This is a genomic window from Metabacillus idriensis, from assembly GCF_050483325.1.
Lineage (GTDB): Bacteria > Bacillota > Bacilli > Bacillales > Bacillaceae > Bacillus_P > Bacillus_P idriensis_A.
Window position 1 is genome coordinate 1 of the sequence record NZ_JBCMYF010000012.1, and the last position, 230,686, is coordinate 230,686.

The 230,686-nt window shown below is 40.4% G+C and carries 209 protein-coding genes and 2 pseudogenes (1 of these 211 cut by a window edge); 158 read left to right on the forward strand and 53 right to left on the reverse strand.

The window, feature by feature from the left end:
• The first annotated feature begins 286 nt into the window (after window positions 1-286).
• The 24 genes from ABEQ24_RS08415 (at window position 287) to ABEQ24_RS08530 (ending at window position 16,531) form a co-directional block, all read left to right on the forward strand.
• Window positions 287-2,719 (forward strand): carbohydrate binding domain-containing protein, encoded by a 2,433-nt coding sequence (locus ABEQ24_RS08415; RefSeq protein WP_430006366.1) that lies wholly within the window; start codon window positions 287-289, stop codon window positions 2,717-2,719.
• 357 nt (window positions 2,720-3,076) lie between these two features.
• On the forward strand, window positions 3,077-3,397 hold the full coding sequence (locus ABEQ24_RS08420) for a WXG100 family type VII secretion target (RefSeq protein ID WP_430006367.1): 321 nt from the start codon (window positions 3,077-3,079) through the stop codon (window positions 3,395-3,397).
• Window positions 3,398-3,413: 16 nt separating this feature from the next.
• A complete protein-coding gene (locus ABEQ24_RS08425) occupies window positions 3,414-3,581 on the forward strand; it encodes a hypothetical protein (RefSeq protein ID WP_430006368.1) in 168 nt (55 codons plus the stop codon).
• A gap of 223 nt (window positions 3,582-3,804) precedes the next feature.
• Entirely contained in the window at window positions 3,805-3,954 is a 150-nt protein-coding gene (locus tag ABEQ24_RS08430; RefSeq protein WP_430006369.1) for a hypothetical protein, read from the forward strand.
• A gap of 37 nt (window positions 3,955-3,991) precedes the next feature.
• Window positions 3,992-5,236, forward strand: coding sequence for a hypothetical protein (locus ABEQ24_RS08435; protein WP_430006370.1), 1,245 nt, complete (start codon window positions 3,992-3,994; stop codon window positions 5,234-5,236).
• A gap of 27 nt (window positions 5,237-5,263) precedes the next feature.
• Window positions 5,264-6,052 carry a hypothetical protein gene (locus ABEQ24_RS08440; RefSeq protein ID WP_430006371.1) on the forward strand — a complete coding sequence of 263 codons (789 nt, stop codon included), beginning with the start codon at window positions 5,264-5,266 and terminating at the stop codon, window positions 6,050-6,052.
• A 14-nt stretch (window positions 6,053-6,066) separates the two neighbouring features.
• Window positions 6,067-6,624, forward strand: coding sequence for a DUF5381 family protein (locus tag ABEQ24_RS08445; RefSeq protein WP_430006372.1), 558 nt, complete (start codon window positions 6,067-6,069; stop codon window positions 6,622-6,624).
• Window positions 6,625-6,736: 112 nt separating this feature from the next.
• Window positions 6,737-6,943, forward strand: a complete 207-nt coding sequence (locus tag ABEQ24_RS08450) for a DUF5381 family protein (RefSeq protein WP_430006373.1) — start codon at window positions 6,737-6,739, stop codon at window positions 6,941-6,943.
• 657 nt (window positions 6,944-7,600) lie between these two features.
• On the forward strand, window positions 7,601-7,870 hold the full coding sequence (gvpA, locus tag ABEQ24_RS08455) for a gas vesicle structural protein GvpA (protein ID WP_430006374.1): 270 nt from the start codon (window positions 7,601-7,603) through the stop codon (window positions 7,868-7,870).
• A gap of 41 nt (window positions 7,871-7,911) precedes the next feature.
• The gene (gvpT, locus tag ABEQ24_RS08460) at window positions 7,912-8,397 is read left to right on the forward strand and encodes a GvpT/GvpP family gas vesicle accessory protein (protein ID WP_430006375.1); all 486 of its coding nucleotides are present in this window, start codon (window positions 7,912-7,914) and stop codon (window positions 8,395-8,397) included.
• Between the two features lie 27 nt (window positions 8,398-8,424).
• A complete protein-coding gene (gvpQ, locus tag ABEQ24_RS08465) occupies window positions 8,425-8,895 on the forward strand; it encodes a gas vesicle protein GvpQ (protein ID WP_430006376.1) in 471 nt (156 codons plus the stop codon).
• Window positions 8,896-8,914: 19 nt separating this feature from the next.
• Window positions 8,915-9,175, forward strand: a complete 261-nt coding sequence (gvpJ, locus tag ABEQ24_RS08470) for a gas vesicle protein GvpJ (RefSeq protein ID WP_070879559.1) — start codon at window positions 8,915-8,917, stop codon at window positions 9,173-9,175.
• An 85-nt stretch (window positions 9,176-9,260) separates the two neighbouring features.
• Window positions 9,261-9,524, forward strand: a complete 264-nt coding sequence (gene gvpO / locus ABEQ24_RS08475) for a gas vesicle protein GvpO (protein WP_070879560.1) — start codon at window positions 9,261-9,263, stop codon at window positions 9,522-9,524.
• Between the two features lie 28 nt (window positions 9,525-9,552).
• Window positions 9,553-10,476 (forward strand): gas vesicle protein GvpN, encoded by a 924-nt coding sequence (gene gvpN / locus ABEQ24_RS08480; RefSeq protein ID WP_430006377.1) that lies wholly within the window; start codon window positions 9,553-9,555, stop codon window positions 10,474-10,476.
• Window positions 10,477-10,490: 14 nt separating this feature from the next.
• Window positions 10,491-11,255, forward strand: coding sequence for a GvpL/GvpF family gas vesicle protein (locus ABEQ24_RS08485; protein ID WP_430006378.1), 765 nt, complete (start codon window positions 10,491-10,493; stop codon window positions 11,253-11,255).
• Window position 11,256: 1 nt separating this feature from the next.
• Window positions 11,257-11,520, forward strand: a complete 264-nt coding sequence (locus ABEQ24_RS08490; protein WP_430006379.1) for a gas vesicle protein GvpG — start codon at window positions 11,257-11,259, stop codon at window positions 11,518-11,520.
• Between the two features lie 4 nt (window positions 11,521-11,524).
• On the forward strand, window positions 11,525-12,334 hold the full coding sequence (locus ABEQ24_RS08495) for a GvpL/GvpF family gas vesicle protein (RefSeq protein WP_430006380.1): 810 nt from the start codon (window positions 11,525-11,527) through the stop codon (window positions 12,332-12,334).
• Between the two features lie 18 nt (window positions 12,335-12,352).
• Window positions 12,353-12,622: a gas vesicle protein gene (locus ABEQ24_RS08500; RefSeq protein ID WP_430006381.1), complete on the forward strand. Its 270-nt coding sequence runs from the start codon at window positions 12,353-12,355 to the stop codon at window positions 12,620-12,622.
• Entirely contained in the window at window positions 12,594-12,878 is a 285-nt protein-coding gene (locus ABEQ24_RS08505) for a gas vesicle protein K (RefSeq protein ID WP_070879566.1), read from the forward strand. The genes ABEQ24_RS08500 and ABEQ24_RS08505 overlap by 29 nt, the downstream gene beginning before the upstream one ends.
• A 29-nt stretch (window positions 12,879-12,907) precedes the next feature.
• On the forward strand, window positions 12,908-13,240 hold the full coding sequence (locus ABEQ24_RS08510; protein ID WP_070879567.1) for a gas vesicle protein: 333 nt from the start codon (window positions 12,908-12,910) through the stop codon (window positions 13,238-13,240).
• A 14-nt stretch (window positions 13,241-13,254) separates the two neighbouring features.
• Window positions 13,255-14,088 (forward strand): GvpT/GvpP family gas vesicle accessory protein, encoded by an 834-nt coding sequence (gvpT, locus tag ABEQ24_RS08515; protein ID WP_430006382.1) that lies wholly within the window; start codon window positions 13,255-13,257, stop codon window positions 14,086-14,088.
• A 27-nt stretch (window positions 14,089-14,115) separates the two neighbouring features.
• Entirely contained in the window at window positions 14,116-14,529 is a 414-nt protein-coding gene (gene gvpU, locus ABEQ24_RS08520; protein ID WP_430006383.1) for a gas vesicle accessory protein GvpU, read from the forward strand.
• Between the two features lie 296 nt (window positions 14,530-14,825).
• Entirely contained in the window at window positions 14,826-15,485 is a 660-nt protein-coding gene (locus tag ABEQ24_RS08525) for a 5-bromo-4-chloroindolyl phosphate hydrolysis family protein (RefSeq protein WP_430006384.1), read from the forward strand.
• The gene (locus ABEQ24_RS08530) at window positions 15,482-16,531 is read left to right on the forward strand and encodes a toxic anion resistance protein (RefSeq protein ID WP_430006385.1); all 1,050 of its coding nucleotides are present in this window, start codon (window positions 15,482-15,484) and stop codon (window positions 16,529-16,531) included. The genes ABEQ24_RS08525 and ABEQ24_RS08530 overlap by 4 nt, the downstream gene beginning before the upstream one ends.
• 33 nt (window positions 16,532-16,564) lie before the next feature.
• Here the strand turns inward: ABEQ24_RS08530 and ABEQ24_RS08535 are convergent, their stop codons facing one another.
• From ABEQ24_RS08535 to ABEQ24_RS08570, 8 genes are all read right to left on the reverse strand, one after another.
• Entirely contained in the window at window positions 16,565-16,732 is a 168-nt protein-coding gene (locus ABEQ24_RS08535) for a hypothetical protein (RefSeq protein WP_430006386.1), read from the reverse strand.
• A complete protein-coding gene (locus ABEQ24_RS08540; RefSeq protein WP_430006387.1) occupies window positions 16,714-18,165 on the reverse strand; it encodes a carbon starvation CstA family protein in 1,452 nt (483 codons plus the stop codon). The genes ABEQ24_RS08535 and ABEQ24_RS08540 overlap by 19 nt, the downstream gene beginning before the upstream one ends.
• Before the next feature lie 357 nt (window positions 18,166-18,522).
• Window positions 18,523-19,038, reverse strand: coding sequence for a hypothetical protein (locus tag ABEQ24_RS08545; protein ID WP_430006388.1), 516 nt, complete (start codon window positions 19,036-19,038; stop codon window positions 18,523-18,525).
• Window positions 19,039-19,110: 72 nt separating this feature from the next.
• On the reverse strand, window positions 19,111-19,839 hold the full coding sequence (locus ABEQ24_RS08550) for a LytR/AlgR family response regulator transcription factor (RefSeq protein WP_430006389.1): 729 nt from the start codon (window positions 19,837-19,839) through the stop codon (window positions 19,111-19,113).
• A complete protein-coding gene (locus tag ABEQ24_RS08555) occupies window positions 19,826-21,577 on the reverse strand; it encodes a LytS/YhcK type 5TM receptor domain-containing protein (protein WP_430006390.1) in 1,752 nt (583 codons plus the stop codon). The genes ABEQ24_RS08550 and ABEQ24_RS08555 overlap by 14 nt, the downstream gene beginning before the upstream one ends.
• A gap of 116 nt (window positions 21,578-21,693) precedes the next feature.
• Complete coding sequence (locus ABEQ24_RS08560; protein ID WP_430006391.1) at window positions 21,694-22,071, reverse strand: hypothetical protein; 378 nt, start codon at window positions 22,069-22,071, stop codon at window positions 21,694-21,696.
• 120 nt (window positions 22,072-22,191) lie between these two features.
• Window positions 22,192-23,706, reverse strand: coding sequence for a UDP-N-acetylmuramoyl-L-alanyl-D-glutamate--2,6-diaminopimelate ligase (locus tag ABEQ24_RS08565; protein WP_430006392.1), 1,515 nt, complete (start codon window positions 23,704-23,706; stop codon window positions 22,192-22,194).
• 88 nt (window positions 23,707-23,794) lie between these two features.
• Window positions 23,795-24,757 carry a D-2-hydroxyacid dehydrogenase gene (locus tag ABEQ24_RS08570; protein ID WP_430006393.1) on the reverse strand — a complete coding sequence of 321 codons (963 nt, stop codon included), beginning with the start codon at window positions 24,755-24,757 and terminating at the stop codon, window positions 23,795-23,797.
• A 215-nt stretch (window positions 24,758-24,972) separates the two neighbouring features.
• Between ABEQ24_RS08570 and ABEQ24_RS08575 the strand changes: the two genes are divergently transcribed.
• The 14 genes and pseudogenes from ABEQ24_RS08575 to nadE all read left to right on the forward strand — a co-directional run bounded on the left by ABEQ24_RS08575 (window position 24,973) and on the right by nadE (window position 35,250).
• Window positions 24,973-25,263, forward strand: a complete 291-nt coding sequence (locus tag ABEQ24_RS08575; RefSeq protein ID WP_430006394.1) for a hypothetical protein — start codon at window positions 24,973-24,975, stop codon at window positions 25,261-25,263.
• A gap of 74 nt (window positions 25,264-25,337) precedes the next feature.
• Window positions 25,338-25,568: an excisionase family DNA-binding protein gene (locus ABEQ24_RS08580; RefSeq protein ID WP_430006395.1), complete on the forward strand. Its 231-nt coding sequence runs from the start codon at window positions 25,338-25,340 to the stop codon at window positions 25,566-25,568.
• Between the two features lie 140 nt (window positions 25,569-25,708).
• A complete protein-coding gene (locus ABEQ24_RS08585) occupies window positions 25,709-26,137 on the forward strand; it encodes a YwqH-like family protein (protein WP_430006396.1) in 429 nt (142 codons plus the stop codon).
• On the forward strand, window positions 26,138-26,398 hold the full coding sequence (locus ABEQ24_RS08590) for a YwqI/YxiC family protein (RefSeq protein WP_430006397.1): 261 nt from the start codon (window positions 26,138-26,140) through the stop codon (window positions 26,396-26,398).
• Window positions 26,399-26,410: 12 nt separating this feature from the next.
• On the forward strand, window positions 26,411-28,384 hold the full coding sequence (locus ABEQ24_RS08595) for a T7SS effector LXG polymorphic toxin (protein WP_430006398.1): 1,974 nt from the start codon (window positions 26,411-26,413) through the stop codon (window positions 28,382-28,384).
• Window positions 28,385-28,404: 20 nt separating this feature from the next.
• Window positions 28,405-28,950: a SecY-interacting protein Syd gene (locus ABEQ24_RS08600; protein WP_430006399.1), complete on the forward strand. Its 546-nt coding sequence runs from the start codon at window positions 28,405-28,407 to the stop codon at window positions 28,948-28,950.
• A gap of 276 nt (window positions 28,951-29,226) precedes the next feature.
• Complete coding sequence (locus ABEQ24_RS08605) at window positions 29,227-29,565, forward strand: hypothetical protein (RefSeq protein ID WP_430006400.1); 339 nt, start codon at window positions 29,227-29,229, stop codon at window positions 29,563-29,565.
• A 460-nt stretch (window positions 29,566-30,025) separates the two neighbouring features.
• Window positions 30,026-30,186: pseudogene (locus tag ABEQ24_RS08610) on the forward strand (pre-toxin TG domain-containing protein); the annotation flags it as partial.
• A gap of 31 nt (window positions 30,187-30,217) precedes the next feature.
• The gene (locus ABEQ24_RS08615) at window positions 30,218-30,688 is read left to right on the forward strand and encodes an immunity protein YezG family protein (RefSeq protein WP_430006401.1); all 471 of its coding nucleotides are present in this window, start codon (window positions 30,218-30,220) and stop codon (window positions 30,686-30,688) included.
• Between the two features lie 217 nt (window positions 30,689-30,905).
• Window positions 30,906-31,679 carry an NUDIX hydrolase gene (locus ABEQ24_RS08620; RefSeq protein WP_430006402.1) on the forward strand — a complete coding sequence of 258 codons (774 nt, stop codon included), beginning with the start codon at window positions 30,906-30,908 and terminating at the stop codon, window positions 31,677-31,679.
• A 54-nt stretch (window positions 31,680-31,733) separates the two neighbouring features.
• The gene (locus ABEQ24_RS08625) at window positions 31,734-32,282 is read left to right on the forward strand and encodes a cysteine hydrolase family protein (protein WP_430006403.1); all 549 of its coding nucleotides are present in this window, start codon (window positions 31,734-31,736) and stop codon (window positions 32,280-32,282) included.
• 19 nt (window positions 32,283-32,301) lie between these two features.
• Window positions 32,302-33,774, forward strand: a complete 1,473-nt coding sequence (locus ABEQ24_RS08630) for a nicotinate phosphoribosyltransferase (protein ID WP_430006404.1) — start codon at window positions 32,302-32,304, stop codon at window positions 33,772-33,774.
• Window positions 33,775-33,801: 27 nt separating this feature from the next.
• Window positions 33,802-34,416, forward strand: coding sequence for a nicotinate (nicotinamide) nucleotide adenylyltransferase (gene nadD / locus ABEQ24_RS08635; protein WP_430006405.1), 615 nt, complete (start codon window positions 33,802-33,804; stop codon window positions 34,414-34,416).
• 12 nt (window positions 34,417-34,428) lie between these two features.
• Window positions 34,429-35,250, forward strand: a complete 822-nt coding sequence (nadE, locus tag ABEQ24_RS08640) for an ammonia-dependent NAD(+) synthetase (protein ID WP_430006406.1) — start codon at window positions 34,429-34,431, stop codon at window positions 35,248-35,250.
• Between the two features lie 520 nt (window positions 35,251-35,770).
• Here nadE and ABEQ24_RS08645 read toward each other — a convergent pair.
• Window positions 35,771-37,441 carry a glutamine--tRNA ligase/YqeY domain fusion protein gene (locus ABEQ24_RS08645; protein WP_430006407.1) on the reverse strand — a complete coding sequence of 557 codons (1,671 nt, stop codon included), beginning with the start codon at window positions 37,439-37,441 and terminating at the stop codon, window positions 35,771-35,773.
• Window positions 37,442-37,671: 230 nt separating this feature from the next.
• Here ABEQ24_RS08645 and ABEQ24_RS08650 point away from each other — a divergent pair, with 230 nt between their 5' ends.
• From ABEQ24_RS08650 to ABEQ24_RS08765, 24 genes are all read left to right on the forward strand, one after another.
• Window positions 37,672-38,688: a Bug family tripartite tricarboxylate transporter substrate binding protein gene (locus tag ABEQ24_RS08650; protein ID WP_430006408.1), complete on the forward strand. Its 1,017-nt coding sequence runs from the start codon at window positions 37,672-37,674 to the stop codon at window positions 38,686-38,688.
• Between the two features lie 284 nt (window positions 38,689-38,972).
• Window positions 38,973-39,425: a tripartite tricarboxylate transporter TctB family protein gene (locus ABEQ24_RS08655; RefSeq protein WP_430006409.1), complete on the forward strand. Its 453-nt coding sequence runs from the start codon at window positions 38,973-38,975 to the stop codon at window positions 39,423-39,425.
• 24 nt (window positions 39,426-39,449) lie between these two features.
• On the forward strand, window positions 39,450-40,976 hold the full coding sequence (locus ABEQ24_RS08660; protein ID WP_430006410.1) for a tripartite tricarboxylate transporter permease: 1,527 nt from the start codon (window positions 39,450-39,452) through the stop codon (window positions 40,974-40,976).
• Between the two features lie 54 nt (window positions 40,977-41,030).
• Window positions 41,031-42,638 carry an ATP-binding protein gene (locus ABEQ24_RS08665; protein WP_430006411.1) on the forward strand — a complete coding sequence of 536 codons (1,608 nt, stop codon included), beginning with the start codon at window positions 41,031-41,033 and terminating at the stop codon, window positions 42,636-42,638.
• Window positions 42,622-43,311: a response regulator gene (locus ABEQ24_RS08670; RefSeq protein ID WP_430006412.1), complete on the forward strand. Its 690-nt coding sequence runs from the start codon at window positions 42,622-42,624 to the stop codon at window positions 43,309-43,311. The genes ABEQ24_RS08665 and ABEQ24_RS08670 overlap by 17 nt, the downstream gene beginning before the upstream one ends.
• Window positions 43,312-43,501: 190 nt before the next feature.
• Window positions 43,502-43,825, forward strand: coding sequence for a hypothetical protein (locus ABEQ24_RS08675; protein WP_430006413.1), 324 nt, complete (start codon window positions 43,502-43,504; stop codon window positions 43,823-43,825).
• 48 nt (window positions 43,826-43,873) lie between these two features.
• Window positions 43,874-45,208 (forward strand): hypothetical protein, encoded by a 1,335-nt coding sequence (locus tag ABEQ24_RS08680; protein ID WP_430006414.1) that lies wholly within the window; start codon window positions 43,874-43,876, stop codon window positions 45,206-45,208.
• Window positions 45,201-45,608 carry a hypothetical protein gene (locus ABEQ24_RS08685; RefSeq protein WP_430006415.1) on the forward strand — a complete coding sequence of 136 codons (408 nt, stop codon included), beginning with the start codon at window positions 45,201-45,203 and terminating at the stop codon, window positions 45,606-45,608. Before ABEQ24_RS08680 ends, ABEQ24_RS08685 begins: the two co-directional genes overlap by 8 nt.
• Window positions 45,605-45,991, forward strand: a complete 387-nt coding sequence (locus ABEQ24_RS08690; RefSeq protein WP_430006416.1) for an SseB family protein — start codon at window positions 45,605-45,607, stop codon at window positions 45,989-45,991. Before ABEQ24_RS08685 ends, ABEQ24_RS08690 begins: the two co-directional genes overlap by 4 nt.
• Window positions 45,992-46,062: 71 nt before the next feature.
• Window positions 46,063-46,272, forward strand: coding sequence for a hypothetical protein (locus ABEQ24_RS08695; protein ID WP_430006417.1), 210 nt, complete (start codon window positions 46,063-46,065; stop codon window positions 46,270-46,272).
• The gene (locus tag ABEQ24_RS08700) at window positions 46,262-46,459 is read left to right on the forward strand and encodes a hypothetical protein (RefSeq protein ID WP_430006418.1); all 198 of its coding nucleotides are present in this window, start codon (window positions 46,262-46,264) and stop codon (window positions 46,457-46,459) included. The genes ABEQ24_RS08695 and ABEQ24_RS08700 overlap by 11 nt, the downstream gene beginning before the upstream one ends.
• 275 nt (window positions 46,460-46,734) lie before the next feature.
• Window positions 46,735-49,443, forward strand: coding sequence for a GTPase domain-containing protein (locus tag ABEQ24_RS08705; protein WP_430006419.1), 2,709 nt, complete (start codon window positions 46,735-46,737; stop codon window positions 49,441-49,443).
• A 138-nt stretch (window positions 49,444-49,581) separates the two neighbouring features.
• Window positions 49,582-50,343, forward strand: coding sequence for a threonine/serine exporter family protein (locus ABEQ24_RS08710; RefSeq protein WP_430006420.1), 762 nt, complete (start codon window positions 49,582-49,584; stop codon window positions 50,341-50,343).
• Window positions 50,344-50,361: 18 nt separating this feature from the next.
• Window positions 50,362-50,808 carry a threonine/serine exporter family protein gene (locus tag ABEQ24_RS08715; protein WP_430006421.1) on the forward strand — a complete coding sequence of 149 codons (447 nt, stop codon included), beginning with the start codon at window positions 50,362-50,364 and terminating at the stop codon, window positions 50,806-50,808.
• Window positions 50,809-51,196: 388 nt separating this feature from the next.
• The gene (locus ABEQ24_RS08720; protein WP_430006422.1) at window positions 51,197-51,835 is read left to right on the forward strand and encodes a glycerol-3-phosphate responsive antiterminator; all 639 of its coding nucleotides are present in this window, start codon (window positions 51,197-51,199) and stop codon (window positions 51,833-51,835) included.
• Window positions 51,804-52,922, forward strand: a complete 1,119-nt coding sequence (locus ABEQ24_RS08725; RefSeq protein ID WP_430006423.1) for an ABC transporter ATP-binding protein — start codon at window positions 51,804-51,806, stop codon at window positions 52,920-52,922. Before ABEQ24_RS08720 ends, ABEQ24_RS08725 begins: the two co-directional genes overlap by 32 nt.
• On the forward strand, window positions 52,919-53,854 hold the full coding sequence (locus ABEQ24_RS08730; RefSeq protein ID WP_430006424.1) for a carbohydrate ABC transporter permease: 936 nt from the start codon (window positions 52,919-52,921) through the stop codon (window positions 53,852-53,854). The genes ABEQ24_RS08725 and ABEQ24_RS08730 overlap by 4 nt, the downstream gene beginning before the upstream one ends.
• Before the next feature lie 53 nt (window positions 53,855-53,907).
• Window positions 53,908-54,663 carry a carbohydrate ABC transporter permease gene (locus ABEQ24_RS08735; protein WP_430006558.1) on the forward strand — a complete coding sequence of 252 codons (756 nt, stop codon included), beginning with the start codon at window positions 53,908-53,910 and terminating at the stop codon, window positions 54,661-54,663.
• Between the two features lie 14 nt (window positions 54,664-54,677).
• Entirely contained in the window at window positions 54,678-56,030 is a 1,353-nt protein-coding gene (locus tag ABEQ24_RS08740; protein ID WP_430006425.1) for an ABC transporter substrate-binding protein, read from the forward strand.
• Window positions 56,031-56,122: 92 nt separating this feature from the next.
• The gene (locus ABEQ24_RS08745) at window positions 56,123-56,866 is read left to right on the forward strand and encodes a glycerophosphodiester phosphodiesterase (protein WP_430006426.1); all 744 of its coding nucleotides are present in this window, start codon (window positions 56,123-56,125) and stop codon (window positions 56,864-56,866) included.
• A 581-nt stretch (window positions 56,867-57,447) separates the two neighbouring features.
• Entirely contained in the window at window positions 57,448-58,947 is a 1,500-nt protein-coding gene (locus ABEQ24_RS08750; protein ID WP_430006427.1) for an alanine/glycine:cation symporter family protein, read from the forward strand.
• Window positions 58,948-59,206: 259 nt separating this feature from the next.
• The gene (locus ABEQ24_RS08755; RefSeq protein WP_430006428.1) at window positions 59,207-60,949 is read left to right on the forward strand and encodes an ABC transporter ATP-binding protein; all 1,743 of its coding nucleotides are present in this window, start codon (window positions 59,207-59,209) and stop codon (window positions 60,947-60,949) included.
• Entirely contained in the window at window positions 60,930-62,750 is a 1,821-nt protein-coding gene (locus ABEQ24_RS08760; RefSeq protein WP_430006429.1) for an ABC transporter ATP-binding protein, read from the forward strand. The genes ABEQ24_RS08755 and ABEQ24_RS08760 overlap by 20 nt, the downstream gene beginning before the upstream one ends.
• Window positions 62,751-62,809: 59 nt before the next feature.
• Entirely contained in the window at window positions 62,810-63,337 is a 528-nt protein-coding gene (locus ABEQ24_RS08765; RefSeq protein WP_430006430.1) for a type 1 glutamine amidotransferase domain-containing protein, read from the forward strand.
• A gap of 92 nt (window positions 63,338-63,429) precedes the next feature.
• Here the strand turns inward: ABEQ24_RS08765 and ABEQ24_RS08770 are convergent, their stop codons facing one another.
• Window positions 63,430-64,635, reverse strand: a complete 1,206-nt coding sequence (locus ABEQ24_RS08770; RefSeq protein WP_430006431.1) for an MFS transporter — start codon at window positions 64,633-64,635, stop codon at window positions 63,430-63,432.
• Window positions 64,636-64,860: 225 nt separating this feature from the next.
• On the opposite strand from ABEQ24_RS08770, the gene ABEQ24_RS08775 reads away from it, so the two are divergent.
• Together ABEQ24_RS08775 and ABEQ24_RS08780 are read left to right on the forward strand one after the other, a co-directional pair.
• Window positions 64,861-65,193, forward strand: a complete 333-nt coding sequence (locus ABEQ24_RS08775) for a DUF485 domain-containing protein (RefSeq protein ID WP_430006432.1) — start codon at window positions 64,861-64,863, stop codon at window positions 65,191-65,193.
• A gap of 16 nt (window positions 65,194-65,209) precedes the next feature.
• The gene (locus ABEQ24_RS08780; protein ID WP_430006433.1) at window positions 65,210-66,739 is read left to right on the forward strand and encodes a solute symporter family protein; all 1,530 of its coding nucleotides are present in this window, start codon (window positions 65,210-65,212) and stop codon (window positions 66,737-66,739) included.
• Between the two features lie 91 nt (window positions 66,740-66,830).
• Here the strand turns inward: ABEQ24_RS08780 and ABEQ24_RS08785 are convergent, their stop codons facing one another.
• Window positions 66,831-67,016, reverse strand: a complete 186-nt coding sequence (locus tag ABEQ24_RS08785) for a hypothetical protein (protein ID WP_430006434.1) — start codon at window positions 67,014-67,016, stop codon at window positions 66,831-66,833.
• A 162-nt stretch (window positions 67,017-67,178) separates the two neighbouring features.
• On the opposite strand from ABEQ24_RS08785, the gene ABEQ24_RS08790 reads away from it, so the two are divergent.
• The 10 genes from ABEQ24_RS08790 to ABEQ24_RS08835 all read left to right on the forward strand — a co-directional run bounded on the left by ABEQ24_RS08790 (window position 67,179) and on the right by ABEQ24_RS08835 (window position 79,522).
• Entirely contained in the window at window positions 67,179-68,450 is a 1,272-nt protein-coding gene (locus tag ABEQ24_RS08790) for an ATP-binding protein (RefSeq protein WP_430006435.1), read from the forward strand.
• A gap of 130 nt (window positions 68,451-68,580) precedes the next feature.
• Window positions 68,581-70,656 (forward strand): carbon starvation CstA family protein, encoded by a 2,076-nt coding sequence (locus ABEQ24_RS08795; protein WP_430006436.1) that lies wholly within the window; start codon window positions 68,581-68,583, stop codon window positions 70,654-70,656.
• Window positions 70,649-70,852, forward strand: a complete 204-nt coding sequence (locus ABEQ24_RS08800) for a YbdD/YjiX family protein (RefSeq protein ID WP_430006437.1) — start codon at window positions 70,649-70,651, stop codon at window positions 70,850-70,852. The genes ABEQ24_RS08795 and ABEQ24_RS08800 overlap by 8 nt, the downstream gene beginning before the upstream one ends.
• Before the next feature lie 84 nt (window positions 70,853-70,936).
• Window positions 70,937-73,207 (forward strand): ATP-dependent DNA helicase, encoded by a 2,271-nt coding sequence (locus ABEQ24_RS08805; protein WP_430006438.1) that lies wholly within the window; start codon window positions 70,937-70,939, stop codon window positions 73,205-73,207.
• A gap of 85 nt (window positions 73,208-73,292) precedes the next feature.
• A complete protein-coding gene (locus ABEQ24_RS08810) occupies window positions 73,293-73,445 on the forward strand; it encodes a hypothetical protein (protein ID WP_083328397.1) in 153 nt (50 codons plus the stop codon).
• A 242-nt stretch (window positions 73,446-73,687) separates the two neighbouring features.
• Window positions 73,688-74,827, forward strand: coding sequence for an endonuclease (locus ABEQ24_RS08815; protein ID WP_430006559.1), 1,140 nt, complete (start codon window positions 73,688-73,690; stop codon window positions 74,825-74,827).
• 107 nt (window positions 74,828-74,934) lie between these two features.
• Window positions 74,935-75,549 carry a flavodoxin family protein gene (locus ABEQ24_RS08820; RefSeq protein WP_430006439.1) on the forward strand — a complete coding sequence of 205 codons (615 nt, stop codon included), beginning with the start codon at window positions 74,935-74,937 and terminating at the stop codon, window positions 75,547-75,549.
• A 19-nt stretch (window positions 75,550-75,568) separates the two neighbouring features.
• Window positions 75,569-75,955 (forward strand): VOC family protein, encoded by a 387-nt coding sequence (locus ABEQ24_RS08825; RefSeq protein WP_430006440.1) that lies wholly within the window; start codon window positions 75,569-75,571, stop codon window positions 75,953-75,955.
• A gap of 151 nt (window positions 75,956-76,106) precedes the next feature.
• Window positions 76,107-77,537 carry an SLC13 family permease gene (locus ABEQ24_RS08830; RefSeq protein ID WP_430006560.1) on the forward strand — a complete coding sequence of 477 codons (1,431 nt, stop codon included), beginning with the start codon at window positions 76,107-76,109 and terminating at the stop codon, window positions 77,535-77,537.
• An 80-nt stretch (window positions 77,538-77,617) separates the two neighbouring features.
• Window positions 77,618-79,522 (forward strand): ABC-F family ATP-binding cassette domain-containing protein, encoded by a 1,905-nt coding sequence (locus tag ABEQ24_RS08835; protein WP_430006441.1) that lies wholly within the window; start codon window positions 77,618-77,620, stop codon window positions 79,520-79,522.
• Between the two features lie 94 nt (window positions 79,523-79,616).
• On the opposite strand, the gene ABEQ24_RS08840 is transcribed toward ABEQ24_RS08835, so the two are convergent.
• From ABEQ24_RS08840 to ABEQ24_RS08855, 4 genes are all read right to left on the reverse strand, one after another.
• A complete protein-coding gene (locus ABEQ24_RS08840) occupies window positions 79,617-79,742 on the reverse strand; it encodes a hypothetical protein (protein WP_286166290.1) in 126 nt (41 codons plus the stop codon).
• Between the two features lie 98 nt (window positions 79,743-79,840).
• Window positions 79,841-80,620, reverse strand: a complete 780-nt coding sequence (locus ABEQ24_RS08845; RefSeq protein WP_430006442.1) for an SDR family oxidoreductase — start codon at window positions 80,618-80,620, stop codon at window positions 79,841-79,843.
• A gap of 135 nt (window positions 80,621-80,755) precedes the next feature.
• Window positions 80,756-82,243: a sodium:solute symporter family protein gene (locus tag ABEQ24_RS08850; protein ID WP_430006443.1), complete on the reverse strand. Its 1,488-nt coding sequence runs from the start codon at window positions 82,241-82,243 to the stop codon at window positions 80,756-80,758.
• Window positions 82,243-82,443, reverse strand: a complete 201-nt coding sequence (locus tag ABEQ24_RS08855; RefSeq protein ID WP_430006444.1) for a DUF3311 domain-containing protein — start codon at window positions 82,441-82,443, stop codon at window positions 82,243-82,245. Before ABEQ24_RS08855 ends, ABEQ24_RS08850 begins: the two co-directional genes overlap by 1 nt.
• Window positions 82,444-82,681: 238 nt before the next feature.
• On the opposite strand from ABEQ24_RS08855, the gene ABEQ24_RS08860 reads away from it, so the two are divergent.
• The 13 genes from ABEQ24_RS08860 to ABEQ24_RS08920 all read left to right on the forward strand — a co-directional run bounded on the left by ABEQ24_RS08860 (window position 82,682) and on the right by ABEQ24_RS08920 (window position 96,490).
• Window positions 82,682-83,032, forward strand: a complete 351-nt coding sequence (locus ABEQ24_RS08860; RefSeq protein ID WP_430006445.1) for a flagellar basal body rod protein — start codon at window positions 82,682-82,684, stop codon at window positions 83,030-83,032.
• Window positions 83,033-83,050: 18 nt separating this feature from the next.
• The gene (locus tag ABEQ24_RS08865) at window positions 83,051-83,695 is read left to right on the forward strand and encodes a PspA/IM30 family protein (RefSeq protein ID WP_430006446.1); all 645 of its coding nucleotides are present in this window, start codon (window positions 83,051-83,053) and stop codon (window positions 83,693-83,695) included.
• A gap of 232 nt (window positions 83,696-83,927) precedes the next feature.
• Window positions 83,928-84,656 carry a cell wall-active antibiotics response protein LiaF gene (gene liaF / locus ABEQ24_RS08870; RefSeq protein WP_430006447.1) on the forward strand — a complete coding sequence of 243 codons (729 nt, stop codon included), beginning with the start codon at window positions 83,928-83,930 and terminating at the stop codon, window positions 84,654-84,656.
• Window positions 84,653-85,693 (forward strand): sensor histidine kinase, encoded by a 1,041-nt coding sequence (locus ABEQ24_RS08875; RefSeq protein WP_430006448.1) that lies wholly within the window; start codon window positions 84,653-84,655, stop codon window positions 85,691-85,693. Before liaF ends, ABEQ24_RS08875 begins: the two co-directional genes overlap by 4 nt.
• A complete protein-coding gene (locus ABEQ24_RS08880; protein WP_430006449.1) occupies window positions 85,686-86,318 on the forward strand; it encodes a response regulator in 633 nt (210 codons plus the stop codon). The genes ABEQ24_RS08875 and ABEQ24_RS08880 overlap by 8 nt, the downstream gene beginning before the upstream one ends.
• Before the next feature lie 170 nt (window positions 86,319-86,488).
• Window positions 86,489-87,796: a protoglobin domain-containing protein gene (locus ABEQ24_RS08885; RefSeq protein ID WP_430006450.1), complete on the forward strand. Its 1,308-nt coding sequence runs from the start codon at window positions 86,489-86,491 to the stop codon at window positions 87,794-87,796.
• 931 nt (window positions 87,797-88,727) lie between these two features.
• Complete coding sequence (locus tag ABEQ24_RS08890; protein ID WP_430006451.1) at window positions 88,728-89,792, forward strand: putative 2-aminoethylphosphonate ABC transporter substrate-binding protein; 1,065 nt, start codon at window positions 88,728-88,730, stop codon at window positions 89,790-89,792.
• Between the two features lie 64 nt (window positions 89,793-89,856).
• A complete protein-coding gene (locus ABEQ24_RS08895) occupies window positions 89,857-90,864 on the forward strand; it encodes an ATP-binding cassette domain-containing protein (protein WP_430006452.1) in 1,008 nt (335 codons plus the stop codon).
• Window positions 90,865-90,870: 6 nt separating this feature from the next.
• The gene (locus ABEQ24_RS08900; protein ID WP_430006561.1) at window positions 90,871-92,628 is read left to right on the forward strand and encodes a putative 2-aminoethylphosphonate ABC transporter permease subunit; all 1,758 of its coding nucleotides are present in this window, start codon (window positions 90,871-90,873) and stop codon (window positions 92,626-92,628) included.
• Window positions 92,629-93,426, forward strand: coding sequence for a phosphonoacetaldehyde hydrolase (gene phnX / locus ABEQ24_RS08905; RefSeq protein WP_430006453.1), 798 nt, complete (start codon window positions 92,629-92,631; stop codon window positions 93,424-93,426).
• Window positions 93,419-94,531 carry a 2-aminoethylphosphonate--pyruvate transaminase gene (gene phnW, locus ABEQ24_RS08910; RefSeq protein ID WP_430006454.1) on the forward strand — a complete coding sequence of 371 codons (1,113 nt, stop codon included), beginning with the start codon at window positions 93,419-93,421 and terminating at the stop codon, window positions 94,529-94,531. The genes phnX and phnW overlap by 8 nt, the downstream gene beginning before the upstream one ends.
• Window positions 94,528-95,706 (forward strand): saccharopine dehydrogenase family protein, encoded by a 1,179-nt coding sequence (locus tag ABEQ24_RS08915; RefSeq protein ID WP_430006455.1) that lies wholly within the window; start codon window positions 94,528-94,530, stop codon window positions 95,704-95,706. The genes phnW and ABEQ24_RS08915 overlap by 4 nt, the downstream gene beginning before the upstream one ends.
• 16 nt (window positions 95,707-95,722) lie before the next feature.
• On the forward strand, window positions 95,723-96,490 hold the full coding sequence (locus ABEQ24_RS08920; RefSeq protein WP_430006456.1) for a DeoR/GlpR family DNA-binding transcription regulator: 768 nt from the start codon (window positions 95,723-95,725) through the stop codon (window positions 96,488-96,490).
• Window positions 96,491-96,532: 42 nt separating this feature from the next.
• Here the strand turns inward: ABEQ24_RS08920 and ABEQ24_RS08925 are convergent, their stop codons facing one another.
• Window positions 96,533-97,552: an NADP-dependent oxidoreductase gene (locus tag ABEQ24_RS08925; protein WP_430006457.1), complete on the reverse strand. Its 1,020-nt coding sequence runs from the start codon at window positions 97,550-97,552 to the stop codon at window positions 96,533-96,535.
• Window positions 97,553-97,658: 106 nt separating this feature from the next.
• Here ABEQ24_RS08925 and ABEQ24_RS08930 point away from each other — a divergent pair, with 106 nt between their 5' ends.
• The 3 genes from ABEQ24_RS08930 (at window position 97,659) to ABEQ24_RS08940 (ending at window position 100,422) form a co-directional block, all read left to right on the forward strand.
• A complete protein-coding gene (locus tag ABEQ24_RS08930) occupies window positions 97,659-98,006 on the forward strand; it encodes a GNAT family N-acetyltransferase (protein ID WP_430006458.1) in 348 nt (115 codons plus the stop codon).
• Window positions 98,007-98,268: 262 nt separating this feature from the next.
• A complete protein-coding gene (locus ABEQ24_RS08935) occupies window positions 98,269-98,985 on the forward strand; it encodes a 5-formyltetrahydrofolate cyclo-ligase (RefSeq protein ID WP_430006459.1) in 717 nt (238 codons plus the stop codon).
• 87 nt (window positions 98,986-99,072) lie between these two features.
• Window positions 99,073-100,422: an amino acid permease gene (locus ABEQ24_RS08940; protein ID WP_430006460.1), complete on the forward strand. Its 1,350-nt coding sequence runs from the start codon at window positions 99,073-99,075 to the stop codon at window positions 100,420-100,422.
• 25 nt (window positions 100,423-100,447) lie between these two features.
• Here ABEQ24_RS08940 and ABEQ24_RS08945 read toward each other — a convergent pair whose 3' ends face one another.
• The 4 genes from ABEQ24_RS08945 to ABEQ24_RS08960 form a co-directional block, all read right to left on the reverse strand.
• Window positions 100,448-101,059, reverse strand: coding sequence for a DedA family protein (locus tag ABEQ24_RS08945; RefSeq protein ID WP_430006461.1), 612 nt, complete (start codon window positions 101,057-101,059; stop codon window positions 100,448-100,450).
• A gap of 85 nt (window positions 101,060-101,144) precedes the next feature.
• A complete protein-coding gene (locus tag ABEQ24_RS08950) occupies window positions 101,145-101,957 on the reverse strand; it encodes a YihY/virulence factor BrkB family protein (RefSeq protein ID WP_430006462.1) in 813 nt (270 codons plus the stop codon).
• 120 nt (window positions 101,958-102,077) lie between these two features.
• Complete coding sequence (locus ABEQ24_RS08955; RefSeq protein WP_430006463.1) at window positions 102,078-102,869, reverse strand: endonuclease/exonuclease/phosphatase family protein; 792 nt, start codon at window positions 102,867-102,869, stop codon at window positions 102,078-102,080.
• 2 nt (window positions 102,870-102,871) lie between these two features.
• Entirely contained in the window at window positions 102,872-104,512 is a 1,641-nt protein-coding gene (locus ABEQ24_RS08960; RefSeq protein WP_430006464.1) for a PTS transporter subunit IIBC, read from the reverse strand.
• Between the two features lie 435 nt (window positions 104,513-104,947).
• Here ABEQ24_RS08960 and ABEQ24_RS08965 point away from each other — a divergent pair, with 435 nt between their 5' ends.
• A complete protein-coding gene (locus ABEQ24_RS08965) occupies window positions 104,948-106,015 on the forward strand; it encodes a nitric oxide synthase oxygenase (RefSeq protein WP_430006562.1) in 1,068 nt (355 codons plus the stop codon).
• Between the two features lie 247 nt (window positions 106,016-106,262).
• On the opposite strand, the gene ABEQ24_RS08970 is transcribed toward ABEQ24_RS08965, so the two are convergent.
• Entirely contained in the window at window positions 106,263-106,538 is a 276-nt protein-coding gene (locus tag ABEQ24_RS08970) for an acylphosphatase (protein WP_430006465.1), read from the reverse strand.
• Between the two features lie 78 nt (window positions 106,539-106,616).
• On the opposite strand from ABEQ24_RS08970, the gene ABEQ24_RS08975 reads away from it, so the two are divergent.
• Window positions 106,617-107,024, forward strand: coding sequence for a GNAT family N-acetyltransferase (locus tag ABEQ24_RS08975; protein ID WP_430006466.1), 408 nt, complete (start codon window positions 106,617-106,619; stop codon window positions 107,022-107,024).
• 96 nt (window positions 107,025-107,120) lie between these two features.
• Here ABEQ24_RS08975 and ABEQ24_RS08980 read toward each other — a convergent pair whose 3' ends face one another.
• The gene (locus ABEQ24_RS08980; RefSeq protein WP_430006467.1) at window positions 107,121-107,792 is read right to left on the reverse strand and encodes a response regulator transcription factor; all 672 of its coding nucleotides are present in this window, start codon (window positions 107,790-107,792) and stop codon (window positions 107,121-107,123) included.
• A gap of 125 nt (window positions 107,793-107,917) precedes the next feature.
• Here ABEQ24_RS08980 and ABEQ24_RS08985 point away from each other — a divergent pair, with 125 nt between their 5' ends.
• From ABEQ24_RS08985 to ABEQ24_RS08995, 3 genes are read left to right on the forward strand one after another with little or no spacing between them, the layout of a single operon-like run.
• Window positions 107,918-108,808 carry a R2-like ligand-binding oxidase gene (locus ABEQ24_RS08985; RefSeq protein WP_430006468.1) on the forward strand — a complete coding sequence of 297 codons (891 nt, stop codon included), beginning with the start codon at window positions 107,918-107,920 and terminating at the stop codon, window positions 108,806-108,808.
• Window positions 108,809-108,832: 24 nt separating this feature from the next.
• Window positions 108,833-110,386: an aldehyde dehydrogenase family protein gene (locus tag ABEQ24_RS08990; protein ID WP_430006469.1), complete on the forward strand. Its 1,554-nt coding sequence runs from the start codon at window positions 108,833-108,835 to the stop codon at window positions 110,384-110,386.
• Window positions 110,380-111,591, forward strand: coding sequence for an iron-containing alcohol dehydrogenase (locus ABEQ24_RS08995; RefSeq protein ID WP_430006470.1), 1,212 nt, complete (start codon window positions 110,380-110,382; stop codon window positions 111,589-111,591). The genes ABEQ24_RS08990 and ABEQ24_RS08995 overlap by 7 nt, the downstream gene beginning before the upstream one ends.
• Before the next feature lie 112 nt (window positions 111,592-111,703).
• Here ABEQ24_RS08995 and ABEQ24_RS09000 read toward each other — a convergent pair whose 3' ends face one another.
• Window positions 111,704-113,158 (reverse strand): aldehyde dehydrogenase family protein, encoded by a 1,455-nt coding sequence (locus ABEQ24_RS09000; RefSeq protein ID WP_430006471.1) that lies wholly within the window; start codon window positions 113,156-113,158, stop codon window positions 111,704-111,706.
• A 179-nt stretch (window positions 113,159-113,337) separates the two neighbouring features.
• Between ABEQ24_RS09000 and ABEQ24_RS09005 the strand changes: the two genes are divergently transcribed.
• Together ABEQ24_RS09005 and ABEQ24_RS09010 are read left to right on the forward strand one after the other, a co-directional pair.
• The gene (locus ABEQ24_RS09005; RefSeq protein WP_430006563.1) at window positions 113,338-113,931 is read left to right on the forward strand and encodes an MOSC domain-containing protein; all 594 of its coding nucleotides are present in this window, start codon (window positions 113,338-113,340) and stop codon (window positions 113,929-113,931) included.
• A 212-nt stretch (window positions 113,932-114,143) separates the two neighbouring features.
• Entirely contained in the window at window positions 114,144-114,938 is a 795-nt protein-coding gene (locus ABEQ24_RS09010) for a VOC family protein (protein WP_430006472.1), read from the forward strand.
• Between the two features lie 68 nt (window positions 114,939-115,006).
• On the opposite strand, the gene ABEQ24_RS09015 is transcribed toward ABEQ24_RS09010, so the two are convergent.
• Both ABEQ24_RS09015 and ABEQ24_RS09020 read right to left on the reverse strand, forming a co-directional pair.
• Window positions 115,007-116,842 carry a solute:sodium symporter family transporter gene (locus tag ABEQ24_RS09015; RefSeq protein ID WP_430006473.1) on the reverse strand — a complete coding sequence of 612 codons (1,836 nt, stop codon included), beginning with the start codon at window positions 116,840-116,842 and terminating at the stop codon, window positions 115,007-115,009.
• Between the two features lie 162 nt (window positions 116,843-117,004).
• Window positions 117,005-117,403: a hypothetical protein gene (locus tag ABEQ24_RS09020; RefSeq protein WP_430006474.1), complete on the reverse strand. Its 399-nt coding sequence runs from the start codon at window positions 117,401-117,403 to the stop codon at window positions 117,005-117,007.
• A gap of 373 nt (window positions 117,404-117,776) precedes the next feature.
• Here ABEQ24_RS09020 and ABEQ24_RS09025 point away from each other — a divergent pair, with 373 nt between their 5' ends.
• The 6 genes from ABEQ24_RS09025 (at window position 117,777) to treR (ending at window position 124,719) form a co-directional block, all read left to right on the forward strand.
• On the forward strand, window positions 117,777-118,148 hold the full coding sequence (locus ABEQ24_RS09025; RefSeq protein ID WP_430006475.1) for a DUF1992 domain-containing protein: 372 nt from the start codon (window positions 117,777-117,779) through the stop codon (window positions 118,146-118,148).
• 25 nt (window positions 118,149-118,173) lie between these two features.
• A complete protein-coding gene (locus ABEQ24_RS09030) occupies window positions 118,174-119,523 on the forward strand; it encodes an FAD-binding domain-containing protein (protein ID WP_430006476.1) in 1,350 nt (449 codons plus the stop codon).
• Window positions 119,524-119,536: 13 nt separating this feature from the next.
• The gene (locus ABEQ24_RS09035; RefSeq protein WP_430006477.1) at window positions 119,537-120,187 is read left to right on the forward strand and encodes a DUF429 domain-containing protein; all 651 of its coding nucleotides are present in this window, start codon (window positions 119,537-119,539) and stop codon (window positions 120,185-120,187) included.
• Between the two features lie 619 nt (window positions 120,188-120,806).
• The gene (gene treP, locus ABEQ24_RS09040; RefSeq protein ID WP_430006478.1) at window positions 120,807-122,222 is read left to right on the forward strand and encodes a PTS system trehalose-specific EIIBC component; all 1,416 of its coding nucleotides are present in this window, start codon (window positions 120,807-120,809) and stop codon (window positions 122,220-122,222) included.
• A 65-nt stretch (window positions 122,223-122,287) separates the two neighbouring features.
• Window positions 122,288-123,973 (forward strand): alpha,alpha-phosphotrehalase, encoded by a 1,686-nt coding sequence (treC, locus tag ABEQ24_RS09045; RefSeq protein WP_430006479.1) that lies wholly within the window; start codon window positions 122,288-122,290, stop codon window positions 123,971-123,973.
• 26 nt (window positions 123,974-123,999) lie between these two features.
• Window positions 124,000-124,719 carry a trehalose operon repressor gene (treR, locus tag ABEQ24_RS09050; RefSeq protein ID WP_430006480.1) on the forward strand — a complete coding sequence of 240 codons (720 nt, stop codon included), beginning with the start codon at window positions 124,000-124,002 and terminating at the stop codon, window positions 124,717-124,719.
• A 219-nt stretch (window positions 124,720-124,938) separates the two neighbouring features.
• On the opposite strand, the gene ABEQ24_RS09055 is transcribed toward treR, so the two are convergent.
• Window positions 124,939-125,496, reverse strand: a complete 558-nt coding sequence (locus ABEQ24_RS09055) for a cysteine hydrolase family protein (RefSeq protein WP_430006481.1) — start codon at window positions 125,494-125,496, stop codon at window positions 124,939-124,941.
• Window positions 125,497-125,741: 245 nt separating this feature from the next.
• A complete protein-coding gene (locus ABEQ24_RS09060; RefSeq protein ID WP_430006482.1) occupies window positions 125,742-127,241 on the reverse strand; it encodes a phytoene desaturase family protein in 1,500 nt (499 codons plus the stop codon).
• 182 nt (window positions 127,242-127,423) lie between these two features.
• On the opposite strand from ABEQ24_RS09060, the gene ABEQ24_RS09065 reads away from it, so the two are divergent.
• The 3 genes from ABEQ24_RS09065 (at window position 127,424) to ABEQ24_RS09075 (ending at window position 130,524) form a co-directional block, all read left to right on the forward strand.
• Entirely contained in the window at window positions 127,424-128,350 is a 927-nt protein-coding gene (locus ABEQ24_RS09065; protein ID WP_430006483.1) for an alpha/beta hydrolase, read from the forward strand.
• 317 nt (window positions 128,351-128,667) lie between these two features.
• Complete coding sequence (locus ABEQ24_RS09070) at window positions 128,668-129,933, forward strand: lysine N(6)-hydroxylase/L-ornithine N(5)-oxygenase family protein (protein ID WP_430006484.1); 1,266 nt, start codon at window positions 128,668-128,670, stop codon at window positions 129,931-129,933.
• A gap of 75 nt (window positions 129,934-130,008) precedes the next feature.
• Window positions 130,009-130,524, forward strand: a complete 516-nt coding sequence (locus ABEQ24_RS09075; protein ID WP_430006485.1) for a type 1 glutamine amidotransferase domain-containing protein — start codon at window positions 130,009-130,011, stop codon at window positions 130,522-130,524.
• Window positions 130,525-130,553: 29 nt separating this feature from the next.
• Here the strand turns inward: ABEQ24_RS09075 and ABEQ24_RS09080 are convergent, their stop codons facing one another.
• Together ABEQ24_RS09080 and ABEQ24_RS09085 are read right to left on the reverse strand one after the other, a co-directional pair.
• Entirely contained in the window at window positions 130,554-130,718 is a 165-nt protein-coding gene (locus ABEQ24_RS09080; RefSeq protein WP_430006486.1) for a hypothetical protein, read from the reverse strand.
• Window positions 130,719-130,799: 81 nt separating this feature from the next.
• Window positions 130,800-131,027 carry a DUF1128 domain-containing protein gene (locus tag ABEQ24_RS09085; protein ID WP_083328402.1) on the reverse strand — a complete coding sequence of 76 codons (228 nt, stop codon included), beginning with the start codon at window positions 131,025-131,027 and terminating at the stop codon, window positions 130,800-130,802.
• Between the two features lie 194 nt (window positions 131,028-131,221).
• On the opposite strand from ABEQ24_RS09085, the gene ABEQ24_RS09090 reads away from it, so the two are divergent.
• From ABEQ24_RS09090 to ABEQ24_RS09100, 3 genes are read left to right on the forward strand one after another with little or no spacing between them, the layout of a single operon-like run.
• The gene (locus tag ABEQ24_RS09090; RefSeq protein ID WP_430006487.1) at window positions 131,222-131,692 is read left to right on the forward strand and encodes a low molecular weight protein-tyrosine-phosphatase; all 471 of its coding nucleotides are present in this window, start codon (window positions 131,222-131,224) and stop codon (window positions 131,690-131,692) included.
• An 18-nt stretch (window positions 131,693-131,710) separates the two neighbouring features.
• Window positions 131,711-132,049: a YtxH domain-containing protein gene (locus ABEQ24_RS09095; RefSeq protein ID WP_430006488.1), complete on the forward strand. Its 339-nt coding sequence runs from the start codon at window positions 131,711-131,713 to the stop codon at window positions 132,047-132,049.
• A gap of 4 nt (window positions 132,050-132,053) precedes the next feature.
• The gene (locus tag ABEQ24_RS09100) at window positions 132,054-132,896 is read left to right on the forward strand and encodes a YihY/virulence factor BrkB family protein (protein WP_430006489.1); all 843 of its coding nucleotides are present in this window, start codon (window positions 132,054-132,056) and stop codon (window positions 132,894-132,896) included.
• Window positions 132,897-133,334: 438 nt separating this feature from the next.
• Here ABEQ24_RS09100 and ABEQ24_RS09105 read toward each other — a convergent pair whose 3' ends face one another.
• Window positions 133,335-133,481, reverse strand: a complete 147-nt coding sequence (locus ABEQ24_RS09105; RefSeq protein ID WP_430006490.1) for a BH0509 family protein — start codon at window positions 133,479-133,481, stop codon at window positions 133,335-133,337.
• Between the two features lie 321 nt (window positions 133,482-133,802).
• Entirely contained in the window at window positions 133,803-134,963 is a 1,161-nt protein-coding gene (locus tag ABEQ24_RS09110; protein WP_430006491.1) for an MFS transporter, read from the reverse strand.
• Between the two features lie 131 nt (window positions 134,964-135,094).
• On the opposite strand from ABEQ24_RS09110, the gene ABEQ24_RS09115 reads away from it, so the two are divergent.
• Window positions 135,095-135,478 carry an OsmC family protein gene (locus tag ABEQ24_RS09115; RefSeq protein WP_430006492.1) on the forward strand — a complete coding sequence of 128 codons (384 nt, stop codon included), beginning with the start codon at window positions 135,095-135,097 and terminating at the stop codon, window positions 135,476-135,478.
• 31 nt (window positions 135,479-135,509) lie between these two features.
• On the opposite strand, the gene ABEQ24_RS09120 is transcribed toward ABEQ24_RS09115, so the two are convergent.
• Window positions 135,510-135,926: a pyridoxamine 5'-phosphate oxidase family protein gene (locus ABEQ24_RS09120; RefSeq protein WP_430006493.1), complete on the reverse strand. Its 417-nt coding sequence runs from the start codon at window positions 135,924-135,926 to the stop codon at window positions 135,510-135,512.
• A gap of 128 nt (window positions 135,927-136,054) precedes the next feature.
• On the opposite strand from ABEQ24_RS09120, the gene cax reads away from it, so the two are divergent.
• The 3 genes from cax (at window position 136,055) to ABEQ24_RS09135 (ending at window position 138,767) form a co-directional block, all read left to right on the forward strand.
• Window positions 136,055-137,107, forward strand: a complete 1,053-nt coding sequence (gene cax / locus ABEQ24_RS09125; RefSeq protein WP_430006494.1) for a calcium/proton exchanger — start codon at window positions 136,055-136,057, stop codon at window positions 137,105-137,107.
• Between the two features lie 195 nt (window positions 137,108-137,302).
• Entirely contained in the window at window positions 137,303-137,911 is a 609-nt protein-coding gene (locus ABEQ24_RS09130) for a YczE/YyaS/YitT family protein (RefSeq protein ID WP_430006495.1), read from the forward strand.
• A gap of 70 nt (window positions 137,912-137,981) precedes the next feature.
• Window positions 137,982-138,767 carry a YfkD family protein gene (locus tag ABEQ24_RS09135; RefSeq protein ID WP_430006496.1) on the forward strand — a complete coding sequence of 262 codons (786 nt, stop codon included), beginning with the start codon at window positions 137,982-137,984 and terminating at the stop codon, window positions 138,765-138,767.
• A 31-nt stretch (window positions 138,768-138,798) separates the two neighbouring features.
• Here ABEQ24_RS09135 and yfkAB read toward each other — a convergent pair whose 3' ends face one another.
• The gene (gene yfkAB, locus ABEQ24_RS09140) at window positions 138,799-139,926 is read right to left on the reverse strand and encodes a radical SAM/CxCxxxxC motif protein YfkAB (RefSeq protein WP_430006497.1); all 1,128 of its coding nucleotides are present in this window, start codon (window positions 139,924-139,926) and stop codon (window positions 138,799-138,801) included.
• A gap of 141 nt (window positions 139,927-140,067) precedes the next feature.
• Between yfkAB and ABEQ24_RS09145 the strand changes: the two genes are divergently transcribed.
• The 19 genes from ABEQ24_RS09145 (at window position 140,068) to ABEQ24_RS09235 (ending at window position 176,148) form a co-directional block, all read left to right on the forward strand.
• On the forward strand, window positions 140,068-140,259 hold the full coding sequence (locus tag ABEQ24_RS09145) for an SE1561 family protein (RefSeq protein WP_070879697.1): 192 nt from the start codon (window positions 140,068-140,070) through the stop codon (window positions 140,257-140,259).
• Window positions 140,260-140,419: 160 nt separating this feature from the next.
• On the forward strand, window positions 140,420-141,952 hold the full coding sequence (locus ABEQ24_RS09150; RefSeq protein WP_430006498.1) for a fumarate hydratase: 1,533 nt from the start codon (window positions 140,420-140,422) through the stop codon (window positions 141,950-141,952).
• Window positions 141,953-142,108: 156 nt separating this feature from the next.
• The gene (pdaA, locus tag ABEQ24_RS09155; protein WP_430006564.1) at window positions 142,109-142,879 is read left to right on the forward strand and encodes a delta-lactam-biosynthetic de-N-acetylase; all 771 of its coding nucleotides are present in this window, start codon (window positions 142,109-142,111) and stop codon (window positions 142,877-142,879) included.
• An 83-nt stretch (window positions 142,880-142,962) separates the two neighbouring features.
• The gene (locus ABEQ24_RS09160) at window positions 142,963-143,826 is read left to right on the forward strand and encodes a DNA-3-methyladenine glycosylase family protein (RefSeq protein WP_430006499.1); all 864 of its coding nucleotides are present in this window, start codon (window positions 142,963-142,965) and stop codon (window positions 143,824-143,826) included.
• A 16-nt stretch (window positions 143,827-143,842) separates the two neighbouring features.
• Window positions 143,843-145,249 carry a 23S rRNA (uracil(1939)-C(5))-methyltransferase RlmD gene (gene rlmD, locus ABEQ24_RS09165; protein ID WP_430006500.1) on the forward strand — a complete coding sequence of 469 codons (1,407 nt, stop codon included), beginning with the start codon at window positions 143,843-143,845 and terminating at the stop codon, window positions 145,247-145,249.
• Between the two features lie 432 nt (window positions 145,250-145,681).
• Window positions 145,682-146,071, forward strand: a complete 390-nt coding sequence (locus ABEQ24_RS09170) for a hypothetical protein (RefSeq protein WP_430006501.1) — start codon at window positions 145,682-145,684, stop codon at window positions 146,069-146,071.
• A 13-nt stretch (window positions 146,072-146,084) separates the two neighbouring features.
• Entirely contained in the window at window positions 146,085-148,997 is a 2,913-nt protein-coding gene (locus ABEQ24_RS09175) for a helicase-related protein (protein ID WP_430006502.1), read from the forward strand.
• 12 nt (window positions 148,998-149,009) lie between these two features.
• Window positions 149,010-153,521, forward strand: coding sequence for an Eco57I restriction-modification methylase domain-containing protein (locus ABEQ24_RS09180; RefSeq protein WP_430006503.1), 4,512 nt, complete (start codon window positions 149,010-149,012; stop codon window positions 153,519-153,521).
• Window positions 153,518-159,850, forward strand: a complete 6,333-nt coding sequence (locus tag ABEQ24_RS09185) for a DEAD/DEAH box helicase (RefSeq protein ID WP_430006504.1) — start codon at window positions 153,518-153,520, stop codon at window positions 159,848-159,850. Before ABEQ24_RS09180 ends, ABEQ24_RS09185 begins: the two co-directional genes overlap by 4 nt.
• 18 nt (window positions 159,851-159,868) lie before the next feature.
• Window positions 159,869-162,004, forward strand: a complete 2,136-nt coding sequence (locus ABEQ24_RS09190; protein ID WP_430006505.1) for a UvrD-helicase domain-containing protein — start codon at window positions 159,869-159,871, stop codon at window positions 162,002-162,004.
• A gap of 449 nt (window positions 162,005-162,453) precedes the next feature.
• A complete protein-coding gene (locus ABEQ24_RS09195; RefSeq protein WP_430006506.1) occupies window positions 162,454-163,422 on the forward strand; it encodes a hypothetical protein in 969 nt (322 codons plus the stop codon).
• On the forward strand, window positions 163,413-165,377 hold the full coding sequence (locus tag ABEQ24_RS09200; RefSeq protein WP_430006507.1) for a RecQ family ATP-dependent DNA helicase: 1,965 nt from the start codon (window positions 163,413-163,415) through the stop codon (window positions 165,375-165,377). The genes ABEQ24_RS09195 and ABEQ24_RS09200 overlap by 10 nt, the downstream gene beginning before the upstream one ends.
• A 28-nt stretch (window positions 165,378-165,405) precedes the next feature.
• Complete coding sequence (locus tag ABEQ24_RS09205) at window positions 165,406-166,077, forward strand: hypothetical protein (protein ID WP_430006508.1); 672 nt, start codon at window positions 165,406-165,408, stop codon at window positions 166,075-166,077.
• A 662-nt stretch (window positions 166,078-166,739) separates the two neighbouring features.
• A complete protein-coding gene (locus ABEQ24_RS09210; protein ID WP_430006509.1) occupies window positions 166,740-169,592 on the forward strand; it encodes a nuclease-related domain-containing protein in 2,853 nt (950 codons plus the stop codon).
• A 14-nt stretch (window positions 169,593-169,606) separates the two neighbouring features.
• Window positions 169,607-171,448 carry a DUF7017 domain-containing protein gene (locus tag ABEQ24_RS09215; protein WP_430006510.1) on the forward strand — a complete coding sequence of 614 codons (1,842 nt, stop codon included), beginning with the start codon at window positions 169,607-169,609 and terminating at the stop codon, window positions 171,446-171,448.
• Between the two features lie 518 nt (window positions 171,449-171,966).
• Window positions 171,967-172,494 carry an AAA family ATPase gene (locus tag ABEQ24_RS09220; protein ID WP_430006511.1) on the forward strand — a complete coding sequence of 176 codons (528 nt, stop codon included), beginning with the start codon at window positions 171,967-171,969 and terminating at the stop codon, window positions 172,492-172,494.
• A gap of 69 nt (window positions 172,495-172,563) precedes the next feature.
• On the forward strand, window positions 172,564-173,304 hold the full coding sequence (map, locus tag ABEQ24_RS09225; RefSeq protein WP_430006512.1) for a type I methionyl aminopeptidase: 741 nt from the start codon (window positions 172,564-172,566) through the stop codon (window positions 173,302-173,304).
• A gap of 343 nt (window positions 173,305-173,647) precedes the next feature.
• Window positions 173,648-174,697, forward strand: coding sequence for a tetratricopeptide repeat protein (locus ABEQ24_RS09230; protein WP_430006513.1), 1,050 nt, complete (start codon window positions 173,648-173,650; stop codon window positions 174,695-174,697).
• A 71-nt stretch (window positions 174,698-174,768) separates the two neighbouring features.
• On the forward strand, window positions 174,769-176,148 hold the full coding sequence (locus tag ABEQ24_RS09235; RefSeq protein ID WP_430006514.1) for a M20/M25/M40 family metallo-hydrolase: 1,380 nt from the start codon (window positions 174,769-174,771) through the stop codon (window positions 176,146-176,148).
• A 138-nt stretch (window positions 176,149-176,286) separates the two neighbouring features.
• Here the strand turns inward: ABEQ24_RS09235 and ABEQ24_RS09240 are convergent, their stop codons facing one another.
• Complete coding sequence (locus ABEQ24_RS09240) at window positions 176,287-176,541, reverse strand: DinB family protein (RefSeq protein WP_430006565.1); 255 nt, start codon at window positions 176,539-176,541, stop codon at window positions 176,287-176,289.
• Window positions 176,542-176,720: 179 nt separating this feature from the next.
• Window positions 176,721-177,821, reverse strand: coding sequence for a sigma-70 family RNA polymerase sigma factor (locus tag ABEQ24_RS09245; protein WP_430006515.1), 1,101 nt, complete (start codon window positions 177,819-177,821; stop codon window positions 176,721-176,723).
• Window positions 177,822-177,911: 90 nt separating this feature from the next.
• Between ABEQ24_RS09245 and ABEQ24_RS09250 the strand changes: the two genes are divergently transcribed.
• Both ABEQ24_RS09250 and ABEQ24_RS09255 read left to right on the forward strand, forming a co-directional pair.
• Entirely contained in the window at window positions 177,912-181,199 is a 3,288-nt protein-coding gene (locus ABEQ24_RS09250; protein ID WP_430006516.1) for a DEAD/DEAH box helicase, read from the forward strand.
• 477 nt (window positions 181,200-181,676) lie between these two features.
• Window positions 181,677-181,919: pseudogene (locus tag ABEQ24_RS09255) on the forward strand (contact-dependent growth inhibition system immunity protein); the annotation flags it as partial.
• Window positions 181,920-182,174: 255 nt separating this feature from the next.
• On the opposite strand, the gene ABEQ24_RS09260 reads toward ABEQ24_RS09255, so the two are convergent.
• Entirely contained in the window at window positions 182,175-182,672 is a 498-nt protein-coding gene (locus ABEQ24_RS09260; RefSeq protein ID WP_430006517.1) for a DinB family protein, read from the reverse strand.
• 399 nt (window positions 182,673-183,071) lie between these two features.
• Here ABEQ24_RS09260 and ABEQ24_RS09265 point away from each other — a divergent pair, with 399 nt between their 5' ends.
• Window positions 183,072-183,674 carry an alpha/beta fold hydrolase gene (locus tag ABEQ24_RS09265; RefSeq protein WP_430006518.1) on the forward strand — a complete coding sequence of 201 codons (603 nt, stop codon included), beginning with the start codon at window positions 183,072-183,074 and terminating at the stop codon, window positions 183,672-183,674.
• 353 nt (window positions 183,675-184,027) lie between these two features.
• Here the strand turns inward: ABEQ24_RS09265 and ABEQ24_RS09270 are convergent, their stop codons facing one another.
• Entirely contained in the window at window positions 184,028-184,678 is a 651-nt protein-coding gene (locus ABEQ24_RS09270) for a DUF3885 domain-containing protein (protein WP_430006519.1), read from the reverse strand.
• 62 nt (window positions 184,679-184,740) lie between these two features.
• On the opposite strand from ABEQ24_RS09270, the gene ABEQ24_RS09275 reads away from it, so the two are divergent.
• Window positions 184,741-185,436, forward strand: a complete 696-nt coding sequence (locus ABEQ24_RS09275) for a hypothetical protein (RefSeq protein ID WP_430006520.1) — start codon at window positions 184,741-184,743, stop codon at window positions 185,434-185,436.
• Between the two features lie 387 nt (window positions 185,437-185,823).
• On the opposite strand, the gene ABEQ24_RS09280 is transcribed toward ABEQ24_RS09275, so the two are convergent.
• Window positions 185,824-186,378 carry a hypothetical protein gene (locus tag ABEQ24_RS09280; RefSeq protein WP_430006521.1) on the reverse strand — a complete coding sequence of 185 codons (555 nt, stop codon included), beginning with the start codon at window positions 186,376-186,378 and terminating at the stop codon, window positions 185,824-185,826.
• 242 nt (window positions 186,379-186,620) lie between these two features.
• Here ABEQ24_RS09280 and ABEQ24_RS09285 point away from each other — a divergent pair, with 242 nt between their 5' ends.
• The 7 genes from ABEQ24_RS09285 to ABEQ24_RS09315 all read left to right on the forward strand — a co-directional run bounded on the left by ABEQ24_RS09285 (window position 186,621) and on the right by ABEQ24_RS09315 (window position 199,770).
• Complete coding sequence (locus ABEQ24_RS09285; protein ID WP_430006522.1) at window positions 186,621-187,757, forward strand: DEAD/DEAH box helicase; 1,137 nt, start codon at window positions 186,621-186,623, stop codon at window positions 187,755-187,757.
• 335 nt (window positions 187,758-188,092) lie between these two features.
• Entirely contained in the window at window positions 188,093-190,462 is a 2,370-nt protein-coding gene (gene nirB / locus ABEQ24_RS09290; protein WP_430006523.1) for a nitrite reductase large subunit NirB, read from the forward strand.
• 46 nt (window positions 190,463-190,508) lie between these two features.
• On the forward strand, window positions 190,509-192,656 hold the full coding sequence (gene nasC / locus ABEQ24_RS09295) for an assimilatory nitrate reductase catalytic subunit NasC (protein ID WP_430006524.1): 2,148 nt from the start codon (window positions 190,509-190,511) through the stop codon (window positions 192,654-192,656).
• Between the two features lie 172 nt (window positions 192,657-192,828).
• Window positions 192,829-195,240 carry a nitrite reductase large subunit NirB gene (nirB, locus tag ABEQ24_RS09300; RefSeq protein ID WP_430006525.1) on the forward strand — a complete coding sequence of 804 codons (2,412 nt, stop codon included), beginning with the start codon at window positions 192,829-192,831 and terminating at the stop codon, window positions 195,238-195,240.
• Between the two features lie 36 nt (window positions 195,241-195,276).
• Window positions 195,277-195,597, forward strand: a complete 321-nt coding sequence (nirD, locus tag ABEQ24_RS09305; protein WP_430006526.1) for a nitrite reductase small subunit NirD — start codon at window positions 195,277-195,279, stop codon at window positions 195,595-195,597.
• A 52-nt stretch (window positions 195,598-195,649) separates the two neighbouring features.
• Window positions 195,650-196,420 carry a uroporphyrinogen-III C-methyltransferase gene (gene cobA, locus ABEQ24_RS09310; RefSeq protein WP_430006527.1) on the forward strand — a complete coding sequence of 257 codons (771 nt, stop codon included), beginning with the start codon at window positions 195,650-195,652 and terminating at the stop codon, window positions 196,418-196,420.
• A gap of 182 nt (window positions 196,421-196,602) precedes the next feature.
• A complete protein-coding gene (locus ABEQ24_RS09315) occupies window positions 196,603-199,770 on the forward strand; it encodes an ATP-binding cassette domain-containing protein (RefSeq protein ID WP_430006528.1) in 3,168 nt (1,055 codons plus the stop codon).
• A gap of 134 nt (window positions 199,771-199,904) precedes the next feature.
• Here ABEQ24_RS09315 and ABEQ24_RS09320 read toward each other — a convergent pair whose 3' ends face one another.
• The 6 genes from ABEQ24_RS09320 to ABEQ24_RS09345 form a co-directional block, all read right to left on the reverse strand.
• Complete coding sequence (locus ABEQ24_RS09320) at window positions 199,905-201,110, reverse strand: MFS transporter (RefSeq protein ID WP_430006529.1); 1,206 nt, start codon at window positions 201,108-201,110, stop codon at window positions 199,905-199,907.
• 483 nt (window positions 201,111-201,593) lie between these two features.
• Window positions 201,594-201,776 (reverse strand): YfhD family protein, encoded by a 183-nt coding sequence (locus ABEQ24_RS09325; RefSeq protein WP_430006530.1) that lies wholly within the window; start codon window positions 201,774-201,776, stop codon window positions 201,594-201,596.
• Between the two features lie 84 nt (window positions 201,777-201,860).
• Entirely contained in the window at window positions 201,861-201,989 is a 129-nt protein-coding gene (locus tag ABEQ24_RS09330; RefSeq protein ID WP_083328406.1) for a YfhE family protein, read from the reverse strand.
• Window positions 201,990-202,318: 329 nt separating this feature from the next.
• Entirely contained in the window at window positions 202,319-202,876 is a 558-nt protein-coding gene (locus tag ABEQ24_RS09335) for a GNAT family N-acetyltransferase (protein ID WP_430006531.1), read from the reverse strand.
• Window positions 202,877-203,335: 459 nt separating this feature from the next.
• Entirely contained in the window at window positions 203,336-204,463 is a 1,128-nt protein-coding gene (locus ABEQ24_RS09340) for an amidohydrolase (protein ID WP_430006532.1), read from the reverse strand.
• Between the two features lie 24 nt (window positions 204,464-204,487).
• On the reverse strand, window positions 204,488-205,390 hold the full coding sequence (locus ABEQ24_RS09345; protein WP_430006533.1) for a TIGR01777 family oxidoreductase: 903 nt from the start codon (window positions 205,388-205,390) through the stop codon (window positions 204,488-204,490).
• Window positions 205,391-205,501: 111 nt separating this feature from the next.
• On the opposite strand from ABEQ24_RS09345, the gene recX reads away from it, so the two are divergent.
• Window positions 205,502-206,311 carry a recombination regulator RecX gene (recX, locus tag ABEQ24_RS09350; RefSeq protein ID WP_430006534.1) on the forward strand — a complete coding sequence of 270 codons (810 nt, stop codon included), beginning with the start codon at window positions 205,502-205,504 and terminating at the stop codon, window positions 206,309-206,311.
• Between the two features lie 5 nt (window positions 206,312-206,316).
• Here recX and ABEQ24_RS09355 read toward each other — a convergent pair whose 3' ends face one another.
• Window positions 206,317-206,988 (reverse strand): SDR family NAD(P)-dependent oxidoreductase, encoded by a 672-nt coding sequence (locus tag ABEQ24_RS09355; protein ID WP_430006535.1) that lies wholly within the window; start codon window positions 206,986-206,988, stop codon window positions 206,317-206,319.
• A gap of 70 nt (window positions 206,989-207,058) precedes the next feature.
• Between ABEQ24_RS09355 and ABEQ24_RS09360 the strand changes: the two genes are divergently transcribed.
• Complete coding sequence (locus ABEQ24_RS09360) at window positions 207,059-207,397, forward strand: YfhH family protein (protein ID WP_430006536.1); 339 nt, start codon at window positions 207,059-207,061, stop codon at window positions 207,395-207,397.
• Window positions 207,398-207,436: 39 nt separating this feature from the next.
• Here ABEQ24_RS09360 and ABEQ24_RS09365 read toward each other — a convergent pair whose 3' ends face one another.
• On the reverse strand, window positions 207,437-207,595 hold the full coding sequence (locus tag ABEQ24_RS09365) for a YpzG family protein (protein WP_083328407.1): 159 nt from the start codon (window positions 207,593-207,595) through the stop codon (window positions 207,437-207,439).
• A gap of 30 nt (window positions 207,596-207,625) precedes the next feature.
• Window positions 207,626-207,790, reverse strand: a complete 165-nt coding sequence (locus ABEQ24_RS09370; RefSeq protein WP_070879723.1) for a small, acid-soluble spore protein K — start codon at window positions 207,788-207,790, stop codon at window positions 207,626-207,628.
• A gap of 114 nt (window positions 207,791-207,904) precedes the next feature.
• On the opposite strand from ABEQ24_RS09370, the gene ABEQ24_RS09375 reads away from it, so the two are divergent.
• The gene (locus ABEQ24_RS09375; protein WP_070879724.1) at window positions 207,905-208,174 is read left to right on the forward strand and encodes a YfhJ family protein; all 270 of its coding nucleotides are present in this window, start codon (window positions 207,905-207,907) and stop codon (window positions 208,172-208,174) included.
• 29 nt (window positions 208,175-208,203) lie between these two features.
• On the opposite strand, the gene ABEQ24_RS09380 is transcribed toward ABEQ24_RS09375, so the two are convergent.
• On the reverse strand, window positions 208,204-209,184 hold the full coding sequence (locus ABEQ24_RS09380) for a metal-dependent hydrolase (RefSeq protein ID WP_430006537.1): 981 nt from the start codon (window positions 209,182-209,184) through the stop codon (window positions 208,204-208,206).
• 297 nt (window positions 209,185-209,481) lie between these two features.
• Between ABEQ24_RS09380 and mutY the strand changes: the two genes are divergently transcribed.
• The gene (mutY, locus tag ABEQ24_RS09385; RefSeq protein WP_430006538.1) at window positions 209,482-210,570 is read left to right on the forward strand and encodes an A/G-specific adenine glycosylase; all 1,089 of its coding nucleotides are present in this window, start codon (window positions 209,482-209,484) and stop codon (window positions 210,568-210,570) included.
• Between the two features lie 287 nt (window positions 210,571-210,857).
• Here the strand turns inward: mutY and ABEQ24_RS09390 are convergent, their stop codons facing one another.
• A complete protein-coding gene (locus tag ABEQ24_RS09390; protein ID WP_070879726.1) occupies window positions 210,858-211,082 on the reverse strand; it encodes a hypothetical protein in 225 nt (74 codons plus the stop codon).
• Window positions 211,083-211,170: 88 nt separating this feature from the next.
• On the opposite strand from ABEQ24_RS09390, the gene fabL reads away from it, so the two are divergent.
• On the forward strand, window positions 211,171-211,923 hold the full coding sequence (gene fabL, locus ABEQ24_RS09395; RefSeq protein WP_430006539.1) for an enoyl-[acyl-carrier-protein] reductase FabL: 753 nt from the start codon (window positions 211,171-211,173) through the stop codon (window positions 211,921-211,923).
• A gap of 96 nt (window positions 211,924-212,019) precedes the next feature.
• Entirely contained in the window at window positions 212,020-212,208 is a 189-nt protein-coding gene (locus ABEQ24_RS09400) for a gamma-type small acid-soluble spore protein (protein WP_430006540.1), read from the forward strand.
• Between the two features lie 982 nt (window positions 212,209-213,190).
• Here ABEQ24_RS09400 and ABEQ24_RS09405 read toward each other — a convergent pair.
• Complete coding sequence (locus ABEQ24_RS09405; RefSeq protein ID WP_430006541.1) at window positions 213,191-214,699, reverse strand: phytoene desaturase family protein; 1,509 nt, start codon at window positions 214,697-214,699, stop codon at window positions 213,191-213,193.
• Window positions 214,700-214,720: 21 nt separating this feature from the next.
• Window positions 214,721-215,272, reverse strand: coding sequence for a methyltransferase family protein (locus ABEQ24_RS09410; RefSeq protein ID WP_430006542.1), 552 nt, complete (start codon window positions 215,270-215,272; stop codon window positions 214,721-214,723).
• A 227-nt stretch (window positions 215,273-215,499) separates the two neighbouring features.
• Here ABEQ24_RS09410 and ABEQ24_RS09415 point away from each other — a divergent pair, with 227 nt between their 5' ends.
• The 9 genes from ABEQ24_RS09415 to ABEQ24_RS09455 all read left to right on the forward strand — a co-directional run bounded on the left by ABEQ24_RS09415 (window position 215,500) and on the right by ABEQ24_RS09455 (window position 225,257).
• On the forward strand, window positions 215,500-215,754 hold the full coding sequence (locus tag ABEQ24_RS09415; protein WP_430006543.1) for a YgaB family protein: 255 nt from the start codon (window positions 215,500-215,502) through the stop codon (window positions 215,752-215,754).
• 143 nt (window positions 215,755-215,897) lie between these two features.
• On the forward strand, window positions 215,898-216,428 hold the full coding sequence (gene ntdP / locus ABEQ24_RS09420; RefSeq protein WP_133313127.1) for a nucleoside tri-diphosphate phosphatase: 531 nt from the start codon (window positions 215,898-215,900) through the stop codon (window positions 216,426-216,428).
• Between the two features lie 200 nt (window positions 216,429-216,628).
• Complete coding sequence (locus ABEQ24_RS09425; RefSeq protein ID WP_430006544.1) at window positions 216,629-218,371, forward strand: ABC transporter ATP-binding protein; 1,743 nt, start codon at window positions 216,629-216,631, stop codon at window positions 218,369-218,371.
• Window positions 218,372-218,713: 342 nt separating this feature from the next.
• Complete coding sequence (locus tag ABEQ24_RS09430) at window positions 218,714-219,715, forward strand: ABC transporter ATP-binding protein (RefSeq protein WP_430006566.1); 1,002 nt, start codon at window positions 218,714-218,716, stop codon at window positions 219,713-219,715.
• The gene (locus ABEQ24_RS09435) at window positions 219,696-220,664 is read left to right on the forward strand and encodes an ABC transporter ATP-binding protein (protein WP_430006545.1); all 969 of its coding nucleotides are present in this window, start codon (window positions 219,696-219,698) and stop codon (window positions 220,662-220,664) included. Before ABEQ24_RS09430 ends, ABEQ24_RS09435 begins: the two co-directional genes overlap by 20 nt.
• Window positions 220,665-220,716: 52 nt before the next feature.
• Window positions 220,717-222,327, forward strand: coding sequence for an ABC transporter substrate-binding protein (locus ABEQ24_RS09440; protein ID WP_430006546.1), 1,611 nt, complete (start codon window positions 220,717-220,719; stop codon window positions 222,325-222,327).
• A 218-nt stretch (window positions 222,328-222,545) separates the two neighbouring features.
• Window positions 222,546-223,547 carry an ABC transporter permease gene (locus tag ABEQ24_RS09445; protein ID WP_070879736.1) on the forward strand — a complete coding sequence of 334 codons (1,002 nt, stop codon included), beginning with the start codon at window positions 222,546-222,548 and terminating at the stop codon, window positions 223,545-223,547.
• A gap of 17 nt (window positions 223,548-223,564) precedes the next feature.
• Window positions 223,565-224,461: an ABC transporter permease gene (locus tag ABEQ24_RS09450; RefSeq protein WP_430006547.1), complete on the forward strand. Its 897-nt coding sequence runs from the start codon at window positions 223,565-223,567 to the stop codon at window positions 224,459-224,461.
• A 232-nt stretch (window positions 224,462-224,693) separates the two neighbouring features.
• On the forward strand, window positions 224,694-225,257 hold the full coding sequence (locus ABEQ24_RS09455; protein WP_430006548.1) for a YdhK family protein: 564 nt from the start codon (window positions 224,694-224,696) through the stop codon (window positions 225,255-225,257).
• Between the two features lie 792 nt (window positions 225,258-226,049).
• Here the strand turns inward: ABEQ24_RS09455 and ABEQ24_RS09460 are convergent.
• Both ABEQ24_RS09460 and ABEQ24_RS09465 read right to left on the reverse strand, forming a co-directional pair.
• Window positions 226,050-227,132: an aromatic acid exporter family protein gene (locus ABEQ24_RS09460; protein ID WP_430006549.1), complete on the reverse strand. Its 1,083-nt coding sequence runs from the start codon at window positions 227,130-227,132 to the stop codon at window positions 226,050-226,052.
• A gap of 205 nt (window positions 227,133-227,337) precedes the next feature.
• On the reverse strand, window positions 227,338-230,686 hold the 3' portion of the coding sequence (locus ABEQ24_RS09465) for a glutamate synthase-related protein (RefSeq protein WP_430006550.1). Its footprint extends 1,124 nt past the window's final position; only the last 3,349 of its 4,473 coding nucleotides appear in the window; its start codon lies off the right edge, out of view; it ends in the stop codon at window positions 227,338-227,340.

A 230,686-nucleotide genomic window follows, 5' to 3' on the forward strand; every position in this document is an offset into this window, starting at 1 on the left:
TGCTTCCACTTTTCACCTGCATCGCATCAATTTGTGGAATCAAAGCATCCCTATGCTTCCACTTTTCACCTGCATCGCATCAATTTGTGGAATCAAAGCACCTCTATGATTCCACTCTTAATTGGTTCAGCTTCATCTCTATTTTAAAATTAATTATGTTAGGAGCTGTTCTTTTTTCATTTCTAAAATATTGTTCCCTTATACAAAATTTCATGTCTGAAGAATGATGAAAAGTAACGCTAAACTAATAGCAGGTTCATCATTTTTTAGGGGAGGGGAAACGAATTTGAAAAAAGGAATGGCGATCATAATGTGTGGTCTGCTTATGCTTTCAGGCAGCATTAATGCCCAGGCAGGAGGAGCCGCGAAAGAGAAAAAAGGAGAAGAGATGAAGAAAAAGAAGTGGTCACTCGTTTGGTCAGATGAATTCAGCGGAACGGAGATTGACAGAAGCAAATGGAACTTTGACTTGGGAAACTGGATTGTAGATGCTGACGGGAATGGAATTACACCCGGCTGGGGCAATAACGAAAAGGAATTTTATACGGACTCAAAAGAAAACGCTTACACAAAAGATGGAAAGTTAATTATTAAGGCCAAGAAGGAACAAACGTCCGATCAATTTGGCACTTATGACTATACGTCGGCTAAGGTGAAAACAAAGGGACAGTTCAGCCATAAATACGGACGCTATGAAATCAAGGCGAAACTTCCTGCTGGAAAAGGACTGTGGCCTGCGATCTGGATGCTGCCCGAAGAAGATAAGTATGGTTCATGGGCAGCTTCTGGAGAAATTGACATTATGGAGTCCTGGGGAAGCAAACCTGACCTTGTAGCCGGAACCATTCATTATGGCGAAGGCTGGCCGAACAACAAATACACAGGCAAGGAATATCATTTTAAAGATAACAGTACAGTCAGCGACTGGCATACGTACGCGCTTGAATGGGAGCCTGGCGAGCTTCGCTGGTATGTGGACGGTGAGCTTTATCAAACTCAAAACAAGTGGTACTCAAAAGGAAAAGACAACGCGGCGAATTACGCCTATCCAGCGCCATTTGACCAGAATTTCTATTTAATCATGAATCTTGCAGTCGGAGGCTGGTTTGACGGAGATCCGGATGCGTTAACGACTTTTCCGCAGCAGATGGAAATCGATTATGTCCGCGTGTTTGACTTGAAAAATGGCAACTACGCTGATCCTGTTGAGCCAAAGCTTGAACCTGTCGAGCTCCCGGCAGATGCCAAGCAGCCATTAGCAGACGGAAACTTCATTTACGACTCAGCTTATGAACAGCCGATTAAAGATATTGCTGCAGGAGAAGTTCCTTTGAACAAGGAATATTGGAACTTCGTTCATCTCCCGGACTTTGGTGGAGCAGGGGCGGTTTCGGTTGAACAGGTATCGGGGATGAATTTTGCCAAAACCTCGATTTCTAATCCTGGAAGACAGCTGTACTCGCTTCAGTTGATTCAAAACCTTTCTCTTGGACAAGGAGGGAAATATAAGGTCAGTTTTGATGCAAAATCAACTGCTCCCCGCAGCCTGATGGTGAAAGCCGGAGCGGGTCCTGACAGAGGCTGGGTCAAATACTCGAATGAAGAGTCCTTCAACCTGTCTGATCAGCTGCAGTCGTATGAATTTACGTTTGACATGCTGAATGAAACAGACATTGAGGCACGCCTTGAATTTAACTTAGGCGGAAGCGGGACAAACCCTGTGTGGATCGGAAATGTCAGAGTGGAGGATGTAACCGGGGAGGCACAGGATGAGGACGCTTCAAAGGAGCCGCTTCCAGACGGGAACTATATCTACAACGGAACATTTGATCAGGGACGCATGGACCGGATGATTTTCTGGAATGTAAAAACGGATGATGCAAAAGCTGAAACAAGCGTTAACGAGAGCTCAAGAGAACTGAAAGTGGATATGAAAAAATCGGGCAAGAGCTCTAATTCTGTTCAGGTTTTTCAAAAAGGGGTCCAATTAATCAAGGGAAATGAATATAAGGCAATTTTTAAAGCAAGGGCAGCTAAACCAAGAGAAATTCAGCTGGATGTCCGGAGTAAAGACGGCACTGTCAGTTATTCTGGACCTAAAAACGTACAGCTTTCCTCAAAAATGAAAGAAAAAACGGTTGAGTTTACGATGACGGATGAGCTCAGCGATCTCGAAAGCCAGCTGATTTTCAACTTGGGAGGAGCTAAAGGAGACGTCTTCCTTGATGACATAATTCTTTTGAAAACAACAGATAAAATCGACTATGGAAATATCGATTTGTTTCCATTGAAAAATGGAGATTTCAGTAACGGCTTAACCTCATGGGGCTCCTATATCCACTACGATGCAGCCGCTATGATTGCTGCTGACAGCGGAAAAGCAGAGATTTCCATTACAAATGAAGGCAATGAACCGTGGAGCGTCATCTTGCAGCAGGAAAATATGAAGCTTGCTAAAGGGGCAGTTTACGAAGTATCCTTTGACGCACGTTCGACTAAGCCGCGCGAGGCAGAGCTTACGGTTGAAAATGTGCAATATACAAGGTTTCTGAGTGAAAAGCTTTCCTTAACCGCTGAAATGCAGACGTATTCTTTCGAATTCACGATGCCTTCGGATGACATTGCTGCTATGAAATTTTTGTTAGGTAAGACGCAGGGTTCTCCACTTGGAGCTCATGCAATAGAATTCGATAATGTGATATTAAAAGTTAAGCAATAAAAAATTTGAAGCAGAATCTCGGGTGGTGAGATTCTGCTTTTTTAATGAATATGGAAATTTTTATAAAAAGAGGTTTATCTCTATATGAGCGGGTGGTAATAGATAATTGGGATATTTTTCTTCTTATTCATCATTACTAAGTCCTGATGATTTCCCGGTAAGGACTATTATCTGTCTAATACCAGTACTTTTCTCGCATGAATACCTGAACAATCAGCCTTAGAAAATGTTACTGGAGACTTATGGAAATTGGAAATTGAATCTAGTAACATTTTCTTATATGTGCAAAAAAGGAATCATTATGTAGAAATATGAAGGATATACATAGAATTACACAAGAAATGAAGAGGTGAAACTATGAATTCCGAACACGTCAGAGCCCTTGCAAGGGTGTTTCAGGAAGCTTCAGATTCCGTGAAAGACCAGGAAGCAAAATTGCTTCAGGACATTAACAGCAATGCAGCGACATGGAGCGGTAAAAGCCGAAACAAATTTGATTCCGCAATGGACGAAGCCCAGATCCTGTTCCAACGGCACTCCGACAACCTCTACGACATCAGCCGCGAGCTCGAAGCCGCCGCCGACTCTGTTGACCGGGTGAGGGAAGAGATTGAAAGACAAGAGGAATTAGAAAGGCTTGAGAGAATTCTCCGTTTGAAGAAATTAGATGTGCAGTAGAGAGTAGGGGTGCGTCATGAACAATCGTTATGACCATGACCCGAACTTTAATCGGAAAAAGAAAAAGAAAAAGGTAGACGAACGCCAAGGAATGAATGACGGCTGTGTTCCTGGATGCGTGGACTTTTTTATTATTCCCGTACAGATTGGCATTGTTGCCTATCAGTTGATACAAATTGTTTAAAAAAATTACCTTATTAAGGTGCTTTATGAGTCACCGTTATGATCATGATCCAAATTATAATCGAAAAAAGAAGAAAAGAGATGTGCCGGGTGATGATGGTTGTTTTCCAAGCTGTCTTGATATATTCTTACTGCCTTTACAGATAGGAATATTAGGATATCATTTCTATCAATTTATTTAATAATGTTTAATTTAAAATGAAGAAAAAATACTGAGGTGCAGAATGAGCAATTATGAAAAAAACAAGAAAAGAAGTAAAGAAGAAGCTGACGATGCTGCCAGGGGCGGCTGTATGTTGCCAGGATGTATAGATTTTTTTATTATTCCTTTGCAGGTCGGTATTTTGGGGTACCAATTTATCAATTTGATTTAAACTAAAATTTTTACCCAAGAAATGAGGTCGAAAACTAATGAGTGGTAAAATATCCGTTGATCCCAATAATCTAGATGAACTCGCCAACCAATTCGTTTTTAAACTAAACGACATCGAAGAAGAATCTAAGCGTCTGCATCTTGAACTTGCAAATTTGATTATGAGTGCTCCCCCGGAATACAGTCATTGCTTTTATTCTGTCGGAGATTCATGGGGAACAGGTCAAGCTCTAGCAAATAGACTCAGTGAGTTGGAACAGGATGTCAGAATGACTGCCAACAAGTTTGCTGAAAGAGATGACCTGCTTGGGCGACTTTTTAATATACATGAAAAATACGGCACAATGGCTGCAATGGGCGGTTTGGTGTCCAGACAGCTTGCTTATTATGGTTTGGGTTTCACTCAATTTGCTAAAAATGCAGATGAGATCTACTCATTCCGTCATATGAGTGCTCTCAGTAAATTTTCAGAAGTTGTAGATGGCTCAAAGTATAAAAGAGCTGCTAAAGGATTAGTCAGCTTGACTTTTCTTTCAGGAAAATACAAAGATACTCCTTTTGCTGACCTTATACATAAAAAGTATTCAAAATATTTACCCGGTGATGTTGTGGACTTTACCTCAAGCACAAGGGGAGTATGGGGTGGCATGATTAAAAATAATGTAACATCTACTATGTGGAAAAATCTTGGGAAGAATGCATTGAAATTTGGAAAAACCAATGCTGTTAGCGCATTAGTTGTAACAGGTGCTATGGAAACCGTTGGAATGGGGCTTAAGATATCTGAGAATTATACTAAGTATGGAGACATGCCTGATGTTCTTAAACGGGAAAATGCTAAAGCTGTAGGTAAAGCTGTTAATAATACAGTTGCAATTTCTGCGGGATCAATAGGCGGTGCTGTAATTGGAGGAGCGATTGGAAGTGCTTTAGGTCCAGTGGGAACAGTGGCAGGAGCTGCAGCAGGCTCCTTTGTTGGCGGATTAGTTGGAGAACAATTCGGGAAATTTACGGCAGGTTTTGCTGAGAAAGCAGCGATTGCTCTTGAAACACCAATTCAAGGTACTATAGATTTAGCCAGGGGCGGTTTTGAACAAGCTGGAAAAGCAGTTGAAGGATTAAATAAAGTTAAAGATGCAGCTAATGAACAAATAAAAGAAGCAATAGATGATCCTATTGGAAAAGTTAAAGATATTGGTGAAGGACTATCTAAGGCAAAAGATACGGCAGATTCGCTGATTGACGGAGCTAAAAGCTTAATTGGTAAAAAATTCTCTTGGTAAAAAATCTTATTCTCATAAGGAGGAATTATGGAAACGGTCAAATTAAGTATTGAAGAATTAATTTTCTCATTTTATAGTGAGGGGCTTTTTGAACAAGGAATGTCAATCAAAGAAATGTATTTTCCAGAAATGAAAGATGAAGAACTTAAAATTCTGATGGAATTTGCATCTCGTTCACTCTTGGCAAAAGATTTGGTGACAGAAGTAAATAATCGGTATAAAGTTAAGGAAGATTATATTGGCTTTATAGAAATAATGAATCATGCTGAAAGAACTATCAAAGCCTCTAAGTTCAGTACAGACTTAAAAAGCGAAGAAACTATTTCCGTTCATATGAATGGGGATGAAGTTTATCTTCATAAACTTTTATATGATAATCAGATTCATCAAATTAGTAAGATTTCCAGCAAACAAGACACCATGGAATTAGTTAAAGAGTTTTTCAGTTTTAAAGATTTAACAATAGCTCACAATGAAGTGCTTTTCTCGATGAAGAGAACACAGTTTGAGGAACTTTTAGAAACAGTTAGCCAAGGATTACCTTCTCAGTCTATAATGGAAGGTTTCACTGAAAATGAAATTATTAAAGAATTAATAAATGATTTAATCTATAGAAAAGCAAGGATGGATAGCTTGCTTTACATGGAGTACGACGATGAAAATACCCCTGATCTATTAGACGTATGTTTTGTGATTCCAGGTAAAGTTCAATCTTGGTTAGTAACAAGAAATCAAAGTGATGATTACAACTTTGAAAAATGTAATGAAAACACATTAAGTCAATTTATTTTTAAGAATAATGTTATAACCATTTAAAGGAGCTGAAAAACTTGTCCAATACACCTGGAGATAACAGCATAATAAAAGTAAGAGGTCCACTATTAATGTATATATGGATGGGACTTTTCGTTTTCGGCGGTTTAGCAGCTTGTTATATTCTAATCACCTATGGATTGAAGTTTGAATCTGATTATTCCTTAATATATTTAGGAGGTGGCCTAATTTTATCTCCTTTTTTTATTTACGAAGCACTTTGGGCACTTCCGGGATTTGTTCCAGGGAAGGTTTTATTTAAAATACATCAAGGAGAGAATGGCAGTATTGTCTCTAATAAAAAAGCTGTTCAGTTCAAAAATATCAGAAATATTGATTTGAAGAGAAACCCTTTAAACTTATTTAATGAAGTTTACGTAAAAACATACGATAATAGGACAGTTAAGTTCAAAACATATAATTTACTGCATGAGGTAAACTTTTACGATGTTGTGGATGAACATATCTTTCCGCATATGACAGAGGAAGCAAAAATAGTTTGGAATAGAAAAATCACAGATGATCAATTCCTTAAAAGTATGAATTATGAGAGAAAAAATCATAATTCTTCATAATAGAACAAAGAGGAGAGGTTCTTAGCTGGAACTTCCTTCATTACATAGAAATATCACTTTACTTAGCCTGCAAAAAGAAAACAACAGCGTCAAAATAAAAGGCTCCAAGTTTATGTATGTATGGATGCTTCTTGCTACCTTGGGTGGGCTTGCAGCTTGTTTCTTTCTCATCATAAATGGTTTTAAATTCGATTCAAAGTACTCGTTTTTTTACCTTGGAGGAGGCTTTTTGCTCTTTCCAATCTTTCTATATCTTACATTATGGTCACTTCCGGGGTTTGTACCGGCAAAAACGCTGCTTGTTCTGACAGAAGACTAAAGCGGCTTCATTATCACAAAAAAAACAAAATTCCCTTTTCAAATATTCGGAGCATCCGTTTTGTAAGAAATCCTCTTAACCTGATACAATTTGTTTACCCGAATATGAGGGAAGATGCAAGGGAAGTCTGGGACCGTCACGTGAACTTAAGTGAATTGTTTGAAGATGCAAGTTATGAGCGAAAGACAGACATTTAGTCTTTAGTTCACAGAATGAGGGGCTGCCCGATAAGGTCCCTAAAATGAAGCAGGCAGGAAAAACATTCGTTTTTCCTGCCTGCTTTTTTGATTTAAATCACGCAGATGCCTGCTACTTTCAGGATCATCTTTGTTAAATCTGGCCGCGTATAATTTATCCCCCTGAATTCCACCCCCATAACGAATAAAAACCACCTCTAGATCACTTTGTAATCACCTTGTAACAAAATTGACTTTTTTGTCTTAAATCTCTTTATAATCTTCTGAAAATCCCGCCATTTCAGCATTTTTTGAAGAGGTTTTCGAAATATGATGCGGAGATAATGGAGAATGGTGGAAAGTAATTTCTTCTAATATCCAGTCGGTGTTTTAACCCGTGTTTTAAAAGGTATATCCCAAGTAACAAAGCGATTAGGGCTTGCCCAAATTTACATCGTCAATGAAAGGAGCTAATAAAGAAATGAGTATTCAAAAAAGTAATGACAGTTCGAGTTTAGCGGAAGTTATTGACCGGATTCTTGATAAAGGAATTGTAATTGATGCATTTGCCAGAGTGTCGCTTGTAGGAATTGAAATTATAACGATTGAAGCACGGGTTGTGATTGCAAGTGTCGATACATGGCTGCGATATGCAGAGGCTGTCGGATTGCTGCGTGATGAGGTGCAGGAGGAAGGTCTTGCAAATCGTCAAAAGAATGAACGGAGCACACAATCAGCTTTTAACTTTTAAATAAATGAATCACTACTATCATATAGAAATGGGGATAAATGATGGCGGGCAAAGATAAGAAAGAAAAAGTGGAAAATCAAGATGAATCGAATCAGCAGGAAGAACAGAACCAAGATGAGAAGCAGCACAACTCCTTAAATTATGCCATTTTAGGCGGAGTCGTCGGAGCAGGCATCGGATTGCTTTCAAGTCCTGAGACAAGCAAAAAAGTGTTTAACAGTCTTGGACAATCAGAAGTAGTAAGAGTTGCCGGCAAGGAGCTGAGAAGAACGGCACAGGAGATCATTACTGAGCAGGCAATGGTTGCACTCAGACAGACAGCAACGGGTTATCTTGATAAAGGGAACTTAAGCAGCCTGCTTGCTCCGAAAAAGAAGAAAGAATCTGCTCCGGAACAGGAGAAAAGTGAAGAAAAGGAATTAGACTCTTCACAGTATGATGAGCTGAAAGAAGAAAACAAAAACATGAATGATCAGCTTCAGCGAATCGAAGAAATGCTGAATCAGCTGATTGAAGCAAAGAAATAAGTGATCTGCCCTGAAAGGGGTGATTAGATGGATAAGATGAAAAAAACCGCTTTTAAAGCTGGTAAAGAAATTATCAAACATACGCCTGAACCTATTAAAGAAAAGATTGAGGATAAGGTGAAAGAAAAGGCGAAGGAAAAATTCGTCGAGAAAACAGAAGAAAAGCTGCAGGAGAAAGCAAATGCAGCTGCTGAAAAGCTCGGCCATGCTAAAGACGAGAATGCAGATAAAGTCCATGGCAAAGCGGAAGAAGCAAAAGAAAAAGTGCAGGATGTCCTGCTGTCTGTAAGGGACAAGCTTGGCAATGTGAAAGAAGCAGGAGAAGATTTTCAAGAGAAGATTTCTTCTAAAGACGATAAAAAGAAAAAAGTTAAAGGCTATAAAGGCATTAAAGGTGTCAATCAGATTAAAAGTTCCACAAATATAAAAAGCTCTACGAAGATCAAAAGTTCCAATGACATTAAATCTTCAACAGATATTAAAACTATTGGATCTTAACTGAGAGGAGAAAAAAGAAATGTCGATTCAAAAGAGCAACAACAGTTCGAGTTTAGCAGAAGTTATTGACCGGATTTTAGATAAAGGGATTGTAATTGACGCATTTGCAAGAGTCTCAGTTGTAGGAATTGAGATTTTAACGATTGAAGCGCGTGTCGTTATTGCCAGTGTTGATACATGGTTGCGTTATGCGGAAGCGGTAGGTCTTCTTCGTGATGAAGTAGAAGAAAAAGGCCTCCCTGCACAATCGAATGAAAGAAGTTCACAGTTTAGCATTTAAGATGATCAGGGCTTGGAGCCATACACAAAATGGCTCCTGCTTCTTATCTTGAAACGGCTGAAGGAACAATCGGAGGCGACACAATATGGCTATAAAAGATATTTTAAAAAACGTAAACGACTTTTTCAGCGAGCATGTGGCACCACCTCACAAAATCACTTCTGTTGAAGCGATGGAAGAGGGCTGGAGAGTTACAGTTGAAGTGATCGAAGAAAAAGAATATATGAAGAAATACGCAAAAGATGAAATGCTCGGAACCTATGATTGTCAGTTAAATAAAGACGAAGAAGTAATTTCGTTTAAGAGGCTGGACATTCGGTACCGAAGCGCAATCGGTATGGAACAGTAAGGGATGAGCGGGCAGGAGGCAAGAAAAGATGACGGTCTTAAAAGAAAAGGTGAAAAAAGATGCAAGAGCATTGATTCAGGACGATGAGACGAAGGATCTTCTCAAGCGCTCCTTACAATACTTGAAAGCCGGTTATTCAGTTCATTTTACAGGCCCCTCAGGTGCAGGAAAAACCTCCCTTGCGCTTGCTCTTGCCAAAAAAAGAAAACGGCCGGTCATGCTCATGCACGGAAATCACGAATTAAACAATAAAGATTTAATTGGAGATTTTACGGGGTATAAGAGTAAAAAGGTCGTCGATCAGTATGTAAGATCTGTTTATAAAAAAGACGAAAGTGTCAGTGAAATGTGGAAAGACGGCCGGCTGCTTGAAGCAGTTAAAAACGGTTATACGCTAATTTATGATGAGTTCACCAGATCACGCCCTACTACTAATAATATTTTCTTATCCATTTTAGAAGAAGGTGTTCTCCCGTTATACGGTTCTAAATTAACTGACCCATTTGTCCGGGTTCATCCGGATTTCGCTGTTATTTTCACAAGCAATCCTGCTGAATATGCAGGTGTTTACGATACGCAGGATGCTCTGCTTGATCGTTTGATTACAATGTTCATCGATTATAAGGATGTTGAACGCGAAACGATGATCGTAGCTGAAAAAACAGATGCAGAAGAAAATGAAGCAAGGGCGATCACAACTCTCGTTACGAATTTGCGGGAAGCCTGCTCAAACGATAAGAATAATGGTCCTAGTCTAAGAGCTTCGATTATGATAGCGAAGCTTGCAGCAGAACAGGATATCCCAATAAATGGCGAAGACCCGGATTTTCAAAGCTTATGCATCGATATTTTGTGTCATCCAATCAGCAGATGCCTTGATTCGGATAACGCTAAAGCAGATGCAGAAAAATTAATTATAGATGAATGCAGCAAAATGGACGTCTTGGATTAGAGGAGTGTTTGATAATGAGTGAACAAGAAATGGGAATTTATATTTTCAGCGGAATTCAAACGACAGAAGATGGGGATTTTGGAACAGTCGAAATCGAAGGCGAAGAGAGGGAAACCTTTACGATTCGCTATAAAGATGCAGCGATGGTTGCGGCCGAGGTTCCAATGAAAATTTATAATCCGAATCGTCAAAATTTAATGATGCATCAGCATGCAGTTGCTGAAATTATGAGCAAAAATGATACAGTCATTCCAATCAGTTTCGGGAATGTTTTTAAATCCAAAGAAGATGTCAAAGTTCTATTGGAAAATTTGTATCCTCAGTTTGAAAAGCTTTTCCCGGCGATTAAAGGCAAGATTGAAGTCGGATTGAAAGTGATCGGCAAAAAAGAATGGCTTGAGAAAAAAGTAAATGAGCATCCAGAGGTAGGGAAAATGTCCGCTTCTGTGAAAGGCAAGTCTGAAGCGGCCGGTTATTATGAACGGATTCAGCTTGGCGGAATTGCTCAGAAATTATTTGCTGATCTTCAGAATGAAGTAAAAGCAGAGGTATTCACACCGCTTGAAGAAGCAGCTGAAGCCGCTAAAGCAAATGAACCAACTGGCGAAACCATGCTTTTAAACGCAGCATTCTTAATTGACCGTGATTCTGAAGAGTTATTTGATCAGAAGGTTAACGAAGCACATGAAAACTGGAAAGATAAAGTCGATTTTAACTACAGCGGTCCATGGCCTGCATACAACTTTGTGAACATCAGGTTAAAAGTAGAGGAAAGCTGACATGATTCATAAGTTGGTTACCGCACCAATGAATCTTGTAGTTAAAATCGGGCAAAAGGTCCAGGAAGAAGCAGAGAAAGAGTTATATGATCTTCCAACTATTCAGCAAAAATTGATCCAGCTCCAAATGATGTTTGAGCTCGGCGAGATTCCAGAGAAAGCTTTTCAGGAAAAAGAGGATGAGCTTTTGACGAGATATGAAATCGCCAAGCGCAGGGAAATGGAAGAGTGGGATAAGCTGACGAAACCAAGAGACGAGGGATAAGCAGATGGGCGATTTGATTTATTTATATGGATTGATACCAACTGAAGAAGCGGCAGTACATCAATCGTTTCCATCATTCACTGGTTTTGATGGTGAACACAAGCTGTACACCATTCCGATCGACAATGTCACCGCAGTTGTTTGCAAACTGGATTCTGATCATTATTCAGAAGAAGCCATTAAAGACAAGATCGACAGTGATATGGACTGGCTGCAGGAAAAAGCGTTCCATCATCATGAAACGGTTGCTGCCCTTTATAAGAGCTTTACGATCATTCCGCTGAAGTTTTGCACCATTTATAAAAATGAAGATAGCCTGCAGCAAACGATTCAAACCAATCAATCAAGGGTTGAAGAAACTCTTTTTAAACTTCATGGAAATGAAGAATGGAATGTGAAAATCTATTCAGATGATCATGAGCTGAAAAAGCATGTAAGTGAAAACAATCCGGCGATTGAAGCAAAGATGCAGGAAATAAGTGAACTTCCGCGCGGAAGACAATTTTTCGAAAAAAAGAAGATTGATAAATTGATTCAGAATGAGCTTGAAAATGAAAAGAATCGAGTTTGTGAACACGTGCATGAAAAGCTGAAGGTGCATTCGCTTCACGCAGCTATTAAGAAAAATTGGAGCAAAGATGTTACAGGCTTAAAAGAAAACATGGCTTGGAACAGCGTGTTTCTTCTTCCGATTGCGAATGTGGAGAGTTTTCTGGAAGAAATGAAGCAGTTTGAACAGGAGCTTGGCGGCACCGGCTGGAGATTCGAAGCTACAGGCCCATGGCCGGCGTACCATTTCTCCAGTTTTTCATAGAAATGAGGGATCTGACAGATGTCTCTTAGAGAATCAGTTGAAAACAAGGATATAGCACTTATTGATATTTTAGATGTCATTCTCGACAAAGGTGTAGCCATTAAAGGTGATTTAATCATTTCGATCGCAGGTGTAGATCTAGTGTATTTGGATCTGAGGGTGCTGATTGCTTCTGTTGAAACGCTTGTTCAATCAAAAGCAGGCAACCGAAAACCTGTCACATCTGATCAGTTTGATAAGCAGAAGGAGGAGTTAGTTGATGCAACAGGTAAGCGGAACAAATGGTAGAATCCAGCTTGATCCTGATAATGCTGAACACGGACTTGCGCAGCTGGTCCTGACAGTCGTTGAGCTTCTCAGGCAAATTGTCGAACGTCATGCGATGCGGCGGGTGGAGGGTGGAACTCTGACGGACGAGCAAATTGAAAATCTGGGTGTCGCCCTGATGAACCTTGAAGAAAAAATGGAAGAATTGAAAGAAGTCTTTGGTCTTGACGCTGAAGATTTGAATATAGATCTCGGTCCTTTAGGCAGCTTGTTATAACCTAACGCGGCCAATTGGAGGGACATGTAATGGCAGTCCAAACTACTGGACAATCGAGCTCGATTGTTGATGTACTGGAAAAGATTCTGGATAAAGGTGTTGTTATCGCAGGTGATATTACGGTAGGAATCGCCGATGTCGAACTGCTGACAATTAAAATCCGCCTCATTGTCGCTTCTGTTGATAAAGCAAAAGAAATCGGCATGGACTGGTGGGAGAATGATCCTTATCTAAGCTCCAAAGCGGAGAATAACAATACAAAGGCTCTGGAAGAAGAAAACAAGAAATTGAATGAGCGATTAGAACTGCTTGAAAATCAGCTTGGTTCAAATCGTTTAAATACAGCTAACCAACTAAAATAATGGAGGGATTTACAATGGCAGAACAAACAAAATTAGACAACTCACAGGTGGAAAATCAAAAGGAAAATACAAAAGCTGAGAATTCAAACAAAGAAAACTCAACTAATGAGCAATCAACTCAAGAAAAATCTTCAAGAAGAAGTGCACCAATCAAACGCACAGTTGCAGGAAGTATCCTTGGAGCAACAGTTGGATACCTGGCTACACCAGAAAACGGGAAGAAGCTGCTTGCCCGTATTGATACAGATGAATTAAAAAGCAAAGCTGCAGACTTTGGAAAATCAGCAAAAGAAAAATCATTCCAAGGTGCTTCAAGCTTAAAATCATCAGCTGCTAATCTATTCAAAAAAGACAAAACGAAGTCAGAAGATGCTGATCAAGAAGATGAAGTGAATAATTCATCAGAAGAAACTACATCTTCAAATTCAAATGAAGATTTCGAAGCATTAAAGCAAGAAAACGAGACTCTTCAGGAACGTCTTCAGCAGCTTGAGGAAAAAATGAACCAATTAAGCGGCCAAAGCAGCACAGAAGAAGATGATGAAGAGGACGACGAAGAGGAAGAAAAAGCACCAAGCAAGAAAAAATCAAGCAAATCTAAGGCTGAATCTGATGAAGCAGATGAAGATGAAGATGATGATAGTGAAGATGAAATTGAAGAAGACGAAGAAGAAGAAGAAATGATGTACGACGGCAAAGACGAAGTGAAAAAGCCGCAGAAAAAATCAGCACGCGGAAGAAAACCAAAGGCTTCAAAATCTGCAAAAGCAAAAGATGAAAAAAATGAAAAAGAGGAAGAAGAATCAGAAGATACATCTCTAAGCAGCGACGATGACACATCATCTTAACTGAGAGAAAAAGGAGGAGACGAGAAGATGAGTACAGCAACAGCCTCATCAAAAGACAGTGTACTTGAATTCTTTGTACAGGCTTCAAATAAACAGGGCTTTGCGCTGGACATCACGTTAAACGTGAATGGTGCCGTTATTTCAGGTACAATGGTTTCCGCTAAGGAATACTTTGATGTACTGAGTGAAACATTTGAAGACGGCAGTGAAGTCGCACAGAAGTTAAGCGAGCAATTATCTCTTGCCAGTGAATCGGTTGAATCAAATGGAGATGCTGAAGCCCATTTCATTCATTTGAAAAATACGAAAGTGTATGTCGGCGACAGCAAATCCACCCCTTCCAAAGGACAAATCCTCTGGAGAGGAAAATTAAGTGAAATCAATGGATTTTTCCTCGGGAAAATTTCAGATGCGAGACCAGCAAGCAAAAAGTCAGAATAGATCTAAACAGCCGGAGGTCATTTGCCCGGCTGTTTTTTTATGGAGAATATCAGCTATGGTTAAATGTGTTCACCTCGTGATTAGGAGATGATTATAAGAGCGGGCATAATAACATCCAAACGCCTCTCTACGCCTCAAGTCCTATATCTCCTACTATTGCCGGCCAATAGAAAAATTGGAGGTAATGCTGTATATTATTGATAAAGGACTATTTTCCATTTTTATCCCACAAGGACTGAAACCCTGCACTATATACATACGTATTAAAATAGAGACTTTATGTTAGGAGTCGATTGATGATGAATCCATTTGTGGCGTTCAGTGTCCGGATGCTTGCGGCAATTCCTGCTGCGGGTACAGTCGGGACTGTGAGCTTAATCGGTTTTGATCAGCCTTTAATAGCGGCAGCTGCCTATTCGGTTGCAGGAGGCGCCTCTGCTTATTCCATTGCTGCAGTGAGTATGAATTCCAGGTTTTTAAAGAAAAATTCTCTTACCCGCAAAGATTATAAATACATCAAAAAACAGCTCGAGGAAGCGAAGCCTAAAATGGCCCGTCTCCAGAAGACGCTATTAACCATTCGCCATCTTCCTTCGTTAAAAGAGCGAATCGAGCTTGTTCGTATTGCAAGAAGAATTTACAGCTTAACAATAAGAGAGCCGAAACGCTTTTATAAAGCAGAGAAATTTTTCTTTTCTCATCTGGATTCTGCTGTACTGCTCGCAGAGAAATACGTTTTCCTATCCTCTCAGCCTAAAAGGAATTGGGAGCTCGAAAAATCATTAAATGAAACGAGAAAAACATTAAACGAATTGACGCGTCTGATTGAACAGGATTTGTACTTAATGGTCCAAGATGATGTTGATGAACTGAATCTTGAGATCGATGTAGCCAAACATTCCATTAAAACAAATCAAGATACAAAACATCTTGATGAAAGCCGGAAATTCAAATGAATGAAATTGATTTCTTTCAGCAAATAAACACAGCCCGTCTACTTGACGTGCTTTCTGAAGAGAAAAAAATCAGGGCACACGAGCTCGCCGAACAGATTAACCCAAAAAACCATGCTCTGTTGGTATCATTCGGACTGCCAGCGCAATCAAAACTGTTAGCTTTCTCAAATGTCATGCTGGATCAGGTGCAGCGAAAGGATATCGGGCAGGTTGGCGAAATCCTCGACGAATTCATGAAAAGCTTGAATGAGGTCAGTCCTGACGATTTACAGCAGGAAAAAACCTCATTTTTAGCGCGTCTATTTGGAAAACGAAAGAAATCCATTCAGGAGGTCCTCTCCAGATTTAATAAAACAGGGGCACAGATTGACAGAATCAGCGTAAAGCTTGAGCGCAGTAAAAATATGCTTTTATCAGATATAGTGATGCTTGACAGGCTCTATGATAATAACAAAGATTATTTTCACTCATTGAATATCTATATTGCAGCAGGAGAAATGAAGCTAGAAGAACTGCACAATCGAATAATTCCTGAACTGAAAAATGCACATTCAGGTTCCAATGATCCAATGAAACAGCAGGAGTTGGAGGATATCCTCCAATTTGCAGATCAACTGGATCAAAGGCTGTATGACTTGAAAATCAGCAGGGAAATAACGATTCAAAGTGCACCTCAAATACGCATGATTCAAAAAACAAATCAAAAGCTGGCTGAAAACATTCAATCCTCCCTCGTAACATCCATTCCGCTTTGGAAAAACCAGGTGTCCATTGCACTGACTCTGATCAGACAAAAGAGCGCAGCAGATGCTGGAAGGAAGATTTCTGAGCCTGCAAACGAACTCTATCAAAATCAGGCCGCGGTTATTAACGGGGAAAAGCGCAGCATGTTTGATTTAGAGACGCTAAAAGAAATACAAGAAAACATTCAGGCTGCTATACAGGAAACGATGAGAATCCATGTGGACGGAAAAAACAAACGCGAGGAAACAGAGGCTGAGATCAAGATCAGGGAAAGAGAACTAAAGCAAAAGCTTCAGGCATAAAAAAGCAGGAACCGTCAAACGGTTCCTGCTTTTTTACGTCAGAATCACAGCAAGTATTCCGCCTGCGATTACAACACTTCCTGCAATTTTTAAGAGCAAAGGAGCATTGTCTGTTCCCTTGCGATTCAACTTTTCTTCTTCCTCATTAACCGTTTGCCGGTAATTCGGACTGCAGCAGCCCATTATGATACCTGCTTCCATCCTGAAACGTCATCTTCAAGCGGAAGGTTATTGGCTCTTGCTTTCTTGGCTGCGATATAGAAAGTAACGATAACCGCAATCGTAGCAATAGCAGCTCCAATGTAGGAAGTTGTCATTGATAAACCGAATCCGATTGGAGCATTCAAGATGTAAGTCACCGTCACCATCGTCATGAAAATACCAGGGATCATCGCGATCCAGTAGTTTTTCTTGGCGATGAACAAGTACATGGCTCCAACCCATAGCGCAATAACGGCTGTTGATTGGTTTGCCCATGAGAAGTATCTCCATAAAATCGTGAAATCGATTTTTGTCAGAGCAAAAGAGATAATGAACAATGGAAGTGCAATCCATAAACGGCTTGACATTTTCTTTTGAGAAATATTGAAGTAATCAGCAATAATCATACGTGCACTTCTGAAAGCTGTGTCCCCTGAAGTAATCGGCAGGATAATAACGCCTAGAACGGCAAGTGTTCCTCCGATTGCTCCAAGCATAAGAGTAGAAGCTTCACTTACGACTGCGCCAGGTCCGCCTTCTGCAAGCAGCGCGTTTAAGCCTGTGCCGCCGTCAAATAAGCTCATTGCTGCAGCAGCCCAGATCATTGCAATGACGCCTTCAGCGATCATCATGCCGTAGAAAATTTTGCGTCCCTGTTTTTCATTTTGAGTTGTTCTTGAGATAATCGGCGTTTGCGTAGCATGGAAACCAGACAGCGCCCCGCAGGAAATCGTCAAGAACAGCAATGGAAAGATTGGAACATTATCAGGGTGAAGATTAGCAAGCGTAAGCTCCGGTATTGGAGCGCCTGTAAGGACCAAACCTCCGCCAACACCAATTGCACTGATTAAAAGCAATGCGCCAAAGATCGGATAGAATCTTCCGATGATTTTATCGATAGGCAGCAATGTCGCCAAGATATAGTAAATAAAGATAGCTGCAAGGATAAGTCCCATTGTGGCCCTGCCATTCATCAAGCTGTAAAGCAAACCGGCGGGCGCTGTAACGAATACGGTTCCTACTAGTAAAAGAAGAAGAATAGCAAAAGCGTTTACAACATGCTTCATTACTTTTCCTAAAAACTTGCCTGCAAGCTCAGGTAAATGAGCGCCGCGGTTGCGGATTGAGATCATGCCTGTTAAATAGTCATGCACGGCTCCTGCAAAAATACAGCCGAGCACGATCCAAAGAAAGGCAACCGGTCCATAAAGCGCACCCATAATTGGGCCAAAGATCGGTCCGACACCCGCAATATTCAGAAGCTGAATCAATGAATTCTTTTTTGTGTTCATCGGCAGGTAATCAACACCGTCCTGATGAGTAAAGGCAGGAGTCGTTCTGCCCTCGTTCACACCGAACACTTTTTCAACAAATTTACCGTACGTAAAATAACCAACAATTAAAAGGACAACACCGGCCAGAAATGTATACATAGGAACCCTCCTTGAATAATTAATGATGTATGCGTTTACATAAGTATAAAGGACTATAGAAAGTTATGGACGTTTTGTGTACAAGATGCAGAAATGGAGGGGTAACATGCAGAAAAGATGGATTTAGATGCAAAAGCTAATATAAATAAGGGTGTCTAAAATTAGACACCCTTCATAGAAGGAATCAGAAACATGATAAAGGTGGTCGTCGACCGCCATTGCCGTAGTGGGTTATTGGTAACAGATGAAGATGTAATCGGAAATTGGTTATGGGTTTGTCCATTGCCGCTACAGGAGTACCGAGGTACACTAAGGTTTTCCTTCTATGCCTTGAAGCAGAGTCTCACTGCTTCAAGGTTAAAAGTAGCTGCTGCTGTCAAAGCTCAGCTGAATTGAATAGTTTTTAGAATTAACAAGATTGGATAGTCGATTTGCCTGCCGCTCACATTCAATTCCTTTAACACGATATTCTTCAGGATCGAACATCGCCATCTTCATAAGAGGAGCTGTTTCTGAGTAAGAATATGAGTATTCTTCTTTAACGGCTGACCCAAGCACTTTATATTTTTTCGCTTTTGCCCGAAGCTGAATGGCAAGTTCGATAGCTTCTACGATAGAAAATTTCTCGTCATTAAAGATTATTTCGTTATCAATATTCGCACGATACATTAGTTTGTCAATCAAACGCAGATCGGTTCTGATTGACTCCATGTCACGTTCAACATCTTCTAGCTTTCGAACTTGTTTAGGAGGTTTTGTACCCTTTACAATTTCAACAAAGGCAACCCGGTCCAATTCCTCATCAAGTTCGTGAATTCTTTTAGTTAAGACACTTTTTAATTTTACAGCTTCTGCAAGAGAGATGTTTGGCATTCTCAAGTCTCCTTCGGTAAGTGAGTATAGTAAAAGAATACCATTAGAAAAATCATGCAGCTATTCTTTTCTTTATATCTCCAGCCGCTCCCGCAGCGATTTCACATAATTCCTGCTTACTGAAAGCATCTCCCCTGTTCCTTCGAGTTCAAGCTGATAAGCCCCATTGAACCACGGAGTGAGCTTTGTCACATAATCCAAATTGACAAGGTAGCTTTTGTGGATTCGAAAGAAACAGTATGGGCCTAAGCGGGACTCTAAGTCTTTTAATGGTGTTTTTGTATCGAAGCTTTTTGTCCTTGTGATGATTTTAGTAACTTTATCATCGCGGTACATATATAAAATATCCTTTGGTTCAAGGTAGATGATTTCTCCTTCAGCCTCTACGGCAAGCTTTCCGGGTGTTGTACTTCTCTCTGAACTCTTGCTCTGAATCAGCAATTTTTCCAATCTCTGCACAGTTTGTTTTAGCTGATCTTCATCATAGGGCTTCAGCAGATAATCGATTGCTTCGTATCTGAAGGCTTCTGCCGCAAATTGAGGATAGGCTGTCGCAAACACAATCAGCGGGACTTTCTTTAATTCCATCAGTGATTTTGCCGCTTCCATGCCGTTCATTTTGGGCATTTCAACGTCTAAAAAAACGACGTCAGGCTGAAGCTGAAGTGTTTTCATGACAGCAGCTTCACCTGTATCTGCTTCTCCGATGATTTGGAGCGATGAAAATTCACTTAGTAAATGTCTTAATTCGTCGCGGCTGTACCGTTCATCATCCGCAATGACAATTTTAATTGTTTCCATTCTTTTTTTCCTCCGTATGCGGAATCGTAAAAAAGATCTCAGTCCCATGGCCTGACACACTTTTCACTTGAAGGGCAGAAGTGCTGCCGAACATCATGGTTAATCTGCGGTTGACGTTATACAGGCCAAGGCCTGTTCCATTTTCAGACGGCACGGTTTCTTTTCCGGCCTGTCGTGCTCGTTCTTTACTCATCCCATGTCCGTTATCTTTTACATTTACGCAGGTTGTTCCGTCTATTCTATGAACGGAAATGGTAATTACACAGTTTTCTTCCTTGTCCTTAATGCCATGCTTGACCGCATTTTCCACAATGGGCTGAAGGCTCAAAGGCGGGATTCTTACAAGGAGGGCATCATCATCGATTTCATAATGAACGGACAGCTTGTCAACAAAACGCGTTTCCTCAATCTCAAGGTAAGCTTTTATATGTTTTAGCTCTTGTTCAAGTGTGGTCATGTCATTGGTGGTTGCGTTAAGGTTGGACCTTAGAAAATGGGACAATGAGACAAGAAGCTTTCTTGCTTTTGCAGGATCTATCCGGATTAAAGAGACAATTGTGTTTAATGAATTAAAAAGAAAGTGAGGACTGATTTGGGCTTGAAGCGCCTTGATTTCAGCTTCTTTAGCGAGCTGATAGGCTTTATCCGCTTCAGCAATTTCAAGCTGATTGCTGAGCAGGCTGCCGAGGCCGGTAATCAGCTCCATGACAATATCCGTAATTTCTTTTTTTGATTCAAAATAAAATTTCATCGTGCCAATCGTTTCCCCGCGCTGCTTCAGCGGTGCGATTACAGCGGCACCGAGCGGACATGATGCTTCTCTGCAATGAATGGTACTGTCACTCGCAATAATCAGATCACCATTACGAATCACATCTTTTGTAATTTGTGTTTGAATCGGACTGTTCACTCGGTGATGATCATTTCCGAGACCGACATGAGCAAGGATTTCGGTTTTACTTGTCATCGCAACAGCGCTTGTCTTAATTTCCTTGTGAAGAATTTGGCAAACTGCCTGAGCCGATTGTGTATTCATGCCGCGACGAAGATAGGCGAGTGTTTGATCAGCAATGCGCAGTGTTTTTTGAGCCTGAAGGGCTCCGGCTTTTTCTTCTTCATTCACTACATTTTTTATAATGAGAAGAAATAGAGCGGAACCGAGACCGTTAGCGAGAATCATTGGAATCCCGATCATTTCGACAAGGACGAGGGCTTTTTCAAACGGCCGTGATACGAGCAGAATAACCGCCATTTGAATGGTTTCAGCTAAAGCCCCGATAAGAAAAGCGGAAGAAAGCTTAACTTGGGCATTCTTTTTAAAGAAAGCCCCTGCTAAAACTCCTGCAATAATAGAAGCAAGTCCACAAGAAAGAGCGGTAAATCCTCCAAGGGTAAAGCGATGGATGCCCGCAATCAGCCCTGCTCCGATGCCGACCTTATAGCCGCCTAAAAGTCCGGCAAGCACGACACCGATGACTCTTGAATTAGCAATGGCTTCATCAGAGGCAAGTCCTGAAGCCCACCGGTTAAACTCGAGAGTTTCTGTGCTAAGTGACAAGCCTGAATAAGTGCCGATGATTCCGAAAAAGCCAAAGAAAAGAATGGCTGTATATTGCTGGCTGCGGTTTAATTGGTCCTGATAGATCATGCTTCTGAAAAAGCGGAATCTTGTCAGAATAAATGCGATCATAACAATAATACTGAGCCGTTCGAGCATTGTAATCAGCAGTTCAAACATACATCTGCTCCTTTTTGGATAAATGAATATGTTCTTATTTTAATGGAATGCAGGCTTTTTACAAAGCAGATGGTTTTTTGCATATAAAAAAAGCAGCGTAATGGCTGCTTTGGATGTTAGAACCCGTCTTCAGCTGTAAACGGAATGTTGAGTCTGTTCTCGACTGCACGAAGGCGCTGGTTTAAGCGGTTCAGACGTCTTGTATGACGCTCAACGACCTGATTAAGACGTGTCACTTCCTGATTTGTCTGGTTAAGCTCTCTTCTAAGATTTCTGATTTCCTGGTTTTGCCGGTTAATCTCACGTGATTGCTGCTCGTTTTGTCTTTCTAACGCATTGATTCTTCTTTCAAGCGACTGAAATTGAGGCGGCTGCCGATCTGGATCGAATTGGTCCTGAACTTGCTGCTGCGGCTGATAGGGGTTGTATTGATAATTCATATAATAGTCTGTTTGCTGAGGGACATAGCCTTGATAAAACTGATAGGGATTCATGTGGACTTCACTCCTTTGTGTCATGATACTTAAATAGCCTATGTAATAAGATGAGGAGTGGCAGGGCAGATGCCTATAGACAGCCTAAAAAAATATGGAAGCAGCAAAAAGCCATGAGCTTTATGCTTCAAGCTCATGGCAGTCATGATAATAAGATTGGTAATGAGACTCGATAATTTCCTCGTCTGAATGAGGAATTTCTTTGCCTTTTACAATTTGTGCTCCATTTATGCAGCCGCTTGTAAGGAGGATGATGTCATCTGGTTCACCTGCTGCCAAAGAAGCGATGACTCCTTCTTTGCGGGTAAGTGCAGCTTTAATGTTTGACGCTTTCGGCTGTGAGAATCCTTTCATCACTTGATCAATAATGATTTGAGGATCATGATGTCCGGGATGGTCGACTGTTACGATGACTTCGTCTGCATGTCCTTCAATGGCTGCAGCCATCTTTGGCATTTTATTAAAGTCGCGGATGCCGATTCCTGCAATCATGACAATCAGACGGTTGTATTCCATTTTCTTAACTTCTTCCACCAGACGGGAAAGGGCCACAGGTGTGTGGGCATAATCCAGAATGATTTTCTTGTTGTCCGGCCCGGTAATAACCTGGAAGCGGCCTTCTGGACTCTCAAGCATCGGCAGGACGCGCAGAATATCTTCCATTTTGTAGTTGAATAAAAGAGCTGTTCCAATAGCTGCAAGTGCGTTGGCAATATTATAGGTTCCGAAAATAGGAGCTGCTGCCTGATGAATCTTCCCATTATAAGAAAGATCAAAAGTAGTTCCTATATCAGAAAATTGAATGCTGTCAGCACTGATATCAGCCCCGCTTAGCGGAGATAAGCTATAAGTAATTTTTTTGCCGCTGTATGTTTGTGCAAGCTGAAGCCCCATATCCATGTCATCAAGATTGATTACCGCAGATTTTGCCTGGTCAAAAAGAGCCAGTTTGCATTTTTTATAATGGTCAATCGTTTTATGATACTCAAGGTGTTCTTCAGAAAAGTTAGTCAGAATGGCTGCATCAAATTCGATGCCGTGCACTCGTTTTTGGTCTATTGCGATGGAGGAAACTTCCATCACAGCTGCTTTATCGCCAAACTCCGCCAAATCATGAAAAATTTGATGAAGATCAGTGGACTCAGGTGTTGTCGGAGTGCTTTTTTTATACGAAAGCTTATGTGTAGACGCCCAAATTCCAGTTGTGCCGATTGAGCCCGATGGAAGTTCCAACAGTGTCAGAAGAGAGCGCACATATGCCGCAACAGTCGTCTTTCCATTGGTCCCTGTGACACCAATGGTTTTCAGTTTTTCATCTGAATGATTATGAAACTTCTTTGCAAAAAGAGCCATTGTTTCTCTTACGTCTTCTGCAAGAATGAAAGTATGATCAGGATAGCAGAGGCTCAGCTGCCTGAGCTTTTCAAAGCTCGTTCCGATAACGGCAGCGGCTCCGTTCGCCAGTGCCTCATCAATATATTGATGGCCGTCATGCTCTTCGCCTTTCATGCTGAAGAAAAGGGCGCCGGGCTTGACCTTTTTTGAATGAAAAGCAAGGCTTGTTATGTTTTGAGAGGCTTGTCCGAAAATATGCTGCAGAGTAAGGTTTTCTAGTTGATCAAATTGTATAATCATTCGTGTTCCTCATTTATGATTCTGGATTTGTATTAGTCTTTATATTTTCCAATACAAGCGCTCTTCCTATACTAAAAATTTATAACAATCAGTATCCTTTTTTATAATCGACTAAGTTGATGGAAGGGGTGTCCTCCGTTAGATACTGCTTCAGATTAGGAATCAGAATGGTTTCTGCAAGGCGCTCGTTATAGTATTCTGTTGAACCGGATGTATGCGGGGTAATAATCACATTTTCAAACTCCCACAAGAGACTCTTTTCCCCAAGCGGCTCAATTTCAAACACATCAAGTCCTGCTCCTGCAATTTCTTTTTCCTGAAGCGCTATTATGAGATCCTCCTCGGCCACAGTCTCGCCTCTGCCAATATTAATAAAGAAGGCCGAAGATTTCATTTTTTTAAACTGCTCGTATGTGAAAAGCTGATGAGTCTCTTTTGTAAGCGGCAATGTCACGACGACATAATCACACTGGGGAAGGACTTGATCCAGCTGATCACTTGTATACATTTTATCCACAAACTCTGCAGGCTTACCCGAATGGCGAACACCAAGAACGTTCATGCCAAACGCTTTAGCGATCTTAGCTGTTTCCTGACCAATCGCTCCAACGCCAATAATGCCAATTGTTTTTTCGTGAATCTCGAGCTTCATATCGGCATGATGCCACTTCCGTTCAGATTGATTTCTTACATACGTATGTATTTTTCGCGTCAGACCAAGCATGAGGGCAAAAATCGTTTCTGAAATTGGGAAAGCGTGCACTCCGTTTGCACTGGTTAAGAGAACCTCTTTCTCTTTAAGAGCTTGAAGCGGCATATTATTGACTCCGGCACTCCAGGACTGAACCCATTTAAGTGTTGAGTCCGCTGCAAGGCAATCTTCTTCCATTCCTTTTTTCCACCCCGCAATTACTTCAGCATCCTTAAGGTGATCCTGCCAGACGGATTTGTCTCTTCCTGCTACTACCTCCCAGTCAGGGATAATAGATGTTATTTCATTGATTTGTTTTTGATTAAGGTCCTGTGTGATGACAAGTTTTCTTTTAGTCATGATTGATTCCTCCTGGTAATGTTCGTATAAAGTTAATATTATCAGAAAATTCGATTTGGATATGCATGGGAAGTATTAAGGGGACTATATACATTTCTTTTTGTCTGATTTTTTTAAAAAAAGTTTTTCTGCTTGTAAATTGGGTAAAGAGTTAGGAGGGAAAATTTCCTAGTTTCGTACTGAACTACTAAATAATGAGGTGATTTTCAGGGGAAATGAAGATACTTCAAGAGCGTTTTTATCCAAGTGTCAGCTTGGTTCTGGCTTTAGCAGGAGATCATGAGAATAACCCGCAGTTTCTCATTGGCTATGACGTGGAAGGCAATCAGGTATTTCATGTAAGATGTCCAAATGGCTATTCTTTTCTCTACTTGTCATCACATTTAAGAGCAGATGTAGCGGTTGTTTGCGGGATGAAAAATCATCAATCAGAGTCCTGGCCGGATTTTTATTTTTCTGTAGACCACGAGAGCGGGGCAATGAACCGAATTTGCCGGGCTAAATGACTGCCGCTTTCCTTTAGTGCATAATCCAACTATAATAATGAATACCAATTATGCAGGGAAAGCGAGAATTGAACATGTATCTTACAGTTAAAGAAACAGCCGAGCATCTGTCCATGCCGGAAGCGTATATTGAAAATCTGATATTGCAGAAACAAATCAGAGCAGTGCATGACGGTGAGCAGTATTTGATCAACAAAGAGCAGTTTACGACACATTTTGAACAAATGGAAAAATACAAAGAACAGCTGGAAGAGTGGCTGAGCAAACCGATTCCCGAAGACATTGACATTAAAGATGAAGATTAAAGAAGTGCATACTCTGCACTTCTTTCTTGTTGATATAAGGGGACCGCTGTCAAATTAAAGCCATTGGTCCTATTCAACCGTGCTACTATCTACCTTATACTATAAAATATGGAAATTAATTCGGATCAGAGGTGATCAAAATGGGCTTTTCGGAAATGCTGAATCAGATTCATGGTGCGATATCCTATCAATCTTCTGAATTGAATGACCAGATTAATAGACTTCAGCGTGCTAAACAGCAGATTGAACGCGAGCAGACGGAATGCATGAATGAGGTGCGCAAGATTCTTGATCCCGAGCTTGATCATTTATGGAAAGGGTCAAGAGCGGATGATTTTGATGAAGACCGGAATGAAGCTTATAAAGTGATGCGCAGTATTGCAGAAGAAGATTATGATGCTTATAAGCAGAGAATTCAGTGGAAGATTAATTCTCTTGAAATTGACAGGACAGTTTTAAATGCAGTCAGCGGACTTGCACATGAAGCAGACAAGCTGCTGGCTGTTGGCGAGGATGCATTTGAGGAGCTTGGAAACAGAATAGACGATTTAAAAAGGCGGTTGTTTTAAATGACCCAAATTAAACTGAATCATGCAGAAATGATGAAACAGCTGGATGAAATCAAACGGGCATTGGACGCCTTGGTTCTAGACAGACCAGACGATGCCGGCCAAAACAAGCTTGACTTCACGGAGAAATGGCAGGAACGGGAGGAAATGATTCATCAATTTGTCTCGCAGTACGTAACGATTGTTCAGAAAAATGTAGAAGATACGCGTGCAAATGTGGACTCATTGAAAGAACAAGATGAAGCGATTGTCCACAGATAGGACAAAAGGGAGGTGGCAGCGATTAAAGTTTACGAAGCTAAAACGTTAGTATTGGCAATGGAGAAGAGAGCCAAGCAATACGAAGAGCTGAAGGAACAGCTGAATCAGCTGAAAAAACAGTTTTTAGATATCGTCAACTCTGGTGATGAATTCCAGGGGAAAGGGGCAGAAGCGATAAAAGGCTTTTATTCTGCACAAGTCGATGTTGTGGAAGCCTGGATGAGACTCATTGATAAAAACATCGCTTTTTTCAAGGGGATTCCCGGTGATGCGGAAGATGCCAAGCTCTCAGGCGATACCTTTGTCCAAATGTCCTTTATAGAAGAAAATGTGCCGCGTGCTCAAAATCGTGCGAAGGAAATGGTCCATAGCGGGCAGGATGCTCTGCAGTCCATCTTTCGCAGTATAGATGATCTTGTCCCGCTGCATGTTTTTTCAACCGACACATTCGAAGACCACATGGCAAAAGCTGAAAAAGAACGCAGCCAAACAGTGGACGCAGTCAATCAGCTCGATCAGGCGCTGACAGAAGAATACACCATCTCAGAAAACGATCAAAGCTACCTGGTCGGTCTGTTCGGGCAGCTGCTCGAATCCTCAAGACAGGGCAGCACGATCACACCCATCAACTTCAATGCAAAAGCCTATCAAAACAGTGACATCTACAAAATGAAAAAGGACATCGAAAACAGCTCCAAAGAATATCTATCCTTCAAGAACGACCAGGCAGAAGCAAGAAAACAGGCAAAAATCGCCGAGGAACTCGAAGCCCGCCCGTGGTACGAAAAACTCTGGGACACAACCAAAACCTTCACCGGCGAAGTATCCGGCTACTATGACTACAAACGAGCCACAGAAGGCGTCGACCCCGTCACCGGAGAAAAGCTCACGGATGCCCAGCGCATCGCAGCCGGAGCCATGGCAGCAGCCGGCTTCATCCCGGTCGTCGGCTGGGCAGGCCGGGCTGCCAAGGGCGGAAGCGCAATCTATAAAACGGTTAAATCCTATAATGCGGCAGACCATGCGCTTGATGCATATAAAACCTCTAAATCGTTTAGCACACTGCAGAAGACGGAGATGGGGATTTATGGGCTGGTGTCGGCTAATGGGCTTGGTGAGGCTGTGACGGGTAAAGATATGTTTGGGAATCAGTTGACAGACCAGCAAAGACAGCAGAGTCTTATGCAGGCTCTTGGAATTGTGGGAGTTGGCGGTGCAGCTTATGGATTGGATAAATTGGCTGCGAAGAATGGTGGATTGCTAAAAGGACCATTAAGTAACCGTTTTATCAATCAGCAGGTTGAGAATGCAAATGCGATATTAACTGATATCGGAAGAAAGGTCGGGGATCTTCCAATTCCAGTTGACATAAAGCTTAGATTTGCATCGACAGGTACTGGATTTAATATGAATAGTTTTGGTGTGGAGTATAAGTCTTTAAATGATTTAATTTCAATGGCTAAGAGTCTAGATTTTAAGGGTAAGGTTAATGTTAATCATCCTGTTAGAGTATATCGTGAAGTCGAAGACGAGATTTTAAACAAAGAGTATGAAATAATTACTAGAAAAGGAACTTATGTTACTAAAATAGCAGCTGATGAGAAACTAATTATAGAAATGCCTTATTTAGGTAAAGGGGAAAAAAGTACAAATTCAGAAGGATGGTTAAGAGATAATAAATTTTACTTTAACGAACTATACAAATTACACCCTGAATATTTTAGTGATGCAAACATAAAAAATCTGAATAATGGTTGGGCAATTGTGAATGATGCGGTGTTTAGAAGGAATTTCCCTCAGTACGATATTGTAGGGTTAAAAGGAAAACCTTTAGTACATCATCATATTGGTGGTGGCGGACAAGCAATCGCCATTCCACAACCTTTGCATCCAGGTAGTGGAGGAATCCATAATATCGAGAAGCAGATAGGTATATGGGGGAAAGATCAGGAAAATGCTGAACGTCTTCAAGTTTTTATTAAGTAATAATTGAGGAGGGATAGGAAGTGGAAGTTAAGAAAGCGCTAGAACAATATTTTAAGGAACTTATTAACGTATGGGATAAAAAATACGGTACATATCCCAAAGCACCGTGGGATGAAGAAATTGATACTCTACTGTATTTGAGTCATCCAGATGACGAAGAGTATGTATATTGGAAGCCTATTGAAAAATCTGACTTAGATGATTTTACAGAAATTGAAAAAAAACTGGATTTGACGATTCACCCTGAAATTAAAGAGTACTTTAATTCATACTGGTTTTTAAATTTACAAGGTTTTTACGGCTCTAGATTAGTTAATCTGGAACCAGTTGAACCAGGAAAACATATATTGGAATTTTTTGAAGCATTAAAAAAATTCGAAGAAAACAATGGTGGAGAACTTAGATTTATACAGATAGGTTTTGTTTCTCCAGAAGATATGGCAATTACTATTGACAACGAAACAGGGAAAATTTTTATAGAGGATTTTGAAACAGAAGAAAATGAACTACTTGCTAATTCACTTACTGAATTAATCGGTAATTTAAAAGTCGAAGAGGAAGTTTAAGGGATATTACTTTAAATAATAATTTATTTGGAAATAGTGAAATGAAAGGAAAATCTTTAAATGCCTTGATCGGTTACATGCCCTTCAAGGTTTTTTACTTTTATCTTTTAAAGATAATAGTTCAATCATAAATAGTGATAAGAATTTTTTGATGATAGCTGGATTACCAGAGTCTGCTGCACCTTTTTTATCTTTTGAAGGTTCTGACCAAGGTGGGGGTAAACCTCTAAATAATCCTGATTTCCCAGAAGAATTCTAAGAGAGGTGGAAAACATAATGTCAATAATTTCCCTTAAAATATTAATTGATAACAATACATTAAAATATGTTAAGGTTGTCAGAAAAATTACTGGAGATGGTATAAGCGAAATAAAAAGTCATATACTGAGTGGTGATCCAGTCTTTCAATGTGAATTATTAAAAGATGAGGATGGTACAAAAAAATTATTGAAACTTATTCAGGAGATTAATAAGATCGGTGGATCAATAATATTAGTGAAAAAAGAAAAAGATGGAAGATTGGAAAATGTATCTATAGAGTATCTCGAAAACAGAGTAGAAAGATTTAAGGATATACAGCAGGAAAATGAAAGATTAGATGACTTAAGAATTTGAAGAATAAGTACTTAATCTTTTTACTTATGAAGAGTGGGATGAATAGTAATTAATTTTAAAAACGTGGAATTTATTTTATATCCACGTTTTTTTATTTAAAGTTTTTTTAGCAGGAATAATATTGATGCAGCCTCATGGTATTTTTGGAGTTGGCAAGCTGCTTTAATCGGTTTGTTAATCGAATGAGATTTTAACCGACATTGAAAGTCATAGAATATGTGGTCAAAGTAAGAAAATAAGAAAGGAATGATAATCATGGATTTTTTAAATAATCTCAACGCAAAGACAGCATCTAATACTGAATACCGTGCATATTGTTTTTGTACCTCTATATCTTTGTTTGCGAACTCAGCTTCATCTACATAATCTTCGTTATAGGGTGAAAATCTTATTCAGAGTGGACAATTTATAAAAAAGAGAATATCGAAATTGATCCTACATTCAATAGGAACTCGAAGCACGGCCGTGGTACGAAAAACTCTGGGACATCACCAAAACCAAACCTTCACCGGCGAAGTATCCGGCTACTATGACTACAAACGAGCCACAGAAGGCGTCGACCCCGTAACAGGAGAAAAGCTTACAGATGCCCAGCGCATCGCAGCCGGAGCCATGGCATCACGATTAAGCAACCCATGAGGAGGTAAATAAAATGGAAACTAAAGGTATGGAAGAAATATACCTGAAAGCTGCAAATATACTAAATGAAATGATTCCAGAACCTTTGAAGAAAATATATTTATATGCAGAAGTAAGTGAAGATTCAAGACAAGTTTATTATTATTACTTCCCTATCGAGGAAGATGTGCCTGTTTATAATCTAGATATCGTGAAAAAATTTGACGTAGAAGAACAGAAGTATGAGGATTTAGAAGATGAATTATATGATTGTTTCACATATTTATGGGAAGAATTCGGAGAACAAAACCAAGAAAAATGGACCAATCTGACATTTAAACTTGAGCATACGGGTGAATTCGATATTGATTACAACTATGATGATTTATCAGAAGTGGATTCTTATGAACAGCAAATAATTTGGGAATATAAAAACATAGGTTTAATAACAGAAGGAAATAGACCTAAAAAGATAATAGACAAATATATATCTGAGAACTCTTGATTCAATTCATTGAATACGGTTTCTAGATCATAATACAAAATTTTAGATTGAAAACCTTGAAATGCCATATGCCTTTCAAGGTTTTTTTCGTAAATATAATAAAGACCATTTCAAAAATTCCCCACATAATTCATTGACACCCTCCAAAAAATAAGGTATAAATAAATTAACAATTAACAACTTGTTAATTAAAAAAGAATTAAGGAGCCAGTTATTCATGTCAAACGATGAAGCTCTTAAAAAATACGATATAAAAAAATACAGGACTCCTGATGGGTACACGTCTGATATTTGTGTGTTTACGATTGTATCTGAAAGCGATGGCGAATATAAGCCGCCGCTGATGGATTTGAAGCTGATGCTGATTCAGCGTGCTGCGCTTGATGCTGAAGGGAATCCAAATATTGAGGCGAGCAAGTGGGCGGTTCCGGGAGGATTTGTTCAGGCTGATGAGTCGGCGTTTGAGGCGGCTAAGCGGGAATTGGAAGAGGAAACGAGTGTTTCCGGTGTTCATGTGAAGCACTTTGGTGTGTATGATAAGCCGGGACGCGATCCGCGCGGCTGGATTATCTCGAATGCGCATTATGCGATTGTTCCAGAGCATTCGCTGTCCCTGAGAAAAGCTCAGGATGATGCTGCAGAGGTAGAGCTTTTCTCGATCAAGGATGTATTGAAGCTGGATCTTGCGTTTGATCACAGGGACATTATTGAGGATGCTATTAAAATGATTACGAATGATCTTTTGCAGACGACTGTGGCAAAGAATTTTCTTCCTGAATTCTTTACTTATTCGGAGCTTCAGGCAGTGCTGAAGACAGTGACGGATGATCCTGCCATTGCTAGTGACCAGTCTTTTTCAAGGAAGATTAAGACACTGCCATTTATCAAGGAGGCAGAGGGAAAGACATCAAGGACTTCAAAAAAACCGACGCAGCTTTATACGTTTGTCGAGATGGATGTAGTCAAACCGATTTATACGGCACGTTATTAGATTTGATAATTAACAATTCATTAAGTGTTAAATACTATAGGGGAGTGGACATTGATGAAAAGAGCGTTAATTAACATTGACTATACGGTGGATTTTGTAGCGGATGACGGGGCCCTTACTTGCGGAAAGCCGGGGCAGGAGATAGAGGATGAGATTGTAAAGCTGACAGAGTCTTTTGTTGATTCAGGTGATTATGTAGTCTTTGCGATTGATATGCATTACGAGAACGATGAGTTCCATCCTGAAAGTGCTTTGTTTCCGCCTCATAATATTGAAGGAACAGCAGGCCGCAGACTTTTTGGCAAGCTTGAAGACGTTTATGAGCAGAATAAAGAGAAAAATCATGTACAATGGATGGATAAAACAAGATACAGTGCGTTTGCGGGTACGGATCTTGAAATGAAGCTCCGCGCACGCGGTATTACGGAAATTCATCTTGTTGGGGTTTGTACAGATATTTGCGTGCTGCATACGGCAGTTGACGGCTTTAACAAAGGCTTTAAAATAGTTGTTCATGAAAAAGCAGTGGCAAGTTTTAATCCTGAAGGCCACGCATGGGCGCTTTCTCATTTTAAAAATAGCTTGAATGCACGGGTTGAATAGACAGATGGAGGTTCCTTTGATGAAATACACAGACGACAGTTTAATGCTTCATACGGATCTTTACCAAATTAATATGGCAGAAACGTACTGGGAAGATAACATGCACAACCGGAAAGCCGTGTTTGAAGTCTTTTTCAGAAAGCTGCCGTTCAGCAATGGTTATGGGGTTTTCGCCGGTCTTGAACGCATTGTCGAGTACTTGCAGAGTTTTTCCTTTACAGAAAGTGATATTGAGTATTTAAGAGATGAATTAGGATATAGAGAAGATTATTTGGAGTATTTAAAAGAGGTTCGCTTTACTGGAAACGTGCGTTCAATGGTTGAAGGTGAACTTGTTTTTGCAAATGAACCGATCCTGCGCATCGAGGCGCCGCTTGCAGAAGCTCAGCTGATAGAGACTGCTTTGCTTAACATTGTGAACTATCAAACATTGATTGCAACAAAAGCCTCCCGCATCAAGCATGTAGTAGGCGATCAAAGTGCGATGGAGTTTGGAACTCGCAGAGCACATGAAATGGATGCGGCAATTTGGGGCACGAGAGCTGCATATATCGGAGGGTTTGATGCTACATCAAACGTCCGCGCAGGCAAAATGTTCGGCATTCCTGTTGCAGGCACACATGCTCATGCATTGGTTCAGGCTTATCGTGATGAATATACTGCGTTTCATAAGTACGCGCGACGTCATAAAGATTGTGTTTTCCTTGTCGATACGTATGATACGTTAAAATCAGGGGTTCCGATCGCGATTAAAGTGGCAAAAGAACTTGGCGACAAGATTAACTTCAAAGGAATTCGCCTTGATAGCGGGGACCTTGCTTATCTGTCCAAGAAAGCAAGGAAGATGCTGGATGAAGCAGGATTTACTGAGACTCAGATTATTGCTTCGAACGATTTGGACGAAAATACGATTATCAACTTAAAATCACAAGGTGCGCAAATTGATTCATGGGGAATCGGCACGAAGCTGATTACTGCATATGATCAGGCTGCTCTTGGTGCTGTCTATAAATTAGTATCTATTGAAAATGAAAACGGGGAAATGAAGGATACGATTAAAATCAGCGGAAATCCTGAAAAAGTGACGACGCCGGGGATTAAAAAGGTATACCGCATCATTAATTCCGTCAATAAAAAATCAGAGGGCGATTATATTGCGCTTGAGGATGAAAAACCGCAGGCAGAGGAGCGCTTAAAAATGTTCCATCCCGTTCATACGTTCGTCAGCAAATTTGTAACGAATTTTGAAGCGAGGGAACTGCACCGTGATATCTTTGTGGATGGAAAATTAGTTTATGACCTTCCTGAGCTAGGAGAGATCCAGGATTATGCGGCTCAAAATATGGATGTCCTGTGGGATGAATATAAACGGACGATGCACCCTGAGGAGTACCCGGTCGATTTAAGCGAGCGCTGCTGGGAGAACAAGATGCGGAATATCGAAGAAGTGAAATTAAAGGTTAAAGACATGATCGAACAGGGAAACAACTAAAAGAGGGATGATGGGAGAGAAGCTCAAGTGGGGAAGATAGGGATTTATGGTTCGTCGTTTGATCCGATAACAAATGTTCATTTATGGACGGCAAGCACCGTTGCACATCGCTGCAGGCTGGATAAAATCATCTTTCTGCCGTGTTCAAACAAACGGAAAGATAAACTGATGAAGACATCTGATCTGCATCGCTGGAATATGCTTGAGCTTGCTCTTAAGGGAAATGATAAGTTTTTGGCTGATGATCATGAAATTAAGCAGGAAGCCTGGAATGTCTATACGTATTACACGCTGGAGCATTTTAAGAAGAAATACCCGAACGATGAAATTTATTTTATCATGGGTGCTGATCTGCTTATTGATATCGCAGAGGGCAAGTGGAAATATGATCAGGAACTGATTTCAAGCAATAAGTTTATTGTGATGGCCAGAGAAGGCATCGATATGCTCCGGACGATTTCCCGGTCCCCGATTTTGCGGAATCATGATGACGGCTCAACTTTTCACTTAATTGATAAGGGTCTTGCGATGGAAATCAGCTCTACATACATCCGCGATGAGTTTTCAAAAGGCGGGGAGCCGCGCTATCTGCTGCCTGATGCTTGTTATGAATACATTAAAAAACATTCTTTATATCAATAGGAGGAATTTTTGATGAGCTTGCAAGAGAAGATTATGAGTGATTTAAATGTTAAACCTGAAATTGATCCGAAGGCTGAAATAAGAGAACGCATTGAGTTTTTAAAAGACTATGTAAAAAAAACAGGTGCTAAAGGATTTGTTCTTGGCATCAGCGGCGGACAGGATTCTACATTGGCAGGCCGTCTTGCGCAGCTTGCAGTTGAAGAATTGCGCAGTGAAGGCAGAAGCGATGCGAAGTTCATTGCGGTCCGCCTCCCTTACGGTGTTCAGCATGATGAAGATGATGCGCAGCTGGCGCTGAAATTCATCGAGCCGGATGAATCGGTCACGTTTGATATTAAAACGACGGTGGATTCCTTTGAACAGCAATATGCAGATGCCATTCAGGATGAGCTGAGTGATTTTAATAAAGGGAATGTGAAAGCAAGAACCCGCATGATTACCCAATATGCGGTTGCAGGGCAGGCTGGTCTGCTTGTCATCGGTACAGATCATGCTGCAGAAGCTGTAACAGGGTTCTTTACGAAGTATGGTGACGGAGGAGCAGATCTGCTTCCTTTAGCTGGTCTGACTAAGCGCCAGGGTAGAAGCGTGCTGAAAGAGCTTGGAGCTGAAGAAAGACTATACTTGAAGGTTCCGACTGCTGACTTGCTTGACGATAAACCGCAGCAGGCTGATGAGACGGAGCTGGGTATTACTTATGATGAGCTTGATGATTACTTAGAAGGGAAAACAGTGTCAGAAGAAGTCGCTTCTAAAGTGGAAAAGCGCTACTTAATTACTGAGCATAAACGCCAATTGCCGGCAACCAAGTTTGATGGATGGTGGAAATAAATAAGGAAAAGCAGCCGTCATTTTTTCGGCTGCTTTTTACATTTCTGATGAAGGATTGATGTTGGCTGTAAAAAATTGAGAATTGGTTGAATGTTTGTGGATATCGGCTGCGGAATTTGGCTGATAAAAGGTTCCTGCCTGCCGGCTGCACACTTTTTTATTTTTTCATTTTGTAGCTCACTGCCTGCAAAATAAATAGTTTTTCCTGTACACTCAGCATTCTCCAGCTGCCTGCCTTGATTTTCATGATTCTTCGTCCTCCTTTCTGCTTAGTATTTATTTTGTTTATCCTTAATTTTTCTTTGTTAGTACGTTTATACCGCGAAAAAATAAGATTAAAACCATCCAAATCTCTGCAATGTTCGGGTTGGACTTTGACTGGATTTGTAAAAAGAGCAGTTCAGACGACGTCATTCATCTTTATTGGACAAGCTTTTTACCATTGACAATCGAATGCTGAAGAACATTTCATCAAAAAAAGACCTAAATTTCGAAGAAATTTAGGTCTTTTCTATGTTTATTATAATTTAAACGAGCTCTTTAAAGAAACAATTCGGTTGTAAACAGCTTTTTCAGCTGTTGAATTCTTCGGATCCACGTTGAAATACCCGTGTCTGAAGAATTGGAATTTATCCTGGCCTTTTACGTCCTTCATGTTTGGTTCTACAAAACCTTGAACGACTTCTAAGGATTGCTCATTTACGTAATCAAGGAATGTTTTTTCTTCTGCTTCCTCTTCGCTTTTTTCCGCTTCAAGGTCTGCGTCAAGAATCAGCGGCTGATAGAGTCGGAATTCTGCAGGAACGGCATTTGCAGCATCAACCCAGTGAATGGTGCCTTTAACTTTACGGCCTGTAAAGCCTGATCCGCTTTTCGTTTCAGGGTCGTATGTGCAGTGCAGCTCAACAACATTTCCGTTTTCGTCTTTGATGACTTCTTCACATTTAATGAAATAAGCATGCTTCAGGCGCACTTCGTTGCCAGGGAAGAGGCGGAAATATTTTTTCGGAGGATCTTCCATGAAATCGTCCTGTTCGATGTAGATTTCTCTTCCGAACGGGATTTGGCGTGAGCCCATTTCAGGCACTTCAGGATTGATCTCTGCATCAAGCAGTTCTGATTTACCTTCAGGATAGTTCGTAATCACGAGTTTAAGCGGCTTTAGGACACCCATTGTACGAGGAGCTTTCAGCTTAAGGTCTTCTCTTGCGAAGTGCTCGAGCATGGCTTCGTCAACCGCTCCGTATCCTTTAGACACACCTGTTTCTCTTACAAAATTCCGGATGGCATCTGATGTGTATCCTTTTCTTCTAAGGCCTGATACCGTTGGCATGCGCGGGTCATCCCAGCCGTCTACAAAGCCTTCTTCAACGAGCTGCTTCAGCTTGCGCTTGCTCATCACAGTGTTCGTGATATTTAAGCGGCCGAATTCAATTTGCTGTGGCTTGCTTTCCATTTCACATTCTTCGACAACCCAGTTGTATAAAGGACGATGATCCTCAAATTCCGTTGTACAGATGGAATGAGTCACGCCTTCAATCGCATCTTCCAGCGGATGGGCGAAATCATACATCGGATAAATGCACCAAGTATCTCCAGTATTATGATGAGTCGCGTGTGATACGCGGTAAATAACAGGATCGCGAAGATTCAGGTTTGGTGAGGTTATGTCGATTTTAGCACGCAGCACCTTGCTGCCTGTTTCAAATTCGCCTTTGCGCATTTTATTAAACAGCTCAAGGTTTTCTTCAGCGGAACGATTGCGGTACGGGCTTTCTTTACCGGGCTGAGTCAATGTGCCGCGGTATTCGCGGATTTCATCAGCAGTCAGATCATCTACATAAGCTTTGCCTTTTTTAATTAAAAGGACAGCGCGGCTGTACATTTCCTCAAAGTAGTTTGATGCAAAGTGAAGCTCATCCCACTCGTATCCAAGCCATTTCACATCTTCTTTAATAGAATCAACATACTCCTGATCTTCTTTCAAAGGGTTCGTGTCATCAAATCGCAAATTGGTTCTGCCGCCAAAGTCATCGGCAAGTTCGAAGTTGATTAAGATTGATTTTGCATGGCCGATATGAAGATATCCATTCGGCTCAGGCGGGAAGCGGGTGATGACCGTTTTGTGCTTTCCGTTCTCCAAGTCCTCTTTTATGATGCTTTTGATAAAGTTTGACGAGTTATTTTCCAATATTAATCGTCCTTTCTTCTATGTAAACTTCATTATATCCATAAATCATCAGTTCATTTTACAATTATATGTTTCCCGCGCCATTTATTCAAATGAATTCAGCTGTTATTTCACCTGTGAACAAAAAGGACAAAAAGGAGCTAAAGGTTTTTATGCTCTTTACTTGTCTAAACTATATTTTTTCAGAATCCTCTGTAAAATTAAGAAAACGCTTACAAAGGAGGATTTATATGTTCGGAATAAAAAAAGCATCCATGATCATTTGTGCAGGCGCTCTTGCATTAAGCTTAGGTGCATGCAGCAGCGGTGAGAAAGCAGCTTCTGGAAGTACAGGCTATCCAACAAAGGCTTTAACGGTTGTCGCGCCATCAGGTGCCGGCGGAGGCTGGGATTTAACGGCAAGGTCATTTGTGAAGGTCTTGAGTGAAACCAAGCTTGTAGATCAGCCGCTCACAGTTGAAAACAAACCAGGCGGAGGCGGTGCGGTATTCATGGCCGAATATGCCACACAGGATGTTCAAAATAATGACCGGCTATTTGTCAATTCGCCTCCTGTGATCATCAATAACCTGAAAAAAGAAGGGAACAGTCCTTACGGGTACAAAAATACAACACCGCTTGCTCAATTGACGAAGGATTACGGGGCAATTGTTGTGAAAGAAGATTCAAAATACAAGGATCTTAAATCCTTATTGGATGATGTGAAAAAAGATCCGGGCAAGCTTACTTTTGCAGGAGGATCTGCACCAGGTTCTATGGACCACCTGATTTCGATTCTCCCAGCTTATGCAGATGGAGTGGACCCGACAAAGTTAAAATATGTTTCCTATGATGGGGGAGGCGAGGCCATTACAGCTCTTCTCGGGAACAATGCTGATGTGATCGGAACAGATGTATCAAGCGTGAAAGAATTTTTAAAGGCAGGCAAGGTAAGAGTTCTGGCAACAACAGCACCCGAACGGCTTCAGGGCGAGCTTAAAGATCTTCCAACTGCGGCGGAGCAGGGCATAGACGCGGAATTCACCATTTGGCGCGGGGTTTTTGGACCAGAAAAAATGTCTGATGAAGCCTATAAATACTGGGAGAAAACAATGAAAAAATTAGTCCAGTCAGAGGAATGGAAAAAGGAAGTCGAAACACAGGGATGGGAAATGGAATATAAGAATGGCGAGGACTTTAAAACCTTTTTAGGAGAGCAGGAAAAACAAGTGCAGACCCTGCTTGAAGCTGTCGGAATGGCGAAATGATACAAGCTTCCTCTTGCTTCAAGTTTTAAGAAAGAATAAAATTCAGCGTTTCTATGTCTGGCTGCAGCTCCTAGATCTTCAGCCAGAACAGGGCGCTTCCGCTTTTCTTAAGAGATAAGAAAGTATAAAATTTTGCGCTTCGATGGCGAGCGGAATCGCTCAGGCTCCTCGGCCAGAACGGCTCCGAAAGTATTGGCAAAAAGCGCCTTTTCTGTCGGATTCTTATCTGCCATGCCTGCGCTAAACGGGCGCTTCCGCTTTTCTAATAGGAAAGGATGATTCAAATGTCAGTCCAGTTTGACAGGGCAGCAGCCGTTTTGTTTTTAACGGTCGGAGCGCTCTTTATGTACGGCAGTATGCAAATCGCAGAATCTTCATATGGAAGTGTTGTCGGACCTAATATTTTTCCATTTTTTCTCAGTGCAATCCTTTTTCTCTTAAGTCTGCGTTTATTTTATGAAACCCTTCATTACCAAAAGAAATACGGGAAAAAGGAACCTTTGCAGATCAAAGCTTTTATCATTATTTTCGCTGCAACCTTGCTATATATTGCGCTCTTGGAAACAATCGGCTATGTCATCACGACATTTGTCTTCCTATTCATATGCTTTCAAGCAATGGAACGGGGGCAGATGGTGAAATCAATTGTGATATCTGCTTGTTTTTCTGCGGGAATCTATTATTTATTTGTTGTTGTTCTTAAAGGTACCTTGCCAAGCTTTCCGATATGGTTTTAAAAAATTGAAAGGAGGAAATGCGCGATGGGAATTCTAGATTATCTTCTGCAGGGCTTTCAGTCAGCCCTCATTTGGTATAACATCCTTTTTGCTTTTGCAGGGGTCCTGATAGGGACAGCGGTGGGGGTTCTGCCTGGGATCGGGCCGATGAGCGGGGTAGCCCTTTTAATACCGGTCACAGCTTCTATGACTGGAGGACTGCCGCCGGAACAAGCGGCAACAAGCGCCATCATTCTGCTTGCAGGAGTTTATTACGGAGCCATGTACGGAGGGTCCACAACGTCCATTCTCTTAAATACACCTGGGGAATCATCTTCTGTTGTCACCACACTTGATGGCTATCAAATGGCAAAGAACGGCCGGGCGGGAAGTGCTCTTTCCATCGCTGCAATCGGTTCTTTTTTTGCCGGAATTGTCACGCTTATCGCTCTCATCTTATTGGCAAAACCATTGTCTAGCGTAGCCATTAAGTTTGGACCCGCAGAATATTTTTCACTGATGCTGCTTGGCATAGCAGCAGTCAGCGGTCTGGCAGGAAAATCGGTGACAAAGGCTCTTATCATGACGATCACAGGTTTATTGCTCGCAACGATTGGAGTGGATAATGTATCAGGAGTTGCCAGATTTACATTCGATTTTCCGTGGCTTTATCAGGGCATTGAATTTTTAACGATAGCTGTTGGCTTATTTGCATTAGGCGAGGTTTTTAAGACGATTCTTGAAAAAGAAGAGGAAGATGCGGAAATTGCCAAAATCAATAACATTTTTCCTTCTAAAGATGAATTGAAGGAATCAGCAGGTCCGATCGCAAGAGGTTCATTTTTAGGATTTTTCATCGGGATACTGCCGGGCGCCGGTGCTACATTAGCTTCATTTTTTTCATATATCATGGAAAAGAAAATCAGCAAAAATCCATCGAAGTTCGGTAAGGGAGCGATTGCTGGAGTGGCTGCGCCCGAATCTGCGAATAACGCTGCATCTGGCGGCGCGATGATTCCCTTATTAACGCTCGGTATTCCGGGATCTGGGACAACTGCGATACTGATGGGAGCCCTGATGATGTACAACATTCAGCCGGGTCCGCTGCTTTTTGAAGATCATCCTCAAGTTGCATGGGGCTTAATTGCAAGCATGTTTATCGGAAACGTTATGCTACTTGCCTTAAATATGCCGCTTGTTAAGGTGTTTGCGAAAATCATTCAAACACCGAAAAAGTACTTAATTCCCATTATTGTCGCCATTTCCATTTTTGGTGTATATGCTGTGCAGGTCTCAGTCTATGACTTGCTCCTTCTCCTTGCATGCGGTGTTCTCGGCTACTTTTTGACAAAGAATGATTACCCAATTGCTCCTCTAGTGTTAGGCTTGGTTTTAGGTCCAATGATAGAAAACAATATGAGAAGGGCGCTTACTATTTCAAATGGAGACTACAGCATTTTCTTCGCGCGGCCTCTTTCCATCTCCTTTTTAATTCTTACGGCACTATGGCTGCTGATTCCTGTTTTGATGAAAAAACGGGGTAAGGATGTCATTATAAACGTAGAGGGCTAAAAAACTCCTTTTTAATAAGGAGTTTTTTTACTATGATTAAGCAGAGGTGAATGAATGCGATTACATACGAAGCTGATGATAGGAATTTGCCTGGTAGTTGTCCTGATGGCAGGGATATTTGAATTAACGTTTAAATCCATCATGGAGACCAATTTGAAAAAGGATAAAGGAATGCACGCACTGTCTGTTGCCGAGACGATCGCTTATATGCCTGAGATTGGGGAAGCCTTTTCAGCAGAAAATCCGTCTGAAACCATTCAGCCGATCGCAGAGAAAATCCGCAAAGAGGTGGGGGCGGAATTTATCGTCGTAGGAAACCTTGAGGAAATCAGATACTCACATCCTGATAAGAGTCGATTAGGCGAAAAAATGGTGGGCGGAGATAACGAAGAGGTATTTAAAGGAAGAACCGTCATCTCTGAATCCATTGGAACCCTTGGGCCATCCCTTAGAGGAAAAGCACCCATATTCGATCTGAACGATCAAGTAATTGGAGTCGTTTCTGTTGGGTTTCTTCAGAAAGATATTGAAAAAGAGCTGACGAATCTTGAAAACAAAATTTTATTCTTTACGGTCATCATATTAATAGGCGGAATTATTTCAGCATTATTAATCTCTTTAAATATAAAAAAAGCCATATTCGGCCTTGAACCGCGTGAGATTGCATGGATGTACCAGGAAAAGCATGCTATTTTAGAGTCCATTCATGAAGGAATCATTGCCATTGGTACTGATGGGAAAATCACGGTGGTAAATGAAAATGCCCATAAAATCCTGCAGATTCCAAATGAGATTCTGTTAAGAGGAAAGCGGATTGAAGAGATTATTAAAGATACTCATCTGCTGCAGGTGGTTGATTCCGGTCAGGCCGAGTACGATCGTGAATTTATCATTCTAGAGGATGTTTTCGTTGTAAACCGCATTCCTATATTTGATAAAAGAGGGGAAGTTATTGGGGCTGTAGCTAGTTTCCGGAATAAATCCGAACTTTCACAGGTGCTGAAGGAACTGTCCCACGTAAAAGCATATGCCGAGGGTTTAAGAGCGCAGACGCATGAATATTCAAACAAGCTTTATACCCTTCTTGGACTTATCCAATTGGGTTCATATAAAGAGGCGATTGAGTTTATTTCAAAAGAAGTAAATGTCACACAGGGGTTTATCGGCTTCATTATGAGAGAAATTCCTGATCCTATTCTCGCGGGATTTATTTTAGGGAAAATCAGTCTGGCAAGTGAATTGAAAATACAGTTTTCCATAGATGAAGGAAGCAGCTTTCAGGATGTTCCCGACTCGCTGAATCGTGATGCATTAATCACCATTTTTGGCAATCTGCTGAACAATGCGTTTGAAGCTGTCAGAGAAAAAGAAGATGGGGATAAAAAGGTATCTCTCTTTTTAACAGATCTGGGCAAAGAACTGATTATTGAAGTTGAAGACAATGGACCAGGTATAGATGAGAACCATTTCGAGCGCATATTCCAGCAGGGGTTCTCTACAAAAAGCAGGGACAAAAATGCAGGCATCGGGTTGAGTCTTGTTTTGCAGGCGCTTAAAAAAACGGGAGGAACGATCACGTTTTCATCGAAAAAAGAAGAAGGAACAGCATTTACGGTAGCCATTCCAAAAAGCAGGGGGTATGATCATGAATCAAGCCATTGAGGTGCTGATCATTGAAGATGACTTAAGGATCGCTGAGATTCAAAGAAGATTTCTTGAACAGATTAAAGGATTTCAGACCATCGGGATCGCCGCAAATTATGCAGAGGCAAAAAGCTTGATAGATATTTTAAAACCTGATTTAATTCTGCTTGATGTGTATTTTCCTGATATGAACGGATGCGATTTATTAAAAGAGATCAAGCAGCTTGATAAGCAAACAGATGTCATTATGATAACAGCTGCCCGGGAAATTGAAACGGTCCAGGAAGCCATTACTATCGGAGTGTTTGATTTTATTATCAAGCCAGTTGTTTTTGAACGGTTCAGGCAGTCCTTAAACAGATACGAAGACCACTACAGAAAGCTTGAAGCAATCAGATCGGAAAACAAAATCATGGGCCAGGAAGAAGTGGACAAGCTTTTGTATATGCAGCAGGACGTTTATGAAAAGCCGACGCTCCCAAAGGGAATCGATAAACTGACGCTGATTAAAGTCATGGAAGTGCTTGATGCGGGATATGGATTAACGGCCGAAACCGTGGCAAAGCAAATTGGCGTGAGCCGGACAACTGCAAGGAGATACCTTGAACATCTCATCTCCGAGGAGAAAATTGCAGCTGATTTATCCTACGGAACTATCGGAAGACCTGAACGGGTTTATGTCCTTAAATAAGGTCATTTTATCGGAATAAAAGACGCAAAGTTTTCATTATATTCTAATAGTAGGAAAGGATAATTTCTTTTCTGGTCCTATTCGCCTATGTGTAAAAATAGTTTAATAGATAGTTGCCGGATTCATCCCCATATTTTAACATAACTATAAGATGCTTCTAAATCAGGAAGAAGGACGTGGAAAGAACTTGTTGGATACGATCGAAGACTTCTTTGAAGACTTGGAGAGAAAGCGAAAGCAGGCCGAATACAACCGGGATGCAGATGAACTCGAAGCGTACCTTGCGGCTATTAAGAATGCAATGGGTACGTTTGACGATGGCGTTTATCATTTTCATAATCTTCATCAGCAGTATGCTGATGAATGGACGGGCCAGACAAAATCAGCCTATGAAAGTATTAGAGATGACATTCGTGTCACCTATCATCATATATACGAAATGAAGGATGATCTTTTTCAGGAACTTAGAAATGAAATCGGAAGGCTTAGGGAACTTGCTGCCGGCCTAGCCTGATACAGCGCTGCTTATGGTTTAAAGGGATAAAGGAGAGATAGACCGCAAATGGAAATTAAAATTAGACCGGATGAACTTGAAGATTTCGCACAGCGCATTGAGCAATCCCGTTCTTATACGGGAGATGCACTTGATCTGTTAAACTGGGAATCTGCCAGACTGCGCTTTACCTCTGTTGCACGTGTAGACAGGGCTCTCGATCTTCAAGATGAGATCCGTCATCTCGTTAATCGGTTTCATACGCTGACGCAAGATGCAAAAACATTAATTGAAAACACCGCAAATGGCATGAGAGAAGCAGATGAGGCCGCCAAATCGTCTGCTTCTTCGGGCTGGGGCGGTTTTTTCTCCGGTCTTTGGGATGGGGCTAAAAATGGTCTTACGGATGCGTGGGACGGTCTCGTATCCCTTACAGAATGGGAAACATATGAAGCCATGTGGGATGCCATCATTCACCCCCTTGAAACCCTTGAGTCGATGTGGAATACGCTCTCAGAAGCCTGGGAAACAAAAGTAATAAATGGTGATGTATACAGCCGAACGGAATTTTTTACATATGGAGTCGTCTCTATTGGACTTGGTATTCTAGGAGGCAAAGGAATTGATAAGCTTGGAAAAGCTGCAAAGCTGACAAAAGTTCCAGATGGGACCTCCTCTAAGCCGAAAGTTGAGACCGTGCCTCACGGGATGGAGACGAGTTTTGATTATGCAAAGCTTTCGCAGGGGAAAGGGTTTGCAGCGGAGATTGATTTGGTGCTTGATGAAGTTGGATTAACAAGAGCTGAATTTTTAGAACTCCAGCCAAAGCATCATACAGAGTTAACCCAAGTTCAGCTTGAAAAAATGCGGAAGGTACGCGAAGCAGTTGGTCCGCTTGATGAAGATACAGTGCTCCAAAAAGTTATTGATTTAGACAGAGTGGACAGCTTTCTTTCAGGAAGGGAAACTACTTTGAGCGGATGTATTGCAAGAATGGATGATGTAGCAGACGTACACATGTCAGATGATGTTTTCTATTCACTGAGACTAGATTATGGAGATGAGAATTATCCAACACCATTCTCACCGAATGAAGGATATGCTGTTATTCGTTTTACAACTGACGACTATGATAAGATGAAGATACCTTTTGCTGAGGAACTCGGTAGCCCTAATGCAGCAAAACCCAATGAATTTATTCAGTATCCTCAAACGGGGCATGGATTTACCGCAGCTGAGAATGGCAGGATCATTCCTGAATTTGAAACAAAATATAGAGATGGCGCTGCGCCCTCAGTTGGAGAAATCTATGAAGTGAAGAATGGTGTAGAAGAACTGGTGGGTATCTATGTAGAAGATGACCGTCGTTTTTATAGTTTAAAGGAGCTGCAAGGAAATGATTAAAAAAGGGAAGTACGCGATTTATAAAGGAAAAGAATATTCCATCATCAGTGCAAGGAAAGATCAAGTGAAATTACGTTCAACAGACCCTTTAGATATAGAGTATGGATTTGAGTTAAGCAAAATGAGTTTAGCCAAAGCATATGTCAAAACTGTAGAGAAAAATGAGCTTGATGATGCATACGAAATCATTCCAACTACCTTTTACAAAGGCTATCATTTCGGAATTATCGGCTTTGATGAAGCGAAACAAGAAGTAATTCTTATGACAAGCAATCCAGAAGCATGGAAAAAATTAAACCTGGAAACTCACGCAAAATATGAATTTACAGTGGATGTTCCTCTTAATGAATTGGAGATTATTGAAGAGAAAGAGCCAATTCTTGGGTTTGGCGAAAAATGAGTACAGAGTTTAACCCTTTGGAAAAAGCTTTGATTGATGCCATGAGCAGCAATCAAAAGGTAGCTGCTTTTTATGAAGTCCTGGCGAAAAGTAATGTTTGGTTAATAAAAAAGCTGGATGCGGACAAAAATTCTTCTTCACTTGAACAGGTTCAAATGATGGAGAAAAAAAACAGGAAATTGCTGCCCGTTTTCTCATCTAAGTTTCCGATAGAGAAAATGTTTAAGCAAAATGACTCGATCATGATGCCATTTGAAGAGATATTAAACCAAATCGATGGTCTGACCGGCATTATATTAAATCCCGATACTCCATTATCAAAGCTGCTTATCCCTCAAGAACTTCAGATGATGAAGAGCGGAAAAAATTATTTTAAACAATGATGTTGATGGAGAGGAGAAATCCTCTCTTTTTTAGATGGAAAAGGATAATAACTTGAACGGAGAATAATTCGATGTTGAAAAAAGGGGAATATGGATTATATAAAGGGAAAGAATATTCCCTTATTTTCGAACCAAATAAGAGGGTTACTCTTAGAACTCATGACAAGTCAGCACTTGAAGAAGGATTCCAGATTGCAGGACTAAAGAAATCTGTTTACATTAAGGAAATAGATTGGTGCGATTTAGATGATGCATATGAGTATATCCCTTATGCTGTATAAACATCAGGAACTCTTAATCATTCGCGTAAGTGCAGACGATCACACTGTTACTTTACAAACAGCGGATGATAAATTAGCGCAAGAGCTTGGTTTGTCTTCTCTTGGCAAATATGAATTTATTAAGACGGTTGACCTAAATGAAATAACAATTATGAAAAAGAAGAAAAAAATAGTCAGGCTAATATAGAAAAATAAGTCTTTTGAACGATGTTGAAATGCACCCATATCTTTGATTTCATAAGTATTTCCATATAAAAATGTAAATTTAGACAATTTTTTGAGAAAAACGCTAAAATATGGCTGTTTCATACATAATAAGTCCCTTATCTTTTTCATGGATAGATCCTTTGTAGTGTAAAAACCGGCAAATCGGGTATACACAAATAAAGCATTCTAAATGAATCTTTTGATAGAATAGACTATTATAGATAAGTTTCTAGCGTACGTTAGGTGGAGGTAAAAATGACAAACGATAAACAGTTGATTCATAAAGCATATTTTGAAAGGTTTATGGAAGACAGTGCTTCCGCTCAGCCGGTACAGGTGCTTGGCGAACTTTATTTCGAGGAGCAGGCAAAGGAAGTATATGATCTGTCCTTTATCCGCTTTGCGCAGGGGGAAGTCTATTTTCACAACAAAGATTATGAGACAGCTATTTTCAAGTGGGAAAATATCAGCAATGAATTAGAACCATGGGCTAAGAAAAATATTGCAGATTCTTATTATGCGCTTGGTCATCTTTCAGCTGCAGAGGATATTTACACATCCATTCAAAGTGATTCGAAGACTTTGAAGATGGAAGTGGCGCTTGAATTATTTTCACTTTATCTAGTAAGAGACAAGATTGAACTTGCATACAAGGTGATCAAAAAGGCACTGGATATAAATTCTGATTATCCGAATGTAACAGATCTTGCCCGATCTTTCTATGAGGATCAGCATGACTGGAAGAATGCCGTGGAGCTTGCTGTAAGTGAGGGCATGCGGACGGAATCGCTGCAATGGTTTGAGCTGCTGGATGAGTATGTTCAAGCAGGATATACGAAATCGTTTGATCCGGAATACTTTTATCAGCCGCTTATTTCGCTGTTTCGAATCAATCAAAAATTATTTCAGAAGGTTACGGCTTCCCTGTGGGAAAGCTACCGCCTTGAAGACTCTTATTTATCATGGCTGAAAACCGTTAATACCATTTTCCTTAATGTTGAGGTGCAGCCGTTTGAATCTTGGACGAAGATGTCTGATATTCATCAGAACACTTACTTAAGTGTGATTAATGGAACTTATTTGGTGAAGGATTTAGAGGATATCGTTCCTGTCCTATTATCAAACTGGCAAAAGCTTGCCAATCAGTCAAAAGCATTATTTGCGGCAACTGCTGTGCTGGCATGGAATGAAATTTTCCCTTCATCAATGGATGCCGAGAGCCTTAAGACAGCGGAAAAGCTGATTTTTGATTCTGAACATGACAGCATCAGTCTTGAATACAGCCTGGAATTATTTAAGTCGCTTGTATCCTGGGCTGAGAATAACCATATTGAAGTGGGCTATAAAAAGAAATGGCTTGTTTCCGGGCTTGCTGATTTACAGACATCCCATCTTTTAATCAGCGGCACTGCTGAAAGCGGCAAAGCTGATTTCATTAATCAGATTCTTCACGAAAATCTGGTCAGCCGCACGGGATCACCTGTATTTGTACGTTCTGAAGGCGATTTGGCGGAGATGAATGAAATTACTGATGCCGGCATCAAAAGGATATCTGATAATCCCGAGTTTCAGGAATCAGAAAATACGTGGATTGAAGTGAAGTGGCCATCTGCATTGCTAGAAGAAAACAAGACGGTTTTCTTCCATACACCTGAACTTGAGCGTCTCGGCGATATAGATCAAACAGCTGAATTTCTTCCAATATCAGACGGTATGCTGTTCGTCCTTGATAAAAATACACCTTTTAACGAGCACGAGCTTGAACTCCTGATGAAGCTTCAGGAATATGCTCTTGATACACCTTTTCACTTTATCCTGAATCACTCATCTGAACAGTGGAAATTGGCAGAAGAGCTGCAGGGAACCATCAACCAGTTCTTCCCGCAATCACAGGTTTTTGCTTTTTCACCTGACCATCTTGCTGGATTGAGAGAATTTTTAAATACGGTTTTCAGCAGATCAGATGCAAAGCTTGAAGAGAAACGCACAGCAAAACTGCTGTATTTCATACGCAAGACACTTACGGACCTTTTGAACAAACGGGTTCAAATGGAGAACCGGCTAGTAGAGTCGGTTAAATGGAACGAGGATATCTTAGTAAGGCTGAACGGTTTCATGAATCATTTAAGAGACGTTGAGCAGGAAAAGGCAAAATCAATCTCAGCTTCCTATCGTGAAGTAACTGCTGAGATGAAAAGAGACATGGCAGTTCAGCTGCCGAAAATATTGCGCAGCTGTTCAGCTCATATCAGTGAAAACAGTGATTTCAGCCAGATTCACATCACATTAAACAAGAAAATGAATGAAGAAATTGATGCGTATGTTCATCAGAACCTGATTCCAAAGTTCCAGACAGCTCTCCGTGAATGGCTTGCACAATCAAATGAAGAGCTAAATGAAAGTCAGTCATATCTTGATGAAATGAGTCTATCATTCAACGGGTTATACGGCGAAGAAAAGATGAAGCTTCTCTGCGATTTTAAAGTCATTGAAGACTGGCGCCGTGATTTAAACCGCATGACAAGCAGAGCGGATGTTGACGAGCAGAATATCCTGCTCAGATTCAAGCCGACGGAATTCCTGCTGAAAAGCGCAGGCAAACTGTTCGCTGCGATGCCTCAAAACAAATCAATGCTGTACAACCAATATAAAAAATATGTTGAAAGCAAAAACTACGAGGACACAGCAGAGGACATTTCAAAAAAATTCTTCCTTGAATTTGACTTATTTGAAAAAGCTCTAAAAGCGGACATTATCATGTTCTTCCAAAATCCGATTCTGTATGTGGAACAGACCATTAAAGAATCAGAAAATGAAATTGCAAGTTCTAAAGCAACCCTTGAAAAAATGAAATCAAGTCCCGAAATCTATTACGATCCATTGCGCCTCTTCGAAGTAAGACTCCTTCAATATGAATTTATGGTGAAGGCGAATGAGGAGAATACGTATATCAAAAATCAATAAACAAAAAGGGCCCTTTAAGAGGGCCCTTTGTTTTGTACAAAAATTGATAATCCCCCAAAACTCAGATAAACTGAAACAAACCACAAACACAAATCCTAACTTGAAGGGGAATATCAAGCTATTGGAGAGAACATACAGATGAAGATTCAGCAAAATTATTCATATGAGATCATGGAGGTTTGTCTGCTTGCCGGAAAAATCATGCTGATCAGCGGAGCTGAAACGTACCGGGTCGAAGATACAATGATGCGGATTGCTGCATCTTACGGTGTGAAAAATTCGCATAGTTACGTAACGCCGACAGGCATTATTTTTTCGATTGAGTCTGATCAGCCTACAAAAACGAAGTTAATTCGGATTATGGAACGGACAACAGATTTAGATAAGGTGACGAATGTAAATGCGATTTCAAGAAAGATAAGCAATGGCGAATTAAATGTTGATGAAGCGTATGATCTGTTAAAAGAGATTGAGGATGCAAAGTCAACGTATTCTCTTGCCTTGCAGGTGATAGCAGCAGCGATTGCCAGCGGCTGCTTTCTGATTATGTTTCAGGGGCAGTGGTCTGATTTTCTTCCAGCTGTTTTTGCAGGCGGGCTCGGCTTTATGGCTGTTATTTATTTTCATCGTCTGGTGCCGATCAAATTTTTCTCGGAATTTCTGGCGTCCTTTGTGATTGGTCTTCTTGCTTATTTGTTTGTAAGGACCGGCCTCGGGACAGAGATGGATAAAGTCATTATTGGATCTGTCATGCCTTTAGTTCCGGGTCTTCTTCTTACAAATGCAGTCAGGGATTTAATGGCAGGTCATTTGATATCGGGACTTTCAAAAGGAGCGGAAGCATTCTTGACGGCATTTGCCATCGGCTCTGGGATCGCCGTTGTATTTTTACTATTTTAAGACAGGAGAGATTGATTCATGTGGATACTTGGACAGCTGGTGACGAGCTTTATATCTACAGCTGCATTCGGTATTATCTTTCAGGCGCCCAAGCCCTCTCTTATCAAATGCGGGTTGGTGGGGATGTGCGGGTGGCTGATTTACATATCTTTGGAGGGCTATGGGCTGGACGCAGTTCCCGCGACTGTAGTTGCGGCTGTTTTTGTAGCCGTCACAAGTCAGGTTTTTGCAAAAATCTATAAAACTCCGATTATTATTTTCAGCGTAGCCGGCATTATCCCATTGGTTCCTGGAGGAATGGCATATAACGCAATGAGGAATTTCGTTGAGAATGACTATAATACCGCGATTACATTAGCTGCAAAAGCATTTATGATTTCAGGTTCCATTGCGATTGGACTTGTTTTTTCTGAAGTGATTAATCAAGTTATCAGAAAATCACAGCTTCGAACCAAGGTTAAGTAAACGGTGTATTGACAGAGTATAAATGAAAGTTCGTTGAAATAGTTCAGTAAAGTAGAAAAAGGATACCAATTGCGCCGCAATTGGTATCTTTTTTTGTGGTTCGTGGAGGATTCTGCACCTGCACAGTTTACCTAAAAGTCTACAGTTCCCCAACATAACCCCAGTTTTCACCAAGTGATTTCTCTATTTTACAAATCCCTAACATTTCCTTCATATTAATCTACATTATCTTCATACTGGGTTTACCTTGGAGAGGTATGATGAAACTCGTGAAGGACAAGTGAATATAACAAGGTTGAGATAGTGAGAAACCATAAAAAAACATAGGTGATAGATAACGCCACGTTTTTTTATGGTTTTTATTTTTATAGAAGGGGCTGAAAAAGCCATGGATACCCACCAGGAGTTCATAAAACGTCTGCATGAAGACCGGCTGATTGCTGCGATTAAGGACCCGAAAAGCTTTGACCGGTTTATGGAAACGGATATTCAGTCCGCGTTTTTGCTCATGGGCAATATAAGTGTGATCAAGAGGTATGTTGATTTGCTGAAAAAGCATGATCGCCACGTTTTTTTACACTTGGAAAAAATACCTGGCATCAGCTATGACCGTGAAGGTCTTAGGTTCATTGCGAAATTTGTAAAACCAACCGGAATCGTCACAACAAAGAGTTCCCTTATTCAATTTGCCAAAAATGAAGGGCTTCTCGCTATCCAGCGTCTCTTTCTCATCGATACGGATGCTGTTGCAAATGGCCTTAAAACGGTAAATGAAATCCAGCCGCACGCTCTGGAAGTGATGCCTGGACTTATTCCCGAAATGATTAAAAAAATAAAGAAAGAAACAGATCTTCCTATTATTACTGGAGGGTTGATTCAGCATGCAAAGCATATTGAAGAGGCTTTATCAAGCGGGGCTGTCGCAGCTTCGACAGGGAGATCCTGGCTTTGGAAGAAATACAATAACGCGGAATTAACCGGGAGGAGTGAGGATCATGAAAAAAGTAGAATTGAAGAATGTTTCTAAATCATATGACACCAAAAATAATGTCATCCAAAATATAAACGCTGTGATAGAACCAGGTGAGTTTTTCGTATTAGTCGGTCCGTCCGGATGCGGGAAAAGCACGATGCTGCGGATGATCGCAGGCCTTGAGGAGCTGTCTGGCGGAGATTTGGTCATCGGGGGCAAAAAAGCGAATTCTCTTCCTCCGAGCAAGCGGGATCTTTCAATGGTCTTTCAAAACTATGCGCTTTACCCTCATTTGTCAGTTGAGGAGAATATCACGTTCGGCCTGCATACGAAAAAAATCAAAAAGGCTGAACAAAAACAACGGTGCGAAGAAGCAGCTGAGATGCTTGGGCTATCAGATTTATTGAAGCGAAAGCCGAGGCAGCTCTCAGGAGGGCAAAGACAAAGAGTTGCGCTTGCCAGGGCAATTGTAACGCATGCTCCCATCTGTTTGATGGATGAACCCCTTTCCAATTTAGATGCAAAGCTCAGAGCAAAAATGCGCTCTGAAATCCGCCAGATTCAGCGGAAGCTTGGCATCACAATGATCTATGTGACGCACGATCAGACAGAAGCCATGACAATGGCTGATCGGATGATGATTTTAAACAATGGGGATATTCAGCAGATCGGAAAACCCCTGGAAATTTATAATCAGCCGGAGAATACGTTTGTAGCTTCTTTCATTGGGGCGCCTCCCATGAATTTGAAAAACGCAAAAATCAGCGGAGGTTCCATCCAGATTGATGGACGGAAAACGATTCCTTTTAAAGGCAATGGATTTCCTGATCAAATGGAAGCGGTCATCGGAGTCAGACCTGAAAGCATCCAGCCTGCCGCATATGGTAAAGCGACGATGACAGCGGAGGTCGCAAATGTCGAGATCCTTGGAACAGAAACACTCATTTCATTCTATATCGAAAAAAATGAGCAATGGCTGGCGAAATGGAATGGACAATGGGATGTGAAGGCTGGAGATCAAGCAGAGTTTTATATCGATGAACGTGACCTTTTTCTTTTCGACCAGCAATCAGGAGATTGTATTTATTCACTGCCTAAGCCGTCAGGACGCGTCCTGAATCAGCAGGAGGCATCCATATGAACGGTGTAAATGAGGCTCCTGCGGCGGTTGCAGAGCCAAAAGTGAAGCATGAAAGCAAAAGAGAGCTGCGTTCTTTCGGAGCCGGTATGCTCTATTTACTGCCATCTATTCTTTTATTCTCTGTTTTTCTTTTCTATCCCATGATTCGCACAATCTATCTGAGCTTTTTTTTAACAGACGGACAAGGTGTTCCTTTGAGTTTTGCGGGGCTTGAGAATTTTACATATTTGTTTCAGTCTCCTTCTTTTCAAAATAGTATGAGGGCGACCCTGCTTTTTGTGGTTTATACAGTTCCTGCAGGAGTTATTCTTGCATTATTTTTAGCGTTGATTGCCAATGAAAAACTGAGGGGAATCGGATTTTTCAGAACCGTTTTTTCATCGACGATGGGAATGAGTGTCGCCGCTTCGTCTGTCATTTGGATGTTTATGTACAACCCGGCAATCGGCGTCATAAACAAGGTTGCAGCCGGCCTCGGGCTGACTGAAATTCAGTGGCTTCTGGATCCGAAATATGCTCTCTTGGCTGTTTCTTTATCTGCGATTTGGATGAATGCCGGCTTCTCTTTTCTGATTTTGCTTGGCGGCCTTCAGAATATTGATGAACAGCTGTATGAGAGTGCAAGAATATCAGGTGCGGGCTATTTTTATCAGCTTAGAAAAATTACGATTCCCATGCTCTCCCCAACATTGTTTTTCGTCATCACCGTTTCATTTATTAATGCTTTTCAGACGTTTGGACAAATTGACATTTTGACAAAGGGCGGACCGATGGAATCGACAAATGTCATTGTATATTCCATTTATAAAGATGCATTTATTAATTACAACATCGGTTCAGCAAGTGCACAGGCCGTCATTCTCTTTTTAGGTATTTTGGTTATGACGGTTCTTCAATTCAAGATAGGCGAAAGGAAGGTGCATTACAGGTGAGCACAGCAAAGAAAATCGCGGTTTATGCATTGCTCGCAAGCTCTGCCCTCCTGATGATGTTTCCGATTCTTTATGCTTTTTCAATCAGCTTTATGAAGGGCGGGGAAGTGCTGCAGGGGAATCTCATCCCTGAAACGGTCACATTTGATAATTATAAAGCGGCCTTTGAAAAAGTCCCTCTGATCCACTTTTTATGGAACAGCTTTTTCGTCTCAATCGCCGTTATGCTTGGACAGCTCATTATATCAAGCTTAGCCGCCTTTGCTTTTGTGTTTATTTCCTTTAAAGGGAGAAATGCCATCTTTATGCTTTTTATTTCCACCATGATGATTCCCTGGGAAGCGACCATGGTGCCAAACTTCCTGACTGTCCAAAAGCTTGGCTGGATTAATGAGTATACGAGTTTGACGATTCCGTTTTTCGCACTTGCTTTTGGAACCTTTTTGCTGAGGCAGCAGTTCAAAACGATTCCTCTGGAGCTATATGAGGCTTCGCAGGTGGCTGGAATCAGCCGGTTCCGTTTCTTTTGGAAGGTAGTTCTGCCGGTGTCAAAAACAAGTTTAATTACACTTGGCATTTATAGCTTTTTAACAACGTGGAATATGTATTTGTGGCCCCTGCTTGTTACGAACAATGAGAAGGTGCGGACGGTTCAGATTGGACTGAAGCAAATGCAGTCTCAGGAAATTTCTTCACAATGGGGGGTGGTGATGGCAGCAGCTGTTGTTGTGGTACTTCCGACATTATTGATTTTATTCATAGGGCAAAAGCATTTCCAAAAAGGGTTAACTCAAGGTGCGATTAAATAAAAGGAGCGAATCAAATGAAAAAACTACTGCTTGTTTTATCATCTTTACTATTAATTATATTAGGTGCATGTTCAAATTCAGCAGGCACTGATGAGAGCGGAGAAGCTTCTGCAGAAAATTCATCCGGGAAAACGGAGGTCATCTTCTGGCATGCGATGAGCGGGGAGCTAGAAACAGTGTTAAATGATCTTGCAAAGGACTTTAACGGCTCGCAGGATGAAGTCGAAGTGAAACCTGTTTTTCAAGGCACTTATGAAGAGGCATTAACGAAATTCAATACAGTTGCAGGAACCTCAGATGCTCCTTCTATTATGCAAACATTTGAAGTAGGCACGAAATACATGATCGACAGCGGAAAAATCCAGCCTGTTCAAAAGTTTATCGATGAAGAAAATTTCGATACAGCACAATGGGAAAAAAACATTTCCAACTACTACACGGTTGACGGAAAGCAATATTCAATGCCATTTAACTCATCGACTCCTGTTCTTGTTTACAACAAGGATGCATTCAAAAAAGCAGGACTTGATCCTGAAAAAGCGCCTATGACTTACAGCGAGTTAAAAGAAGCAGCGGAAAAACTGACAGTAAAAGAAGGTTCGAACACCTCTCAATATGGTTTCTCAATCTTAAATTACGGATGGTTCTTTGAAGAATTGCTTGCAGCACAGGGCGGAGAATACGTAGATAATGAAAACGGCAGGAATGGAGATGCAGCAAAAGCAGTCTTCAATGATGAAAAAGGGTTAAATGTATTTACCCTTATCAATGATATGTACAAAGACGGCACGTTCTATAATGCAGGACAGAACTGGGATGATATGAGAGCTGCCTTCCAGTCAGGAAAAATGGCGATGTTCTTAGATTCATCTGCAGGAATTAAAGCGCTTGTAGACAATGCTCCGTTTGAAGTAGGCGCAGCTTACCTTCCAGTTCCTGATGAAGCGGAACGTGAAGGAGTCATCATCGGAGGCGCATCTCTATGGATGTCAAAAGATATCAGTGAAGAAAAGCAAAAAGGTGCATGGGAATTCATGAAGTATTTATCAACTCCCGAAGTACAGGCTAAATGGCACGTTGAAACAGGTTACTTTGCCATTAACCCTGAAGCATATGAACAGGACATTGTAAAAGAACAATGGGAGAAATACCCTCAATTGAAAGTAACGGTTGATCAGCTTCATGACACGAAAGCAAGTGCTGCGACGCAGGGTGCATTAATCTCTGTCTTCCCTGAATCAAGACAAAAAATTGTATCAGGAATGGAAAGTCTTTATCAGGGTATGGATCCTCAAAAAGCATTAGATCAGGCAGCGAAAGAAACAGATCGTGCTCTTGAAACAGCAGAAAAGAAACAAGGCAAATAATACAGGGAGCTGACGAATCAGTCACCGCGAGATTCGTCTGTTCCCCTTTTGAAAGAATTTTAGAATGACATCATAGAAAGGAGTACAAAACCTTGAGTAAGCGAGTTGAAATATATGCACACAGGGGATGCAGCGGAGAGTATCCGGAGAACACACTGGCGGCGTTTGAAGCAGCGTGTGAGATTGGAGCGGACGGCATTGAGCTGGACGTGCAGATGACAAAAGACGGAGAAATCGTTGTCATTCATGATGAACGGATTGACCGGACAACAAATGGAATCGGATTTGTTAAAGATTTCAGGTACAAACAATTAAAGCTGTTTGATGCTGGCAGCTGGTTTCATCCCAAGTATTCACGGCAAGTGATTCCGTCTTTACAGGATGTTTTAGATTTAATCAAAACGAGCGGTCCTGAAATGAAAGTAAATATTGAACTGAAAAATGATGTCCTTTTCTATGACGGAATGGAAGAAAAAGTGCTTGACTGTATTCACCGATCTGGAATGGCGGACTCTGTCATTCTCTCATCCTTCCAATTTAAAAGCATGGGGAAAATACGAGAGGCGGACAGCAGCATTCAAACGGCCCTTTTATTCGAGGGAATCCCATCTAATATCATCGAAGAAGCAAGGAAGGTTCGCGCGAATGCTCTCCATTCTGAAGCTTCTTTTGCTGTTTCAGCTGCTGGAAAGAGAACAATTGAGGCAGGGTATCCGCTCAGAGTTTTCACAGTCAATCAGACTGATAAACTGGAGACTATGACAAGTTCAGGTGTTTCCGCGATTATTACTGACTACCCAGAATTATTTTTAAAGAATAAGAGTGTGCCTTTTTAGGTGCATTCTTTTTTTTAGGCTCTTTTCGTAAATATTTTTGTTTTAGACTAGATTTTTAAAATCATTAGTGGCTTGTAGCGGAAGGAACTTGACTCCTGCGGGAAAATAGAGCGAAATGGAAGACCCTGCAGGCTCGCCGAGGAGGCTTCCACGCTCCCCGCGGAAAGCAAGATCCTGCAGCGGAAAGGAACGGACAATATTTATGTTCAAAAACTACAATCGATGCGAAAACAGCCTTTTTTAAAAGATAAGAAAGTATAAAATTTTGCGCTTCGATGTCTAGCTCCATCGCCCAACTCCTCGGCCAGAACGGATCCGCCAATAAAGGCAAAAAGCGCCTTTACTGGCGGATCCTTATCTGTCTGTCGGAGCTAAACGGGCGCTTGCGCTTTTCCGATGTCACTTTTTTTAACACGTAATGTAAGGAAAAAGAACCGCGGTATATAGGGATTGTTTGCGTTTTCATCCTTTAAAAACACGACATATGGCACATATTCTATCAAAATAGTGATTGTACAGTTATGACTTATCCCTTATAATCTAAAAAGAAAGAAAATTCAGTATTATGAGGGGGATTTTTATTGGAGGCGTTTGTTAATAGCTTAAACAGTGTTCTCTGGAGCACGCCCGTTATTTACATTTGTTTGGCTGTAGGTTTGCTTTTCTCCATCTTGACCCGATTTATGCAGGTGCGTCATATCAAGGATATGGTGCTGCTGATGTTTCAGGGGAAAAGCTCTGAAGCAGGAGTTTCTTCTTTTCAGGCATTATCCATTGCGTTATCAGGCCGTGTAGGTACAGGAAATATCGCTGGTGTTGCCACTGCGATCGGCTTCGGCGGACCGGGAGCAGTATTTTGGATGTGGGCCATTGCCTTCATTGGAGCATCAAGTGCTTATATTGAATCAACATTGGCTCAGATTTATAAAGTGAAACAGGACGGACAATACCGCGGGGGTCCGGCTTATTATATTGAAAAAGGAACTGGATGGAAATGGTACGGCATTATTTTTGCATTCGCTGCTTTACTAGCGATGAGCTTGCTGATGCCTGGTGTTCAAGCGAACTCCATTGCGCTTGGCCTTGATAATGCATTTGGTTTAAGCCCTGTTATTACTGGTTTAGGACTTATCATTGTTTTAGCACTTATTATATTTGGCGGAGTTAAGAGGATTGCAAACGTAGCACAGGTAGTAGTGCCATTTATGGCGCTTGGCTACATCCTGGTTGCTCTAGTCATTATTGCTTTTAATATTACAGAGCTGCCTGCAGTTATTGCCCTGATTTTTAAAAGTGCATTTGCGCTCGATTCTGCATTTGGCGGAATCGTTGGAATGGCGATTGCTTGGGGAGTAAAGCGCGGAATCTACTCAAATGAAGCGGGTCAGGGTACAGGACCTCACCCAGCTGCTGCAGCTGAAGTTTCGCATCCGGCAAAGCAAGGATTAGTTCAAGCATTTTCTGTTTACATTGATACTCTTTTCGTATGTTCAGCTACAGCATTTATGATTTTATTCACTGGCATGTACAACACACAAGCTCCGGATGGAACGTACATTGCCAATCAACTTGGAGCTGAAGTAGAGCCTGGACCTGTTTTTACACAGGCTGCCGTAGAATCGGTTATTCCAATTCCGGGATTCGGTTCAGGGTTTGTTGCGATTTCACTGCTTTTCTTCGCTTTTACAACAATTATGGCGTATTACTATATCGCTGAGACAAACATTGCTTACTTAACGAGGGGGAAAAGCAATAAAATCCCGATGTTCCTCGTAAAAGTCGTCCTCCTTGGAGCAACATTCTATGGATCTGTTAAAACAGCATCCTTAGCCTGGGCTTTAGGAGACGTTGGGCTTGGAATCATGGTCTGGCTGAACTTAATCGCCATCTTGATCTTGGCCAAACCGGCGCTTATCGCTCTAAAAGATTATGAAGCTCAAAAGAAGCAAGGTCTTGATCCAGTGTTTGATCCAGTAAAGCTTGGCATTAAAAATGCAGATTTCTGGGAACACGAATACAAATATGAAGACCCAGGCACAGATTCTGTGCTGGATAAAAAAGACCGGACGCTGAATTCTTAACCGGCATGACCTCTTGTCAACGACAAGAGGTCTTTTTATGTTGATTAAGAGATCTGTGAAGCTTTTTGACACATTGGTCATTGCCTGCTAATGGATACGCTCATGACGGTGTATCTTTTTTTAATGCGTGAAACAAAAAGAATGAAAATCTAAATATTCAAATTTTAACCAATAAAGAGTATGATAGAATAAATGAAATTCAAGATATTAGTCTGGTTAAATATGTACATAGAATGATGCAATGTTTGGAGGCAGCCATATGTCGAAAGTGTTTTCTTTGCTAAAGCCTTACCGTCTTGCGATGGGGGTGGCTCTGACCCTCATGCTGATTGAACTTGGAGTTGAGCTGCTGCATCCGCTGTTAATGGCGAAAATAATAGATGATGGCATCTTGAAAAATGACTTATCTGTTGTCATCTATTGGGGCAGCGTCATGGTCGGAATTTCAATAGCTGCATTTGCTGCAGGGGTGACGAATTCCTTTTTTGCGGCTCATGTCAGTCAGAGCTTCGGGTATGATGTACGCAAAGATTTATTTGTGAAGGTTCAGTCCTTTTCTTTTGCAAATTTCAGCCTGTTTCCTTCTTCATCTCTGATTACGAGGATGACAAATGACGTGACACAGCTTCAGAATACGATCTTTATGAGCCTGCGCATCATGCTTCGTGCGCCCCTTTTAATAGCAGGGGGGACGATCATGGCTCTAATCGTCAATTTTAAGCTCGCTCTCATTCTCTTAATTTCGATTCCACTTTTAATAGGCTTTCTGATATGGATGATGAAAAAAGGAAGCGGCATGTTCAAGGCCGTTCAGGACCGGCTTGATTCCGTTAACGGTGTCATGCAGGAGAATCTGACTGGAATGCGGATTATTAAGGCTTTTTTGAGAAGAAACTATGAAGTCTCAAGATTTACGCAAGCAAATGAGGAGTTGAAAAACGGGACTGTTTCAGCACTCAGACTGATGGAAGTTGCCATGCCTGTCTTATTATTAGTCATGAATATCAGTATCCTCGGCATTCTGTGGTTTGGCAGCATCAATGTCGGTACAGGGGATGCAAAGGTTGGGGAGGTCGTGGCAATTGTAAATTATGCGCTGCGGATTTCTTCGGTATTATCGATTTTTTCCTTTATCATCATGGCTTTTTCGCGTGCAAAAGCATCAGCAGGACGAATTAATGAGGTCTTAGAGACAGAGGCTGATTTGACCGATTCGGCTGATGCAGAAGAAACAAGTGTGATTGAAAAAGGTGAAATTGAATTTAAATCCGTTTCTTTTTCTTATCCGGGAACGAATACCGCTGTTTTGAATAACCTTTCCTTTACTGTGAATGCAGGTGAGACGATTGCCCTGCTCGGTGCAACAGGCTCAGGCAAATCGTCCATTTTCAATCTGATTCCAAGGCTTTATGATGTGTCTCTCGGAGAGATTTATATTGATGGTAAGAACCTTCTGGATATGAAGCTTGAAAATCTGAGGGGGCAAATTGGTTTTGTTCCGCAGGAATCTCTTTTATTCACAGGATCGATCAGAGAGAATATTGCTTGGGGAAAAGATGGGGCATCACTTGAAGAAATCAAGGAAGCGGCCATAAATGCACAGATTCATGAAACCATTGAAAGACTCCCAGACGGATATGATACAAGAGTCGGTCAAAAAGGAGTCAATCTTTCCGGAGGCCAAAAACAAAGGCTGTCAATAGCAAGAGCACTAGTCCGCAAGCCTAATTTACTTTTGCTTGATGACAGCACAAGCGCTCTTGATCTAGCAACAGAGGCAAGGCTATTAAAGGCGATAAAAACATATGAATGCACGGTTTTTATCATTACACAAAAAATCAGCACGGCTATGGAAGCGAGCCAGATCCTCCTGCTTGATGACGGGGAAATTCTCGCTCAGGGCACACATCATGAATTAATGGAAGAGTCTCCGCTGTATCAGCGCATCTATGAATCCCAGTTTGGAGAGGAGGCCCTGCAGGATGTTCAAAGAGCTAAGTAAACCATTCAAGTATCCAAAAGGAAAACAGGACGAACCTGTCCAGAAAAAAACAGTAAAACCCAAAAACTGGTTTGCGACAATTACAAGAGTCTGGTCGTATCTTTCTTTGAATAAAGGATTGCTAACCCTGGTTCTTTTGATGGTGGTGCTCAGTTCTGCTTTGGCGCTTCTTGGTCCTTATTTAATAGGAAGAGTCATTGATGATTTTATTGTGACAAAAGAAAGCAGCGGATTTGTGAAATTGCTGATTGCTCTTGTTGGTATTTATATCGTTCAGTCCATCTCTCTGCTGCTGCAGAACATCTGGATGATCGGCATCGCGCAAAATACGGTTTTTACGATGAGAACACAGCTTTTTCGTCATCTGCATAGTCTGCCGATTTCGTACTTTGATAAACGTCAGCACGGGGAACTGATGAGCAGGGTTACGAATGATATTGAAAATGTCAGTTCGACCCTGAACAGTTCTGTTATTCAAATTTTCTCAAGTATCCTGACACTTGCAGGCACAATAGGAGTCATGCTCTGGCTGAGTCCGCTGCTTACGCTAATTACACTGACCATCATCCCTATCATGTTCTTTGGGATGAGGTGGATCACAAATAGAACAGGGAAATTATTCAAAGCACAGCAGCGGAACTTGGGAAATCTAAATGGCTATATTGAAGAAACCATTTCAGGCCAGCGTATTGTCAAGACGTTTTCACAGGAGCAAAAAGTGACAACTGAGTTCCTGGAAAAGAGTCAGCTGCTTAAAGGAGCAGGGTTCTGGGCCCAGACGATATCCGGCTTTATTCCGAAGCTTATGAACGTTCTGAACAATTTAAGTTTTGCGGTGATTGCAGGAGTGGGAGGTATTCTCGTTCTGAATGGCCTTGTCACAATCGGTGTCATCGTGATTTTCACTGAATACTCCAGACAGTTCACAAGACCTTTAAATGAGCTTGCGAATCAGTTCAATACGATTCTCTCTGCTGTAGCTGGTGCGGAAAGAGTGTTTGAAATTCTGGATGAAGACGAGGAAATGAAAGATGAGAAAGATGCTTCAAACCTTCAGGGTGTGAAGGGAGAAGTAATCTTTGACAGGGTCACTTTCTCTTATGAAGAAGAACAGCAGACGGTTCAAAATTTGAGCTTTACAGCATCTCCCGGTGAAACGGTAGCCATCGTCGGACCTACCGGTGCAGGGAAAACGACGATGATCAACCTGTTATCCCGGTTTTACGATCCTGATGCCGGAAAGATTCTGATTGATGGAACGGAAAGCGTGAAAATCAGGCGGAGCAGTCTGAGAGAGCATATGGCATTTGTCCTTCAGGATCCATTCCTGTTTAAAGGAACCATTATGGAAAACATTCGGTACGGCCGCTTGGATGCCGCGGATGAAGAAGTGATCAGGGCTGCAAAAGAAGCAAATGCCCATTCTTTTATCATGAAAACAAAAAATCAATATGAAACGGTTCTTACGCAGGATGGAAGCGGAATCAGCCAGGGGCAAAAACAGCTGCTGTCCATCGCAAGAGCGATCCTTTCAAGTCCTGTTATTCTTGTACTGGATGAAGCGACAAGCAGCATTGATACGATTACAGAGCTCAAAATCCAGGAAGCCCTTCAGAGATTGATGAAAGGCAGAACAAGTTTTGTGATTGCGCACAGGCTGAATACGATTCAAAAAGCGGACCAGATTCTTGTGCTTGAGAATGGGACACTGATTGAAAGAGGAAGCCATGAGTCTCTTCTTCAAGAAAAAGGATTTTATTACGGGCTCTATCAAAGCCAGCTGAAAGACGAGGTTGTATGAAGGTCACCTGTTTTTAAATAGAGAAACGGTCATGCTATACTGAAACTGGAGGTGGAACAATGCGTTTATCAAATAAAAAAGTCATTGCGCTGGTCAGTGCGGATTTTGAAGATCTTGAATTATGGTACCCTGTGCTTCGGCTGCAGGAAGAAGGGGCTTTAGTCCACTTAGTTGGCGAAAAAGCAGGCGAAACCTATATCGGAAAGTATGGCGTTCCTGCAACATCGGATTATGCATTCGGCGATATCCGTTCTGAAGACTATGACGCCATTTTGGTTCCCGGAGGATGGGCGCCTGATAAATTAAGAAGATATCCAGAGGTTCTTCAAATGGTGAAGGACATGCACGAAAAAGAAAAGCCGATTGGACAGATCTGTCATGCAGGCTGGGTTTTGATTTCAGCTAAAATCCTTGAAGGCAGAAATGTAACAAGTACACCAGGCATTAAAGACGATATGGAGAATGCAGGTGCAGCGTGGCATGACGAAGCGGTTATAGTTGACGGACACATCATCTCAAGCAGAAGACCGCCAGATTTGCCTCCTTATGTGAAAGCATTTGCGGATGTACTTGCTGAAAAAGAATAAGAAGACAAAAACCTTCCGGATGCTCCGGAAGGTTTTATTCATAGCCTGAAAATTGATAGAGTCTTTGTGACGTCTACGTTCAGCCTGTTCTTTTAATCCAGCACTTTTGCCTTCGTTTCTTTTCCAAGAATCAGGACAGCAAGCACCCCGATTAAAATGGATACGCAGAAAATCGTGAAGATCGATGTAATGGATGATTCTGCCGCAACGAGGTATCCCACAAGCAGCGGTCCTAAAATTCCTCCGATGCGGCCGAAAGAGGCTGCCATACCGGCTCCTGTTCCTCTGACGGCTGTAGGATATTGCTCTGGCGTATAGGCGTAAAGCGCGCCCCATGCTCCTAAGTTAAAGAATGAAAGGAATATTCCTGATGTAAGCAGCAGAGTGAGAGATTCTGCCGTTCCAAAGAAATAAGCGCTGATTGCTGTACCGACTAAATAAGTCGTTAAAACAAATTTCCGTCCAAATTTTTCTATAAACCAAGCTGCTGTAAAATAGCCCGGTAATTGAGCAAGAGTCATAATAAGTACATACTGGAAACTTTTAATTAAACTGAAGCCCTTCAGAACCATGACACTTGGCAGCCATAAAAACATGCCGTAGTAAGAGAAGACGACACAGAACCAAAGTATCCACAGCATCGTCGTCTGACGGATGTAATCCTTTGACCAAACCATTTTGATGTTTTCCATGATGGAAGGCTTCTGTTCTTTCCTGATTGCTAAAAACTGGGGAGAGTCGGGAAGCTTGATCCGTAAGTACAGTGCATAAAATGCAGGCAGCGCACTTAGAAGCAGAGCCGTTTGCCATCCAAAGCTTGGAATAACGAAATATGAGATAAGTGCGGCAATGAGCCATCCTGCAGCCCAGAAACTTTCAAGCAGGACAACAATCCGTCCCCGCTTTTCAGGTGCTACACTTTCAGATACTAAGGTTGATGCAACAGGAAGTTCTCCTCCAAGGCCCATACCAACAAAAAACCTTAAAATGAGGAAGGCAGTTAATGTCGTTGTAAAAGCAGACAGTCCGCTCCCGATTGAAAAGAGAAGCAAGGTAATAATAAAAACATGTTTTCGTCCGATCCGGTCAGATAATAATCCAAAGACGAGGGCGCCAACAGCCATTCCGATTGAATTCATGCTGCCGATCCATGCCATTTGTTTCACGCTTAACCCCCATTCAGATTGAAGCGCGGCTATAATAAATGAGAGCATTCCAACATCCATGGCATCAAACAGCCAGCCAAGTCCTGCAATTCCAAGCAGCTTGCGGGTTGGAAGTGTATTCTTTTTCTCCATCATATCCTCCTTAACAGCTTTCACCGATAATAGAATGCAGTAATCTTTCTTATTTTAGTCTACCTTCTGAATTATATCTATCTTTGGATGAGACTAAAGGAGGTTATTTTTAAAAATAAGTTATCTAAATTTACATATTTTTCAGATAAATATATAATGAGAGGGTAAAAAATTGTAATAAGGAGGGCTGGTTTTTAAAACTATTATTTAAAGGGGGAACAGGCAGTGAGTAATGAAAAGCAGCAATTAAAGTCCGCGCAGTCCTCAGTCGATTACACCAAAATTGTTCAGTCACAATCCTTTCAAAAACTGCTTCAGGCAAAAAGAAGTTTTATCCTGCCAATGTCTTTATTTTTCTTAGCCTTTTATTTTACATTGCCGGTGTTAACGGCTTATTCAACAGTACTGAATGAGTATGCAGTCGGCCCGATCAGCTGGGCATGGGTCTTCGCTTTTGCCCAATTTATTATGACTTGGACTTTCTGTATGCTATATTCCAGCCGGGCAAAGAAGTTTGACCAAATCGTAGAAGAAATTAAAGCCGAGGCAAAAAGGTAAAGGAGGACACTTACAAATGAACATGCTTGCATTTTCTCTCTTTTTAGGAATCGTAATAATGACATTGTTTATTACTTATTTTGCCTCTAAACGTACAAAAACTACCAGTGATTTTTACACCGCAGACAGCAGTTTAACCGGCTTCCAAAATGGTCTTGCCATCGCTGGCGACTACATGTCAGCTGCTTCTTTTTTAGGAATCGCAGGAATGATAGCGCTTTCTGGATTTGACGGATTCTTTTACAGTATAGGATTTTTAGTTGCGTATCTTGTGGTGTTGTACATAGTGGCTGAACCTCTTAGAAATTTGGGGAAATACACAATGGCTGACATGATAGCGGCAAGGTTTAATAATAGTAAGGTGCGCGGTGTTGCGGCGCTGAATACGATTTCTATTTCGATCTTTTATATGATCGCGCAGCTAGTAGGTGCAGGAGGACTTATTCATCTGCTGCTCGGAATTGACTATGTGTATTCTGTTTTGATTGTCGGAACGCTGATGACCATCTATGTTGTATTCGGAGGAATGACTGCAACGAGCTGGGTGCAGATTGTAAAAGCTGTTCTTCTAATGATCGGTACATTTATTATTTCGGTGATTGTGTTTGCTAAATTCGATTTCAGCATCATGAAAATGTTCTCTGAGATGCAGACGGCGACACCGCTTGGTGAGAGCTTTTTAAACCCAGGGAACAAGTTTACAAATCCGCTGGATACGATTTCTCTGAATCTGGCGCTTGTGCTTGGAACAGCGGGTCTTCCCCATATCCTGATCCGTTTCTTTACCGTAAAAGATGCCATTACAGCTCGTAAATCCGTTGTTTATGCAACATGGATTATCGGGGCATTTTATGTGATGACTGTCTTTTTAGGTTTTGGAGCTGCAGCGTTTGTCGGCTATGACAATATCGTAGCTGCCAATTCAGCCGGGAACATGGCAGCGCCATTGCTTGCAGAAGCGATAGGCGGAGATTTCTTATTTGCCTTTGTTTCAGCAGTGGCATTCGCCACTATACTTGCTGTTGTAGCGGGACTTGTGCTGTCAGCCGCTTCTGCATTTGCCCATGACTTCTACAGCCATATTCTTCGCAGGGGAGAAGCAACGGAGAAGGAGCAGGTTGTGGCAGCCAGATGGGCATCAATCGGTGTGGCTGTTCTTTCAATTCTTCTTGCATTGTTTGCCCAGAACATGAACGTAGCATTTTTAGTTGCACTTGCCTTTGCTGTTGCAGCAAGCGCAAACCTTCCAATTCTCTTGCTCACGATTTTCTGGAAACGGTTTAATACAGCAGGAGCAGTTGCAGGTATGCTGACTGGCTTGTTCAGTTCTCTTATTCTCGTAGCCCTCAGTCCGAATGTATGGTCACCGGAGGCAGGAGCAGCGATTTTCACGGGAGATCCTTTATTCAGCCTGTCTAATCCGGGGATTGTTTCTATCCCGCTTGGATTCCTGGGCGCTTACATCGGAACGGTCGTTTCAAGTAAAAAAGAAGATGCGAAGAAATTTGATGAGATTCTTGTGAAGGCTAATACTGGAATGAAATGAGTTGAAAAAAATCCTCCTGCTTAATAGCGGGAGGATTTTTTTTATGTGGCAGGCAGGGAATTGAGAGATTTTTGCTATCTGGGCTTAGAGATTAATCACTTGAAGATTGATTTTTCGTTTTATGTTTCTTTTTCTCATCTTGCAGTCCGATTTTTACTTCTTCAGTGGGGATTGCATCAACGGTCATTTCATTCTCCCGTTCAATTAATGTTTTTCCGTCACGGCCTGGAATTTGCTCAGGATTATCCTGTTTATGCTTATTCTTTTTATCGGTCATGCCAAAAACACCTCCATGCTAGTACAAATACCTGTTTTACAGGGGTTTAAAACATCAATTAAACGTTTGTTTAAATAGTTTGTTAATTCAAAATACAAAGAGGAGTTATGCGGTTTTTGTCGAATAAGAACTAAAAACATACATATAATTGGGGAAATTACGATGCTTGCAGAGAAGTTAATATTACACGTTTTGATCGTTTTGGTTCCTGTCTTAATTTATTCGGTAATTCTTGAAAACAAGCGCATTACGGCATCACCTTACTTCTTTGGAATTATATACGGAATTGCGTCTTTTTTGTGCATGATCTTCTCGTTTTATGATTACGGTCTATATTGGGATTTAAGATATGTCCCGATGGTCCTTGCATTGCTGTATGGAGGCCCTGCTGCAGGCTTAATTGTTTTTCTGTTCATTCTGCTGGCAAGAACATACGTAGGCGGGGAAGCAATCTTGTTTGGATATATAAGCGCCTTCCTTGCACTGATTGGACCTTTCCTGTTTTCAAAGCGCTTCAGAAAGTACAAGCCTAAAAAAAGGATTCAGCTTTCAATCATTATTGGATTTTGGCCCGCTGTGGTTCAGCTATGTATTCTGATTTCTTTTTTAATCACATCTGATTACACATTCACCAGCAGTAAGAAACTATTAATTTATGTGTTCATCTTCGGAATTTTACAAGTCATTGCCATAGGAATAGCTGCTAAACTGCTTGAAGCAGGCATTGAGCGAAAGATGATGAAGCAGGAAATTATCCGTACAGAAAAGCTTAATACAATCGGAGAGCTTGCCGCATCCATAGCACACGAGGTGCGTAATCCTCTGACCGTTGTAAAAGGTTTTTTACAGCTGATGGAAAAAGAAAAGAAAAATGATGAGCAATATATGCGGTTAATATTGAGTGAAATTGGCCGAGCTGAGTCCATTCTGAATGATTACTTGAATTTTGCTAAGCCGAAGCTGAAAAAAATAGAAGAATTTCAGCTTTCAGAAGCAATACATAATGTTGTCTATTTATTGAATGCGCTCGCAGTGAAGCAGGGGGTGAAGTTATCCTGCCAGCTGCAGCCGGGTCTTTATATTGAAACAGACCGAAGTCAGCTAAAACAGGCGCTTGTCAATCTGATTAAAAATGCCATTGAAGCTACTCCTGAAGGGGGAATAGTCAGGGTGCAGCTTTTTTTAAAAAATGGACATGCACATACAGTCATTTCAGATACAGGCAAAGGCATGAATGCGGATCAGCTTTCTAAAATCGGCACAGTTTTTTATTCTACCAAGGATAAAGGAACCGGACTCGGAACAACCGTGTCTCTGCGCATTATTGAAACTATGAAAGGAAGAGTAGCTTATAAGAGCGAGCTTGGCTCCGGCACTGAGGTGATCATGATTCTTCCGATAAAAAACAAAAATAAGCGAGGTGCTCCACAGTAGAATCATACTGTGGTTTTTTCTTTCTTTAAACCTTATCTAAAATCCTACTATTAACCTACTAAATAATTATTTAAAAATTCAGACATCAAACGTATAATAAGTTTGTATGTTACAGAAGGGATGATGGCAGATGAAAGCTTTAAGATCGATAATTATTTGGGGGTTAGTCTCCGCGCTTGGAGCAGCAGGATTTGCAGTCATCGCTCTCAATCAGGGTGAGAGCATTAACGCCATTTGGCTGCTGACAGCAGCTGTTTGTTCGTATGCGGTTGCTTACCGTTTTTACAGCCGTTTTATAGCTAATAAAGTATTTGAGCTTGATGACAAGCGTGAGACACCTGCAGAAACACACAATGACGGCAAGGATTATGTGCCGACAAACAAATGGGTATTGTTTGGCCATCACTTTGCAGCCATCGCGGGAGCGGGACCGCTTGTAGGACCTATACTCGCTGCACAAATGGGCTATTTGCCGGGAACGATCTGGATTATTGTCGGGGTTATCCTTGCCGGAGCGGTGCAGGATTTCATTATTTTGTTTGGTTCTATGCGCCGAAAAGGTAAATCATTAGGGGAAATGATTAAAGAGGAAATTGGTCCGATAACGGGAATCATTGCCATGGTCGGTATACTTGGAATTATGATTATCTTATTAGCAGTACTCGCTCTCGTTGTTGTGAAAGCGCTTGTAGGAAGTCCGTGGGGCATGTTTACGATAGCAGCTACGATTCCGATTGCTGTATTCATGGGCATATATATGAGATATATCCGGCCTGGAAGAGTTGGAGAAGGTTCTATAATCGGGGTCGTTCTTCTGCTTTTATCGATCTTCCTGGGACAGCATGTTGCCGAAACTCCGGAACTTGCCAAGCTGTTTACATATAAAGGTGAAACGATTGCTATTTTAATGATTATATACGGTTTTATTGCTTCTGTTCTGCCGGTTTGGCTGCTGCTTGCTCCAAGGGATTATCTAAGTACATTCCTGAAGGTCGGAACGATTGTAGGTCTTGCACTTGGAATTATCGTTGTGGCTCCAGATCTGCAGATGCCGTCTGTTACACCATTTATAGATGGAACAGGCCCTGTGTTTGCAGGAAATATGTTTCCGTTTTTATTTATCACAATCGCATGCGGTGCCGTTTCAGGCTTTCATGCTCTAGTTTCTTCCGGCACGACGCCGAAAATGATTGAAAGAGAATCACATGCGCGGCCAATCGGATACGGTGCTATGCTCACTGAATCCTTTGTTGCTGTTATGGCGATGATTGCTGCATGTGTGCTTACGCCAGGTATCTATTTTGCTATTAATAGTCCGCCAGCCCTGATTGGCACGGAAGCTGTACAGGCCGCAGCAACGGTTTCGAGCTGGGGTTTTACAATAACGCCGGATGATTTGACAGCGCTTGCAGATGATGTTGGAGAAGAGACGGTTCTCTCAAGAACTGGAGGTGCTCCAACGCTTGCCATCGGAATGGCTTATATTTTTTCTGAAGTCATTGGCGGTAAAGCTCTTATGGCTTTCTGGTACCATTTCGCCATCCTGTTTGAAGCCTTATTTATTCTCACAACCATTGATGCTGGAACAAGGGTCGGGCGCTTTATGATTCAGGATTTATTGGGTCATATATATAAACCTTTGGCCAGAACAGAATATCTTCCCGCAAATATTCTTGCAACTGCACTTTGTGTTTTTGGCTGGGGATATTTCCTCTACCAGGGTGTTATCGATCCGTTAGGCGGAATCAACACACTGTGGCCGCTGTTTGGCATCGCCAATCAGATGCTGGCAGGAATTGCGTTGCTGCTTGGAATGACAATTCTTTTCAAAATGGGCAAAAAAGCGTACGTTTGGATCACTCTTGTTCCGACGACCTGGATTTTAATCGTGACCATGACAGCCGGATGGCAAAAGCTTTTTCATGAAAATCCGAAGATTGGATTCCTGTCACATGCAAATCTGTTTAAAGGGGCGCTTGATAAAGGAGAGGTGCTGGCACCTGCTGCAAATGCAGCCCAGATGAAGCAGGTATTGATAAATGACTACGTGGATGCGGCTCTTTGCGCCATCTTTATGATTGTAGTAATAGCTGTCTTGATTTCAGCCATCCGCATTTGGATTAAGGTATTGACGAACAAGGAGACTACTTTGCACGAGGCGCCTTATATTGCGAGATCCGAAGGAGACATAAGCCACCATGTATAAGAAACTGTCCTCTATTTTTAAGTTCAGAAAACAGTTTATCAGTTTGCTCGCGGGTGTTCCAAGCTATGAAAAATATGTGGAACATATGATGATCCAGCACCCGGGCCAGCCGGTCCAAAGCAGAAAGGAATTTTTCTGCGAGGCACAGGAAGCACGCTACAACGCAAAAGGCGGCAAGGTTTCGCGCTGCTGCTGATTAGTATGAAATCGCTCATCTTTTGGTGGGCGATTTCTTTTTATCTTATAAGCTAACTGATAAACTAATAACAGGTGATGCCGAATGAACGAAGTGCATATATCAGTCAGAGCACTAGTAGAATATGTTTTCAGAGCTGGAAGCATAGATTCAAGATTCAGAACTTCAGCAACGATGACAGAAGGAACAAAAGCACATCAGACGATTCAGAAAACTTACGGGGAAGCGGATCAAAAAGAAGTGTTTTTACAGACTGTCATCCTGCATAATCATCTTTCTTTTATTATTGATGGGAGATGTGATGGTCTTTTATTATCTGAGGATATGCCATATATTGATGAAATAAAATCAACTGCCGGCGATCTTTCTTTATTAAAAGAAGATTCACATCCGGTTCACTGGGCTCAGGCTAAATGCTACGCATTTGCAGTTTTAAAAGAAAGAGAACTTGATCAAATAGGGGTGCAGCTGACTTATGTCAGTGTACAGTCAGGTGAACAAGTCAGGTTCAGAAACACGTTTTCATCTGCAGATCTTGATTTTTTCATGAAGGAATTGGTAAAAGCCTATTCACCTTATGCAGAATTAAGAGCCGCACACCAAAAGAAACGGGATAAAAGTATAGAAGAGTTATCTTTTCCTTTTGAGACATACAGAGAGGGGCAAAGGAAGCTTGCTGGCACAGTCTACAAAGCGATCCAAGACAAGACGGACTTGTTCGCTCAAGCATCAACAGGGATCGGGAAAACCGTTTCGACCGTCTTTCCGGCTTTGAAAGCCATGGGAGAAGGCAAATTAGATAGACTCTTTTACTTAACAGCCAAAACGATCACAAGAAAAGCAGCAGAAGATACCTTTTCCTACATGGAAACAAAGGGACTGTGCTTTAATACGGTTACGATTACAGCAAAGGACAAAGTTTGTTTAAAGGATGAGACCCGCTGTCAAAAGGATTACTGCGAATTTGCAAATGGTTATTATGACAGGATTAATGGAGCGGTGCTTGATATCCTCTCAAATGAAACCCGTTTAACATCAAATGTCATGAAGGAATATGCACTAAAACATACAGTATGTCCCTTTGAATTTTCATTAGATCTCGCATCAGCTTCAGACGGCATGATTTGTGATTACAATTATGTGTTTGATCCGCGTGTTTCCTTAAAACGTTTTTTTGATGAACAAAAGAAACAATCGGTCCTGCTGATTGACGAAGCTCATAATCTGGTTGAGCGGGGTCGGGCGATGTTTTCTGCAGACTTAAGGAAATCGGATTTTCTTCAGCTGAAAAGAGAGTTTAAACGAGGCGGTATCTTTAAACATGCGAAGAACATAAATGATTATTTTATTGCCCTTAAGAAACAAGTTGAAAATCAGCCGATGCTGATGAAGGATTTGCCTCAGGAGCTGTTAGAACTTCTGGAACCTTTTGTTCAAGAAGCAGAGAAAGAGCTTTTAAATGGAAATCCGTCGCAGCTTCTCCTGGATTGCTACTTTCATGCCCAGACATTCATGAAAATGTCGAAGCTCTATGATGAGAGATATGTGACGACAGCAGAAACAGATAGAAAAGAGACGATGATTAAACTGCTATGTCTGGATCCTTCTTTTCTTCTTGGGCAGATAAAAAAACCGTTTCGCTCAAGTATCCATTTTTCAGCGACGCTTTCTCCCATCCAATTTTACATGGATATGCTTGGAGGAACCTCTGATGATTATCAAGTGAAAATCCCCTCACCATTTGCCAGAGAAAACCTTGGTGTCTTTATTAAGCCGATTTCCACCAGATATCATGACAGGGAGAAAAGCAGGGAGCCAATCTCTCAAGTGGTTATACAGCTGCTTGAAGAACGAAGCGGAAACTACCTTATTTTTTTCCCTTCTTACGTTTATATGAAGGAAGTATATGAGTCTTTGACAGAGGTGAATCCGTCATTTGAAATGATGATTCAGCAGCCTCAGATGACAGAAGCAGAGAGAGAAGCTTTTTTAGATGCATTCCAAGAAAACAGCAGTAAGACAATGATTGCATTTGCTGTAATGGGCGGGATTTTTTCTGAAGGTGTTGACCTTATAGGCAACCGGTTAAATGGGGTTATCGTTATTGGAGTAGGTTTGCCTCAGATAGGATTTGAGAGAAATATTATGAAAGCTTATTTTCAGCAGACGGGAAAAAACGGATTTGACTATGCCTATGTTTTCCCGGGGATGAACAAAGTTCTGCAGGCGGGCGGCAGGCTGATTCGTTCTGAAAAAGATACTGGAACCATTGTGCTTGTTGATGACCGTTTTTTATCGGACAAGTACCAAATGCTTCTGCCGTATGAGTGGAAGAACTTTGTCATTTTAAACTGAGACCTCTTTTCCATTCATTCAAACTCTCTGTACAAGGGTTTTTAATCTGCGTATAGGGGTAAAAAGGGAAAAGAGGTGATAATAAATGAGTGAATTTTTAAAGGACTTCTTCCTTTTTATAGGCGGATTCTTAAATATCGGAGTCATCCTGATGTTTGTTGTACTTGTTTTTGTCGTAATAGGGGTCAAACGAAAAAACAAACGCAAGGCCGGGCATATGAAAGATCAAAATCACTAATAGGCGGAAAAGATGCACTTCAGACAGAGGTGTATTTTTTTGTGTGCTTATTGATACAGGCCGCACTAGTCTCATTCTCTCATCTTTTGCTAAAAAGCAGGATAATGACGTAAATTTACAAAATCATCATAAATAGTTAATGTTTCCATAGTATTCTATTTCGGTAATCAATCAGAAGAATGAGGAGGAATACCGTTTTGCTTAAAAACAAACATGCTGCACGATTCGTAAAACTGGCACTTATGCTTAGTTTTTTTATCCCGATGTTTCAAGTCTCACCGTCACAAGCTTCGACTGGTGAAGGGACCTGGACAGCTCCGTATTCAGTCTCTCAGGCGAATGGTGATCAAAATGGTTCTGTTAAAACGGTTAAAGGCTACGTTGTTGGGCAGCCGACTGCAACGAGCACGGTAGTGACAGCCAATTATCCAAACGATTATGCACTTGCTCTTTCGGATTCACCATTAGAAACAAGTACTTCTAAAATGATTTATGTTCAAATTCCATCCTCTTTCAGAACACAATTTGGATTAAAAACAAACCCTTCTCTAAAAGGCACGGAAATAAAAGTAACCGGAAAACTTGCAGCCTATTTTTCTCACACAGGAATAACGGGTACGGCAGCTATGGAAAAACAAACTGGAACTACTGATCCCACCGACCCTGCAGATCCAACAGATCCAGAGCCTCCTTATGATGACACCTACTATCAGTCAGCGGTCGGAAAAACAGGTGAAGCTTTAAAGACAGAACTTCATAATATTATAGACGATCATAGAGAACTTTCTTATGACAATGTTTGGGATGCACTCCGGAACACAGATGAAGATCCAAACAATTCGAGTAATGTCATTTTGCTTTATACAGGGCGTTCACAAAGCAAGCTTACAAACGGCGGAAATGTGAATGACTGGAACAGAGAGCATGTCTGGGCAAAATCACATGGCGATTTTGGAACAAGTGCCGGTCCAGGAACAGATATTCATCATTTAAGACCGACAGATGTTTCAGTAAACAGTTCAAGAGGAAACCTTGATTTTGATAATGGAGGATCACAGCACTCTGAAGCTTTAGGAAACTACTATGACTCTGATTCCTGGGAGCCTAGAGATGCGGTTAAAGGCGATGTGGCCAGGATGTTATTTTACATGGCTGTCCGTTATCAAGGAGACAGCGGCGAGGTGGATCTCGAGCTGAATAATAATGTGAATAATGGAACAGCCCCGCTGCATGGGAAAATGTCTGTTTTGCTTGAATGGCACAGACAAGATCCGGTTGATGCACGGGAAAGAAGAAGGAATGACATCATCTACAAAGACTATCAATACAACCGGAATCCATTCATTGATCATCCTGAATGGGCAGATGCCATCTGGAACTAAGTAATACCTTAAAGCCTCCCAAGCAGCAGCGGGAGGCTTTTAATGTTTGATGAAATAAGAAAAAGGCAAATAAATGATTATAAATGAATTGAAAAGGAGACTGGATCATGCTGAAAGCTCTCTACTTAAATTGTTCTTTAAAAAAGGGAAACGAACCTTCCAACACGGAATCTTTAATGAGACAATCACAAAAACACATGGTAAATGAACATGTTCAAACAGAAGAATTGCGCATATCGGACTACAATATTGCATTTGGAATGGCTGAAGATATGGGACGAGGCGATGATTGGCCACTGATTATGAAAAAAATAGCCGATGCTGATATTGTTGTAATAGGCACTCCTCTTTGGCTTGGAGAAAAAAGCAGCATTGCTTCTCTTGTGATGGAAAGACTTTATGCATCCAGCAGTGAAACGAATGAAAAAGGACAGTCTATTTATTATAATAAGGTAGGAGGCGTGGCTGTAACAGGCAACGAAGATGGCGCGAAGGAAGCAGCCCGTTCGATTTTATACGGAATGCAGCACATCGGATTTCTTATCCCGCCTAATGCCGATGTGTATTGGGTTGGAGAAGCAGGTCCAGGTCCTTCCTACATGGAAGCAGGGAAAGAAAATGCGTTTACTATCAAGAATACGAAAACGATGAGCTTAAATTTAGTTCACTTGGCGAGGCTGCTGGCTGAGCATCCGATTCCTGCTGCGGGAAATACACTATAAACTAATTGGGGTGTTTGTTATGATTCTTAATCAATCTATTCAGCATGTGAGTCTTTCTGTAACCAATCTTGAGATGGCAAAGCATTTTTATGAAAACATATTATGTTTAAAAGAATTGGATAGACCGCCATTTGATTCTGATGGCGCCTGGTACGAAATCGGCTCACAGCAGATTCATCTTATTGTGGATGAAGATTCGCAAACGCTGAGAAAGCAGCATACCCTGAATTCAAGAGAAGGCCATCTGGCACTGAGAATCGGTAATTATAAAGAGGCTTTAGACTGGCTTATTGGGCATCATATAGAATATCGGGAAGATGTAAACGGAGTGAGCGGTTTTGATCAAATATACTTCAATGACCCTGATGGAAATTTAATTGAATTGAATGTTGAACAAAATAAGTAAGACGGAGAGAGGCTGTTTATGCTCTCTCTTTATTATTTAGGAGATTGATTAGCGTGCTATAGTCATAACACAATTCGACATTTCCTTGGAAATAAATAAAGGTATTTGCAGGTTCCTGTAGAAATGGGTGGGTGGAGGTGGAGATGAAATGATGAAAGCAAAAGTGTATACAACTCCCAAGTTAATAGGTTTGTTTCTTGGGCCAATCAGTTTTTTACTCTTATTTTTACTAATACCTGAAGCAGAGCTTACACATGCTCCGCGAGCTGTTCTGGCTGTCACAGCGTGGATTGCCATTTGGTGGATTACCGAAGCGATTCCGATTCCTGCCGCCTCATTGATGCCGCTTATCCTTTTGCCGATCATGGGCGGTCTTGATATTGATTCGGCAGCAAAAGCCTACGGGAATCCGACTGTCTTTATGTACATGGGCGGATTTATTATCGCCATAGCGATTGAAAAATGGAATTTACATAAGCGGATCGCCTTATATATTTTAAAAATCATCGGCACAGAGAGTCATAGGATCGTTCTAGGAATGATTTTGGCAACAGCCTTTCTTTCCATGTGGATTTCAAACGCAGCTACGGCTTTAATGATGCTTCCTGTTGCGCTTGCCTTGATAAAAGAGGTAAAAGCAAAGGAAATATTAAAAGGAGAATCTTTTCACCAATTCAGTAAATCGATTCTCTTATCTGTTGCGTATGCCGCTTCTATAGGAGGGCTCGCAACACTTGTTGGATCTGTGCCGAATGCAGTATTTGCTGCCATGTCACGGGAAATGCTCGACCGGGAAATTATGTTTTTTGAGTGGTTCTTATTTGGGTTTCCAATCACGGTCATTTTGCTTGTGATTCTTTATTTCTATCTGACTAAGATGCAATTTAAAGTGGAATTTGAAAACGGCAAGGAAACAGATTTTATTAAAAAGGACTTAAAGGCGCTCGGCTCCATGAGTACAGAAGAGAAGTGGGTAGGATTGGTCTTTTCAGTAACCGCTTTCTTATGGATGTTTAAGTTTATTTTGCCGTTTGCTGTCTCGGACACCGCTATTGCGATTTTTGGAGCGCTGCTTCTTTTCTTGATTCCAAGCAAAAAAGGAGAAAGGCTCCTTGAGTGGAATGACATGAAACAGCTGCCTTGGGGACTGCTCTTATTATTTGGAGGAGGGCTGTCGCTTGCAGAAGGTTTTTCTGCATCGGAGCTGACAGAATGGATCGGCAGTAAATTGAATCTTCTTGAAGCTTTTCCATATTTGCTGATTATTATCATTTTAACAGCAGCCATCTTGTTTATGACGGAAATCATGTCTAATACAGCGGTATCTAACATGATTATCCCGATCACAGTCGGTCTTGGTCTTGCAATTGGTGTTCAGCCTTATGGATTAATGGCTGTAGCAGCGCTTGCATCTTCATGTGCATTTATGCTGCCGATCTCAACACCGCCAAATGCAGCTGTATTTAGTGCAGATGTACTGAAAATCTCTGACATGGTGCGTGCCGGTTTCTGGATGAACATTGTATGCATCCTTATTATTGTGTTAGGCGTTTATTTCTGGCTTCCGGTTATCATAAATTAAGGAAAAAGAGGTTATGCTAGTTTTTCTGCATCTAACTGCTGTACAATATAATGAAATATTGTATAAGGGCGGATACGTAAATGAGCATTCTTTCTGTAGAGAATTTATATAAAACATACGGTGAAAAAACACTGTTTGACCATATTTCCTTTTCAATTGCTGAAAGGCAGAGAATTGGATTAATCGGGACAAATGGAACAGGGAAATCAACCCTGTTGAAATATCTTTCAGGGCTTGAGACAGTTGAAGAAGGAAAAATGATTCATGCGAATTCGTTTCATATTGAATACCTTCCGCAGCAGCCTGAGCTTGAAGAGGAATTGACAGTCCTTGAGCAGATCTATTACGGAGACTCGCTGATCATGCGTGCGATGCGTGATTACGAGCTTGCTCTTTCTGAGCTGGAAGCAGATCCGGCTAATGAAAAGAAACAGACCAAGCTTCTTTCCATGCAGCAAAAAATGGATGAAAATGATGCGTGGGAAGCAAGTACGGTTGCGAAAACGGTTCTGACCCGTCTCGGTATTTCTGATTTTTCAAAACCGGTCAGGCTTTTATCCGGGGGCCAAAAGAAACGGGTTGCGATTGCTAAAGCATTGATTCAGCCGGCAGATCTGCTGATTCTCGATGAGCCTACAAATCATCTGGATAATGAAACAATTGAATGGCTGGAGTCTTTTCTGGCGCAATACAAGGGTTCAATTCTTCTAGTGACACATGATCGTTATTTTCTTAACCGGGTGACAAACCAAATATTCGAATTAGAATATGGCAAGCTGTATGTGTATGAGGGAAACTATGAAGTATTTCTGGAGAAAAAAGCAGAGCGTGAATTTAATGCCGAGCAGTCTGAAAGCAAGCGCCAAAATCTGCTGCGCAGAGAACTGGCCTGGCTTAGACGAGGCGCAAAAGCCCGTACCACTAAACAAAAAGCACGCATCGGACGTGTGGAAGACCTTCAGGATCAGGAAGGGCCTGCTGCAAAACAGAGCGTGGATTTTGCCATCGGATCAATAAGACTAGGGAAAAAAGTTATTGAACTTGATCATGTTTCAAAAGCTTTTCAGGACCGCGCATTAATGACAAATGTAGATTATCTCGTTGTTCCGGGAGAGAGACTTGGTATTATCGGACCTAATGGAAGCGGGAAGTCGACGTTATTGAATATCATAGCGGGACGCATTCAGCCTGACAGCGGAAACGTTGAAATTGGCGAAACCGTTAAAATCGGCTATTACACTCAGGATCATGAGGCGATGGATGAAGATTTGCGCGTTGTCGAATATATCAAAGAAGTCGCGGAGGTTGTGCAGACAGTCGATCATCAAACGATCACAGCTGAACAAATGCTTGAACGCTTCATGTTCCCGAGATCGATGCAGTGGACGTATATCCGCAAGCTATCAGGAGGCGAACGCCGCCGATTGTATTTGCTTAAAGTACTGATGCAAGAGCCAAACGTTCTGTTCCTGGATGAGCCTACAAATGACTTAGACACACAAACACTAAGCGTCCTTGAAGATTATCTTGATCAATTTCCCGGTGTTGTCGTCACCGTATCCCATGACCGTTATTTTCTTGACCGGGTAGTGGATCATCTCCTTGTTTTCGAAGGCGCAGGCAAGGTCAGCCGATTTCAGGGAAGCTACACTGATTACATGGATACAAAAAAAAGAATGAAGGATGCTGAAAGTGCGGCACAGGCTCCTAAAGTTCAAGAAACGTCGGCAGCTCCGAAGCAGAGAAAAAAACTTTCCTATAAAGAGCAGCAAGAATGGGATGTAATTGAAGATAAGATCGCAGAACTGGAAGAAAAAAGAGAAGAGCTTGAAGGGAAGATCGCTTCAAGCGGCAGCGACTATGGCAAGATTCAGCAGCTCATGGAGCAGCAGCAGGCAATTGATGCTGAGCTAGAAGCTACAATGGAGCGCTGGGAAGAACTTTCGCTGATGGTTGAAGAAATTGAAAATGCGAAGCAGCAATAAGCGGATTTAAACAACCCGGAAAGAAATTCTTTCCGGGCTGTTTGCTTTTTTGAAAGACCAGAAAGTCGGAGTTAAGCAGTCGGTTCCGCTTTTCTTATTTTTTTAGGTCTTTTTTCGTTTCTTCACTTCGGATGTTGATCTCTTTAGAGAATTCAGCATCCTGCTTCTTGTTGTTCGGGTATTTGTTTTTGGATTCACGATTATCGTTTTTGTTAGTCAAGACAAACCCTCCTTTTGTACAGGTTAGAGGTTTATTTTGGGCTAACTGAAGCTTTTTTATCCTAAAAAAAACACCTTCTTAATAGAAGGCGCGGCAGGTTAAAGCAATGATTCTGCTCCATCAATATAGACTTCTGTTCCAGTGATATGACTTGATAAATCGGAGGCAAGGAAATAAACGAGATCGGCTACTTGCTCAGGAGAGCCGGCTTTCTTTTCTAAAGGCTGTTCACCCTCTGGAAACTCGACCGGAATCTCCACTTTTTCTATGTTTTCTTCTTCAGCAAAGGTATTGCTGTCGATGTTCGTTTCAATGGCTCCAGGACAAATCATATTGACCCTGATTTTATATCCTGCAAGCTCCAGAGCTGCCATTTTTCCGAATCCGACCTGCCCTACTTTTGACGTGCTGTAGGCTGAACGGCCAAATCCGCGGTATAAGCGGTTGCCGTTAATAGAACTTGTGATGATGATGCTTCCGCCCTTTTTTTTCATATAGGGAATTGCATATTTGACGCTTAGAAAGGTGCTTCTTAAATTCGTGTTGATTGTTTGATCCCAGTCCTCGGGAGAAAGATCCTCAATAGGGGTCCATCTGCCATTGATCCCCGCGTTGGCAAATACAATATCGATTTGTCCCCAAGTGCTGAATACTTTTTGATAGCTGCTCTCCATACGTTTTGCATCGGATACATCGCACTCAACAATGATGGCCTCGCCGTTTTTGGCTTCAATGGCCGATTTCACTTTTTTGGCATTATCTTCTTTTATGTCTAAAAGAGCGATTTTTGCTCCTTGTTCAGCAAGTTTTATCGCGGCAGCTTCTCCAATGCCGGAGCTTGCGCCAGTAACAATCGCTACTTTGCCTGATAGATTCATAATGGGGACAGCCTCCTTATTATTGCACTTTTCTTGGTATTATCCCCTTTTTGGCAATTAAGGAAACCAATTCTTTAAAAGCTAATGAAGATAAAAAAACAGGTACATCTCCATTAAGAAATGTACCTGTTTCTGTTAAGCGCCTTTTCTTATAGTTTCATGCTCATTTTTTTTATGAAAAAGGTAGGTGAAAACATGGTTTGTTTTTGCAGTAAATATTGGATTTAAGATAAAAAGCGTCAGGAAGTTTGCTGATAATCCCCAAAACCCTTCATAAACTCCAAACGAAAGGCCTGTACCATATACTGTGAACGTTACTGCTAATCCAACGATCAGACCGATAATGGTTGCTTCTTTCGTCTGCTTTTGCCAGAACAGACTTAGCACGATAGCAGGGAAGATCTGAACCATCCCGGAAACACCAAGCAGCTGCAGAGATACAAGAGCTGTCGGAAACAACAACCCGAAGATTAAGGCTAAACCGATGACGAGAAATACCATACTTCTTGTAATTAGAGTAAGCTTTGCAGGCTTTACTTTAGGATTGATTAAATCTCTATAGATATTATTTGCGAATAAATTCGATGCTCCAATAGCCATAATGGAGCACGGAATGAGAGAAGCAAGGGCAATGGTTGAATAAGCAAGGCCCTGTGCAACTCCGCCATAGGATGTCTGAATCAGCGTCAGCAGTGCAAAACGCGGATCCGTATCTCCTGGAAGTACAAGGAATGCAATGAAACCCAAGAAGATGACAAGGATTAAAACAACATTATATAAAGGCAAAAAGATCGAATTCTTGCGAATGGCATCTGCACTTTTAGCAGTAAATACACCTGTAGCAGCATGAGCCCACATAAACAAAGCGAGAGATGAAACAATGGCCGCACTTGAGAACCACATTAATCCTTTTGGTCCTGATTCAGGAATCGTTAAAAGCTGAGGCGCCTCTGCCGCCACTTTATCAATCATCGGTGTCCATCCCCCGAAGTGAATGATAGGAAGAGATGCTACCATGAAAAGCATGATCGCCCATACAAGAACATCTTTAATAATGGCCGTGTAAGTGGGACCTTTGATTCCGCTGAAAAATGTGTACAGTGCAACCAGGAAAAAAGAGGTAATTACAACCACGGTTACATTGATATAGCCAGTTCCTGCAACACGCAGAGTATCCATAATTCCGCTTAACTGTAAATCAATATAAGGAATCAGCATAAGCACGCCGACGATGGCGATTAAGGATGATAGAAGCTTGCTGTCAAAGCGCTCGCGTGCATAATCGGCAAGTGTTGTCAGCTGAAATTCTTTTGCCACCTTCCAAAGCTTTGGAAGGAAAAAGTAAGCGATAAAGTAGGCCAGAACAGAATATGGGATGGCGAAAAAGGCAATGCTTCCTGCCTGAAATGCTGTACTGGTTAAACCTAGAAAGGTATAAGCAGTGTATAGATCGGCACCTACTAAAAACCAGACAAGCAGTCCTCCAAATTTTCTGCCGCCAACCGACCACTCTTCAACAGAGCTTCTTGAAGCTTTATCTCGCCCGGCTAAAAAACCGATTAAAACAACCGTTAAAATGATGAAAATTGTAATACTGAGTGCTGTAACATTTCCTTGCTGCATTATTCATGACCTCCCTGATTCTTTTGCATTCTAAGGATCCCCCACGTGCATAACGGAGTCAGGGCAATCCACAGGAAAAGCCAGAAGTGCAGGAGCGGCAGCCCGAGTATGATCGGATCAATCCTGTTTACAAAAGGAAGCAAGATAATCTGTAAAAATGGGATAAAAATGAGAATTCCAATCAAATATTGTTTTTTCACAAAAATGCCTCCTGAAATTTCATAGTTGAATGTTCATTATGATAACAAGGAAAGAAGTATTGGACAAGAGGGAATTTTTAAAATTATATAAAAATTTAATATATTAGATGAGATATTAAAGAAATAGCCGGTCTCATTGCAGGCTACGCCTCAGGTCTTAGTACAAAATAAAGCTCAGGCTCGTTATGGGAAAACCGCATGGAAGGTAGGATAGAGATATAGAAAGGAGGAACAGAAAATGAAAAAATTCGGTTTATTGATCGCAGGGGGGATTGCAGCCATAGTCCTGCTTGCAAACCTTGCCCCAATGCTTGCACTGGCCATCAGTCTTGTTATCCTCTATTACTCGTATAAAGGATTCATGAAGACAGATTCAACTGGAATGAAAGTTTTCTGGGCAATCGTCTTAATTATTGCCTTATGTGCATCGGCATCGAATCTTCCAGCCGTACTTGGCGCGGCTGCAGCTTACATCCTATACGTTGTTTATAAAAAGTGGAACAACAAAGAAAAGTCATCTTTTAAAGAATCAAGCGACCCATTCACTAATTTTGAAAGACAATGGGCAGAAATGAACAAAAACAAATAATAGAAAGAGGAGAAAAAAATGAGTAATTTGTTTACAAGAATAAAGGAAACAATCACTGCAGACTTAAATCAAATGCTGGATCAAAAAGAACAGAAGAATCCAATTGCTATGCTGAATCAGTACTTAAGAGAATGTGAACAGGAAACAGATAAGGTCCGCAAGCTCGTGGAAAGACAGTATTTATTAAAAGAAGAATTCACCCGCGAATTTAAAGAGGCAGAGCACCTTACTGAAAAACGCAAGCGCCAGGCAGAAATTGCAGCACAGGCCGGCGAAACAGAACTGCACGAATTTGCAGTGAGAGAACATGAACAATACAAGGAGCGGACAGCAAGACTGAACGAGTCCCTCAAAGAAGTAACCGCTCAATTAGAAAATCTTGAACGCAAGTATGAAGAAATGAAGCATAAACTAAAGGACATGTATATCAAGCGCATGGAACTGATGGGCCGTGAAAATACAGCCCGTGCCTCTCACCGCATGAACAAAGTATTAGACAGCAGCAGCGAGTCAGCCGGTTCTCTTGGACGCTTTGACGAAATGGAAACCTATCTTGAACGCTTAGAGCACCAGGTCAATACAGGCTATCACCGCAATACAATTGATGGAAGAATTGCACAGCTTGAAAAAGAACTTAAAAAAGAAGATTCTATTGCACAATAAAAACATGGTATTCTAAAGAAGGCGTAGATTTCTGCGCCTTTTTAAAGAAATAAGAAAGTATAAAATTTTGCGCTTCGATGTCTAGTTCCATCGCTCAGGCTCCTCGGTCAGAACGGCTCCGAAAGTATTGGCAAAAAGCGCCTTTTCTGTCGGATCCTTATCTGTCTGTCGGAGCTAAACAGGCGCTTGCACTTTTCTTCACCAAATTCAGCAAGTAAGGAGGTAAGCCCATATGCTCAAAAAAGCGAACGCCGATATGATGACCTATATATTGCTCATTGGAATCGTTCTGTTAATGCTTGAAGTCCTGTTTGATCATGGTGGGCTTATCTTTTTTCTGATTTTCTCATCGATCTGCATCTATCTTGGGAAAAAACGCCTTGCCAGAAAAACAGGGAAACTTCTCTTTTGGTTTGGCTTAATCAGTTTGATTATCACAGTCATCAATTTATGGGCGGTCAAATTTCTGATTTTCGCTATCGCCATTTATTTATTGTTTCAATACCATCAATCTAAAAAAACACCTTCGGTTATTACACCTGAAATAAAAGAGTCGATTTTACTGAAAAAAGAAGATGTCCTTTATAAGAAGCCATTGTTCGGCAACAATGTTTTTGGCCAGCAGACTTCTGCTGAAATCTATGAATGGAATGATATTAATATCCAAAGCGGGATCGGGGATACCATTATTGATCTCAGCAATACGGTTTTGCCTAAGGAAGAATGCATCATTGTGATCCGGAATGTTATCGGAAATGTGAAAATTCTTCTCCCATATGAACTTGATGCCTCGTTTCAGCATTCATCATGGGCCGGAGCTGTTTCTATCTTTGAACATCGAGAGCCAAAGGTCTTTAATCAAGTTGTTTCGTATCAGACAAAAGGCTACGAGGATGCCGTGCAAAAGGTAAAAGTGGTGACATCTTCCATTGTCGGTGATTTAGAGGTGAAAAGAATATGAGCAGTATTTTTCGCCAAATGGCTTTAGGTGCAGCCATTTCTTTTTCTGTTCTCATCTTCTTGTCTGTCAGTTTTTTTGACTTGTTTCCGCTGAATGACTGGAGTGTCTTATGGCAAAGCGAAATGTTTGATCTTCCTTTTATTTATTTCGTTCCTGCCGTCAGTCTGCTGATAGGCATGTTTCTTGGCCTGCTCTCAGGTATCTTTCTGCGCAGCGATATTGTCCAGCTGTCAGATGGACTCTCACAGCTGGAACAGGGAAAGTTCACAGATGCCGCTTTTAACCGAAAGTCAGGTGAATTTGAAAAGATCTGGCTGCATCTCCGCAATCTTCAAAAGCATATGACAGAGCAAACTAAGCTTTCTCAAAAGCTCGCAAACGAAAAAGCAGAAGAACAGGAGAAACGCATTCAGAAAATCGTATCCGAAGAGCGCAACCGGCTTGCAAGGGAGCTTCATGATTCAGTCAGTCAGCAGCTTTTTGCCGCATCTATGATGATGTCAGCCGTTAATGAATCAGCAGATCATCGCAGCGAGGCAGAAAATAAACAATTAAGTATGGTTGAGCAAATGATTCATCAATCACAGCTTGAGATGAGAGCTCTGCTCCTGCATCTCAGACCGGCAGCCCTCAAAGGAAAAACGCTCTATGAAGGAATGCAGGAACTCTTAGAAGAACTGCAGCAGAAGGTTCCGATGGAGATTTCATGGAAAATGGAAGAGATGAAGCTTGATAAAGGAATTGAAGATCACCTTTTCCGGATTCTGCAGGAATGTGTTTCAAATACTCTTCGCCACTCAAAAGCGGAAACACTTGAAGTGCTTTTTATTGAACGGGATGATTTGATTTTGCTTCGAGTGATGGATGATGGCGCAGGATTTAAAGTAGATGCTGCCAAAACAGGAAGCTATGGCCTTCAGAATATGCACGAGAGAGCAGCCTTGCTTGGAGGCACGATGAAAATTGTGAGCTTCCCCGGAAAAGGAACGAAGCTTGAAGTGAAAATACCAATTGTAAGGGGTGAGAATAATGATTAAAGTTTTATTTGTAGATGATCATGAAATGGTGCGGATCGGTGTTTCCTCCTATTTAGCCGCTCAAAGCGACATTGAAGTAGTTGGTGAAGCAGATAACGGCTTTACAGCAATTGAACTTGCTCTCGGACTCCGTCCTGATATTATCTTAATGGATCTTGTCATGGAAGGAATGGACGGGATTGAAGCAACGAGACAAATCATCGAGAAATGGCCTGAAGCGAAAATCATTATTGTCACAAGCTTTCTGGATGATGAAAAAGTGTATCCTGCCCTTGAAGCAGGTGCAACAAGCTATATGCTGAAAACATCCAAAGCAAGCGAGATTGCAAATGCAGTCCGGAATACATTCCACGGGCAATCTGTTCTTGAACCGGAGGTCACCGGGAAAATGATGATGAAAATGCGTCAAAAACCTGTTCACCACCCTCATGACGAACTGACGGCACGTGAAATGGAAATTCTGCTGCTCGTTGCAGAAGGAAAAACAAATCAGGAAATTGCCGATGAATTATTTATTGCATTAAAAACAGTGAAAACACATGTCAGCAATATCTTAAGCAAGCTTGACGTGCAGGATCGCACACAAGCGGTTATATATGCATTTAAGAATTCCCTTGTTCAATAAAGCTTGCAGGGGTCCATAGAGTGATGAGAAAGGGCAGATCGCAAATGATTTGCGCTTTTTTTATTGTTTTTGGGACTTTAGTTTTATCTTTTTCTGCCGATAGTAGGAATAGAATGTCATTTTTACAAATGGAACGTTATTTCACTAATTGAAAATAAGGGGTACTTAGCATGCTGACACTTTTCTCAAAAAAACAACCGGCAGTAACATTCAATCCTGTCATGGGATTTCCTGAAGATAAACATATGGTAGTTGTTGAAGATAAAGAATTGTCTTCAAGGCTTGCATATATGGGTTATACCAATGAACAGCTCGAAACATTAAAGGAACTGAAACCTGTTGTCATGCCTCTTCTTGATGAGCTCCTTGAAACAGTGCTGAATCACTTATATAAGCAGCCTGCCCTAAGCAGGATTGCGGGAGATCATTCCACTAGAGCGCGGCTTAAAGCTGTGTTTGTTGATTATTTTAAAAGTCTTCTGAGCGGTGAAATGGATGAACACTTTTTTGAGATGAGAAACCGCATCGGAGGTACGCATAATAGAGCGCACTTGCCTGTTACATGGTTTTTGTCAACCTATTCGGCAATCAGTTCTCTGCTGATTCCAAAGGTCGTTCAGGTGCTTCAAACGGAGCCGGAAAAACTCTCTGTGGCACTGCTCGCTATCACTCATGCTATTAATCTCGATTCACAGCTTGTAGTGGATCACTATATGCAAAAAAGAATGAATGAGCTGAATGAGATGAACGAAGAAAATGTAAACCTTCAAAGGGAGCTGTCTTCCATCAGCCAGGAGATGGCCGCATCAGTTCAGATTACGGATTCTACGATGAACGATACAAGCTCAAAGGCCGAACAAATCCGCGAAGAAATTCAATCCACTCAAAAGAGCAGCAAAAACCTGCTGAATTTGACGAACAAAAACGAAGAGCAAATGGACGAAATGGTGTCAGCGTTTGGAGAGGTTATTGCAAAGGTGGAAAGCTCACTTGAGGGAATTGGAGACCTCAAAGGCATTTCAGACAAAATTACGAGGATGACAAAAGAAATCGAAGGCATAGCCGATCAGACAAACCTTCTCGCATTAAATGCCTCTATTGAAGCGGCACGCGCAGGCGATCACGGAAAAGGATTCGCAGTTGTTGCAAGCGAAGTCAGAAAGCTTGCAGAGGATTCAAAAAGAACAAGCAATGAAATCAACGCCCTAATCTCAAACAGCAACAAACATATGGACACCATCGTCACCATCATGAGTTCTATGAATGAGTCCACTCAAACCTCTCAATCTCAAATCCAGCAAGTACGGAGCGGGCTTGTCACAGTAAAGATGGAGATGGAGAATTATATGGAGATGTTCAGCAGAAACACAGTCGATTTGGATGCTATTGTCGTTTCCATTCAGGAAATCAATAAAACAACAGAGAGTTTGTCAGACTTGGCAAATGTCCTTCTTCAAAAAGCGGAGAGCAAGATGTAATTTAGGGAACCTGCATTTTTATATGCGGGTTCTTTTTATTTGGCTGTTTTCGCATAGATTGTTGTTTTTGTTTATATTGTGCAGAAAAATAGAATCAAATGAATGCTATGATTCCACCATTTTGGATTTTGCGCTGAAAAGTGGAATCAACCGCATGTTATGATTCCACTATTTTGGTTTTTGCGCGGAAAAGTGGAATCAACCGCATGCTATGATTCCACCATTTTGGTTTTTGCACGGAATAGTGGAATCAACCGCATGTTATGATTCCACTATTTTGGTTTTTGCACCGAAGAGTGGGATCAACCGCATGCTTTGATTCCACCATTTAAGTTTTTACACGGAAAAGTGGAATCAACCAATTCCCTCTATTCTCCAGAAGAAGTCAAGTTCCTTCCCCTGCACCACTTATGAGTATAACTTCTAGCCTAAAAGCAACAATCCTTAAGAAAAGAGCCTTTTATTTATATAAACGTTAAGGGCTGCCCGATAAGTCTCTAAAGTCTAGCAGGCAGGAAAAACTTCTGTTTTTCCTGCCTGCTTTTCTATGAATATAAGTAGTGGCGTCATTCGCCGAAGTGCCGCCAGTTTTAACGTTGAAAAGCAAAAAGAGTGGCGTCATTCACCGAAGTGCAGCCAGTTTTAACGTTGAAAAGCAAAAAGAGTGGCGTCATTCACCGAAGTGCCGCCAGTTTTAACGGTGCAAAGCAAAAAGAATGGCGTCATTCAGCGAAGTGCCGCCATTTTTGAATGAGCGAGGTACTAAAAGAAGGGACAGTCCAATAAGTCAGCATACACTTTTTTAGTTAAAAACAAATAAAAACAACAACAAATCACACAAAACAAATTCTTAACTTCACGTTAATATTCGCTTAATATTGTGGTTTTATATTGTACTTGTAAGGAAAAATACGAATCGGGGAGATAAACAATGAAAAACCACATTCTTAAGCTTTTCGTTTTACTTATGTCTTTCGCGTTGTTGGCTGCTTGCGGATCTGCTGCTTCGAATGGAGAAGCAAACAAAGACGCAGAAGGTAAACTTACGGTATACACAGCTATTGAAGAGGAACTTATTCCAGAATACTTAAAATCATTTGAGGAGAAATACCCGAATATTGAGTTGAATATTGTTCGGGATTCAACCGGAATTATTACAGCTAAGCTTTTAGCTGAAGGAAAAGATACTGAAGCAGATGTTGTTTGGGGACTTGCTGCCTCAAGTCTGCTTGCGCTGGATGGAAAGGAAATGCTTGAAGGCTATACTCCAAAGGACTCAGATAAAATTCTTCCGGAATATAAAGATGACAGTCAGCCTGAAAAATGGGTTGGAAACACAGCGTTTATGACCGGAATCGTTGTAAACGAAGTGGAGCTTGAAAAGAAAAACCTGCCCATCCCAAAAACGTATGAAGATTTAACAAAGCCTGAGTACAAAGGGTTAATCGTTATGCCACACCCTGCATCATCAGGAACAGGATATTTAACAGTCAATGCATGGCTGCAGATGATGGGCGAGGAAAAAGGCTATGAATATATGGAAAAGCTGCATGAAAACATAGGTACTTACACACATTCAGGGTCAAAGCCTGCTAAGTTATCTGCATCCGGCGAGTATCCAATTGGAATTTCATTAGTTTACAGCGGTGTTACTCAAAAACAGGACGGTGCACCTATAGATGTGATTCTCCCTAAAGAAGGTTTGGGCTGGGATGTTGAAGCGAATGGTCTTATTGCTAAAAATGAGAAGAAAAATGAAGAAGCTGCAAAAGCTTTCTTAGATTGGGCCATTACAGAAGATGTCATGAAGAAATATTACGATGCAAATGGATTTTCAACAATGGAGAACAAGTTTGAAAAGACTGAAGGATTCCCTGATGGTGTACAAGATAAAATGTACAAGGACAATGACCTGAATTGGGCTGCGGAAAACCGCGATAGGATCCTTAAAAAGTGGGAAGCGGAATTTGGTGAAAAAGCAGAACCAAAAGAGTAAGAAAATGAGGATAGGGCGGGAACTTAGTTTCTCGCAAAATCCATTTAGAAAGGCTGGGGCAAAGATGCCGAATTCCTATCTGAAGGTTGAAGGAATAAGTAAAAAATTCAATCAGTTTACAGCTCTTGACAATGTGTCTTTTGACATAAGGAAAAACGAATTTGTTTGTCTGCTCGGTCCTAGCGGATGCGGAAAAACAACCCTGCTGCGCATCATTGCAGGACTTGAAGAACCAAATGCAGGCCGTGTTTATGTGAATGGAAAAGATATGACAGAATTGCCGCCAGCTAAGCGAAACTTCGGAATCGTGTTCCAATCCTATGCGTTATTTCCAAATCTGACTGCTCTTCAAAATATTGAATTTGGACTGAAAACGCGCAAATATCCGAAAAAAGCGGTGAAAGAGAAAGCACTGGAGGCTTTGAATCTAGTAGATCTTCTGCATGTTAAAGACAAATTTCCTGCACAGCTCTCAGGCGGTATGCAGCAGCGGGTTTCGCTTGCCAGAGCGATTGCGCTTGAGCCGGACTTTCTGTTGCTGGATGAACCTTTATCGGCACTTGATGCAAAAGTGCGTGAAAAACTGCGCTATGAAATTCGCGCCATTCAAGAAAAGATTGGGATCACAACGATAATGGTTACGCATGATCAGGAAGAAGCATTAACAATGGCAGATCGGATTGTCGTCATGAATCATGCTCAAATCATGCAGGCGGGCACTCCGCAAGAAGTGTACCATCAGCCGAATCAGCCGTTTGTAGCTAATTTTATCGGCTCTATGAATTTCTTGAATTCTGGCACAAACCAAATGATGGCGATTCGCCCAGAGCATGTCCTGGTTACAAATGATGACGGAGCAAATGCAGTAATTGAGGCAGTTGAATTTAAAGGTGCAGTCTATCGGGTGAAAGTGAAAATTACTGAAAAAGAATCGAAGCTGTTCAATCAGAAGCTGCTTGTTGATTTATCTGCTCATATGGCGCACCGCATGGATCTTTCGAAGGGGAAATCTTTGAAGATTTCGCTGCCGGATCATCGATTGTTAGCCTACAAAGAACAGGTGGTTGTCTAAATGGAGATGCGAATCCCCACTGCACACTCAAAGCTTTCATCTAATAGACAAAGACGGCAAAAAGCAGGACTAAATGAATGGCTGCAGCGTTTGCTCTTGATTTTCTCACTATTAGCTGCTGCCGGAGTATTGGTACTCCCATTATTGACGCTGTTTGTCCAAGCATTTATTGACAGTGATGGCATCTTTATCGGACTGAATAATTTTATCAGCTACTTTCAATCGGAAATTTTAGTTCAATCTCTGCAAAACACAGTCTTTGTTTCAAGCATCACGACAATCCTTGCAGTAGGTCTGGCATTTGTCTATGCATTTGCAATCACCAGGACAAACGTATATGGAAAAGCAATCTTTCGGTATTCTGCTTTGCTTCCGTTATTTGCACCTACGATGATGCACGGAATTGCCCTGATGTATCTATTTGGCAATCAAGGATTGATTACAAATGGTTTTTTCGAAACGATTCCTGGGTTTAAGATCGATTTATATGGTCCAGTCGGGATCATTATGGCCGAAACCATTTATACCTTTCCACAAGCCTTTCTGATTTTAATGGTTGCATTATCAGGTGCCGATCAGCGTTTATATGATGCGGCTGACTCTATGGGCGCAAGCGGGATAAAAAAGTTTTTCACTATTACACTTCCATCAGCGAAGTACGGCTTAATCAGTTCTATTTTTGTAGTGTTTACGCTTAGTTTTACAGATTACGGGGCTCCCAAAATAGTAGGAGGCCAATATAACGTTCTTGCTACAGATGTCTATAAGCAGGTCATTGGCCAGCAAAATATGGGAATGGGTGCCACTGTCGGCATGGTTCTCATGCTTCCGGCGTTACTCGCTTTTGCGGTTGACCAGATGTCACAGCGGAAACAGCAAGGAGCTGCGAGTTCAAAAGCAGTTCCTTATCAAATAAAACGAAATCTTCTAAGAGACCGTTTAGCATTTCTCTATTGCTCTGGCATTTCCTTAGCGGTTTGCGTTTTGTTTTTAGCTGTTTTCATTGCTGCCAGCGTGAAAATCTGGCCATATAACATGACATTTACGTTAGAACATTTTGCCTTTGACAGCTTTACGGGCGATGGCTTAACAGCTTATAAAAATAGTTTGCTTGCTGCGGTCCTGACAGCGATCTTCGGAACGATTTTCACGTTCATTTTTGCTTATATGATTGAAAAATTCAGAGGAATGATTGGACTCCGGAAATTGAGCACCTTTTTATCTCTGATTCCGCTTGCCGTTCCCGGTCTAGTCATTGGGCTCGGGTACATCTTTTTTTTCAGCAGGCAAAATCTATCAATCTTTGGATATACGATAGCAAATCCGTTTCATTTCCTGTATGGAACCATTGCCATTATTGTCATTGCAAATATTGTTCACTTTTATTCTGTTTCGTTTATTACCGCAACAACCGCACTGAAAAAACTGGACAAAGAATTTGAGCTCGTATCAGAGTCTATGGGCGTTCCGTTTTATAAAACCTTCATGAAGGTGACGGTTCCAATGTGTCTGCCTGCCATTCTTGAAGTAGCAATGTATTATTTTGTGAACGCGATGGTGACAGTTTCAGCAGTCATATTCCTATATACAGCAGATTTTAAACTTGCTGCAGTATCAATCGTCAATATGGATGATGCCGGAAATCTAGCTTCAGCCGCTGCCATGAGTATATTAATTGTTGCAACGAACATTCTTGTCAGGGTTGCCTATGAACTGATTGTAAAATGGATGAAAAATCGTAAATCACTGAAGGAGGAACTATAAATGGGGAAAATTGAAGGTGTCATTTTGGATTGGGCAGGAACAACGGTAGATTATGGCTGCTTTGCACCGCTTCAAGTGTTTATAGAAGTTTTTCTGAATCGGGAAGTGAGCATTACAGCAGAGGAAGCACGCAAACCAATGGGGTTATTAAAAATTGATCATATACGGGCACTTTGCGAAATGCCGCGCATTAAAGAAGAATGGGTAACTGTTCATGGTCAGGAACCGGCTGAACAGGATATTGAAAAAATGTACGAAGAGTTTGAAACGATTATATTTGATATTCTTCCGCAATTTACAACGCCTCTGCCAGGTGTGATTCAAACGGTACAAAAGCTTCGGGAGCAAGGCTTGAAAATTGGCTCTACTACAGGATACACAAAAGAAATGATGAAAATTGTAGCGCCTCACGCAAAGGAAAAAGGTTATTTTCCCGATTATCTTTTTACTCCTGATGATGTAAAAGCGGGTCGCCCATATCCATGGATGACCTACATGAATGCAATCGAAATGGGCATTTATCCAATGAACAAGCTAGTAAAAGTCGGTGATACCGTTTCAGACATGAAAGAAGGCATCAATGCTGGCATGCGGACAGTAGGAGTGATTCTTGGAAGCAATGAGCTTGGACTGACAGAAGACGAAGTGAGCAGGCTAGACCCGGACGAGTTAAAGGAAAAGATGGATGAAGTCAGGGAGCGATTCTATGAAGCTGGTGCGCATTATGTGGTGAATGAATTTGCAGAACTTGTTCCTTTACTGGAAAAAATAGAAAAGGGGCTGACAGAACATGAATAATCCATACTTGCTGTTAACACCTGGACCTTTATCCACTTCAAAAACTGTCCGTGAGTCGATGCTGAAGGATTGGTGCACGTGGGATAAAGATTATAACACAATCGTTCAGGATATTAGAAAGAGATTAACAGCTCTTGCAGCGCCGGGTTCAGAAGAATACACGGCTGTTCTTATGCAGGGAAGCGGAACGTTTTCCGTAGAATCTGTCATTACAAGTGTGATCCCGAAAGAAAATGGGAAGCTCCTTGTTGCATGCAACGGTGCATATGGCGAACGAATCGCTGACATGGCGGTTATCCTTGGGATCCCAGTGATCATTTATAGATCAGATGAGCAAACCGTTCTCGATATCGAATCCATACAAGATTTGCTTGAAACACATAAAGATCTTACACATCTTGCTGTCGTGCATTGTGAAACGACAACAGGAATGCTGAATCCAATTGAAGATATATGCCGTCTCGCAAAGGAGTATGGACTAATCACGATAGTTGATGCAATGAGCAGCTTTGGCGGAATTCCGATTGATGTCTCCGCCTTGAAAATCGATTATTTGATAAGCAGCGCTAATAAATGCATTCAAGGTGTTCCTGGTTTTGGATTTATCATTGCGAAAAAAGAAGAGCTTGCTGCATGTAAAGGAAATGCGAGATCTCTGTCCCTTGATTTATATGATCAATTTGAAACAATGGAAAAGCATAATGGAAAATGGCGATTTACATCACCGACACATGTTGTCAGAGCTTTTTTTCAGGCACTAATTGAGCTTGAAGAAGAGGGAGGTGTGTTGGCAAGATATGAGCGCTATAAAGAAAATCAGCGCCGACTTGTCGATGGTATGCAGGAAATGGATTTTGATGCACTGCTGAATCAAGAAAACCAGTCCCCGATCATTACGGCATTTTTGTATCCTAAAGACGCTTCATTTACATTTGCAGGATTCTATGAAGCATTAAAGCAGAAGGGATTTGTCATTTATCCCGGGAAAATTTCTAAACTGGACACCTTCAGAATCGGAAACATCGGCGAGGTTTCTCCCGAAGATATCAATCGATTATTATCGGCAATTAAAGAGACAGCAAAAGAAGAGGCTGTGAAACTATGAAAGTATTTTGTTTAGGCGGTGCAGGGAAAATATGCAGAGAAGCGATTTTAGATTTAGTGGAGCATTCCGAATTTGAAAAAATAACAGTAGCAGATTTCAATGAAGAAGAAGGCAGGAAGGTTGTTGAGTGGCTGAATGATCCGCGAGTCGATTTTGTCAAAGTGAACGTGTTTGATCATGAGGATACAGTCTCCAAAATTCGGGGTTATGATATTGTAATGGATGGCACTGCCATAACGCTGAACGGAAAATCAACAGCTTGCATCGCAGAGGCTTGCTGCCATGGCATTAATTTAAACGGTTTTGGCGAAGAGGATTCTCAGCACGAATTATTTCAGAGCAATGAAAAAACGTGTCTCCCCGGTTTTGGCATGACGCCTGGCCTGACTCAAATGATGGCTATGCATGCTGCAAATCAGCTCGATACAATAGAGTCTGTAAGAGTCAGCCACGGTTCTTTCCGCCCGATTGCGTTTTCTCGTTCGATAGCAGAAACAACATCCTATGAATATGATCCTAATCTTCCATCACGGGTCGTTTTTGAGGATGGTGAGTTCATCCAAGTGCCTCCGTTTGCGAGACCAATGGAGATTGAGCTTCCGCAGCCATATGGAAAAGGTGTGCAGTATATTATTCCACACTCAGAAACGAGAACACTTGCTCAAGCCTTAAAGCATAAAGACGTTCAGTTAATCGAAGTTCGGGGAACGTGGCCGCAGCAAAATATGCAGCTAGTGCGGGCATTATATGATTATGGTATTTTGCGGAATGATAAATTCATCATGAACGGTACAGAAACAGGAATTATGGATTGTATTTCTGAGTATTTATATCAATCAAAAGAAGGATCAGAAACTGAACTCTATGGCTATGCTCTTCATATCCAGGTCATTGGCACGAAAGATGGCGAAAGAGTGGAACACATCCTGATTCATACGCACCCTTCTTCAGATGGCACTGTTCAAGGCTGGGAAGGATTAAGAGCCTATACCCGCAACGTAGCCATTCCATTTGCCATTGCAGCAGAATTGATAGCAAAAGGCGAGGTTAAGAAAAAAGGAATTGTGATTCCGGAGGATGCATTTGCTGATCCAGTGAAAATATTTAATCAATTAGAAAAGCGTGGTATATTTATCCATGAAGAGATCAATAAATTGGATGAAAATAATCGTTAATATAGGAGTCTGAGGAATGTCTTTATTAGCAGAAGAAAGAAAACGGGTCATTGCGGAGCTAATAGAAAAACAAGGAAAAGTGAAGGTCAATGATCTTGCAAAGGATTTTGACGTATCAACTGAAACCATCAGGCGTTACTTAGAAGAGCTTGAAACTGAAAAAAAACTGAAAAAAGTGTATGGAGGCGCCGTGAAAATTTCTGAAACAAAGGAAGAACCGGCACTTTTTGAACGGGAAATCATAAGAATTGAAGAAAAGCAGTGCATTGCAAACAAAGCAGTGTCTTCTATTAAGAAAAATGACGTAATTTTTATCGACGAGGGAAGTACAACCTTGCAGATGGTGAAGCCATTATGCGATTGTCCGAAAGTGACGGTCATAACCAACTCCTTTCCGGTCGCATCGCTTTTGATTTCTTACTCGAACAAAAATCAATTTGATGGAGAAGTTATTTTTATCGGCGGAAGCGTAAGAAGCAAGCATTACCGTTCCTCCGGGGCGCTGGCAGAGCAGATGGCAAAGGAATTTTTCGTAGATAAAGCTTTCATTGCAATAGATGGAATCTCGGCTGATGACGGCATAACTTGCTATGATCTTGAAAAGGCCGTTCTTTCAAAGATAATCATTCAAAATGCAAAAGAGGTTTATGTTTTAGCTGATCACTCTAAAATTGGTTCACGGGCCAACTATAAAATGGTGTCAATTGAAAACGTGGATAAAATCATTTCCAATGCTGACCTTCCGGCAGATTGGGATGTTCCGTGTGAGTGGATTCAATGTTAAAAAAGTCGACCATTATCGGTCGACTTTTCGTAATAAGGGGGATTATTTTACAGCTGGTTCAGCTATTTTAACAAGCTGCTTACCAAGATTCGTTCCTTCAAACAAGCCAAGGAATGCCTGTGGGATATTTTCAAAGCCTTCTACGATGGTCTCTTCGTATTTCAGTTTGCCTTCCTGCAGCCAGCCTGCAAGTTCTCTTGCGCCTTCACTGAAGCGGGAAGAGAAATCGCCGACTACGAATCCCTGCATGAGGACGCTTGATTTAATCAATGTTGTTTCAATGCGGGGACCTAGGTCAGTGCCGTCTGAATTATAAGTTGAAATTGCACCGCAGACTGGAATTCGCGCAAATTTATTCAGTTGTTTATGAACAGCTTCAGAAATTTCTCCGCCTACATTGTCATAATAGACATCCACACCATTTGGGCATGCTTCTTCAAGTGCTTTTCCTACATCTTCTGTTTTATAATTAATGGCGGCATCAAATCCAAGTTCATCAATCAAATACTTGATTTTTTCATCTGAACCCGCAATGCCGACAACTCGTGCACCTTTAATTTTAGCGATTTGGCCAACTGCAGAACCAACTGCTCCTGCAGCACCTGAAACAACGACTGTTTCGCCTTCTTTCGGTTTGCCGATATCAAGCAGACCAAAATACGCTGTTAACCCAGGCATGCCAAGGATGCCAAGGTAGGCTGAAATGGGTGCGATGGAAGGGTCAATTTGGCGGACCTCTTTTTCCGCTGCCACAGCGTATTCCTGCCAAGGAAGATTGCCGATGACGATATCCCCCTGCTTTAATTTGCTGCCTTTAGAATCGACAACCTCACCGACCACTCCGCCTGAAATCGGTTCATTCAGCTGAAAAGGCGCCACATAGGATTTGCCCTCATTCATTCGGCCTCTCATATATGGATCAACTGATAAATACAGAGTGCGGATGAGAACTTGTCCTTCTTCTGGTGTAGGCACAGGCACTTCTGCATATTGAAACGTCCCGGCTGCTGGTTTTCCTGTTGGACGATCTGCAAGCAGTATTTGTTTTTGTGAATACGTCATTTTTTCATCCTCCTGATATCGTTTTTATTAACGTATCACCTTGCAGCGGACAAGGCAAAGAAAGAGCCTTTTAAAATGTTCTTATGAAGAAGAAAGAGGGAATAACATGATTACAGTAAAACGGTTGGATTCTTTAATGACTGAAGAGCTGTCAAAACTTTTAGAGGAAAGTAAACGGGATGGATTTCGTTTTCTCGAAAGACTCGCTGCTGATTATCAATCAGGGGATAATATGTTTAAAAAGCCAGGTGAGCTGCTTCTGGGTGCATATCATAATGAAACACTGATAGGCATAGGAGGCATAAATCAGGATCCATATTCACAAAATGAAAAGGCTGGACGTATAAGAAGATTTTATGTTTCAAAAGAACATAGAAGACAAGGTGTGGGCGAACTTATATTAAGAGCTCTTTTAAAGGAAGCTGAAGGTTTTTTAAGAAATAAGAAGGTATAAAATTTTGCGCTTCGTTGTCTAGCTCCATCGCCCAACTCCTCGGCCAGAACGGCTCCGCCAGTAAAGGAAAAAACGCCTTTACTGGCGGATCCTTATCTGTCTGTCGGAGCTAAACGGGCGCTTGCACTTTTCTAAATGTCGCGGTTCTCAGAACAGATACTCAGGAAGCGTCCCTGTTTTACAAGCAGGCGGGATTTATAGAAGATGATCGATATGAAAATTCAACACATCATTTAAATTTGATGCGAAAGGGGGACATTTCATGAAAACGAAGGACGAAATTCGCCATGATAAATGGGAAAGGCTTGAGAAAGAGAAACTTGGAGGATTTCCGTTTCCTTTGAAAAATAGAATTCCGAATTTTAAAGGAGCAGCAGCAGCTGCAGAATATGCCGCGCAGCTTGAAGTATATAAGAAAGCGGAAGTCATAAAAATAAATCCTGATGCGCCGCAGCTTCCTCTTCGCGCCCGTGTCATAAAAGACGGAAAAATACTTCTCGTTCCGACGCCGAGGTTAAAAGCAGGTTTTATTATGCTGAAAAGAGAATGGGTACCTGATGGGGAAGAGCGCAGAGCCGTCAGCATAAAGAATATGAAAGAATACGGGAAAGAAATTCCGTTATCAGAGCTGCCGGGGGTTGACTTAATTGTGGCCGGATCTGTCGCTGTTCATAAAGATGGAAGAAGAATCGGCAAAGGTGAAGGGTATTCGGATCGCGAGTATGCCATCATGAGGGAGCTTGGAAATCCTCATGTTCCGGTTATATCAACTATTCACAGTATTCAAGTGACAGAGGAAGAGTTTGAAGTGGATACATATGATTTGCCTGTTGATTATATCGTTACAGAGCTCGGTGTGATGGAAACGAACACACCATACAGCAAGCCGGACGGGATTCACTGGGATAAGGTGACGGAAGAGGAAAAAATAGAGATGCCTGTTTTAAACGAGATTTGGGAGCTGACGAAAAACACCTAAATTTCAGGCAGTTTTCACGTTTCTGCTTTTTTGTTAAGATAACATGTACTGCAAAAGAGCATAGAACATGAGTAAGGAGAGACGAGCATGAGTTTAAATAATGAAGAGCCGGCTAAGGGCAATGAATTAGCCAGAGGGCTTAAAGCAAGGCATGTGACGATGATCGCCCTTGGCGGTGCGATTGGGGCAGGTATTTTTCAGGGAAGCAGTTCATCCATTGAGCTTGCTGGACCCGGAGTCATTTTATCGTATTTATTAGCGGGTATTATTTTATATTTTGTTATGCAGGCAATGGCTGAGATGGCTGTTCAGCAGCCTAAAGCGAAAACATTAAGGGATTTGATTCAGACAATTCTCGGTCCATATGCAGGATTTTTTGCAGGATGGATTTATTTCATCAGCTGGATGCTTGTTATGGCGGCAGAAATGGCAGCTGCAGCCGGTTTTTTGAAATATTGGTTTACTGATACGCCGCTATGGCTGCTGTCGTTGATTGTTTCTATCTTGATTACTGTTATTAATTTGTTTGCGGTTAACATCTTTGGAGAGACAGAGTACTGGCTTTCTGCTTTAAAGGTATCTGTGTTAACCCTGTTTATTTTACTTGGAGGAGTTCTGCTTTTTGCGGGCTTTAATGGAGAAAGTGCTGCAGGATTTGGAAACCTTACAGAACACGGCGGATTTCTGCCATTTGGGATATCCGGTATTGCTGCTTCCATGCTAGTTGTGATGTTTTCATTCGGCGGCACCGAAATGATCGGGATGACGCTTGGTGAAACGGAAAACCCGGAAAAGGTGATTCCAAAAGCTGCACGCAGTGTAATCATCCGTATCTTGGTCTTTTACGTCCTTCCGATTCTTGTTATTGTCAGTCTGATGCCCTGGGATGAGGTTGGTAAGCAAAGCCCGTTTGTCACGGTTTTTGACACGCTGGGCATTCCATATATTGGAGGATTTATGAATTTTGTCCTGCTGACTGCTGTGATATCCGCGGCAAACACCGGGATGTATGCTGCATCACGTCTCCTGTACACACAGGCTTTGGACGGAAACGCACCGGCGTTTTTCTCGAAGTTATCTTCTAAACGTGTGCCTGTCAGAGCGCTGCTTGCGAGTACTTCATTCTTATATATAGGAGTCATTGTGGCTGTATTTGCTGAAGGGGAAACATTTGGATATCTAATGGTCGTACCCGGATACGCGATTTTAACTATTTGGATTTTGCTTACAATTGCCCATTTGAAAAGCAGAAAACAAGGTGCAGAGCTAAAAGGATTTTACGTAAAAAGCTATCCATATACATCATGGTTTTCATTAATCGCTTTACTTGCCATTCTAGTTGGAATCCTAATCACTTCACCGCCAATCGGGACGATAATCACTTTGTCGATATGTATCATTTTGACGCTGATTTACTTGTTTGGCGCAAAAAAATAATCCAAGGGGAATCCCCTTGGATTTTTTATATTTCTTGACTAGAAGAACTGGCTGGATCTGGGCAATCCTTCTTCTTGTAGACAAAACGGTACAGTAGGAAGAGGACAATTGCTAATCCGGCAGCAATCATAATGTAAGTCTGCATATCTGACATGAAAGCAGAGATTGATTTTAGATTGCCGATCTGTCCTAGCCATAACATCGTGATATTCAGAGGAAATACCCCTAAAAATGTAAGTCCGGCAAATGGCAAAGCCTTTACTTTTGAAAGGCCCGAAACGTAGGAAATATAGTTGCCGATTCCTAAAGGACGCGCAATGGCAATGCTCCATAGACCGCATTTTTTGAACCAGCGCTGTGTTTTCTCGAATGTTTTTTTCTTTTTGGTCAGCTTCTTTTTCATTTTATGCTCTAATTTATATCCAATCCAATAAGGAATAAAACTGAATACCGTGTAAACCGCACTGCCTAAAAAGGCAATCCAGATTAATTGGAGAATCGATAAATCCAGTAAATAGCCATATGCAAGGGTTATAAGTGAACCTGGAAAAGGCAGGGATGAAGCTTCAATCGCAAGGCCCGCCATAAGACCCCATATTCCAAACTCCCGCAGCAGATTTATGATGAAATCTAACATGAGATCTCTTTTCTCCTCTCTTTCGTTTTCTTACTGTGAAAATACCCGCTTCCATAAATATCAAACTGGTACATTAAGGAGAAAATCAATCCGGACAGAACTTCTTCTTTCTTCGGCAGACGCGCATGGCATTTATTTCTCCGCCAAGCAGAATGGAGAAAGCGGTGAAATAGAGCCATATGAGCAAAATAATAATGCCTCCCAAACTTCCATATGCAGCGTTGAAGGCTTTGAAATTATCAACGTAAAAAGAAAATCCGTAAGAGCTGATGCTCCAGAGGGATGTTGCTAAGAGGGACCCGAAATAGATATCAAAAAAGCCAAGCTTTTCATTTGGCGCAAAATAATACAGAGCGAGCAAAACTAAATTAATCATGAAAAATGAAATAAACCATCTTGCCTGATTCAGCAGCGGATTCATATTTTCAAGAAAAGGTGCATAGCGTGTCAAGGTGTCAATGATGACTTTTCCGAATACTGGAAGAAGCAGGGCGATTGTAATCGTAATAATAAGTCCTGCTGCCAAAAGCAGAGCATCTATGCGGACTTTGATGTAAGCACGGGTTTCTTTAATCTCAAGCGCCCGGTTGAAAGCCCTGATTAAAATATGAGTTGCGTTGCTTGCAGACCAGAGCGCTGCGATCAGGCCAAATGCAAGGATGTAGCTGTTTGTTTCCCCAAACAGACTTCTGATCTGTTCTGTAAGCAGCTCAGCCGTTTCAGAAGGCACGTAGTGATTAATCCACGTTAAAAGCGGTGTGACATCGAGTGAGAAGTAAGGGAACATGGCGATTAAAAAAATCAGCAGCGGAAAAAGGGACAATAATAAATAATAGGCAATAACTGCTGATAAGTCGTTTAATTCGTGCTGGTGAATTCTTCGTAGCAAATCTTTCATAGTTGACCTCCCTATAACCTTCTTAATTTCCCCGTGAGCCATATAGGATAAACGTAAAAGAAAGAAGAAAAGATGACAAAATGCAAAAAAAGCTGCCTCTTTATAAGAAGCAGCCTTCATTTACATGCTAAGCTCTGTCTCCACACCATAATGATCTGAAACGACAGGTTTATGTTCACCGTTGAAAATAACCTTTGATGACTGCACTTTAACCTCATCACTTGACAGAATCAAATCAATGCGCAAATCCAGTTTATTTTCATCCCAGCCGGCAATTTTGCCTTTGACAGTTATGCCTGAATCTTTCTCTTCAGCCAGTGTATACGTATCATATAAACCGCTTGAAAGAAGGTAATCATATCCTTCATCCCTTATTTCAGCGCTGTTATTGAAGTCACCCATTAAGAAGAACGGATGAGACCGGTCGAGCTTTTGAAGAAGAGAATCAAGCTGGAATTTGCACGGCTCCTCTTCGTCATGCCACCAGCCGAGATGACATGAGTAGAAGGAGACCAATTTCTCATTGTATTTGATGGTCGCACGCACGATCGAGCGTGTTTTCCAGTAAGAGGCATCTTGTCCTTTTGTCACGCAGAAGACCTCTGAATCCACTATAGGATGTTTGGTCAGAATCGCAAGACCCTCTTCATACCCGGGATATCCGATATGGGCAAAACCCCAGACAAACTCGTAATCGGTTACCCCAAGCTGTTTTAATTCATCGAGAAGAACTAACGCATAATTGTTCTTTTTAACTTGATCATAGACGATAACTTCATCTTCAAGCTGGCTGACTTCCTGAAGGGCAATCACATCAAATGATCTTTCCTGGATCGTTTTAGCCAGCGTTTTGATTTTCTCCATCTGGTTTTCTTCTTGCCAAGAGTGACAATTAAGCGTTAATAAATTCATGGTTAAGCTCCTAACGTATCTTGAATATCAGATTTTAAAACATCTGCTTTCGGTCCGTAGATTGCTTGTACACCTTTGTCTTTAATGATTAAGCCGAGAGCGCCATTTTCTTTCCATTTCGCCTCGCCTGCAACTTTGCCTGAATCTTTTACTGTCACACGAAGGCGTGTCATACATGCATCTACATCTTCAATATTACCAGATCCGCCAAGCAAAGTAATGATAGCAGAAGCTTGTGAATCGCTGTTTACTGCAGAAGTCCCTTTAGCGGCAGGCTCTTCAGAATCGATGTAGTTTCCGTTGCGTCCCGGAGTTGGGAAGTTGAATCGTTTGATCATGAAGTTAGCGATTCCAAAGTTAAGGCCGAAGAATACTAAACATGCTAGAACAAAGTTCACAATATCCATCCATAAACCAGCTTTGATGATCATTGGAGTACGGGTTAATAGCTCTATGAAACCAAATGAGTGAACACGGATGTCGATAATATCAACAATTGCAAAAGCAAGACCTGTTGTAATAGCGTACACAATATACAGGAGTGGAGCAGCAAACATGAACATGAATTCGATAGGCTCAGTTACACCTGTTAAAAATACTGCAAGACCTGCAGATAAGAACATTGATTTGTATTTCGTGCGTTTTTCTTTGTCAACATTTCGGTACATAGCATAAGCAATACCGATAAGTGATGCTGTAGAAAGAATCATTTGTCCAACTTTAAAACGTGCTGGAGTAACGTCGTTTAACAATTGGTTATAGCTTGCAGTATCTCCTGCAGCAAGGAAGTTATTTAAGTCAGCAATCCATGCAAGCCATAAAGGATCCTGACCTGAAACTGTTGAACCGGCGCTTCCGCCAGTTAAGATTTCGTAAGTTCCGCCAAGAGAGGTATAGTTCATCGGCACTGTCAGCATATGATGCAGACCGAACGGAAGAAGCAGACGCTCAAGGGCACCGAAGATAAATGGCGCAACAACTGGAGCTGTGTTGCGTGAAGTAGCAATCCATTGACCGAAGTCGTTTAACAGACCTTGAATAAATGGCCAGATGAGTGATAAAACAACAGCTGTTACAACAGATCCGCCGATTACTGCGAAAGGCACAAAGCGCTTGCCGTTAAAGAACGAAAGTGATTCTGGCAGTTTGTTGTAGTTGTAATATTTGTTGAACAGGTTTGCACCAAGGAAACCTGCAATAATCCCTACAAATACTCCCATGTTTAATGCAGGAGCACCTAAAACAGATGTAAAGTAATCTTTAACAATTAATTCTTGTCCGAATAAAGAGTTTACAGTAGCTTCAGGATCAGCAAGCATAGCAGAGTTAACGCCGAAAATGGCTCCTGTAATACGGTTAATCAGAACGAATGCGATTAATGCAGCGAATGCACCGCCAGCGCGTTCCTTAGCCCAGGAACCCCCGATGGCAACTGCAAACAGGATGTGAAGATTGGTAATAATGCCCCATCCGATGTCTTCCATTACTCGTGCAATCGTTTGCACGAGCGTGATGTCTCCACCTGACATGGCGATTAATTTGCCGAGTGAGATCATAATACCGGCTGCTGGCATAACTGCTACAACAACCATTAAGGCTTTTCCGAATTTTTGCCAGAAATCAAACGATAATAAATTCTTCATCTTTTGCCCTTCTTTCCCTAAATAAATATAATTTTTGTAAACGAATTCATTACTAGGCAGAATTGCTTACTTATTTTTTATAATAGATTCGTGCAAATAGGAGTGCAACAATGTGCAATCGCTTGCATAAACCTTATTTTAAATAAAGGGCTTTCATATTGCAACAAAAAAATGATAAGTTTTTCATATTTTTATAGAATATCTTTTTTGCAGGGTTAGAATTTCTTGATGCATATGAATTAGTCACGATTCTTTTCATATATATTTTTCCCATATAGAAAAGTTCATGAAAGTTTTGATTGTAGTAAAAGTATGCTTCAATAGAGATGCTATACTGTAGGGATATCGGATAGGCTTTTTTTATAAAACGGGCGCTTGCGCTTTTCTTATACGTTTGTTATTTAGGAGGTTGTCGTGGCTACTCAACTTGAATATATGATTGAAGCAGAGCAATTCATCAGGCAATGCTATCATGAGCTCGGCAAAACGGAAGAAGAAACCGTTTCCCGTCTCTTGCAAATCAAGTCTCTGCTGAGTCATGAGGGTCAGTATCAATTAACGTTTGAAGAACTTGAGCATGGGGCTAAGATGGCTTGGAGAAACAGCAATAAGTGCATTGGCCGTTTATTTTGGAACACGCTTAGAGTGGTCGATGCAAGAGAGCTTGCTGCGGAAGAAGAAATCAGGGACGCACTGTTTTCCCATATAGAATATGCTACAAACAAGGGACGAATCCGTCCGCTGATTACGATTTTTAAGCCGGAGAAAGATGGAACTGCGCCAGTGCGGATCTGGAATCATCAGCTGCTTAGATATGCAGGCTATGAAACAGATTCTGGAATTGTCGGTGATCCAGGATCCATCGCTTTTACAAAGCAGTGCGAAGAACTTGGATGGAAGGGCGAAGGGACGGACTATGATTTGCTTCCTCTTGTCATTCAGGCAGTAAATCGGGAGCCGGTATGGTTTGAAATCCCTTCTGATATTGTGCTGGAGGTTCCAATCTCGCATCCTCAATACCCGGAGTTCAGTGATCTCCATGCGAAATGGTATGCCGTTCCAATTATCTCTGACATGAGCCTTGAAATAGGCGGGATGACATTTCCTGCAGCTCCGTTCAATGGCTGGTATATGGGAACAGAAATCGGCGCAAGGAATCTGGCGGATGAGGCCAGGTATAACATGCTTCCAAAAGTCGCTTCGCTATTGGGCCTTGACACCTCATCCAATGCGACACTTTGGAAAGATAAAGCACTTGTAGAACTCAACATTGCTGTTTTGCATTCTTATAAAGAAGCTGGTGCAAGCATTGTTGATCATCACACCGCTGCTCAGCAATTTAAGAGATTTGAACATAATGAAGTGTCAGAGGGGCGCTGCGTGACCGGAGACTGGACTTGGCTGATTCCGCCAGTGTCCCCGGCGACAACTCATATTTTTCATAAGCAGTATGAAAATAAAATCATCAAGCCGAACTATTTTTATCAGGATCGTGCTTATTAGGACAAGCTCTTGAGGGGGCTTGTTTTTTTATGGTAATTAGGAGGAGATTGGAAAAAAGAAAGTGTTTAAGTCATTTTGGAAAGTATTTAATTGATTTCCGCATGTAAAAAGGGCTTTTTGGTAAGTATTAGCGCGGTTTTGGAAAGTAAACTGAAAACAGGTTGAAGATTTTGCCAGGTGCGAATAAAAAAAGACCATTTTCATGGTCCATTTAGTGAGCGTCTGCTTATTTTATTCAGTTGTAAATTCAATGCACAATCTTAAACTCAGAAAACGTCTCTGGCTGAAGCTCCCCTTTTACTGAAATGCCGTCTACCTCAGCAAAACGATTGCCTTCCTTCAAATCCTTCAGGAAATCTTCCAATTGCTTGTCCTCTCCCTGAACCATCATTTCAACCGTTCCGTCATCTCTATTCTTCACCCAGCCTGTCAGTTCATGGGAAGCGGCAAGTTTCTGGGTGTGAAAACGGAAACCGACTCCCTGTACCCGGCCAGCTGCGACGATATTTAACGTTTTTATCATGAAATCGCCTCCTAATGTCTCTTTTCCCGTTGGTTACCTATTATAATCAAAGTAAAAGATAAAGAGGAGCTGCTGCAGATGGAATGGCAGAAAAACGAATACCTCGTGTCAGACGATCAAACCTTGCTGCAAATTGAAAAGATTGATTCTTGGATCAGTGAGTCATACTGGGCAAAAGGCCGCTCTAGAAAAGCGATAGAAGAGAGCATTCAGCACTCTTTGTGCTTCGGAGTGTACGATCAGAATGGCAGACAAATCGGATTTGCCAGAGTCATAACAGATCAGGCAGTCTTTTCATGGATCATGGATGTCATCATCGACCAGGAATTCAGAGGACGCGGGCTTGGGAAGTTCTTAGTGGAATGCATCATCAGCCATCCCGTGATCAAAAAGACGAAAATGGGCCTTGCCACCAAGGATGCTCATGATCTTTACAGACAGTTTGGCTTTGAAACAGAAGAATGCATGAGAAGACCGCTAATCTAAGAAAAGCGGAAGCAGCCCCTTTGAGTTAAGCGATTTCACTTGCCATCAAAGGACAGATGAATTTAGAGCCCGCGCAAAGAAAAGGCAGCGGGCTTTTTAATGGATAATGCCTTTCCTGAGTCCTACTGCAACAGCCTCAGCGCGGTGCTTCACCCCTAATTTCCGAATCACCGAACTTAGATAATCACGCACAGTAAATTCGCTGATTTTCATGTGTTCAGCCATTTCTTTCATGCAATAGCCATTTGCAAGATGCTGTAGGACTTCGGTTTCCCGTTTGCTTAGAACACGATTAGAATTTTGCGAGATAAATTCCTGGAAGTAATAAGACAGCTGCTCTACATGACTTCTTATAGATTGCCTCTTGCCTGTATATTGGTCGGCAAGAACGCAGCCTATCACATTATTGGAACGGCTGATTGGAATGATGGCAAGGGTGGACAGTTTAAATTGGACGATGTATTTTTCTGGAAAGGGAATGTCGCTTTCTGTGAGGTCGATGAGCTGTAGCTGATTATTCTTAAGGGCATTGTATACTGGCGGGATGTAGCGGACATCTTCTTTTATCCAGTGCATGGATGTGATTTTTTCTTTGTCTGCCTGAATTAAGCCTTCTCCTACATAACTGAAGGATGAGTATGTAAAAATTGCCGCTCGTTTGAAAGGGAAAAACTGTACACAGCCGAGGACCATTCTCTCGGTCCTTTTCGCGAAATCGTGTATTTGTGCTGCTTCATGAATATATTCTTTTACTCTAGCATCTAGCATTCGACAATTTCCTCCCCTACCTTTTCAGTACTATTTCACCTTCATCTCTCATTGTAAAATAAAAATGTAAGCACTTACAAATATAAGAGCATCACATTTTAAAAAAATTCAATCAGGAGGTAACGATGAACAAGCGCGAAATCATTACAACAAGCAGCAGAGGTATTAATGAAGAGTTACTGCCGTACAGGCTTTTTCAGAAGGCGAAGCGATTTGGGATTTGGAATCCGTCAGATATTGATTTTACACAAGATACAAAAGATTGGAAGAGTCTAGGCGACGCGCAGAGAAACGAAGTTCTTCGCCTCATCTCGCAATTTCAGGCAGGAGAGGAAGCAGTAACGCTTGATTTGCTGCCGCTTATGATGGCCATTGCAAAAGAAGGGCGTCTTGAAGAAGAAATGTATTTGACAACGTTTCTGTTTGAAGAAGCAAAGCATACCGAGTTTTTTCGGTTGACTCTTAATGCCATCGGCGAAACAGGCGATCTCTCAATCTACCACACCGACACTTATAAAACGATCTTTTATGAGCTGCTGCCTGAGACGATGGCCCGTCTCATCCATGATCAATCCCCTGAAGCGATAGCTGAAGCATCCACTGTCTACAACATGTTTGTGGAAGGAGTTCTCGCTGAAACAGGTTATTTCTCTTTTTACAGATCTCTTGAGGAAGCAGGCATAATGCCGGGGCTGTTAAAAGGAGTAGGGCTTTTGAAAAAGGATGAATCAAGGCATATCGGCTACGGCACCTTCCTTCTGCAGCGCCTGATCTGCGAGCATGATCATATTTATGATCTCGTTTCAGAAAAGATGAAACAGCTGACTCCATATGCAATCAAACTGAATCAAGAAGGCATAGAAGGTGAACAAAATGCATTCGGCCATACCATTGATGAAACAATGTCCTTCACAATGAGACAGCTCTCTGTACGCATGGATATTCTTGCAAGGGCGCGGGGAAAGAGAATGGAAGAGATTTACCGAATGACAGAATACGAGGCTGGCGTTGTTTAATCGAATGATAGAGGAGGAAGAAACATGAGTGTAAATGTAGATGTCCTGACCTTGCCGCTGTTTATTAACGGGAAGTGGGAAGAGCCGGTTTCTGGAGAAACATTCGATATATTCAATCCTGCAACAGGAGAACTCGCAGCCAAGGCTGCTAAGGGAACGAAAGAAGATGTGGACAAAGCGGTACTTGCTGCAAGGCACGCATTTGATCATACAGAATGGAAAAGCATGAAGCCGAAAGAGCGCTCAAAGGTGATGAATGCAATTGCGCATCAGATCATTCAGCATGCGGAAGAGCTCGCGTTTTTAGAGTGCATCAGTTCTGGAGGAACAATCAGACGCATTACGTCGAACGATATTCTGCAAATGGCCGACCTATTTCAGACGTTCGGCAAATTCGTGCTGGATTATCCATACTCTGAAACGCTGCCAAATCCGCCGTTTCCAGGCCCAGCCCATAATTTCATCTGGAGAGAACCAATCGGAGTTTGTGCGGCAATTACACCGTGGAATATGCCGATGCTGATTGCCGCATGGAAAATAGCTCCTGCACTTGCAATGGGAAATACTTTGGTCATTAAGCCAGCAAGCTATACACCGTTATCTACATTAAAACTTGCAGAGATTATTTCGAAAGTTGTTCCGCCTGGAGTTATCAATGCCGTATCTGGACCTGGAGCAGAGACCGGCGAAGCACTTGTCCGTCATCCCAAAGTCGATAAAGTGGCGTTTACCGGATCAACTGAAGTTGGCCGCAGTATTATGAAGCTTGCCGCTGAAACGGTTAAAAACACAACACTTGAGCTTGGAGGGAAATCACCGAACATTATTTTTGAAGATGCCGATCTTTCTCTTGCTTTACCAGGAAGTTTATTCGGAGTTTTTCTGCACTCAGGGCAGCTGTGCGAATCAGGAACCCGCTTGTTTGTGCCAGAGAGCATGCATGATGAAATTGTAGAAGGGCTGCTTGCTCTGACAAAGAAATTGAAGCTTGGAAACCCGCTTGAAACATCTACAGATGTGGGTCCTATTATTTCTAAAAAGCAAAAAGATTCGATTCTTGCCTACATTCAGTCTGGTTTAAAAGAAGGAGCCACACTCGTATGCGGAGGAAAAGAAGTGTCTGTCCCTGGATGTGAGGGGGGATCATTCATTGAACCGACAATTTTCACAAACGTGACAAACGAAATGAAAATTGCTCAAGAAGAAATCTTTGGACCTGTTTTATCTATTATCAAATATTCGGATGAAGAAGAAGCAATCAGACTCGCAAATGACACAATCTATGGATTGGCAGCAGGTGTCTGGACAAGGGATGTCAACAAAGCATACGCTGCTGCAAGAAAGCTACAGGCAGGAGTTGTCTGGATCAATGACTGGCACATGCTCCGAAATGATGCCCCATTTGGAGGCTATAAGCAAAGCGGAATCGGACGAGAAATGGGGAAGCATTCCCTTGATGCTTATACACAAGTAAAACATGTTCACACATCGATGGTATCGGATCTTCATAAACGAAACTGGTACGGTATTTTGTTTTCTGAACAAAACCAAACGGATAGAGGTGAAGACGGATGCTGACAACAACATTTTCACAGTTCATGCTGCGCTCCGGCATCTACAGCGGATCGAATACAAGAGCAATGGTGCCTGATCTGTTCAGAGGTCTTGGTGCAAAAAGAGTGGTTCTTTTCAGTGATCGCGGTCTTGAAAAAGCCGGTGTTGTCGAAAAGACGGCACAGATCTTTGAATTAACCGCACATGGTACTGGGCCTGAACTTGCAGGTATTTATCTTGATATAAAACAGGATGCAGAAAGCAGCTGTGTAAACGATGCTGTCCGCTATGCAAGGGAAGTTGGTGCAGATGCACTGCTTGCAGTTGGCGGCGGAAGTGTCCTGGATACCGTTAAAGGCGTAAAGTACTGTCTCCACAAAGGGCTGACGAATATCAATGACGCCATTCCCGGCGGATTTTTAATGGAATCTTTTCCGGAAGCAGCCCACATTCCGATTCCGCATATTGCGATACCGACAACAGCAGGCACGGGATCTGAAGTTTCTCCGATTGCGGTCATCTACAATGAAGAATTAAAACTGAAGACAAACATCATCCATCCATTTATCAGTGCAGATATCGCAGTCCTTGATCCTGACCTGACAGTAGGATTGCCATCAAATATTACGGCCTTTACAGGTTTTGACGCTCTCACACATGCGATTGAGGCTTTCGCATCGCCAAATGCAACTGCGCTGACAGATGCTTATGCGCTGCACGCTATTCGTCTAATTGAAAAGAATCTGCTGAGTGTTGTTGCAGACGGGGGGAACCTTCAAGGAAGAATGGACATGCTTCATGCAAGTTTAATGGGAATCACAGCGTTCAGCTTTGCTCTGAATGCAATACCCGTTCATAATTTCGCCCATGCCTATGGCGCGATGTTCCGCATTCCGCATGGACTCGCAAATGCCGTCTTTTTGCCTGCTGTTATGGAGGGAATACCCTCATTGTATTTGCCAAAAATACATCAGCTGGCTGAAGCACTGAATGTAGAAGCTAAGAACGAAGAGGCACAAACTGTTTTAAATAAAGTCATCGATAAAATCAAGCTGCTTCAGCATAAAGCGGGACTTCCTGCTGACTTTTCAGACTACAGCATTTCAGAGGGGGATTTAGAGAAAGTCATTCCGGCTGTGGCCCTGGACCCGGCAGCTGTATCTTTTCCAATGCCGCCTGAATTGATCTACGCTATCAGTCAGAAGGTTGTGCCTGCGGGGGTGAAATAAAGTATGAAAAAGAGCATCCAATTTGGATGCTCTTTTTCATGATTTATAGGTACAGCTGCTGTGAGATGCTTCGCTGAATAAATTTTGAATGTACCATAAATAGGAGTGTCTGTTAATCAAAGAAAGGGTAGCTTCTGTCTTTTTCCTGTACACCGATCCATTTGACCGTTGTAAATTTATCAAGCGCCCATTCCCCGCCAAAACGTCCGAGGCCTGAGTCTTTTTCTCCTCCGAAGGCAACGTGTGCTTCATCGTTGACTGATTGATCATTGACGTGAATCATGCCTGTTTCAATTTGCTTGGCAACAGCCGCGCCGCGGTGAAGATCCTTTGTGAAAACAGAGCCGCTCAGACCATAAGGAGATCCGTTCGCAAGTTTGATGGCTTCTGCTACATCTTTCGCTTTAAGAATAGGAGCGACAGGACCGAAGATTTCATTTTTTGCAATCGGCATGTCGTTTGTGACGTTTGTCAGGATGATTGGATGCATCACATTGCCGTCAATTTCTCCTCCATAAATCTTTTCAGCACCAGATTTAAGACTCTCTTCAAGGTCTTTTTGGATCCTCTCTATTTGATCGTGATTAATCAGCGGTCCGACAGCTGTTTTTGCATCGGATGGATTGCCTGACTGCAGCATGCTGACTTTTTCTTTGAAAAGTTCGACGAATTCATCATGAACGCTTTCTTCCACGATAATGCGGTTAAGCGCCATACAAATCTGACCCTGATGCAGGAATTTTCCAAAAGCTGCGGATTCGGCCGCCTTTTCAAGATCGGCATCTGCAAGAACGACCATGACATTGTTTCCGCCGAGCTCTAAAGCTGTATCCTTCAAATGCTTTCCTGCAAGCTCGCCGATGTGTCGGCCAACCTCTGTTGAACCGGTAAATGAGATTAATTTAGGTACCCTATGCTCGATGAAAGCATCACCAATCTCAGAGCCTCTGCCTGCCACTACATTTACCGTACCTTTAGGGGCACCGGCCTTTTCAAAAAGTTCGCCGATTAAAAATCCGGATGTAATCGGTGTTTCTGATGCGGGCTTAATCACAACTGTATTCCCGGCAGCAAGAGCGGGTGCAACGGAGCGCATTGCCAGGTGCAGAGGGAAGTTCCATGGTCCGATGACTCCAATGACACCTTTTGCCGTACGGTAGACTCTATTTTCTTTTCCCGGAATACTAGAAGGCAGTATTTTTCCTTCCATACGGTAAGGAAAAGTGCTTGCTTCTTTAACAATGCGAAGGGAAGCAGCCCATTCGATTTCAGCCTTCACTTTAGTGCTTCCAGATTCATGAACGAGCATATCAATGATTTCTTCTTTCCGCTCTGTTAACGCCAAAGCTACCTTGTCCAGAACTGTCTGTTTTTCCTGCGGCAGCGCGGCAGCCCACTCTTTTTGAGCCTGCTCCGCTGCCAGATAAGCGCGGTCAAGGTCTCCTTCATCTGCAGAGTTAAATTCATTTATCAAATCGCCATTATACGGATTTGTATTTTTAATTGTTTTATCGCTGGATCCATTTATCCATTCGCCGTTAATAAATTGTTTTATATAGGTATTCATTTTTATTCCTCCTATCTGAGTACTCAAGTAATATTCCCGAAAGGTGCAGCGGGTAAAACTTTTAAATGTGCCTGAACCGGTTTTGTGGGAGAATAATAATATGAAGATAAAGACAGGGTGGGGAAAAGGTGAAAAACATAAAATTTGCACTGGAAGCACTGAATGTTGGTCTGCCAAGGATGGTTTTGTATAACGGACGGGAGATTGAAACGGGAATCTATAAGGAGTCTGTGGATCATCAGCTTTTTCTGTCAAAAACGAATGTAGAAGGAGACGGACAGGCAGATCTCGTTCATCATGGAGGAGAAGATAAAGCCGTTTGCGTGTATTCATTTGATCACTATTCTTATTGGGAAGATGCCCTTGGTGTGCAATTAGAGCCGGGAGCTTTCGGAGAAAATCTCACAATCAGGGGACTGACTGAAGAAAATGTCTGCATTGGAGATGTCTTTCAATTTGGTGAAGCGATAGTAGAAGTAAGCCAGCCGCGACAGCCGTGCTTTAAGCTTGCGATGAGACATGAGGTTAAGGATCTGCCCGTGCAAATTCAGAATACGAAGTTCACCGGCTTTTATTTGCGTGTATTAAAAGAAGGCAGAGTCAGCAAGGAAGATTGTTTAAAGCTGCTTGAACCACATGCAAACGGTGTTTCGATTGCCGCTGCCAATCAAATAAAATACCACGATAAACAAAATAAAGAGGCAATAATGAGAATTCTTGAAGTAAAAGCATTATCAGACAGCTGGAGATCGTCTTTTGAAAAAAGACTTTAGAATACGGGGAAAAGCACACGGACTCAAATACAACAGCAGAAAGCACCATCATTTTTTTCTAATCACACCTTCTCTATGATGCCCCTCAGCTGAATAGAAGAGCAGCGTATTCATGCTTGTGAATACATGGAAGAGATGATAGTTTTTAATGAAAGACCGCTTTGCACATCTTATAGAATAATAGAGATATCGTGAAGAAAAGGAGTGAATCTATGGAATTTAAACTTGATCACATCGTGCATTTTGTAGACAGGCATCCTCTGGAATCCGCAAATCTTTTCATCAAACAGGATTTACAGGCTGTTATGGGAGGCCGACATGAAAACTGGGGATCTCACAACAGTTTATGTTATTTCAGTGATCTTGCTTATTTGGAGTTTCTTGCTGTCGAAGACCGTAAAAAAGCTAACGGAACTAACAATCCGCTGATTCACCGCCTGTTAAAGCAGCCTGCTGAGGGGTTGGGCCAGATAGCGATTCGGACAGAACAAATTGAGGCGGTAAAAGAAGAACTTAATGAAAAAGGGCTTGAAACAGGTGAAGTCATTGAAGCCAGCAGAAAAAGAGAAGACGGCAGCTTGCTGGAATGGAAAATGCTTTTTATTCAGCAAAGCGATGAAGACTGTCCGCTGCCTTTTTTTATTCAATGGAAACAGACAGATGATGAACGAAAGCAAGACTTACATAAGAACGGGGTTTTGGCGGATAGGAACCTTAACGTATCCATTTCAAACGTGCACTATATCGTAAAAGATTTAAACTCCGCCGTTACCAAATGGAGAAAATATTTTGATCTTCCAAGGGGAGAGGAAAGGGTAAATGATGAGTGGAGAGCGAGAAGCTACACTATCAAGCTTAAATCCTTTCAGCTCACCTTTACAGAAGCATCCGGAGCAGGCATTGTAGAGCAAATGCTTGCGAAAAAAGGCGAAGGTCCATACCTGGTAGAGTTTGATCCGCCGGTATTTAAATCCTACTATCAGATTTTCGGCGCCATGTATAAATAAAAGGATCCGCCTCCACATTAGGAGGCGGATCCTTTTATTTTTTGATGCAATTGTTGAACTTTCTTCAGCTATGGAGAAAAAGTCTTAAGTTTGTATTTTATATAGACAGGATTCAGCTTATTTGATAGACGATTTGGACGTCTTAATTTAAATGTTTTTCTAGTATGTTCTTTAGTCAGGTAATCTTCATATTTTCTGTTCCAGTGTTTGAGTGAAGCCGCCACCAGAATAGCTGTCACTACGAAGAGTGCAAGTAAAGCGGGCCAGAATACAGGTGATACAATTCCCTTCGCATAAGCGAGGCCTATAGGCGAAAAGACGATGTAAGTTGCGCAAACCAGAGATAATAGAATAATAGATGTTGGAATTGTATATTTCCATGGCATCATATTAACTGAAGCTTCGGTTTTATAAATATAAGCTTCCTCTCTGGGTTTAATCATTCCGATAATAAGCATCATAAACACTTCGATAAAGAAAAGAATCGCATAGATGTGAATGAAGTGAATATCGACCGTAAATCCAAAGAGGTGGTTTGTGCCCCATACAAGCATGTAGTAAGTAATGACGTGAAAAATAATCACGATTTTAGCTGCAGCAGCAGGAACAAATTTGGATAAAAGACCGACAAGGACAATTGTAATAATCGGGATATTGAAAAAGCCGGTGAACTTTCGGATTAAATCCCATGATCCATCCGGTGCGTACATGAGCAGAGGAGAAACAAATAACGCAACAACTGCAAGCAGCGTACCGAACAATTTGCTGACACTGATAAGTTTTTTATCGTCAGCCTCAGGGTTGAATTGCACTTTATAAATATCAAGGGCAAACATCGTGGCAGCACTGTTCAACAGCGAATTAAATGAACTGAAAACCGCACCGAGCAATACGGCGAGGAAAAAACCTGATAAGTATGCGGGCAAAACATCTGCAATCAATGTAGGATAGGCAAGATCAACGGATTTCAGGCTGTCTCCGTACTGATGAAAGACAATAATTCCTGGAATCATCATAAAAACAGGAATTAAAAGTTTATAAAATCCTGATAAGATAACGCCTTTTTGTCCTTCAGCAAGATTTTTGGCGCCAAGTGTGCGCTGGATGACATATTGATTGGAAGCCCAGTAAAATAAGTTTGCGAAAATCATGCCTGTGAAGATCGTTCCGAAGGGGACAGAATCTTCTTTTGAGCCGATGGCGTTAAGCTTTTCTGGATTGGATGTCGTGATTTCTTTCATGCCATCAAGCATATTTCCGTTTCCAAGAGCGATAAATCCTAAAACAGGAACTAAAATACCGATGATAAGCAGCCCAATACCATTAAGCGTGTCAGATACAGCAACCGCTTTTAAGCCGCCGAAAATCGCATATACAGCCCCGATTATGCCGATGATCCAAATGACCAGCCAGATCGACTGAATATAGGAGATGCCAAACAAATCAGGGACATCAAACATTTGCAGAACCGCTAACGCCCCTGAGTAGAGCATAGATGGAATCGTTACCAGTATGTAGCCAAGCATAAATAAAATGACCGTATATCTTCTTACGCCTTCATCAAACCGCTTGCTTAAAAATTCAGGAAGCGTTGTAAAGCTTCCTCCAAGATACTTTGGAAGCAGATAGAGAGCCATGACAACAATGGCAAAAGCAGATGTAACTTCCCATGCCATATTCGACAGATTCGTCCGGTAGGCTTGTCCATTTAAACCGACAAGCTGTTCAGCAGATAAATTTGTCAGCAGCAGCGACCCGGCAATAAAGCCTCCAGTTAATCCTCTCCCTGCAAGAAAATAGCCTTTTGAATCTTCGTTTCCGCCTTTTGTTTTCAAATAGGAAATCCAGGCAACAAGACCCATGAAAAATGCACAGGATAAGAGCGTAAACCAAATTCCTCCCATATATGTTTTCCTCCTTATATATAAAATAATAGTTTTCTAGAATAAATGACTCACCATTAAATAACCTTATCTTTTTAAACCTAAACCAAACATAAAAAAAAATGGGAAAAACGGACGAAAAAAAGTCTGATTATTATATAAATCAGACTTTTTCCTTAGTGTTTATTTAATATGCTTAACCACAATTGCCTGAGAACTTTTTCGGATCAGACAGTCTTCTAATTCTTCTTTAGAAAGCATGCCAAGTGTGAGGGCAGCATCAAGTTTTTGCTTATCAGGTTGTTTTACTGAAATAATACAGTCCGTTAAGTTTAAATCTTCTAATACCTTGACTGTTTTCTCGGGGTGATATTGCTCTGAGTGCCGGATTTGCCTTTGAATCTTGTATTCACCGATTCTTTCTTCACCTTTGCAGAGTTTTCCGTGCGTATGATCGAAAAAGGAATTGAAGATTTTTTTCATCTCTGCAAGTTCCTCTTCAATTTTCTTCGCCTTCTCATTTAATGAAGCATATCGTGCAACCATTTCTTCAGGAATCTGAAATGTTTTTGAATCGCTCATTTGGATGCCTCCATTTTACTTGTGATTCTAAATTGTATGCTGCACAGCCTGGATGTAGAACATTTGTTTGATTTTTTGTCATGAAACAACTATATTTTAGGCATGAATTATTAATGTTGTCCGTTCCTTGCAGCGAGAGGGACTTGCTTTCCGCTGGGAGGGTGGGATCCTCCTCGGCTTTGCCTCCGGGGTCTCCCATTTCCCTCTATTTTCCCGCAGGAGTTAAGTTTATCCGCTGCAATCCACTAATGGTTTCAAACATATATAGTCTAATAGCAACAAAGTTTACGAAAAGAGCCATATTTTAAGAAGGAATAATGAAGCGGATTGTATAACCTAATTAAAAGAAGGATTTTTAGGGGGAGGGATAAAAATGGATCTTTTTACGATTCTGTCGGAAGATAAAATAAAACAAGCGATAAAAGATGGCGAGTTTAAACAGCTACCCGGTATGGGAAAGCCGCTGCAGCTTGAAGATTTGTCTCATATCCCGCCTGAGCTCCGAATGTCCTATAAGATGATGAAAAACGCGAACATGATAGACGAAGACATTGAGCTGAAAAAAGTGATCCATACACTAGAGCAGCTTATTGCCCAATGTCCGGATGAAATGGAGAAAGAGAAGCTGCAGGTTCAGCTGAACGAAAAATCCTTTCAACTTGAAAAAATTTTAAAGAAAAGAAATACCTTCCATTCAAAAGCATCAGCTTTTTATAAAGATAAGATTTATTCAAAATGGTCCTAATAGACATCGATGATGGAGTGATTTCATGAATGTCGTCTGGTTTAAACGCGATTTAAGGATAGCTGATCATAAGCCCCTTGCGGAAGCTGCTATATATGGGGAAGTTCTCCCGATGTATGCAGCCGAACCGTCAATATGGTCAGGAGAAGACTATTCTGCAAGGCACTTTCAGTTCGTGCGCGAAAGCTTGAGCGGCCTGCAAAATGCGCTGGAAGATCGAGGAGGCAGGTTATTTACCTATATGGGGGAAATGGAAGAGGCACTTTCTGAACTCTTTAGTACATACGGCAAATTCACTTTGTACGCTCATGAAGAAATGGCAGGAAGTGCTGCACTTGAGAGGAATGTAAGAGTAAGAGATTGGATGCATGAGAGAGGTCTCAGGTTTTTGGAGTATCCCGTGATTGAAAAAAACAGCGGGAGAAAATCAGAGGAAAGATGGAATGAACTTTGCCTGAGTGAACCTGGAGGAATTCCTGAACAAATACGGTCACCAGAAGATTTTCCGGCAAGCTTTTATATAGGTGCTGAAAAGCTCGGATCATTTGATGTTTCAGGCGAGCCAATCAGATTCGGACAGCAGGGCGGCGAACAGCAGGCAGTTGAAACGCTGGAAACCTTTTTGCAGGAGCGGTTTCAATCCTATGAAAAGAATGGATCCAACCTTCTTCAATCAACTGTATCTTCAAGCAGACTTTCGCCATATTTGGCATGGGGAAACATTTCGTTTCGCACAGTCGTCCAAAAAACGTCGATAAAGATAGAAAATTGTGATAATTTGTTTCTTGTGAAACAATTAACATCTTTTCAGGAGCGTCTTAAGGAACGGTGGAAGCTGATGGAGCAGGGAAATGTGCTGGAAAATGAGGATTTTTCATTTGAAAAAGATGATTTGTTTTTAAAATGGTTTCAGGGAGAAACCGGGATTCCCATGATAGATGCAGCAATGAATTGTCTTCATAAAACCGGCTGGATCCCATCGAAATATCGAGGCATGCTTGTTTCTTTTTCCGTTAATACGCTTTCACTGAACGTGCAAATGTGCTCGGATGCACTAGCTTCCCTTTTTCTGGACTATGAGCCGGTCATTCATGTTCATCACATTCATAAGATGTCGCATAAAGTGCAGGATCCCGTGAAAATAGGAAAAAAAGAAGATCCAGACGGGGTTTTTATTAAGCGATATTTGCCAAGTCTTTCAAATGTACCTGCTAAACATATTCATGAGCCTTGGAAATATCCGGGTTTTTTTCACTTAGATTATCAGGCACCGGCCGTCAATGTGAAGAAAGCGAATCAGGCAGCAAGAAAATCCAAATCGGCCCCACGTTCTGTAAAGATATCGGACCATGAACAATTGAAATTTGATTTGTGAAAGGAGATTTTTCTTGCACGTAGTAGGAATAGATTTGGCCGGACCCGCAAATCATCAGGACACAGCCATGGCGATTTTTAAGAGGCAAGGGAATGGCCTTAGCCTTCAGAATCTTGACTATAATAATAGTGACAGAAAGATCATTGAAACAATTGCAGCTCTTTCTTCATGCGGTGAAGAGGTGATTGTAGGAATGGATGCTCCATTATCCTATCAGGACGGCGGCGGAGATCGTCCATCAGATAAAGAGATAAGAAATGCAATCAAAGCGGCTGGACTGTACCATGGCTCCATTATGCCGCCCACCTTTCATCGAATGGTGTATCTGACTCTGAGAGGGATCGGCTTAAGCAGATCTCTGCAGAACATGAGTGCATCCATTGTGGAAGTCCATCCCGGAGCTGCTTTGGGGCTCAGGCTGAAGGAAGAAGACCGGGGGCTCACTCTTACTTATAAAAAAGACACAGAATCCCGGCTTCGCCTCATTCCCTATTTCGAGAAATGGGGAGTGGCGGGAATTACTGCAGATGCAGCTGAAACAAATCACGGGCTGGACGCATGTGCAGCTGCACTTGCCGCATGGCACTGGGGAGATCCTGATCATACTCCCATGTGGAATGTGCCTGCATCCCCTCCGTTTCACCCGTTTGATTTTTGCTGCTGATTTTTTGGCCACGCTTAGTAGAGCGTGGTCTATTTTTTTTAGGCTCTTTTCGTATGGATTGTTGCTTTTAGGCTAGAAGTTATAACCATAAGTCGTGTAGCGGGAGTAACTCGACTTGGAAAATAGAGGGAATTGGTTGATTCCGCTTTTCGGAGCAAAAAACAAAACCGTGGAATCACAGGATGCAGTTGATTCTACTTTGCTGCACAATAACCTAAATTATTTAGGGAAATCAAAAACAACAATCTATGCAAAAACAGTCTTTTTTTATTCGAGGTTTAGTGGAGGTATTTGGCTGAATACTTTTAGTAGAAGTTTAATCTTCTGCAGACTCAGGATAAAAAAGTAAAAAGAGTGCTATTTTTCAGAAGATAGAGGGTATGGATAAATGATTCGGATAATGATTAAAAGGCGGGTGAAGGAAAGGATATTGCATTGTACATGAGATTCTGCTGCTATCTATGTAAACGATTACTCTTTTTTGTTGACAACTTGTATATACAGGAATACAATAAGTTTGTAACTTGTATATACAGGAAAGTGAAATGAGATAAATGGAAGCCCCTTTTTAAGGGAATACTAGGCTATTAATGAAAACGATTACGGGAGGTTGAAATAGATGAGTGTGAACAAACAGGAAGTCCGAGATATCGTTGATGCTGTCGGCGGCAAGGACAACATTGCGGCAGCTACGCACTGTGTCACTCGTTTGCGCTTCGCTTTAAAAGACGAAAGCAAAGTGGATAAAGAAAAACTCGATCAGATTGATATGGTGAAAGGTTCATTTTCGACAAATGGGCAGTTCCAGGTTGTCATTGGACAAGGCCTTGTTGATAAAGTTTACAAGGAAATGGCAGAACAAACAGGAATGGGCGAATCTTCAAAAGAAGACGTGAAAGATGCAGCTTCAAGCAAATTGAATCCTATCCAAAAAGCGGTAAAAATGCTGGCTGATATTTTCATTCCAATATTGCCTGCGATCGTAACAGCTGGTTTACTGATGGGAATTAACAACATCCTGAGCGGTGCAGGAATTTTCTTTGATGATAAATCTCTTATTGACGTTTACCCGCAGTGGGCTGATTTATCCGGCATTATTAACTTGATTGCGAATACGGCGTTTACCTTCCTCCCTGCCTTAATCGGCTGGTCGGCAGTGAAACGATTTGGAGGAAGCCCGCTGCTTGGGATTGTTCTTGGGTTAATCCTCGTGCATCCGGATCTTCTGAATGCATGGTCATACGGTGAAGCTCAGGCCAAAGGCGAGGTTCCCGTGTGGAACTTATTCGGACTTGAGGTTGAAAAGATCGGCTACCAGGGACAAGTTCTTCCGGTTCTGTTTGCCTCTTATTTACTCGCTAAAATTGAAGTGTTTTTGAATAAAAGAGTACCTGATTCAATCAAGCTATTAGTGGTTGCCCCGATTACATTATTGGTGACTGGGTTTGCAGCTTTTATCGTCATTGGACCAATTACTTTTGCAGCTGGAAACTTCATTACAGATGGTGTCATTGCTATTTTTGATAACTTTGCAGCTCTTGGCGGCTTGCTTTATGGAGGATTATATTCACTGCTTGTAGTAACAGGCATGCATCATACGTTCCTTGCAGTTGACCTGCAGCTGGTAGCAAGTGCCGGCGGAACATTCTTATGGCCGATGCTTGCATTATCAAACATTGCACAGGGTTCAGCAGCTTTTGCCATGATGCGCATTGTGAAAGATGAAAAACAAAAAGGTCTGGCGCTGACTTCAGGAATTTCAGCTTACCTTGGTATTACAGAGCCTGCCATGTTCGGTGTGAACCTTAGATACCGCTACCCATTCATCGCCGCGATGATCGGTTCAGCAATCGCAGGCATCTTTATTACAATCAATCATGTTAAAGCTTTCTCCATCGGTGTTGGAGGAATTCCTGGATTCCTGTCCATTCAATCCGAATATTGGACGGCATTCTTTATCGGCATGGCCATCGCAATCGTTGTGCCATTCGTATTGACTTACGTATTTGCCAAGTTTAATTGGAAGAAAAAATAAAAACAAAAAGGACAAGCCATTGTCCTTTTTGCCGTTTAAATCTTAAAGATGGTGGTGCATGTTAAATGAAACAGCCTTGGTGGAAAAAATCAGCGGTATATCAAATTTATCCGAAAAGCTTTAACGATACGAATGGAAACGGAGTAGGCGACATTCAGGGCATCATAGAAAAACTGGATTATTTAAAAGAGCTCGGCATTGATGTTGTATGGCTGACGCCGATTTATGAGTCTCCTCAAAAAGACAATGGATATGACATCAGCGACTATTATTCCATTCACGAAGAATATGGAACCATGGAGGATGTTGAATCTCTTTTACAAGAAGCTCACGATCGCGGGATTAAGATCATCATGGATATTGTCGTCAACCATACTTCTACTGAGCACGCATGGTTTAAGGAAGCACAATCATCAAAAGAGAATCCTTACCGTGATTTCTATATTTGGAAAGAAGGAAAGGAAGACGGATCTGAACCGACGAACTGGATTTCGAAATTCGGCGGCTCGGCATGGAAGCTTGATGAAAAAACAGGCGAATATTATCTGCATCTGTTTGACGTTACGCAAGCTGACTTAAATTGGGAAAATGAAGAAGTCCGCAGAAAAGTCTATGAAATGATGCAGTTCTGGTTTGAAAAAGGGGTAGACGGCTTTAGACTTGATGTCATTAACCTGATTTCGAAAAATCAGGATTTCCCGGATGATGATGGAAGCACAGCTCCAGGCGACGGCCGCAAGTTTTACACAGACGGGCCGCGCGTGCATGAATATATGAAAGAAATGAACAAGGAAGTTTTTTCAAAATATGACAGCATGACGGTTGGGGAAATGTCTTCAACGACGATTGAAAATTGCATTGAGTATTCAAATCCGGAATCAAAAGAACTAAGCATGACATTCAATTTCCACCATTTGAAAGTGGATTACCCGAACGGGGAAAAATGGGCACTGGCTGATTTTGATTTTGGAGCACTAAAGCAAATTCTTTCTACTTGGCAGATGGAGATGCATAAAGGCGGAGGCTGGAATGCCTTGTTCTGGTGCAACCATGATCAGCCGCGGATTGTTTCAAGATATGGAAATGACGGGGAGTACCGCATCGAATCAGCTAAAATGCTTGCGACAACAATTCACATGATGCAGGGAACTCCATACATTTACCAGGGAGAAGAGTTTGGAATGACGAATCCTAAATTCGAAAGCATCAATGAATATCGTGATGTGGAAACCCTGAATACATTCGAAATTTTGAAAAATGCAGGGAAGTCAGAAGAAGAGATTATCGAGATTTTAAAAAGCAAATCAAGAGATAATTCACGTACGCCTGTTCAATGGAATAATTCCAAGCATGCCGGCTTTACAGCAGGAACACCTTGGATCAAGCCTGCAAGCAATTATCCTGAAATCAATGCAGAGAATGCCCTTCAAGATGAAAACTCTGTTTTTTATCACTATCAAAAATTAATTCAGCTTAGAAAAGACATTGATTTAATCACTTACGGGGACTATGAGCTGTTGCTTGAAGATCACGATCAGCTGTTTGCATACGTGCGAAATGGAGATGGAGAGAAGCTGCTGGTTATTAATAACTTCTATGAACAGGAAACCGTCTTTACTTTGCCGGATCATGTGGATGCAGACGGATATAACAGCGAAATTCTTATCTCCAACTATCCTGATTCTGCGCAATCATTTAAAAAAGCAGCATTGCGCCCGTTTGAGTCCATCGTTTATCATCTTAAGAAGTAATGGTAAACTAATGGTGGTGGTTAAAGATGAAAACAAACAATAAATATTTGGCGATTTATCAGGAGTTATCAGAAGGGATTAAACAGGGACTTGTCAAAGTGAATGAAACTCTGCCCTCTGAAAACGAGCTCGCCTTGCAATATGAGACTTCAAGGGAAACGATCCGCAAGGCCCTTAATCTTCTTGCCCAAAATGGGTACATTCAAAAGGTTAAAGGAAAAGGATCGATTGTACTCGATGTTACAAAAATGAGCTTTCCCGTTTCGGGTCTTGTCAGTTTCAAAGAGCTTTCTCAGACCTTAGGAAGAACCTCGCATACAGTCGTCGAGAAGTTCGGCCTCATTAAACCAGGCAATTTTATTATGCAGCAGCTGAACCTGGGTGCGCATGATGAGGTCTGGGAGGTTGTCCGGTCAAGAAAAATTGACGGCCAGAATATTATCCTGGATAAGGATTATCTCAACCCTAAGCACATTCCTTTTTTAACAAAGGAAATTTGCCAGGACTCGATCTATCGCTACATTGAAGAAGAATTAAAATTAAAAATCAGCTTTGCGAAAAAAGAAATCGTCGTAGAAGAGTGCACAGAGGAAGATTTCAACTACTTGGATTTAAAAAACTTCCAGCATATCGTCGTGGTTAAAAATCATGTGTATCTTGAAGACACAAGCCTGTTTCAGTACACAGAATCACGCCACAGACTTGATAAATTCAGATTTGTTGATTTTGCGAGAAGAGGACATTAAAAAGGCAGGCTAATATGTCAAGGGTTCCGTTTTCGGGTGCTTTCTTGATAAATAACATAAGTAATGACGTATGAATTGGCACACGTCATTTCATTTATTCGTTTTTCTAAGTGGATTAAAAAATATTGACATAGCTAATGACACCAATAACTATGATGTACAAATTAATAGAAAAGACCAGCAGAAAGTAAACTTCTCTGGTCTTTTCTTGTAAATCATTTATCTGTAAGTATGATGTGTCGGCTCGAATAGATCCTCTTCGGCTTTTCTTACCATTGAAAAATGGTCAACATTGTAATGACCATGCAGGACCTGGTTATGATGATTAATTATTTGCTCAGCTGATAAGATTGAGCTGCTGGTTGTTGAATGTCCGTCTTCAACCAGCGTAACATCGAATCCGCATACGGTAGCAGCCCGTACAGCTGTATCTATACAGTGCTCCGTTTTGCAGCCCATTATGACTAGATGCCCGATATCGTTGCCCCGAAGTTCCTCTAATAATGGTGTTGCATAAAATGAATTCGTTGCTTTTTTATCAACTATTTTTACAGAAGCGGGGATATTGATTTTCTGATGAATTTCAAAACCCTCTCCTTTACCCTCTGAGACATCTAAATCTCGAATAAATAATACTAAGTGTCCCGCCTTTTCAGCTTTTTCTACAACGGCGTTAATATTATTTAGAAGTCCTTCTTTGTTGAATACCGATTGCTCAACATCATTACCTTCAATTAGTTCTTGCTGTGCATCAATTACTAATAATGCATGGTTCAAATAAAAAACTCCTTTTCTTTAAAATTAATTATCATACCACTGAAGACTATATTTTTTTATTTTCATAAAAACGCCTCCTGTACAATGTTTAATTGAAGATATTCGTAATATATTGATAAAGTCCTTCAAATTTTTGTGAGATAGAAAAATTATGCTGTGAGGAATTGTACTTAAGCTCTGATCCGATTTGGCAGGATGTTGTAAATTGAACAAAAAACGCGCAAATCCACAGACTTGTGCCCCAATCATTCCTTCTCTTTTTTCTGAATATCAGCCAAAACCGACTGATAGGCATGATATCCGCTTACCGATACGCCAATCGTTCCCGCTCCAGGAAAGACGCTGTCCCCGCATAAGTAAATCCCTTTAATTCCAGTCCGGTGTGAAAGACTTTTGAATAAGGCGTGATCAAGTGTCTGAGGATAGCCGCCAACCATACCCGAAGGCCGCTTTGTGAACCGTTCCCATGCTTTTGGAGCGCCTGTCATCAAGTCTATTAAGTTTTCCCGAAGACCTGGAAGAACCATTTCAATGGATTGCAGCATCTTTTCAGTGAGATCCTCTTTATAATGATCATATTTTTCTTTCGTATCCCAGTTTTCAAGCTCTGTGTGCGTGCTTGATGTCATTGTGCGGAAACCGTCTGGTGCCCGAAGCGTGTCATTTTTCTTTGAGATGGAAAGGAAGATATGATGGCCTTCAGTCAATTTGCCTGAATGATTATCTATGACTTGATGAAAAAGCGGGAAGTTTTCAGGTATCAGTTCTTCTTTCACCGTCATGTAAAGAGTCATCGTTCCCCATTGGGAGTGAGTCTCTTTCTTTATATAGGATTTGCTTATAGACTGCTTCAGTTCTGGTGACAAAAGTTTGGTGAAGCTTGGCAAGGGAAGGTTGCATATAACGTAATCAGCGTAATAGGTCCGTTCTCTTTGATCTGTAATCAAATAGCCGTTTTTTTCCCTGTGCATTTGCCGAACCCATGAGCGCTTGCGCAAAGTCCCCCCATCCGTTTCAACTGATTCTGCCAGACGCTCCGCAATTTGATACAGGCCTCCATTTAAATAAAAAGCACCATCGTGGTAGACTGACAGGGCATATGCACCGAGTATGGCCGAGCAATCGCTGCTTGCTGTCTGCATCGAATCAATCAGCTGTGCATCGATGAGATGAACAAATTCATGCTCATCGTTCAATCTGTGCTTTTTCAGGAGTGCGCTCAATGTTTTTTGGAAATAGGGGAGGAGCTTCAAAGAAGACGGCTTTAATGAATGCAGCAATTTACTCCATTCCGAAGCTGTTTTTGGAGGAAGAACAGGAAGCGGATGTATCAGTTTTTTGACCTCTGCTCCCATTCGCCATATTTCGGAGTAAAATGAATTGATATTATTACTCAAATGAGGAAAGTGGCTTTTTAGTTCAGTGATGAAAGCAATGCGGTCACGGCGGTAGCTAACCGTTCTTCCAGGCAAATGGATGTCCATAATGGGATCAAGCAGGGAATGTTCTTTAAAAGGAAGATGAAGCTCTTCAAAGATTTTTTGGTGAACGCCGCCTGTTTCAAAACCCATGCCAAGTGTTGCTCCGACAGGAAATAAATAATGGCCGCGCTGAAACTTTCCTGCACATCCGCCCCATTCATTAGAAGCTTCAAGCACTGTCACTTCAATCATCTTATCAGCAAGCAAAGCAGCAGCTGTCAGCCCTCCGATTCCGCCTCCAATCACAACAACCTTATACGTCATTTTCCACACCTCATTCAACTTGATTTCTGTCATTGTACTGTTAGCATACACAGCCCCCCAAGTTTCAATATGCTCTGTATAATTAAAAAAACTTTTACAGAACTTAAAACATCAGCTTTACATTTTTCACCTATGATGGAAGGAAATAATATGATGGGAAAAAGGGAAGTGAAGGTGATTTCATGTGGATTGTTATTTGTTCTGTCCTTGCCGTTTTTTTAACGATCCTCGCTGTGTCTTATTTTTTCAGCAGCCTGATTACCGTGCCAAGAAAAGTGGCATACGAAAAAACGTATTTGCTTGGAGTAGAAAGTGGAGAGATCAATACGGATATATTTGAAAGCGCTCAAAAAGAAGAATGGTTTATTGACTCTTTTCACGGCTATGAAATTCACGGAATGTGGTTTCCTGTTCCAGAAAGCAAAAAAGCAATTATCATCGCACACGGCATTACCTGGTCACTGTTCGGGAGCTTCAAGTATGTAGATATGTTTCAAAAAAAGGGATTTAACGTGCTTTTATGTGATCATCGTTTTCATGGTCTGAGCGGCGGCGACCACACCTCTTTCGGCTATTACGAGAGTGATGACTTAAATGCATGGGTGGACTGTCTTCATGAAAAGCTGGGTGAAGGTGCATTTGTTGGAATTCTTGGTGAATCACTTGGAGCAGCTTCTGCTCTTCAATATGTAAAAAGAGATCCGAGGGTTGCGTTTTGCATTGCGGATTGTGCATTCAGTGATTTGACGGAATTGCTGAAAACAAGATTAAGAATTGATTTCAAAATCAAGTTTTACCCGCTGATCTCCTGGACCAGTATTGTGACGAAACTCCGTTATGGGTGGGGGTTTGAAGAAATCAAGCCTGTCAGGGACCTTGAACATACGGAAACACCGATTTTATTTATCCATGGAAAAGAAGATCGTTTTATTCCGATGAAAATGACCCTTGATATGTATCATTTGAAAAAAGGGATGAAACAGCTTTATTTAGTCCCAAAAGCAGGTCACGCTCAAGCCTTTTTAACAGACCCGAAAGGATATGAAAGAAAGGTGCTTGAATTTATTTCATTGATTGAAAGCTATAAAGAGAGTGCAGCGGAAATGTGAGATTCTGCAGATGTGCTCTCTTTTGGGTTATCCTAAATCCGGTAAGGGTAAAGATATTCTATAAGAAAGGCTTTTTGTTTCGTAAACTTTGTTGTTTTTAGACTACATGTTAAAAATTTTAAGTGGATTGCAGCGGAAGGAACTTGACTCCTGCGGGAAATAGAGTGAAATGGGAGACCCCGCAGGCATGCCGAGGAGGCTCCCACGCTCCCCGCGGAAAGCAAGTTCCTGGAGCGGAAAGAAACGGACAACATTTATAATCGAAAACAACAATCTATGCGGAAACAGCAAAATTGAAAAGACAAGCAGGTGACAGGATGTATGACTTAATAGGAATTGGCATTGGGCCGTTTAATCTTGGAATGGCAGCATTAATTGAGGACATTCCGGAGATAAAGGCTGTTTTTTTTGACAAAAGAGAGGAATTTGTATGGCATCCGGGTATGCTCATTGAGGGGTCTGATCTTCAAGTTCCCTTCCTTGCAGACTTGGTTACATTCTGCAACCCGAGAAGCAAATATACCTTTCTTAACTATTTACATACTCATAACAGATTATATCCATTCTTCTTTTTTAATCGATTTGATATTCCCCGGAGAGAATACAGCGAATATGCAGCATGGGCAGCATCAGAGATAGAGAGCTGCACATTTAGTTCATGCGTCACTCATGTAGAATATAAAAAAGATCATTATGAAGTACACGTTGAACATAATGGAAAAGCTGCTGTTTATAGAACAAAACATGTATCACTCGGCACAGGGAGCATTCCGCTCATTCCGATTGAAATAGATACAGGAGACTGTGTAATCCATTCAAGCGACTATTTAAATAAACAGGAAAACATAAAACAGAAAAACGCGATAACAGTTGTAGGTTCTGGGCAAAGTGCAGCTGAAATCTTTCTTGATCTTCTGCAGTCGGCGGAGCGCTTTAACTATGAACTAAGCTGGTTCACCCGATCGCCAGGGTTTATGCAGCTTGAGTCTGCGAAGCTTGGACAAGAGGTTTTCTCCCCTGACTTTGTGCAATATTTTCAACAGCTTACGTTTGAACAAAGATCAAAGGCGCTTCCTGAGTTAGAGCAGCTGAGGAACGGCATTGACAAAAAAACGCTTGTATCTATTTATGATCTGCTCTATCACCGTTCCATCCACGGCAAAGATGCGCGTGTGAAAATTATGCCGCTCACAGAAGTGAAGGACATGAAGGAAGATGAAACAAGCTTCACTTTAACATGCCATCAGTGGCAAAAGAATGAGTTTTTCGAGCATAAGACAGAAGCCGTTATTTTTGCAACTGGATATAAGCCGAATCTTCCTGACTGGATAGAGGAGATGAGGGATGACATCGTCTGGGAGGATGAAAAAAGGTATAAGGTTAAAGCAGATTTCAGCCTTGCTTTTAAGGATCAAAGAAAGCAGAACATTTTTGTCCTGACCAACCTTGAGCATTCTCATGGAACAGGTGCAACAAACCTTGGATTATCTGTCTACCGAAATCAGCAGATTATTAATTCCATTTTAAACAGAGAGTATTATAAAGATCAGGGAAAAACGGTGTTTCAGCAATTTACGCCATAATCTATGAATTCATGTTTTGTTTGTGTTCCAAAGGGGAATTTAAATAGTGTTAACAATTAGAGGAGGTTCTAGGATATGAGTAAAAAAATTGCTGTCGTTGTAACGGATCATTTTGAGGACTCTGAATATACAGAGCCTGCTAAAGCGTATAAAGAAGCAGGTCACCAATTGACTGTTATTGAAAATGAAAAAGGAAAGAACGTAAAAGGCAAACAAGGACAAGAGTCTATTAAGGTAGATGCATCGATTGATGAAGTAAATGCAGATGACTTTGATGCGCTGTTTATTCCGGGAGGATTTTCTCCGGATATCCTGCGCGGTGATGATAAATTTGTCACATTTACAAAGAAATTTATGGAGGATAACAAACCTGTATTCGCTATTTGTCACGGTCCGCAGCTGCTCATTACAGCGGAGACCCTTAAGGACAGAGATGTGACAGGATTTCAATCAATTGCCGTTGATTTAAAGAATGCCGGTGCAAATTTCCATGATAAAGAGGTTGTTGTATGCGGCAATCAGCTTGTGACAAGCCGTACACCTGATGATCTGCCTGCATTTACTCGTGAATCGCTGAATCTTTTAAAATAATAAAAATAGCCCGCGCAGAAAGCGCCGGGCTATTTTTTATCTTCCGAATCTGGATTTTCAAGCCTTGGAAGCGGATCTACATTTATTGCATCATCTGTTTGAATCGCAGTCTTAAGTGCATAAATAACAAACACGATACAAGTAATAAGCAACAGGAATAAAACAATTGTAGCAAGCCACCACATTGCAGCCATTTTTCAGCCCCCTTTGTACACATATATGCAAAAGGGGACGTGCTGAGAATCTTTTTATTCTATTTTAAAGGAAGAAATAAATTAAACTTTTCTCAGATTGCCAAGTTCTTCAACAATAGCCTGCATTTCATTTGGTGAAAATGTGTTTTTCTTCATCACTAAATCGTAGATATCCTTCAATTCTTCATACATCTCTTCATCAAAATGCGACGGTTTAATTGCACCAATGTTAATGACGCGCAATTTTTCTTTAATTTGTTCAATCATGTATTCTACGTTTTCAACCGATTTTTCTGATAAATTATTCATTTGAATTCATCCTTTCAAACTTTCCCTTTTAAGTATTATTTATTGTAACATGTTTTATATCAATAAAAGGTGCTTATTATTAATTCACTTATGTAAAGAATAGAGAAATGTACCATAAATAGAGCAAGTAGAATCATACATATAATCAGGCTTGTTTTTTTGTGGACCATTGTCTTGTTCGCAGGAGGAAAATGATGATTAAAGTAGTATTTGTTTGTTTAGGGAATATATGCCGTTCTCCGATGGCAGAAGGAATTATGAGACATTTAATTGAAGAAGAAGGTCTAGGCAATGCGATTATAACGGATTCCGCCGGCACCGGAGACTGGCATATTGGCCATCAGCCGCATGAAGGTACAAGGAAAATCCTGGATCATCACAAAATCAGGTACGATGGAATACAGGCAAGAAAGGTGACCCTTGATGATCTCCTGAACTTCGATTACATTCTTGCGATGGACAATGAAAACCTCGGTTACTTAAGGAGGCTTGCGGGGTATTCTAAAACAGGCTATGTAGGACGGCTTATGGATTTTGTGCCGGATTCAGATCTTGCAGACGTACCTGACCCATATTTTACGGACAATTTTGATGAGGTTTACGAAATGGTGCACACAGGATGCTGTCACTTGCTTGAGCGTATTAAAATAGACCATAACTTATAAGTAGAGGGGATATTTAGAATGAGTCATGAATCAAACAGTTTATTTCTAAAAGGGCTATTCGCCGGCGCTGCGGTTGGAGGGGCCCTGACACTTCTTCATAAGCCGACAAGAGAACAGTTTGTCGCACAGGGAAAATCTTTAAAAGATAAAACAGCTCTTTATATTGAAAATCCATCGCTTTTAACTGAAGAGATCAAACAGCAAATTGACCAGGCAAAGAGCGTAATCCAGGAAGCTAAGGAAGATATTGAATTTATCAATGAAAAAATAAATGAACTTAAAGAAACAACACCTCAAATGATTGAAATGATAGAAGAAACAAAAGAAAGGTTCCTGACCGATCCAAAAGAGAGGTGAATAAATGAAAAGCGTGAAACAGCATAAGCAGACCCCAAAATCCATCCTTAGAGATCTGTTTGAGCGTTTTTCAAAAGATGAAATCATCGGACTTTCGGCAGAACTAGCCTATTTCTTTTTACTTTCTCTGTTTCCGTTTTTAATCTTTTTAATTACGCTTATCGCTTTTCTGCCGCTTTCTCAGGCAGATATCTTAAATTTTCTTGCGCAATATGCACCAGGGGAGTCTGTAGAGATTATCAAAAACACCCTGGCTGAAATCGTCAGCAATTCAAGCGGAGGTTTGCTTTCGTTTGGGATTCTTGCCACTTTGTGGTCTGCCTCAAATGGCATCAATGCCATTGTCCGTGCTTTTAACCGCGCATATGACGTCCCTGAGAGCCGGTCTTTTATTGTAGCGAGGGGAATGGCGGTTCTTCTTACAATTGCAATGGTTTTTGTGATTTTAGTGGCTCTGCTTTTGCCTGTATTCGGGAAAGAGATCGGGATGCTTCTTTTTTCAGTGTTTGGACTGTCAGAAGAGTTTTTAACCGTATGGAATATGGGAAGATGGATTGTCAGTGCGGTTATTTTATTTATTGTTTTTACAGCACTCTATTTTTTTGCCCCGAATAAGCATCTGCACTTGAAGGATGCGATTCCAGGCGCCGTTTTTGCAACAGTCGGCTGGGCTTTTGTGTCATTTGCCTTTTCCTATTATGTCGGCAGCTATGGCCATTACAGCGCTGCTTACGGGAGTTTGGGCGGAATTATCGTTCTGATGATCTGGTTTTATCTGTCCGGAATGATCATTATGATTGGCGGAGAGCTAAATGCCATTCTTTACAAAAGAAAAAGGATCCATTAATATTTCCAAGGATTGTGTGTGATAGAGAGCGGGAAATAGTGAAACAGTAAAGAAGAAGATCATGATCTTCAAATCTTGCTGGGCAGGTGAATCTTCATGGCAAAGCATACGAAAAAAGGCGGGAGCCATAACAAGCAGAATTCAAAAAGCAAGCCGCAGCATAAAACAAGTGGCAGTGCAAACGGTCAGAATGGCTACCACTAAACCCAAAAAGCAAACCGCATTTCTGCGGTTTGCTTTTTTTTATAACGGAGGGCGTCTTTCCTGACGGATCCTTATCTGTCTGCCTGCGCTAACCAGTCGGTTCCGCTTTTCATTGTCCAGCTCCACCTCCTAACTCCTCGGCCAGAACGGATTCGCCAGTAAAGGCAAAAAGCGCCTTTACTGACGAATCCTTATCTGTCTGTCGGAGCTAACCAGTCGGTTCCGCTTTTCTATTTACTCAGCCAACTGAATGTAACTGTGGTAAGCAGAAGAATAAATATGCTCAATATCCTCATCCGTCATATACATCAATGTCTCTGTCTCGATTTCCTTCATTTTTGAAATAAATTCGATCATGTTTTTGCGCTCTTGTCTTTTCATAATAATCATTCCTCCTGTTATAGTATTGTTATGATACAGATTGTATTTGTTAATACTATTATATAACAGATAATTCAAAATGTTCAACCTATTTTTTATAAAAACCGCCAACTTTTTTTAGATGAACTCCTCGTCGGGAACGGATACGCCGTAAAATGCAAAAAGCGCCATACAGGCGCTTTCGCTTTTGTTATAGTATCAGAATAAAAGACCTGCTAAGCTGAGTAACGATAATGGATGGTTGGGAGGTACGATTGCCGAGGATAACCTCTACAAAAATGAATATCTCTATCGGATTTGACCAAACCGCTCCCGCATTTCTCAATTATTAACCGTTTTAAAAGCAGGCTGCTTAAAGAAAGCAGTCGTTATAAAAATCAGAAGCAGGATAAAGCTCACTACGTGAAAAAAATTGGCCGATGTCACATGTTCAATGTATAGTCCGCCTAAAAATGGACCGGATATGCTTCCAATGCTGAAAAAGATGCCGCACAGCAGGTTTCCTGCAGGCAGCAGATTTTTAGGAAGCAAATCAGCCATATAGCTGATGCCGAGTGAAAAAGTTGATCCGACAACCATACCGGCTATGAAGAAACAGATAACAAGCGGAACGAGTGTTTCGGCAAAGCTTGCGGCCATAAAACTGATAAAGCCAAACAGCATAACGAACAGGATGGTATTTCTCCTGCCAAACCGGTCGCTGATGATTCCTAGAGGAAGCTGAAAAACAATCGCCCCGACAGCAAACGAGGATAAAATGATCGATACATATGAAACGTCTATCCCTGTCCGAAGGGCATACACAGGGTAATTTCCGTTTAGGGAAGCTTCCAAAAAACCATATCCGAACGTTGGAAGAAATGCGACCCATGCAAGTTTCGATGCTTTTGCAAAGCGTTTAGCTGTCCCGAAAAATGAAGTGGATCCCATGTCCTGTTCAGGAAAGTCATTCTTCAGGAAAAAGACGAAGGCCCATGCAATCAGGCTGATGCTGCCAGAAACGATAAATGGCAGGCTTGAGCTTATTTCAGCAAGCGGAACCATAAGCGGACCTGCTGCAAAGCCCAGTCCAAAAAACAATCCATAAAGAGAGATGTTTCGTCCGCGCTTTTCCTCTGATGATATGGATGTAATCCAAGTTTGGGTTGAAAAATGGAGCATGTGGTCTCCAACACCGATTAAAAGTCTAAGCAAAAACCAGAACCAAAATGACTGTATCCATAGAAAACCAAATAAACTGAGCGCAACCATAATACCCCCAACTAAAATCAGAGGTTTAAAGCCAAACCGCTTTAAAGGACCTTCCATAAAAGGGGAGGCAATTAAAACACCTATGTAGAGTCCTGTGGCATGCAATCCATTGACAGAAGAGGAGTATCCTTCCTGTTCAAAGATAATGGCGATCAAAGGGAGAAGCATTCCCTGTGAAAAGCCTGAAATAGCAACAATACTGACGAGAATGGCAAATTTGAATTTCGGCATAATCCTGACTCCTTACTCTATTTTCCATCCTGAATGTTACACCCATTATTCATCCCAGACAAGGAAAATTGCATATCGTTTTCGAACAGTTGTTATTTCGGGTATGATGGCATAAAGAAAGGATGATCACTGTGGAATTTAAAATGAGAGAAGCAGGATTCACCGCTGACTTTGAATACGGGGAATTGCATGTTTCAGGAAATGAAGAATATGGTTTTCGCCCCTATCAGCTGATGGTCTCGTCCATTGCCGTATGCAGCGGCGGCGTACTTAGGGGAATCCTTGAAAAGAAAAGATTAGCTGCTGAGGACATTAAGATTCAGACATCTGTAACGAGAAATGAAGAAGAAGCAAACCGGATTGAGAGCATCGCCATCCATTACATCATTAAGGGACAGGACCTTCCGGAGGAGAAAGTGGAACAGTCCATCAAACTGGCCAGAAAAAATTGCCCGATGGTGCGTTCAGTGGAAGACAGCATTCAAATAACGGAAACGTTTGAACTAATCAAATGAGACTGTGCTTATGCACAGTCTCATTTTTGATTTAAAACTCAATGATATCCGGTTTGCTTCCTGCCTTTTGATAATATCTGATTGATTGAGGCGTTATTTTTAACAGTAAGTAGTTTGGATCGTCAGGGCCTGAAATCCATTCTTTCAACTCCCTGTTCCAGAATTTTTCTTTTAGTTCAGCAGAATCTTCAACAGAAGCATGGCCTTCAATCTCCGCGTAATCATTTTTCCAGCCGTCGCCTTCAAAGCCAAGAAGAACATGTACGTTTGGATTGCTTTCAATATCTTCTGCTTTATGGGTATCTTTGTTTGTGGCAGTATATAGAGTCAGTTCATCGTGGAAAAACAGCATAAATCTCGAAAATGGCTTGTTTTGACGGATTGTAGCGAGAGTTCCGATTTTATGTTCTTTAAACATTTGCAGAACTTTTTCTTTTGCTTCACTCATATCCAATCACTCCTTTCATATCTATCATTAATCTGCATCAAATTAATGTTTTCATACGCAGCAGAATCATGTGGTTTAATTTTTCCCGTAATAGAGAAAGAATAAGGAGGAGAAAGGGTGAGAATGGAATGAATCGAATCTTTTTTATTGTTGTAATGGCAGGTGTTCCTCTTTCTGTAATAGGGAGTCTGATGCACTGGCCGCAGCTCATCATGTTTGCCGTTTACTGTATAACCATTATTGCTCTTGCGGGTTATATGGGAAGAGCGACGGAAAGCCTGGCAATTGTGACAGGTCCGAGAATTGGAGGCCTGCTGAACGCAACCTTTGGAAATGCTGTAGAACTGATCATTTCTATTTTTGCATTAAAAGCAGGTTTAATTGGCGTTGTTCTTGCTTCTTTAACAGGCTCTGTCCTTGGGAATTTGCTGCTGGTAGCGGGATTGTCCTTTTTCGTTGGCGGATTAAAGTTCAAAAGACAGGAATTCAATGTATACGATGCGAGGCATAATTCAGGTCTTTTAATGTTTGCTGTTATCGTGGCATTTGTCATCCCTGAAATTTTTGCAATGGACATGGATGAGGCAAAAACGTTAAACTTGAGTATAGGCATTTCCGTTATTTTAATTATTTTATATTTAGCAGCCTTGTTCTTTAAGCTTGTTACACACCGCGGTGTTTATCAGCATGATACAGATGTGGCAGAGGAGCATGAAGAACCGGAATGGTCGGCTAAAAAAGCCCTCACAATCCTCTTGCTTGCTACAATTGCAGTAGCTTACGTATCAGAGAGTCTCGTTCATACATTTGAGGCTGTCGGCGAGAGCTTTGGCTGGAGTGAACTCTTTATCGGGGTCATTATTGTTGCAATTGTCGGAAATGCTGCAGAGCATGCATCTGCAATCATTATGGCCTATAAAAATAAAATGAATATAGCAGTCGAGATAGCGGTGGGATCTACCTTGCAGATCGCCATGTTTGTAGCGCCGCTGCTTGTCCTGATCTCCTTAATGTTCACAAAAAAAATGCCGCTTGTCTTTACAATGCCGGAATTGATTTCTATGGTAACGGCCGTCCTCCTCACCATTTCGATTACGAATGATGGGGACACGAACTGGTTTGAGGGGGCTACCTTGCTTGCAGCCTACTTGATCATGGGCATCGGCTTTTATCTTTTGTGAAAAAAAAGGGACTCTGTGCTCAGCACAGAGTCATTTTTACGTGTAGGACGAAACAATTAATAAGAAGCTAACCCTCATGATATCATGGGAGTTGGTCTAAATGTAGCATATTATTTAAAATTTGTAAATATTCAGTTTTTAATTCTCGGCTGCAAAAGAAGGACATACATATAGAGATTAAAGGGGATGGAGAGCATGATTTATCGATTGGCCTTTTTTGTAATCGGTTTATTTGTATTGGCTTTTGGCGTGACATTGACGATTAAAGCAAATCTGGGGGCAGGGGCATGGGATGCACTGAATGTCGGACTGACAGATCAAATCGGTTTAACAGTCGGCAGCTGGATTTTTATTGTAGGAATCTTAATTATCCTTTTAAATGCCGTGATTATGAGAGAAGCCCCAAAAGTGCTCGGCGTCTTTACTATTATAGTAATCGGTTTTTTTGTTGATTTCTGGATGCTTTCGATTTTTCAGGACTTCCATGCACAAAATATCTTTTTCAAGGGAGTCATTTTATTTTCAGGGATATTATTAATAGCCATTGGTGTTTCTATTTATCTTCAAACAAGCTTTCCGGCAAATCCAATTGACCAGCTCATGATTACGCTTCATCAGAAGTTCGGACTAAGCCTGATGGCTGCTAAAACAATTGGCGAAGTGGGTGCTCTTCTTCTGGCTCTTTTATTTGCAGGCCCTATTGGTCTTGGGACAATTATTATCACCTTCGCAATCGGACCGCTGATTCAGCTGTGCAACCCTCCTGTAAACGCGGTGATTGGAAAATGGGTGGCTAAAACTTAAATAAAATGTTGGATAAAGAAGTAAGAGCTTGAAAACAATAATTGTAAAGCAACCGAAAGGGGTTTAGGAAATGAGAAAATGGATGCTCGTTTCAATGGCTTTGCTCTTATCAATTGGTTTTTCAAGCTCTGTTTTTGCTGCGAACAAAACGAAGGTGCCAAGCTCTGTTCTGGATATCTCAAAGGAGAATACGTATCCGAACCCAACTCAGGATCTCCCGTATCTTCAGCCGAGCGAATTTGCTCAAAGCCTTATCGAAACATCTAAAATTCCGATTGAAAATCCTAATTTAATCCGTCTCCTGAATGAGTCGACCATCTCTGATAATCCGCTCTCAATCGGATACAGAGCAACGATTTTCCTCGGGCAATGGGCATTAAATTATGAATCAAGTGAAACTGCGGTTAACTGGGAATACCGGAAAATCAATACCAATTTCTTTGATAACCGCGGCGGGAAGGCAACAACTCAAATTCATTACAAGCAAGAAGCCCAAAAACAGGTAAAAGGCGGCTTAACCGCCCATATTCCGAGTGAAGAAGATGTGAAAAAAATGATGCTCCTAAAGGCCATGAAAAAGACAAACCTGCCTTTATCATTTCAGACAATCATCGGAACGGGATCAAAAAAAGAACAGATCTATAACATTCCGCCAAAACGCGTCGGCTATTTAAATGCTTATGCACCGGCGGTTAATGAAAAGGGAAAAGTAACATACGGCGAAGTCTACTTAGTGTTAAAAGGAAACAAACGAAAAATTGTTGTTCAAAATGTAACATCTCAGGGAATAGGCGCCTGGATTCCGGTTCAGGATCACGCTTCTTTTGGGTTTACCGTTTCAGAACAGCCGAGATAATAGAAAAGCGGGCCTTCATCGGCCCGCTTTTTTATATGAATGATTTTCGTTTCCTAAAATCAAGATCCTGATAATAACTATTTTTCACCAGAAGGTTCGGACCAAGGCATGAAACAGCGGGGCAATGGCAGTTAAGCTCTTGTGCAAGCTTGGATTCATTCCAGCGGTCATAGGCTGACTGGAGCGTATCTGTTTGAATGTTGCCAAGCTCAGGTGTATCTCCAAAGTCTGTTACGATGATGTCTCCGTTGAAAATATTGACATTAAGTCTTGAACGGCCGTCAGGATCATTGCGCACTGTTACGTTTTTGCTTCCCCGAAGCCGTCTGATCAGCTTTATGTCCTCTTCTTCATCACTGCATGCATAAAAAGGCAGTGTGCCAAACAGCATCCACACATTTTCATTGCGAATATCGAGCAGCTGATGAATCGATTCTCTGACTTCTTTTAATGAAAGGGTCTCAAGGGCACTTGCGAAATCTGAGGGATACATAGGATGAATTTCATGACGCTGGCATTTCATATCATTCACGATTTGTTCATGTATTTTTTGAATATGAGGCAATGTCCGCTTATTCAGCATTGTTTCAGCAGAAACCATCACTCCCGCATCCACCAGAGCACGGCTGTTTTCAATAATCCGGTCAAAATAAGCAGTCCGCTGCTCATAAGTCGGCTTCCGGTCCATCATCGCAAATCCGCCTTCTGCAAAATCATCCTGCGTTCCCCAGTTATGAGAGATATGTAAAACATCCAGGTAGGGAGCAATTTTTTCATACCGCGCCAAATCAAGTGTCAAATTTGAATTTATCTGCGTACGAACCCCCCGTGCACGGGCATACTTTAATAAAGGAAGCACATAATTATCCACTGATTTCAGCGACAGCATAGGTTCCCCGCCGGTAATGCTAATTGACCTGAGCGTTTCTACTTCGTCTAACCTTTTCAGGATTAAATCAATCGGCAATGCTTTCGGATCTTTTGGGGAGAGCGTATAGCCAACAGCGCAATGCTCACAGCGCATATTGCACAGGGTCGTAGTCGTAAATTCAACATTTGTTAAGGTTAATTTTCCATACTGTTTTATATCTAAATAAGCCTCCCATGGATCATGAGAAGGTGTAATGGGCAAAAGTGTATTTGCTGCTGATGCATTCATTCATAAAACTCCTTTTTCAAGTTCACATAGAAAACATTCTATCATGAACTTCATATTTTAGAATACCTTATCGGCTCGTGCTGTTGTCAAAGCATGGCAAATAAGCTACGATATCACTATCAGTGAAAGGAGAGATACATCTTGGGCAACGCCGTTCATGATAAAGACTCACAGTTAAAATATTTAAAAACACGCTTAAATATGTTTATGAATGTTATCGATTCAATGGATCCTGAGTCAACAGACGTAGAGGATATTGATCGTTTAATTAAAATGCTTGATGAGCTTGAAGTAAAGCAGGAGCAGTTTAAAAAGGACTGGGATAAAGAATAGTGAGAATCAGCTGCTGAGACAGCTGATTCTTTTTTATGCAACGACAATATTGGCATGCAGTAAATTCCAAGCTGTAAGCCTTTCCAACTAAAAAGCAAAGGAGTATAATAAAAATCGAATGAATTGACCGAATTCTATAGACAAAAAGGGGAGAAACAGGATGGAAAAATTTTATAAAAGCATGTATGAATTAATCGTTGAAACATCAACAAAACTTCCTAAAGATGTCCGCCGGGCGATATTAAAAGCCAAGATGAAAGAGAATGCAGGAACACGCGCTGCCATGTCTCTCGCTACTATATCTGAAAATATCAAAATGGCTGATGAGAATGTATCGCCTATTTGTCAGGATACAGGTCTGCCGACTTTTAAACTGAAAGTTCCGGTTGGCGCCAACCAGCTGCAAATGAAAGAAGCGATCAAACGCGCGATTGCGCAAGCGACAAAAGACGGAAAGCTGCGTCCAAACTCTGTGGATTCACTGACTGGCGAGAACAGCGGAGATAATCTTGGATACGGCACCCCTGTCATTAAATTTGAGCAATGGGAAAAAGATTACATTGATGCCCGCTTAATTTTAAAAGGCGGCGGCTGCGAAAATAAAAACATTCAATACAGTCTTCCATGTGAGCTTGATGGACTTGGAAAAGCAGGAAGGGACTTAGACGGCATCCGCAAATGCGTTCTTCATTCTGTTTATCAGGCACAAGGACAAGGCTGCAGTGCAGGTTTCATCGGGGTAGGTATTGGAGGAGACCGCACTTCAGGCTATGAGCTTGCAAAAGACCAGCTTTTCAGAAGTTCAGAAGACGTCAATCCAAACCCGGATCTTCAAAAGCTTGAAGAATACATTGTGGAAAAAGCCAATCAGCTCGGTATTGGAACGATGGGCTTTGGCGGAGAAGCAACTCTATTAGGATGCAAGGTTGGCGTAATGAACCGGATTCCTGCCAGCTTCTTTGTATCTGTTGCCTATAATTGCTGGGCATACCGCCGTTTAGGAGTAAACATTGATGCTGCAAGCGGTGAAATTCAAAACTGGCTGTACCAGGAAGGTGAAATGCCAAACCTGAATGAGGCAGATCTAGCTGAAGAAACACCTCAATCTTCGCGTGAAGTTGTGCTTGAAGCGCCAATCACAGAAGAGAAGATTCGTGATTTAAAAGTTGGGGATGTCGTTCATATCAATGGCATGATGTACACAGGCCGCGACGCGATTCACAAATACTTATCTGATCATGACGCTCCAGTGGATCTTGATGGTCAAATCATCTACCATTGCGGGCCGGTTATGATGAAGGATGAGGACGGAAACTGGCATGTAAAAGCAGCCGGCCCGACGACAAGTATCCGCGAGGAGCCATATCAAGGCGATATTATGAAAAAATTCGGCATTCGCGCAGTCATTGGAAAAGGCGGCATGGGGCCAAAAACACTGAAAGCCCTAAATGAACATGGCGGAGTTTATCTGAATGCAATTGGCGGAGCTGCACAGTATTATGCAGATTGCATTAAATCTGTTGAAGGCGTCGATCTGATGCAATTCGGCATTCCAGAAGCGATGTGGCACCTGAAGGTTGAAGGTTTTACGGCGGTAGTTACAATGGATTCGCATGGCAACAGCCTTCATGCAGACGTTGATCAGAACTCTCTTGAAAAGCTGTCACAATTTAAAGAACCTGTTTTCAGTTAAGGAGAAGCCGGATTTATTCCGGCTTTTTTCAGTTGGTTCCATATGTTACCTTCTAAAAAACAGTATGTAATCTCCTCTCTTTCCAACACTATAAATAGAAACTATGTCAGGGGAGCGATTTCTTTGAAATACTGTTGCGCTATATTTAGCTTTCTGATGTTTTTATCATTCGGCATAAATACAGCTGGAGCGTCCGTCTCCAACCAGCCGATCAATTGGGGCTTTGAAAAAAGCAGAAACCACAAATCGGCGAACCCCGGTGAGCCGCTTATGAAGCTGCTTAGTAAATATGATGCTTATTTTATGGGAGATCCGAGCCAGAAATACATTTATCTCACGTTCGACAACGGCTATGAGAACGGGTATACCGGAGGAGTTCTTGATGTTTTGAAAAAACAGAAAGTGCCTGCCGCCTTTTTCGTGACCGGTCATTATCTCCTTGATCAGCCAGAGCTCGTAAAGCGGATGGCAGATGAAGGGCATATTGTCGGAAACCATTCATGGCATCATCCTGATCTGACAAAAGTCAGTGATGAAAGGCTGAAAAAAGAGCTGGATTCCGTAAAAGAAAAGACAGAACAGCTGACCGGCTATCAGGGCATTCAGTATCTCCGTCCGCCTAGGGGCGTATTCAGCGAGCGGGTGCTGGCTAAATCCAAAGAGCTCGGGTACCAGCCGGTTTTCTGGTCGCTTGCTTTTGTGGACTGGCATACAAATGCACAAAAAGGCTGGAGATATTCCTATGATCAGATGATGAGCCAGATTCATCCCGGATGCATTCTTTTGCTTCATACCGTTTCAAAAGACAATGCAGAGGCGCTTGACAGAGCGATTACAGATCTCCGAAAACAGGGCTATATCTTTAAAAGTCTTGACGATCTCATGATAGACAGGACATTCCATCAGCCGCATTTTTTCTCCCTCTGACCAAGGTCACAGGGAGTTTTCCCTTTTCCCCGGGCGTTTCATGATATAATAGTCAGTATCAAAAATAAGGGGTTTGAGAACGAATGTGGGAAGAGCGAGTAAAGATAGATCCTCCATATGATTTTGACCGTGTCCTTGACCGATTATCCATGGATCCGCTGCATCATGTGAAGATGGCTGAACGCGAAGTGTCCATTCCGATGAGAGATCATGAAAAAAAACCGTTTGTTGTTAAGGTGAAGGCTCTTGGAACGAAGGATTCACCTGAGTTTTTAGTGAGCGGGAGCGCAAACCGCGAGGCGGCGCTGAAAGAAACGATGCGCATCTTTCAGTGGGATATTTCTCTGCTTGACGTTCAGACTCATTTTCGTTCCTCAAACATAGCCGGTATATTTCACGAGCATGATGGCACACCGCTCGTTCTGGAATTTGGCCTGTATGAGTGCCTGATGAAATGCATCATCCACCAGCAGCTGAATCTCAAGTTTGCCCATACGCTGACAGAGCGGTTTGTCCATGCATTTGGTGAGCAGGTGGACGGAGTCTGGTTCTATCCGCTTCCTGAAAAAGTGGCGGCACTTGATTACAGCGACCTGCGTGAGCTGCAGTTCAGCGGACGCAAATCGGAGTATGTGATTGATACATCAAAGCTGCTTGCAGAAGGCAAAATAAACCTTGAAGAATTGAAAGATCAGCCGGATGAGGAAATCCTGAAGGAGCTCGTAAAAATCCGCGGAGTAGGGCCATGGACGGTCCAGAACCTGCTGCTGTTCGGACTTGGACGGCCAAATCTGTTTCCGATTGCAGATATCGGGATTCAAAATGCAATGAAAAAGCACTTTGGCCTCGACCGCAAGCCTACTCTGGAAGAGATGCAGGAGCTGAGCAGGGAGTGGGCCCCTTATTTAAGCTATGCTTCCCTTTATTTATGGAGAAGCATTGAATAGAAATGGAGCGTCAAACATGAAGACCAATGAAAAAAACAAAGGCATACCTCTGGAAAAGGGACAAACCTTTCCTTTAACCATAAAAAGACTCGGAATCAACGGAGAAGGAGTCGGCTACTTCAAAAAGCAGGTTGTATTCGTACCAGGTGCCCTGCCTAATGAAGAAGTGGTGGTGGAAGCGACGAACATCAGCACCAAATTCGCCGAGGGCAAAGTGAAGAAAATCAGGAAGGCCTCCCCACATAGAGTTGACCCGCCTTGCCCGATCTACCACGAATGCGGCGGCTGCCAGCTTCAGCACCTTTCCTATGAAAAACAGCTGCATGAAAAAAGAGACATTGTCGTCCAGGCGATGGAGCGTTTTTCCGGACTTGATCTAGGTAAAACCGACATCAGACAGACAATCGGCATGGAGGACCCGTGGAACTACCGCAACAAAAGCCAGTTCCAGACAGGACTCAGAAACGGGAAAGTCATTGCGGGACTGTACAGCAAGAACTCCCACCACCTTGTCAACATCGATCACTGCATCGTGCAGCACGAAGCAACAAACAAAGTCGTTCAGACCGTCAAGCAAATTCTGCAGGACCTGAAAGTATCCATCTACGACGAGCGGAAACGCAAAGGCATCGTCCGGACCATCGTCAGCAGAGTCGGCTTCAAAAGCGGACAAGTTCAGATCGTCCTCATCACTGCACAGGAAAACCTGCCGCGCAAGGACCTGATTGTCAGCGAAATCAACAAGCGTCTCCCTGAAGTGAAATCCATCATGCAAAACATCAACGGTGAAAAAACATCCCTGATCTTCGGGGAAAAAACCGTCCACTTAGACGGAGAAGAAGTCATCCAGGAACAGCTCGGCGATTTGACCTTTGACCTCTCGGCACGGGCCTTCTTCCAGCTCAACCCCGTCCAGACCGTCAAACTCTACGACGAAGTCAAAAAAGCCGCCCAGCTGACCGGCAAAGAAAAAATCGTCGACGCCTACTGCGGCGTAGGCACCATCGGGATGTGGCTCGCGGACGGGGCCAAAGAAATCAGGGGCATGGACACCATCGCCGACTCCGTCGAAGATGCCAAAAAGAACGCCAAAAAACACGGCTTCAAAAACGCAACCTACGTAAAAGGCACAGCCGAACACTGGCTCCCAAAATGGCTAGGCGAAGGCTGGCGCCCTGACGCAGTCGTCGTCGATCCCCCGCGAACAGGCTGCGATCAAAAACTGCTTGGTGCGATATTGAAAGTTAAACCGAAGAAGTTTATTTATGTGTCGTGTAACCCGTCTACATTGGCGAAGGATATTAAGACACTTTCGAAGGCGTATAAGGTTGAGTATATTCAGCCTGTGGATATGTTTCCGCATACTGCGCATGTGGAGTGTGTGGTGCAGATGGTTTTAAAAGAAGAAGCAGGTTCCCGTTAAGGGGAAAATCTACTTATATTCAAATTTGGGCGGCACACCGGTAATGAATGACCAGTGTGCTGTCTTTTTTTACATTGATCCCCTTAATTAGGCGATGCAAGATATTGGGTGTAAATTCATCAAAGTTTAGCGGTGGGGTATTTAAGGAGGGTAAACCTAAAGTGAAGATTAGGTAATAAAAAGGGAAGTAGTTCTCATCACTCCGACCTTAAAAATAATCTCAATTTTCCTTGGGATTAATATGTTTCAGTTAGATATAAAAAGAACTATATTGAGAGGATTATTAATAGTTTATAATAGCACTAATTCAAGATAGGATATTAGTTCTAGACTTTTTTTGGAAATCTCTAAATATCTTCATTACTACTAATAACTCCTGTATAATTTTACCTAAAGGTAAATCCAAAAAAAGAACAACTGGGGGAAAAGTTAATGAGACAAGAATCTTTTTTTAATAAACAACCATCTAAAAAGTTTCGTGAAATTGTTAAAGAACATGGGGAGATATATACAAACCCTAAATTGTTAAAACAAAGTCTTGAAATATATATAGAAAAAGTAAAAGAGGAAACAATGACAAATGAGTTTATAAATGTTGAATTAGCAAATAAAATTAAGGACGTTTGTTTGGTTTTAATTGATGATTACGAGGATGTAGATAATGAAAAAAAGAAATATATAGTTGCAACTATAATTTATTTTGTAACTGCTAATGATGATGAAAAAGACCTGTTTTCTCCACTTGGGTTTGATGATGATGCAGATATTTTAAATGAATGTCTAAATTTAATTGATAAGAAAGAGCTAACAGTCAAATTGTAGTGAGGTTGATAATATGCATACAAAAACTAAATCACAGAAATTGATTGCACCGGGAGCGAGGGTAGAGGTTCGCGGTGAAGAGTGGATAGTAAAGAACGTAAATAAAATTCAGAATGGCCACAGTTATAAAGTTATAGGTGTTTCTGAATTAGTAAGAAACCATGAAGCAGTATTCCTTGATACACTTGACGAAATTATTGAGATTAAACCGGAAGATACTCATTTTGTGTTTGACGATACAGAAAAATACAGGAAAAGCAGATTATATATAGAAGCTCTTCTTAGGAAAACACCACCTATTGATAATAAGCTATATATAGGATATAAAGGTGCTTTTAATCTTTCGGAATATCAATTAAAGCCAGCAAGCCTGGCCTTAAATAATCTACGTCCTCGAATCTTAATTGCAGATGCTGTTGGCCTTGGTAAAACAATTGAGGTAGGAATATTGTTATCTGAATTGATTAAACGAGGACGTGGAGATCGTATTTTAGTGGTTACTATGAAATCAATGCTTAGCCAGTTTCAACAAGAAATGTGGTCACGCTTTACAATCCCATTAGTTCGCTTGGATTCCGTAGGTATTCAGAAAGTACGCTCAAAAATCCCTAGTAATAAGAATCCTTTTAACTATTATAGTAAAGCAATTATATCAGTTGATACGCTTAAAAATGATAGCCAATATCGTACTTATCTAGAACAGTGCCATTGGGATGCGATTGTTATTGATGAGTGCCATAATGTTGCAAATGCAAATACACAACGAAATAGGTTAGCGAGCTTGTTAGCTAGAACGTGCGATTCACTAATTTTAACGAGTGCTACTCCACATAATGGGAAACCGCAATCGTTTGCTCAGTTAATTAATATGATTGAACCAACAGCAATTGCAGATGAAGAAGATTATACAAGTGAAGAAATTGAGGGGCTATTCACTCGTAGATTTAAAAAAGACATTGAGCAAGAAGTTGGAAATCAATTCAGTGATCGTGAATTACACGTAGAAGAGATGCCGGCAAATATCGAAGAAGAACGACTGTTTAAATATATGCATAGTTTAAGATTTAACACATTAGATGGTAAAAGATCGAAACAATTATCTTTACCCGGAATTTCGGATATTAGAGGAACAAAGGACACGTTATTTAAAAACACATTATTTAAAGCTTTCTTATCGAGTCCTGCTGCTTGCTTACATACGGTTCGACAAAGAATTAATAAATTAGAAAAAAGAATCGAAGAAGATCCTAAAACAGAAGAAGTTTTCGGAGAAGACTTAAAAAAGTTACTTCAGGTAGAAGATTTACTGAATCAAATTACTGATGATAAGTTTAGTAAATTTGAGAAGTTCAAATCTTTATTAAAGAACCTTAAATGGACTGGAAACAAAAATTCACCGAGAATCATTTTGTTCTCTGAACGGATCCAAACATTAGAATTCCTTTCACAGAAAATTAGAGAAGAATTTAATGTTGACGAAAAGGTAGTTAGAGTATTTCATGCTGGAATGTCTGATGTTGAACAACAAGGTATTGTTGAAAGTTTTGGGAAAGGAAATGAGCCAGTTCGACTGCTACTAGCAACTGATGTTGCTTCAGAAGGTGTGAATTTACATTATTATTGTAATCATCTCATCCATTTTGATATTCCGTGGTCTTTAATAACATTAGAGCAACGTAACGGTCGTATTGACCGTTATGGACAAAATCACACACCACATATCTATTATTTACTAACCAAATCACAAGATGAAGATATTAAGGGTGATTTTAGAATCTTAAATAAGTTGATCGAGAAGGAAGAAGAAGCTCATAAAAACTTAGGTGATGCTGCTACTATTATGCAACTATTTAATCCTCAAGAAGAGGAAGAATTTATTGAACGAGAATTGGCGGAAGGTAAAACTGCGGACGAAATTCTACCATCTTTTGATGAATTAGACATGGATCAAATGTTAAGTCAGATGGATCAAATGCTAAACAAAGCAGAATCAACATCAATTGATCAATATGATAAAAGTGAAGCATACCATTGGATGGACGATTACACATTTATGAAGGAAAGTCTTCAGGTTATTCTTGATGAAGGTATTAGTAATAACGAACAAATTGAGTTTTCCACAGAGAAAGAATCTATAACTTGGTTTGTTCCTGATGACGTTAAGCAAGTTTTAATTCATATGCCGGATGAAGCTATACCTAAAAATAAAGAGTTTCAGCTTACAACAAGCCGAGAAATGATGCAAGAATCTATAGTGGAAGCTAGAAAAAAACAGGGGGAATGGCCTAAAAAACAATTATTATGGGAGCAACATCCTTTGTTTTCATATTTAACAGAGAGAGTAATTGTAAAATATGATAGAAATGAAGCACCTATCATACAATTGCCAACACTTGACGAAGGAAGAGTAATTTTCTTTATGCAAGGTGTAATGTTCAATAAGAGAGCGCAACCAGTTATCTCTCAATGGTTTGGAGTTGAGGCTTTAAGCCAGCAAGAAGAATCTAAAGTATATAGATTTAATGAACTTGAAGAAAATTTGAATATAAGTTCTGAATTATATAATCCCGGTGAGGTTGAATTTGACCTTTCAATTCTTGAAGATAAGAAATACGAAGCAATAAATTTTTCAAAAGAGTTTTTAAATAAACTTCGTGACGAAAGAAGTAAATTATTGATGAAAGATATAACAAGTGATTTACGAAAATTAAGAAGTTGGAGAGATAAAAAGCTTGATTTGTTAGCTAAAGAAGAACAAGAAAAGGCAGCACGGGGAACAATTCCTAAACATATAACTGCAAGAATTGAAAATGAGAGAAAAACTGTGAAAGAGTTATATCAACTACGCGAAGATTGGATTAGAAATACAATGTCGACAGATAATAGACCGTTTTTACGAATAGCAGCCGTTTTTATTGGAAAATAAGGGAGTGAAAATATGGCATGTGATTTAACTGGAATTTCTAATATTAATGAGTTTTACAGCCACCATTATTTAGATTCTCTGTTAGAAGGAGATTTAAGAGGTCTATATAAAAAGTGGCAAGAAAACGAAGAACGTTCACCTTATGAAAAGTTATCAGGTGTTGCTCAAAAGTATTTTAAAGCAAAAACAGATGCTTTTAACGAAAAGAAGCCTGAAGACCGTGTTGAGGTTACAAATAAATTTAATATTAATTTCCTTGAAAGTCTTGGTTACAATGTACAACAAAAAATAAAGTTTACTGAGGGTGGACGTGCCTTACCTGTTTTATCTACTGTGAGTCGAGGTGGTAATGAACACTTGTGGGTCATTGAAACAGTTTTCTGGGCTGATGATGTATCAATATTTGAACAACCAATGGTATTTAATAATCTTAATGATATAGATAATTGGTTTGTTGACTCACTAGATATTGCTATTCAAGAAATTTTTCGTCTAGAGGAACCGCCAAGGTGGCTTATACTACTAGCAGGCCAAAAAGTGTATTTAATAGATCGACATAAATGGGGACACGGTAAGTACTTATTATTCGACCTTGATGAAATATTTGGTCGTAAGCAAACTGAAACACTTAAAGCTACAGCTGCTTTGTTATCAAAAGATGCCCTTGCGCCAGAAGAAGGAAATATTCTTCATGATGAATTAGATGAAAACTCACATAAACACGCATTTTCTGTTTCCGAAGATTTAAAGTATGGAATTCGCCGTGCAGTTGAGTTAATAGGGAATGAATTTATCCTTTACCGATCAAAGGTTGCGAAGCAAAAGATCTATGGTGATGAGGAATTAGCAAACAAGTTAACGAAAGAATGTTTGAACTATTTATATCGTTTGTTGTTTCTATTTTACGCTGAATCTCGCAGTGAACAATTAAATGTTGTACCGATGAAAAGTGAAGAATATCGCCTTGGATATAGCTTAGAAACATTAAGAGAGCTAGAGTTGGTTCCTCTCACAACCGAGGCTTCTAGGGAAGGATACTTTTTACATGAAAGCTTGACTACCCTTTTTAAAATTGTAAATGATGGCTTTGGAAATGATGATCAGTTTGAGGCGGATTACGAAAGTGGGAATTTTGTGGATATTGCATTTAGGATAGACGGCTTACAAAGTCCCCTATTTGACCCAAAACAAACACCACTACTTTCATCAGTAAAGTTTCGTAACTATTTTTTACAAGAAGTTATACAGTTATTATCTTTATCAAAACAAGGAAGCAAACAACGTGGAAGAATTAGTTATGCTCAACTAGGGATTAACCAATTAGGAGCAGTATATGAAGGGTTATTATCTTATTCGGGATTCTTCGCACAGGAAACCTTATATGAAGTAAAACCTGCTGATGTAAGTAGTACAGATGAAACTGGTCAATCATACTTTGTTCCAGAATCTGATATTAATCAATATAAAGATGATGAGTTTGTATTATTTAAAGATGATGATGGAATTAATAGACGAAAAAAGTATGAAAAAGGCAGCTTTATATTCAGATTAGCTGGACGTGATAGGGAAAAATCTGCAAGTTACTATACACCCGAAGTTTTAACACAGTCTTTAGTTAAATATAGCCTAAAAGAACTTTTAAAAAATAAAACTGCTGATGAAATATTAGAACTTACAATTTGTGAGCCAGCAATGGGCAGTGGTGCTTTCTTAAATGAAGCAATCAACCAGTTGGCTGATGCATATTTGTTAAGAAAGCAGGAAGAAGTTGGGGAAAGTATTACTCCAGATGATTATGGGCATGAGAAACAAAGAGTAAAAGCTTTTATAGCTACAAACAATATTTATGGAGTGGACTTGAATCCTACGGCTGTAGAATTAGCAAAAGTTTCGTTGTGGTTAAATATTATTTATGAAGGTTCAAAAACACCGTGGTTTTCTTATCGGTTTGCAGTTGGGAATAGTCTATTATCTGCTAGAAAACAAGTATTTAAAGGGAAAGATTTAATCAGTGGGAATTGGCATAATAAAGTCCCTGAAACTGTTTCTTCTTTAAAAAATAGGGATAATGATAGTATTTATCACTTTTTAATCCCTGATAAGGCGATGGTTTCTTTTGATAAAGATAAAGTAGTAAAAAGTATAGAAAAAGAAAATATTGAATATATGAAGCAATGGCGGAATGAATTTACAAAAAAATATAGTAAGGATGAAGTAGAAACATTAAAAACTTTATCAAAAATAATTGATGAATTATGGAAGCGACATGGTGATCAAAGGAAAAATTTACTGATAAATACTAATGAACCTATTAACATCTGGGGAAAACGATTATATGAAAGTGAAAAACGTTACTCATCAATTGAGACTAAAGAAGTAGAACTTAATAAAATTATTAACTCTCCAACATCTCCTTTTAATGTACTAAAAATGGTAATGGATTATTGGTGTGCTTTATGGGTTTGGCCTATTGAGAAAGCTTATTTATTACCATCTAGAGATGAGTTTTTACTTGAGATATCAGTCATTCTCGATGCAGCAAGAGGATACGGACCAAATTTAACTGATTTGGTAAACACAGTTGAACGCTTTTCAGTTATCTCCAAAATATCTAATACAGTTAGATTCTTTCATTGGGAGTTATATTTTGCTGAAATTTTTAATAACAAGCATGGTTTTGATTTAATAGTGGGCAACCCTCCTTGGATAAAATTTACTTGGGAAGAGAGAGGCATATTATCTGAAAGGTTCCCTGTCATTAATCTTAAAAAACTATCTGCTCAACAAGTTTCTAAATTAAGAAATGAATTAATATCAGATTCTAAGGGTAAAACAGAATATTTAGAGGAATTCGCATTTACTACAGGTCAAAAATCATTTTTAAGTTCCTATTTATACAATGAGTTACAGGGAGTTCAATTAAACCTCTATAAGAGCTTCATGTTAATGTCTATAAAGTTAGCTAATTCTAAAGGCTTGCTAGGTTTCCTGCATCTAGAAGGAATTTATGATGATGCTCAAGGTGAGAAACTACGTGAATATTTATTCCCAAAAATGATTTATCATTTCCAATACATTAATGAATTGAAATTGTTTCCAGATATAGGTAACCAAAAGAAGTATGGATGTAGTATATATTCTCCAAGTAATAAAGAAACAATCGAGTTTATAAATATATCTAATTTATTTCACCCAAAAACAATTGATGAATCATTCTCTCATAATGGCGAAGGTATTGTTCCGGGGTTTAAAACTAATAATTATGAGTGGGAACTTAAAGGACATAGTAAAAGAATAATAAAATTTGATTTTGAATTGCTAAAAAGTATAAACAAAATGTACGAAGAAGAAGGGGTTAAAATTGAACATACAAAACTAATTAATATCCACTCAACACTTTTATCAAGTGTAATTAATAAGCTTTCAAAATATGACAAGAAACTTGTTAAATATAAAGAGCAAATTTTTGATACTGAAATGTTTCATGAAACAAATGATCAAAAATCAGGTAATATTATCAGAAATACTACATTTGTAAATGATATTTCACACTTTGTTTATTCTGGTCCACATTTTTATGTGGGAAATCCTATTTATCAAACACCTAATGAAGGATGTAAAAGTCATAGGGATTACAGCAAAATCGATTTATTAGAAATTGATCAAGACTATTTACCAAGAACAAATTATTTATTAAGTGATGAAGCATTTAATGACGTTCCAAATTGGAAAGGAAAAAAAATAACGGATTACTATAGAATAGCTTTTAGAAAAATGTTAAGTCCTACGGGAGAACGAACCTTGATTGGCGCAATAATACCTAAATTACCTTCTCATATAAATGCCTGTATATCATTAGGATTTAATAATAATAATTTAATGGCTTTATTTTCTGGAATGTGTTCCTCTATACTTTTAGATTTTTATATAAGAAGTACTGGAAGAACAAATTTAAGTAAGGTCATTTATAATCTACCTATTCCAAGTAATGATAATGTATTGAATAAATTAATTATTTCTAGGGCATTAAGATTAAATTGCTTAACTGAGTTTTATTCAGGTTTATGGGAAGAGTTATACAAACCTCTATTTAATAATGATAGTTTTTCTAAGGCAGATAATCGTTTAAGTGATTGGAAAAACTTAAAAGCTAAATGGACGCCAAATATTGCTTTCCGGAATGACTTTGAGAGGCGTTTAGCATTGGTAGAAATAGATGTTCTTTCAGCATTAGTTTTAAATTTAACTTACGAAGAACTAGTTACAATTTATAAGGTACAATTCCCAGTTCTCCAAAAGTATGAATTAGAGAACCATTATGATCAACGTGGAATGTTGGTTCCAAAGAACATTTTAAATTATTATACGAATTACAATGGGAATGTGGAAGAAAAAGATCCTAATTTAGAAGGTTATCTTCCGCCTTTCGACAAGTGTGATCGTGAAAAAGATATGCGCCAAGCATATGAATATTTTTCAAAGATATTAAATGAAGAAAAAGCTAAAGGAGAGATTAATGTATGATCCCATCTATTTTAGCTAGTGAAGTTAAAAGAACAGTAATTGATTATTTAGACACTACCTTTAGCTTACAAGATGAATCACTAGCTGAGCATCTAAAAGACTTTTTATTGGATTCTGAGCAAGGAATGTTTAAGGGGCCTTATCTTTCAGTAAGGCTCCCTTTTCGTAAAGCAGAGGAAGGGCAAAAGAATCTGACAATTTTCCCACCGTTTACACCATATGTACATCAATTACGTTCTTTTGAGCGATTATCTAGTCAATACGAACTGCCAAAGCCAACATTGGTGACAACTGGAACTGGCTCTGGTAAAACAGAGTGTTTTACGTACCCCATACTAGATTATTGTTACCACCAAAGAGGGATAGACGGTATTAAAGCAATTATTTTATACCCTATGAATGCTCTGGCATCTGACCAAGCGAAGCGTTTAGCAGAAATGATTGATGCTGATGAAGAAAAACTTGGCCATATCAGGGTGGGGATGTACGTTGGTGGCAACGGTAAGTATAAGCAAATGGGAAAAGATCATGTTATTGATGACAGAGAAACATTACGTAAGACCCCCCCTGATATTTTATTAACTAACTATAAGATGCTTGATTATCTACTCATTCGTCCTGAAGATCGTCCATTATGGCAGAATAATAATGAAGATACGCTAAAGTATTTAGTGCTTGATGAATTACATACCTATGATGGTGCGCAGGGTTCGGACGTGGCAAATCTTATTCGTAGGTTAAAGGCACGACTTAATATACAACCGGGTAAAGTTGCTATGGTCGGAACATCAGCAACTATTGCGAGTGAGGATGAAGATTCAATCAGAACTCTAACTGATTTCTCATCTACTATTTTTGGAGAAGCTTTTGAGAAAGAAAGTGTTATCCTAGAAGACCGAATTAATTTATCTGATTTTTTAGATCATGAAACAAAGTATTATGAACTTCCTGATGATTCGGTAAGACTAATTCATTTCGTGGGTGAATCACAGGACGCATTTATACGCTCTCAAATGAAGGTTTGGTTTGATACGGATCAATTGACTGAAAATGAGTTGGGCGACTCTTTAAAAGAGCATAACTTCCTTTACACATTATTGTCATCTTTCCGAAATGAAATAGTAGATATAGATGAATTAATTGAAAGAGTTTCAAAAAGAGATCAAGATTTTGCTTACAAAAAAAAGGAACGTCAACAAGAAATTCTACATTCATTTATAACATTAATTTCTACAGCAAAGCTAATGGATGGAAAAAGGAAAATTCCTTTTTTACAGGTACAGGTTCAGATTTGGATTCGGGAAATGCGCCGGTTACTGCGAAAGGTTAGTAATAAACCTGAATTTTATTGGAAAGACGGTAGTAAACCTTTAGATAATAAATTGGGTTTACCAATGTATTACTGTCGTGACTGTGGACACTCTGGATGGTTAACACATCAAATTGATGGAAGTGGGCCTCTTGAGACTGAAACTGCTTCAATTTATAATCGATTTTTCGATAAGAGCCGTCACACGAGATACATTTATCTTGATGATGGAGAAGAAATTTATGTTAATGATCAACAACAATTGGCAGAAAGGGTATTTTTGAATCCAAAAGATTTGTCCATCCAAACTTTTCATAATAGCAATGAAATGTTAGTTAAAGTCATAATCAGAGAAGGGAAAGTAACAAATACAAAACCACCAAAAGATCGACATACCTGTCCAAAATGTGATTCAGAGGGTTCAATAATCATTGCAGGTTCTCAAGCTGCAAGTCTAGCTTCAGTTGCAATAAGTCATTTGTACACATCACCATTTAATGAAGATAAAAAATTACTTGTTTTTACAGATTCTGTTCAAGATGCATCACATAGGGCTAGCTTCTTTGAAAACAGGACCTATCGTTTTAATTTTCGTACTGCTCTTCAAACAGCGGTAGAAACCATTGAAGGTCCTATGACATTGGTAGAATTACCTGCATATTTTTATGATTATTGGATGAATCGTTTTAAAAATGATGAAAGCCTTAAAAATCCGGTTCAGCACTTTACTGCTACATTTTTGCCACCTGATTTAAATGAAGAACCAATTTATAAAAAGTTTATTAAAAATAAAAGTGAATTACTTCCTGATGAGTTAAAGGCTATTTTGCATAAAAGGTTATCATGGGAAATTACAATGGAGTATGGCTTTAGTGCTAGAATTGGCCGAACTCTAGATAAGGTTAGAAGTTCCACCGTTTTTGTTGACCCAAGTAGAGTAAATAATGTAGCCGAGAAATTTACTACATTTTTATCAGGTGATTACGGGGTAATATCAGATTTAGGAGAAGAAAAGGTCAAGCAGTTTATTCAAGGGTTATTAATGAGGATTAAATTACGAGGTGGAATTGATCATCCACTACTTTCAAAGTATCGATATGATCAAAAAGGAAACACCTATTTATTATCGAAAAATATTGAAAAGCATATGTCTCCCATAGGTGGTGCAATTCCTTATTTCTTAACTAATGATAAGAATAGTAATAACTTTGATTCAGTAATAACAGGGGGGAATAGAAATTCTTGGGCTATTGATTGGATGAGTCGGAGTTTATCGCCAAAACTATCTATTCAAGACATGAATCAAATTTATTTACAGTTCATTAATTTAGCTGATGAAGAAGGTTTACTACATAGTGTAACAAGAGTCAACCTTTCCAACTATGGAATAAAACCAGGTATTCTTTATGTTACAACAGAAACTAAGGGGATTATTTGTAATAGCTGTGGATATCGACTAACTGTTGCTGACAGTGAGCATTCAATTTGGATAGGTGCTACTTGCCGTCGATATCAATGTAAGGGACATTATGAGTTAGACGAAGAAGACCGTCAAAGTTTCTATCGTAAACTATATTCAACAGGTCATATTGAAAGAATATTCACAGAAGAGCATACAGGTTTACTTGAGAGAACAAAAAGAGAAGAAGTTGAAAGGTTATTTAAATCACCACAAGGGGAAAGCTATGCGGATGCTCCTAATCTCCTAACTTGTACACCAACACTAGAAATGGGGATTGATGTAGGTGACCTATCTGCAACGATGTTAAACTCTGTTCCACCAGCCACAGCAAATTATGTTCAAAGGGTAGGGCGAGCTGGTCGAAAAACAGGAAATGCACTAATCATAACGATGTCTAAGGCACAGAAACACGATTTATACTTTTATTCAGAACCTTTAGCAATGATGGCAGGTTCAGTTGCGCCACCAGGAAGTTACCTAGATGCCCCTGAAATTTTAAAACGTCATTTTTTTGCGTTTTGCATGGATACTTGGGCAAAAGATGACCATAATGCAAAGAATTTACCAAATAAAGTGCAGATGATGCTTACTCAATATAAAAAGAGAGAATTTCCTGCAACTTTCATAAAATTTTATGAAAAAGGGAAAAGTTTATTGATAAATAATTTTACACATCTTTATAAAGGTATTCTATCGGAATCAAACGATAAAATGCTTAGGGAGTACGTTCAACAGAATTTACTTGAAGGCTCAATTAAGAACGTTTTGAAGAAAACAGAGGAAGATCTTGAAAGGCTAAAGAAACTATCTGCAAATATAAGAACTGAAATCAGAAAATTGGAAGCAAACAGATTAGTAATTGAAGATTTTGATACAAAAGTTAAAGAATTAGAAAATGAACGTAAACTAGTGTTCAGAATGATGAATGATATTAAAGAAAAATATCCATTAGAACTTTTTACAAATGAAGGATTACTTCCTAACTATGCTTTTCCTGAAAGTGGTATAAAGTTAAAAGCGATTATAAAGAAGAGAAAGTTGAATGAGGAAGATGATCCGTATGATGTCTTCGAGTTATTGAGACCAGCGAGGTCAGCGCTTAGAGAATTTGCACCTTATAATACGTTTTATGCTTCTAGAAGAAAGATTTTAATCGATCAAATTGAAACTGGGGGAGAGAAAAATCCTAAATTTGAAGAGTGGAAGTTTTGTAATGACTGTTCCCACATGGAATTAGTAACTGAATCTCATTTCAAAACAGCCTGTCCAATATGTGGGAGTACCGCTTGGGAAGACAAGGGACAGAATCGAGATATGCTAAAACTTGAATATTTTCAATCCAAAACTGATGAACTTTCTAGTGCAACTTCTGATGAAGGTGATGAACGTGAAATAAATAGATATCATATTCAACACTTTTTTGACATTAGAAATAATCAGCCAACTAAGGCATTTGTTATTGATGATATTCCATTTGGATACGAATATTTAAGTGAAGTAAAAATGAAAGAAATAAATTTTGGGTATCAACAAAATTTATCGTTGAATAACAAAATGGATATTGCAGGGGAAGAAGTATCTAAAACTGGATTTAGTGTATGCAAAGATTGTGGAATAGTAAAAAAGCCCGCTTTTATAGAGGGTCCTAAACAACCAAGACATCGTTATAATTGCAAATATAACCAACAAAATCAAAACGAAAAAGATGCATGGACGGATGTTGTGTTATATAGAGAAATTATTTCAGAAGCAATTAGGATGTTGATTCCAGTTTCAACATCAAAGCAATCGAATAAATTGCTAACTTTTAAAGCTTGTCTTGAACTTGGTCTAAGAAAATGGTATCGAGGTAATCCGGGACATTTAGTAGTTCGTGAACATTTTGAACCCGTACAAGGAGAAGAGCATGGAAGTCGTCACTACTTGGTTATTTATGATGAAGTACCCGGTGGAACAGGTTATTTAAAAAATCTAGTGCTGACAGACGCTTTTATGGATGTTCTACAAAAGGCTTATGACGCTTTATTTACCTGTAAGTGTCGAAATTATGAGGACACTGAAGAGGATAGAGATGGCTGCTATAATTGCTTGTATGCTTATCAAAATCAATTTGAAATTGATTCTATTTCAAGAACCCAAGGTGAGCAGTTATTAAAAGAAATATTAGATCAAAAAGATAAGTTGAAACCAACAAGTACTTTATCTAATGTAACAATAGAGAGCCTAGTAGAGAGTGAATTAGAAGAACGGTTCTTAAAAAAATTTAAAAGCTTTGTGATTATTAATCAAGGTGAAGATATATGGAAGCAAACTCTATACCAAGGAAAAATGTGTTATGAGTTTACCCTTGATAAATTAAAATGGTGGAGGATTATTCCTCAAGTTGAGCTTAACAGAGAGGAAGGTGTGCTAATATCTAGTAGACCAGACTTCGTATTTTATCCTATCAATCAACAATCTAATTTTAAGCCAATTGCTGTATTTCTAGATGGGTTTAAATATCATGTTAAGCCTCATGAAAGACGTGGCGAAGTTGGAATAGACATTAGAAAAAGAACGGCTATTCGAGATTCTGAAAATTTTTGTGTTTGGACACTTACATGGGACGATGTAGAAGAATTTGAAAATGAAAAACAAGAGACCTTTTCAAAACTGTTAGCCCTTGATGAGTCAAGTAAAGTTGTTCAATTTAATAAAGTACTTAAAAATATATTACAGAATGAACCGAAATCTTTGTGGAACATGAACAAGGTAGAACAATTAATTACGCTACTAAATTACCCGGATATTGAGGAATGGGGGAAATATGCTTTTTCAATAATTTTTGGTTGGAGACAAAAACATCCATTAATTGAAGAAGAGCTGGGTTTACTAAAAATAAGAGACATTGCAACATCTGAAATTAAGCCATCAATTGACATTCCTGATAATGCTTTAAAAGGGAATTTTCTTTATGTACCAAAAAATAAAATATCAGACAATGATATTTTTAAAGGTTTCTTTTTAATTCCACCACAAGTTATTCAACAAATCATGTTGTTAATGAATGGTAGGGATGTCAATGTTGATGTTAAAACTGTTGAAGGAATTATTCGTATTGAAGATGATTATACGAATAGAAATTTGCAAGACTTTAAGCGTACTTGGAATGAATTTTGGCGATTAAGTAACTTACTTCAATTTCTTCCTAGGGTTCATCAAGTGTCGAGAGAACTGATAGATGAATTTGGAGATGACATTATATTAGATGTACAAGGAGTAAGCCAAAGTGTTCCTCAAGAATGGCAGGATCTATTGGAGATAGTTGATGAGGAATGTGTGTCAATATTACGAGAAGTAATAAAGCATAACGGTCCTAAACCGGAAGTAGGATATGAAATTGCCACAAAACAAGGAACCATTGGAGAACTTGAACTGGCTTGGGAATCCCAAAAGGTTGGTATATTACTTGAAGATGATGAAGAACTAAGAGAAATTTTAAAAGAGCAAAATTGGAAGGCTTTATTAATATCTGAAATCGACAAACAAGATTTTGCGATAATGAATTATTTAAAATAGTGAAAGGGGGAGGATTGAATGCCAAAGATTGCAATTGGAGCAGAGTTTTTAAAAGCAATGTCCAATATACCAAAGTCTGAACAAAAGAAAGTACGTGAATTTACAGAGAAATTTAGGAAAGATCCCACCCAGTTAAGTATCAACTATGAGCCACTTCATAATGTAAGAGACAATAAAGTTCGTACGGTTAGAATAGGGCTTAACTATAGAGCGGTTGTATTGCATCCGCCAAAAGGTGGTGTTTATATCCTTGTCTGGGTTGATCATCATGATGAAGCAATGAGGTGGGCACAAAATAAAGTTTTTGAAATTAACAGTGAAACTGGTGCCTTACAGATAGTCGATACTCAGATTGTTGAAGAAAAAGAAGACAGAGAACTGCCAAATGTACAAGTAGAACAAGAAGGTAAAAAAGAAGAAATAACTTTATATGATGAATTTACAGATAAACAGCTCAAAAAAATTGGCGTTCCAAAGCTTTTACTTCCTTCTATTCGTGGATTGAAAACTGAGGAAGAATTAGAGGAAATTCGAGATCATATACCAGATGAAGCTTATGAAGGTTTACTATCGCTGGCTGCCGGCTTTTCGTTTGAAGAGACCTTAGAAGAGTTAGGTAGAGAAGAAAATGAACGAGAATTTGATACAGATGATTTTGAAAAGGCGCTTGAAAATCCAGACACTAAACGTAGATTTGCTACTGTAACATCTAGTGAGGAATTAATTGAAATGTTAAATGCTCCACTTGAAAAATGGAGAGTATTCTTACACCCAACTCAGAAGAAAATCGTAGAGTCTGATTATAATGGTCCTGTAAGAGTATTAGGTGGAGCAGGAACAGGAAAGACTGTAGCCGCTATTCATCGAGCTAAGCACCTAGTAGAAAAAGTATACACTAATCCTTCAGAGAAGATATTATTTTTGACCTTTACAGCTAATTTAGCAAAGGTAATTCGAAATCAGTTAGATACTATTGTTCATGAAAAGCATCGTGATCAAATTACAGTTACTACAGTGCATAGCTTAGCTAATAAGATATTAAAGAAATATGATAAAGAATTTCAAACAATTTCATCAAAAAATGTAAAAGATCAAGTAGAAGAAGCATGGAATATTGCTATATCGACAGAAGAGCTAGGATTTGATGGATCATTTTATCGTGAAGAATGGGAAGATGTTGTTCAACGCAATGGCGTTACTACAGAAAAAGAGTATTTACGTGTAAAAAGAATGGGTAGAGGAACTCGAATTTCAAGGCTACAACGCAAACAAATTTGGAAGATGTTTGAAGATCATAGAAGTTATTTAGGTAGACACAATATCAAGGAATGGGTAGATGTTGTAAGAGAAGCAAGACTCGCAATAGAACAAAATAAACTAGCATTGCCTTATAAAGCTGCACTTGTAGATGAAGCACAAGATTTACATCCCGAAGATTACAAACTGATTCGTACGATTATACCTGAAGATAAAAATGATTTATTCATAGTTGGGGACTCTCATCAAAGAATCTATAAAAATAAAGTTGTGCTTAGCCACTGTAATATTAATGTACGTGGCGCTCGCTCCAAACGATTAAAAATCAATTACCGTACAACTGAAGAAATAAGAAAATGGGCAGTTTCTATTTTAGAAGGTCATAAATTTGATGATTTAGACGAAGGGTTGGATAATCAAAAAGGTTATAAGTCTTTACTTCATGGACTTAATCCTGAAATAAGACACTTTGCCTCCAAAGAAGAAGAACTTAGCTATATACAAGATGTAATAAAAAGTGCGGGAGCAAACATAGACGATTTATCCAAGATCTGCATTGTTACACGTTCAAACTATCTACTAAGTAATGTTTACGAGCCAATGTTTAAACAAGAGAATATACCGTATGTAATTCTTGATCCTAATGATCAACAACAAAAACCTGGTGTTCGTCTGGCAACTATGCACAGAGTAAAAGGTTTGGAATTTTCACAAATGATAATTGCATCTGTTAATGAAGGGATTGTTCCACCAAAACAAGGAATCGAAAAAGCAGCAGATGAAGTATCTAAAAATGATATCTTACAAAGGGAAAAATCTTTGCTTTATGTTGCTGCTACTAGGGCTAGAGACCATTTGACCATCACTTCTTTTGGAGAGCAGAGTAAACTATTATAAATACTGTGGATAGCATTTCAGCGCACTAGTAAAACCTAATAAAGCATATCAAATCCCCATCTTTAGGTGGGGATTATTAGTATTTGACTTTTACTCCAACCTTACAGGATTAAAGCTTATGGAAATCGGGTTTAACGATTCTTTATTCAATGTAACCTCCTGTTTAAGTATAAATCAATCCATCAAAAGATCTTTAGAAACACAATCGTAGACGTCAAGTCGATTTCTAGATTTTTTGTCCTATATTACTTAAGCAGTAGGTTAATTGAGCAAAAGTGTAAAAGCTTATCGAGCAAAAAATGTTCTGTTTATTCTAGCATTTACAATGATTAGGTCAGTCTAACTTTTGAGGGCTTTTTATTATTTCAATTAATATGATAAATAATCATTTTATTCTCTCAATTGTATAGTGTGGTAAAATTATACATAGACAATTAGGGAGGGATATTATGTACTACCCAAATAACATAGAAGATAAATGTTATGAAGAGCAACACGTTGAACGTGTTTTACTAGAAATAAAAGCTCATTTTCATGATTACTTTGACGCCTTTATACAATCTGCTGGGGGTACAACATTATCAGAGCAACAAATCAATATGCTAGCTGAAAAGTTTGGTAGTGAAGGGGCAGTAAAAACTAGCAAAAAAAATACTGCAAATGTACTGAAAAGTCTTATTGCAGATGGAATTGAGAAATTTGAAAAAGACCGTAAGTCGTATATTGATTTATTAGATGAAGAATGGCTAGAAGAATATGAAGATAATCCTGCTGGGTTTAAAACAAAGCTAAGAAGTGCTTGCCCCATCATCCGTGTCACCTTAAACAGTAAAGCCAAGGAATTGGATAAGTACCGATATGAATTTGGTATTTCAAACCCAAATGAGTTGCTAGCGGTTTGCCAAAATTTATCTACCTTTGCAAATAGCTATGCTGAAGAGTGTGAAGAATTTAACTATGACTCTATCGGCACATTAAGTGAACTGGAGTTTGAGGTACTAGACACTGAGGATTATTCTGTATTTGGAGTTATAGGTGGAGGCATTAAGAGTCATTTCTTATATAAATTACACCCCGCGTTTTTTCCATACCGTTCAAAAGAAGCAATTTGGGCGCTCTGGTATCTAACAGATAAAAAAACGTTTGAATGTGAAGAAGGTTCCCAGTTTCTCATGATTAATGTAGAAAAAAGTCTTACTAACCAAAACTATTTCTATCCTTATGAATTATTTGCTTTTTATGCTTACCAAATTTTTCAGTTATTAAAGAAAGAAGCGGATAAGAATAATGTTCATATTCCCACTGAATATCGTTATGTCCTAGTAGATCAATTCTTTGCTTTTATAGCTAAAAAGCATGAGGAAGATATCAAATTTATCTCAAGCAGTTCGGAGGATAAACTATACTCATGGATGTAAAAAAACTGTTTAACCAATGCTTCCCGAAATTAGCAGAACTATTTAGTTTAAATGAATTTCAAAAAAGGGTGATTCAACAAGTTCTTACTAGAGAAAATACACTTTGTATTATGCCAACTGGTGGTGGTAAGTCTTTAACCTATTGGTTATCCGGCTTAGGTCTACAAGGTATTACTTTGGTGATATCCCCTTTAACAGCGCTTATTGATGAACAAGCAATAAAGCTAGAGGAACAGGGATATAAAGTGTTGACATTACATGCTGGAATTGACGCTAAGAAGCAATTGAAATTGTTAAATGATTTTTACAATGGGGAAATAAATCCTGATTTTATTTTTGCGAGTCCTGAACGGATTTCTACGGATGGGTTATTTGAGTTTTGCATTAATTCTAGGAAAGATGAATTAAAATTAATTGCAATTGATGAAATTCACTGTGTATCTCAATGGGGGCATAGCTTCCGCCCGTTTTATAAATATATTCCTACTTTCTTAAATAATGTTTATGGAGATCAGTGGCCAACCGTTTTAGGATTATCAGCTACTTTAAATAGAAAAGAAGTAGCGGATATTTGTGATTCATTCAAGATTAAAAGAGAATCGGTTTTAAAAAGCGAGTTACTAGTACGAACAGAAATCGAATTAAAGACATTTAAGTTTATTAAAGAGGATGAAAAGCTAGAAAAACTCTGGCAATTACTTATGATTCATCAAAAAGAGAAAACTCTCGTTTATATCTATAGGGTAAAAGGCAAGAACAGTACAGAAGAGCTTGCTAAGGCTGCGGTGGAGAGAGGAATTAAAGCAACACACTTTCATGGAGATGTGTCATCAAAAGACAAGCAGGGTATAATCGATCAATTTAAAAATAATGAGTTAGATGTTGTGTTTGCAACTAATGCTTTTGGAATGGGTATTGACATACCCGATATTCGTGTTGTCATCCATTTTATGATCCCAGAATCAGTTGCGCAATATTATCAAGAAGTGGGAAGAGCATCACGAGATAAACAAGCTTCCAATGCTTATTTATTGTATTCGAATAAAAATATCGATGTAAAAAAATCACACTTTATTGATAAATTATTCCCTACAATGGACGAACTCAAAGAAGCATTCACCAAATTAACCTCTAACAAAAAAGGCTATAAAACACTTTCCTATTTCGAAGACGAAGATATACAAAAATGTCTCCCGTATTTTATCGACATTGGAGTTATTGAGATTGTAGGAAAAGGGATTACAAGTCTTGATGTTTTTACAAATGTGGAGGAACCAGCGTTATCCGACCTCATCTCGTTAACAAAGACTAAAAATATAATTACAACTATGAAAAGAAGCCAAAAGACCGCCAAAGAGATTAGTGATATTGTCTTTAAAGCAATTTTTACTGATAAGGTAAGTGTTGAAAAGAGTCTAGGTAAGTGCCTTGTTATAAAAAGTAACCTAGAAGAACTAGATGAACTCACATTCCAACATCTTGAGGAATATGGAAATGATAAAAAAGCTTATAAGCACGCGCACTTGAATTATTTTGTACATATTCTTGAAAACTGTGATAACTCAAGAGAATTACATCAGGAAATAGGCCGTCACCTAGGTGTTCCGAAGTTTCTTTTAGGTAAAATATATGCCACAACAAAAGGCGACCTTGTACGATCTAAATCAGAAGTAATTATATCAAATCTTTTGCACCACCATGGAATCTCCTACGAGTATGAAAAGGAACTATTCTATGACCGAAATAAACGTCTCTCCCCTGATTTTACTATCAAACTAAATGGTAAAGAGTACTACTGGGAACATTTAGGGATGATTGGAAAAGATGACTATGATACTCGTTGGTTAGAAAAGCAAGCGATTTATCAGCGGTATTTTCCTGACCAGCTTTTAGTTACTTATGAGAGTCCTGCTTTGACGAAGTCGGTCGAAGCATTATTAACGCAGATTAGATAACTGTTATTTTTATATAGGAAGTGATTATGTGAGTAAATTTTGGCAGGTTAACTTAATTACGTTGATTATTACTGCATTATTAATTAACGGTTTATTACTGTTGCTAGATAACCTCAATTTTATAGATTTTCTAATAGGCTTTTCATTAACTACAGGTGTACAATTTCTTGTTTCTTTATTTTACCTTACGTTAAGAGAGCTTAAAGGCCTTTCTCTTAATTTTAGTATGTTATTCGGAATTGTACTTATATTTTCGTCTATTGTTATTGTAATATTTGGATGGGATAAACCACAATACTTACTACATAATACTATGGTTTCAATATCTCTTGTTGCATATGGACTCAGTTTAAAAGATCTTGTGGATTTGGTTGATGAAGATAAAGAAGATAGTGAAAAGTATTTTAAAGGGTGGATTACAATGGTTATTGTTGGTTTTATAGCTTTTATGGTAGTTGCTGTACAACCAATTGCCACTTTCGTTAATGAGACAAACACAGACCTATTCACATTAATCAGTTTGGGATTAGTGTTAGTTACAATTAGCGTAAAGCAAAACATTTATAATTTAAACAATAGACCATTTTTACCGCCCCTAAAGCTGGATATAAAAAAATCTATTAAAGAGTTAAGCAAGGAAGAAAATAATGAACTTGAAGAACATATTAAGGAATTTTTAAGACAGAAAAATAAGCTCTAGATTACCTAATTTATAGAGAGAACTAGTGATTCACTCACAAAAGTATTTCGCTATCTTTGAAAATTCATTATAAATAAGGGGAAGTTATAATTGTAGAAAAATAAGTTTAGCGTACTTAATATGTGTAGACTATCAGCAACATAAGTCTCTTAAGAACTTATTTCAAGTTCTATTTCAAATATTAGTAATATGGAGATAAGGTTAGGAAAGCTTGTTACTAGTGGTGGAGCTGGTGATTTAACTGTTCTTGGACCTTACTTTGCTAGAAACAGCTTGTTCAGCATTGTTAGGCAGAATCAAATATATGCTATGTTGAGGTCGTTGCTAATCTAGAATTAATTTGAAACTAGGCAATAAACTCTCAAACCGGTCACAACAATAATATTTTCTAATTCACTATCGGGTGAGAAAAATAGTATGTAAAAAAGTTAGAAAAGACTTTTCTTTTGAGGAAAAGTCTTTTTCTTATTGAGTTAAATCAAAAAAGTCTATTCAGAAAAAGCTAGATAGCTTAATGGTTAAGAGTTTACGCCGAGCTGAAAGCTGCTAGCAATTATACGTTGAGATTTATTTAAGATAATGAACTCGGCAAGTATTAAGACTTTCGGGAGTTATTACGATATATAATTTAGAAATGATACTCCATAGGGAGGCAGAAAGATATGTTAGAGGTTCGTAAAGGGAAATCTACCAAATCATATGAAAATGAATTTTTTAGGAAAGTATCGGTTGAGTTAACACAAGTTTTTGAGCAAAGACATTGGAATGGCATCTTATTAGGAATGCCAGAGTGTATGACGCGAGAAGATTTGCAAATTGACTGTTTGCTGGTTACTGAAAATCAAATAATTATTATTGATTTTAAAGATTATAGCGGAACGCTAGAACTGCCATCTGAGGAAAATTTCAGATTCGGTAGATGGGCCATTAATGGTGATGTAACTATTAAAGGAGGTAGCTCTCCAAATCCATTTAGTCAAATTGGCAAGCAACGATTGAAGCTGATTAACGAACTTAAATATCGATTATATGATTTTGAACGTAAGTCTATATCAACCGTAGTCTGTTTTCACGATAAAGTAGAATTCGTTGGAAGGATTCCTAGAAATTTTCAAGTGAGTTTTTCGATTGTTGATTCAACCAATTATCTTAACAAAATTGTCGACATCATTGATGTCATGGTTGATGGGGATATGAATTATCTGTCGGAAAAGGGAAGACAAATTTTCACAGAGACTTTGTTCGTTTCTGATGAATACCAATTTGATATTCAATTTCAACCAAAGTTACACGAAGCGATTGTTGAAGAACGAACTAAAAACAGCGATTGTCTGCAGCAGATTGGGGAATTTCTACTATCTGATAACAAAATAATGACCCTGACAGGCAATACGCGAAGCGGCAAGACTGCACTCATTCCAGATATTAGAGAAATAGCTTTCGATTTAGGCTTCAATGATGTTCCTGTATTTGCTTACTCTAATCGTTTGAGAAGAAAGATGCTGAGGAACAATCCAGATCTAGAAGAAGTCGATTCCCTATTCAATTCGGTATTTGATTTCAACGGTGAAACAATAGATGAATTCTATAAAAAACTTATTCCTATAAAAGAACATGATGAAATTCATGATCAGGATAAAGCACTGTATATTATTGATGATAGCCAGTTGATTACTAATTCGAATTTAGATTCAGATTTTCTACAATTTGGTTCAGGACATTTATTAGATGATGTCTTAAGCTATATCGATTTGGAATCCAATCCCGAAAGAAAGATTATTTTTATTGGAGACAAAAATAAGCTGAGTTATGGGTCAAATAATGAGAATGCACTTAATCCAGATAATCTGAAAGCGCTTCTTAATAGTAAGAATATTTTAACGGAAACAAGAAATATAGGACTGCCAGATAATGATGGGGATTCTGAAATCATTAAAGTATGTAATATGATCGCTAAGAATATACGGGCAGACCAATACAATGAATTATTTGTATATTCTAGTGAAGAAATTACAGTTTGTGAAAAGAAAGACCAAACAAATATATTGAGCCAAGCTTATTTAAATCCCACCAGCAGTAAGATTCTTGCTTTTTCTAATATACAAGCAAACCAAGTAAATATGTGGATTAAGAAGCATTTAATTAAAAATGGTGGAGAAATAGGGCCAAAAGATTACGTTGTGTTTAATAACACCATTCAAGCTTATGGACCAGCATTAGTGGAAAATGATTTCTCGCCATTTGCTAATAATGAACAACCTTTTTCTTTTGTTGAACCTAAAAGGGTAGACAACGGTTATTTTGGCGAAGTTATCCATGCTGATAAAGATCAAACAATCGAAAAAGTTGTTGTAATTGATGATGAAAAAAAAATATTACGATTTATTCCCTGCCAAATAAAGCTACAAGATGGAAGTATTATTGAAACTCTTATATTTGATAATTACTTAAAAGCTGTAAAGAATGAGCTGGATAAAAAAGAGATTATTGCTTATCAAATGGTGTTATCGAGTTATGAAAAGGAGATTTTTAATAAAGAGCCTTTTGAAAAAAGTATGGAATATCAAGAAATGTTGCAATTTCCTGATCAATATACGATAACCATAAAAGGTGGGAAAGAAATTATTAGGAATTCCAAAGACAAACGGAAGTTGACTCGTTTTGAAAAATCGTACAGAGATCGGGTACTGAAAAAATTAAAGGTGCCAACAAGCGAATATTTTAAGCTTTTACATGCATCGAAAGTAAAGTTTGGCTGGGCAATGACAGTCAATAAGGCAATGGCTTATTCTTTTGAAACGGTGTATTTTAATACAGCTCAAGATGAAAACCGAGGTAGAACGAATAAGGAATATTTCAAATGGGTTTATACAGGGATATCGAGCGGATTAAATAATATTCAACTAATAAACTGGAAACCAATCTCTCCTTTTTTGAAGACGGAATTTAGTGAGTCATCATCCATAAATGCTTCAAATAAAAGCAGGATCATTTTATTGCTTTCCAATGGAGACCAAACTACTACCGAACAGCTCCAAAACTATTTGAAAACCCAGCTTTCAGGTGTGGCAACTATCTCAAATATGTCTCCAAAAAAGTATTTGGAGATTGTCACTTTGGAGATGAATGAACGAAAAATTGAATTGTTCTTTGACTATAATGGGAGAGGGGAAATGAAGATTCCAAGGTTGAAATCAGGTGAAGATAGGGATTTTGAAATTATTTTATCATTACTGAAACCAACCTCAAAGGAGATTCCTAATGAAATAGGAGTAATGAAATCGTTTTTGAAAGAGTTTGCTGCTATCTTAGAAAATTATGATATTAAAATGAAGGTTTTGGACTATCATGAATGGAATTTTATATTGTGTTTTGCCAATCAAAAAAATAATGTAGATATACAACTTTGGTATAAAGGTGATGGAATGATTTCTAAATTCAGTTACATTTATGGAAGTAAGGAACTTTTCTCAGAAATTGTTGGGTTGATAAAAGAAGTCTATGTTCTTGACTAAAGGAAGTGCAAAAAATGTACACAACCAAAAATTATAATGATGACTTGTACCGAATTTGTACCACATACTATGTGAGATTTAAATTGTTACAAGACTACGCATATCATCGTATAAATCAAAATGTTTTTGTTCAGCAATTAAGACTTAATAATAAAATGGATTCTGAAATAACCGAAATACTAACTGAGTTGAGTAAGTTATCTGAGAAAATCCGTAGTAACGGTGGAAAACTGGATCGGGATCCAATTGATGAAGCAAAGAAACTGAGGAAGGCTGGAAAACAAAAAGAAGCCTTCAAAGCAATCCTTCCGTATCTACAAGTAAACCAAGACGATGAAGATGCAGTAATCACTTTTGGATGGATCATGTATGATTTTTTGAAGAAGTCTGAAGGGAACATTGACAATTACATCCACAATTTAATGATCTTTAATAAAAACGCAGTTATACCTTTTGAGAGCAATTTTTTTGGTGGTTTTACTACTAACGATTTAAAGAAAACGTTAGTAAATTCAATCTTATGGTCCATTCGACGGGTTGTGATGCAAGGAGAACTTTTTGCTAATAGAGTTTTTCCACAGTTGTTGAGATTTTGTGGGAATGAAGCGAAGTTTATCGAGAACAGAGGATTATTTGCTAATAGTGGAGCTTCAGCATCACGTTCACTGATCAAAGAAATTATAAACAAATTAAACGATCCTAATTATCTTTTATTTATGGATACTATTGGATTCGATTGGTTTGACAATGGAGATTTTCAAAAGACCAATCATAATAATGAAAAAGGCGAGAACATAGAATTTAGGCCATTGGCAGAAGTTGTGTTGCATTTCCATGCAAAGAAACTGTTATCAGTGGATATGTTTATTGCAACAGAACAAAGGATAAATTCATTTATCGATGTACTGAATTCTCAAATACAAAAAAATCCTTCTTATGAATGGCTTCCGTATTATAAAGCGAAATTATTGATGAAAGTGAACAGAAATGATGAAGCACTAGAAACAGTTACCTCATTTGCAAGAGCTAAAAGCAGGGATTTTTGGGTTTGGGATTTAATTAGTGCACTCGTGAGTGATGATGAGAAATTCAATTGCTATTGTGCAGGATTACTTTGTAAGTCAAAACCAGAAATGATTGTTGGATTACAGGAAAAAATTATCCCAATTCTTATGGAGAAAGAGATGTTTTCAAATGCAAAATTTGAGTTGGATGAAATTATTACTACTCGAATGAAGAAATGGGGGAAGATATCTCAGCAACTTGAAGAATGGAAAAATGAAAGTTGGTATATTGAAGCAAAATCGGCTGAAAGTAGGGATGCTTTAAAAGGGTACGCTGATAAAGCTGAAGAAATTCTATATCGCACGCTTCCTTTTACCGATATTTTTGTTACATATATTAACAAATATAAAGGTGTAATTAATTTTGCATACTTAGGAAATAACCGTCTTTCAACTATTAAAGAAGGATATCTCTACATGGATTCTATTAAAGAGGTCCACCATTGGATAACCGATGAAGCGTTCAAAGTAAGGATGTTTGAAGATAAAAAGAGAACGAATTTATTTAAAATCTATAATGTTGCACAGGGGGATGAAACATTTGTATCTAATTTTATTCAAACCGGAATCGGTTATGTTGACAAAGAAGACACGAACCCATTTGCATTTGTAAATGATGCGTTTATCTCTCCTAAGTTGGTTGAGGAACACAAAATACAAAATTATGACAAGGTGAAGTATATTAAGAAGAGAAGATTCAATAAAAAGAAAAAAACATGGGGATGGTCAGTGGAAAAAATAATTTCTGTAGAGATGAAAAAACAACCGGAATATTGGAATGAAGAGAATTAGATATACCCCCGCAAACCAACATTAAGTCAAAAAAAGCTGTTCAAGAATGTTACGAAGACATATACATTTTGCTAAGGAAATTTCATGAAAAACGGTATATCCCTGTTGAGATATTACAGTTAAAAACCGTGAAAACGTGGGTTTACCGTCCTTTTTATACCTCTTGTTAACCATATTGCACACTATCAATATACGTGTGGCTTAATAATTATATTTTGTAGGTTAAAATAATTTTAAAAACATTATAAGGTAAACACCTGCAATTGAAATTAAAAGGAGGCAACTAACCGTTGTGGTGGTTGTCTCTTTTGCTTATTGAAATATTGAAATGTGTAGGTATAGATTCTGTTTTGATATAATTATTTATTAATAAAAGTTGCTATTTGATTTTAATGGATAGCACTGTTTCACATTATCATTTGATGAAGTCTAACTCTTTTTCCTCTTGAACTACTGATTCTGAAATTAAGGATAAAACAGTACAAGTTCAACAATTATTAACAAGGGCGGGATAGCAATTGAACCAATCAGGAACCCTATACTTCTTCTGCGGGAAAATGGGCGCCGGAAAATCTACTGAGTCAAAACGATTGGCGTTAGATAAACGTGCGGTACTGCTGTCAGAGGATGAATGGCTTTCATCTCTTTATCCCAATCAGATTGAATCATTTGAGGATTACAAACGATTTTCCCTTCAGCTAAAGCCACTGGTGAAAAAGCAAGTCCAAAACATATTATGTGTCGGTACAGATGTAGTTATGGACTTTCCGGCCAACACTCAAAAGCTGCGAGAATGGTTTTTGAATATGGCTGAAGAAGTCAATGCAGACCATCAGCTGATTTATCTCAACCTGAGTGACGAACGGTGCTTGCGCCAAATTGCTCAAAGACGTAAGGAACAACCAGAACGAGCGGCTTTTGATACGGAAGCGGTGTTTCATCATGTCACAAGTTTTTTCGAAGAGCCAGATGCATCTGAGGGTTTACATGTTATAGAGTTTAGTGGAGGATCTAAATATAGCCGGAAGGTTGATCCTGAAGCATAATTCGGGTATTTTCGATTAAACAATGGAATAATTACTCCTATAGAAGAAAAAGAAAAAGAGGTAGAAAAAATGATTGCTAAGACAGAAGAAGATTTCAGCGGTTTAAAGGAAATCGGAAAGATTATCGCGTCCATTCGGGATGAGTTGGTTCAAAAAACGGTTCCCGGCATTACGACGAAAGAGCTTGATGAGTTGGCCGGGGAGCTTTTTAAACAAGCAGGGGCCGTTTCAGCACCAAAAGGCGAGTATGATTTTCCGGGGTTTACGTGCATCAGTGTGAATGAAGAGGTGGCACACGGAATTCCTGGTGACCGGGTTATCCAGGAAGGGGATCTCGTGAATATCGATGTGTCTGCTTCCAAGAACGGTTATTTCGCTGATACGGGAATCTCATTTGTTGTGGGAAAAGGCGAAGAAGTCTTAAAGAGATTATGTGAAGCTGCGAAGAAGGCTTTTGAAGCGGGCCTTGAAAAAGCAAAGCCTGGATCAAAAAAAAGCAGAATCGGAAAAGCGGTTTTCGAAACAGCGAAACAGCATGGATTCACCGTTATCAAAAATCTTACCGGACACGGGATTGGCCGTAAGATCCACGAAGCCCCTGACCATATTTTGAATTATAATGACCCGTGGGATGATGAGATACTAAAGGAAGGAATGGTCATCGCCTTCGAACCGTTTATCTCCACCTCTGAAGAAGAAGTGTTCCAATTGGATGACGGCTGGACCTTTGCTACGGAAAAGAGCTATGTCGCTCAAGTGGAACATACGATCATTCTTACGAAAAACGGGCCGATTATTTTGACTCTTTAATGCTGAATAGAAAACGAAACAAGGTTTTTTAGAAAAGCATGATGCCAAGCTCCGTTCCAATGGAGAGCGCGACAATTTTTTCTAAAAAAAGAAGCAGGAACCCGCTAACAGGTTCCTGCTTCTTTTCATTTTTATCAAAACAGGATTCCACCCTGCCTTTCATGATAAAATAAAATTGGAAAATTACTACAAGAGGGCGCTGTTAGTTCTGAATGCATTTTATGAAGCGGACAGTCGGATCCCAGCAATGGAAAAGCGTAAGAATGACAATAAAATCCTTATGGTAAATGAATATCTAAAAATAGTAAATACTCAAGATTATTAACAATATGGAGGAGTATCCATGTTATTAAGGAACATGACACTAGAACAATTAGAAGATTACGAGCAAGATTTAAATGAGAGACAAGAGCATACTGAATTTGCATCTAGCTCAGATAAAATCCGGCTTTATAAGGAGATGTACCAACGTGTGCGAAAGCTGATGCGAGAAAACAGTGAGAAGTACGAGCACTATTTTACTTATATTAAAGATAAACTTGTTCATCAGCTTATTGTTTTTGGATATTATTTAAAAATGGGAGATGAAAAGGATGACGATTTAGCGATTCAGTGTTTAGAAGATGCTTTGAAGTATGATTCGGCAAATCCTATTGCGGCTTATAGACTTGGCTTTCTCTCCTATAGGAGAGAAGATTATTTGAATGCTGCTAAATATTTTCAAGAAGCATTAAGGAATCACGAATATTACAAGCAAAGTAAATACATATTGAACGAGAGACAAGTGTTAAATGCCCATTTATATTTGACTAATAGTTCTCTTTATGTCGCCAAGAAATCACACGAAAAGATGAAGAAGCTTAACTATGATGTTGTAGAAGAAATTAAGGAATATGAGTTTTCTTCACTGTACAACAGTTTGGAGGAAAATGAACAGTATCTTCATCGGAATGCATTTTACAAGGTTACACCAGAAGGAACAGTCACTTGCTCTAAGGAAGATTGTAATGATGTGATGGGAGATCAGCCACGTAACACACTAATTCTTTATTTTAATGATCAAAATAATGCACTTGGGTTTAATGGTAAGGAGAAACCGATAAGTAAGGAACGCGCTGATAACCTTCATTACTTATTAACAAAAAGCTCAGAAGCATCTCCAGCAACAAGATATAATCTTCAAAGTTCTTTTAACAGCTTTAATGAAAGTGGAGAAGTGAGCAGGGATAATTTTAAAAAGGCTATTTCGAGGGTACGTGAAGAATTAAGGAAAAGATTCATTCCACAGGTTATTAAGAATACAAATTTTCAAGGGGAAAATGCATATTATTTCGATCAAACAATTGATTTTATCATCATGTACAGAGTCGATGAAGAAACCGAATATATGTAAGGTGAGGCGGTGACAGGGGTGTCACCGCCTTTTTGCGATAATAATCTCATCAAGGAAAGGGAGATGATGAGATGAAAAATTGGAATCAATTATTTATTAGTCAAGGATTTATGGTCGAGGAGAAAGCGGCTAACACTTTTTCATGTATCAAAGAAACAGAGGAGAACATGTTGTTTTTATTGGAGAGTCTAGAGAAATTGGGTGTTATATTCACGTATGAAATTGCCACGTTGGAAGTTTTTAGCCCGGTTGTGGCAGAAAGCGAATGGTTAGATGCTGTTGATTTTAAGTACAGGGGCAGAGGAGAAGGGCTTTGGTTTAGGCCAGGACAGGAACAACCGAAAATCAAGGAGTTGGATACCTATATTTCTGGTGTAGTTCGTCACCTTAATCGTCTTGGATTTAATACAATGTCTTGCTGTGATGGACATGAAAGGAGAATGCCTTCAGTCATTTTTGAAGAAGAGGTGGAGATGGAGGACGTAGTCAAGGTATTAGTTGCTACGGGAATCAAGAAGGTTTTTACGAGAGATAGAAAAGCTACGCTTGCTATTTCAAGGCTGCAATTACTTGATGTCGCACTTAAGCTTGCAGCCTTTCAACAGAGCTGGATTAAAGAAGACTTAGAATTTATTAAAAAGCAATATTTTCTTTTACAGCTTGAAGAATGCCTTTCTATCAATGGGGAGAGTGGAAACGAAGAAACGATTCGTCAGTACGTTGTGGATAAGATGAAGCCTCACGTAGATTTTGTAACCGTCGATAAAAAAGGAAATATTCTTGCTCAGAAAAATTGCGGAACAGCTCAAGGACCAGTCATCCTTTTTAATGCCCATCTGGATACAGTAGAGGAAATTTATGATGGAAGAATGATTGAAAAGAATGGTGCTATCTGGTCAAGTAGTGAAGGAATCCTTGGTGCGGATGATCGAGCTGGCGTAACTATTCTATTAGAGTTAATACAACGCCTTGATCATCTAAAATTCAATGGGAAAGTTAAATTTATCTTCACAGTTGAAGAGGAGGTTGGTTTGGTTGGTGCAAGGAAAGTTGAAGAATTTTTTCTGTGGGATGTGGACGCAGCCTTTGTAGTCGACCGACGTAACAAAACAGACATTATCACCTCATGTGGAGGATATATACCATTTTGTCATCATAGCTTTGGAAAGTTTGTCGAAGAATCTGCCATATCTCAAGATCTCGAGGGCTGGAAGTGCATGAAGGGAGGTAGCAGTGATACAAGAATTTGGGCTTCCCACGGCATACAAAGTGTCAATCTGTCAGTAGGCTATCAAAATGAGCATACCGATGCCGAAATACTTGATACGGATGCTTGTTATAACACGCTACAGCTGTTAATAGGGATAATCCTTCAACATAGAGAGTTGCGTCGAGTGCTAAGGTTGATTAAGCGAGAGGCGATGATTAGCAGGATGGTGAATGGTGCTTAAGTATAAAGTGTTTTTTTGGAAAAGAAGCACGAAAGAAGCAATGGGACGGTTCTGCTGCTTCAAAAGCAAGAGAACCGTCCCATTGCTGTTCGCCAACAGGTTCCTGCTTCTTTTCATTTACCTTAAAACAGTAGCACTCTAAGACCAATCAACCCCGCCCCAAGAAGATTGTAACTTCCGAAGCAAAACAATTTGTCCAATATGATAAGAATCATGCATTATAATACTGCTGATTAAGCCCTCTATGGAGGGCCTGTTCGCTGCATACGGGGCTTTTAGCTTTTCGTCATCAAGTTCCGCGATGACGGTTTTGAATTGACTCATGACTTCATCAAGGCGCTGAAGTGTTTTGGCCCAGCCATTTTCGTCTTCCGGATCCCCGGGACATAAAATCTCCTTTGATCTCTAGGGTCTAAAAGATCCTTAAAGAAAAAAGCAGAGCATTATGAGTTTAAAACATTGTTAGGTTTGAATACCAACTTGTAATCATACTAGAAACAAATAAAACGAAATCAGACCGTTTAACGCTGGTTTCGTTTTATTTAGTGAATTTAATGATTCAGAGAGACACTTTATACAAAATCTTTTCTTTTAATGCGGCGGCGGAGACTTTTTAATGCTTTCGCTTCAATTTGTCTAATACGCTCTCTTGTTACTCCGAATATTTTGCCAATTTGCTCTAGCGTTTTCTCTGTTCCATCAATCAAACCAAAGCGTTGAATAATTACTTCTCTTTCTCGGTCAGTCAGGTATTTCAGTGAATTCCAAATTTTATCAGATGTTTCATTCTGTACGGCTTTTTCATGCGGATCCATATAACTGCCCATCCCAATGCCTAGCACTTCAACATGGTCATTAGACATAAACTCTAATAATTCCGTATCTCCATCTTCCTCGGAGACGATCCCATTCAGGGAGCTAATTTTAAAATAATTGCTTTCAATGAGCTTTAAGTAGTCATATCTTTCTACGGTAATTTGCAATTCTTCACATATGTACCTGACATCTATTTCGTCTTTATCCTGTAACGATTGCCGTTCTACTTTCCTCATTTTATTTACCTGCTCTATCATATGGACTGGTATTCTTACAATATGTCCTTTATCACAAATAGCACGGAAGATGGCTTGGCGGATCCACCACGTGGCATACGTGGAAAATTGATTGCCCAATGAAGAATCGAATTTTTCAACCGCTTTGAATAAACCGAACATTCCTTCCTGGACTAGATCGTCATAAGTCAGTTTATGTTTCATCCAGTTTTGCAGTTTTCCAGCTTCTTTATGGACGAGCCTCAAATTTTGTTCAACAATTTGCGCATAAACATTTTCATCACGGCTTTTTTGATAGGTATTTATTAATTCAAGGTTTGATGTAAAAGAAGTCCTTCTATTTTTAGGAGCAGGAGTACTGTTCACTTCTGGACCTGTTGCTTTTTCCAGAAAATCATCGAGATCAAAATCCTCGTCATCAACAAAAAACGGTTTTGTTTTCTTTGGTTTTTCTTCAATCTTTTTATATCCCTTTTGTTTCAGGTATTCCTTTATGTATTTCTTCTCTACATCGGTTTTTACAATATTCCGGATGAAGTCAACCGCATCTTCTATGAAAATATGCTCTTTATCAGGAAATTCAGCTTCTATCAGTTTTAGTTTTTGAAATAATTGCTGCAAAAGAATCTCCTACTTTCGTTGCTATATCCTAAGTTCTATTTTAGTATTATTTTATAATTATATAAACCATAAATTAGGAAGTGACATAACATGGATTCCAAGATTGATGAAATTTTAAATAAAAAAATGGATCGATTGCAGCAGGTAGCCACTAAAATGCCGTTAATTGTGTTAAAAGGATTCCCTAAGAGTTGGTTAAAGAGCATTGGCATAACAAAGTTGGTAGGTGTACCTCTAGACATCGACCTTCACCAATTGAACGAAGAAAAACCAAGGCTATTGCAGGAAGTGATTGTGAAGACGGCAGAAGGGCAAAAAGAGGGTTACTGGTGTACATATGAAGAATATGCAGCGATTGGCGACCAGATCTTATCGTTGTATTTTGAAATAGAAATATTCAAAAACAATATTTTTCATAATGTGTTTCCGTGCAGCTATCTGGTTGAGGGAATGGATAGTCTGTTTGCTAATTACTTTGATAACGAGGAATACGTTAGTGAGGATGACAGACATCCATCCTTTACCTTGTTTACAGAGTTTTATGGCGGACTGAAAAGGATTAAGGATACCTACTATATTACGTATATAGATGAAAGCGCAGATCAAGCTTTTTTTGAAGAAATGCCAGATAAAATGCCGATAATTGAAAAAAGCGTATATGCTGATACAACGTTTGAGCTTTCAGAGGAGGAAGATGATTTCCTTTTGTTTATTCAAAATATCATTGGACATAGCCAAAGTAATGAAATTTTCATTTCTTTTTCTGGCGATCTGCATGTGCTACCTAATCGATATCTCGAGCGTATCTCTGTGCTTCAGAAGATTTACGAAGGGCAGGTTGCCATCCATCTTATCTCTAAAGCAATGGATGAAAAGGAAAGAATTGATGAAGGCGACTATTTAGAAATACTTTCCCGTTATTGGCGCTATTCGTCATTTAGGTCATTGAAAATGTATAAAAATATCAATGATCCTAAGAACAACAAAGAAGTTGTCCTAATCCCCCAAAGCCAAATTATTGATGATATAGTCAAACAGGCCCAATTGGCAAAAGACGGGGAGACGTATAAGGATGTTTTTGTTACATCTCCCACAGGTGCCGGGAAGTCCATTATGTTTCAAATTCCTGCTGTGTACTTAGCAGAGAAATATAATCTGATGACCATTGTCATTTCTCCGTTGATAGGCTTAATGAAGGATCAGGTTGAAGGAATGCAGCGTAAGCAAATTGATATGTCGGCTACGATAAACTCTGAAATAACGCCAGTTGAAAAAATGGATATCATTGAAAAAATTAAAGAAGGAAAAATCTCCATTCTTTATATATCCCCTGAAACGTTATTAAGCCGCTCCGATATAAAGATGTTAATTGGAGAACGCCAAATCGGTCTCTTTGTAGTGGACGAAGCGCATATCGTCACAACATGGGGCAAAGCATTCCGGTCGGATTATTGGTATCTGGGCAGCTACTTAAGCAAGCTGAGAAAAGAAATGGATATGGAAAATAAAGGGTTTCCTGTTGCAACTTTCACTGCCACGGCTATTTACGGCGGAGTGGAGGATATGTATTCCGAGACTCGAGACAGCTTAAACCTTATCAATCCGATCAGTTACTTTGGATATATAAAAAGAGATGATATCCACGTGAAAATTAAGCAATCGAAAAAGGAACAGGACAGATATAATGAGTATCTTGGCGACAAATTTAAAATTATGCTTCTAAGGCTGGAAAAACACTTCCTGCCAAAAGAAGAAAAAACACTCATTTATTTTCCAACTATTTCGTTGATTCACCAGTTCCGCGATTTCGTGCGGGCGTCGAATAGTGATATTTATCATCAGATAGCCATGTATTATGGAACCATGTCAAAAGAAGATAAAAATGAAAGCTTCTTAAAGTACAGGAGCGGTGAAGCGAAGGTTATGCTGGCGACAAAGGCGTTTGGAATGGGGATTGACATTCCGGATATTACCAATGTGTATCATTTTGCGCCAACGGGAAATGTCTGCGATTATATCCAGGAAATAGGAAGAGCGGCACGTGACCTGGACGAAGGAAAGGCTTATTTCGATTATTTGTCGAAGGATTTTATTCACGTCAATAGACTGCACGGCATTTCTACGATCAAAAAGCAGCAACTGGTTCAAGTCATCGAAAAAATCCTTAAGATTCTGGAACAAAATAAGGATAGACAGCATGCGCGTAATTTACTGGTTAGCGCTGAGGATTTTCGTTATATTTTCGAGAGAAAATCCGCCATTGACCAAGATGATGACATCGACAACAAATTAAAAACGGCGCTTTTAATCATTGAAAAGGATTTTATCGCCAAAATGAATTATTCACCACTTGTCGCAAGGCCTAGGAGTGTATTTTCCAAAGAATATTTCTTGTTTGAAAAGCAGCATGAAAAAAATATTCTTCAGCAATTCCGTCCATATTTTAGCTTATCCAGGCAAAGGAATACGGAAGAAAACAATATTTTTGGCAGCATCTATGTTTGCGACATGAAAAAGCTTTGGGAGGATAAATTCCAGCACATGTCCTTCCCTAAATTTAAATATATGTTCCATCAAAAAGACGAAAAGCTGAAACTATCCTTTTTAAAGCACATTATGCCTGTCATGCAGCTTGAACTCGAACTGAAAGAAGCGAATGCCAGCGTGTTTCTATCTGGCTTAAAAAGAAACATTGAGAAAATTTCTGATGTATTCGGGAAATATGCAAGAGATAACAAGTACTTTTCTTTAACTGATCTAACGAGAGACCTTCAAAAAGTTATTGGGAAAAGTAAGTACTTCTGCGAAAATTTAGCTGGCATTATGATGCAAAGCATGGATAATTATGATCGGGTACAGAAACGGACAGCGAACTTTTATACAAGGTTTTTAAGATATTATGAACAGCGTCAGGCTTACACCATATCCAGCGGTTATGCAGCGTTTATGGATTGGATTGTCAATGAGACAAACAACATACTTGGTGACCCTAATACCATCAAACTATCTGAGGTGAAATACCAGACTTTCCTTCCGAAGGTTAATAAGACACGGATAGAAAAAACATTTGTCCTGTTAGGGATTATAGAGGCGTTAGGAATTTTGTTGTATCGGGTAAATGGCGGGGACAAACCGGAAATCTATATCCGTATTAACTCCAAATTGCAGCTTGACAGGGTAGTAAAAGAACCTAACAGATACAACAATGTTATTCTTGAAAATGTGTATAACCGCCACCAGATTTCCGTCTCCATGCTAATGTATCTGTTCGAAAAGGAAGTGGAAACGGAGGAATTCTGGAATTATATCGAGGACTACTTCTTAGGAAAAATCCCGGATGAAGTGTTTGCAAAGGTAAGATCAAGACACTCGTCTTAAACAAAAACTAAACTAACCAAGTTAAGGTATGTTACCAAATAGTGACCATAATCAATCGATTTAGGATTGTTATGTAGTTACCGACAATTTTTGCAAATCCATTAAAGGGATTTGCATTTTTTTATGAACAGAAACATTATTTGGGTAATTTCATGGAAGAAGGTCCTATATGTTGTTATTGATCGCTATAAACTTGAATTTCAACTTATTGGCTTGTGAATATACATATTACCAGTTTGCATTTTCTACATTTGAATTCCAAGTTTTCCTATAGTTAATCATGTTGAATAGGTGAAAAAGAAGAAGCATGGGGACGGGTCTCTAGCTTCCGACAGTAGAACAGTCCCCGCGCATTCCAAAAAACAGGCCGTCCTACGGAACTTCACAAAAGATACTGCTTCCGGCTTAGGAGGAACTTATATGAAAGAAGGCAGCCGCTATTTGGAGGAATTAAAGGATTTTTAAGGAGGAACCTTTCATCAAGATATGAATTCCCCTGAACAAGCAATAGGTGTATTTATAAACGAAGTTAGTAAAGAGTGTCTATTAGCAACTATGTTAGACTGTGAAAAATTTTTAGATAGCCGTTTAACGATTCAACAAAAAGAGAATTTTATCCAAGAGAATACAGAAATATATTTTGAAGCGATTGATTTACTTCCCACTCAATGGTTGCATCATTTAGTAATTCACATGAAAGAAGCAGTCAAAACAAAGTAAATGTATAGCTTGAATGGGTCATTAATTGTTTAAACAATCTTTCCTTTAAAAAGGAAAGATTATTCTATGACAAGCGGGTATGGAACTACTAGTACAATGATAGACCAATCCCCTTTTTTACAAATCCTTTAAGTAAAGCTAATAAATTTTAGAAGCACGGGGACGGTTCTGTTGCTCCAAAAGCAAGAGAACCGTCACCGTGCTTTTCGCCAACAGGTTCCTGCTTCTTTTAAATTCCATTAAAACAGGAGCGCTCTAAGACCAATCAACCCCGCCCCAAGAAGATTGTAACTTCCTAAGCAAAACAATTTGTCCAATATGATAAGAATCATGCATCATAATACTGCTGATTAAGCGCTCTATGGAGGGCCTGTTCGCTGCATACGGGGCTTTTAGCTTTTCGTCATCCAGTTCCGCGATGACGGTTTTGAATTGATTCATGACTTCATCAAGGCGCTGTAATGTTTGGACCCAGCCCTTTTCGTCTTCCGGATCCCCAGGTTTTGCAAAGGTTTCTTCATTATCCTTTATTTTATGCGGGTTTTTTGTGCCCTTGATTCGATGAATGACGTCATCATTCCAATAAATCAAATGGTTGACAATCTGCCATATCGAATTGCTCTTTCCTGAACCTGTCCATGATGCTTCAGGCGCGGTTACTCCATCAAGCGCCTGCTCCAAGGATGCAAACCAGTCATTCTCGCGCCAATGCATGTCGAGCTGATTTGAAAAAATGTTGGTTACCGTTTGCATACATCCAGTCTCCTCACTTATTAGGGTAATCTTTCAAAATGAAAAACAGTTGAAAATCCTGCAAACATTGATTCAGGGTAAAAAAATTCTCATCCTTCTATTCTGCTCATCCAGCTTATATTCCTGCATCTTGACGACTTAATCTCATGAAGATTCTGCTATTACGACAGCAAATGAACCCTCTTTGTTCTTGATACAGGTGGCTTCTATGCTTTTATGTGGGTTGCCAAAACCGTCCCCATGTTTTTAAACAATTAACCAGATACGATATATGACCATGTAGAAATTAAACCAAATTTAATAGATAGTGAGACACCTGCTCTGATAAACTTAGATTATAAGAATTTTCCAATTCAACTCATAAAAATATTGTTTTAACTTGATAAGGGAGGAATAGTTTTGGGTAAAGGAACCATCTATAAAAAGGATGGGAAAAGGCTGATCACTCAGCATTACGATAACTATCTAAAGTCATTTCCTTTTGATGTAGAGCAGATTTATGTTGATAAGAGCTACGGTAAAACGCATGTGCTTGCAGCAGGACCGCCAGAAGGGAAGCCTGTTTTTGTTTTCCAGGGAGGCAATTGCATTAATCCTATGACGTTATCCTGGTTTTTGCCGCTCACAGTAAAATACAGAGTGTATGCGCCAGATACGATCGGTCATCCGGGGTACAGCAGTGAAGGCAGAATTTCGGCGAAGGACAATAGCTTTGCCCTGTGGATAAAAGAATTGATGGACCACTTTCAGATAGCAAGCAGCGCATTTGTCGGCCCTTCTTACGCTGCAGGGATTGTTTTGAGATTGGCGGCCTTCATGCCGGATAAAATTGACTGTTCTGTATTGGTATCGCCTGCAGGAATAAGCTTGGGTTCCAAGGTTAAAATGATTCAAAAAATCTTACTTCCGTTACTCTTGTTTAATGGAATTTCATCGCAAAGACATCTTGATAAGATTGCTGATACTATGTCAGATTATAGTATGAAGGAAATTGATAAGTAGATTATTGGGGATGTATTTAAATATATTCGGCTTGAACAGGAAATGCCGAAATTAACTACGAAGGAAGAACTGTCAGACTACAGCGCACCCACTTTGATTATAGCAGGCACAAAAGATATCTTTTTTCCTGAAAGCAGATTGAGTAAAGCCGCAAAAAGAAATCATACCTAATTTAACTCCGTTCAAGAGCTATGAAATGGGGCATTTCCCGTCTGAAGAACATCTGATTAAAATTAATCACGACATTGCGGAGTTCTTAAAAATGCATTACTAATCATGCCTTTGAGCTTAGTGTTATTGGAAGTCAGCACTAAGCTTTTTCAACCAGTTTTCCTTGCTCCACAATACATCCCCTACCCAAACACCCCATCAATCTCCTCCCGGTCATAATCCAGTATCCACTCATTAAGCTCGTGATAAAGCGGGAGTAAATCTTCTTTTCTCGATGCAATGACATCACAGCCCCGGTCATCGTAGAGATGGTAAATCATTTTTCTGGTGGTATTTATGAAGTAAATGTCGATTCCATTTCTGGGGTACCCTTTTAAAATGTTAGTAGGGTGCGGGAAATCTTCATAGCTGATGGCAGCCAGGAGCGCTCTGTATCGGATGTCGCTCTTTTTACAGGGAAGAATGAATCGGTGTGTGACCATCTCTTCTTCAGAGAAAGCATTTGAAATTGTCTTATGCTGCAGTATTAGCCTCAGCTCTTTGTTTTTTATGTATTTTTGATACAATTTTGCAGGTCTTTTCTGCAGGAAATGGTCGTTCTTTTCGCAGTGAATGTCGGTTATTAAAAGCACGTCATTTCCAGGTTGAAACACTTTATTGAATAGTCCTGTGCTTCGTTCTTCGATTTGGCGAAGGTTGCGCTTGTCCTCATGTTCCATCCAGGGGATAGCAATTTCAAAGCGAATACCGTATTGAGACGAATAGAAGAGGGGTGGTTCAAGTTTAAGATTGTTAAAATGTTCTTTTAAAAATTCAGATAAAGTATCTTTCATATTTCCTCCGGTTAAGTGTGGATTATAATTGAAATAAATTCTTTAGTCAGGAGTTCGACAATATGGCAGATGCAAGATTATTTATGGCTATCTATATTCCCGAAACCCCATTTGTTAATGAAATCGTTAGACCGAAGAAGTTAAAGAAGCATAACTATGAATTGGCAGAGAATAAAAAGATAGATAATACGCTTTTTCATTATATTTACAAAAAGGTTGCAAAACAACTTCACTGCTACTACTTAATAGCAGATCCAGATGATGCGTTGGAGAGGTACCTATTTGTAGAAAACAATGAGTTGTATGGTGACTTTATTTCGAGGTTTCGGGATGGAGGCAGCCGGTATTGGGAAACGGGAATGGACGCCTACTTGGATGTAGACGATCCGGAAGATGTTCTGAATAGGCTGAAACATGCGTACAGCAAGCATTTTTATGAAGAAGGTGAGCCCATGCCTTTGTGCCATATATATGGACAGCGGATGTGGCATGACAGCGCCTGTCTAATTGCTAACCAGGCAGCTTTAGTGGAATTAAGAGAAGCCATTGATGTTGCACTGAAGTATAAAGAGGCAAGGATTGGATTATCGCCATCTGATGGTGAGGGTTATGATTTGTACATCAAATGTGTGGAAGATGATTATAATTGGGAAGAGTTACAAATGCCTTACCATGATAGAGATTGTTATGTCCCTGATGAAAAAGAAGAACGTTCTCCATTTGAGGTTTTCAGGAATTATAAACACCACTTGGAATAAGCAATAAGCTAGTGCTTTAAAATGAACCATGTTGCCTTTGATTAAAAGCTGAGGGGCTTATCTTTCAGGAACAAAACCTAGGAATACATTCCCGGGTTTTGTTTGAGTTCTTCCACTTAAAAAATCTTTCCATCAAGAAAAACTAGTATCAAAATCAATCTTTCTAAACGAACTATGCTTTGAGTCCATAAATTTTATTAGAGTGTTTTTATGATATGTTAAGTATTTTTCCAGAATGCTTGTACTTTTCTGGAGATATTCTGCTCCCGCTGTACAAACTTTAAGTGGATTGCAGCGGATAAACTTGAGATGGGAGACCCGGTACGTCCCCTACCAACATATAGAAATGCTCAAAGCAGATGTTAGGTCTCTGAACAGGTTCCTAACCTACAATAGATCATCTATTGTTTTTTTGATATTTTCATATGTACTAGGTTGGGTTATTTTTTTTAGTGAAGTTAATGATATTGTTTTTCTATTTGGAAAATGCAAATCTAAGTCTTTCGTTAATGCAACATAAAATTCCCATTGCGTTACATTTAATGGATTAATTAATTCTATGCTTTTTTCTTTAAGCAAACAAAAAACATATATGTCTGCATTCCGTTTAACAGTAGTGCTGTATTTATTTGTTTCATAGTCATATTCTTTTCGTGCCTCAATATTAAAAATGATGTTTGAATATTTCTCCTTATGCCATGCTTGAATAAATGCAGAAGATTTCACTTCAACCTTTAAGTCATTATAAATTAAATCAAATGAGTCCCATTCAACCCGAGCTTTATTTAGGCAGCCAAGAGCGGTTCCAACTAAAAATTCAGCAAAGATTCCCCTTAGATTGTTAGTTAGTATATTTGAAAATCCCCATTGCCAAAAATCTAAAGCGGTCTGATTTGCTCCAATTATTTTACTTTCCGGTTCAATAGGAAAATTATTATGCATTTTATAATCACTTCCTAGTATATTTTAGGCAAACTACCAGTTTTCTAATACACAAACGACCTGCCTCCATTTTACACCATTAAGCAAACCATTATGCTTCGGAAGCAAGAGAACCGTCCCCGTGCTTCATTACTGCTAGAAATAACATGAGCTGTTTTTCCCTCAGCAGAATTGGTATATAATAAGAAAATGCGTCTTTCATTATGAAAGACAGACTTCAGATACGAAAAGGTGAAAAACAAATGAACAGTACATGGTCAATGCTTAACGAAGCAAAACCATTTTTACAGGAAGCCTGGAAAAAGGCTTCATATACAACACCTACTGCTATCCAGGAAAAAGCCGTGCCTGCCATATTGGACGGCCGCGATGTGATAGCTGAATCACCGACCGGAACAGGCAAAACGCTTGCTTATCTGCTTCCGCTTTTAGAGCGCATCAACGCAGAAAGTAAGGGAGTACAAGCGTTAATAATGGCATCTTCACGCGAATTAGTCATGCAGATCCATCAGGAAATTCAGAAATGGTCTGAAGGGAGCGGAATCCTCGGGGCAAGCTTCATCGGCGGAGCGAATGTGAAAAGACAGCAGGAAAAGCTGAAAAAGCGCCCGCAGATTATCGTTGGTACACCGGGCCGTGTCTCTGAGCTGATTAAACAAAAGAAAATCAAAATGCATGAAGTGAAAACAATCGTCCTTGATGAAGGCGATCAGCTCCTACAGCCTGAACATTTAACAGATATCAAAAACATCATCAAAACAACACTGAAGGACAGACAGCTTTTGCTGTTTTCGGCAACCCTTCCGGAAAAGACAGAAGCAGAAGCGAAAAGCCTGATGCAAAACCCGGAAGTCATTAAAGTAAGCAGAGATGAAAGTATCCAATCACAAGTCGATCACATTTACTTCACTGCAGAAGCGAGAGATAAAATTGATCTTCTTCAAAAGCTTTCAAGAGTAGAAGGGGCTAAAGCGATTGCCTTTGTAAAAGATATCGGCAATGCTGCTGTATTAGCGGAAAAACTGATGTACAAAGGATTGCCGCTTGGCATTCTTCACGGGGATTCTACAAAGCGCGAGCGCGAAACTGCCATTAAAAGTTTCCGTACAGGGGAGTTTCCGATTCTTCTTGCAACAGATGTAGCTGCAAGGGGACTTGATATTGAAGGTGTAACGCATGTCATCCATTATGACCTTCCGGAAACGGTTGAGCAGTATGTTCACCGCTCGGGCAGAACAGGCCGGAATGGAGCAGACGGAACGGTCGTTTCACTTGTAACAGAACGGGAAGAGCGTGAACTGAAGCAAATTTGCAGAGGCTTAAAAGTTGAGCTTCATAAAAAGCGTTTTTACAAGGGTGAAATTGTAGAATCTAAATAAAAGGAATTGTCCTATAAAATGAAGCAGGCAGGAAAAACAAATGTTATTTCCTGTCTGCTTTTTTATGTAGGCTTTTTTCATAAACTTTGTTGTTATCAGACTCCATGTTACAAACTCGAAGTGGATTGCGGCGGAAAGGAACGGACAACATTTATAACCTAAAACAATAATTATGCGAAAACAAACTTCCTGGACAGTACCATTCTTATGTTTCCCCTCACTTATCCACATCACAAATCATGTAAGGAAATGTAACATACTTACTACTTTTTTAAAAGAAATATGAAATAATGAAAATCTCAACTACCACATTTAAGGATGTTGGAGGTTTCAAAATGACTAAACAAAAAGTAGTAGTAGTAGGAAACGGTATGGCAGGCGCACGATGTGTGGAAGAAATGATTAAGAATGATCCTGAAGCGTTTGAAATTACCATTTTTGGCAGTGAGCGGCATGTTACCTATAATCGGATTTTATTATCTACCGTTCTGCAGGGCAGTATGACTTTTGATGATCTTACAATAAATGACCTTAATTGGTATACAAAACATAATATCCAGCTGTTTACAGGTGAAACGGTTGTGAGTATCGATACGTTGAATCAAATGATACAAACAGATAAAGAGAGGAAGGTATCTTATGACAAGCTAATTCTGGCCACAGGGTCTGTTCCTTTTTATCTTCCTGTTCCAGGAGTTGATAAAGAGGGAGTAATCACATTCCGTACAATTGATGATTGCCGGAAAATGATTGAAAGTTCGCTGCAATATAAAAAAGCGGTCGTTATTGGAGGAGGATTATTGGGTTTAGAAGCGGCAAGAGGACTATTAAATCTGGGAATGGAGGTTAGTGTCGTCCATATTTCAGCATATTTAATGGAGAGGCAGCTTGATCAGACAGCATCCATCCTTCTTCAAAAAGAACTCGAAAGGCAAGGCATGCATTTTCTGTTAAATAAGAAGACAGAAGAGATTATCGGAAACGGCCGTGCAGAGGGCGTCCGTTTTCAAGATGGAACAGAAACAGCGGCAGATTTAGTGATTATGGCAGCAGGCATCAGACCCAATATAAAGCTTGCAAAAGACAGCGGGATTCATACAAATCGGGCTATCACTGTAAACGACTATTTGGAAACAAGTGCTGCCAATATTTACGCTGTCGGAGAATGTGCAGAGCACCAGGGAGTCGTTTACGGACTGGTAAAACCTCTTTATGAGCAGGGAGCTGTAGCAGCTAAACATATTTGCGGAATCAAAACTCAAGGTTATCAGGGATCCGTCCTTTCTACTCAGCTGAAAATTTCAGGAGTGGATGTATTTTCAGCAGGACAGTTCGCTGACCTGGATTCAACAAAATCAATAACAGCATTTGATGAGCTTGACGGCTGTTACAAAAAGGCGGTTTTTCAAGATGGAAAACTTATTGGTGCTGTTCTTTTTGGTGATACAAAAGCAGGTGCAGCGTTATTTGATTTGATCTTGAAACAAAAAGAAATTTCCTCAGAGGAGAGGAATGCATTGTTCCAATCCGCTTCAACTCCCGGCGGACGTTTGATTGCTGAAATGGCAATGGGCGATGTGATTTGCAATTGTAACGGAGTAACAAAAGGAAATATCGTCGAAGCTGTTCAAACGAAAGCATTAACAAGTTTTGAACAAGTGAAAACATGTACAAAGGCATCAAGTTCTTGTGGAGGCTGCAAGCCGGCAGTAAACGAGCTTTTCCTCTATATAAATAGTGATGAATTTGATGAAGTGATTGAAAAAAAGAGCATGTGTTCATGTACGGATTTAACAGAAGAAGAAGTCGTGCATCAAATGCAGCTCCAAAATTTATCATCTAATCAGGAAATCATGAATGCACTTGGATGGAAAAATAGGGAAGGCTGCTTAACCTGTCAGCCTGCTCTAACGTATTATCTGGGAATGATTTACCCGGAGTATGAAAAGAGTCAAAAAATGATTTTTATCAATGAAAAAATGAATGCTGTTCGGCAGGGAGATGGGCTCTACACGGTGATTCCCCAATTGTACGGTGGAATCACAAATCCTGAAGAACTCAGGAAAATTGCGGATGCAGCAGATAAATACAGCATCTCGCAGGTTGCTGTAACAAGTGAACAGCGAATTCATTTAATGGGCGTTAAAAAAGAAGACCTCAAAGGGATGTGGGCTGATTTAAATATGCCGTTATCCTCTAAGGCCGGCAGCTATGTTCAAAACATTAAAACGTGTACGGGAGAGCATATCTGCAGGTGCGATAAACAGCAGTCGCTAAAGCTTTCTGTGGCTTTAGAAAAGAAACTTGCCCTCATTTCAGCGCCGTATCGGCTGAAAATAGGTGTTTCTGCCTGTATGCACAATGGGGCAGGGTCCACAACGAAAGATATAGGCATTATGGGAATTGACAGAGGCTGGGAAATGTATATCGGAGGGAGCAGCGGACGCAATGTGCGGGCGGGGGATTTATTATGTGTCGCCAGTACAGATGAAGAAGCGATTCATATCACATGCGGACTGATTCAATATTACCGTGAGACAGCCAATTATTCAGAAAGGACATGGCAATGGACCCAGCGCATGGGTTTGCTTCATATCAGGGAAGTGCTGTTTAATCAGGATCTTATCTTGCAGCTTCTTCACTATTTTGAAAGGGATGCCTCAATGCGAAAAAATGCAATGGAGAACCAGCAGTTTATTACTTAGCATTTTTGTTGAATGATCAAGTGAATTTTCAGGAGGATGTGAGAGCTTGACAGAGTTATTATTGAAATATTTCCGCGAGAAGCAGCTGGAAGTCCAATCGGAAAAATCATATGATACACAATGTCCATTTTGCAGTATGCAGTGTAAGATGCAATTGCTTGAACAATCGATTGTCACAAGAAAAAAATACATGACAATTGGCAAAGACAATCCGGTTTCAGAGGGGCGTTTATGCATAAAAGGCATGAATGCACACCAGCACGCTTTGCATAATGATCGTCTTAAATATCCGTTATTAAAAGTAAATGATGAATTTATTCAAGTTTCCTGGGAGGAAGCATTGAACCACATAAAAGAAAATTTTGCTGAAATTCAAGCAGCAGATGGGCTGAATGCTTTGTCTGTTTATGGAAGTGCTTCGATTACAAATGAAGAAGCGTATTTACTCGGCAAATTTGCAAGAGTGGCTTTGAAAACGAAATACATCGATTATAACGGCCGTTTGTGTATGTCTTCGGCTGCATCAGCTGCAAGTCAAACATTTGGGATGGATCGTGGGCTGACAAACAGCTTAACCGAAATACCATTCACCAAGTGTATCATTTTGGCCGGGACGAATCTTGCGGAATGCCAGCCGACAATTATTCCTTATTTTGAGAAGGCGAAGGAAAATGGAGCTTTTATCATCGCGATAGATCCAAGGGAAACGGCTACAACGGAACTCGCTGACTTACATATGAAAGTTAAACCAGGGAAGGACGCAGCATTGGCTAATGGATTCCTGAACGTGCTGATTGAGGAGAACCTTATTGACCATGCGTTTATCAGGAATCGCGTGAATGGATTTGAGGAAGTAAAAGAGCATGTTTCTTCTTTGGATTTGGAGGAAATTGCTCAAATGACAGGTGTTTCGGCAGATCAGATCCGTCTTGCAGCAAAAACGTTCGGGCAGGCAGAATCAGGAATGATTTTTACAGCGAGAGGGGTTGAACAGCAAACAGATGGATCTGCAGCTGTCCGGAATTTCCTCAATATTCTCCTCGCAACAGGGAAGATTGGAAAGCCTAACTCAGGTTATGGAGCCATTACCGGACAGGGAAATGGTCAGGGGGGAAGGGAGCATGGTCAAAAAGCAGATCAGCTGCCGGGATACCGCTCTATTGAAAACGAAGAACATAGATCATATATTGCAAGTGTTTGGGGAATCGATGAAGGAGATTTACCGGGAAAAGGTGTTTCTGCATATGAAATGATCGAGAAAATACATGAGGGTGAAATTACAGGCATGTTTTTGATGTGTTCAAATCCTATTGTCTCTAATCCAAATGCTGATTTTGTCAAAAAAGCATTAAAAAAATTAAAGTACCTTGTCGCTGTGGATCTGTTTGTTTCAGAAACTGCAAGATTAGCAGACCTTATTTTACCTGCTTCCTCCTATCTGGAAGATGAAGGAACAATGACAAATTTAGAAGGCCGTGTCACTTTGCGTGAAGCAAGTTTTCCATCCCCTGGAGAAGCGAAGCATGATTGGCAAATCATTTGTGATATTGCATGTGTTCTGGGAAAAGAAACGTATTTTTCCTTTCAATCTCCTGAAGAGATTTTTAATGAATTAAGAGAAGCAAGCCGCGGAGGAACAGCTGATTATTATGGCATTACATATGATCGTCTAAGAAAAGAAGGCGGAATATTGTGGCCATGTCCAGCTCTTGATCATGAAGGGACAACAAGATTATTTGAACAGTCATTTGCGCATGCGGATGGCAAAGCGGCTATGGCTTTAGTTCCAAACAGCCCAAAAGTTCCGAAAGAAGAACCAACTAAAGAGTTTCCATTATATTTAACAACAGGGAGGGTCATGTCACACTACTTGACCGGTGTGCAAACAAGAAAAAGCTCAACACTTGCAGCCAGAAACTTCGAATCATTTATGGAAATTCATCCTAAGACGGCCAAGAAATATCACATCCCCAATCATACTCTAGTGAAAATTGAGTCCATACGGGGCAGTATTATCGTCAGAAGCAGGTGGTCTGAAAAGATTCGACCCGATACTGTTTTTGTCCCATTTCATTGGGCAGACACTCAAAATATCAATCTGCTAGTTTCAAAAGATTTAGATCCGGTATGCAAAATGCCTGGGTTTAAGGTGAGTGCAGTTAAAATTGCACCTTTTGCGGAACCAGCACACTAATTCTCAAAATACTCTAAAACCGGCTGCGGTACAGCCGGTTTTTTAATTGGAACAAAAAAATTAATATTTTAAATAATTTAAAAAAACAATGTCAGAAAACCTTACACAAGAAGTTAAGTTTAGTTTTTGCTGTGATATAGTTTAAGAAACTTTCTAAGAGGAGGAACGCCAAGTGAAGAAAAAGCTAATTCTTATCGGTAATGGAATGGCGGGCGTCAGAACCATTGAGGAGGTATTGAACGTATCAAAAGAAGAATTCGAAATTAAAATTTTCGGAAGTGAACCGCATCCGAATTATAATAGGATTTTGCTGTCAAAGGTCTTGCAGGGAGATACAGAAGTTAAGGATATTACATTAAATGACTGGGATTGGTATAAAGAAAATAACATTCAATTACATACAGGAGAAACGGTCACAAAGATTGATGCGGAGTTGAAGGCTGTTTATTCTGATTCAGGAAGAGTAGAGGTTTATGATGAATTGATTTTAGCTACTGGATCTCTTCCTTTTATTCTTCCAATTCCCGGTGCAGACAAAAAGGGTGTTACGGCTTTTCGTGATATTAGGGATACAGACGAAATGCTTGAAGCCTCAAAAAAATACAAAAAAGCTGCTGTAATCGGAGGGGGATTGCTTGGGCTTGAGGCAGCAAGGGGACTTTTAAACTTAGGTATGGATGTCTCTGTGGTACATCTCTCGCCAAATCTGATGGAGCGTCAATTGGACCCTATAGCCGGAAATCTTCTGCAAAAAGAACTGGAAAATCAGGGGATGAAATTCCTTTTAGAAAAACAAACGGAAGCGATCATGGGAGATGATCGCGCAGAAGGATTGAAGTTTAAAGACGGTACGGAAATTGAAGCTGACTTAGTCGTTATGGCAGTGGGCATCAGACCGAACGCGGAGCTTGCAAAAGAAAGCGGACTTTCAGTAAACCGCGGAATTGTTGTCGATGATTTTCTGCAGACCAATCTTCCTCACATATATGCTGTTGGAGAATGCGCAGAACATAACGGAATTGCTTACGGGTTAGTTGCACCGCTGTATGAGCAAGCGAAAGTATTAGCTGAACAAATTTGCGGAAATAAACCAAATCCTTATAAAGGGTCCGTTGTATCCACTCAATTGAAGGTTTCAGGTGTAAACGTATTTTCTGCAGGCGATTTTATGGAAGGAGAAGACAAAAAAGCAATCAAGGTTTTTGATGATCACGATGGAATTTATAAAAAAATCGTATTGCGGGGGAATCAAATTGTCGGCGCCGTTTTATTTGGAGATACAAATGACGGCAGCCGCCTGCTCTCAATGATTCAAAAGCAAGCAGATGTTTCGGAGATATCAAAGGTAACCATTCTTCAGCCTGCAGGCGAAATGGCTGGATCAAGCCTCGTAGAGAGCATGAGTGCCGAAGAGATGATTTGCGGCTGCAATGGTGTATCAAAAGGAGCCATTGTTCAGGCAATCCAAAAGCAGGGATGCTCATCAGTTGATGAAATAAAAGCTTGTACCAGCGCTTCCCGTTCTTGCGGAGGCTGCAAGCCGCTTGTTGCAGAGCTGCTGCAATACACGCTTGGAGAAGATTTTGATGCAGGCTCTCAAAAAGAAGCGATATGCGGATGTACAGAACTGTCAAGAGATGAAATTGTCGATGAAATTAAAGCTAAAGGATTGTCGCATACAAAAGAAGTCATGAACGTTCTTGGCTGGAGTTCTGAGGAAGGCTGTTCAAAATGCCGTCCGGCTCTTAATTATTATTTAGGAATGGTAAAGCCTACAGAATATGAAGATGAGAGAGAATCACGTTTTGTAAACGAGCGCATGCATGCGAACATTCAGAGAGACGGAACATACTCGGTTGTACCCCGGATGTACGGCGGAGTAACAAATGCCAAAGATTTAAGGCGGATTGCTGATGTGGTGGATAAGTATGAAATTCCGCTGGTGAAAGTAACCGGCGGACAGCGCCTGGATTTGTTTGGCGTGAAAAAAGAGGATTTGCCGGATGTATGGAAAGAACTTGATATGCCTTCCGGTTATGCTTACGGCAAATCTCTTCGTACAGTGAAAACGTGTGTTGGAGAGCAGTTCTGCCGCTTTGGCACACAGGATTCCATGTCGCTTGGAATTGCCCTTGAAAAAAAATTCGAAGGTCTGCAAACTCCTCATAAAGTAAAAATGGCTGTCTCTGCCTGCCCGAGGAGCTGTGCAGAATCTGGATTCAAAGATATCGGGTTCATTGGCATTGAAGGAGGATGGGAACTTTATGTCGGCGGAAATGGCGGCACACACGTACGCGGAGGAGACTTATTGATCAAAGTGAAAACAGATGAAGAAGTGATGGAAATCACAGGGGCTTACTTGCAATATTACCGCGAAACGGCAAATTATTTAGAGCGTACTTCTGCATGGATAGAGCGCGTTGGACTGACTCATATTAAATCTGTATTGGAAGATAAAGAAAAATGCAAACAGCTTAATGACCGAATGAATGAAGCTCTATCTGTCTATAAAGACCCTTGGAGAGAAATTGTAAATAATGATAAAACGAAGAAAGAATTGTTTGCGAATGTCGTCATGTCTTAAAACAGCGGTCTGAAAAGATTAGGGGGGAACTCATTCATGGTAAACAACAGTTTAACTAAAGTGCTCGTTTGTGCAGCTGATGAACTTCCAGAACGTTTAGGAAAAACGGTTCGTATTGAAGGCAATGAAATTGCGGTATTCAGATTATCAGACGGGCGAGTCCGTGCAGTCGAAAACCGATGTCCTCATAAAGGAGGAGTGCTTACAGAAGGAATTGTCAGCGGCGAATATGTTTATTGTCCGATGCATGACTGGAAGATCTGTTTAGAAGATGGCAACGTCCAGGAGCCGGATGCAGGCTGTGTCAAAACGTATCAAACAATCATAGATGACAATGAAATTTACCTTCTTTTATAGAATGGGAACACGTTATTGCAAAAGTATGAATGAGCAGATTGGGAGGTAAAGGATGAAAAAGGGAAAAGTCTATATCGTTGGAGCTGGACCAGGTGATCCGGAATTAATTACTCTCAAAGCTGTGAAATGTCTTGCGGCAGCGGATGTCATTCTATACGACCGTTTAGTCAATCCAGTCCTGCTGGAACATGGAAAGGAAGAAGCTGAGTTCATATACTGCGGTAAAACCCCTGGTAATCATTGTGTCTCACAGGAGGTTATTCAGAAATTGCTCATCGAAAAATCTCATCAAGGTAAAACTGTTGTGCGTTTAAAAGGCGGAGATCCATTCATCTTCGGGCGGGGCGGAGAAGAGGCGGAAGTTCTTGCCCGACTCGGCATTACTTTTGAAATCGTTCCTGGAATAACAGCAGGGATAGCGGCTCCTGCTTACGCTGGTATACCTGTTACCCACAGGGAGTTTGGAGGTTCCATAGCATTTGTCACAGGACACTGTAAAACAGGTAAACCGGATAACATCCGATGGGATTATTTAGCTAAAGGTGTTGATACTATTTCCATTTACATGGGAATGAAAAATCTTCCTTATATATGCAGGAAGCTTCAATCCTGCGGCAAAAATCCCGAAACGCCAATCGCTGTCATTGAACAAGGAACGACAATGAATCAGCGGATAGTCACAGGTACTCTAGAAACAATAGTGAACTCTGTTAGAAATGAAGAAATCACAAATCCAGCCATGATTATTATAGGAGAAGTTGTTAAATTGTCGGAGCGTTTAGCTTGGTTTTCACAAAGAAAAAGAGAGAAGGTATTTATTTAAGGCTGACCTTTTACATTGTAAATGCGTGTCAACTGCTTTGATTTACAATCGGGCGCTTATCTATAATAAGGTAAGTGTCTTTTTTAATGGAATAAAAGATTGAGTTCATAGTATGCTTTTGAAATAATTGGTATTAAGAAAACATGGAAAGACTAAATTTAGAGAATTGAAAGGATATCACAATGAAAATAAATCAATTAATTTCGAACAATATCAACAAATTAGATGTAATACTGCCGGCAGATAAATCGTTGGGAGTTGCTGGTTTATCCGGATCTGGAAAAACCACATTTTGCAAAGCTATTGGTGAAGAATCCAAGAAACGTCTCGTTTCCTTATTGCCAAAGGCAGAATATCAGTATTTATTTTCTACTATAATGGAAACGAATTTCAGTGCCATCAAGATGGAAGAAATACCTTTAGTTCTTTTCCTTGGGAAATCATCGATTTCTTCTAATCCTCGTTCAACGATTGGCACCCATACAGGTGTGTTTAAAGAGATTCGTGCTGCTCTTGCTGAAAAATTTAATCTTTCACCAGAAGTCTTTTCCTTTAATAATGCATTAGGCTGGTGTCCTGAATGTAAAGGACGGGGTACTACCAAAAATGTCGAATGTAAAAAATGCGGGGGCAGGCGTTATAATCCGGAAGTTGAGCAATATAAGATCGATTTGTGGAATCAGCCGCATAGTATTTCCGATCTCAACAATTTAAGTGTTGAATCGATTTATTCTCTTTCAGAGGAATTACATATTAATGAGGCAAAACAGCATATTCTTAAAAATATAATCAATATGAATATTGGCTACTTAACATTAAATCGGATCATGGGAACATTGTCAGGAGGGGAATTAACACGGCTTTACCTGGCAGAATTCATGGCAGTAAGTGTTAATACCGTGATTATTATTGATGAAATCTCAGTAGGCCTTGATCATCAAACCCTTCTGAAAATTTTAGAACAGATTCAACAATTAGGACATAAAAATCAAATTTGGCTTATTGATCATTCTGATACAGTGCTGGATACGGCGGATGAGCAATTGTTCTTTGGACCTGGCAGCGGTAAATACGGCGGAAAAATTGTTGAAGAATCACCTCGTCCAAAACCTGTTTTTATGGAACGAAATCAGGAAATGCCAACAGATTACTATCAATTTCATGATCTATACTGCCGTAATATTCAAATGGCTGACATTCAGATTCCGAAAAATAGACTTATAACCTTTACTGGTGAGTCGGGATGCGGTAAATCGACCCTTGTAAATGAGTGTATCTCAAAGGATTTTCTGAAGCGGTACCCAAAAGATAAACTGGTTATGGTAGGACAGGATCGAAACCAGTCGATTACAAGCCGGTCAACCGTTGCGACCTTTCTTGATATCAAAAAGAAACTCACCAAATACAGTGACGATATTGATGACCTTTTTCAGCGCTCAATTGAAGATATTATCCAGGAGCTTCCAAATGAAGACGTCGCTTATAAACGCTTGAGTTTACTGATCAAACTGGGACTTGGTTATTTGACGCCGGAAAGAAAAACACAAACCTTGTCTACAGGTGAATTTCAATGTGTTCATTTAGTTTCTGAGCTGTTTTCAAACTCAAGAAACCCCCATACGCTGTTTATTTTTGACGAGCCTTCAAAAGGTTTATCACAAAATATTTTAAACCAATTCATTGATAGTGTAATGGTCATTCTTCAGGATGAAACTGTTTCAATCGTGATGATTGAACATAATGCCTATATGTTAGAAAGCTCTGATTTTATTGTTGATTTTGGTAAAAGACAGCTTGAACCTGTCGAACATCTTGATGTAGTCAGTCATGATGATTATTATCGTCAAGAAAAGAGTGCAGATCGAGTTTCACCATTGCATATTTTTTCAGCACTCAAGCAGCAAAAGGGTATTCGCTACTTAGAAGAAAATCATATCGCCTATTATAAAAGTGCAGAAAACGTCTTTAAGGGCGGCATCTTAAAAAGCTTGTCATCAATGGCCCGTCTGATTTACGGGGAATATGAATCTGATACCATTGCACCTGTCATTGCCATAGATCTTGAACGGCATTTGTATAGCCAATATAGTTTTCTCTATGAAATTGGCGGCCTGATCAACCATATTGTGGCTTCACATCCGTCTAATAAAGATACTGGCAGTTTCGATTTTTATTTTCACGAAAATCATTGTCCCTGCTGTTCTGGCCGCCGGGTGATTGAAAAATTTGATATAGATGTTGTCATTCAGGACAAAACCGTACCATTTTGGGATGGCCTATTGCATCCAGATGTGATGGAGGTATTAAAATATTATCAATATCCAAAATTACAATTCCTGTTTGATGAGATAAAAATTGAGCTTGGTCAAGATATTAGTAAAAGCTACAATGAAATGACAGAAGCAGAAAAGCATACATTTTTATATGGTTATTGGGAAAAGTCATTTTATGATAAAGCAGGTAAGGCACGGAGAACATGGGAAGGCTTTAATTTAATCATCGGGCGTTATATGTTTATTTCGAAATCGATTATTAAAGAGCATATGAAAGAATCAAAAGAGATGATTACTTGTCCGATTTGCCGAGGAACCGTACTAAACCATCATAAAAAGCTCAAATTTGGCGATGTGGATATTCGGGAGATTATTCATCTGCCGCTTGATCAAGTTATGGAAACGGCAGGGGAACTGCCGGAACTGGTGAAATTGAAATCGATTGTTGGCGGCGATATGTCTTTGACCGAAGATGTCTCCCTGTTGCCAAGAGAAACACAAGTTGCGCTGAAAATGCTTGAACTTGAACTGGCAAGCTTTGTCGGTTATGAAATTGTTTTGCAAAATGTCCTGCCATTCTGGGAGATCATCAAAAACAACATCGAATCCATCAGCAGCAATAATCAAGTGACCATCTGTGATTTTCCCGCTATCAATGAAACAAGAGAAACGATCATAGATAAGTATTTCACAAATGGAAAATACAAAAAACTAACATATGTTTATGAAGCATTTGGCTACAAAAAATTAGTTACCCAAATCAATAAAATGAAAAAAAGCCATCCATGTCCATTTTGTAAAGGAAAGAAAGTGATAACAGAAGATAATCTGCATGATGGTGTGTTTAAATTAACGATTCCATGTGTAAGTTGTCATGAAAGTGGCATCAATGATGAAGGCCGCAAGGAAATCGTAGATGGCACGGACGTGCAAACATGGCTGACTGGCAAAGTAAGCGATGTTGTTGCTGAAAGCGAACTGCCGGAAGCAGTTTCAAATATTCCAATCTTTAATCGGATTCGTGAGTTAAATAAACGGGATATGATGGCGGTTTATCGATGCCTTGAGCAAAGTTAATAATTTTGAAGACTGTTCAGGAAGCAGGTTGAAAACAGCTTGAAACATGCCTGGACCTTTCCAATCAAAAAAACGCTTAGATAACTTCCTAAGCGTTTTTGATTTTAATACCTTATTTGCTAAATGGATGAAGATTAAATTTTAACCGACTTCTTACTGATAACCCAAGTCTTTCTCCATGAAAACTGTGCTGATAGCAAGATTGTCAGTGCAGCAATGCCAACAACAGAAAAAACGGCAAATCCAGCATCGTATGTTCCGGTAATTTGTTTTAAGGTGCCAAGGATGTTTGGTACAAAAAAACCTCCAACACCGCCAGCTGCCCCTACAATTCCGGTAATAAACCCGATTTCTTCGGGAAATCGCTGTGGAACTAATTGAAAGACGGCTCCGTTCCCCATACCAAGGAACAGCATGCCGAGAAACAGCAGAACCGTGACGGCTGTAAAAGATGATAACACGCTGACCCCAAACATGCTGAGTGCTACTCCCGTAAACAGGAACAATAGAAGTTTAACCCCGCCAATCTTATCTGCAATAAATCCTCCCACTGGACGAAAGAAGCTGCCTGCGATCACACATAATGTAACAAAATCACCTGCTCTAACCCTTGTTAAACCGAACTCATCCACAAAGTAGATGCTTAAAAAGCTGGTAAAACCTATAAAACCTCCGAAAGTTACACTGTAAAGCAGACAGAAATACCAAGTATCCTTCATTTTAAATACATTAAAATATTCTTTGACAGGTTTAGGAGCCGGCTGTGATGGAGCGTCCTTTGCAATTAACACATAAATGACGAAGACAATCGATAAAGGGATTAAGGCTAATCCCATTACATTATGCCAGCCAATGGACTCTGCAAGACGCGGACCAAATAATGTTGCAAAAAGGGTGCCGCTGTTGCCGGCTCCTGCTATCCCCATTGCCAGTCCCTGCAAGTGCGGAGGGTACCAGCGGCTAGCCATAGGAAGAGCAGCAGCAAAGCTTGCACCTGCAACTCCAAGCAAGATTCCAATCATATAAAGTTCTGCTAAGCTTTCTCCTGATAACCATCCCCATAATAGGGGGATCATTGTTACAAGCATACCGCCAATTGCTGTTTTCCGGGGGCCGATGCGATCTGTCAGAATACCTAAAATGAGCCGGAATAATGATCCTCCTAAAATAGGAATCGCAACAATCAATCCTTTTTCAGCGGGTGACAGCCCAAAATCCTTTGTAATATAAACACCTAAAGCGCCTAATAAAACCCAAATCATAAAACTGACATCAAAATAAAGAAATGATGCAAACAGGGAAGGGGCATGACCGCTTTTTCTCAAGTTATGTAATTTCAATATCATCACTCCAGTTTTAAATTTTTTAAATATTCACTTAGTCTACTATTAAATAATTGAAATTTCTTTATTCATGTGAGGAAACATGACATGGTTTTAGACAGAGAGGTGATAAATAAAATAAGAGCTGCCTGCTGGCAGCTCTTTCATGGATATCATGATGTCAATCATCGGTGTATAGTTAAAATTTGTAAAAAACAAAGAAATTATGCACAGAAATCCTTAAATATTTATCAACATTAAAGATCCGCAAAATATAAAGGCTCCACAGGTTTATACACAATATCCACAATTTAAAGGGCAGTTGTCCACAATATTATTAAAAAATCTGACAATTTTTTATTTAACTGTATTAATAAGCGGTTGATTAATGTTATCCACAATACCCACAGGTGTGTGGATTGTTTTATCCACAGGTGATTTAAAGGAAAATAAAAAGAGAGTGCCTCATGCACTCCCTCTTTAAAATCATGTCTAAATCTTTTACTTCCCTTGACGCTCATCAGCAGCTTTTGCTCTTGCTTGAGCCGTTTTATCTGCTTGATCTGCGAGTTCAGCCGAATATTCTTCATAAACTCCGTCAGATTCTTTTTTAAGATTTTTTGGAACCTGTGCCAAATTATTTTTGCCTTTGCTTCTAGAATGCTGGCTGTTCGCTCTGCCCATTTTTTAGCCCTCCTGAAGGTAGCTTGAACATCAATGTGTGTTCATATTTAGTTTGATCTGAACAGGAGGAAGGTATGCTGGCAGTTAATGACTTGATTTGCTGTTTATGTATCCGCCGGCACGGTCAGCCATCTTAAATGCTCTTGAATAGGTAACTTCCTGTGCACCGCTTAAAGAATTGCGGGTTTTTTCGCGTTTTCTTTTATCTGCCATTTCGTTCACCCTTTCTTTTATGTCATGAGAAAGTACACTGTTTGCGCTTTGGTGGCAAGCTTATGCGATAAACGGGCGCTTAGACTTTTCTTAGTAGAAAAGAAAGTATAAAATTTTGCGCTTCGCTGTCTAGCTCCACCGCCCAACTCCTCGGCCAGAACAAAATCCCCCAAAAAGTCAAAACCGGACTTTTCGGGTGATTTCTTATCTGTCTGTCGGAGCTAAACGGGCACTTGCGCTTTTCTTGGTGTCAGCACTATTTTTGTCATCTTTATAGAATCTCATACTAAAAAACCTGCTCGAATTGATGTTGAGCAGGTTTAGTGTCATTAGGCTTCTTTAAGATGCTGTTCTTCCATTTCTGAGGCGGTGCGCATCGTATAAAAAGTATATAGGTCTTTAGAAATTTCGTATAAGTTGTAAATATCCTCGCCCTGATTGATTTCGTCAAGAAGAGGCTTTCTTAATTCGTTTGCATTTACAACGTAAGGCAGCTTTTCAGCGGCTTTTGTTGAGCGTACGTTTTTCTTTCTGATCCGGAGAAAAATACGTTCAATGTCAAGCTCAAAAAAGAGTTCGTTGAAAAAAGCATCTTTTGCTGCCTGGTTATAGCCTTTTCCGTGGAATGATTTCCCGAGCCATGTTCCAAGAAATCCGGCATTGTCCTGAATATCAAATAAGCTGATGGTTCCGATTGGAGAGCCCCATTCATCGAGAATGGTACGTGAAATCAATTCCCCGCGCTCTTCTGCTTCAATCGTTTGTTTTGTTAAAAAAAGATATTCATCAATTGATGCTGCTTTGTGGCGCACAAAAGGGAAGACATCAGGGTGAACCATTTGATCATATAGCGGCTGACTGTCTTGAATATCACGTTTTTTTAGCATCTGCTATCCCTCCAACCAGAGGGCAGACTTACAGACTTGTCGTGTTAAAGTCCCACCCTCGAAATTTTTTAAATTAGATAAAAAAATTTCGGGGTGGGAATCGAACCCACTAGGACCAGTTTACTGGTGGCGCACCATTTGCCTTCCCACGCATTTGCATCATTCGGTTTTTAGTAATAACTTCATCAATATTTAGACCTGTGTTTCGATGTCCAGCTGCAGCGCCCAACTCCTCGGCCAGAACGAAATCCCCCAAAAAGTCAAAAGCGGACTTTTCGGGTGATTTCTTATCTGTCTGTCGGAGCTAAACGGGCGCTTCCGCTTTTCTAGCTTATTACTCTTTCCTCTCGTATCATACTCGATTTTTTTTCAAAATGAAACAATTTTTTTTGTTAATTTTTTATGAATTTGAGCACATTTTTTTATGCCATAATTTGCACATATTACAGGCAGGAATATTCAGGTTTTTTGAAAGACAATTTCTCCGTTAATCATTGTCAGGCCGGGCTTTGCGAGGTAGTGAAAAGGGTGATGATTCCATAGGACTATGTCAGCATCTTTTCCTATTTCAAGACTCCCGGCCCGGTCGTCAATTAATAAGTTTTTTGCAGCGGTAATCGTTATCGCTTCCATGGCCAATTTTTCATCAAAACCTTCTCTTACGGCGATGGATGCCACAACATTTAAATACTGAATTGGCGTGTATGGGTGGTCTGTTGTAATGGAAACTTCAACACCGCGGTCTGCCAATGCTTGATACGTAAGCCAGCTTTTATTCTTAAGCTCAATTTTGGATCTTCTTGTAAGCGTTGGACCTACGCTCACCTTAATATTTTTTCCGATGAATTCATCGGCAATCAAGTGTCCTTCTGTACAATGTTCAATTCGGAAATCAAGATTGAATTCTTCAGCAAAACGAATCGCTGAGAGGATATCATCTGCCCGGTGAGCATGAATGCGCACCGGTATTTCCCGATTAAGCACTTTGCGGATGGAAATCGATCTGAAATCATCCGGTTCTTTGTTGTACTTAACGTTAAAGAAAACTTCTCTGAGCATCCCCATGATGCCCATTCTCGTAATGGAATCTTTATTGCCGTGACTGTGAATACGTTTTGGGTTTTCGCCGAATGCGATTTTTAAAGCAGCTGTTTCAACAACGATCATGTCTTTAATATTAACCCCATGAGTTTTTATGACAGATGTTGTGCCTCCAATCACGTTTGCACTTCCTGGCATGATATGAACGGTTGTAATGCCGTATTGAACCGCATCTTTAAAACCTTGATCAAGCGGATGAACTCCGTCAAGAGCACGAATGTGCGGGGAGAGCACTTCAATTGTTTCATTGGCATCATTCCCTGCCCAGCCTGTTCCTTCGTCATATAGTCCGAGATGTGTATGAACATCAATAAAGCCGGGAAACAAAAATTGCTCTTTGCAGTCAATGATTTTCGTTCCTTCAGGGCAAGCCAGATGTTTGCCGATCGCCTTAATTTTGCCTTCGGAAACAAGGAGATCGGATTGATAAAGTGTTTTTGATGTAATGGGGTATATTGTTGCATTTCTAAATAAAATGCTATCCATGTCAAACTCCTATTCTGAGTGTCCTTATGTGGATTTTAATATGTCAGATAGAGCTTCTTCAAGCACTGGATGTGAGAATTGAAAATGATTTTCAAGTGCGGTTTTCGGAATCACGCGCTGTCCTTTTAGAACAAGCATGCTTTTTTCCCCGAGTGCAAGCTTTAAAGCAAAGCTTGGAGCAGGAACCCAATGAGGGCGGTGCAGCACTTTTGCAACCGTTTTTCCGAAATCCTTCATTTGAACAGGGTTTGGAGATGCTGCATTCACAGGACCTTCAATCGATTTTTGATGTAGCAAAAAGTGAATAAGTTTCACTACATCATTTATATGAATCCATGACAGCCATTGTGTGCCGGAGCCAACCGTTCCTCCTGCAAATAATTTATAAGGTAGGACAATCGAAGGAAGTGCGCCTTTTTCTCCTAAAATAATGCCAAAGCGGGTAAATACCGTCCGCACCCCAAGTTCGGATATTTTTGCTGCTTCTTTCTCCCATTTGATGACCGTTTCAGAAAGGAAGTCTGCTGCTTTTGGACGGGATTCTTCTGTAAATGTTTTTTCTTCAGAAGTTCCGTAAATACCGACCGCACTCGCATTTATCAGCACTTCCGGCTTTTTTTTCAAAGTGTCAATAATTCTATAGACTTTACGAGTTGATTTGACGCGGCTTTCAACAATCTGCTTTTTTGATTCTTCAGTCCAGCGGTCATTAATAGATTTTCCCGCAAGGTTAATGAATGCGTCTATTCCTTCTAATTCCCTTTCAGGAGCTGCTCCTTCAGTCATCCATTCAACGTACTTCAGCCCGGGGTTCGTGCTTTCTTTTTTCGATCTGCTTAAAATCAGCACTTCGTTTCCGTTTTCTAAAAGGCAGTCCGTGAGCTTTTGTCCTACAAAACCAGTTCCTCCAGAAATGGCAATTTTCATCGTATCACTCCTTGTTATTCTCTTTCCTTATAAGTTAGCAATCAAACCATGATAATCCTTTTTTAAATGTTCTGAAGGCGAATTATGATAAGATGGGGATGAGGTGTGATTATGCCAACAATAACGAAAATAACCGCTCAAAAAAGCAGTGAAGAGCGTTTTAACGTGTTTTTAAATGACGGCAGCGGCGAGAAATTCGCATTCAGTGTCGATCAGAATATTCTTTTGAAATTCGGCCTTAAAAAGGGCCTTGAACTCGATGAGATGGAACTCCTTGAAATTCAATATGGGGATTCGGTAAAAAAAGCTTTTAATAAAGCAATCGAATTTTTAGGTTTTAGAATGCGGTCTGAAAAAGAAGTAGCAGATATGCTTCTTAAAAAGGAATACGCAGAACCAGTTGTCACAGAAGTGATGCATCAGCTGCGGCACTATAAATATGTAAATGATGAAGAGTTTGCAGATGCCTATATCCGCACGCACTGGAAAACTGGCGGAAAGGGACCTGGGGTGATGAAACAGGAGCTTTCATTAAAAGGCATCAGCAAGGAAACTGCTGAAAAAGCCCTTCAGCAGTATTCAAAAGAAGATCAAGTGGAACAGGCGATGGTCCATGCAGAAAAAGTGGTCCGTAAAGAAACGAAGATCTCCACCGTGCAGATTAAGCAAAAAGTGGAACAGACACTGATGAGAAAAGGCTTCAGTTATGATGTCATCTCTATTGTAAAAGAAGAGCTCATGTATGAAAATAATGAGGATGAAGAGTGGAATTCTCTTGTGATTCAGGCAGAAAAACTGAAAAGGAAGTATGCCAGAGGAGCGCAGGCACAATATAAAATGAAAATGAAGCAGGCTTTATACAGAAAGGGTTTCTCGATTGAAATCATCGATCGCTATTTAAACGAAGAAGAGCAGGACTAAAGATCCTACTCTACAATGATTTCGGCTCTGCCGTCATCTAGGCGATAAATTTTTTCTGCGATCTCTTCCGGTGATTTCAGACGGGATTTATCTTTAATGTGATCATTTTTGTCCCAAAAAGGTGTATCCATGCCGCCCATGTACGCTCCGGCAATGGTAATGCCGGTTCCGTCAAGCTCTTTTACAAGACTTTCTGTAAACCCTCTGACGGCGAATTTTGATGCGGCATACACACTTTCATTTACTTTGCCGCGGAGTCCGGCGGTTGAGATGATGTTTATGATTTTGCCTTTCCCTTTTTTCTGAAACTCTTTAATAAAGGCCTGAGATAAAAAAATGGTGCCTTTTACATTTGTGTCGAGCATTTCACTGATCTCATCACCTGATAAGGAAGTGACAGGTCCAAAATGGCCTGCACCAGCATTATTGATAAGGGCAGCTGCATCATGCTTTTTGAACAATGATGTGCATAATGTGATAACTTCATTTTGATTTTGGACATTTACGGTATATGTAGACACTTCAAGCTCCCGCGTTTGCTGCAGGATCTCTTTTGTTTGCTGAAGCCGTTCAAGATTTCTCCCGATTAAAATGATTTCATTAAAATCTTTGCTGTACTGAAGAGCGAGTGCTCGCCCCAGCCCTGAACCGGATCCTGTAATAACGATCGCTGACATTCTGCTCACTCCTTCTGAATCATATTTATAGTTTATACTTAATTGACCGAATTGCGAAAGGATGATCATTTTGCAGACTAAACGCTACAGCACCTTGTCTGAATATGAATTAAAAACAGAAATTGCCCTGCTGCGTGAGAAAGCCCGTAAAGCGGAACAATTGGGCATGATAAATGAGTTCGCTGTTTTAGACCGTAAAATTACTATGGCACAAGCCTATTTGCTGAATCCGGACAGCTTTTTGCCGGGAGAAATCTATGAAATAGAAGGGGCGCCAGGAACCTATTTTAAAATCTCCTACATGAATGGAGTATTTGCCTGGGGAAATCGTCTGCAAACGCCAGACGAAGAAGAAGGTCTTCCGATTTCAATGCTTGGACAAAAAAAGAATGAAAACGAACCACACTGAACCTGGATCATTCAGCATGATTCGTTATACCTTGAAAAGCTAAGATCTTTTTCTTGTTTGAGCTTCTAATATAATCAAGTCTTGGGTTTGCTGTGTCTGTCCATTAACCTGAGCATGTGCATGCTTAGGATTGGCCCAAGGCTGCTGAAACGGATTTGCACTTCTGTTGTTGTAGAACTTTTTATGGTTTGAACCCATTATAAGCACCTCCGCAAAATTTGTGCAAAATCAAGAACCAATATCATTGCGTTCGCCTGAAGCTCTCATTCTTTCCTGCGGGTTCGTGTTGATTGTCCCATTTGCCCGTTTTGAGGCGAAATCGTCTTTTGCTCTAGGTTCACCCTCGAACTTGTTGCTGGATTGAATCGGAAAGTCTTTTGCTTTATTCCGCATGCGTATGACCTCCAATGGGATTAAAATAGCTTCATGTGACTGAAGCGTATTTATAGTATGTGATGCTGCAGCTAAAACTATAAGCAGTGAATCAATGCCACGAGGTGATGAAAAATGGAAACTTATTATGAACGTTTAACCAAATTGCTGATGGAAAAAAATCCGTCTTTAAGCTATGAAAAAGCCCGGACCTGGATCGAACTTCTTTGGGAGGATTTTGAAGCAACCTACGCCAAGGCCGGCGAAAAATACCGCGGCAAAAATGTCACAGAAAAAATTGTGACGCAGTGGATCACCAACTACGGTGAGCATTTGCACGAGTTTTTAGCAACAAACCCTAAATATAAGCATTTGCTGAATGATGAAGATCATTTGCTGCATTAAAAAACTTGGCTCCGATTAGCCAAGTTTTTTTATTCCGGCAATAAATCCAATTTCTTTCTGAGCTTTTCCTCACTGAATATCCAGCCTGTATACGAACTGACGATGTTTAAATCCTGATCGAGCTGAACGATGGCGACAAAGGGATAATGGCCTTTGCTCCGGTAGCGCAAGTCAATGTATTTCACCTCGTAATGGTCTGTATATTCGTCAACCTCCCACCTGTAAACGGGTGAAAAAGACAGGAATGCGGAAATGTTTTCATCCTGTTCCGCAGCCATAATGATGTCCGTTTGCGGTACGGGAACACGGTCATATTCATCAAGGATTGTCAGTTCATCATTATGCGAACGTCCAACATAATAATGGTTTTTTGAAATAATCGCGATGCGCCATCTTCTGAATCTCATCGTCGGAGAAATAATGATTTTTTCAACATCGCCATATTTTTTGTGGATTTTATGGACAATCCTTCTTTTCATTATAAAGCGAAGAATGTAGTACACAAACGCAACAATAAACACTGTTAAGAATGTGTAGCCGGCAGGTGCTCCAAATATCCATACGACAATGCCTGCTGAATAAATAAGGAACAAAAAGGGATCGAAGGTATTAATCATGCCAAGGGCGATCCACTTTTGTGAAAATGGACGCAGTGCCTGAGTTCCGTATGCATTGAAAATATCAACAAATACATGAAGAACGACAGCGACTGAGGTCCATATTGCTAAATGCAGCAAATCAGATCCCGGAAAAATCCAGTACAATAAAACTGTAATCAGCACGGACCAAAGAATTACAGCGGGTATCGAGTGAGTGATGCCACGGTGATTGCGTATATATTTAGCGTTGTTCCTAAACTTTAAGATAGTATCAAGATCCGGCGCCTGAGACCCTGCGATGGCGCCGATCATAACGGCCTGTGCAGTCACAGGATCTGCGCCAACAGCCGGATCAAGCGTTGCAAGCCCGCCGAGAGCAATCCCCATCACAACATGTGTGCCTGTATCCACTCATTAAAACCTCCTGTCACAATCATATGATGAAATAGGGTTTTCCCATCCCTTTATTTTATAGGATACATTACTGAGTTTTATGGTTTATGTGAAAAGGCATGCCTGCCCCTTTTTAATTTGCGGCGAATGCTGTATGATTTTTTAGTTGAACTAAGATAAGCGCAAGATCCCGTTTTAGCTCAGGCAGAAAGACAGGAAAGCGCAAAAATCTATACTTTGTTAAACTCAAGCGGAAAGCCTACCATTTATTTTCCCAAATTTCCTATAAAAATAACATGCGGAGGATATTTAAATATGCTCGATTCAATTGACAAAAATTTACACTCATTGAATATAGAAGGTTTTAGAAAAGATTTAATCTCCTGGTATTTGCTTGAGAAAAGAGATCTGCCCTGGAGACTTAATCAGGATCCTTATAAAATCTGGGTGTCTGAAATTATGCTTCAGCAAACAAGAGTAGACACAGTCATCCCTTATTTTCTTGCCTTCACAGAAAAATTCCCGACGCTTGAAGCCTTGGCTTTGGCCGATGAAGAAGATGTTTTGAAAGCGTGGGAGGGGCTCGGCTATTATTCGAGAGTCCGCAACCTGCATTCGGCTGTTAAAGAGGTTGTGAGCAGCTACGGCGGAATCGTACCAAATACACCAGAGGAGATCAGTAAATTAAAAGGGGTGGGTCCTTATACAAAAGGAGCCATTCTGAGCATTGCCTATAATGTACCTGAGCCTGCAGTAGATGGAAATGTGATGAGGGTGATGTCGCGTATTCTTTCAATCTGGGAAGACATCGCAAAGCCTAAAACACGAACGATTTTTGAAAACATTCTATATGAGGTCATTTCGAAGGAGCAGCCCTCAGAATTTAATCAGGCATTAATGGAGCTTGGCGCAATCATCTGTACGCCAACCTCACCGTCCTGTCTGATGTGTCCTGTGAGAGAGCATTGCCATGCATTTCATGAAGGAGTACAAAGAGAACTTCCGGTAAAAAGCAAAAAGAAAAAGCCCAAGCAAGTGACAATGGCAGCTGCAGTTCTGAAAGATGCAGAGGGCCATTACTACATTCATAAGCGCAATTCCTCGGGTTTGCTTGCTAATTTATGGGAATTCCCAAACTGTGAAACGACGATTGACATCGTTTCGCAAAAAGAGCAGCTGGTAACCTTTCTGAGAGATGAATACGAGACAGAAGCTGAGCTTGAGCCGCTGACAGGCACCATTCAGCATGTATTTTCCCATTTAGTCTGGAACATTTCGGTCTATATTGGGCACCTTAAACACGGCAGCAGCTATAAAAATCTTGTAAAAGTGACAGAAACTGAAATGCAGAGATACGCATTTCCTGTTTCACATCAGAAGATTTATAAGATGTCGCTGCAGTGATTGTTTTTTAGAGAATGAGAAAAGATAAAATTTTGCGCATTGGGGCCAAGTTTCAACACTCAGGCCCCTCGGCCAGAACAAAATCCCCCAAAAAGTCAAAACCGGACTTTTCGGGTGATTTCTTATCTGTCTGTCGGGTCTGAACAGTCGGCTCCGCTTTTCTATTTGTCTAGCTCCATCGCCCAGCTCCTCGGCCAGAACGGATCCGCCAGTAAAGGCAAAAAGCGCCTTTCCTGACGGATCCTTATCTGTCTGTCGGAGCTAACCGGGCGATTCCGCTTTTCTATTTAGTCATAACTTATTTTAGTCCCATGTGTGTAATCAGCTTCGTTGCGATTTAAACCGCCGCGTTCTTCAATTTCCAGAATGATTTCACGGTGTATCGTTTGTCCTTCGGCGTTTAAATAGGGCATCATTTGCTGAAGCCCATGATGGAAGTAAGCTAATTCACTATCTTTCCACTCGTGGATGGACATCATGGATAATTCAGTCATATCACGGCCTACATACATAAGCAATCCTCCTCTACTACTCGCTTGTCCTATTGTTTGATACAATAAAGGCAACTATACGATTAACAGCAAATAAGGAGATGTAAAAATGAACCAGAACAAAACAGCTCTAATTACAGGAAGCAGCAGGGGAATAGGGAAAGCAATCGCACTCCGTCTTGCTAAGCAGGGATACAATATCGTCATCAATTATGCCAGAAGCAAAGGTGCGGCCCTTCAAACAGCGGAAGAAATTGAAGCGCTTGGAGTAAAGGCCCTGGTAGTTAAAGCAAACGTAGGAAAACCTGAAAAGATAAAAGACATGTTCGCCGAGATCGATGAAACCTTCGGCCGTTTAGATATATTTGTGAACAATGCTGCATCAGGGGTATTAAGACCTTTAATGGAGCTTGAAGAAAGCCACTGGGACTGGACAATGGATATTAACAGCAAAGCCCTTTTATTCTGCGCTCAGGAAGCTGCGAAGAGAATGGAGAAAAATGGCGGCGGAACGATTGTCAGCATCAGCTCATTAGGTTCAATCCGCGTTCTTGAAAATTATACAACAGTTGGAGTATCAAAGGCTGCACTTGAATCTTTGACTCGTTATTTGGCAGTTGAGCTAGCCTCTAAAAACATTGTCGTCAATGCTGTTTCAGGAGGAGCTGTTGATACAGAAGCGCTGAAGCATTTTCCAAACCGGGAAGAACTGCTCGCGGATGCGAAAAGAATGACACCTGCAGGACGCATGGTAGATATGGAAGATATGGTTGATGCAGTTGAATTTCTCGTTTCAGACCAGGCCTCAATGATTAGAGGGCAGACCATTATCGTCGATGGCGGACGTTCTCTTTTAATGTAAAATCAGCGGAAGCAGTCAGCAAATCAAAAAAATTTAAAAACCTTTGGATATTAATTTCACCTCCGGGACATGATAAATTTCGTGGAGGTGATAAACATGGCAAACAATCAACAACAACCAAACAAAACTCAATCTGGCACTAGCGTACAACACGTGAAACAACAAAACGCTCAAGCTGCGCAAGGTCAACAACAATTCGGAGCTGAGTTCGCTAGCGAAACAGATGCTCAACAAGTGAAAAAATATAACCAGCAAGCTGAAGCTAAAAAGAACCAAAACTCATAATCAAACCGTTTAAAAAACGAAAAGAGACACTTCTCCCTTGTGTGGAGAGGTGTCTTTTTTAATATGTGGCAAAAGTACAGGCGGTATAGTGATCTAATCGAGAGTTTGGAACACTTTACGAAATAGCGGTTCAGGATAAAGTGTTCTAATTTGGAGTTTGTAACACTTCCGGAAAGAGCGGTTCAGGTTAACGTGATCTAATTGAGAGTTTGGAACACTTCCGGAAATAGCGGTTCAGGATAAAGTGTTCTAATTTGGAGGTTGGAGCACTTGCGGAAAGAGCGGTTCAGGACAAAGTGTTCTAATCTGGAGGTTGGAGCACTTGCGGAAAGAGCGGTTCAGGATAACGTGTTCTAATTTGGAGGTTGGAGCACTTGCGGAAAGAGCGGTTCAGGACAAAGTGTTCTAATCTGGAGGTTGGAGCACTTGCGGAAAGAGCGGTTCAGGATAAAGTGTTCTAATCTGGAGGTTGGAGCACTTGCGGAAAGAGCGGTTCAGGATAAAGTGTTCTAATTTGGAGGTTGGAGCACATCCCTAAAGAGCGGTTCAGGATAAAGTGTTCTAATCTGGAGGTTGGAGCACTTGCGGAAAGAGCGGTTCAGGACAAAGTGTTCTAATCTGGAGTTTGGAGCACTTCCGGAAAGAGCGGTTCAGGACAAAGTGTTCTAATCTGGAGGTTGGAGCACTTCCGGAAAGAGCGGTTCAGGATAAAGTGTTCTAATCTGGAGTTTGGAGCACTTCCGGTAAGAGTGGTTCAGGATAAAGTGTTCTAATCTGGAATTTGGAACACATCCCTAAAGAGCGGTTCAGTCCAAATTGTCCTAATCGGTTTTTAACACAATTCCCATAATCGGCAGGATCCTTGAAGTGTCCCAATCTTGATTTTAGCACCCGAGCAAATCGCACCTCCAAAACATATAAACCCTCAAAAAAACACCGCATCACCCCTAAAGGCAACACGGCAATCAGTGTACAAAATCTTCTATTTCACAGAAGCAAGCTCATTCTTCTTAATCAAATCAGCTGTAAGCTGGCCTGACAATGTAACCATCGGAACGCCGCCGCCTGGATGGGTTGAGCCTCCAACAAAATACAATCCTTCATAAATATCGCTCTTCGCCGGAATTTTAAATCCGCTGTTTTTCTTTTTGTCAGAAGCAATACCATAGATTGAACCGCCATTTGGTCCATACAGATCCTCAAGGTCCTCTGGAGTAAAACGGTATTCAAATTCAATGGATCCCCGCAAATCTTTCATCCCCATGCGTTCAAGTTTGTTTAAGACAAGTTCCCGGTACTCCTCCCAATCAAAGCTTGTATTAACCCCTTCCTTTAGAGGAGGAACGTGGGTAAGGACAAATAGATTGTCTTTTCCTTCCGGAGCCTGGCTTTCGTCAGATCTAGAAGAAATCCCGATATAAATTGTCGGGTCATCAGCCGGCACCCCCTGATCGAATATTTGCTGAAATTCTTTTTCCGGATCCTCTGAGAAAAAGAAATTATGATGCTTTAAATCATCAAATTTACGGTCTGTGCCAAGCAGCAGCACTAATCCGGAAACACTTGGAGTAAAGGTTTTGCCCAATTTCTTCATTTCTTTTTTAACTTCTCCGGTTGAAGGAGCAAGATGCCGGTATGCAGGGATTGCCTCTAAGTTCGAAATTACGACATCTGCATGATAAACATCCCCATTCTCCGTCATGACGCCTTTAACTGTTTTTCCATCCAGCTCAAGGCAAGCTACAGGGGTATTGGTTTTGACTTCAATCCTAAGTTCATCCATTACCTTCTGCATCCCTTCAGCAATTCCGTACATCCCGCCTTTTACATAGTGAATGCCAAGTCCGAGCTGCACATATATCAGCTGATTAAGGATGGCTGGTGCGGAATATGGGTTAGATCCCACATACATGACGAAAAAATTGAACAGCTGCTGCAGATACTTGCTGTCCAGATGCTTTTTAGTTCCGTCTGCAACCGTGCTGAGGGGATCCATTGCCATTAGATCCTTCAGAGTATGATGTTTCTTTAAATCCTTTAAATCTTCAAGGCTGAATTTATAAAAACTTTTCAAACAAAGTTCATACATTTTTTCACTGTAGGTAAGAAGGCTGCTAAGGCTGCCATGTGGCTCCTTAGATACCTTTGCCATTTCAGCGATCATTGTCGGAAGGTCGCTTGAAACATCAATTTTTGTGCCGTCTTCAAAAAACGTTCGCCATTGAGGCTCTACCCGTTCCACCGTTATGTAGTCTTCCAAGTGCCTGTTTACACTTCTGAACAGCTGCTCGAGCACCCATGGCATCGTTAAGATGGAAGGTCCTGTATCAAAAGTGAATCCTTTGCCTGAGCGGCGATTTAGTTTTCCGCCAACATTGCTGTTTTTCTCAAGGACGGTTACATCATATCCATCTGCAGACAGCCGAATGGCAGCAGACATTCCTCCAAGCCCCGCTCCGATTACAATAGCTTTCTTTTTTTGATTGATCATTCCAGCACCTCCGGTTAATAGTTAATAAAAAGGGGGGAAGAGCCGGTATCTTTTTTTTGCAAAGCTCCGGTATTCTTCTCCATATGCTTTAATGAGCATTCTTTCTTCAATGCGGATCCTTTGAATTAAGGTGAATGCTCCGGCAGATCCGCCAACAATAGCAAGGACAATATTGCCCAGAGAAAGACAAATCCCGATTATGATCAGCAAAAGCCCGGTATAAAGCGGATGTCTGAGCAGCCTGTACGGACCTGAGCTTACAAGTTCGTCGTTTATGCGGACGGATACATGCCTTGTGAATTGCTGACGCAGGTGGACAATCCCCCAGTATCTTAAGAAAACTCCAGCCGCAAAAAGCATCAGTCCTATTAATTGAATAAGGGTATTTTCCAAGTAAAATATCCGCCATTCTTTCATTAAAACCGCACTTATGATCGTTGAAGCGAAAACAAGGAAGATAAAGGGGTAAGAGCGCTTCTCATTTGTTTCTTCTTCTGTGAATTCCCTATCGCGGTAAAGGATGAATTCAGCAATCCAGATAGCAGTGATGATAAAAAACAGAAGGGAAATCATGATGAACGTGCACCGCCTTAATTTTTTCAAGAAAATTCAGATTGCTTAGCGTTTCCCTCATTTTAATCGATACAAACTAAAATCAGGAATCTCAATGTGCTGTAATCAGATTACACATCCGACAAAACCTCTTATTCCTCAACATATAAAGTCAAAGGAAAATCATTTGCTGAGAAGAAATAATACGTGTACAAATCAGCAGGAGAAAAGAAAGAGGTGTCATTAGATTGAAAGAATTTGATCAATTAGTCGGAAATCAGCTTCAGACGATGGAGAAGCTGCTGAGCCTGCAGTCCGAAATTGAGAGATGCCAGGAGTTAAAAGAGCAGCTGAATAATCTTCCTGATAGAATACAATGCAAGGAGATTGAGTCTGAGATCCATTTTATGAAGGATGAGCTGCATATGATTCAGAAGGTGTTTGAAAAGCAGACAGAAGAGGTCATCCGTTCATATCAGGCTGCGGAGCCGCTGCATAAATAAAAGGTTATCTTAAGAGTCAGCCTAACCCCGGGCGGCTCTTTTATTTTCTTTTTTTTCCTGCAAACGGTATAATAGTAAAAACAAATAATTGAAGACCTTTGCCCTTTTCAGCAAAGCGGCGATACGGAAAGTAGGGGAGCAAAATGGGATTTCCCAAGGAAGGAGATAACATACAAATTCATAGTTACAAACATGATGGGCATATTCACCGAATTTGGGATGAAACAACCGTATTAAAGGCTAGTCAGCATTGTATTATCGGCGGAAATGACCGTACAGTTGTGACAGAATCTGATGGCCGCACATGGATTACCCGTGAACCTGCGATTTGTTACTTTCATACAAAGTACTGGTTTAACGTAATAGGGATGATCCGGGAAGACGGCATATATTATTATTGCAACATAAGCTCGCCATTCGCTTGGGACGATGAAGCGCTGAAATACATAGATTATGACCTTGATGTTAAAATTTTTCCTGATATGACCTATATCATTTTAGATGAAGATGAATATGAATATCACCGAAAAAAAATGAATTATCCTGATGTCATCGATTTGATTTTGAAGAGCAACCTTGAAAAACTGCTGCGCTGGATCAGACAGCAGAAAGGACCGTTCTCAGCGGAATTTATCGATGAGTGGTATGAACGTTATTTAACACATGTAAAGTAAAATGATTTGTTATCAGTTCACACTTCCTGATGTACAGCAAATAGATAGCAGATTCGGGGATGCTTAACCTGAAAGCCTGTTTATAAACAGGCTTATTCTTTTTGCCGGGATATACTTGTTAGTGATATAGGCGAGGCAGCGGCACGTATGAGATGATTTGCTGCGCACAAAATAGATATAGAAAGGGGGAGACAAGGCCCTTGAGTTCAGTAAAGCGTTACATGAAGTTCGTCAAACCTTATAAATTGCAAATTGCGGGAACAATCCTTATTGGAATTATTAAATTCTCTATTCCTTTATTAACACCGCTGCTGCTTAAGTATGTAGTCGATGATATATTAGGCGGGAAAATGTCAGCTGATGAAAAAACGGCAAAGCTGCTGACAATCATGGGAATCATGTTTGCCATCTTCCTTATTGTCAGACCGCCAATAGAATATTACCGTCAATATTTTGCCCAATGGACAGGGAGCAAAATCCTTTATGATATAAGAGACAGCCTGTTTACCCATCTGCAGAAGCTCAGTCTCCGCTACTACGCAAATACAAGAGCGGGAGAAATTATCTCAAGGATTATAAACGATGTTGAACAAACGAAAAACTTTGTCATCACCGGTCTGATGAACGTATGGCTTGATATTTTTACAATCGTAATCGCAGTGATTATCATGTTTACGATGGATTTCAAGCTCACACTCGTTTCCATTATTCTGTTTCCTCTTTACGGCTTTTCGGTTAAATACTTTTACGGTAAGCTGAGACATCTGACACGGGTCCGCTCACAAGCATTGGCCCAGGTTCAGGGACATCTTCATGAGCGGGTTCAGGGAATGCCTGTCATCCGCAGTTTTGCCATTGAAGATCATGAGCAGGCTGAATTTAATAAAGAAAATCATAACTTTTTAACCAAAGCACTCGACCATACTAGCTGGAATGCGAAGACATTTGCCGTTGTGAATACCATTACGGATGTTGCCCCGCTGCTTGTTATTTCATTTGCAGCCTATCAGGTTATTCATGGGAACATGACAGTCGGGACAATGGTAGCATTTATTGCCTATATTGATCAGCTTTATAATCCGCTAAGACGTCTGGTTACATCATCAACTACTCTCACTCAGGCCTTGGCATCGATGGACCGTGTGTTTGAATTGATTGACGAAAAGTATGATATTACGGATAAACCCAATGCGATCGAAGCAAAAGCAGTAAACGGCACAATTGAATTTGAAGAAGTGTCGTTCAAATATGGGGAGAAAGAGCCGATGATCCTCGACAATGTCTCGTTAAAAGTGAACAGAGGGGAAACGGTTGCATTAGTAGGAATGAGCGGAGGCGGAAAATCAACCTTCATCAGCTTAATTCCGCGTTTTTACGATGTTTCTGAAGGACGCATTCTTCTTGATGGAACAGATATAAGAGACTACCGTGCTCAAAGCCTGAGAGATCAAATTGGAATGGTGCTGCAGGATACATTCTTATTCAGCCAGTCTGTTAAAGAAAATATTCTGATCGGCAAGCCTGGAGCAACGGATGAAGAAGTGTTTGAAGCGGCAAGAGCAGCAAACGCGCATGATTTCATATTAGGCTTTCCTGAGGGCTATAATACGAAAGTCGGTGAACGCGGCGTTAAACTTTCCGGGGGTCAAAAACAAAGACTTGCGATTGCGAGAGTGTTCTTAAAGAATCCGCCAATACTTGTTCTTGATGAAGCAACGTCAGCTCTTGATTTAGAAAGCGAGCACCTGATACAGGAAGCTCTTGAGAAACTTGCTCTGGACCGGACGACGTTTATCGTAGCTCATCGTCTTTCAACCATCACCCATGCTGATAAAATTGTAGTCGTAGAAAACGGAAAAATTGCAGAACAGGGAACTCATGCGGAACTAATGGAGAAACAAGGCCATTATTATTCTCTATTCCAAATTCAGCAATTAGATTAGTCCATGTTTTTCTATCATAATAAAATCCCTTCTTTAGGCGAAATGAATTCCATAATAAGTAAAAATAAGCAATCCTTTCTGGATTGCTTATTTTTTATGATCAAAAAGACATGAGTTTAATTAACATAATCACTTTATTAAAGTAATGTAATAAAATTATTTAGGTACAAAGAACCATTTTAATATTTAGAATTTTTAGTCTATAATTTGTACATATCCAATTTTTTTGTATTTTGAATAGTATCTTACAGAAATATCAAGAGAGAGCATAGAGGATGATCCGACATCATATGTTTTTAAGGTGATTGGAAAAGAGTATCCTCAAAGCAGGGGGTGTACGGTCTGTCACGGGAAAAAATATTAGAAATCAGAGATTTAAGCATTACATTTATGCAAAGTAAAGAAGAAACGCGAGTTGTTGACTCCATTCGCTTTGATGTACATAAGGGAGAAGTTTTAGGAATCGTAGGAGAATCGGGATGCGGAAAAAGTGTGACTTCGCTTTCGATTATGGGGTTATTGCCAAAGAAGACATCAAAGCTGACAGGAGAAGTATTGTTTCAAGGAAAAGATCTTCTGAAGCTGAATGAAAAATCACTCCGTTCCATACGCGGAAATGAAATTGCAATGGTCTTTCAGGAGCCAATGACTTCACTCAATCCATTATTTAAAATAGGCAACCAGCTTGAAGAGTCGCTTCGTGTTCATCAGAACTTAACGAAAAAACAGGCTAAGGACCGGGTCATTCAAATTCTAAAGCTTGTAGGACTGCCGAGACCTGAGGAGTTATACGGGGAATATCCCCATCAGCTCTCAGGAGGCATGAGGCAGCGTGTCATGATTGCGATGGCAATGATATGTGATCCTAAGCTGCTGATTGCTGATGAGCCGACAACTGCACTCGATGTAACAATTCAGGCACAAATATTGAAATTGATGAAAGACCTTAATCAAAAACTTGACACGTCCATTGTCTTTATCACACATGATCTTGGTGTAGTTGCGGAAATGTGCGACCGCGTCATGGTCATGTATGCAGGGCAAGTCGTGGAAGAGGGAAGCGTCAAAACGATTTTTAAAAATCCTAAGCATCCTTATACAAAGGGGCTTATGAAATCAGTTCCGGATATCCGGCAAAAAAATGACAGATTGTATTCCATTTCAGGACAAGTGCCGCGTCCTGGCACTGTTCAGCAGGGATGTCTGTTTGCAGGCCGCTGCGAATATGCAATGGCTGAGTGCCTGAATGATGCACCGCCGCTGTACAAGTTAGAGAATTCCCATCAATCAAGATGCTTTCTGGCACGAGAGGAGGCAATTCAGCATGACGAAGCTTTTGCTTAAAGTGGATAAGCTGTCAAAGCATTTTCCGATTAATGGCGGCGTGTTTGGCAGAAAAGTCGGTTCAGTCAAGGCAGTAAATGATTTGTCTTTTGAAGTATATGAAGGAGAAACACTTGGCATTGTCGGTGAATCCGGCTGCGGGAAGTCAACTATGGGGCGCCTTCTGCTGAAACTGATTGAGGCTACAGAAGGTTCGGTTTCTTTTCAGGAAGAACAGCTGCTCGAGAAGTCTCCAAAAGAGATGAGAAAGATGAGGCGGGAGATGCAGATGGTCTTTCAGGACCCTTATGCATCGCTGAATCCGAGAATGACGGTTGAACGTATTCTTGAAGAGCCCCTTATCGTACATAAAATAGGAAACAAAGAACAGCGCAGGCAAAAAGTAAAAACGATGCTGAGAATTGTCGGGCTTGATGAAGCCTACGGCAAAAGATATCCCCATCAGTTCAGCGGAGGACAGCGTCAAAGAATTGGGATTGCAAGAGCACTGATGACGAATCCGAAGCTGATCATTGCAGATGAACCCGTTTCAGCTCTTGATGTTTCCATTCAATCTCAAATTCTGAATCTATTAAAAGACCTGCAAAAGGAATTTTCATTAACTTATATTTTCATTTCCCATGACCTCGGAGTCGTTCGCCACATCAGCGACAGGCTTGGAGTGATGTATTTGGGAAGTTTAGTAGAACTTGCAGACAGCGAGAGAGTGTATGCTGAACCGCTGCACCCTTATACAAAAGCGCTGCTCTCAGCCGTGCCTCTTCCGGATCCTGAGGCAGTTAAAGAACAGATTGTTTTAAAAGGCGATCTCCCAAGTCCGTCTGATCCGCCTAAAGGATGTGCTTTTCATACGAGATGTCCTGCGTGTTTTGAACCGTGCAAAGTGAAAAAGCCCGAATGGACCGAAGTAAAAGAAGGTCATTATGTCGCGTGCCATTTATATCAATAATGGCACAGATGTGATTGATAGATTGATAAATAGGAAATAGGGGGATGTATGCGTGAAAAAGAAAAGCCTGTTGGTCTCAATTATGTTTGTGCTGCTGTTATCAGCGGCATTGATGGGATGCAGTTCAAATGACACCTCATCAGATGGCAATTCAGAAGGCGGAAGCAGCGAAAAGAAACAGGACAGTCTTGTTTTTGGCCGCGGCGGGGATTCCACATCACTTGATCCAATTACTACGACAGAGGGAGAAGCATTCAAAGTAACGGTCAACGTCTTTGAAACACTATTGAATTACGGTGAACAAGATACAACTGTTCAGGAAGGTCTTGCAACAAAATGGGAAGTTTCTGATGATAACCTGACGTATACGCTTACTTTAAGAGAAGGCGTAAAGTTCCATGACGGCACAGACTTCAACGCTGAAGCTGTTGTATTCAACTTCGAGCGCTGGATGAATGGGGATGCCGATAAATTCCCTTACTACACAATGTTTGGCGGATTCAAAAAAGATGAAGGACACGTCATTAAAGAAGTAAAAGCAGACGGCGACAATAAAGTTGTCTTCACACTTAAACGTCCTCAAGCTCCGTTCTTAAAGAACCTTGCGATGTCACCATTTGGAATTGCAAGTCCTGCTGCTGTTGAAAAGCACGGAGATAAATTCAGAGAAAATCCTGTTGGAACTGGTCCATTTAAATTTGTAGAGTGGAAGCCAAACGACAGAATCGTTCTTGAGAAAAATGAAGACTACTGGATGGAAGGATACCCGAAATTAAATCAGGTTATCTTTAAATCAATTCCGGAAAACTCAGCTCGTTTAAACGCATTGCAGACGGGTGAAATTGATCTAATGGATGGAGTGAATCCATCTGATACTGAATCTATTACAAGCAATAAAGATTTACAGACGTTTGAGCGTCCGTCCATGAACGTAGGTTATGTGGGATTAACTACAAACCGCAAGCCTCTTGATAACAAACTTGTGCGTCAAGCATTGAATCATGCAGTAGACAAACAGGCAATCATTGATTCTTTCTATGGCGGTCTTGCTGAGCCGGCGAAAAATCCAATGCCTCCTTCATTAGAAGGCTATAACGATGATATCGAGCCATACCCATATGATTTAGAAAAAGCAAAAGCGCTTCTTGCTGAAGCCGGTCATCCTGATGGCTTTAAAATGGAGCTTTGGGCAATGCCTGTACCGCGTCCATATATGCCAGAAGGTATGAAAGTGGCTGAAGTTCTTAAATCAAGCTTTGCAAAAATCGGTGTAGAAGCCGAAATCAAAACGTATGATTGGGCAACTTATTTAGACAAAGCAAGCAAAGGGGAAGCAGATTCCTTTATGCTCGGCTGGACTGGTGATAATGGAGATGCAGATAACTTCATTTATACTCTATTAGATAAAGACAGCATCGGCAGCAATAACTACACGTACTACAGCAATGATGAATTGCATGACATCCTGATTGAAGCACAATCAAACACAGATCAGGAACAGCGAAATGAGCTCTATAAAAAAGCGCAGGAAATCATTAAAGAAGATGCACCATGGATTCCGCTTGCTCACTCAACGCCAATCCTTGCCGGAAGCAGCAGCATTACAGGCTTCATGCCGCATCCAACTGGATCTGACATTTTAACAAAGGTTGAATTTAAGTAATCTTGAAGGAGGAGGACTTGTCCTCCTCCTTTTTTCAGAAAGGCTCTTTTCGTAAACTTATGCTTTCAGCAGTTTTTACAGTCTTCCCGTATTGATATTGATACCCGCATCGGTTTATCTTCTGGAAAAAAGCACGATAGGACTTAGATGCGGGAACAATATGAATACGCAATATTCTATGCGAAAACAGCCTTCAGAAATAAAAGCGAGGTGAGACGATGGTTTCATACACAGTAAGAAGAATTGGATTGCTCATACCGGTTTTAATTGGGATGACACTGGTCGTTTTTTCTATAATCCGAGCCATTCCGGGCAACCCGGCACAGGTCATTCTCGGGCAGCGCGCTACACAGGAAGCGATTGAAAAATTAACGCAGCAGCTTGGTCTTGATCAGCCTTGGTACATACAATATTTTGATTATGTCGGGGGACTGCTGACAGGTGATCTTGGCCAGTCTATCCGGACAGGAGCCCAAATCAGCCAGGAGATGACTCCTTATTTGGCTGCAACAATGGAACTGACGATTTTCGCCATGATGATTGCCATTGTGGTTGGAATCAATGCAGGAATCATCAGTGCCTGGTTCCGAAATTCGTGGTTTGATTATACGGCAATGGTTATCGCATTGATTGGAGTGTCGATGCCGATTTTCTGGCTTGGTTTAATGGAGCAATATGTCTTCTCCATCCAGCTTGGCTGGCTTCCAACGACTGGCCGTGAAGAAATTCGAAATCCTGTTGATTCAATCACAAATCTTTATTTGCTCGATACGCTTTTGCAGGGCAGATTTGATCAATTTATTGAAGTACTTAAGCATATTCTTTTGCCGGGAATTGCGCTCGCGACAATTCCAATGGCGATTATTGCAAGGATTACCCGTTCCACCATGATCGAAGCGATGGAGTCGGATTTTATCCGGACTGCCCGTGCTAAAGGTCTTCATATGTTCTGGGTTGTCTATAAGCATGCTTTAAAAAATGCCATTATTCCGATTTTAACGATTATTGGACTTCAAACAGGATTATTATTAGGCGGAGCTATTTTGACTGAAACCATTTTCGGCTGGCCTGGGATGGGAAGGTATATTTTTGATGCCATAAGCTACCGTGATTATCCGGTTATTCAGTCCGGAATTTTGATTATTGCTACAATATTTGTCTTTATTAATCTGATTGTGGATCTGTTATATGCTGCCATTGATCCAAGAATTAAATATTAGAAAAGGGGGAGACTGCTATGTCACTACCATCGCTGCAGGAGCAGCAGACTGCCATTATAAAACAGGAGAAGGTTGTCACTCCTTTTCAGCAGAAGCTGCGCGTCTTTTTACAAAATAAATTAGCTATCGCAGGAAGCTTTCTCGTCCTTTTCTTTGTTGTTATTGCAATCGCTGCACCTCTGATTGCCCCTCAAGGCATTGATGAACAGGAGCTCTCAAAGAGACTGCTTCCTCCTTCATCAGAGCATTGGTTTGGAACGGACGACTTTGGCCGTGATATCTTTTCAAGGGTCCTGTTTGGTGCCAGGATTTCACTGTGGGTCGGCTTTTTCTCGGTCCTTGGATCAGCAATAGTCGGAACACTGCTTGGTATTATGGCGGGTTATTATGGAAAAGTCATTGATACGATCATCTCCAGAATTTTTGATATTATGCTTGCCTTTCCGAGCATCCTGCTTGCTATAGCAATCGTTGCTATTTTAGGGCCTTCCCTGCAAAATGCACTGATTGCCATTGCTGTCATTAACATTCCAAACTTCGGCAGACTGATCAGAGCGAAAGTGCTGAGTGTAAAAGAAGAAGAGTACATACACGCTGCAAAAGCAGTAGGAACAAGTGATACAAGAATTTTGCTTGTTCATGTTCTGCCAAATAGTCTTTCACCGATTATTGTACAAGCTTCTCTGGCGATTGCTACTGCCATTATTGAAGCAGCTGCTCTTGGATTCCTTGGACTTGGCGCTCAGGCTCCAAATCCGGAATGGGGAAAAATGCTTGCCGATTCCAAGCAATATCTGGTTCAGGCCCCTTGGACCCTGTTTTTTCCCGGCCTAGCCATTATGCTGACTGTTCTTGGGTTTAACTTAATGGGTGACGGACTTCGGGATGCACTTGATCCTAAAGGGAAGCATTGATAAAGGAATAAATATGCAGAGTCCAGATCCTGTGGGATTTGGACTTTTTGGATTCCGCCGTTTTGTGTCTCGGCCAGAACAAATCATTCAAAAAGGCGGGACCTGTATTTTTTCGTGTTAGTTCTTATCTGTCTGCCCGAGTCTGAACAGTCGGTTCCGCTTTTCTTTGTTGCACAAATTCTGCACAATTCTTTTGTATTATTGGGTCAAAGCTTTTGGGAGGATGATTGATATGTTAAAGAAGTATGTGATTTTATCGCTTGTTGCGGCTGTTTCATTGTCTCTTGGCGCTTGCGGAAACAGTGCTGGTGATCAGGGGGAGAAAAAGGAAGATTCGGAGCACATGGACCATGGCAGTATGAATCACTCTAGCTCTGGAGAAGTGCCTGAAGGGTTAAAAGAGGCGCAGAATCCTGCCTATGAAACCGGAAGCAAAGCAATCATCAAGACCGATCATATGGAAGGCATGAACGGGGCAGAAGCAATGATTTCGGGTGCGTATGATACAACTGTATATTCCATCTCATATACTCCTGAAGGGGGTGGTGAGCCTGTTGAGAATCATAAATGGATCATTCATGAAGAAATTAAGGATGCTCCGGAAGAACCGTTTAAAGCAGGAGATGAAGTAACGGTCGAGGCGAGTCATATGGAAGGAATGGATGGTGCGGAAGCTGTCATTGATACCGCCGAAAAAACAACAGTATACATGGTTGATTACACACCTGAAGGCGGCGGGGAAAAAGTGAAAAATCATAAATGGGTGACAGAGAGCGAGTTAGAGAAGGCCGAGTAAATAGCTTTTTGTTTTGATCGATTCTTAAAGAGATATAGAAGAAAAGGGACTAATCAGAAAGTCAGTAATCACTGACTCTCTGATTAGTCCCTGCTTTTGGAACCTTGCCTGATCAAAAGTGGCAGCATTAGGGCGAATGCTGCCACTTTTCATGTGTTGCCCGGTTCAACTGGCAGCACTAAGGCGAATGCCGCCACTTCTCATGTGTTGCCCGGTTCAAAGTGGCAGCACTAAGGCGAATGCCGCCACTTCTCATGTGTTGCCCGGTTCAAAGTGGCAGCACTAAGGCGAATGCTGCCACTTCTCATATGTTGCACGGTTCAAAGTGGCAGCACTAAGGCGAATGCTGCCACTTTTCATGTTTTGCCCGGTTCAACTGGCAGCACTAAGGCGAATACCGCTACTTCTCATGTGTTGCCCGGTTCAAAGTGGCAGCACTAAGGCGAATGCCGCCACTTCTCATGTTTTGCCCGGTTCAAAGTGGCAGCACTAAGGCGAATGCTGCCACTTTTCATGTTTTGCCCGGTTCAACTGGCAGCACTAAGGCGAATACCGCCACTTCTCATGTGTTGCCCGGTTCAAAGTGGCAACTCTAAGGTGAATGCTGCCACTTTTTATCTTTTACACGGTTCAAAGTGGCAGCACTAAGGCGAATGCCGGCACTTCTCATGTGTTGCCCGGTTCAAACTGGCAGCTCTACTGGAACTGACGCCACTAGCTATTTTCACAGAAAAGCAGGCAGGAAAAACAGAAGTTTTTCCTGCCTGCTTTATTTTTTTAGGGACGTGAAAATCAGCTGCTCTCTTCCAGTTCATTGATTTGCAGTTCATTTTCTTCTTTATGATAATTATGGAAGCTGTTTATTAGAGTGTCCAAATGCTCGAGCTGCTCGCTGTAGTCAATTATGACAGCGATAAGTGGAAGCAGGTGATAAAAGCACTCCTGATCAATGCAGCTGCCTTTAAAGTTCATGAAAGTATCGACGAGTTCCTGCTTGTTAAACTGACCTTCCTTAATAAGATCTGTTGTTGACTGAGGTTTAATTTTGCCTATGAATTTCAATAGGCTTCTTTCATGAAAATCAATCAAATAGTCAAGCTCGTTTGCAAGAATCTCTTTAAAGTCTTCAGGAAGGTGATGCAATTCATTTTCAAGCCTGTGGAGCTTTTTCAGAGTATCCAAGGAACGATTTGTGGTAACAAGCATTTGCCTGAACAATACGAGCTTGCGGGATTTTGCATAGATATTTTGTTTGAAATATGCGCGTTCTTCCTTGTACAGCAAGTAAAGCTGATCAAGTTTAATCATTTTATCTTTTATTTTTTCGATGTCTGTTTTCAGTTCGCTGTATTCGGATACCTGCCTCATATTAATGCGGATCCATTTAATGATTTCCTCCGTATTATCTACAATTCTGTAGTAAAGCTTTGTTTCATATTTTGGCGGAATGAAAATTAAGTTAACTATGAATGCCGATAATACCCCCAGCAGGACCGTTCCAAAACGGATCAGAGAAAATTCGATGAAATCTTCCCCGGGGCTTTCAAGGATTGCAATAACTGTAACAATGGAAACAGGAATCGTGTTTTCGATTTTTATTTTTAAGTTAATCGCAATGACAATGATGACAGTTAGACCGATAACAAACGGATGGGGACCAAAGATCAGCCCGAACAAAATGGCAAAGGCTGCTCCGATGATATTTGCCTGTACTTGCTCAATGACGGATAAATAAGAGCGATAAATCGTTGGCTGGATCGCAAAAATAGCTGCGATACCTGCAAACGCGGGAGACGGTATTTTTAATAACGTGGCCAAGTATAGAGCCAGCGTAATGGCTATCCCCGTTTTTATAATGCGGGCACCAAGTTTCATGGGGTGTGTATGGACATTCCCTTCTTTACTGATTGTTGTTGGCTATTTTACACGAATTGCCGGAAAAAGAACAGTCTTTGCAGAATAGCCATTTTATTAAACAATTAATGACTATACAACGTTTAAACAAATTATTCAAGTTACTTTTTCCCGTTTTGGTAAAAAAAATAACACCTGCCAGGCAGGTGTTAGTTGGAAGAAGAAATTATTCAGTTGATACAGACGGATCTGCCTGCTCTTTAACAGGGACCAGCTGAATAAAGTTATTTGTTAAATCCTGCAAAAGAGGTTTTAATTCTTCTGCTTCTTCATTCTGACCATGTCGCTCGAGCGCTTCGATGTATGTTGTAAGCAATTCTGATACATCACTCTGGCCTTTTGAATTTAATGATGAAATTTCGATTTTAGCGCCTTTTGCAATTCGGCGTTCTAAAGCCTGCTTTGTTAATCCAACCTCAGGCTGATGTCTGACATATACAACCCCGCCGGTCATTCCTGCGCAAATCCATGGGCCTGGATCTCCAAGGACGAGTCCTCTGCCGTTTGTCATGTATTCAAACGCGAATCCTTTAATATTGGCGTTTACCCCAATATTGCCCTTTTCATTTGCAGGAATTGGCTTATCAATCTTGCCGCCGATGATCATATCGGCACCTGAGAGGCGGATTCCTGCGCGTGCATCTGCATTTCCCTGTACTAACAGCAGACCGCTTTGCGCGCCATATCCGAATCCTTTACCGACAGACCCGTTGTAGAATTTACCGTCAGTTCCTTTTGATTTGAATACTTGAATGGTTCCTCCGAATGACGTTTTTCCGGTGCCGTCTTGTGCTCCGCCTTCAACACGGATATGAATGCCGCTTGAATTGTAGGCGCCAAGACCGTTACCTGGAATTGAACCTTCCTTATAGTAAAGCTCAACGTCATCGAGTTTCTTGTATGAGCCATCGAGACGGCCGCGCACTCTGTGACAGGAAACCCGGCTGCCCAGGATTCGCTGTTCAGAAGTGACACTGCTGAATTCTCTTGAATCATGAAGTTCATTGTCATCATAATCCAAATACTCTGCTCCAGCAGCAACAGCGAGACGTTTGCTTTCTATGCTTGCAGCAACCTCTTTATGAGATAGATTCTGAATATCCAATGTTTCAAGCAAGAGGGACAGATCCATTTCTTCTTTGCCGCGTGTTTGTTCAAGCAAGTCAGATCTTCCGACAAGATCCTGCAGGTTTGTAAATCCAAGTGAAGCAGTTAAGGCCTGAAGTTCTGAACCGAATGCGCTGAACATATTAACAAGGCCCTGCACAGCCGGATCGTATTTTCTTGGAACAAAGCGTCTTAAGCCATGCTCTTTTGCCTGTGCTTCTGATTCAATTTGAGTGGCGATACCAACATGGCATGTATCTAAATGACAGCCGCGGCATGTTGTACAGCCGATGGCAATCATCGATAATGTTCCAAACCCGACGCGGTTCGCTCCAAGCAGAACGACTTTCATCACGTCGAGTGCACTTTTTATTCCGCCGTCTGCCCAAAGCTCTACTTTTTCACGAAGTCCGGCTTCAAGCAATGCGTTATGTGCTGCTTTTACACCGATTTCAACTGGGAGCCCAACATGCTGAAGGGCATGGATGCGGGCTGCACCAGTACCGCCGTCAAACCCGCTCAGCGTGATGATGTCCGCTCCGGCTTTTGCAATTCCGACTGCAATCGTTCCAATGTTTGGAACAACTGGCACTTTAACAGAAACCTTTGCCTGATCATTCGCTGTTTTCAGTTCAGATATCATTTGCGCCAAATCCTCAATCGAATAAATATCGTGGTTATTTGACGGCGAGATGAGATCTGAGCCGATTGTGGCATTTCTGGACTCGGCGATTTTCGCTGTTACTTTTGAACCCGGCAAGTGACCGCCTTCACCAGGCTTCGCTCCCTGGCCGATTTTAATTTCGAGCAGGTTGGATGAGTTAAGCAGTTCTGCATTGACTCCGAATCTTCCTGATGCGATTTGCTGTCCTCGTGTGCGCGGATATTTGCCGAGCATATCTTTAATTTCTCCGCCTTCGCCATTTAGGCTGACCATATTTAATTGTTCAGCAGCTTCAGCGTATGCACGGAATGCTACTTCATTTTGTGAACCAAAAGACATAGAAGCGATCACAAATGGAAGACTGTGCTCACCGACTCCGATATTTACTTTTTCTTTTGGCACGGCAGATTTAGCCGTTTTTAAATCAGTTAAATGACGAATGGTAATTGGGTTGCTTTCTTCTTGCTCTGTCAATTTTTCACGGTAGCCGTCATAGCTGCCCGTTTTTGCCACATCGCCGATTGCTTTCCAGATTCTCGGGAAGATGTGGAACGTCTTGCTCGGGCGGGCTTTTTCATTTTCAAAGTCCTGGCTGCGTTCAAGTGCATCTGCTTTCAGGCTTTCAAAGTTAAATTTAAGAGAACTGGAGCCTAAGAAGTTTACAATGTTAAGCTCTTTCTCGATTTCTTCATTTAATCCGATAGCAGAGAAGAGTCGTCCGTATCCTCTAAGCTCATGAATGCCGATTGTAGAAATGACCTTCTCAAGTCCTTTGTTTAATGAGTCATATAAGTTAACAGCGGGTTTTGCCGATTCTTCCTCTGCAACAGTTGCAAAAAGAATATACGGGCTGATTAGGTTTGCTCCAAGCCCATATGCAATCATAATGTCATGCAGGGATCTGATGGCCCCTGTTCGCAGGACGATTGAACAGTTTCTCCGCAGGCTTTCTTTAACCAATGCCTGATCAATGACGGAAGTAATCAAGTGCGGATCAATCCACAGCTTCCCATTTTGGTGGGCTTCCTGATCGTCAAGCACAAGTAATACAGCTCCATCCTCTACAGCTTGAATGGCTTCAAGCTTCAGACGGTCAAGAGCGTCCGTCAGGCTTTCACTCTCAGAGAAGACAGCGGATAAAACATGCAGCTGTTTTTCCTTTGAGAATGTATCGATAACTTCTTCATAAGGCAGCTGATCAATCTGTTCAGATGCCATGATGCCAAGCTTGCCTTCAAGCAATAAAGGTGATGGCAGCTCAATCATTGCTGTTTTTTCATGCTGCTCTGTCAGTGAAGGACGTTTCCCGATCACTGAGCGTATGGAGAAATGCTCTGACTCACGGTCGCGGTCAATTGCCGGATTGGTAACAACTGCAACACTTTCTTTAATGAAATCAGCAATGTTTTTACGATCCGGATGGATTGCCGCAAGCGGACCATCATGGCCGAGTGAGCGAATAGGCTCTGCTCCTTTTTCAGCCATTTGTTCAAGCAGCTGAATATGTTCGCGGTCCCAGCCGAATGCAGCGTAATGACCATTGTGAACTTTGAAGATAGGAGATGCTGAACATTTGCCTTTGCTGACAGGATGGGCCAGTCGTTTGCGGTAGCCGCTGATATCTGTTCTGTCTGAAAATCTTTTATAGACTTCCTCCTGAAGAGAAGGGTACTCAAACAGTTCAATCTCATCCTTGTTCCATTTAAGGCCAAGCTTTTCGCCGGGTCCAAGCGGCTTAGGATCG

Coding starts and splice junctions, on each gene's coding strand:
- ABEQ24_RS09260 (WP_430006517.1), bottom strand. CDS start 182,672: ATGCAAACGGTAACCAACATTTTTTCAAATCAGCTCGACATGCATTGG.
- ABEQ24_RS08580 (WP_430006395.1), top strand. CDS start 25,338: ATGTATCTTACAGTTAAAGAAACAGCCGAGCATCTGTCCATGCCGGAA.
- phnW (WP_430006454.1), top strand. CDS start 93,419: ATGAATAATCCATACTTGCTGTTAACACCTGGACCTTTATCCACTTCA.
- ABEQ24_RS08915 (WP_430006455.1), top strand. CDS start 94,528: ATGAAAGTATTTTGTTTAGGCGGTGCAGGGAAAATATGCAGAGAAGCG.
- ABEQ24_RS08530 (WP_430006385.1), top strand. CDS start 15,482: ATGAATGAAATTGATTTCTTTCAGCAAATAAACACAGCCCGTCTACTT.
- ABEQ24_RS08570 (WP_430006393.1), bottom strand. CDS start 24,757: ATGACTAAAAGAAAACTTGTCATCACACAGGACCTTAATCAAAAACAA.
- ABEQ24_RS08780 (WP_430006433.1), top strand. CDS start 65,210: ATGAACATGCTTGCATTTTCTCTCTTTTTAGGAATCGTAATAATGACA.
- ABEQ24_RS09090 (WP_430006487.1), top strand. CDS start 131,222: ATGATTAAAGTAGTATTTGTTTGTTTAGGGAATATATGCCGTTCTCCG.
- ABEQ24_RS09345 (WP_430006533.1), bottom strand. CDS start 205,390: ATGAAAATTGCCATTTCTGGAGGAACTGGTTTTGTAGGACAAAAGCTC.
- gvpT (WP_430006382.1), top strand. CDS start 13,255: ATGGCAGAACAAACAAAATTAGACAACTCACAGGTGGAAAATCAAAAG.
- ABEQ24_RS08630 (WP_430006404.1), top strand. CDS start 32,302: ATGAAATACACAGACGACAGTTTAATGCTTCATACGGATCTTTACCAA.
- ABEQ24_RS09010 (WP_430006472.1), top strand. CDS start 114,144: ATGGAATTTAAACTTGATCACATCGTGCATTTTGTAGACAGGCATCCT.
- ABEQ24_RS08800 (WP_430006437.1), top strand. CDS start 70,649: ATGTATAAGAAACTGTCCTCTATTTTTAAGTTCAGAAAACAGTTTATC.
- ABEQ24_RS09330 (WP_083328406.1), bottom strand. CDS start 201,989: ATGGCAGATAAAAGAAAACGCGAAAAAACCCGCAATTCTTTAAGCGGT.
- ABEQ24_RS08420 (WP_430006367.1), top strand. CDS start 3,077: ATGAATTCCGAACACGTCAGAGCCCTTGCAAGGGTGTTTCAGGAAGCT.
- ABEQ24_RS09460 (WP_430006549.1), bottom strand. CDS start 227,132: ATGAAACTTGGTGCCCGCATTATAAAAACGGGGATAGCCATTACGCTG.
- ABEQ24_RS09070 (WP_430006484.1), top strand. CDS start 128,668: ATGTATGACTTAATAGGAATTGGCATTGGGCCGTTTAATCTTGGAATG.
- gvpT (WP_430006375.1), top strand. CDS start 7,912: ATGGCGGGCAAAGATAAGAAAGAAAAAGTGGAAAATCAAGATGAATCG.
- cax (WP_430006494.1), top strand. CDS start 136,055: ATGAATCGAATCTTTTTTATTGTTGTAATGGCAGGTGTTCCTCTTTCT.
- ABEQ24_RS08885 (WP_430006450.1), top strand. CDS start 86,489: ATGCTGACACTTTTCTCAAAAAAACAACCGGCAGTAACATTCAATCCT.
- ABEQ24_RS09390 (WP_070879726.1), bottom strand. CDS start 211,082: ATGTATGTAGGCCGTGATATGACTGAATTATCCATGATGTCCATCCAC.
- ABEQ24_RS08945 (WP_430006461.1), bottom strand. CDS start 101,059: ATGTTAGATTTCATCATAAATCTGCTGCGGGAGTTTGGAATATGGGGT.
- ABEQ24_RS09200 (WP_430006507.1), top strand. CDS start 163,413: ATGGATGTAAAAAAACTGTTTAACCAATGCTTCCCGAAATTAGCAGAA.
- ABEQ24_RS08605 (WP_430006400.1), top strand. CDS start 29,227: ATGTCAATAATTTCCCTTAAAATATTAATTGATAACAATACATTAAAA.
- ABEQ24_RS08440 (WP_430006371.1), top strand. CDS start 5,264: ATGGAAACGGTCAAATTAAGTATTGAAGAATTAATTTTCTCATTTTAT.
- ABEQ24_RS08845 (WP_430006442.1), bottom strand. CDS start 80,620: ATGAATCTATCAGGCAAAGTAGCGATTGTTACTGGCGCAAGCTCCGGC.
- ABEQ24_RS09000 (WP_430006471.1), bottom strand. CDS start 113,158: ATGAATACCTATATAAAACAATTTATTAACGGCGAATGGATAAATGGA.
- ABEQ24_RS09025 (WP_430006475.1), top strand. CDS start 117,777: ATGGATCTTTTTACGATTCTGTCGGAAGATAAAATAAAACAAGCGATA.
- ABEQ24_RS09195 (WP_430006506.1), top strand. CDS start 162,454: ATGTACTACCCAAATAACATAGAAGATAAATGTTATGAAGAGCAACAC.
- ABEQ24_RS09270 (WP_430006519.1), bottom strand. CDS start 184,678: ATGAAAGATACTTTATCTGAATTTTTAAAAGAACATTTTAACAATCTT.
- ABEQ24_RS09455 (WP_430006548.1), top strand. CDS start 224,694: ATGTTAAAGAAGTATGTGATTTTATCGCTTGTTGCGGCTGTTTCATTG.
- ABEQ24_RS08510 (WP_070879567.1), top strand. CDS start 12,908: ATGGCAGTCCAAACTACTGGACAATCGAGCTCGATTGTTGATGTACTG.
- ABEQ24_RS09065 (WP_430006483.1), top strand. CDS start 127,424: ATGTGGATTGTTATTTGTTCTGTCCTTGCCGTTTTTTTAACGATCCTC.
- ABEQ24_RS09180 (WP_430006503.1), top strand. CDS start 149,010: ATGGCATGTGATTTAACTGGAATTTCTAATATTAATGAGTTTTACAGC.
- ABEQ24_RS08685 (WP_430006415.1), top strand. CDS start 45,201: ATGATTAAAAAAGGGAAGTACGCGATTTATAAAGGAAAAGAATATTCC.
- ABEQ24_RS09015 (WP_430006473.1), bottom strand. CDS start 116,842: ATGGGAGGAATTTGGTTTACGCTCTTATCCTGTGCATTTTTCATGGGT.
- treC (WP_430006479.1), top strand. CDS start 122,288: ATGAAACAGCCTTGGTGGAAAAAATCAGCGGTATATCAAATTTATCCG.
- ABEQ24_RS08860 (WP_430006445.1), top strand. CDS start 82,682: ATGAAAAAATTCGGTTTATTGATCGCAGGGGGGATTGCAGCCATAGTC.
- ABEQ24_RS09285 (WP_430006522.1), top strand. CDS start 186,621: ATGAACAGTACATGGTCAATGCTTAACGAAGCAAAACCATTTTTACAG.
- ABEQ24_RS08850 (WP_430006443.1), bottom strand. CDS start 82,243: ATGCAGCAAGGAAATGTTACAGCACTCAGTATTACAATTTTCATCATT.
- ABEQ24_RS09190 (WP_430006505.1), top strand. CDS start 159,869: ATGCCAAAGATTGCAATTGGAGCAGAGTTTTTAAAAGCAATGTCCAAT.
- ABEQ24_RS08770 (WP_430006431.1), bottom strand. CDS start 64,635: ATGGAGAAAAAGAATACACTTCCAACCCGCAAGCTGCTTGGAATTGCA.
- liaF (WP_430006447.1), top strand. CDS start 83,928: ATGCTCAAAAAAGCGAACGCCGATATGATGACCTATATATTGCTCATT.
- ABEQ24_RS09060 (WP_430006482.1), bottom strand. CDS start 127,241: ATGACGTATAAGGTTGTTGTGATTGGAGGCGGAATCGGAGGGCTGACA.
- ABEQ24_RS08920 (WP_430006456.1), top strand. CDS start 95,723: ATGTCTTTATTAGCAGAAGAAAGAAAACGGGTCATTGCGGAGCTAATA.
- ABEQ24_RS09405 (WP_430006541.1), bottom strand. CDS start 214,699: ATGATCAATCAAAAAAAGAAAGCTATTGTAATCGGAGCGGGGCTTGGA.
- ABEQ24_RS08765 (WP_430006430.1), top strand. CDS start 62,810: ATGCGTTTATCAAATAAAAAAGTCATTGCGCTGGTCAGTGCGGATTTT.
- ABEQ24_RS08975 (WP_430006466.1), top strand. CDS start 106,617: ATGGAATGGCAGAAAAACGAATACCTCGTGTCAGACGATCAAACCTTG.
- gvpO (WP_070879560.1), top strand. CDS start 9,261: ATGGCTATAAAAGATATTTTAAAAAACGTAAACGACTTTTTCAGCGAG.
- ABEQ24_RS08585 (WP_430006396.1), top strand. CDS start 25,709: ATGGGCTTTTCGGAAATGCTGAATCAGATTCATGGTGCGATATCCTAT.
- ABEQ24_RS08740 (WP_430006425.1), top strand. CDS start 54,678: ATGAAAAAACTACTGCTTGTTTTATCATCTTTACTATTAATTATATTA.
- ABEQ24_RS09250 (WP_430006516.1), top strand. CDS start 177,912: ATGGATTCCAAGATTGATGAAATTTTAAATAAAAAAATGGATCGATTG.
- ABEQ24_RS08625 (WP_430006403.1), top strand. CDS start 31,734: ATGAAAAGAGCGTTAATTAACATTGACTATACGGTGGATTTTGTAGCG.
- ABEQ24_RS08540 (WP_430006387.1), bottom strand. CDS start 18,165: ATGTATACATTTCTGGCCGGTGTTGTCCTTTTAATTGTTGGTTATTTT.
- ABEQ24_RS09410 (WP_430006542.1), bottom strand. CDS start 215,272: ATGATTTCCCTTCTGTTTTTTATCATCACTGCTATCTGGATTGCTGAA.
- gvpJ (WP_070879559.1), top strand. CDS start 8,915: ATGTCGATTCAAAAGAGCAACAACAGTTCGAGTTTAGCAGAAGTTATT.
- ABEQ24_RS08425 (WP_430006368.1), top strand. CDS start 3,414: ATGAACAATCGTTATGACCATGACCCGAACTTTAATCGGAAAAAGAAA.
- ABEQ24_RS08535 (WP_430006386.1), bottom strand. CDS start 16,732: ATGGAAGCAGGTATCATAATGGGCTGCTGCAGTCCGAATTACCGGCAA.
- ABEQ24_RS08950 (WP_430006462.1), bottom strand. CDS start 101,957: ATGAAAGATTTGCTACGAAGAATTCACCAGCACGAATTAAACGACTTA.
- ABEQ24_RS08490 (WP_430006379.1), top strand. CDS start 11,257: ATGATTCATAAGTTGGTTACCGCACCAATGAATCTTGTAGTTAAAATC.
- ABEQ24_RS08710 (WP_430006420.1), top strand. CDS start 49,582: ATGAAGATTCAGCAAAATTATTCATATGAGATCATGGAGGTTTGTCTG.
- ABEQ24_RS08565 (WP_430006392.1), bottom strand. CDS start 23,706: ATGATTATACAATTTGATCAACTAGAAAACCTTACTCTGCAGCATATT.
- ABEQ24_RS09170 (WP_430006501.1), top strand. CDS start 145,682: ATGAGACAAGAATCTTTTTTTAATAAACAACCATCTAAAAAGTTTCGT.
- ABEQ24_RS08890 (WP_430006451.1), top strand. CDS start 88,728: ATGAAAAACCACATTCTTAAGCTTTTCGTTTTACTTATGTCTTTCGCG.
- ntdP (WP_133313127.1), top strand. CDS start 215,898: ATGGGATTTCCCAAGGAAGGAGATAACATACAAATTCATAGTTACAAA.
- ABEQ24_RS08755 (WP_430006428.1), top strand. CDS start 59,207: ATGTCGAAAGTGTTTTCTTTGCTAAAGCCTTACCGTCTTGCGATGGGG.
- ABEQ24_RS09130 (WP_430006495.1), top strand. CDS start 137,303: ATGATTTATCGATTGGCCTTTTTTGTAATCGGTTTATTTGTATTGGCT.
- ABEQ24_RS09185 (WP_430006504.1), top strand. CDS start 153,518: ATGATCCCATCTATTTTAGCTAGTGAAGTTAAAAGAACAGTAATTGAT.
- ABEQ24_RS09235 (WP_430006514.1), top strand. CDS start 174,769: ATGAAAAATTGGAATCAATTATTTATTAGTCAAGGATTTATGGTCGAG.
- ABEQ24_RS08825 (WP_430006440.1), top strand. CDS start 75,569: ATGATTCTTAATCAATCTATTCAGCATGTGAGTCTTTCTGTAACCAAT.
- ABEQ24_RS08690 (WP_430006416.1), top strand. CDS start 45,605: ATGAGTACAGAGTTTAACCCTTTGGAAAAAGCTTTGATTGATGCCATG.
- ABEQ24_RS09275 (WP_430006520.1), top strand. CDS start 184,741: ATGGCAGATGCAAGATTATTTATGGCTATCTATATTCCCGAAACCCCA.
- gvpA (WP_430006374.1), top strand. CDS start 7,601: ATGAGTATTCAAAAAAGTAATGACAGTTCGAGTTTAGCGGAAGTTATT.
- ABEQ24_RS08485 (WP_430006378.1), top strand. CDS start 10,491: ATGAGTGAACAAGAAATGGGAATTTATATTTTCAGCGGAATTCAAACG.
- ABEQ24_RS09375 (WP_070879724.1), top strand. CDS start 207,905: ATGGAAACTTATTATGAACGTTTAACCAAATTGCTGATGGAAAAAAAT.
- ABEQ24_RS08955 (WP_430006463.1), bottom strand. CDS start 102,869: ATGAATTTATTAACGCTTAATTGTCACTCTTGGCAAGAAGAAAACCAG.
- rlmD (WP_430006500.1), top strand. CDS start 143,843: ATGAAGACCAATGAAAAAAACAAAGGCATACCTCTGGAAAAGGGACAA.
- ABEQ24_RS09100 (WP_430006489.1), top strand. CDS start 132,054: ATGAAAAGCGTGAAACAGCATAAGCAGACCCCAAAATCCATCCTTAGA.
- ABEQ24_RS09085 (WP_083328402.1), bottom strand. CDS start 131,027: ATGAATAATTTATCAGAAAAATCGGTTGAAAACGTAGAATACATGATT.
- ABEQ24_RS09365 (WP_083328407.1), bottom strand. CDS start 207,595: ATGGGTTCAAACCATAAAAAGTTCTACAACAACAGAAGTGCAAATCCG.
- treR (WP_430006480.1), top strand. CDS start 124,000: ATGAAAACAAACAATAAATATTTGGCGATTTATCAGGAGTTATCAGAA.
- ABEQ24_RS08815 (WP_430006559.1), top strand. CDS start 73,688: ATGCTTAGTTTTTTTATCCCGATGTTTCAAGTCTCACCGTCACAAGCT.
- ABEQ24_RS08545 (WP_430006388.1), bottom strand. CDS start 19,038: ATGCCAAACATCTCTCTTGCAGAAGCTGTAAAATTAAAAAGTGTCTTA.
- nadE (WP_430006406.1), top strand. CDS start 34,429: ATGAGCTTGCAAGAGAAGATTATGAGTGATTTAAATGTTAAACCTGAA.
- ABEQ24_RS08665 (WP_430006411.1), top strand. CDS start 41,031: ATGCGATTACATACGAAGCTGATGATAGGAATTTGCCTGGTAGTTGTC.
- ABEQ24_RS08620 (WP_430006402.1), top strand. CDS start 30,906: ATGTCAAACGATGAAGCTCTTAAAAAATACGATATAAAAAAATACAGG.
- ABEQ24_RS08985 (WP_430006468.1), top strand. CDS start 107,918: ATGAACAAGCGCGAAATCATTACAACAAGCAGCAGAGGTATTAATGAA.
- mutY (WP_430006538.1), top strand. CDS start 209,482: ATGCTCGATTCAATTGACAAAAATTTACACTCATTGAATATAGAAGGT.
- ABEQ24_RS08895 (WP_430006452.1), top strand. CDS start 89,857: ATGCCGAATTCCTATCTGAAGGTTGAAGGAATAAGTAAAAAATTCAAT.
- ABEQ24_RS09080 (WP_430006486.1), bottom strand. CDS start 130,718: ATGGCTGCAATGTGGTGGCTTGCTACAATTGTTTTATTCCTGTTGCTT.
- map (WP_430006512.1), top strand. CDS start 172,564: ATGATTGCTAAGACAGAAGAAGATTTCAGCGGTTTAAAGGAAATCGGA.
- ABEQ24_RS08980 (WP_430006467.1), bottom strand. CDS start 107,792: ATGCTAGATGCTAGAGTAAAAGAATATATTCATGAAGCAGCACAAATA.
- ABEQ24_RS08695 (WP_430006417.1), top strand. CDS start 46,063: ATGTTGAAAAAAGGGGAATATGGATTATATAAAGGGAAAGAATATTCC.
- ABEQ24_RS08830 (WP_430006560.1), top strand. CDS start 76,107: ATGAAAGCAAAAGTGTATACAACTCCCAAGTTAATAGGTTTGTTTCTT.
- ABEQ24_RS08880 (WP_430006449.1), top strand. CDS start 85,686: ATGATTAAAGTTTTATTTGTAGATGATCATGAAATGGTGCGGATCGGT.
- ABEQ24_RS09370 (WP_070879723.1), bottom strand. CDS start 207,790: ATGCGGAATAAAGCAAAAGACTTTCCGATTCAATCCAGCAACAAGTTC.
- ABEQ24_RS08435 (WP_430006370.1), top strand. CDS start 3,992: ATGAGTGGTAAAATATCCGTTGATCCCAATAATCTAGATGAACTCGCC.
- ABEQ24_RS08940 (WP_430006460.1), top strand. CDS start 99,073: ATGAGTTTAAATAATGAAGAGCCGGCTAAGGGCAATGAATTAGCCAGA.
- ABEQ24_RS09210 (WP_430006509.1), top strand. CDS start 166,740: ATGTTAGAGGTTCGTAAAGGGAAATCTACCAAATCATATGAAAATGAA.
- ABEQ24_RS08900 (WP_430006561.1), top strand. CDS start 90,871: ATGCGAATCCCCACTGCACACTCAAAGCTTTCATCTAATAGACAAAGA.
- ABEQ24_RS08965 (WP_430006562.1), top strand. CDS start 104,948: ATGATTGAAGCAGAGCAATTCATCAGGCAATGCTATCATGAGCTCGGC.
- ABEQ24_RS08590 (WP_430006397.1), top strand. CDS start 26,138: ATGACCCAAATTAAACTGAATCATGCAGAAATGATGAAACAGCTGGAT.
- ABEQ24_RS08970 (WP_430006465.1), bottom strand. CDS start 106,538: ATGATAAAAACGTTAAATATCGTCGCAGCTGGCCGGGTACAGGGAGTC.
- ABEQ24_RS08720 (WP_430006422.1), top strand. CDS start 51,197: ATGGATACCCACCAGGAGTTCATAAAACGTCTGCATGAAGACCGGCTG.
- gvpQ (WP_430006376.1), top strand. CDS start 8,425: ATGGATAAGATGAAAAAAACCGCTTTTAAAGCTGGTAAAGAAATTATC.
- ABEQ24_RS09110 (WP_430006491.1), bottom strand. CDS start 134,963: ATGCCGAAATTCAAATTTGCCATTCTCGTCAGTATTGTTGCTATTTCA.
- ABEQ24_RS09120 (WP_430006493.1), bottom strand. CDS start 135,926: ATGAGTGAAGCAAAAGAAAAAGTTCTGCAAATGTTTAAAGAACATAAA.
- ABEQ24_RS08650 (WP_430006408.1), top strand. CDS start 37,672: ATGTTCGGAATAAAAAAAGCATCCATGATCATTTGTGCAGGCGCTCTT.
- ABEQ24_RS09315 (WP_430006528.1), top strand. CDS start 196,603: ATGAAAATAAATCAATTAATTTCGAACAATATCAACAAATTAGATGTA.
- ABEQ24_RS08925 (WP_430006457.1), bottom strand. CDS start 97,552: ATGACGTATTCACAAAAACAAATACTGCTTGCAGATCGTCCAACAGGA.
- ABEQ24_RS08935 (WP_430006459.1), top strand. CDS start 98,269: ATGAAAACGAAGGACGAAATTCGCCATGATAAATGGGAAAGGCTTGAG.
- ABEQ24_RS09400 (WP_430006540.1), top strand. CDS start 212,020: ATGGCAAACAATCAACAACAACCAAACAAAACTCAATCTGGCACTAGC.
- ABEQ24_RS09450 (WP_430006547.1), top strand. CDS start 223,565: ATGTCACTACCATCGCTGCAGGAGCAGCAGACTGCCATTATAAAACAG.
- ABEQ24_RS08810 (WP_083328397.1), top strand. CDS start 73,293: ATGAGTGAATTTTTAAAGGACTTCTTCCTTTTTATAGGCGGATTCTTA.
- ABEQ24_RS08715 (WP_430006421.1), top strand. CDS start 50,362: ATGTGGATACTTGGACAGCTGGTGACGAGCTTTATATCTACAGCTGCA.
- pdaA (WP_430006564.1), top strand. CDS start 142,109: ATGTTTTTATCATTCGGCATAAATACAGCTGGAGCGTCCGTCTCCAAC.
- ABEQ24_RS09105 (WP_430006490.1), bottom strand. CDS start 133,481: ATGAAAAGACAAGAGCGCAAAAACATGATCGAATTTATTTCAAAAATG.
- ABEQ24_RS09175 (WP_430006502.1), top strand. CDS start 146,085: ATGCATACAAAAACTAAATCACAGAAATTGATTGCACCGGGAGCGAGG.
- ABEQ24_RS09355 (WP_430006535.1), bottom strand. CDS start 206,988: ATGTCAGCGATCGTTATTACAGGATCCGGTTCAGGGCTGGGGCGAGCA.
- ABEQ24_RS08795 (WP_430006436.1), top strand. CDS start 68,581: ATGAAAGCTTTAAGATCGATAATTATTTGGGGGTTAGTCTCCGCGCTT.
- ABEQ24_RS09075 (WP_430006485.1), top strand. CDS start 130,009: ATGAGTAAAAAAATTGCTGTCGTTGTAACGGATCATTTTGAGGACTCT.
- ABEQ24_RS09445 (WP_070879736.1), top strand. CDS start 222,546: ATGGTTTCATACACAGTAAGAAGAATTGGATTGCTCATACCGGTTTTA.
- ABEQ24_RS08525 (WP_430006384.1), top strand. CDS start 14,826: ATGATGAATCCATTTGTGGCGTTCAGTGTCCGGATGCTTGCGGCAATT.
- ABEQ24_RS08790 (WP_430006435.1), top strand. CDS start 67,179: ATGCTTGCAGAGAAGTTAATATTACACGTTTTGATCGTTTTGGTTCCT.
- ABEQ24_RS09020 (WP_430006474.1), bottom strand. CDS start 117,403: ATGAGCGATTCAAAAACATTTCAGATTCCTGAAGAAATGGTTGCACGA.
- gvpN (WP_430006377.1), top strand. CDS start 9,553: ATGACGGTCTTAAAAGAAAAGGTGAAAAAAGATGCAAGAGCATTGATT.
- recX (WP_430006534.1), top strand. CDS start 205,502: ATGCCAACAATAACGAAAATAACCGCTCAAAAAAGCAGTGAAGAGCGT.
- ABEQ24_RS09215 (WP_430006510.1), top strand. CDS start 169,607: ATGTACACAACCAAAAATTATAATGATGACTTGTACCGAATTTGTACC.
- ABEQ24_RS08500 (WP_430006381.1), top strand. CDS start 12,353: ATGTCTCTTAGAGAATCAGTTGAAAACAAGGATATAGCACTTATTGAT.
- ABEQ24_RS08835 (WP_430006441.1), top strand. CDS start 77,618: ATGAGCATTCTTTCTGTAGAGAATTTATATAAAACATACGGTGAAAAA.
- treP (WP_430006478.1), top strand. CDS start 120,807: ATGAGTGTGAACAAACAGGAAGTCCGAGATATCGTTGATGCTGTCGGC.
- ABEQ24_RS08615 (WP_430006401.1), top strand. CDS start 30,218: ATGGAAACTAAAGGTATGGAAGAAATATACCTGAAAGCTGCAAATATA.
- ABEQ24_RS09325 (WP_430006530.1), bottom strand. CDS start 201,776: ATGGGCAGAGCGAACAGCCAGCATTCTAGAAGCAAAGGCAAAAATAAT.
- ABEQ24_RS09435 (WP_430006545.1), top strand. CDS start 219,696: ATGACGAAGCTTTTGCTTAAAGTGGATAAGCTGTCAAAGCATTTTCCG.
- ABEQ24_RS09005 (WP_430006563.1), top strand. CDS start 113,338: ATGGTTTTGTATAACGGACGGGAGATTGAAACGGGAATCTATAAGGAG.
- ABEQ24_RS08550 (WP_430006389.1), bottom strand. CDS start 19,839: ATGGAAACAATTAAAATTGTCATTGCGGATGATGAACGGTACAGCCGC.
- ABEQ24_RS09030 (WP_430006476.1), top strand. CDS start 118,174: ATGAATGTCGTCTGGTTTAAACGCGATTTAAGGATAGCTGATCATAAG.
- ABEQ24_RS08660 (WP_430006410.1), top strand. CDS start 39,450: ATGGGAATTCTAGATTATCTTCTGCAGGGCTTTCAGTCAGCCCTCATT.
- ABEQ24_RS09335 (WP_430006531.1), bottom strand. CDS start 202,876: ATGCTAAAAAAACGTGATATTCAAGACAGTCAGCCGCTATATGATCAA.
- ABEQ24_RS09280 (WP_430006521.1), bottom strand. CDS start 186,378: ATGCATAATAATTTTCCTATTGAACCGGAAAGTAAAATAATTGGAGCA.
- ABEQ24_RS08555 (WP_430006390.1), bottom strand. CDS start 21,577: ATGTTTGAACTGCTGATTACAATGCTCGAACGGCTCAGTATTATTGTT.
- ABEQ24_RS08725 (WP_430006423.1), top strand. CDS start 51,804: ATGAAAAAAGTAGAATTGAAGAATGTTTCTAAATCATATGACACCAAA.
- ABEQ24_RS08575 (WP_430006394.1), top strand. CDS start 24,973: ATGAAGATACTTCAAGAGCGTTTTTATCCAAGTGTCAGCTTGGTTCTG.
- nirB (WP_430006523.1), top strand. CDS start 188,093: ATGACTAAACAAAAAGTAGTAGTAGTAGGAAACGGTATGGCAGGCGCA.
- ABEQ24_RS08670 (WP_430006412.1), top strand. CDS start 42,622: ATGAATCAAGCCATTGAGGTGCTGATCATTGAAGATGACTTAAGGATC.
- ABEQ24_RS08820 (WP_430006439.1), top strand. CDS start 74,935: ATGCTGAAAGCTCTCTACTTAAATTGTTCTTTAAAAAAGGGAAACGAA.
- ABEQ24_RS08730 (WP_430006424.1), top strand. CDS start 52,919: ATGAACGGTGTAAATGAGGCTCCTGCGGCGGTTGCAGAGCCAAAAGTG.
- ABEQ24_RS08705 (WP_430006419.1), top strand. CDS start 46,735: ATGACAAACGATAAACAGTTGATTCATAAAGCATATTTTGAAAGGTTT.
- ABEQ24_RS08990 (WP_430006469.1), top strand. CDS start 108,833: ATGAGTGTAAATGTAGATGTCCTGACCTTGCCGCTGTTTATTAACGGG.
- ABEQ24_RS08430 (WP_430006369.1), top strand. CDS start 3,805: ATGAGCAATTATGAAAAAAACAAGAAAAGAAGTAAAGAAGAAGCTGAC.
- ABEQ24_RS08450 (WP_430006373.1), top strand. CDS start 6,737: ATGTATGTATGGATGCTTCTTGCTACCTTGGGTGGGCTTGCAGCTTGT.
- ABEQ24_RS09230 (WP_430006513.1), top strand. CDS start 173,648: ATGTTATTAAGGAACATGACACTAGAACAATTAGAAGATTACGAGCAA.
- fabL (WP_430006539.1), top strand. CDS start 211,171: ATGAACCAGAACAAAACAGCTCTAATTACAGGAAGCAGCAGGGGAATA.
- ABEQ24_RS08655 (WP_430006409.1), top strand. CDS start 38,973: ATGTCAGTCCAGTTTGACAGGGCAGCAGCCGTTTTGTTTTTAACGGTC.
- nirD (WP_430006526.1), top strand. CDS start 195,277: ATGGTAAACAACAGTTTAACTAAAGTGCTCGTTTGTGCAGCTGATGAA.
- ABEQ24_RS09340 (WP_430006532.1), bottom strand. CDS start 204,463: ATGGATAGCATTTTATTTAGAAATGCAACAATATACCCCATTACATCA.
- ABEQ24_RS09095 (WP_430006488.1), top strand. CDS start 131,711: ATGAGTCATGAATCAAACAGTTTATTTCTAAAAGGGCTATTCGCCGGC.
- ABEQ24_RS08505 (WP_070879566.1), top strand. CDS start 12,594: ATGCAACAGGTAAGCGGAACAAATGGTAGAATCCAGCTTGATCCTGAT.
- ABEQ24_RS08960 (WP_430006464.1), bottom strand. CDS start 104,512: ATGAAGAATTTATTATCGTTTGATTTCTGGCAAAAATTCGGAAAAGCC.
- gvpU (WP_430006383.1), top strand. CDS start 14,116: ATGAGTACAGCAACAGCCTCATCAAAAGACAGTGTACTTGAATTCTTT.
- yfkAB (WP_430006497.1), bottom strand. CDS start 139,926: ATGAATGCATCAGCAGCAAATACACTTTTGCCCATTACACCTTCTCAT.
- ABEQ24_RS08560 (WP_430006391.1), bottom strand. CDS start 22,071: ATGAATCCCTATCAGTTTTATCAAGGCTATGTCCCTCAGCAAACAGAC.
- ABEQ24_RS08680 (WP_430006414.1), top strand. CDS start 43,874: ATGGAAATTAAAATTAGACCGGATGAACTTGAAGATTTCGCACAGCGC.
- ABEQ24_RS08735 (WP_430006558.1), top strand. CDS start 53,908: ATGATGTTTCCGATTCTTTATGCTTTTTCAATCAGCTTTATGAAGGGC.
- ABEQ24_RS08495 (WP_430006380.1), top strand. CDS start 11,525: ATGGGCGATTTGATTTATTTATATGGATTGATACCAACTGAAGAAGCG.
- ABEQ24_RS08760 (WP_430006429.1), top strand. CDS start 60,930: ATGTTCAAAGAGCTAAGTAAACCATTCAAGTATCCAAAAGGAAAACAG.
- ABEQ24_RS08995 (WP_430006470.1), top strand. CDS start 110,380: ATGCTGACAACAACATTTTCACAGTTCATGCTGCGCTCCGGCATCTAC.
- ABEQ24_RS09135 (WP_430006496.1), top strand. CDS start 137,982: ATGAGAAAATGGATGCTCGTTTCAATGGCTTTGCTCTTATCAATTGGT.
- ABEQ24_RS08805 (WP_430006438.1), top strand. CDS start 70,937: ATGAACGAAGTGCATATATCAGTCAGAGCACTAGTAGAATATGTTTTC.
- cobA (WP_430006527.1), top strand. CDS start 195,650: ATGAAAAAGGGAAAAGTCTATATCGTTGGAGCTGGACCAGGTGATCCG.
- ABEQ24_RS08875 (WP_430006448.1), top strand. CDS start 84,653: ATGAGCAGTATTTTTCGCCAAATGGCTTTAGGTGCAGCCATTTCTTTT.
- ABEQ24_RS09150 (WP_430006498.1), top strand. CDS start 140,420: ATGGAAAAATTTTATAAAAGCATGTATGAATTAATCGTTGAAACATCA.
- ABEQ24_RS08930 (WP_430006458.1), top strand. CDS start 97,659: ATGATTACAGTAAAACGGTTGGATTCTTTAATGACTGAAGAGCTGTCA.
- ABEQ24_RS09160 (WP_430006499.1), top strand. CDS start 142,963: ATGTGGGAAGAGCGAGTAAAGATAGATCCTCCATATGATTTTGACCGT.
- ABEQ24_RS08865 (WP_430006446.1), top strand. CDS start 83,051: ATGAGTAATTTGTTTACAAGAATAAAGGAAACAATCACTGCAGACTTA.
- ABEQ24_RS08785 (WP_430006434.1), bottom strand. CDS start 67,016: ATGACCGATAAAAAGAATAAGCATAAACAGGATAATCCTGAGCAAATT.
- ABEQ24_RS08700 (WP_430006418.1), top strand. CDS start 46,262: ATGCTGTATAAACATCAGGAACTCTTAATCATTCGCGTAAGTGCAGAC.
- phnX (WP_430006453.1), top strand. CDS start 92,629: ATGGGGAAAATTGAAGGTGTCATTTTGGATTGGGCAGGAACAACGGTA.